This is a genomic window from Streptomyces sp. NBC_00568 (genome assembly GCF_026341855.1).
Lineage (GTDB): Bacteria > Actinomycetota > Actinomycetes > Streptomycetales > Streptomycetaceae > Streptomyces.
In genome coordinates, this window is record NZ_JAPENW010000001.1 from 1,495,987 (window position 1) to 1,720,881 (window position 224,895).

General features: G+C 70.1%; 215 protein-coding genes, 3 tRNA genes and 1 riboswitch (2 of these 219 cut by a window edge). Of the genes, 92 read left to right on the forward strand and 126 right to left on the reverse strand.

Going from position 1 to position 224,895, the window contains the following annotated elements:
- A protein-coding gene (locus tag OOK38_RS06200) for a tetratricopeptide repeat protein (RefSeq protein ID WP_266762904.1) crosses the window boundary here: on the reverse strand, positions 1–187 show its 5' portion. The gene continues 788 nt to the left of window position 1, outside the view; 187 of the gene's 975 nt are visible here — the first part of the coding sequence; its start codon is at positions 185–187; the stop codon falls past the left edge of the window.
- Between the two features lie 245 nt (positions 188–432).
- Between OOK38_RS06200 and OOK38_RS06205 the strand changes: the two genes are divergently transcribed.
- Positions 433–1,089, forward strand: a complete 657-nt coding sequence (locus OOK38_RS06205) for a TetR/AcrR family transcriptional regulator (protein WP_266765855.1) — start codon at positions 433–435, stop codon at positions 1,087–1,089.
- A 375-nt stretch (positions 1,090–1,464) separates the two neighbouring features.
- Here the strand turns inward: OOK38_RS06205 and OOK38_RS06210 are convergent, their stop codons facing one another.
- The 4 genes from OOK38_RS06210 to OOK38_RS06225 form a co-directional block, all read right to left on the reverse strand.
- Positions 1,465–3,165, reverse strand: a complete 1,701-nt coding sequence (locus OOK38_RS06210) for a methylmalonyl-CoA mutase (protein WP_266762902.1) — start codon at positions 3,163–3,165, stop codon at positions 1,465–1,467.
- Between the two features lie 75 nt (positions 3,166–3,240).
- Positions 3,241–3,579, reverse strand: a complete 339-nt coding sequence (locus OOK38_RS06215; RefSeq protein WP_266762900.1) for a DUF3817 domain-containing protein — start codon at positions 3,577–3,579, stop codon at positions 3,241–3,243.
- A gap of 92 nt (positions 3,580–3,671) precedes the next feature.
- Complete coding sequence (locus OOK38_RS06220) at positions 3,672–4,181, reverse strand: MarR family winged helix-turn-helix transcriptional regulator (RefSeq protein WP_266762898.1); 510 nt, start codon at positions 4,179–4,181, stop codon at positions 3,672–3,674.
- A 10-nt stretch (positions 4,182–4,191) separates the two neighbouring features.
- Positions 4,192–5,607, reverse strand: a complete 1,416-nt coding sequence (locus tag OOK38_RS06225) for an MFS transporter (protein WP_266762896.1) — start codon at positions 5,605–5,607, stop codon at positions 4,192–4,194.
- A gap of 74 nt (positions 5,608–5,681) precedes the next feature.
- Between OOK38_RS06225 and OOK38_RS06230 the strand changes: the two genes are divergently transcribed.
- Together OOK38_RS06230 and OOK38_RS06235 are read left to right on the forward strand one after the other, a co-directional pair.
- Positions 5,682–6,665: a DUF5937 family protein gene (locus tag OOK38_RS06230; RefSeq protein ID WP_266762895.1), complete on the forward strand. Its 984-nt coding sequence runs from the start codon at positions 5,682–5,684 to the stop codon at positions 6,663–6,665.
- Between the two features lie 96 nt (positions 6,666–6,761).
- On the forward strand, positions 6,762–7,760 hold the full coding sequence (locus OOK38_RS06235; RefSeq protein ID WP_266762893.1) for a glycoside hydrolase family 6 protein: 999 nt from the start codon (positions 6,762–6,764) through the stop codon (positions 7,758–7,760).
- Here the strand turns inward: OOK38_RS06235 and OOK38_RS06240 are convergent.
- The 4 genes from OOK38_RS06240 to OOK38_RS06255 all read right to left on the reverse strand — a co-directional run bounded on the left by OOK38_RS06240 (position 7,753) and on the right by OOK38_RS06255 (position 12,374).
- Entirely contained in the window at positions 7,753–9,708 is a 1,956-nt protein-coding gene (locus OOK38_RS06240; protein ID WP_266762891.1) for a kelch motif-containing protein, read from the reverse strand. The two genes, OOK38_RS06235 and OOK38_RS06240, sit on opposite strands and share 8 nt — an antisense overlap.
- Before the next feature lie 3 nt (positions 9,709–9,711).
- Complete coding sequence (locus tag OOK38_RS06245) at positions 9,712–11,499, reverse strand: cellulose synthase catalytic subunit (protein ID WP_266762889.1); 1,788 nt, start codon at positions 11,497–11,499, stop codon at positions 9,712–9,714.
- Between the two features lie 240 nt (positions 11,500–11,739).
- Complete coding sequence (locus OOK38_RS06250) at positions 11,740–12,033, reverse strand: MTH1187 family thiamine-binding protein (protein ID WP_266762887.1); 294 nt, start codon at positions 12,031–12,033, stop codon at positions 11,740–11,742.
- Entirely contained in the window at positions 12,030–12,374 is a 345-nt protein-coding gene (locus OOK38_RS06255; RefSeq protein WP_266762885.1) for a DUF3817 domain-containing protein, read from the reverse strand. The genes OOK38_RS06250 and OOK38_RS06255 overlap by 4 nt, the downstream gene beginning before the upstream one ends.
- A 193-nt stretch (positions 12,375–12,567) precedes the next feature.
- Between OOK38_RS06255 and OOK38_RS06260 the strand changes: the two genes are divergently transcribed.
- From OOK38_RS06260 to OOK38_RS06275, 4 genes are all read left to right on the forward strand, one after another.
- Entirely contained in the window at positions 12,568–13,200 is a 633-nt protein-coding gene (locus tag OOK38_RS06260) for an AIM24 family protein (RefSeq protein WP_266765854.1), read from the forward strand.
- Between the two features lies 1 nt (position 13,201).
- The gene (locus OOK38_RS06265) at positions 13,202–13,852 is read left to right on the forward strand and encodes an AIM24 family protein (protein ID WP_266762883.1); all 651 of its coding nucleotides are present in this window, start codon (positions 13,202–13,204) and stop codon (positions 13,850–13,852) included.
- Positions 13,849–14,649 carry an AIM24 family protein gene (locus tag OOK38_RS06270; RefSeq protein WP_266762881.1) on the forward strand — a complete coding sequence of 267 codons (801 nt, stop codon included), beginning with the start codon at positions 13,849–13,851 and terminating at the stop codon, positions 14,647–14,649. The genes OOK38_RS06265 and OOK38_RS06270 overlap by 4 nt, the downstream gene beginning before the upstream one ends.
- Before the next feature lie 93 nt (positions 14,650–14,742).
- Positions 14,743–15,219 (forward strand): MarR family winged helix-turn-helix transcriptional regulator, encoded by a 477-nt coding sequence (locus OOK38_RS06275; protein ID WP_103550943.1) that lies wholly within the window; start codon positions 14,743–14,745, stop codon positions 15,217–15,219.
- 15 nt (positions 15,220–15,234) lie between these two features.
- On the opposite strand, the gene OOK38_RS06280 is transcribed toward OOK38_RS06275, so the two are convergent.
- Positions 15,235–16,767 carry a cell wall metabolism sensor histidine kinase WalK gene (locus OOK38_RS06280; RefSeq protein WP_266762878.1) on the reverse strand — a complete coding sequence of 511 codons (1,533 nt, stop codon included), beginning with the start codon at positions 16,765–16,767 and terminating at the stop codon, positions 15,235–15,237.
- Positions 16,764–17,426, reverse strand: a complete 663-nt coding sequence (locus OOK38_RS06285) for a response regulator transcription factor (protein WP_266762876.1) — start codon at positions 17,424–17,426, stop codon at positions 16,764–16,766. The genes OOK38_RS06280 and OOK38_RS06285 overlap by 4 nt, the downstream gene beginning before the upstream one ends.
- A 151-nt stretch (positions 17,427–17,577) precedes the next feature.
- Here OOK38_RS06285 and OOK38_RS06290 point away from each other — a divergent pair, with 151 nt between their 5' ends.
- A complete protein-coding gene (locus tag OOK38_RS06290; RefSeq protein WP_266762874.1) occupies positions 17,578–18,411 on the forward strand; it encodes a PepSY domain-containing protein in 834 nt (277 codons plus the stop codon).
- A 285-nt stretch (positions 18,412–18,696) separates the two neighbouring features.
- Here OOK38_RS06290 and OOK38_RS06295 read toward each other — a convergent pair whose 3' ends face one another.
- From OOK38_RS06295 to OOK38_RS06305, 3 genes are all read right to left on the reverse strand, one after another.
- Complete coding sequence (locus OOK38_RS06295) at positions 18,697–19,947, reverse strand: MFS transporter (RefSeq protein ID WP_266848185.1); 1,251 nt, start codon at positions 19,945–19,947, stop codon at positions 18,697–18,699.
- A 724-nt stretch (positions 19,948–20,671) separates the two neighbouring features.
- A complete protein-coding gene (gene meaB / locus OOK38_RS06300; protein ID WP_266762870.1) occupies positions 20,672–21,628 on the reverse strand; it encodes a methylmalonyl Co-A mutase-associated GTPase MeaB in 957 nt (318 codons plus the stop codon).
- Positions 21,629–21,667: 39 nt separating this feature from the next.
- Positions 21,668–22,870, reverse strand: a complete 1,203-nt coding sequence (locus tag OOK38_RS06305; protein WP_266762868.1) for an acetyl-CoA C-acetyltransferase — start codon at positions 22,868–22,870, stop codon at positions 21,668–21,670.
- Positions 22,871–23,017: 147 nt separating this feature from the next.
- Between OOK38_RS06305 and mce the strand changes: the two genes are divergently transcribed.
- The 5 genes from mce to OOK38_RS06330 all read left to right on the forward strand — a co-directional run bounded on the left by mce (position 23,018) and on the right by OOK38_RS06330 (position 30,656).
- Positions 23,018–23,458, forward strand: a complete 441-nt coding sequence (gene mce, locus OOK38_RS06310; protein WP_266762866.1) for a methylmalonyl-CoA epimerase — start codon at positions 23,018–23,020, stop codon at positions 23,456–23,458.
- 243 nt (positions 23,459–23,701) lie between these two features.
- The gene (scy, locus tag OOK38_RS06315) at positions 23,702–27,550 is read left to right on the forward strand and encodes a polarized growth protein Scy (RefSeq protein WP_266762864.1); all 3,849 of its coding nucleotides are present in this window, start codon (positions 23,702–23,704) and stop codon (positions 27,548–27,550) included.
- A 183-nt stretch (positions 27,551–27,733) separates the two neighbouring features.
- Complete coding sequence (locus OOK38_RS06320) at positions 27,734–28,669, forward strand: cellulose-binding protein (RefSeq protein WP_266762862.1); 936 nt, start codon at positions 27,734–27,736, stop codon at positions 28,667–28,669.
- Positions 28,670–28,890: 221 nt separating this feature from the next.
- The gene (locus OOK38_RS06325; protein WP_266848187.1) at positions 28,891–29,886 is read left to right on the forward strand and encodes an ABC transporter ATP-binding protein; all 996 of its coding nucleotides are present in this window, start codon (positions 28,891–28,893) and stop codon (positions 29,884–29,886) included.
- A 2-nt stretch (positions 29,887–29,888) separates the two neighbouring features.
- Positions 29,889–30,656 (forward strand): ABC transporter permease, encoded by a 768-nt coding sequence (locus OOK38_RS06330; RefSeq protein ID WP_266762858.1) that lies wholly within the window; start codon positions 29,889–29,891, stop codon positions 30,654–30,656.
- Positions 30,657–30,678: 22 nt separating this feature from the next.
- On the opposite strand, the gene OOK38_RS06335 is transcribed toward OOK38_RS06330, so the two are convergent.
- The gene (locus tag OOK38_RS06335; RefSeq protein WP_266762856.1) at positions 30,679–31,608 is read right to left on the reverse strand and encodes a hypothetical protein; all 930 of its coding nucleotides are present in this window, start codon (positions 31,606–31,608) and stop codon (positions 30,679–30,681) included.
- Between the two features lie 263 nt (positions 31,609–31,871).
- On the opposite strand from OOK38_RS06335, the gene OOK38_RS06340 reads away from it, so the two are divergent.
- From OOK38_RS06340 to OOK38_RS06350, 3 genes are all read left to right on the forward strand, one after another.
- Complete coding sequence (locus OOK38_RS06340) at positions 31,872–32,762, forward strand: hypothetical protein (protein ID WP_266762855.1); 891 nt, start codon at positions 31,872–31,874, stop codon at positions 32,760–32,762.
- 228 nt (positions 32,763–32,990) lie between these two features.
- Positions 32,991–34,262 (forward strand): ABC transporter ATP-binding protein, encoded by a 1,272-nt coding sequence (locus tag OOK38_RS06345; protein ID WP_266762854.1) that lies wholly within the window; start codon positions 32,991–32,993, stop codon positions 34,260–34,262.
- Positions 34,263–34,279: 17 nt separating this feature from the next.
- A complete protein-coding gene (locus tag OOK38_RS06350) occupies positions 34,280–35,116 on the forward strand; it encodes an ABC transporter permease subunit (RefSeq protein ID WP_266765853.1) in 837 nt (278 codons plus the stop codon).
- 45 nt (positions 35,117–35,161) lie between these two features.
- Here the strand turns inward: OOK38_RS06350 and OOK38_RS06355 are convergent, their stop codons facing one another.
- On the reverse strand, positions 35,162–35,494 hold the full coding sequence (locus OOK38_RS06355) for an ATP/GTP-binding protein (protein ID WP_266762853.1): 333 nt from the start codon (positions 35,492–35,494) through the stop codon (positions 35,162–35,164).
- A 221-nt stretch (positions 35,495–35,715) separates the two neighbouring features.
- Between OOK38_RS06355 and OOK38_RS06360 the strand changes: the two genes are divergently transcribed.
- Positions 35,716–36,744, forward strand: coding sequence for an LLM class flavin-dependent oxidoreductase (locus tag OOK38_RS06360; protein ID WP_266762852.1), 1,029 nt, complete (start codon positions 35,716–35,718; stop codon positions 36,742–36,744).
- 104 nt (positions 36,745–36,848) lie between these two features.
- Here OOK38_RS06360 and OOK38_RS06365 read toward each other — a convergent pair whose 3' ends face one another.
- Entirely contained in the window at positions 36,849–37,241 is a 393-nt protein-coding gene (locus tag OOK38_RS06365; RefSeq protein ID WP_266762851.1) for an SCO5389 family protein, read from the reverse strand.
- Positions 37,242–37,595: 354 nt separating this feature from the next.
- On the opposite strand from OOK38_RS06365, the gene nucS reads away from it, so the two are divergent.
- A complete protein-coding gene (gene nucS / locus OOK38_RS06370; protein WP_266762850.1) occupies positions 37,596–38,267 on the forward strand; it encodes an endonuclease NucS in 672 nt (223 codons plus the stop codon).
- A 149-nt stretch (positions 38,268–38,416) separates the two neighbouring features.
- Here the strand turns inward: nucS and OOK38_RS06375 are convergent, their stop codons facing one another.
- The 4 genes from OOK38_RS06375 to OOK38_RS06390 form a co-directional block, all read right to left on the reverse strand.
- The gene (locus OOK38_RS06375) at positions 38,417–40,951 is read right to left on the reverse strand and encodes an ATP-binding protein (protein WP_266762849.1); all 2,535 of its coding nucleotides are present in this window, start codon (positions 40,949–40,951) and stop codon (positions 38,417–38,419) included.
- Between the two features lie 267 nt (positions 40,952–41,218).
- Complete coding sequence (locus OOK38_RS06380; protein WP_261707178.1) at positions 41,219–41,542, reverse strand: STAS domain-containing protein; 324 nt, start codon at positions 41,540–41,542, stop codon at positions 41,219–41,221.
- 215 nt (positions 41,543–41,757) lie between these two features.
- On the reverse strand, positions 41,758–42,606 hold the full coding sequence (locus tag OOK38_RS06385; RefSeq protein WP_266762848.1) for a 3-hydroxyacyl-CoA dehydrogenase family protein: 849 nt from the start codon (positions 42,604–42,606) through the stop codon (positions 41,758–41,760).
- Between the two features lie 125 nt (positions 42,607–42,731).
- The gene (locus OOK38_RS06390) at positions 42,732–43,373 is read right to left on the reverse strand and encodes a TetR/AcrR family transcriptional regulator (RefSeq protein ID WP_266762847.1); all 642 of its coding nucleotides are present in this window, start codon (positions 43,371–43,373) and stop codon (positions 42,732–42,734) included.
- An 81-nt stretch (positions 43,374–43,454) separates the two neighbouring features.
- On the opposite strand from OOK38_RS06390, the gene OOK38_RS06395 reads away from it, so the two are divergent.
- The 3 genes from OOK38_RS06395 to OOK38_RS06405 are packed head-to-tail and all read left to right on the forward strand — an operon-like array spanning position 43,455 to position 45,586.
- Complete coding sequence (locus OOK38_RS06395; RefSeq protein WP_266762846.1) at positions 43,455–44,237, forward strand: ABC transporter ATP-binding protein; 783 nt, start codon at positions 43,455–43,457, stop codon at positions 44,235–44,237.
- Between the two features lie 13 nt (positions 44,238–44,250).
- On the forward strand, positions 44,251–45,000 hold the full coding sequence (locus tag OOK38_RS06400; RefSeq protein WP_266762845.1) for an ABC transporter permease: 750 nt from the start codon (positions 44,251–44,253) through the stop codon (positions 44,998–45,000).
- Positions 45,001–45,013: 13 nt separating this feature from the next.
- Positions 45,014–45,586: a cob(I)yrinic acid a,c-diamide adenosyltransferase gene (locus tag OOK38_RS06405; RefSeq protein WP_266762844.1), complete on the forward strand. Its 573-nt coding sequence runs from the start codon at positions 45,014–45,016 to the stop codon at positions 45,584–45,586.
- A gap of 33 nt (positions 45,587–45,619) precedes the next feature.
- Here the strand turns inward: OOK38_RS06405 and OOK38_RS06410 are convergent, their stop codons facing one another.
- Both OOK38_RS06410 and OOK38_RS06415 read right to left on the reverse strand, forming a co-directional pair.
- Positions 45,620–46,048: a hypothetical protein gene (locus OOK38_RS06410; RefSeq protein WP_266762843.1), complete on the reverse strand. Its 429-nt coding sequence runs from the start codon at positions 46,046–46,048 to the stop codon at positions 45,620–45,622.
- 36 nt (positions 46,049–46,084) lie between these two features.
- A complete protein-coding gene (locus OOK38_RS06415; RefSeq protein WP_266762842.1) occupies positions 46,085–46,642 on the reverse strand; it encodes a hypothetical protein in 558 nt (185 codons plus the stop codon).
- Positions 46,643–46,794: 152 nt separating this feature from the next.
- Between OOK38_RS06415 and OOK38_RS06420 the strand changes: the two genes are divergently transcribed.
- The 3 genes from OOK38_RS06420 to OOK38_RS06430 all read left to right on the forward strand — a co-directional run bounded on the left by OOK38_RS06420 (position 46,795) and on the right by OOK38_RS06430 (position 50,695).
- On the forward strand, positions 46,795–48,000 hold the full coding sequence (locus OOK38_RS06420) for a sensor histidine kinase (RefSeq protein WP_266762841.1): 1,206 nt from the start codon (positions 46,795–46,797) through the stop codon (positions 47,998–48,000).
- The gene (locus OOK38_RS06425) at positions 47,997–48,638 is read left to right on the forward strand and encodes a response regulator transcription factor (RefSeq protein WP_266762840.1); all 642 of its coding nucleotides are present in this window, start codon (positions 47,997–47,999) and stop codon (positions 48,636–48,638) included. The genes OOK38_RS06420 and OOK38_RS06425 overlap by 4 nt, the downstream gene beginning before the upstream one ends.
- 218 nt (positions 48,639–48,856) lie before the next feature.
- Positions 48,857–50,695 (forward strand): glycoside hydrolase family 18 chitinase, encoded by a 1,839-nt coding sequence (locus tag OOK38_RS06430; protein WP_266762839.1) that lies wholly within the window; start codon positions 48,857–48,859, stop codon positions 50,693–50,695.
- Positions 50,696–51,011: 316 nt separating this feature from the next.
- Here the strand turns inward: OOK38_RS06430 and OOK38_RS06435 are convergent, their stop codons facing one another.
- From OOK38_RS06435 to OOK38_RS06560, 26 genes are all read right to left on the reverse strand, one after another.
- Entirely contained in the window at positions 51,012–51,458 is a 447-nt protein-coding gene (locus OOK38_RS06435; protein WP_266762838.1) for a DUF2550 domain-containing protein, read from the reverse strand.
- Between the two features lie 160 nt (positions 51,459–51,618).
- Positions 51,619–51,993, reverse strand: a complete 375-nt coding sequence (locus tag OOK38_RS06440) for a F0F1 ATP synthase subunit epsilon (protein ID WP_266762837.1) — start codon at positions 51,991–51,993, stop codon at positions 51,619–51,621.
- A 128-nt stretch (positions 51,994–52,121) separates the two neighbouring features.
- Positions 52,122–53,558, reverse strand: a complete 1,437-nt coding sequence (atpD, locus tag OOK38_RS06445) for a F0F1 ATP synthase subunit beta (protein WP_266762836.1) — start codon at positions 53,556–53,558, stop codon at positions 52,122–52,124.
- Positions 53,558–54,472, reverse strand: coding sequence for a F0F1 ATP synthase subunit gamma (locus OOK38_RS06450; protein ID WP_266762835.1), 915 nt, complete (start codon positions 54,470–54,472; stop codon positions 53,558–53,560). Before OOK38_RS06450 ends, atpD begins: the two co-directional genes overlap by 1 nt.
- 21 nt (positions 54,473–54,493) lie before the next feature.
- The gene (gene atpA / locus OOK38_RS06455) at positions 54,494–56,083 is read right to left on the reverse strand and encodes a F0F1 ATP synthase subunit alpha (protein ID WP_266762834.1); all 1,590 of its coding nucleotides are present in this window, start codon (positions 56,081–56,083) and stop codon (positions 54,494–54,496) included.
- A 126-nt stretch (positions 56,084–56,209) separates the two neighbouring features.
- Positions 56,210–57,031, reverse strand: coding sequence for a F0F1 ATP synthase subunit delta (locus OOK38_RS06460; protein WP_266762832.1), 822 nt, complete (start codon positions 57,029–57,031; stop codon positions 56,210–56,212).
- Positions 57,028–57,573 (reverse strand): F0F1 ATP synthase subunit B, encoded by a 546-nt coding sequence (locus OOK38_RS06465; RefSeq protein ID WP_266762830.1) that lies wholly within the window; start codon positions 57,571–57,573, stop codon positions 57,028–57,030. The genes OOK38_RS06460 and OOK38_RS06465 overlap by 4 nt, the downstream gene beginning before the upstream one ends.
- A gap of 41 nt (positions 57,574–57,614) precedes the next feature.
- Positions 57,615–57,845 carry an ATP synthase F0 subunit C gene (gene atpE, locus OOK38_RS06470; protein WP_024884520.1) on the reverse strand — a complete coding sequence of 77 codons (231 nt, stop codon included), beginning with the start codon at positions 57,843–57,845 and terminating at the stop codon, positions 57,615–57,617.
- A 74-nt stretch (positions 57,846–57,919) separates the two neighbouring features.
- A complete protein-coding gene (atpB, locus tag OOK38_RS06475) occupies positions 57,920–58,741 on the reverse strand; it encodes a F0F1 ATP synthase subunit A (protein ID WP_266762828.1) in 822 nt (273 codons plus the stop codon).
- Positions 58,742–58,966: 225 nt separating this feature from the next.
- Positions 58,967–59,404, reverse strand: a complete 438-nt coding sequence (locus tag OOK38_RS06480; protein WP_266762826.1) for a hypothetical protein — start codon at positions 59,402–59,404, stop codon at positions 58,967–58,969.
- A gap of 293 nt (positions 59,405–59,697) precedes the next feature.
- Positions 59,698–61,059 (reverse strand): MraY family glycosyltransferase, encoded by a 1,362-nt coding sequence (locus tag OOK38_RS06485; RefSeq protein ID WP_266762824.1) that lies wholly within the window; start codon positions 61,057–61,059, stop codon positions 59,698–59,700.
- A gap of 129 nt (positions 61,060–61,188) precedes the next feature.
- On the reverse strand, positions 61,189–62,427 hold the full coding sequence (gene glyA, locus OOK38_RS06490) for a serine hydroxymethyltransferase (protein ID WP_266762822.1): 1,239 nt from the start codon (positions 62,425–62,427) through the stop codon (positions 61,189–61,191).
- A 71-nt stretch (positions 62,428–62,498) separates the two neighbouring features.
- Positions 62,499–63,167, reverse strand: coding sequence for a protein-tyrosine-phosphatase (locus OOK38_RS06495; protein WP_266762821.1), 669 nt, complete (start codon positions 63,165–63,167; stop codon positions 62,499–62,501).
- Positions 63,164–63,811 carry an L-threonylcarbamoyladenylate synthase gene (locus OOK38_RS06500; RefSeq protein ID WP_266762819.1) on the reverse strand — a complete coding sequence of 216 codons (648 nt, stop codon included), beginning with the start codon at positions 63,809–63,811 and terminating at the stop codon, positions 63,164–63,166. The genes OOK38_RS06495 and OOK38_RS06500 overlap by 4 nt, the downstream gene beginning before the upstream one ends.
- Positions 63,812–63,912: 101 nt before the next feature.
- Positions 63,913–64,758 carry a peptide chain release factor N(5)-glutamine methyltransferase gene (gene prmC / locus OOK38_RS06505; protein WP_266762817.1) on the reverse strand — a complete coding sequence of 282 codons (846 nt, stop codon included), beginning with the start codon at positions 64,756–64,758 and terminating at the stop codon, positions 63,913–63,915.
- Between the two features lie 36 nt (positions 64,759–64,794).
- Positions 64,795–65,871, reverse strand: a complete 1,077-nt coding sequence (gene prfA, locus OOK38_RS06510) for a peptide chain release factor 1 (protein WP_266762815.1) — start codon at positions 65,869–65,871, stop codon at positions 64,795–64,797.
- A 174-nt stretch (positions 65,872–66,045) separates the two neighbouring features.
- Positions 66,046–66,267 (reverse strand): 50S ribosomal protein L31, encoded by a 222-nt coding sequence (gene rpmE, locus OOK38_RS06515; RefSeq protein WP_266762813.1) that lies wholly within the window; start codon positions 66,265–66,267, stop codon positions 66,046–66,048.
- 148 nt (positions 66,268–66,415) lie between these two features.
- Positions 66,416–67,552 carry an LCP family protein gene (locus tag OOK38_RS06520; protein ID WP_266762811.1) on the reverse strand — a complete coding sequence of 379 codons (1,137 nt, stop codon included), beginning with the start codon at positions 67,550–67,552 and terminating at the stop codon, positions 66,416–66,418.
- A 210-nt stretch (positions 67,553–67,762) separates the two neighbouring features.
- On the reverse strand, positions 67,763–69,565 hold the full coding sequence (locus OOK38_RS06525; RefSeq protein ID WP_266762809.1) for a trypsin-like serine protease: 1,803 nt from the start codon (positions 69,563–69,565) through the stop codon (positions 67,763–67,765).
- 146 nt (positions 69,566–69,711) lie between these two features.
- Complete coding sequence (gene rho, locus OOK38_RS06530; RefSeq protein WP_266762807.1) at positions 69,712–71,784, reverse strand: transcription termination factor Rho; 2,073 nt, start codon at positions 71,782–71,784, stop codon at positions 69,712–69,714.
- Between the two features lie 388 nt (positions 71,785–72,172).
- On the reverse strand, positions 72,173–73,102 hold the full coding sequence (gene thrB, locus OOK38_RS06535; protein ID WP_266762805.1) for a homoserine kinase: 930 nt from the start codon (positions 73,100–73,102) through the stop codon (positions 72,173–72,175).
- A 379-nt stretch (positions 73,103–73,481) separates the two neighbouring features.
- A complete protein-coding gene (gene thrC / locus OOK38_RS06540) occupies positions 73,482–74,540 on the reverse strand; it encodes a threonine synthase (RefSeq protein WP_266762803.1) in 1,059 nt (352 codons plus the stop codon).
- Positions 74,541–74,546: 6 nt separating this feature from the next.
- Positions 74,547–75,839, reverse strand: coding sequence for a homoserine dehydrogenase (locus OOK38_RS06545; RefSeq protein ID WP_266762801.1), 1,293 nt, complete (start codon positions 75,837–75,839; stop codon positions 74,547–74,549).
- Positions 75,840–76,160: 321 nt separating this feature from the next.
- The gene (lysA, locus tag OOK38_RS06550) at positions 76,161–77,552 is read right to left on the reverse strand and encodes a diaminopimelate decarboxylase (RefSeq protein WP_266762799.1); all 1,392 of its coding nucleotides are present in this window, start codon (positions 77,550–77,552) and stop codon (positions 76,161–76,163) included.
- A 34-nt stretch (positions 77,553–77,586) separates the two neighbouring features.
- Positions 77,587–78,789 (reverse strand): ArgS-related anticodon-binding protein NrtL, encoded by a 1,203-nt coding sequence (gene nrtL, locus OOK38_RS06555; protein ID WP_266762797.1) that lies wholly within the window; start codon positions 78,787–78,789, stop codon positions 77,587–77,589.
- A gap of 1,030 nt (positions 78,790–79,819) precedes the next feature.
- Entirely contained in the window at positions 79,820–80,317 is a 498-nt protein-coding gene (locus OOK38_RS06560) for a response regulator (RefSeq protein WP_266762796.1), read from the reverse strand.
- A gap of 158 nt (positions 80,318–80,475) precedes the next feature.
- On the opposite strand from OOK38_RS06560, the gene OOK38_RS06565 reads away from it, so the two are divergent.
- Both OOK38_RS06565 and OOK38_RS06570 read left to right on the forward strand, forming a co-directional pair.
- Positions 80,476–80,547 (forward strand) — tRNA-Arg (locus OOK38_RS06565).
- Positions 80,548–80,750: 203 nt separating this feature from the next.
- Positions 80,751–81,383, forward strand: a complete 633-nt coding sequence (locus tag OOK38_RS06570; RefSeq protein ID WP_266848190.1) for a hypothetical protein — start codon at positions 80,751–80,753, stop codon at positions 81,381–81,383.
- Between the two features lie 79 nt (positions 81,384–81,462).
- Here OOK38_RS06570 and OOK38_RS06575 read toward each other — a convergent pair whose 3' ends face one another.
- The 15 genes from OOK38_RS06575 to OOK38_RS06645 form a co-directional block, all read right to left on the reverse strand.
- Positions 81,463–81,984, reverse strand: a complete 522-nt coding sequence (locus tag OOK38_RS06575) for a hypothetical protein (protein ID WP_266848192.1) — start codon at positions 81,982–81,984, stop codon at positions 81,463–81,465.
- Positions 81,985–82,046: 62 nt separating this feature from the next.
- Positions 82,047–83,504 (reverse strand): tyrosine-type recombinase/integrase, encoded by a 1,458-nt coding sequence (locus OOK38_RS06580; protein ID WP_266848194.1) that lies wholly within the window; start codon positions 83,502–83,504, stop codon positions 82,047–82,049.
- Between the two features lie 2 nt (positions 83,505–83,506).
- Entirely contained in the window at positions 83,507–83,701 is a 195-nt protein-coding gene (locus OOK38_RS06585) for an AlpA family transcriptional regulator (protein WP_067029612.1), read from the reverse strand.
- A complete protein-coding gene (locus tag OOK38_RS06590) occupies positions 83,698–84,855 on the reverse strand; it encodes an AAA family ATPase (protein WP_266848197.1) in 1,158 nt (385 codons plus the stop codon). The genes OOK38_RS06585 and OOK38_RS06590 overlap by 4 nt, the downstream gene beginning before the upstream one ends.
- Complete coding sequence (locus tag OOK38_RS06595) at positions 84,852–85,751, reverse strand: bifunctional DNA primase/polymerase (RefSeq protein ID WP_266848199.1); 900 nt, start codon at positions 85,749–85,751, stop codon at positions 84,852–84,854. The genes OOK38_RS06590 and OOK38_RS06595 overlap by 4 nt, the downstream gene beginning before the upstream one ends.
- A gap of 89 nt (positions 85,752–85,840) precedes the next feature.
- Positions 85,841–86,305 (reverse strand): hypothetical protein, encoded by a 465-nt coding sequence (locus OOK38_RS06600; RefSeq protein ID WP_266848201.1) that lies wholly within the window; start codon positions 86,303–86,305, stop codon positions 85,841–85,843.
- Positions 86,306–86,308: 3 nt separating this feature from the next.
- Positions 86,309–86,917 (reverse strand): hypothetical protein, encoded by a 609-nt coding sequence (locus OOK38_RS06605; protein ID WP_266848203.1) that lies wholly within the window; start codon positions 86,915–86,917, stop codon positions 86,309–86,311.
- A gap of 13 nt (positions 86,918–86,930) precedes the next feature.
- Positions 86,931–87,119: a hypothetical protein gene (locus OOK38_RS06610; RefSeq protein WP_266848205.1), complete on the reverse strand. Its 189-nt coding sequence runs from the start codon at positions 87,117–87,119 to the stop codon at positions 86,931–86,933.
- 20 nt (positions 87,120–87,139) lie between these two features.
- A complete protein-coding gene (locus OOK38_RS06615) occupies positions 87,140–87,391 on the reverse strand; it encodes a hypothetical protein (RefSeq protein ID WP_266848207.1) in 252 nt (83 codons plus the stop codon).
- Positions 87,392–87,532: 141 nt separating this feature from the next.
- On the reverse strand, positions 87,533–89,773 hold the full coding sequence (locus OOK38_RS06620; RefSeq protein WP_266848209.1) for a cell division protein FtsK: 2,241 nt from the start codon (positions 89,771–89,773) through the stop codon (positions 87,533–87,535).
- Positions 89,774–89,853: 80 nt separating this feature from the next.
- The gene (locus OOK38_RS06625; RefSeq protein WP_266848210.1) at positions 89,854–90,240 is read right to left on the reverse strand and encodes an RRQRL motif-containing zinc-binding protein; all 387 of its coding nucleotides are present in this window, start codon (positions 90,238–90,240) and stop codon (positions 89,854–89,856) included.
- A complete protein-coding gene (locus tag OOK38_RS06630) occupies positions 90,240–90,890 on the reverse strand; it encodes a GGDEF domain-containing protein (protein ID WP_266848212.1) in 651 nt (216 codons plus the stop codon). The genes OOK38_RS06625 and OOK38_RS06630 overlap by 1 nt, the downstream gene beginning before the upstream one ends.
- Positions 90,887–91,882 carry a DUF2637 domain-containing protein gene (locus OOK38_RS06635; protein ID WP_266848214.1) on the reverse strand — a complete coding sequence of 332 codons (996 nt, stop codon included), beginning with the start codon at positions 91,880–91,882 and terminating at the stop codon, positions 90,887–90,889. Before OOK38_RS06635 ends, OOK38_RS06630 begins: the two co-directional genes overlap by 4 nt.
- A complete protein-coding gene (locus tag OOK38_RS06640) occupies positions 91,879–92,025 on the reverse strand; it encodes a hypothetical protein (protein WP_266848215.1) in 147 nt (48 codons plus the stop codon). The genes OOK38_RS06635 and OOK38_RS06640 overlap by 4 nt, the downstream gene beginning before the upstream one ends.
- A complete protein-coding gene (locus tag OOK38_RS06645; RefSeq protein WP_266848216.1) occupies positions 92,022–92,312 on the reverse strand; it encodes a hypothetical protein in 291 nt (96 codons plus the stop codon). The genes OOK38_RS06640 and OOK38_RS06645 overlap by 4 nt, the downstream gene beginning before the upstream one ends.
- A gap of 162 nt (positions 92,313–92,474) precedes the next feature.
- On the opposite strand from OOK38_RS06645, the gene OOK38_RS06650 reads away from it, so the two are divergent.
- Positions 92,475–92,870, forward strand: coding sequence for a winged helix-turn-helix domain-containing protein (locus OOK38_RS06650; RefSeq protein ID WP_266848217.1), 396 nt, complete (start codon positions 92,475–92,477; stop codon positions 92,868–92,870).
- Positions 92,871–93,087: 217 nt separating this feature from the next.
- Here OOK38_RS06650 and OOK38_RS06655 read toward each other — a convergent pair whose 3' ends face one another.
- Together OOK38_RS06655 and OOK38_RS06660 are read right to left on the reverse strand one after the other, a co-directional pair.
- Positions 93,088–93,651, reverse strand: coding sequence for a flavoprotein (locus OOK38_RS06655; protein ID WP_266848219.1), 564 nt, complete (start codon positions 93,649–93,651; stop codon positions 93,088–93,090).
- The gene (locus OOK38_RS06660) at positions 93,648–94,883 is read right to left on the reverse strand and encodes a helix-turn-helix domain-containing protein (RefSeq protein WP_266848221.1); all 1,236 of its coding nucleotides are present in this window, start codon (positions 94,881–94,883) and stop codon (positions 93,648–93,650) included. Before OOK38_RS06660 ends, OOK38_RS06655 begins: the two co-directional genes overlap by 4 nt.
- Positions 94,884–95,985: 1,102 nt before the next feature.
- Here OOK38_RS06660 and OOK38_RS06665 point away from each other — a divergent pair.
- The gene (locus OOK38_RS06665) at positions 95,986–96,792 is read left to right on the forward strand and encodes a ThiF family adenylyltransferase (protein WP_266848223.1); all 807 of its coding nucleotides are present in this window, start codon (positions 95,986–95,988) and stop codon (positions 96,790–96,792) included.
- A gap of 44 nt (positions 96,793–96,836) precedes the next feature.
- A complete protein-coding gene (locus OOK38_RS06670; RefSeq protein WP_266848224.1) occupies positions 96,837–97,781 on the forward strand; it encodes a hypothetical protein in 945 nt (314 codons plus the stop codon).
- Positions 97,782–97,816: 35 nt separating this feature from the next.
- Here the strand turns inward: OOK38_RS06670 and OOK38_RS06675 are convergent, their stop codons facing one another.
- From OOK38_RS06675 to OOK38_RS06700, 6 genes are all read right to left on the reverse strand, one after another.
- Positions 97,817–98,866, reverse strand: a complete 1,050-nt coding sequence (locus tag OOK38_RS06675; RefSeq protein WP_266849314.1) for a hypothetical protein — start codon at positions 98,864–98,866, stop codon at positions 97,817–97,819.
- A 353-nt stretch (positions 98,867–99,219) separates the two neighbouring features.
- Positions 99,220–99,381 carry a hypothetical protein gene (locus tag OOK38_RS06680; protein ID WP_266848226.1) on the reverse strand — a complete coding sequence of 54 codons (162 nt, stop codon included), beginning with the start codon at positions 99,379–99,381 and terminating at the stop codon, positions 99,220–99,222.
- A 651-nt stretch (positions 99,382–100,032) separates the two neighbouring features.
- The gene (locus tag OOK38_RS06685) at positions 100,033–100,566 is read right to left on the reverse strand and encodes a hypothetical protein (RefSeq protein ID WP_266848227.1); all 534 of its coding nucleotides are present in this window, start codon (positions 100,564–100,566) and stop codon (positions 100,033–100,035) included.
- A gap of 261 nt (positions 100,567–100,827) precedes the next feature.
- Positions 100,828–102,267 carry a tyrosine-type recombinase/integrase gene (locus OOK38_RS06690; protein WP_266762731.1) on the reverse strand — a complete coding sequence of 480 codons (1,440 nt, stop codon included), beginning with the start codon at positions 102,265–102,267 and terminating at the stop codon, positions 100,828–100,830.
- The gene (locus OOK38_RS06695; RefSeq protein WP_266762730.1) at positions 102,264–102,455 is read right to left on the reverse strand and encodes an AlpA family transcriptional regulator; all 192 of its coding nucleotides are present in this window, start codon (positions 102,453–102,455) and stop codon (positions 102,264–102,266) included. The genes OOK38_RS06690 and OOK38_RS06695 overlap by 4 nt, the downstream gene beginning before the upstream one ends.
- Before the next feature lie 330 nt (positions 102,456–102,785).
- A complete protein-coding gene (locus tag OOK38_RS06700; RefSeq protein ID WP_266762728.1) occupies positions 102,786–103,082 on the reverse strand; it encodes a hypothetical protein in 297 nt (98 codons plus the stop codon).
- Between the two features lie 378 nt (positions 103,083–103,460).
- Between OOK38_RS06700 and OOK38_RS06705 the strand changes: the two genes are divergently transcribed.
- Complete coding sequence (locus tag OOK38_RS06705) at positions 103,461–104,492, forward strand: DUF6215 domain-containing protein (protein WP_266762726.1); 1,032 nt, start codon at positions 103,461–103,463, stop codon at positions 104,490–104,492.
- A gap of 105 nt (positions 104,493–104,597) precedes the next feature.
- Here OOK38_RS06705 and OOK38_RS06710 read toward each other — a convergent pair whose 3' ends face one another.
- Entirely contained in the window at positions 104,598–104,981 is a 384-nt protein-coding gene (locus OOK38_RS06710; protein ID WP_266762724.1) for a VOC family protein, read from the reverse strand.
- A 206-nt stretch (positions 104,982–105,187) separates the two neighbouring features.
- On the opposite strand from OOK38_RS06710, the gene OOK38_RS06715 reads away from it, so the two are divergent.
- Positions 105,188–105,388: a hypothetical protein gene (locus OOK38_RS06715; protein WP_266762723.1), complete on the forward strand. Its 201-nt coding sequence runs from the start codon at positions 105,188–105,190 to the stop codon at positions 105,386–105,388.
- A 195-nt stretch (positions 105,389–105,583) separates the two neighbouring features.
- On the opposite strand, the gene OOK38_RS06720 is transcribed toward OOK38_RS06715, so the two are convergent.
- The gene (locus OOK38_RS06720; RefSeq protein WP_266762721.1) at positions 105,584–106,468 is read right to left on the reverse strand and encodes a PhzF family phenazine biosynthesis protein; all 885 of its coding nucleotides are present in this window, start codon (positions 106,466–106,468) and stop codon (positions 105,584–105,586) included.
- A 420-nt stretch (positions 106,469–106,888) separates the two neighbouring features.
- Complete coding sequence (locus OOK38_RS06725; protein ID WP_266848229.1) at positions 106,889–108,037, reverse strand: Ku protein; 1,149 nt, start codon at positions 108,035–108,037, stop codon at positions 106,889–106,891.
- A 53-nt stretch (positions 108,038–108,090) separates the two neighbouring features.
- On the opposite strand from OOK38_RS06725, the gene ligD reads away from it, so the two are divergent.
- Positions 108,091–108,972 (forward strand): non-homologous end-joining DNA ligase, encoded by an 882-nt coding sequence (gene ligD, locus OOK38_RS06730; RefSeq protein WP_266762717.1) that lies wholly within the window; start codon positions 108,091–108,093, stop codon positions 108,970–108,972.
- A gap of 39 nt (positions 108,973–109,011) precedes the next feature.
- Here ligD and OOK38_RS06735 read toward each other — a convergent pair whose 3' ends face one another.
- Positions 109,012–109,815 (reverse strand): nuclease-related domain-containing protein, encoded by an 804-nt coding sequence (locus OOK38_RS06735; protein WP_266762715.1) that lies wholly within the window; start codon positions 109,813–109,815, stop codon positions 109,012–109,014.
- Positions 109,816–109,914: 99 nt separating this feature from the next.
- Between OOK38_RS06735 and OOK38_RS06740 the strand changes: the two genes are divergently transcribed.
- The 7 genes from OOK38_RS06740 to OOK38_RS06770 all read left to right on the forward strand — a co-directional run bounded on the left by OOK38_RS06740 (position 109,915) and on the right by OOK38_RS06770 (position 117,059).
- Positions 109,915–110,421, forward strand: coding sequence for a dual specificity protein phosphatase family protein (locus OOK38_RS06740; protein ID WP_266762713.1), 507 nt, complete (start codon positions 109,915–109,917; stop codon positions 110,419–110,421).
- Between the two features lie 221 nt (positions 110,422–110,642).
- Complete coding sequence (locus OOK38_RS06745) at positions 110,643–111,455, forward strand: hypothetical protein (protein ID WP_266762711.1); 813 nt, start codon at positions 110,643–110,645, stop codon at positions 111,453–111,455.
- Positions 111,452–112,747 carry an ATP-binding protein gene (locus OOK38_RS06750; protein WP_266762709.1) on the forward strand — a complete coding sequence of 432 codons (1,296 nt, stop codon included), beginning with the start codon at positions 111,452–111,454 and terminating at the stop codon, positions 112,745–112,747. The genes OOK38_RS06745 and OOK38_RS06750 overlap by 4 nt, the downstream gene beginning before the upstream one ends.
- A 70-nt stretch (positions 112,748–112,817) precedes the next feature.
- A complete protein-coding gene (locus tag OOK38_RS06755; protein WP_266762707.1) occupies positions 112,818–113,546 on the forward strand; it encodes an SH3 domain-containing protein in 729 nt (242 codons plus the stop codon).
- An 80-nt stretch (positions 113,547–113,626) separates the two neighbouring features.
- The gene (locus OOK38_RS06760; protein ID WP_266762706.1) at positions 113,627–115,003 is read left to right on the forward strand and encodes an FtsW/RodA/SpoVE family cell cycle protein; all 1,377 of its coding nucleotides are present in this window, start codon (positions 113,627–113,629) and stop codon (positions 115,001–115,003) included.
- Entirely contained in the window at positions 115,000–116,469 is a 1,470-nt protein-coding gene (locus OOK38_RS06765; protein ID WP_266762705.1) for a penicillin-binding transpeptidase domain-containing protein, read from the forward strand. The genes OOK38_RS06760 and OOK38_RS06765 overlap by 4 nt, the downstream gene beginning before the upstream one ends.
- Positions 116,470–116,585: 116 nt before the next feature.
- Positions 116,586–117,059: a DUF3291 domain-containing protein gene (locus tag OOK38_RS06770; RefSeq protein WP_266762703.1), complete on the forward strand. Its 474-nt coding sequence runs from the start codon at positions 116,586–116,588 to the stop codon at positions 117,057–117,059.
- A gap of 158 nt (positions 117,060–117,217) precedes the next feature.
- Here OOK38_RS06770 and OOK38_RS06775 read toward each other — a convergent pair whose 3' ends face one another.
- Entirely contained in the window at positions 117,218–118,321 is a 1,104-nt protein-coding gene (locus tag OOK38_RS06775; RefSeq protein WP_266762702.1) for a ferritin-like domain-containing protein, read from the reverse strand.
- 140 nt (positions 118,322–118,461) lie between these two features.
- On the opposite strand from OOK38_RS06775, the gene OOK38_RS06780 reads away from it, so the two are divergent.
- From OOK38_RS06780 to OOK38_RS06800, 5 genes are all read left to right on the forward strand, one after another.
- The gene (locus OOK38_RS06780) at positions 118,462–119,391 is read left to right on the forward strand and encodes a diiron oxygenase (protein ID WP_266762701.1); all 930 of its coding nucleotides are present in this window, start codon (positions 118,462–118,464) and stop codon (positions 119,389–119,391) included.
- Positions 119,392–119,452: 61 nt separating this feature from the next.
- On the forward strand, positions 119,453–120,178 hold the full coding sequence (locus OOK38_RS06785) for a TetR/AcrR family transcriptional regulator (RefSeq protein ID WP_266762699.1): 726 nt from the start codon (positions 119,453–119,455) through the stop codon (positions 120,176–120,178).
- 10 nt (positions 120,179–120,188) lie between these two features.
- On the forward strand, positions 120,189–120,506 hold the full coding sequence (locus OOK38_RS06790; protein WP_266762697.1) for a hypothetical protein: 318 nt from the start codon (positions 120,189–120,191) through the stop codon (positions 120,504–120,506).
- A 109-nt stretch (positions 120,507–120,615) separates the two neighbouring features.
- On the forward strand, positions 120,616–121,773 hold the full coding sequence (locus OOK38_RS06795) for a C40 family peptidase (RefSeq protein WP_266762695.1): 1,158 nt from the start codon (positions 120,616–120,618) through the stop codon (positions 121,771–121,773).
- Positions 121,774–121,851: 78 nt separating this feature from the next.
- Positions 121,852–122,274 carry a hypothetical protein gene (locus OOK38_RS06800; protein WP_266762693.1) on the forward strand — a complete coding sequence of 141 codons (423 nt, stop codon included), beginning with the start codon at positions 121,852–121,854 and terminating at the stop codon, positions 122,272–122,274.
- 8 nt (positions 122,275–122,282) lie between these two features.
- On the opposite strand, the gene OOK38_RS06805 is transcribed toward OOK38_RS06800, so the two are convergent.
- Complete coding sequence (locus OOK38_RS06805; RefSeq protein WP_266762691.1) at positions 122,283–122,837, reverse strand: hypothetical protein; 555 nt, start codon at positions 122,835–122,837, stop codon at positions 122,283–122,285.
- 516 nt (positions 122,838–123,353) lie between these two features.
- Here OOK38_RS06805 and OOK38_RS06810 point away from each other — a divergent pair.
- A complete protein-coding gene (locus OOK38_RS06810; protein ID WP_266762689.1) occupies positions 123,354–124,019 on the forward strand; it encodes a DUF6082 family protein in 666 nt (221 codons plus the stop codon).
- Positions 124,020–124,436: 417 nt separating this feature from the next.
- Here the strand turns inward: OOK38_RS06810 and OOK38_RS06815 are convergent, their stop codons facing one another.
- The 5 genes from OOK38_RS06815 to OOK38_RS06835 are packed head-to-tail and all read right to left on the reverse strand — an operon-like array spanning position 124,437 to position 130,733.
- Positions 124,437–125,690 carry a styrene monooxygenase/indole monooxygenase family protein gene (locus OOK38_RS06815; RefSeq protein ID WP_266762687.1) on the reverse strand — a complete coding sequence of 418 codons (1,254 nt, stop codon included), beginning with the start codon at positions 125,688–125,690 and terminating at the stop codon, positions 124,437–124,439.
- A 31-nt stretch (positions 125,691–125,721) separates the two neighbouring features.
- Positions 125,722–126,360, reverse strand: coding sequence for an ATP/GTP-binding protein (locus OOK38_RS06820; protein ID WP_266762685.1), 639 nt, complete (start codon positions 126,358–126,360; stop codon positions 125,722–125,724).
- A complete protein-coding gene (locus OOK38_RS06825; RefSeq protein ID WP_266762683.1) occupies positions 126,341–126,751 on the reverse strand; it encodes a DUF742 domain-containing protein in 411 nt (136 codons plus the stop codon). The genes OOK38_RS06820 and OOK38_RS06825 overlap by 20 nt, the downstream gene beginning before the upstream one ends.
- Complete coding sequence (locus OOK38_RS06830) at positions 126,748–127,251, reverse strand: roadblock/LC7 domain-containing protein (protein WP_266762681.1); 504 nt, start codon at positions 127,249–127,251, stop codon at positions 126,748–126,750. Before OOK38_RS06830 ends, OOK38_RS06825 begins: the two co-directional genes overlap by 4 nt.
- On the reverse strand, positions 127,248–130,733 hold the full coding sequence (locus OOK38_RS06835; RefSeq protein ID WP_266762679.1) for a nitrate- and nitrite sensing domain-containing protein: 3,486 nt from the start codon (positions 130,731–130,733) through the stop codon (positions 127,248–127,250). Before OOK38_RS06835 ends, OOK38_RS06830 begins: the two co-directional genes overlap by 4 nt.
- Before the next feature lie 370 nt (positions 130,734–131,103).
- Here OOK38_RS06835 and OOK38_RS06840 point away from each other — a divergent pair, with 370 nt between their 5' ends.
- Positions 131,104–131,892, forward strand: coding sequence for a protein phosphatase 2C domain-containing protein (locus tag OOK38_RS06840; protein ID WP_266762677.1), 789 nt, complete (start codon positions 131,104–131,106; stop codon positions 131,890–131,892).
- A gap of 49 nt (positions 131,893–131,941) precedes the next feature.
- Here OOK38_RS06840 and OOK38_RS06845 read toward each other — a convergent pair whose 3' ends face one another.
- Entirely contained in the window at positions 131,942–132,460 is a 519-nt protein-coding gene (locus OOK38_RS06845; RefSeq protein WP_266762675.1) for a MarR family winged helix-turn-helix transcriptional regulator, read from the reverse strand.
- Between the two features lie 299 nt (positions 132,461–132,759).
- Between OOK38_RS06845 and OOK38_RS06850 the strand changes: the two genes are divergently transcribed.
- Positions 132,760–133,578 carry a lysozyme gene (locus tag OOK38_RS06850; protein WP_266762673.1) on the forward strand — a complete coding sequence of 273 codons (819 nt, stop codon included), beginning with the start codon at positions 132,760–132,762 and terminating at the stop codon, positions 133,576–133,578.
- A gap of 114 nt (positions 133,579–133,692) precedes the next feature.
- Here the strand turns inward: OOK38_RS06850 and lon are convergent, their stop codons facing one another.
- A complete protein-coding gene (gene lon, locus OOK38_RS06855) occupies positions 133,693–136,107 on the reverse strand; it encodes an endopeptidase La (protein WP_266762671.1) in 2,415 nt (804 codons plus the stop codon).
- A gap of 296 nt (positions 136,108–136,403) precedes the next feature.
- Here lon and OOK38_RS06860 point away from each other — a divergent pair, with 296 nt between their 5' ends.
- The 7 genes from OOK38_RS06860 to OOK38_RS06890 all read left to right on the forward strand — a co-directional run bounded on the left by OOK38_RS06860 (position 136,404) and on the right by OOK38_RS06890 (position 145,355).
- Positions 136,404–137,066, forward strand: coding sequence for a GNAT family N-acetyltransferase (locus tag OOK38_RS06860; protein ID WP_266762669.1), 663 nt, complete (start codon positions 136,404–136,406; stop codon positions 137,064–137,066).
- Between the two features lie 273 nt (positions 137,067–137,339).
- On the forward strand, positions 137,340–137,618 hold the full coding sequence (locus OOK38_RS06865) for a hypothetical protein (protein ID WP_266762667.1): 279 nt from the start codon (positions 137,340–137,342) through the stop codon (positions 137,616–137,618).
- Positions 137,619–138,156: 538 nt separating this feature from the next.
- Positions 138,157–138,834 (forward strand): spermidine synthase, encoded by a 678-nt coding sequence (locus OOK38_RS06870; protein WP_266765849.1) that lies wholly within the window; start codon positions 138,157–138,159, stop codon positions 138,832–138,834.
- 113 nt (positions 138,835–138,947) lie between these two features.
- Positions 138,948–139,685 carry a response regulator transcription factor gene (locus tag OOK38_RS06875; RefSeq protein ID WP_266762665.1) on the forward strand — a complete coding sequence of 246 codons (738 nt, stop codon included), beginning with the start codon at positions 138,948–138,950 and terminating at the stop codon, positions 139,683–139,685.
- Between the two features lie 62 nt (positions 139,686–139,747).
- Positions 139,748–140,884, forward strand: coding sequence for a HAMP domain-containing sensor histidine kinase (locus OOK38_RS06880; protein ID WP_266762663.1), 1,137 nt, complete (start codon positions 139,748–139,750; stop codon positions 140,882–140,884).
- Positions 140,885–141,165: 281 nt separating this feature from the next.
- Positions 141,166–144,972, forward strand: a complete 3,807-nt coding sequence (locus OOK38_RS06885) for a multifunctional oxoglutarate decarboxylase/oxoglutarate dehydrogenase thiamine pyrophosphate-binding subunit/dihydrolipoyllysine-residue succinyltransferase subunit (protein WP_266762661.1) — start codon at positions 141,166–141,168, stop codon at positions 144,970–144,972.
- A gap of 197 nt (positions 144,973–145,169) precedes the next feature.
- Positions 145,170–145,355: a DUF6104 family protein gene (locus OOK38_RS06890; protein WP_030190019.1), complete on the forward strand. Its 186-nt coding sequence runs from the start codon at positions 145,170–145,172 to the stop codon at positions 145,353–145,355.
- A gap of 213 nt (positions 145,356–145,568) precedes the next feature.
- Here the strand turns inward: OOK38_RS06890 and OOK38_RS06895 are convergent, their stop codons facing one another.
- Positions 145,569–146,408, reverse strand: a complete 840-nt coding sequence (locus OOK38_RS06895) for a hypothetical protein (RefSeq protein ID WP_266762659.1) — start codon at positions 146,406–146,408, stop codon at positions 145,569–145,571.
- Positions 146,409–146,573: 165 nt separating this feature from the next.
- Between OOK38_RS06895 and OOK38_RS06900 the strand changes: the two genes are divergently transcribed.
- Positions 146,574–147,584, forward strand: coding sequence for a DUF4097 family beta strand repeat-containing protein (locus tag OOK38_RS06900; RefSeq protein WP_266762658.1), 1,011 nt, complete (start codon positions 146,574–146,576; stop codon positions 147,582–147,584).
- Position 147,585: 1 nt separating this feature from the next.
- Positions 147,586–148,665 (forward strand): PadR family transcriptional regulator, encoded by a 1,080-nt coding sequence (locus OOK38_RS06905; RefSeq protein WP_266762657.1) that lies wholly within the window; start codon positions 147,586–147,588, stop codon positions 148,663–148,665.
- A 202-nt stretch (positions 148,666–148,867) separates the two neighbouring features.
- Here OOK38_RS06905 and OOK38_RS06910 read toward each other — a convergent pair whose 3' ends face one another.
- The 4 genes from OOK38_RS06910 to OOK38_RS06925 form a co-directional block, all read right to left on the reverse strand.
- Positions 148,868–149,437 carry a Clp protease N-terminal domain-containing protein gene (locus OOK38_RS06910; RefSeq protein WP_266762656.1) on the reverse strand — a complete coding sequence of 190 codons (570 nt, stop codon included), beginning with the start codon at positions 149,435–149,437 and terminating at the stop codon, positions 148,868–148,870.
- On the reverse strand, positions 149,437–149,646 hold the full coding sequence (locus OOK38_RS06915) for a helix-turn-helix domain-containing protein (RefSeq protein WP_121405930.1): 210 nt from the start codon (positions 149,644–149,646) through the stop codon (positions 149,437–149,439). The genes OOK38_RS06910 and OOK38_RS06915 overlap by 1 nt, the downstream gene beginning before the upstream one ends.
- Before the next feature lie 198 nt (positions 149,647–149,844).
- On the reverse strand, positions 149,845–150,810 hold the full coding sequence (locus tag OOK38_RS06920) for a zinc-binding dehydrogenase (protein ID WP_266762655.1): 966 nt from the start codon (positions 150,808–150,810) through the stop codon (positions 149,845–149,847).
- Positions 150,811–151,212: 402 nt separating this feature from the next.
- Positions 151,213–152,436 carry an NADP-dependent malic enzyme gene (locus tag OOK38_RS06925; protein ID WP_266762653.1) on the reverse strand — a complete coding sequence of 408 codons (1,224 nt, stop codon included), beginning with the start codon at positions 152,434–152,436 and terminating at the stop codon, positions 151,213–151,215.
- A gap of 538 nt (positions 152,437–152,974) precedes the next feature.
- Here OOK38_RS06925 and OOK38_RS06930 point away from each other — a divergent pair.
- The 3 genes from OOK38_RS06930 to OOK38_RS06940 are packed head-to-tail and all read left to right on the forward strand — an operon-like array spanning position 152,975 to position 155,696.
- Positions 152,975–153,931, forward strand: a complete 957-nt coding sequence (locus tag OOK38_RS06930; protein WP_266762651.1) for an ABC transporter substrate-binding protein — start codon at positions 152,975–152,977, stop codon at positions 153,929–153,931.
- Positions 153,932–153,969: 38 nt separating this feature from the next.
- Entirely contained in the window at positions 153,970–154,908 is a 939-nt protein-coding gene (locus OOK38_RS06935; RefSeq protein WP_266762649.1) for an amino acid ABC transporter permease, read from the forward strand.
- On the forward strand, positions 154,905–155,696 hold the full coding sequence (locus tag OOK38_RS06940; protein WP_323178785.1) for an amino acid ABC transporter ATP-binding protein: 792 nt from the start codon (positions 154,905–154,907) through the stop codon (positions 155,694–155,696). Before OOK38_RS06935 ends, OOK38_RS06940 begins: the two co-directional genes overlap by 4 nt.
- A gap of 152 nt (positions 155,697–155,848) precedes the next feature.
- On the opposite strand, the gene OOK38_RS06945 is transcribed toward OOK38_RS06940, so the two are convergent.
- Positions 155,849–156,607 (reverse strand): trans-aconitate 2-methyltransferase, encoded by a 759-nt coding sequence (locus OOK38_RS06945; protein WP_266848232.1) that lies wholly within the window; start codon positions 156,605–156,607, stop codon positions 155,849–155,851.
- 100 nt (positions 156,608–156,707) lie between these two features.
- Between OOK38_RS06945 and OOK38_RS06950 the strand changes: the two genes are divergently transcribed.
- On the forward strand, positions 156,708–157,337 hold the full coding sequence (locus OOK38_RS06950; protein WP_266762645.1) for a CGNR zinc finger domain-containing protein: 630 nt from the start codon (positions 156,708–156,710) through the stop codon (positions 157,335–157,337).
- On the opposite strand, the gene sodX is transcribed toward OOK38_RS06950, so the two are convergent.
- The gene (gene sodX / locus OOK38_RS06955; RefSeq protein WP_266762643.1) at positions 157,241–157,675 is read right to left on the reverse strand and encodes a nickel-type superoxide dismutase maturation protease; all 435 of its coding nucleotides are present in this window, start codon (positions 157,673–157,675) and stop codon (positions 157,241–157,243) included. The genes OOK38_RS06950 and sodX overlap by 97 nt on opposite strands.
- 146 nt (positions 157,676–157,821) lie before the next feature.
- Here sodX and sodN point away from each other — a divergent pair, with 146 nt between their 5' ends.
- A complete protein-coding gene (gene sodN / locus OOK38_RS06960; protein ID WP_023546844.1) occupies positions 157,822–158,217 on the forward strand; it encodes a superoxide dismutase, Ni in 396 nt (131 codons plus the stop codon).
- Positions 158,218–158,330: 113 nt separating this feature from the next.
- On the opposite strand, the gene OOK38_RS06965 is transcribed toward sodN, so the two are convergent.
- Positions 158,331–158,528, reverse strand: a complete 198-nt coding sequence (locus OOK38_RS06965) for a hypothetical protein (RefSeq protein ID WP_266762642.1) — start codon at positions 158,526–158,528, stop codon at positions 158,331–158,333.
- Positions 158,529–159,271: 743 nt separating this feature from the next.
- Between OOK38_RS06965 and OOK38_RS06970 the strand changes: the two genes are divergently transcribed.
- The 6 genes from OOK38_RS06970 (at position 159,272) to OOK38_RS07000 (ending at position 164,502) form a co-directional block, all read left to right on the forward strand.
- A complete protein-coding gene (locus OOK38_RS06970) occupies positions 159,272–160,549 on the forward strand; it encodes a DUF2254 family protein (RefSeq protein ID WP_266762640.1) in 1,278 nt (425 codons plus the stop codon).
- Positions 160,550–161,174: 625 nt separating this feature from the next.
- Positions 161,175–161,591 (forward strand): SHOCT domain-containing protein, encoded by a 417-nt coding sequence (locus OOK38_RS06980; protein WP_266762638.1) that lies wholly within the window; start codon positions 161,175–161,177, stop codon positions 161,589–161,591.
- A gap of 192 nt (positions 161,592–161,783) precedes the next feature.
- Positions 161,784–162,164 (forward strand): helix-turn-helix transcriptional regulator, encoded by a 381-nt coding sequence (locus OOK38_RS06985; protein ID WP_266765847.1) that lies wholly within the window; start codon positions 161,784–161,786, stop codon positions 162,162–162,164.
- A 106-nt stretch (positions 162,165–162,270) separates the two neighbouring features.
- A complete protein-coding gene (locus OOK38_RS06990; RefSeq protein WP_266762637.1) occupies positions 162,271–162,690 on the forward strand; it encodes a VOC family protein in 420 nt (139 codons plus the stop codon).
- Positions 162,691–162,880: 190 nt separating this feature from the next.
- Positions 162,881–163,753, forward strand: a complete 873-nt coding sequence (locus OOK38_RS06995; protein ID WP_266762635.1) for a hypothetical protein — start codon at positions 162,881–162,883, stop codon at positions 163,751–163,753.
- Entirely contained in the window at positions 163,750–164,502 is a 753-nt protein-coding gene (locus OOK38_RS07000) for a VOC family protein (protein WP_266762633.1), read from the forward strand. The genes OOK38_RS06995 and OOK38_RS07000 overlap by 4 nt, the downstream gene beginning before the upstream one ends.
- Here the strand turns inward: OOK38_RS07000 and OOK38_RS07005 are convergent.
- The 6 genes from OOK38_RS07005 to OOK38_RS07030 all read right to left on the reverse strand — a co-directional run bounded on the left by OOK38_RS07005 (position 164,499) and on the right by OOK38_RS07030 (position 167,707).
- Positions 164,499–164,717 (reverse strand): hypothetical protein, encoded by a 219-nt coding sequence (locus OOK38_RS07005; RefSeq protein ID WP_266848233.1) that lies wholly within the window; start codon positions 164,715–164,717, stop codon positions 164,499–164,501. The two genes, OOK38_RS07000 and OOK38_RS07005, sit on opposite strands and share 4 nt — an antisense overlap.
- Positions 164,718–164,761: 44 nt before the next feature.
- A complete protein-coding gene (locus OOK38_RS07010; protein WP_266762629.1) occupies positions 164,762–165,109 on the reverse strand; it encodes a DUF952 domain-containing protein in 348 nt (115 codons plus the stop codon).
- Positions 165,110–165,119: 10 nt separating this feature from the next.
- Positions 165,120–166,346 carry an RNA polymerase sigma factor gene (locus OOK38_RS07015; RefSeq protein WP_266762628.1) on the reverse strand — a complete coding sequence of 409 codons (1,227 nt, stop codon included), beginning with the start codon at positions 166,344–166,346 and terminating at the stop codon, positions 165,120–165,122.
- A gap of 5 nt (positions 166,347–166,351) precedes the next feature.
- Complete coding sequence (locus OOK38_RS07020) at positions 166,352–166,765, reverse strand: YciI family protein (protein WP_266762626.1); 414 nt, start codon at positions 166,763–166,765, stop codon at positions 166,352–166,354.
- 106 nt (positions 166,766–166,871) lie between these two features.
- Positions 166,872–167,096: a hypothetical protein gene (locus OOK38_RS07025; protein ID WP_266762624.1), complete on the reverse strand. Its 225-nt coding sequence runs from the start codon at positions 167,094–167,096 to the stop codon at positions 166,872–166,874.
- A 26-nt stretch (positions 167,097–167,122) separates the two neighbouring features.
- Positions 167,123–167,707 (reverse strand): dihydrofolate reductase family protein, encoded by a 585-nt coding sequence (locus tag OOK38_RS07030; protein WP_266762622.1) that lies wholly within the window; start codon positions 167,705–167,707, stop codon positions 167,123–167,125.
- Positions 167,708–167,849: 142 nt separating this feature from the next.
- On the opposite strand from OOK38_RS07030, the gene OOK38_RS07035 reads away from it, so the two are divergent.
- Complete coding sequence (locus OOK38_RS07035; RefSeq protein ID WP_266762620.1) at positions 167,850–168,440, forward strand: TetR/AcrR family transcriptional regulator; 591 nt, start codon at positions 167,850–167,852, stop codon at positions 168,438–168,440.
- A gap of 287 nt (positions 168,441–168,727) precedes the next feature.
- Here the strand turns inward: OOK38_RS07035 and OOK38_RS07040 are convergent, their stop codons facing one another.
- From OOK38_RS07040 to OOK38_RS07050, 3 genes are all read right to left on the reverse strand, one after another.
- Positions 168,728–169,360, reverse strand: coding sequence for an N-acetyltransferase (locus OOK38_RS07040; RefSeq protein ID WP_266762618.1), 633 nt, complete (start codon positions 169,358–169,360; stop codon positions 168,728–168,730).
- A 321-nt stretch (positions 169,361–169,681) separates the two neighbouring features.
- Entirely contained in the window at positions 169,682–170,728 is a 1,047-nt protein-coding gene (locus OOK38_RS07045) for a family 2 encapsulin nanocompartment cargo protein polyprenyl transferase (RefSeq protein ID WP_266762616.1), read from the reverse strand.
- 220 nt (positions 170,729–170,948) lie between these two features.
- Entirely contained in the window at positions 170,949–172,355 is a 1,407-nt protein-coding gene (locus tag OOK38_RS07050) for a family 2B encapsulin nanocompartment shell protein (protein ID WP_266762614.1), read from the reverse strand.
- 365 nt (positions 172,356–172,720) lie between these two features.
- Between OOK38_RS07050 and OOK38_RS07055 the strand changes: the two genes are divergently transcribed.
- Positions 172,721–173,311: an N-acetylmuramoyl-L-alanine amidase gene (locus tag OOK38_RS07055; protein WP_266762612.1), complete on the forward strand. Its 591-nt coding sequence runs from the start codon at positions 172,721–172,723 to the stop codon at positions 173,309–173,311.
- 455 nt (positions 173,312–173,766) lie between these two features.
- Positions 173,767–174,708 carry a 1-aminocyclopropane-1-carboxylate deaminase/D-cysteine desulfhydrase gene (locus tag OOK38_RS07060; RefSeq protein WP_266765846.1) on the forward strand — a complete coding sequence of 314 codons (942 nt, stop codon included), beginning with the start codon at positions 173,767–173,769 and terminating at the stop codon, positions 174,706–174,708.
- Here OOK38_RS07060 and OOK38_RS07065 read toward each other — a convergent pair.
- The gene (locus OOK38_RS07065; RefSeq protein ID WP_266762611.1) at positions 174,690–176,285 is read right to left on the reverse strand and encodes a Na+/H+ antiporter; all 1,596 of its coding nucleotides are present in this window, start codon (positions 176,283–176,285) and stop codon (positions 174,690–174,692) included. The two genes, OOK38_RS07060 and OOK38_RS07065, sit on opposite strands and share 19 nt — an antisense overlap.
- A 62-nt stretch (positions 176,286–176,347) precedes the next feature.
- Here OOK38_RS07065 and OOK38_RS07070 point away from each other — a divergent pair, with 62 nt between their 5' ends.
- From OOK38_RS07070 to OOK38_RS07080, 3 genes are all read left to right on the forward strand, one after another.
- Complete coding sequence (locus OOK38_RS07070; RefSeq protein ID WP_266762609.1) at positions 176,348–176,608, forward strand: UBP-type zinc finger domain-containing protein; 261 nt, start codon at positions 176,348–176,350, stop codon at positions 176,606–176,608.
- A 283-nt stretch (positions 176,609–176,891) separates the two neighbouring features.
- A complete protein-coding gene (locus tag OOK38_RS07075) occupies positions 176,892–177,305 on the forward strand; it encodes an anti-sigma regulatory factor (protein WP_054228129.1) in 414 nt (137 codons plus the stop codon).
- The gene (locus tag OOK38_RS07080; RefSeq protein ID WP_266848235.1) at positions 177,302–178,468 is read left to right on the forward strand and encodes an RNA polymerase sigma factor SigF; all 1,167 of its coding nucleotides are present in this window, start codon (positions 177,302–177,304) and stop codon (positions 178,466–178,468) included. Before OOK38_RS07075 ends, OOK38_RS07080 begins: the two co-directional genes overlap by 4 nt.
- Before the next feature lie 7 nt (positions 178,469–178,475).
- Here the strand turns inward: OOK38_RS07080 and OOK38_RS07085 are convergent, their stop codons facing one another.
- A complete protein-coding gene (locus OOK38_RS07085) occupies positions 178,476–178,928 on the reverse strand; it encodes a hypothetical protein (RefSeq protein WP_266762605.1) in 453 nt (150 codons plus the stop codon).
- A gap of 171 nt (positions 178,929–179,099) precedes the next feature.
- Between OOK38_RS07085 and OOK38_RS07090 the strand changes: the two genes are divergently transcribed.
- Positions 179,100–180,068 carry a diacylglycerol kinase family protein gene (locus tag OOK38_RS07090; RefSeq protein ID WP_266848237.1) on the forward strand — a complete coding sequence of 323 codons (969 nt, stop codon included), beginning with the start codon at positions 179,100–179,102 and terminating at the stop codon, positions 180,066–180,068.
- Between the two features lie 318 nt (positions 180,069–180,386).
- Complete coding sequence (locus OOK38_RS07095) at positions 180,387–180,644, forward strand: WhiB family transcriptional regulator (RefSeq protein WP_006380970.1); 258 nt, start codon at positions 180,387–180,389, stop codon at positions 180,642–180,644.
- A 277-nt stretch (positions 180,645–180,921) separates the two neighbouring features.
- Here OOK38_RS07095 and OOK38_RS07100 read toward each other — a convergent pair whose 3' ends face one another.
- The gene (locus OOK38_RS07100) at positions 180,922–182,397 is read right to left on the reverse strand and encodes a sensor histidine kinase (protein ID WP_266762602.1); all 1,476 of its coding nucleotides are present in this window, start codon (positions 182,395–182,397) and stop codon (positions 180,922–180,924) included.
- A gap of 597 nt (positions 182,398–182,994) precedes the next feature.
- On the opposite strand from OOK38_RS07100, the gene nagB reads away from it, so the two are divergent.
- Positions 182,995–183,780 (forward strand): glucosamine-6-phosphate deaminase, encoded by a 786-nt coding sequence (gene nagB, locus OOK38_RS07105; RefSeq protein WP_266762600.1) that lies wholly within the window; start codon positions 182,995–182,997, stop codon positions 183,778–183,780.
- 400 nt (positions 183,781–184,180) lie between these two features.
- On the opposite strand, the gene OOK38_RS07110 is transcribed toward nagB, so the two are convergent.
- The 4 genes from OOK38_RS07110 to OOK38_RS07125 form a co-directional block, all read right to left on the reverse strand.
- Positions 184,181–185,911 carry a glycoside hydrolase family 3 protein gene (locus OOK38_RS07110; RefSeq protein WP_266762598.1) on the reverse strand — a complete coding sequence of 577 codons (1,731 nt, stop codon included), beginning with the start codon at positions 185,909–185,911 and terminating at the stop codon, positions 184,181–184,183.
- A gap of 9 nt (positions 185,912–185,920) precedes the next feature.
- A complete protein-coding gene (locus OOK38_RS07115; RefSeq protein WP_266762596.1) occupies positions 185,921–186,796 on the reverse strand; it encodes a carbohydrate ABC transporter permease in 876 nt (291 codons plus the stop codon).
- Positions 186,793–187,779, reverse strand: a complete 987-nt coding sequence (locus OOK38_RS07120) for a carbohydrate ABC transporter permease (protein WP_266762595.1) — start codon at positions 187,777–187,779, stop codon at positions 186,793–186,795. The genes OOK38_RS07115 and OOK38_RS07120 overlap by 4 nt, the downstream gene beginning before the upstream one ends.
- Positions 187,780–187,925: 146 nt before the next feature.
- Positions 187,926–189,209, reverse strand: coding sequence for an extracellular solute-binding protein (locus OOK38_RS07125; protein WP_266762593.1), 1,284 nt, complete (start codon positions 189,207–189,209; stop codon positions 187,926–187,928).
- A 427-nt stretch (positions 189,210–189,636) separates the two neighbouring features.
- Between OOK38_RS07125 and OOK38_RS07130 the strand changes: the two genes are divergently transcribed.
- The 6 genes from OOK38_RS07130 to OOK38_RS07155 all read left to right on the forward strand — a co-directional run bounded on the left by OOK38_RS07130 (position 189,637) and on the right by OOK38_RS07155 (position 197,003).
- On the forward strand, positions 189,637–190,401 hold the full coding sequence (locus OOK38_RS07130) for a GntR family transcriptional regulator (RefSeq protein WP_266762591.1): 765 nt from the start codon (positions 189,637–189,639) through the stop codon (positions 190,399–190,401).
- A gap of 202 nt (positions 190,402–190,603) precedes the next feature.
- Positions 190,604–190,867: a DUF3311 domain-containing protein gene (locus tag OOK38_RS07135; protein WP_266762589.1), complete on the forward strand. Its 264-nt coding sequence runs from the start codon at positions 190,604–190,606 to the stop codon at positions 190,865–190,867.
- A complete protein-coding gene (gene mctP, locus OOK38_RS07140; RefSeq protein ID WP_266762587.1) occupies positions 190,864–192,474 on the forward strand; it encodes a monocarboxylate uptake permease MctP in 1,611 nt (536 codons plus the stop codon). The genes OOK38_RS07135 and mctP overlap by 4 nt, the downstream gene beginning before the upstream one ends.
- A 204-nt stretch (positions 192,475–192,678) precedes the next feature.
- A riboswitch (cobalamin riboswitch) is annotated at positions 192,679–192,828 on the forward strand.
- 133 nt (positions 192,829–192,961) lie between these two features.
- Positions 192,962–195,343, forward strand: coding sequence for a ribonucleoside-diphosphate reductase subunit alpha (locus OOK38_RS07145; protein WP_266848238.1), 2,382 nt, complete (start codon positions 192,962–192,964; stop codon positions 195,341–195,343).
- Positions 195,343–196,377 carry a ribonucleotide-diphosphate reductase subunit beta gene (locus OOK38_RS07150; RefSeq protein WP_266762585.1) on the forward strand — a complete coding sequence of 345 codons (1,035 nt, stop codon included), beginning with the start codon at positions 195,343–195,345 and terminating at the stop codon, positions 196,375–196,377. The genes OOK38_RS07145 and OOK38_RS07150 overlap by 1 nt, the downstream gene beginning before the upstream one ends.
- 158 nt (positions 196,378–196,535) lie before the next feature.
- On the forward strand, positions 196,536–197,003 hold the full coding sequence (locus OOK38_RS07155; RefSeq protein WP_266848240.1) for a hypothetical protein: 468 nt from the start codon (positions 196,536–196,538) through the stop codon (positions 197,001–197,003).
- Here the strand turns inward: OOK38_RS07155 and OOK38_RS07160 are convergent.
- Positions 196,964–197,167: a hypothetical protein gene (locus OOK38_RS07160; protein ID WP_266762583.1), complete on the reverse strand. Its 204-nt coding sequence runs from the start codon at positions 197,165–197,167 to the stop codon at positions 196,964–196,966. The genes OOK38_RS07155 and OOK38_RS07160 overlap by 40 nt on opposite strands.
- Positions 197,168–197,260: 93 nt before the next feature.
- Here OOK38_RS07160 and OOK38_RS07165 point away from each other — a divergent pair, with 93 nt between their 5' ends.
- Positions 197,261–198,226, forward strand: coding sequence for a helix-turn-helix domain-containing protein (locus tag OOK38_RS07165; protein WP_266762581.1), 966 nt, complete (start codon positions 197,261–197,263; stop codon positions 198,224–198,226).
- Positions 198,227–198,277: 51 nt separating this feature from the next.
- Here the strand turns inward: OOK38_RS07165 and OOK38_RS07170 are convergent, their stop codons facing one another.
- The 10 genes from OOK38_RS07170 to OOK38_RS07215 form a co-directional block, all read right to left on the reverse strand.
- Positions 198,278–199,648: a cytochrome P450 gene (locus tag OOK38_RS07170; protein WP_266762579.1), complete on the reverse strand. Its 1,371-nt coding sequence runs from the start codon at positions 199,646–199,648 to the stop codon at positions 198,278–198,280.
- Positions 199,645–200,724, reverse strand: coding sequence for an epi-isozizaene synthase (cyc1, locus tag OOK38_RS07175; RefSeq protein WP_266765845.1), 1,080 nt, complete (start codon positions 200,722–200,724; stop codon positions 199,645–199,647). The genes OOK38_RS07170 and cyc1 overlap by 4 nt, the downstream gene beginning before the upstream one ends.
- A 341-nt stretch (positions 200,725–201,065) precedes the next feature.
- Entirely contained in the window at positions 201,066–201,716 is a 651-nt protein-coding gene (gene def, locus OOK38_RS07180) for a peptide deformylase (RefSeq protein WP_266762577.1), read from the reverse strand.
- Between the two features lie 59 nt (positions 201,717–201,775).
- The gene (locus OOK38_RS07185) at positions 201,776–202,756 is read right to left on the reverse strand and encodes a hypothetical protein (protein WP_266762575.1); all 981 of its coding nucleotides are present in this window, start codon (positions 202,754–202,756) and stop codon (positions 201,776–201,778) included.
- Positions 202,757–202,909: 153 nt separating this feature from the next.
- Complete coding sequence (locus OOK38_RS07190) at positions 202,910–204,121, reverse strand: HD-GYP domain-containing protein (RefSeq protein WP_266765844.1); 1,212 nt, start codon at positions 204,119–204,121, stop codon at positions 202,910–202,912.
- Positions 204,122–204,204: 83 nt separating this feature from the next.
- A complete protein-coding gene (locus OOK38_RS07195) occupies positions 204,205–205,569 on the reverse strand; it encodes an HD-GYP domain-containing protein (protein WP_266762573.1) in 1,365 nt (454 codons plus the stop codon).
- A gap of 199 nt (positions 205,570–205,768) precedes the next feature.
- Entirely contained in the window at positions 205,769–206,071 is a 303-nt protein-coding gene (gene rsrA / locus OOK38_RS07200) for a mycothiol system anti-sigma-R factor (RefSeq protein ID WP_103548068.1), read from the reverse strand.
- Positions 206,068–206,751 (reverse strand): RNA polymerase sigma factor SigR, encoded by a 684-nt coding sequence (sigR, locus tag OOK38_RS07205; RefSeq protein WP_189189352.1) that lies wholly within the window; start codon positions 206,749–206,751, stop codon positions 206,068–206,070. Before sigR ends, rsrA begins: the two co-directional genes overlap by 4 nt.
- Before the next feature lie 255 nt (positions 206,752–207,006).
- Positions 207,007–207,651 (reverse strand): alpha/beta family hydrolase, encoded by a 645-nt coding sequence (locus OOK38_RS07210; RefSeq protein ID WP_266762566.1) that lies wholly within the window; start codon positions 207,649–207,651, stop codon positions 207,007–207,009.
- Position 207,652: 1 nt separating this feature from the next.
- Positions 207,653–208,468 carry an SOS response-associated peptidase gene (locus tag OOK38_RS07215; RefSeq protein WP_266848242.1) on the reverse strand — a complete coding sequence of 272 codons (816 nt, stop codon included), beginning with the start codon at positions 208,466–208,468 and terminating at the stop codon, positions 207,653–207,655.
- Positions 208,469–208,518: 50 nt separating this feature from the next.
- Between OOK38_RS07215 and OOK38_RS07220 the strand changes: the two genes are divergently transcribed.
- The 4 genes from OOK38_RS07220 (at position 208,519) to OOK38_RS07235 (ending at position 212,216) form a co-directional block, all read left to right on the forward strand.
- Entirely contained in the window at positions 208,519–209,250 is a 732-nt protein-coding gene (locus OOK38_RS07220) for a M50 family metallopeptidase (RefSeq protein ID WP_266762562.1), read from the forward strand.
- A 146-nt stretch (positions 209,251–209,396) separates the two neighbouring features.
- Positions 209,397–210,737 (forward strand): 3-phosphoshikimate 1-carboxyvinyltransferase, encoded by a 1,341-nt coding sequence (gene aroA, locus OOK38_RS07225; RefSeq protein WP_266848244.1) that lies wholly within the window; start codon positions 209,397–209,399, stop codon positions 210,735–210,737.
- A gap of 16 nt (positions 210,738–210,753) precedes the next feature.
- Positions 210,754–211,767 (forward strand): ribosome small subunit-dependent GTPase A, encoded by a 1,014-nt coding sequence (rsgA, locus tag OOK38_RS07230; protein WP_266762558.1) that lies wholly within the window; start codon positions 210,754–210,756, stop codon positions 211,765–211,767.
- Between the two features lie 125 nt (positions 211,768–211,892).
- On the forward strand, positions 211,893–212,216 hold the full coding sequence (locus tag OOK38_RS07235) for a multidrug efflux SMR transporter (protein WP_266762556.1): 324 nt from the start codon (positions 211,893–211,895) through the stop codon (positions 212,214–212,216).
- A gap of 54 nt (positions 212,217–212,270) precedes the next feature.
- Here the strand turns inward: OOK38_RS07235 and OOK38_RS07240 are convergent, their stop codons facing one another.
- Positions 212,271–212,879, reverse strand: coding sequence for a TetR/AcrR family transcriptional regulator (locus tag OOK38_RS07240; protein ID WP_266762554.1), 609 nt, complete (start codon positions 212,877–212,879; stop codon positions 212,271–212,273).
- A gap of 290 nt (positions 212,880–213,169) precedes the next feature.
- Between OOK38_RS07240 and hisN the strand changes: the two genes are divergently transcribed.
- The 4 genes from hisN to OOK38_RS07260 all read left to right on the forward strand — a co-directional run bounded on the left by hisN (position 213,170) and on the right by OOK38_RS07260 (position 217,031).
- Positions 213,170–213,970: a histidinol-phosphatase gene (gene hisN / locus OOK38_RS07245; protein ID WP_266762552.1), complete on the forward strand. Its 801-nt coding sequence runs from the start codon at positions 213,170–213,172 to the stop codon at positions 213,968–213,970.
- Between the two features lie 271 nt (positions 213,971–214,241).
- Positions 214,242–214,988, forward strand: a complete 747-nt coding sequence (locus OOK38_RS07250; RefSeq protein WP_266762550.1) for a hypothetical protein — start codon at positions 214,242–214,244, stop codon at positions 214,986–214,988.
- A gap of 839 nt (positions 214,989–215,827) precedes the next feature.
- Positions 215,828–216,334: a hypothetical protein gene (locus OOK38_RS07255; RefSeq protein ID WP_266762548.1), complete on the forward strand. Its 507-nt coding sequence runs from the start codon at positions 215,828–215,830 to the stop codon at positions 216,332–216,334.
- Positions 216,335–216,638: 304 nt separating this feature from the next.
- Positions 216,639–217,031, forward strand: a complete 393-nt coding sequence (locus tag OOK38_RS07260; RefSeq protein ID WP_266762546.1) for a cyclic nucleotide-binding/CBS domain-containing protein — start codon at positions 216,639–216,641, stop codon at positions 217,029–217,031.
- A gap of 94 nt (positions 217,032–217,125) precedes the next feature.
- On the opposite strand, the gene OOK38_RS07265 is transcribed toward OOK38_RS07260, so the two are convergent.
- Positions 217,126–218,595: a catalase gene (locus OOK38_RS07265; protein WP_323178840.1), complete on the reverse strand. Its 1,470-nt coding sequence runs from the start codon at positions 218,593–218,595 to the stop codon at positions 217,126–217,128.
- A 127-nt stretch (positions 218,596–218,722) separates the two neighbouring features.
- Between OOK38_RS07265 and OOK38_RS07270 the strand changes: the two genes are divergently transcribed.
- Positions 218,723–219,148 (forward strand): Fur family transcriptional regulator, encoded by a 426-nt coding sequence (locus tag OOK38_RS07270; RefSeq protein WP_266762544.1) that lies wholly within the window; start codon positions 218,723–218,725, stop codon positions 219,146–219,148.
- Positions 219,149–219,421: 273 nt separating this feature from the next.
- Here the strand turns inward: OOK38_RS07270 and OOK38_RS07275 are convergent.
- The 4 genes from OOK38_RS07275 to OOK38_RS07290 form a co-directional block, all read right to left on the reverse strand.
- Positions 219,422–219,495: transfer RNA gene (locus OOK38_RS07275), tRNA-Met, on the reverse strand.
- A 413-nt stretch (positions 219,496–219,908) separates the two neighbouring features.
- Positions 219,909–221,759, reverse strand: a complete 1,851-nt coding sequence (locus tag OOK38_RS07280) for a sel1 repeat family protein (RefSeq protein WP_266762542.1) — start codon at positions 221,757–221,759, stop codon at positions 219,909–219,911.
- A gap of 229 nt (positions 221,760–221,988) precedes the next feature.
- Positions 221,989–222,062: transfer RNA gene (locus OOK38_RS07285), tRNA-Met, on the reverse strand.
- 42 nt (positions 222,063–222,104) lie between these two features.
- Positions 222,105–224,895 carry the 3' portion of a UPF0182 family protein gene (locus tag OOK38_RS07290; protein WP_266765842.1) on the reverse strand. The gene runs 179 nt beyond the window's last position, so 2,791 of the gene's 2,970 nt are visible here — the last part of the coding sequence; its start codon lies off the right edge, out of view; its stop codon occupies positions 222,105–222,107.

Genomic DNA, 224,895 nt, shown 5'->3' on the forward strand with positions numbered 1-224,895 from the left:
GGACATCCTGCTCGAATCCCGCCTCGTCGACGTCGATGACAAGGCTCGCGGGAGTCACGGCCCCGCCTCCGCCGCCCTGCCTGGCCGCTTCGGCGCGCGACTGCTCCGCCTTCGACTTGGCCTCCTGGGCCGCCTTCACCGCGGCGAGGTCGACGACTCCGCTCATGGACATGTTCCGTGGCTGCATGAGTACATCCTCCCCCTTCCTCGCGCACGTGTGAAAAGCGTTGTGAAAGCCAAGCCGTGTCAGGCCTGTTCGGCGCCGGGTCCCCACCTGACGCCTGTGCGGTTGTCGCCGCGGTCGAGCTTTCGCTACGAGTCGTAGCGTAACTGTACGGAGACCTGCCCGTGTGCCGTCTTCCGGTGATCTCCCTCACGGCTCCACAGAACCGCCGGATATCGCCGGTGAAGGGGCCGGATATGGTCACTGACATGCAATGCCGCTCCTCGGCCGCCCGCACGGGCCGCCCCCGCAGCGCCGCCGCGGACGCCGCGATCCTGGAGGCGACACGCGCCGCGCTCGTCGAACTGGGCTGGTCCAAACTGACGTTGGGGTACGTGGCGACCCTCGCCGGGGTGGCCAAAACGACCCTCTACCGCCGCTGGGCGGGCAAGAACGAGCTCGTCGTCGACGCGGTGGCCGTCCTCTTCGACGAGCTGGAACTCCCCGACCGGGGCAGTCTGGCCGCCGACATCGAGGGTGTGGTGCTCCAGTTCGCGGCGATCCTGGACCGCCCGGAGGCGAAGACGGCGCTGATGGCCGTGGTGGCGGAGTCCACCCGCGACGAACCGCTGCGCGAACGCATCCGCACGTCCATCGTCGACCGCCAGAAGCGCCTGGTCATGGAGGGCCGCTCTCGCGCCCAGGCCCGGGGCGAACTCCCCCCGGAGACGGACCCGGCGGCCGCCGCCCGCACCGCCGACCTGATCTTCGACGTGGTCGCCGGAGCGGTGGTCCATCGCACCCTGGTCAGCGCGGAACCCGCGGACGAGGAGTGGGTGCGCTCGTTCACCCGGATCCTGCTCTTCGGCCTGACCGGAGCGGCAGCCGACGAACCGGCGCCTCCCTCGACGGAGGGCCCGGCCTGAGTCTGACAGGGCGGCCGGGAACGTCGTGGGCCGGGGCCGCGCCGGTGCATCAGCCCGTCGCTGTCGGACGAGGCGTGACCGTCGGTGGCGACGGGCATCGATGTACCGGCACGTCCCCTCGCACCGGATGCCGACTGCGGGTGCATCGTGGTGGCCGCGGCAAGTGTCAGCCCCGGCCAGGGAAATCCAGCTCCTCCGGCGATTGAGGAGCGGGGGTCCGGGGGCGGAGCCCCCGGGTACGGGACGGGTAGGGGCGGAGGGGGCGAGAAAAGGGCACCTGGCGCCGGGCAGGCCTCGGTGGCGGAGCGAGAGCCCGGAGCCCCGGGCCCGGCGCGGATGCCGGGCAGGCAGGGGCGCCGGGCTGCCCGGGGTGGGTCAGAAGCCCGCCGGCTCCGTGTACACCCCCCACTCGTCCCGCAGGACACCGCAGATCTCGCCCAGCGTGGCCTCCGCGCGGACCGCCTCCAGCATGGGGGCGATCATGTTGGAGCCGTCGCGGGCGGCGGCGAGCATGGCGTCCAGCGCGCCGCGCACGGCGGCCTCGTCACGGCCTTCCTTCCGCGAGGCCAGTTCACGGACCTGTTCGCGCTCCACCTCGTGGCTGACCCGGAGGATCTCCAGGTCGCCGGTCACGGACCCGTGGTGGACGTTGACGCCGACGACCCGCTTGTCGCCCTTCTCGACCGACCGCTGGTACTGGAACGCCGACTCGGCGATCTCCCCGGTGAACCACCCGTCCTCGATCCCGCGCAGGATGCCGGAGGTGATCGGACCGATGGGGTGCTTCCCGTCCGGGTGCGCCCGCAGTCCGCGCTCCTTGATCTGCTCGAAGATCTTCTCCGCGTCGGCCTCGATCCGGTCCGTGAGCTGCTCGACGTACCAGGAACCGCCCAGCGGGTCGGCGACGTTGGCGACGCCGGTCTCCTCCATGAGCACCTGCTGCGTCCGCAGGGCGATCTCCGCGGCCTGCTCGGACGGCAGGGCGAGCGTCTCGTCCAGCGCGTTGGTGTGCAGCGAGTTCGTGCCGCCGAGGACCGCGGCGAGCGCCTCGACGGCGGTACGCACGACGTTGTTGTACGGCTGCTGGGCCGTCAGCGAGACTCCGGCGGTCTGCGTGTGGAAACGCAGCCACTGCGCCTTCTCGGAGGTGGCGCCGTAGACGTCCCGCATCCAGCGGGCCCAGATGCGGCGGGCCGCGCGGAACTTGGCGATCTCCTCGAAGAAGTCGACGTGCGCGTCGAAGAAGAACGAGAGACCGGGGGCGAAGACGTTCACGTCGAGCCCGCGGGACAGGCCCAGTTCCACGTAGCCGAAGCCGTCCGCCAGCGTGTAGGCGAGCTCCTGCGCGGCCGTGGAGCCGGCCTCGCGGATGTGGTACCCGGAGACGGACAGCGGCTTGTACGCGGGGATCTTCTCGGCGCAGTGCTCCATCAGGTCGCCGATGAGGCGCAGGTGCGGCTCGGGCTGGAAGAGCCACTCCTTCTGGGCGATGTACTCCTTGAAGATGTCGGTCTGGAGGGTGCCGTTCAGCACGGAGGGGTCGATGCCCTGGCGCTCGGCGGCCACCAGGTACATGCAGAAGACCGGCACCGCGGGCCCGCTGATCGTCATCGACGTCGTGACGTCACCGAGCGGGATGTCCTGGAAGAGGACCTCCATGTCGGCCGCCGAGTCGATCGCGACACCGCAGTGCCCGACCTCGCCGAGCGAACGCTTGTCGTCCGAGTCGCGGCCCATCAGGGTGGGCATGTCGAAGGCCACGGAGAGGCCCCCGCCGCCGTTGGCGAGGATCTTCTTGTAGCGCTCGTTGGTCTGCTCGGCGTTGCCGAATCCGGCGAACTGCCGGATGGTCCACGTACGCCCTCGGTAGCCGGTGGCATAGAGCCCGCGCGTGTAGGGGTACTCGCCGGGCCAGCCGATCCGCTCGAAGCCGTCGTAGTTGTCCCCGGGCCGGGGACCGTACACCGGCTCCACGGGATCACCGGAGAGCGTGGTGAAGTCGGCCTCGCGCTTGCGCGAAGCGTCGTAGCGGGCCTGCCAGCGTCGGCGGCCTTCCTCGATGGCGTGAGCGTCCATACCCTCGAATTTACTAGGACGTCCTAGTAAATGTCGATGGCAAACCGCCGTACGGTCCCGTACGGCGGTTTCGGGTCAGGCCTCGGCGACCGCGGGAGTACCCTCCGCGACCTTGGACTCCAGCTCCTGGCTGATGCGGCGCTCCACGAAGAAGGCGGCCGTGGGGATCGTGCCCGCCAGCAGCACCCAGAGCTGCTTGCCGACCGGCCACTTCGCCTTGGAACCCAGGTCGAAGGCGAAAATCAGGTAGAGGACATACAGCCAGCCGTGCGCGATGGCGACGACACGGGTGAAGTCCGCGGCGCCGTCGACGCCCAGGCCGTACTTGGCGATCATGCCCAGGCACAGCAGGACCAGCAGCACGCCGGTGACGTAGGCCATGACGCGGTAGCGGGTCAGCACGCTCTTCTTCATGGCTACGAGGGTAACGACCCCTTTTGCACGATCTTCGCGCGCCCCCACGCCTCGCCCCGCCCTCGCCCGGCGTCGCGCCACCGGGCGTCGGACTACTCGCCGTCGAAGTCGTGCGCGGCCACGCGCAGCGGCCGCAGCATCGCGAAGATCTCCCCGCACTCCTCGGCGTCGTAGACCCCGAGCCCGAAGTCCATCGCCATCAGGTCGCGGGTGGCCGCGTCGCAGACCTCGCGGCCCTTGTCCGTGATGGAGGCGAGGGTGCCCCGCCCGTCGTTGGGGTTCGGGCGCCTCTCGACGAGTCCCGACCGCACCAGCCGGTCCACCGTGTTGGTGACGGACGTCGGATGCACCATGAGCCGCTCGCCGATCTTGGACATCGGGAGCTCGCCCGCCTTGGAGAAGGTGAGCAGCACCAGCGCCTCGTAGCGCGCGAAGGTCAGTCCGTACGGCTTGACGACCGCGTCCACCTCGGCCAGCAGGATCTGGTGGGCGCGCATGATCGAGGTGATCGCGGCCATGGACGGCACGGAACCCCAGCGCTGCTTCCAGTGTTCGTCGGCGCGGGCGATGGGATCGAAGGCAAGACTGAGCGGCTTCGGCACGCCAAAGACCTTACCGGCCGGTCACATCGTGGTCAGCCCCGTCTCGCGTTTCGGTATCCGCCCCCGCGAGGGCCGGGATCGGGACCCCCTGGGCCGGGCCGGTCCCGGCACCGTCCCGGCCTCGCTCCGCGCCCCGCCCTTCCCCCCGTTCGGTACGCCGCGCCGCCACCGCCAGGCCCGCACAGACCGCGGTCCCCAGCACGCCAGCGCCGACGACCGTCGCCCGCACACCGGCGAACTCCGCCACCACCCCCGACAACGCCATCCCCAGGCCCTGAACCGTCATCAGACCGGCTGTGTTCAACGTCATCGCGCGCCCGAGCAGTTCGTCCGGCACCGCCCGCACGAACCACTGGTCCAGGCCGAGGGTGTACGCCGATCCGGCACCGGCGAGCACCAGCAGGACCAGCGACCAGCCGAGGCCGGGCCGCAGCGCGTAGCCGGCGTAGGGCAGCAGCGTCACGCAGACCAGCGGGAGCGTGAGCCGGTTCCGGGTGGCCGGCCGCAGCCGCGCACCCGCGAACAGCTCCCCCGCGATCGTGCCGACCGGCAGCGCGCACATCAGCAGACCGAGCCCGGTCGAACCGGCCCCGATGCCGTCGGCGTACGGCGCCGCCAGCGCCTCCGGGGCGACGGCGAACATCGGCGGCACCCAGAACAGCAGGAGCAGCACGAGGATCCGGCGGTCGGCGAGGACCTGACGGGCGCCACGGAGGGAGTCCCGTACGAGCGCCTGCCCCCGGTACGCCCGCGCGGGCCGCCGCCGGGTGCCGAACCGCAGCAGCACGGCGGAGACCAGGAACGTGCAGACCGTGACGAGGAGCGCGTGGCGGGGCGACACGACGGTGAGCAGCAGCCCGCCCGTACCGAATCCGGCCAGCAGCGCGCTCTGCGACACGATCCGCAGCAGGGAGCGGCCGAGCACGAACAGTTCGCCGTCGCCCAGGACGTCCGCGAGGGTCGCCGTCCGTGTCCCCTGGAAGACCGGGGCGACCAGGGCGAGCGCGGCCCGCATCGCGAGCAGCACCGCGATGGGCGCGCCCGGCACCACCATCACGGCCACACATCCCGCGCACACCAGATCGCACACCACCAGGACCCGGCGGGCCGGGAAGCGGTCCGCGACGCCCGCGAGCAGGGTCCCGCCGATCAGGTAGGGCAGGAAGCCGAGCGCGAACGTCAGGGCGCTCAGCAGCGGAGAGCCCGTCAGGTCGTAGACGAGGACGGAGAGCGCGATCTCGCTGACGACGAGTCCGAGCAGCGAGAACGCGTGCGCGGCGAAGACGGCACGGAACTCGGGCACGGCGAAGACGGGGCCGTAGCCGGTGGGCGCCGGGGCTGTCTCCGGGGTGCTCTTCGGGGCGTTCTCCGCTGGGCCCGCCGGCGCGGGCACCGTCGCCGCGCCCTTCTTCTCTGCTTCTGGCATGGGCGACAGCGTGCCCGGACGCACTCCGGGCGCCGTAGAGTTTCGGTGTCAGCCGAATCTTCTGGGGTCGTGTCATGCCGTCGCTGCTGCACTTCGGGGAGGACGACCTCCTCAACTGCCGCTTCGCGGTGTCGCCTCTGTGGGAGACGCAGGAGGCGGTGCGCACGCTCAACCGGCCCGCCCGGTACGGCTATCACGCGCACTGGCTGCGCCGCATCCGCGCGGCGGCCGCCGGACTCGACCTCGCACCGCTCTGGCTGCTGATGCCGCAGCGCGGCTACTCCCCCGACTGGCTCGGCCCGCCTCCGCTCGGCCCGGCGGCGAGCTTCGAGGAGGAGATCGCCGCGGTGCGCACGGCCGATCCCGCGGTGGCCCGCGAGGAGAGCGCGCGCTCCCTCGCCGACACCCCGGGCGCGCTCACCTCACCGCGCGGCCGGGCCCTGCTGGCCGACCCGGTGCGCATGGTGCGGGAACTGACCGACCTGCTGGAACTGGCCTGGCACACCCTCGTCGAACCGGACTGGCCCCGGCTCCGCGCCCTGCTGGAGGCCGACATCGCCTTCCACTCGCGGCGGCTCGCGCAGGTCGGCCTCGGCGGGCTGCTGCCGGAGATCGACGGGCGGTTCGGCTGGCGCTCCCACACCCTGACCGTCGAGGTCGGGGGCCGGCACGAACGGCACCTGTCCGGACAGGGCCTGGTCCTGATGCCCAGCGTCTTCTCCTGGCCGGACGTGATCAGCGGCTTCGAACCCCCCTGGCAGCCGACGCTCGTCTACCCGGCACGCGGCATCGGCGGTCTGTGGGCCGAGCCGACGGACCGCACCCCCGACGCGCTCGTACGGCTGCTCGGGCGCGGCCGGGCCGCCGTGCTCACCTCGCTCGACGAACCGGGCACCACGACGGCCCTCGCCCACCGGCTGCGTCTCGCGCCGTCGTCGGTCTCCGCGCATCTCGCCGCCCTGCGCGACGCGGGCCTGCTGGTCTCGCGCCGGTACGGGCACCAGGTGCTGTACGAGCGGACGCCGCTCGGGATCGCGCTGGTCTCGGGCGGCGGCTGACCCCGGGAGGCTCACCACGCCACGCCGCTTCCCTTCCGCAATGTCCCGTTGTGCAACGATTGGTGACCGGTCGTCACCTTCGCGCAAGGGAGCAGCATGCCCCGGCTGATCCACACCCTCGCGGCACTCGCCGTGCTCGGGCTCGCGGCGGGCTGCTCGCCCGCGCCCGAGGTCGGCGAGGCCTCCGTCGTCGGCGCCGCCTCGCAGCAGAGGGGCACCGCCGCCCGCTCCCCCTTCTGGGTCGACCCGACCGGCCCCGCGGCGCGGCAGATCCAGCTGTGGCGGCGGCAGGGCCGCACCGAGGACGCCGCTCTGCTGAAGCGGATCGCGGACGAGCCCGTCGCGCTGTGGCCGGCCGGCGAGACCGATCCGGGCCCGGCGATCCGCTCGGCGACCGCGTCCGCGACCCGGGAAGGGCGAACGGCGCTGTTCGTGGCGTACGACATCCCGCACCGGGACTGCGGCCAGCACTCGGCGGGCGGAGCGGCGGACGCGGACGTCTACCGGCAGTGGATCGGCCTGTTCGCCGACGCCCTCGGCGACAGCCGGGCCCTGGTGATCCTGGAACCGGACGCGATCGCGCACATCGTGGACGGCTGCACGCCGGTCGAGTACCACGCCGAGCGCGAGCAGTTGCTGAACGAGGCGATCGTGCGGCTGAAGCGCCAGCCGCGCACCCGGGTGTACCTGGACGCCGGGAACCCGGCCTGGATCCGCGATTCCGGGAAGCTGGTCGAACCCCTGGAACGCGCCGGTGTCGCGAACGCCGACGGCTTCTCGCTCAACGTCGCCAACTTCCAGACGGACGCCACCGCCAAGCAGTACGGTCTCGGCCTCTCCGGACAACTCGGCGGCAAGCACTTCGTCGTCGACACCAGCCGCAACGGCAACGGTCCGCTGGAGGGTGCCTGGTGCAACCCGCCCGGCCGGGCACTGGGCACCCGGCCGACCACCGCCACCGGAGAGCCGGCCCTCGACGCCTACCTGTGGATCAAGCGGCCGGGCGAATCGGACGGAGCGTGCGGGGGCGGACCGGCGGCAGGACAGTGGTGGCCGGACTACGCCCTGGAGCTGGCGCGCAACTCCGTCACGTGACCTGGATCCACTTCGCCTCGGACGGCGTTCCCTGGCCGTCCGTCACGAAGAGCATGTACCAGCCGGGGGGCACCAGCGTGGGGTCCCTCGGCACGTCGACGGTGACCGAGTTCCCGGTCTTCGTCAGCCCCAGCTCGATCGACCGCTGCTCGACGTCCGTGGTGTGGGTGACGGCGCTGGGGCGCATCAGCCGGGCCCTGGCGACCCGTTCCGGGTGGTCGGTGGCGAAGGTCGCCCGGTGGCTCCGGTCGAGCACTTCGGGGCCGTGGCCCAGCACCGGACGGTTCTTGCCGTTCCTGTGCAGGGCGGGCGGGGTGAAGACCTCCATGCGCTGTTCGAAGTGGCCCAGTTTGGTGTTCCGCTGGTCGTCGAAGAGCGGGTCGGAGCCGAAGGTGGCGACGCGGCCGTCGGGCAGGAGCAGCGCCTCGGAGTGGTAGTTGCGGCCCACCCGCGGGGACGCCGCCTCATGGAAGACGTTGCCCTTGGGGTCGTAGAACTGCGCCTTGAGGATGTTGCTGGCGCTGCGGCCCCGGTAGTCCTCGGAGCCGTTGGTCGTGAAGACGGAGTCGTCCGGCATGATCACGCTGTTCAGATAGCGCGTGCCCTGGGGAAGATCGGGTCCGTCCTGGAAGGCCGGGCTGTCCTTCTTGAGGTCGACCACGGCGGTGCGCCGGGTGGATCTCTTCGACTCGCCGACGCCTCCGCCGCCGAGGATCATCACTTTCTGGTCCTGGGCGGGCGGGAGCAGGAGCGAGGCGGAGGTCTCCGTCTCGTCGGCGTCCCGCAGGCCGGGCACCTTCTCGAACGTGTTGGTCCTCAGGTCCCACAGGCCCGCCTCGCGGCCCTGGTCGGCGGGTCCGTATCCGGCGTTGGAGGCCGGGTAGAAGAGCTTGCCGCCCTTGGTCAGGAAGAGCGCCGGGTAGGTGGGGAAGTAGCGGTGGGGCCCGGGACTCCACTTCTTGGTCCTCGGGTCGTAGATTTCGTTGTCGCCGGGGTCGATGACCCCGACGTCGTCGAGGCCGGACACGGCGAGGACCCGTCCGTCGTCGAGTCCGACGAGGGTCGGGTACCAGCGGGCCTTGTCCATCGGGTCGACGGGGATGTACTTCTCGGCCTTCGGGTCGAACTCGTAGGCGGCCCTGATGCCCTGGAAGTCCTGCTTCTCCAGGGTGATCCTCTCGGAGAGGCCGTACGTGTTGGCGGCGTCCTCGCCGCGCAGACCGACGATCTCGTACTGGGCCTGCCGGTCGGTGACCGACCGCGGTCCTTCCTCCTCGGCCTCCACGAAGACACGTGCCTCGCCGGCGGTGACCTTGGTCTTCCAGGGCTGCATGACGCCGGCCCGGTCGTAGGTGATGATCTGGTTCCGTTTGGCCCTGGGGATCGTCACGTCGAACCTGCTGGTGTAGTCGACACCGGCGGGTGAGCGGAAGACGGTGCCCTTCTTGAGGACGACGGCCTTGTCGGGGTTCTCGTTCTTCACGCGCATGCCGCCGCCGGCCCGCCCGACCTCGCCGTCCAGCCGTTCGTAGCGGGCGGTGCCGCCGGCCACGAGCATGCGGCCGTCGGGGAGCTGGGCGTGTCCGGAGCAGAAGAAGTCGTCCGGGGTGGGGACCTTCTTGAAGGTGTCCGTCCTCGGATCCCACAGGACGGTGTCGAAGGACCCCTTGTCGAACTTCTTCTGTTCGTTGCCCGACCCGGCGACGATGAGCACCTTCCCGGTGTGCAGCAGGGCCGCGTGGATCGCGTTGGTGCGGTACCGCTCGGGGATGTCGGTCCGGCTCCAGGAGCCGTACTTCGCCTTGTAGGCGGGCCGGGAGATCTTGTACGCGTAGTACTGCTCGTCGGCGAAGCCGAGCGCCGCCGGGGCGTTGAGTCCCGCGAGGACGGCGATTCCCGCGATGCCGAGCACCGTCTTCTTCGTCTTCTTCGAGGGCCGGTACGCCATGGTCTAGGTGCCTCCTGTCGTGGAGCCGGTGACCGTGACGGAGGTGCCGCCCGCGGCCGGCGCCGGTTCGTGGCTGTCGGGAACCCGGGCGGGGGTGCGCCCTGCCGGCCGGGTCCGGCGCTCCCCTGCGCGGGTGCAGACCCACACCGCGACCGGTGCGAGGGAGATCGCCATGGCCAGCAGCGCCCAGGTCCGCATGGCCGCGTGGGTGTGCCCGAGGACCACCGACGCGCCGAGCGAGACGGCGAGGAGCGCGGCCCAGCCGAGGTGGATACGGAAGGTCTGGAGCCGGTCGGGGCTGGCGTCGCCGCCCTTGGGGGTGACGACGAAACGGCTGGGGCGCCGGAGCAGGGCCTCGCCCAGCGACTTCAGATAGACGGGGGCCGACAGGGCCGACATCGCCATGCCGGCCAGGCCGCCGGATCCCTCGGGCTCGTGCGGCGAGACGTTGTGGCGCCGGTTCCACAGGTACAGGCCGATCTGGAGGGCGGCGGCGTCGCTGTAGAGCATCAGCCACACGGAGGCCGTGACCTGTGTGCCGGAGGCCCCGAACCAGAGGAACAGGACGCAGCTGAGGATGCCCAGCAGCCAGTTGACGGCCGTCATCGGGTAGTACACGAGCATCAGGGTGTACGAGAACAGCCGGCCGGAGGGCATGGTGAACGGCGCCTTCCAGTACTGCTTGAACAGGGTCTCGTAGGTGCCGCGCGACCAGCGCAGCTGCTGGGTGAAGAAGTCGGTCCAGGAGGAAGGTCCCTCACCGACGGCGAGGACGTCCGGTGTGTAGACGGACCGCCAGTGCCGGCCCGTCCTCGGGTTCCGCTGCAGGTGCAGCTCGAACCCGGTGGCCATGTCCTCGGTGATGGAGTCGTACAGCCCCCCGATCTGCTTGAGGGCCGCGATGCGCACGACGTTGTTGGTGCCGACGAACATGGGCGCGCGGTAGCGGTTGCCGGCCCGCTGGATCAGGGCGTGGAAGAGGAACTGCTGGGACTCGGCGGCCTTGGTGACGGGGTTCTCGTAGTTCCCGTACACCTGGGGGCCGACGACGAACGCCACGTCGGGGTCCCGGAAGTAGCCCATCATGCGCTCGAGGAAGCCGGGCAGCGGGACATGGTCGGTGTCGACCGAGGCGAGGAAGTCGTACGCGTGACCGTGGAGGGCGAGCCACGCGTTGTAGTTGCCGTGCTTGGTGCGGGCCTTGTGCCTCCCGTCGGGGCGGTTCCACTCGGGCACCCCGTTACGGGTGAAGTGCCGCACCCCGAGTTCGGCGCACAGGGCCCTGGCCCGCTCGTCGTCGCCCTCGTCGAGGAGCCAGATGTCGAGGGGGCCGGTATGGGTGATCCCGACCGCGCCCTCGAGGGTGGCGCGGACCGTGGCGAGGGGTTCCTTTCCCGGGACGTAGGTGGTGAGGAAGGCGACCCGGGTCGCCTGTGCGGGGACGACGGGAACGGGGTCGCTCGCGACCATCGTCGCGTGGGCGATGCTCATGACGTTGACGACCATGAACAGCTCGATCAGACCGATGGCTATGAGCATGGTGACGTCGAGGCCGATCAGCCACCGCTCGCCGCCCTCGCGCTCCACCCAGTGGGTGGGCCAGACGAGATAGACGAGGAGCGCGCCGGTGAGAAGGGGCGCGAGCGTCATCAGCAGGACGGCTCGTATTCGGTGCGGTTCGCGCGACAGGAGCTTGGTGTACTGCACCCGGTAGGCCGTACCGGACGAAGGCTGGGTCAGGGGTCCGGCGAGTCGGCTGTAGGTGTCGTAGTCGTAGCCCTCGGGCCGCACATCGCCCTCCAGTGGTTGAACGTGTCAGGTGATCGTTCTGGCTGGTACCCACACATAAGTGGAGTTTTCCCGGCGTGGCGAACGGGGCGCGTCCGAAGGGGTGCCCGGGGCGTGCGGGCGGGTGGTCTTTCGTCCCTGAGGCGCCGTCACCGCCGTCACCGCGGCCGCCGAGGCGGTCCGGGCACGCAAAACCCCGGTCCAGGGGACCGGGGTTCAGGGGGTGGGCTCGGCGCCCGGGGATCACGCCGACAGGTGTCGTTCCACCGTCTCGACCTTGGAGGTGAGACCGTCCGTCACGCCGGGGCGGATGTCCGCCTTGAGGACGACCGAGACGCGGGGCGCGCGTTCCTCGACGACGGCGACGGCGCGCTTGACGACGGCCATCACTTCGTCCCAGTCACCTTCGATCGTGGTGAACATCGCGTCGGTGCGGTTGGGCAGACCCGATTCACGGACGACCCGGACGGCGTCGGCGACGTACTCCCCCACGTCCTCGCCGACACCGAGCGGTGTCACGGAGAAGGCGACGATCACGCGTTCACGACCCCTTCCTTGCGGGCGCGGGAGGCGATGACCGCGTCCTCGGCCTCGCGCTTGAGCTTGCGCTCGGCGAAGAAGCCGCCGGTGGGCAGGACGGAGAGGGCGAAGTAGAGGACGCCGGTGCCGGCGCTCCACCGGGCCCGGTTCCAGGCGTCCGCCCAGAAGATCACGTACAGGATGAACAGGACACCGTGGATCGCGCCCATGACGGGCACGGCGTTGAACTCCGTGGTCCGCTTCAGCACCGAGCAGACGAGCAGCAGCAGGAAGGAAACGGCTTCGGGGGCCGAGACCAGGCGGAGGCGGCGGAGTGCGGTGGCGGTCTTTATGTCCACGGGTCACCTTCGGTGGGAGTTTCGCTGTCGGGGGGAACGCTGCTTTGTGAACGCAAGCACAAGCGTCCCGGCCATTGTGGCATCCGGAGAGCGGGATCCCGGGTCCGGGGCCCCTCGGGGTCGCCTCAGGGATGACATCCGCCCGGAGGCTCTGTCGGCGGTCCGGCGCTGCGGCTACCTTCACAGCGTGGCGATGTTTCGACTTCAAGGCAGCAAGGTGCTGGCCGTCGACATGACCGGGGACGCCGTGAAGGCGAAGAACGGCTCCATGGTCGCGTACGACGGCCAGATGGCCTTCAAGAAGCTCAGCGGAGGCGGTGAGGGGATACGGGGGATGGTGACCCGGCGCCTCACCGGTGAGCAGATGACGATGATGGAGGTGAAGGGGCACGGCACGTGCTGGTTCGCGGACCGGGCCTCGGAGATCAATCTGGTGGGCCTTCAGGGGGACAAGCTGTACGTGGAGTCGAGCAATCTGCTCGCGACGGACGCGGGTCTGCGCACGGGTACGACGTTCACGGGGCTGCGCGGCGCCTCGCAGGGCAACGGTCTGTTCACGACCACCGTCGAGGGCCACGGCCAGGCGGCGATCATGTCGGACGGGCCCGCGGTGGTGCTGCGCGTCAGTTCCCAGTACCCGCTGACGGTCGATCCGGGGGCGTACATCGCGCATCAGGGCAACGTGCGGCAGTCGCTGCAGTCCGGTGTGACGTTCCGCACGCTGATCGGCGAGGGCGGCGGCGAGGCGTTCCAGATGCGCTTCGAGGGCGACGGGCTCGTCTACGTCCAGCCCAGTGAGCGCAACACGATCGCGGGGGATGTGTGACATGCCGTTCCGCGAGGTGAATTCGAAGATGGTCGAGGCGACGGTGGTGCCGGGCCAGCGGCTGTTCAGTCAGCGCGGGGCGATGCTCGCGTACAAGGGTGAGGTGTCGTTCACGCCCAACATGCAGGGCGGGCAGGGCGGTGTGATGTCGATGATCGGCCGCCGGCTGGCCAACGAGGCGACTCCCCTGATGACCGTCGAGGGTGCGGGCACGGTGCTCTTCGGGCACGGCGGTCACCATGTCCAGGTGATCAGCCTCACCGGTGACACCTTGTACGTCGAGGCGGACCGGCTGCTGGCCTTCGACGGGACACTGGAGCAGGGCACGATGTTCCTGGGCTCGCAGGGCGGCGTGATGGGCATGGTGCGGGGCCAGGTGACGGGCCAGGGGCTCTTCACGACCACGCTCAAGGGGCACGGCGCGGTGGCCGTCATGGCGCACGGCGGTGTCTTCGAGGTCCCGATCACTCCGCAGCGGGCGGTGCACGTCGACCCGCAGGCGTACGTGGCGCACCACGGTGACGTGCGCAACAAGCTGTCCACGGCGCTGGGCTGGCGCGACATGGTGGGCCGCGGTTCGGGCGAGGCGTTCCAGCTGGAGCTGAGCGGGAGTGGTTCGGTGTACGTCCAGGCCTCGGAGGAGAAGCTGTGAGCGGGTACGGAGCCCCGGGCGGCCCGGTGATCCACGATCCGATGTCGCTGCCGGTCGACGACAACGTCAACAACTACACCTTCTGCGTGGAGCTCAAGGGGAGCCAGTGGTTCCTGCAGAAGGGCAAGATGATCGCCTACTACGGGTCGATGGAGTTCAACGGCATCGGGCACGGCCGTCTGGACCGACTTGTCCGTACGTCGTTTCATTCGCCTCTGCACGCGAGCGACTGGGTCGTGGCGGAGGGTTCGGGCAAGATGCTCCTCGCCGACCGGGCCTTCGACGTGAATTCGTACGACTTGGACGAGGGCAACCTGACCATTCGCTCCGGCAACTTGCTCGCTTTTCAGCCAAGTCTGGCACTCAAGCAATCGATCGTGCCGGGGTTTCTGACACTGATCGGAACCGGCAAGTTCGTGGCCGCGTCCAACGGTCCGGTGGTGTTCATGGAACCCCCGATCCGGGTGGACCCGCAGGCCCTGGTCGGATGGGCGGACTGCCCGTCCCCGTGCCACCACTACGACCATGGGTACATGACCGGCGTGATGGGCGGTCTACGTGCGATGACGGGCCTCGGAGGGGCTTCCGGGGAGGAGCACCAGTTCGAGTTCGTGGGGGCGGGCACGGTGCTGCTCCAGTCCACCGAGATCCTGATGGCGGAGCAGGCCACGGGGGCGGTCCCGCATCAGGCCGGAGTGCCCGGCGCGGGAGGGGTGCCCGGTCAACACGGTCAGCAGGCCGGCGCACCGCGCCTTCCCGGACAGCTGGGGGACCTCCAGCGTCGCTTCGGGCTGTGAGCGGTAGTCTGCGGAGTGTGACATCGAACGCGTGCGCGCAGTCACACCACCCCTCACTAGTTCGCCTTTCAACATTTTAGGTAGACTTCACATATGGAGACCGAGACGGCCACGCGCTGGCTGACCGATGCGGAGCAGTGCGCCTGGCGCACCCACCTGGAGGTCAACAGGCTGTTGACGTACCAGCTCGAAAGGGATCTTCAGCCGTTCGGGCTGACGATGAACGACTACGAGATTCTGGTGAACCTCTCCGAGTCGGAGGGCGTACGCATGCGGATGAGCGACCTCGCCTCCGCCACCCTCCAGTCCAAGAGCCGCCTCTCGCACCAGATCACGCGCATGGAGAACGCGGATCTGGTGCGCAGGGAGAACTGCGAGTCCGACCGGCGAGGGCTGTACGCGGTCCTCACCGAGCACGGCATGGAGACGATGAAGAAGGTCTCGCCGCATCATGTGGCGTCCGTACGGAGGCACTTCATCGACCTGCTGTCACCGGAGGCGCTGGAGGACCTGCACAAGTCGCTGCGGCCGATCGCCGAGCACCTGCTGGGACAGCGCGGCAAACCGTAGCCCCCGTCAGGAAGCTCAGGAAGCCCGGCGTGGCAGCCGGAGCTCGAAGAGCGCTCCACCGGCGGGCGCCTCACCGACCGTGAGCGTCCCGCCGTGCCGGACGGCTACGTCCCGGGCGATGGCGAGGCCGAGACCGGCTCCGCCGTCGTCCCGGCTGCGGGCGTCGTCCAGCCGTACGAACCGCTCGAAGACCCGATCGCGCTGACCCGCGGGGATCCCGTCCCCGTCGTCGGCGACGGTCAGCACCGCCCACGCGCCGTCGCCGCGCACCCGCACCTCGACCCGCTCCCGGGCATGCCGCCGCGCGTTGTCCAGCAGATTGGCCAGCAGCCGCCCCACCTGCCCCCGGGACCCGGACACCTCCAGGGCGTCCTCGGCCGCGACCGCGACCCCGGCCCTGCGTCCGCCCTCCTCCGCCGCGAGGACACCCAGGTCGAAACGTCCGTCCACCGGCCGCTCCCCCGCGTCCAGCCGGGCGAGCAGCAGCAGGTCCGCGGCCAGCCGCTGCAGCCGTACGGTGTCCTCGACCGCGCCCGCCACGTCGAGCAGCTCCGGATGGGCGGCGCCCACCTCGAGCTGGGTCCGCAGCGAGGCGATGGGGCTGCGCAGCTCGTGCGAGGCGTCGGCGACGAACCGGCGCTGCCGCTCCACCGAGGCCTCCAGCGCGGCCAGCGTCTCGTTCGTGGTCCGGGCCAGCCGGGCGACCTCGTCGTGCGCGGCCGGAACGGGCACGCGCCGCGCGAGGTTCTGCGAGGCGGTGATGGCGGCCATCTCGCCGCGGATCCCCTCGACGGGACGCAGGGCGCGCCGGGTCACCCGCCAGGTCACCCCCGCCACCGTCGCCAGGAGGAGCGGCAGGCCGATCAGCATCGCCGTCAGGGCGGTCCGGACGGCTCCCTGTTCGGCGGCGAGCGGGGCGCCCGCGTGCACGGTGAGGGTGACGTCCTGGGGGGTGGTGACCTCGACCGCCGCGAACCGGTACGCCGCGGTGTCGCCGTCGACCGTGGCGGTCCCCTGGCTGTTGCGCACGTCCTCGGAGATCTGTCCCACCGCGGGATCGTCGTCGTCCCGCGCGGCGTCGTCCCCGCCACCGCTCTTCCCGCTGCCGCTGCCGCGGCCGCTCCGCCTGCCGTGGTTGTCGTCCTCGCCGTCGTCGTCCCCGCCGTCGTCGTCCTGGGCGGTCGCGGACGGGACCGGGCTCGCGCTCGGACTCCGGCTCGCGGCCGGGCCCGGCCGCACCGCGGCGATCCCCGTCCCTACGACGCTCTCCAGGTCCTCGCTCGCGGCGACCAGCCGTCCCGCCTCCTCGGCCACCTGCACCGGGTGCTCCTCGGCATCGCCGAGCTCCAGGTCCCCGTAGGCGATGCCCGCGGCCAGCTGCGAGGCCACGTGACGGGCCGCCGAGTCTGCCTGGGCGTCCGTCTGGTCGACGAGGTCGGCTCGCAGCGACAGGAGCACGGCGGCGCCCGCGGCGACGAGGGCGACGGCGACCACGACGGTGGCGGCGAGGCTCGCCTTGGCCCGTACGGACCCGAACAGGCGCCTCACCGTGCGTCCAGGCGGTAGCCGGCCCCGCGCACGGTCCGGATCGTCCCGGCGCCGAGTTTGCGGCGCAGCGCGCTGACGTAGACCTCGACGATGTTGGGGTCGCCGTCGTAGGCGAAGTCCCAGACGTGTTCGAGGATCTCGGCCTTGGAGACGACCTCGCCGGCCCGCAGCACCAGATGTTCGAGGACGGAGAACTCCTTGGTGGTGAGCGCGACTTCGTCCCCGTCGCGCAGCACGCGCCGGGCGGCCGTGTCGACCTCCATGCGGCCGAGGACGTGCACGGGCGAGGCCCCGGCCTGCCCGCGCCGCCGCAGCAGCGCCTTGATGCGGGCGACGAGCACCACATAGGAGAAGGGCTTCGTCAGATAGTCGTCGGCGCCGGTGTCGAGCCCCTCGGCCTCGTCGTACTCGCCGTCCTTGGCGGTGAGCATCAGGATCGGGACGTCGTGTCCGGCGGAACGGAGCGCGGCGCAGACGCGGTAGCCGTTCATGCCGGGCAGCATGATGTCGAGGACGACGAGGTCGTGGTGTCCCTCGGAGGCCCGGTGCAGGCCTTCGAGCCCGTCGTGCACGACGTCCACGGCGTAGCCCTCGGCCCTCAGACCCCTCGCGAGCGACAGGGCGAGCCGCTTCTCGTCCTCCACGATCAACAGGCGCATGAGCACAGCGTCGCAAACCGAACCTGAAGACGCCTTCAGGTTTCTTCAGGCTGCCTTCAGCGTCCGTCCCTCAGATTGGTCCCCGTCGAACCGCACCGGCGGAACGTTCCGGACGAAGCAGTGGGAACCAGTGGACAACGGGAGGCTCTCCATGAAGCGCAACATCGTCATCGCCACAGTCGTGGCCGCGACCCTGATCGCCGGAGGCACGGCGACGGCCCTCGCCGTCACGGGGAACGACGCGACGGCACCGGCGAAACGGTCGAGCGGACAGCCGGGGACGGACGACGCCCGGGACACCACAGAGGCCGAACGCACGGCCTCGCCCACGGCCACGGCCACGGCCTCGCCCACGGGAACGGCCACGGGAACGGGAACGAGCGCGGCCGACCTGACGGCCCTGACGGCAGAGGACGCCGTCACCCGCGCGCTGGCGCACACGCCGGGCACCGCCGTCGGCGCCGAACTCGACGACGAGCACGGTGCCGTGATCTGGCAGGTCGAGATCATCGACCCTGCGGGCGCCTGGCGCGACGTCCGGGTCGACCCGTCCACCGGCAAGGTCCTCGGCTCCCGGACCGGGCACGAGGACGACGCCGCCCGGGTACGGACCACGCTCACGGGCACGTCCGTCTCGTTGGCCGAGGCCGCCCGGGCCGCCGCGGCCAAGGGCACGGTCACCTCGATCGACGTCGACGACGACGGGACTCACGCCTGGGACGTGGAGACCCTGACGCCGAACGGCGTCGAGCGGGAGTGGCGGATCGACCTCCGCACGGGCCGCATCACACCGGACCACGGATCGGACGACGGGTCGCACGACGTGTCCGACGACCGGACGGCGAGCGGTTCGGACGACCAGGCGGAGCACGGTTCGGACGACCGTTCCGAGCACGGGTCGGACGACGGGGCCGGACACACGTCGCACCACGGCGCGGGGCACGGGTCGGACGACGGATCGGAGCGGGGGTCGGACGACGACTGACCGGACGAGCGGGGACCCACCGGGGACCCACCGGGCCGGGCGCGCACGATGTCTGTGCACATTGTGCGGCGCCCGGCCCGCCGCTCCGCCCTGCGGGGGGCTGCCGGTGCTGCCTGTGCTCCGGGTGTGGTCCCGCGGACGCCGCCCTCCTCACGGGTTCGGCCCGCCCCGGCAGGGGGCGGCCACCGACGGGCACTGCCCGCCCCGCCGGTGTTGCCCAGCGTCCGCGAGGGCCGCACCCGTATGCGGGAGCGGCCCCGCAGGAGGCCGCGATGACCGCGGCGGTCAGATGCTGCTCGGCTCGGCCTCGGCCGGGGCGGTCCCGTCCGCCGGTGCGGGCGCCCTGGGCGTGGTCCGCAGCGCGATCAGGCCCGCCGCCAGGGCCACCGCGCCGGAGAGCGCGAAGCACCAGCCCAGGGACATCTGGCCCACCAGCAGGCCCGCACCGGCGGCGCCACCGGAACTCCCCGCGTTCACCGCGGTGTTGACCCAGGCGCCGGCCTGGATGCGAAAGCCGGGCGGGGCGGCCGCGTCGGCGATCAGGTAGGACGTCGTCAGGGCCGGGGCGACGAAGAATCCGGCGCAGGCGATGGCCAGGGTCAGGGTGGCGAGGCCCGGGGCGAGTGCGGCGGCGAGCAGGGCGAGGCCGAGGCCCGCGGCCAGCACGGGCAGCCGTACGCCCGGGGGCATCGGCCAGTCGACCGCGCCGTTCAGCAGGCCGCCCAGCGCGCTGCCCAGCGACAGCGCGGCGAGCACCCAGGCCACCACGCCCGCGCCGTGGTGACGTTGCTCGGCGAACGCCATGACCAGGAGGTCGACGGCGCCCAGGGACAGGCCGACGCCGAGCGCGACGACGACGGGCTGGGCGAGGGCGCGTCCGCCCCGCCGGCGGCGCCCGCCGTGCGCCGCCTTCGCCGCGGCGGGACGGACGCCCGCCACGACCGGGGAGAGGACGAACGCCAGGGTTCCCGACCACACCAGCAGGGCGCTCAGCGCGACCGCGGCGGCCGGCGGGGCCGTCTGCACGACCGCGCCGACGAGCAGCGGCCCGGAGACGAAGAGGATCTCCTCCACGACACCGTCCAGGCTGTAGGCACGCTGCAACAGCCTTTCGTCCTGGACCACTTCGCCCCACACGGCACGCATCGTGGGGCCGAGCGGCGGTGTGCAGGCGCCCGCGGCGCCCGCCAGCGCGCCGATCGCCGCGGCCGGGGCGCCGGGCCGCCAGGCCGTGGCCGCGAAGGCCGCGAGCAGGCCCGCGTAGAGCGAGGCCATGGGGATCAGGGCACGGCGGGCACCGTGCCGGTCGATCAGCGCCGCTCGCGCGGGCGACAGGAACACACTCATCGCGCCGAACAGCGCCATGACCGTGCCGGCCACGGCGTACGACCCGGTGGCGCGGGCGGTGGTGAGCATCATGGCCAGCGGGACGACGCCGTACGACAGCCGGCCGGTCATGGCCGCGACGAAGGTGCGGCGGGCATGGGGAATGCGGAAGAGCGCGGCGTAGGACGGCCGCGAGGGTGACGCAGACATGGAAGGAGTCCTCAACTGCGAGGCGGGACAGGGGTCGCCGGAGTGCCGCGACGCCACGGCCGGAGTGCCGTCCGTGCGTCGCGGGCCTGGGCGGGCCCTATGCCAAGAGGAGGAACATGCCGCTCAACGTAACAGCGGGCGCGGGGAGCCGGCCAGGAGTTTTCCCGGACCCCGCGCTCCGCACCGCACGGTCGGCCCGGCCGGTCCCGGTTCACCGCGGGCGGCGCGAAGGGCGCCCGTTCCGGGAGGGAACGGCCGCCCTTCGCGTACGACAGCCGAGAACCGCGCCGGATCAGCGCGCGCCCTTCGCGTACGACAGCCGAGAACCGCGCCGGATCAGCGCGCGCCCTTCGCGTACGACAGCCGAGAACCGCGCCGGATCAGCGCGCGCCCTTCGCGTACGACGGCCGAGAACCGTGCGGGATCAGCCCTGGAGCGCGCTGCACGCCGTGGCACGGCGCCGCACGACGCGATGCCGCGCCGGAGCGGGGCGCGCACCACGCGACACAGCGCCACGCGTTGCCGCGCCGGAGCGCGCGACACGCACCACGCACCCCACCACGCGACACCGCGCCCCGCCGCGCGACACCGCGCCGCACGGCGCCACGCGACACCGCACCGCACCACGCGACACCGCACCCCGCCGCGCCCCGCCACGCGACACCGCGCCGCACCACGCGACACGGCGCCGGAGCGTGGCACGCGCTGCCGGGTTCGGCGTCGCTCAGGCCTCCGTGAGGCCCTCGACCAGCGAGTCGGCGGCCCGGTAGGGGTCCAGTTCGCCTGCCACGATGCGCTCCGCGAGGGCGCTGAGACGGCGGTCTCCGTGGAGGTCGCCGATGCGCCGGCGCAGCGCGGTGACGGCGATCGTCTCGACCTCCTGGGACGCCCGGGCGAGCCGGCGCTCGGCCAGCACCCCGTGCTCCTCCATCCACGCCCGGTGCTTCTCCAGGGCCTCGACGACCTCGTCGATGCCCTCGCCGCGCGCGGCCACCGTCTTGACGATCGGCGGGCGCCAGTCCCCCGGCCCCCGGGACTCACCGAGGCCGAGCATGTGGTTGAGCTCGCGGGCGGTGGCGTCGGCGCCGTCGCGGTCGGCCTTGTTGACGACGTACACGTCGCCGATCTCCAGGATTCCGGCCTTGGCCGCCTGGATGCCGTCGCCCATGCCGGGGGCCAGCAGCACCACCGAGGTGTCCGCCTGGGAGGCGATCTCCACCTCGGACTGGCCGACGCCCACGGTCTCCACCAGGATCACGTCGCAGCCCGCCGCGTCCAGGACGCGGATCGCCTGGGGGGCCGACCAGGCCAGTCCGCCCAGGTGGCCGCGCGTCGCCATCGAGCGGATGTAGACGCCCGGGTCCGACGCGTGGTCGGACATCCGGACGCGGTCGCCGAGGAGCGCGCCCCCGGAGAAGGGCGAGGACGGGTCGACGGCCAGCACACCGACCCGCTTGCCCTGGCGCCGGTAGGCCGTCACCAGGGCAGACGTCGAGGTCGACTTGCCGACGCCGGGCGAGCCGGTGAGGCCCACCACGTACGCGTTGCCGGTCAGCGGCGCGAGCGCCGCCATGACCTCACGGAGCTGGGGTGCCGCACCCTCCACCAGGGAGATCAGCCGGGCCACGGCCCGCGGCCGTCCTTCTCTGGCCTGGGTCACCAGCGAGGAGACGTCCTGCATCACAGCTCCGTTCACGAGAGGTCTTCGGTCGAACGCGGGTCAGGCCCTGGCCACCCGCACGATCAGCGCGTCGCCCTGACCGCCGCCACCGCACAGGGCGGCCGCGCCCACGCCGCCGCCGCGCCGCTTCAGTTCGAGGGCGAGGTGCAGGACGACCCGCGCGCCGGACATGCCGATCGGGTGGCCGAGGGCGATGGCGCCGCCGTTGACGTTCACCTTTTCCGTGGACACCCCGAGGTCCTTCATTGACTGGACCGCGACCGCCGCGAAGGCCTCGTTGATCTCGATCAGGTCGAGGTCCTCGACCTCCAGGCCCTCCTTCTTCAGGGCGTGCAGGATCGCGTTCGAGGGCTGCGACTGCAGCGAGTTGTCCGGCCCCGCCACATTGCCGTGCGCGCCGATCTCCGCGATCCACTCCAGGCCCAGCTCCAGCGCCTTGGCCTTGCTCATCACGACCACGGCGGCGGCGCCGTCCGAGATCTGGGACGAGGTGCCGGCGGTGATGGTGCCGTCCTTGGCGAAGGCGGGACGCAGCTTGCCCAGCGACTCGGCGGTCGTCTCGGCGCGGATGCCCTCGTCCTTGCTGAAGACGACGGGCTCGCCCTTGCGCTGCGGGATCTCGACGGGTGTGATCTCCGCCTCGAAGATGCCGTTCTTCTGGGCGGCGGCCGCGCGCTGGTGGGAGAGGGCGGCGATCTCGTCCTGCGCCGGGCGCTGGATCCCGAGACGGGTGTTGTGCTTCTCCGTGGACTCGCCCATGGCGATGCCCTCGAAGGCGTCCGTCAGACCGTCGTACGCCATGGCGTCGAGCATCTCGATCGCGCCGTACTTGTAGCCCTCGCGGGACTTCGGGAGCAGATGCGGGGCGTTCGTCATGGACTCCTGGCCGCCGGCGACCACGATGTCGAACTCGCCGGCGCGGATCAGCTGGTCCGCGAGGGCGATGGCGTCGAGGCCGGAGAGACACACCTTGTTGATGGTGAGGGCCGGGACGCTCATCGGGATGCCCGCCTTGACGGCGGCCTGGCGTGCCGGGATCTGCCCTGCCCCGGCCTGGAGCACCTGGCCCATGATCACGTACTGCACCTGGTCACCGCCGATGCCCGCACGGTCGAGGGCTGCCTTGATCGCGAAGCCTCCGAGGTCGGCCCCGGAGAAGGACTTCAGCGAGCCCAGCAACCGTCCCATGGGCGTTCGGGCGCCCGCGACGATCACCGAGGTACTGCTGTTCGTTCCAGACATGAGGTGCGATCCCCTTACCGGCTGCACAGCCGAGGAGTGAACGAGGGTTTACTGAGAATGTACTGAGCGGTAGGCCACCCGTCATCCGGCCCGCAGTGTGATCGCGCGCACGTTGCGTAACCACGCCGGGAGCGCTGCACTGACTAAATGCTGACGCGAATCGACCACATCGGGATCGCCTGTTTCGACCTCGACAAGACTGTTGAGTTCTACCGTGCGACGTACGGCTTCGAAGTCTTCCACTCCGAGGTCAACGAGGAGCAGGGTGTCCGGGAGGCCATGCTCAAGATCAACGAGACGTCCGACGGCGGCGCCTCCTACCTCCAGCTGCTCGAACCCACCCGCGAGGACTCCGCCGTCGGGAAGTGGCTGGCCAAGAACGGCGAGGGCGTGCACCACATCGCCTTCGGCACCGCGGACGTCGACGGTGACGCCGCGGACATCCGGAACAAGGGCGTCCGGGTGCTCTACGACGAGCCCCGGATCGGGTCCATGGGGTCCCGGATCACCTTCCTCCACCCCAAGGATTGCCACGGAGTCCTGACAGAACTGGTCACTTCGGCGGCGGTTGAGTCACCTGAGCACTGACCTCCGTATATCTGGGCCGGTAGGGTTGGGGGCGGCCGTCACCTTTCGCGGGAGACGGCCGCGGTCCTGACGCCTTCCGGCGAGCGGGACCAAGGGCCGGGGTCCAGGTTTCGGGGGGCGAGCGTCGGGGCAGCAGCCCGTGCTCCGCCGTTGATCTGACACCATTCCCCGGGGGCCCCGTTCGGCGGATGGACGGTGCTCGTTCGGAATTACTTGCGACCAGGGGACGGATGGGACCGCGCAGTGCGGGGCTACGAACGCCAGGAGCGAGAGCCGGCGGCTGACGTCGACCACCTCTCTCGGTTCGAGGCCGAGATGGAGCGGCTGAAGACCGAGCGGGAGAAGGCCGTCCAGCACGCCGAGGACCTCGGCTATCAGGTCGAGGTGCTGCGCGCCAAGCTGCATGAGGCGCGCCGCAGTCTGGCGACCCGTCCTGCCTACGACGGGGCCGACATCGGCTATCAGGCCGAGCAGCTGCTCCGTAATGCCCAGATGCAGGCCGATCAGCTGCGCACCGACGCCGAGCGCGAGATCAGCCAGGCCCGGGCGCAGACACAGCGCATCCTCCAGGAGCACGCCGAGCAGGCCGCCCGGCTCCAGGCGGAGCTGCACCAGGAGGCGGTCACCCGTCGCCAGCAGCTCGACCAGGAGCTGGCCGAGCGCCGGCAGACCGTCGAATCGCACGTCAACGAGAACGTGGCGTGGGCGGAGCAGCTGCGCGCCCGCTCCGAGTCGCAGGCCCGCCGTCTCCTGGAGGAGTCGCGTGCCGAGGCCGAGCAGGCGCTGGCCGCGGCCCGCGCGGAGGCCGAGCGCGTCGCCGCCGAGGCGCGCCAGCGGCTCACCAACGACGCCGAGTCGGCCCGCGCGGAGGCCGAGGCGCTGCTGCGCCGGGCCCGTACGGACGCCGAGCGACTGCTGAACGCCGCGTCGACGCAGGCCCAGGAGGCCACCGACCACGCCGAGCAGCTGCGCAGCTCCACCGCGAACGAGTCGGACAACGCCCGGCGCCAGGCCACCGAGCTGAGCCGGTCCGCCGAGCAGCGGATGAGCGCCGCCGAGACCGCGCTGCGCGAGGCGCAGGCCGAGGCGGACAAGGTCCTCAACGAGGCCAAGGAAGCCGCGGCCAAGACGCTCTCCGGTGCCGAGTCGGTCAACGAGCAGCGCACGCGGACGGCGAAGGAGCAGGTCGCCCGGCTGGTCAGCGAGGCCACCAAGGAGGCCGAGTCCACCAAGTCCGAGGCCGAGCAGATCGTCGCGGACGCCCGCAGCAAGGCCGAGACGATCGTCGCGGAGGCCGAGGAGAGCGCGCGAAGCCTCACCGCCGAGGAGACCGCCTCCCAGCTCTCCAAGGCCGCCCGTACCGCCGAGGACGTGCTGAACCGGGCGTCCGAGGAGGCCAAGCGGACCACCAAGGCGGCGTCCGAGGAGGCCGAGCGGATCCGCACCGAGGCGGAGACCGAGGCCGACCGGCTGCGCGCCGAGGCGCACGACATCGCCGAGCAGCTCAAGGGCACGGCGAAGGACGACACCAAGGAGTACCGCGCCAAGACGGTCGAGCTCCAGGAGGAGGCCCGCCGGCTGCGCGGTGACGCCGAGCAGCTGCGCTCGGACGCGGTCGCCGAGGGCGAGCGCATCCGCGCCGAGGCCCGGCGCGAGGCCGTCCAGCAGATCGAGGAGGCGGCGCGGACCGCCGAGGAGCTGCTCGCCAAGGCGAAGGCGGACGCGGACGAGCTGCGCCAGGCCGCCACGGCGGACAGCGAGAAGGTCCGCACCGAGGCCATCGAGCGCGCCACGACCCTGCGCAGGCAGGCCGAGGAGACGCTGGAGCGGACCCGCGCGGAGGCCGAGCGGCACCGCGCGGAGGCCGTCGAGCAGGCCGAGACGATCGCGGCCGACGCGGAGCGGGCCGCCGAGCGGCAGCGCGAGGAGACCGAGCGGGCCATAGCGGCCCGTCAGGCCGAGGCCGCCGAGGGACTGGCCCGGCTGCACACGGAGGCCGAGGAGCGTCTCACCGCCGCCGAGACGGCGCTGACGGACGCGCGCGCCGAAGCCGAGCGGATCCGTCGCGAGGCCGCCGAGGAGACCGACCGGCTGCGTTCGGAGGCCGCCGAGCGGCTCCGTACGCTCCGGGCCCAGGCCGAGACGGAGGCCGAGCGGCTGCGCAACGAGGCCGCGGCGGACGCTGCGGCGTCCCGCGCCGAGGGCGAGACCATCGCCGTACGGCTGCGTTCGGAGGCGGCGGCGGAGGCCGAGCGCCTGAAGTCGGAGGCCCAGGACAGCGCCGACCGGGTGCGGAGCGAGGCGCAGGCCGCGGCCGAGCGTCTGGCGACCGAGGGCGCCGAGACGCTGGCCGCCGCCCAGGAGGAGGCCGCACGGCGCCGCCGCGAGGCCGAGGAGACCCTCGGTTCGGCGCGCCAGGAGGCCGACCAGGAGCGTGAGCGGGCCCGCGAGCAGAGCGAGGAGCTTCTCGCCTCCGCGCGCAAGCGGGTCGAGGAAGCCCAGACCGAGGCCGTACGGCTGGTCGAGGAGGCCGACCGGCGCGCGACCGAGATGGTCTCCAACGCCGAGCAGACCGCGCAGCAGGTGCGGGACGCGGTGGCGGGGCTGCACGAGCAGGCGCAGGAGGAGATCACCGGGCTGCGCTCGGCCGCCGAGCACGTGGCGGACCGTACGCGGACCGAGGCGCAGGAGGAGGCGGACCGGGTCCGCGCCGACGCGTACGCCGAGCGCGAGCGGGCGTCCGAGGACGCGTCGCGTGTGCGGCGGGAGGCGGCCGAGGAGACGGAGGCCGCGAGTTCCCTCGCGGAGCGCACGGTCGCCGAGGCGATCGCTGAGTCGGAGCGGCTGCGTTCGGACGCGGCCGACCACGCCCAGCGGGTGCGCACCGAGGCGTCGGACGCGATCGCGAACGCCGACCAGGACGCCTCGCGCACCCGTGCGGACGCCCGGGAGGACGCGAACCGGATCCGTTCGGACGCGGCCGCGCAGGTGGACACCCTCATCACGGAGGCGACGGCGGAGGCCGAGCGGCTCGGGACCGAGACCGCGGCCGAGGCCGAGCGGGTACGCGCCGAGGCCGTGGCCAAGGCCGAGCAGCTCATCTCGGACGCGACCGGTGACGCGGAGCGGCTGCGTGCCGAGGCCGCCGAGACGGTCGGCTCCGCGCAGCAGCACGCCGAGCGGATCCGCAGCGACGCCGAGCGCGTCAGGACGCGGGCGGCCGAGGAGGCCGAGCGGCTGACGTCGTCGGCGCGCGAGGAGGCCGAGCGCACGCTGGACGAGGCCCGCAAGGAGGCCAACAAGCGGCGCTCCGAGGCGGCCGAGCAGGTCGACACGCTCATCTCCGAGACGGCGTCCGAGGCGGACAAGCTGCTCTCCGAGGCGCAGCAGAGCGCCCAGAAGACGACGGCGGACGCCGAGTCGCAGGCCGACACGATGGTCGGCGTGGCGCGGGGCGAGGCCGAACGGCTCGTCTCGGAGGCGACGGTCGAGGGCAACACCCGCGTGGAGCGGGCCCGTACGGACGCGGACGAGCTGCTGGTCGGCGCGCGCCGGGACGCCACGGCGATCAGGGAGCGCGCCGAGGAGCTGCGGGACCGCATCACCTCGGAGATCGAGGATCTGCACGAGCGGGCCCGCCGTGAGTCGTCCGAGGCGATGAAGAACGCGGGCGACCGGTGCGACGCGCTCATCAAGGCCGCCGAGGACCAGCTCGCCGAGGCCGAGGCGAAGGCCAAGGACCTGCTGTCGGAGGCGAACTCCGAGGCGAGCAAGGTCCGTATCGCCGCCGTGCGCAAGGCCGAGGGGCTCCTCAAGGAGGCCGAGCAGAAGAAGTCCTCGGTCATCGGCGAGGCCGAGAAGATCAGGTCCGAGGCCATCCAGGAGGCGAAGGCCGCCGTCGAGGAGGGCAAGCGCGATCTGGAGGTGCTGGTCCGCCGGCGCGAGGACATCAACGCGGAGATCTCCCGCGTCCAGGACGTCCTGGAGGCGTTGGAGTCGTTCGAGGCGCCGCCGGGTGCCAAGGACGGCGGGGTGAAGGCGGGGGCCGCCGCGGGTGCTACCCGTTCGGGTGGCAAGGCGTCGGAGGGCTAGCCAGATGCACAGGTTCCGTGCCTAATAGGGACCTTTGCCACAGGCTCTGGCAAGCCATCCGGCAGCTAGCCACCCAAAAGGAGTGTCATTCTCCAGATCAAACACGTATCCGCTCGATGACACACCGCATTGACCCCTAGGATTCCACCTATCACCTCACCGGTCTCATTCGACAGGAACCCCATGAGCGACACTTCCCCCTACGGCTTCGAGCTTGTGCGGCGTGGATACGACCGCGCTCAGGTGGACGAACGCATTTCGAAGCTCGTCTCCGACCGTGACAGCGCTCTGGCCCGTATCACCGCCCTCGAAAAGCGCATCGAAGAACTCCATCTCGAAACGCAGAACGCCCAGGCCCAGGTCAGCGACGCGGAGCCGTCGTACGCCGGTCTCGGCGCGCGCGTCGAGAAGATCCTCCGCCTCGCCGAGGAGGAGGCCAAGGACCTGCGCGAGGAGGCCCGTCGCGCGTCCGAGCAGCACCGTGAGCTGGCCGAGTCGGCCGCCCAGCAGGTGCGCAACGACGCAGAATCGTTCGCTGCGGACCGCAAGTCCAAGGCGGAGGACGAGGGCGTCCGGATCGTCGAGAAGGCCAAGAGCGACGCCTCTCAGCTGCGCTCCGAGGCGCAGAAGGACGCGCAGTCCAAGCGCGAGGAGGCGGACGCCCTCTTCGAGGAGACCCGCGCCAAGGCCGCCCAGGCCGCCGCCGACTTCGAGACGAACCTCGCCAAGCGCCGCGAGCAGTCCGAGCGCGACCTGGCGTCGCGCCAGGCCAAGGCCGAGAAGCGCCTCGCGGAGATCGAGCACCGCGCGGAGCAGCTCCGCCTGGAGGCCGAGAAGCTGCGCACGGATGCCGAGCGCCGCGCCCGCCAGACGGTGGAGACGGCTCAGCGGCAGGCCGAGGACATCGTGGCCGACGCGAACGCCAAGGCCGACCGCATCCGCTCGGAATCCGAGCGCGAGCTGGCCGCCCTCACCAACCGCCGCGACTCGATCAACGCGCAGCTCACGAACGTCCGCGAGATGCTCGCGACGCTCACGGGCGCCGCGGTGGCCGCCGCCACCGGCCCGGCCGAGGACGAGCCGATCACGCGTGGGGTTCCGGCACAGCAGTCCCGGTAACCGCGCAGTCCGACACCAGGGCCCGCTCCCCCTTCGGAGGGTGCGGGCCTTGTCGTACCGTCAGGTCCCGCTGCCCGGACCTCGCCCCGTCGTGCCGTCCGGCACCACCGCCTCCCCTTCCGAGGGGTGCCTCCGCGCCGGTGCGGCGCCCCCGGTGAGGAGCCTCTCGACCGTCTCCCGCTCAAGTGGCAGGCCCCCGGGGGCCGTCTTAGCGTGGCCGCATGATCGAGCTCGAGGGGCTGACCAAGCGGTACGGCGAGAAGGTGGCGGTCAACAACCTCACCTGCGCCGTCAGACCGGGCATCGTGACCGGCTTCCTCGGTCCCAACGGCGCCGGGAAGTCCACGACCATGCGGATGATGCTCGGGCTCGACCGTCCCACGTCGGGCGACGTACGGATCGACGGAGAGCACTACGACCACCTCAAGGACCCGCTGAAGTACATCGGCGCCCTGCTGGACGCGAAGGCCATGCACGGCGGCCGCAGCGCCTTCAACCACCTCCTCTGCCTCGCCCAGAGCAACGGCATCCCCAAGGCGCGCGTGCACGAGGTCCTCGACACGGTCGGCCTCACCTCGGTCGCGAGGAAGAAGGCGAAGGGGTTCTCGCTGGGCATGGGCCAGCGGCTCGGCATCGCGGGCGCGCTCCTCGGCGATCCGCGGATCCTGATGTTCGACGAGCCGGTCAACGGCCTCGACCCCGAGGGCATCCACTGGATCCGCAATCTGATGAAGTCCCTCGCGGCCCAGGGCCGTACGGTCTTCGTCTCCTCCCACCTCATGAGCGAGATGGCGCTGACCGCCGACCACCTCGTCGTCATCGGCCAGGGCAGGCTGCTCGCCGACACCTCGATGGCCGATTTCATCCAGCAGAACTCGCGCTCGTACGTCCGTATCCGCTCCCCGCAGCGCGAGCGGCTGCTCGACGTGCTGCAGGGCGCGGGGATCACCGTCGTGCAGACGGGCAGCGGCGCGCTCGAGGTGGACGACGGGAAGCCGGAGCACATCGGTGAGCTGGCCGCGCGGCACCAGATCGTGCTGCATGAGCTGAGCCCCCAGCAGGCCTCGCTGGAGGAGGCGTTCATGCAGCTGACCGCGGAGTCGGTGGAGTATCACGCGCATTCCGACGCGCCGAGTCCGCGGAACCCCCAGGGCCCGCGGAGTCCGCAGAGCCCGCCCACCGCCCCGCAATGGGGCGGCGACTGGAAGAAGGGCTGACGATGGCGGCCACCCAGGTCCTCAAGTCCGAGTGGACCAAGATCCGCTCCGTGGCGTCCACGGTGTGGACGCTGAGCCTCGCGGCGGTCGTCACGATCGCCCTGGGCCTGCTCATCTCGCTCCTGTCCAAGAACGAGTGGGACAAGATGAGCACGAGGGACCAGCTCTCCTTCGACCCGACGTACATCAGCTTCGCGGGCATGAGCCTCGGCCAGCTCGCGATGATCGTCTTCGGCGTGCTGGTGGTGGGCAACGAGTACAGCACCGGCATGATCCGGACCTCGCTCGCGGCGGTCCCGCAGCGCGGCACGTTCCTCTTCAGCAAGGTCGCGGTGGCGGCCGGCCTCGCCCTCGTCGTCGGCCTGATCACCAGCTTCATCACGTTCTTCCTGGGCCAGGCCGTGCTCGGCACGCACAAGGCGTCGATCAGCGATCCGGGTGTCCTGCGCGCGGTGATCGGCGGGGGGCTCTACATGACCCTCATCGCCGTCTTCTCGATGGGCGTCGCGGCGATGCTGCGCAGTCCGATGCTCTCGCTCGGCATCCTGATGCCGTTCTTCTTCCTGATCTCCAACATCCTGGGCGCGGTGTCCGCGACGAAGAAGATCGGCCGCTACCTCCCCGACCAGGCCGGCAGCAGAATCCTGCGGGTGGTGACTCCCCTGGACGACACCCCGTACGGTCCCTGGGGCGGCCTCGGAATCATGGTGCTGTGGGTGGCCCTGGCCCTGATCGGCGGCTACACGCTGCTCAAGAAGAGGGACGCCTAGGTCTACTCACGAAGAGGAGCCCCTAAGTCTGCGGCCGGGGCGCCGGCGCCTGGCCGGGGTCTTCGCCGTTCGGCCGGGGAGGGATCAGGCCGTCGAAGTCGGTCCAGCCCTCCCAGCGCCAGACGTCCTTGTCGAGGTCCGGCTGGAGCGGCACGAAACGGCCGAGCTCGAAGTCCCCGGCCTCCAGGTCGAACCAGCGCTCGTCGGCGACCTCGGTGCCGAGCCCGACGGTCCGGGCGGTCAGCCGGACGAGCAGCTTCACGCCGTGCGAGCCGGACAGGTCCTTGCCCTGGATCCTGCGGAACGGCAGGCCGTCCACCGGCGCCTCGACCGGTATCCACACCGTGAAGGGGGCACCGCGCTCGACCGCGAGCCAGCTCCGTTCCTCGGCCGGCTCGCCCTTCGCGTCCAGGACCCTCAGCCACTGCTTGTAGATGACGAGGCTGCCGTCGTGCGGGGAGCGCTCCAGGTAGCGCAGATGCGCGCGGGCCCGCAGGTCGACGACCGACAGGTTGTCGAAGCGGTTGTAGAAACGGACGGCGATGATGGCGTCGTCGCTGTCCGCGTGCTGCCGCGAGTAGCCCGGGAAGTCGGCGGTCCAGGCGTGCGAGATGCTGGCCCGCCGCCGCCAGACGAAGGGCCGCAGCGCGAACATCTTGATCAGTACGATGCCGAGCAGCACCGCGGGCACCAGCGAGCCGGTGACGGAGGCGAGCGTGGCGAGCAGCTGGTGAGCGGTGCTGTCCGGTTCGGGTTCGAGATTGTCCGTGCCGACGCAGGCCCGCAGCACGGTCAGGCTGAGGTCGAAGAGCCGCTCCTCGTTCGAGAACCGCTCCGCCATCGAACGCGGCGAGTGCTCGGTCAGCGTCCACGCCGCCGCCACGACCACCGAGAGTCCGGCCAGCGCGCCCAGCGCCATCAGGAGCAGCGCGTGGACGGTGCGTCCCGCCATCCACCAGCGTACGGACGTGCGAAAGCGCGGATGCGTCCGTCCCCGCCCCGGTCCTCCGCCCCACCCTGTCCCGCGCCACATTGAGCTCAACTTACTTCCCCCGTAACCGACTTCGCCCCCACTCGTACAATGGGGAGAGCATGATTCCCGGTGTCGGTTCGGGCCAACCCGGCTGGACCGGGGGAGACCGGGACCCGCCCCGGGTACATCTCGCGTGAAAGGCTGTGCCCGTATTCGCGCGACCACCCCCGAAGGGCGTCACCGTGACGACGAAGGACCGAAGCCTTGAGGCGCTGGGCCTGGACGACGTGCCCGCGAAGAAGCCCCTCACCTACCCCGGCCGGCCCACCACCGAGCCGTCCCTGCTGACCGGCGGTGAGCTCCTCCAGCTCGACGTCCGGCCGCTGCGGCTCGGCGAGTGGTACGTGGAGGAGCGCCAGGAACAGCAGCGTCTCGACGAAGCCCTCGCCGACCTGGGCCAGGTCGGCACCGGGCGGCGCCACCCGGTCATCGCCGTCGGCTCGAACGCCTCCCCCGGGCAGGTCGCCCACAAGCTGACCCGGCTCGGCATCCCGGCGACGGTGCCGATGATTCCGGTGCGGGTGGGCGGGATCGCCGTGGGCTGCTCGGGGCACATCAGCCCGGCGGGCTACGTGGCCGGGACGCCGTACGTGGACCGGACCGCCGAGACGACGCTCGTGGTGACCTGGCTGGACTCGACCCAGCTCAAGGCCGTCGACGACACCGAGTTCCCGGACTACCGGCGGGCGATACTCCCCGGCGACGAGTTCACGATGACGATGCCCTCCGGGGAACGGCTCGGCGGCGCGTACATCTACTTCAGCGCGCACGGCGTGCTCGCCGAGCCGGAGACCGGGCGGCCCCGCCAGGGCGGCGGCGACCAGTCCGAGCTGCTCGCCTCCCTGCTCGCCGCCTCCGCACGGCTGCGCGAGCTGCTCGGGCCCGACCCCGCGGCGTGGGTGCGCGACGCCGGGGCCGACCGGTCGCTGCGCGAGAAGGGCACGCTGATCTTCGGCCAGGAGGGCTGGGTGCTGCCGCAGACCGACTTCCTGCCGTACGTCGACGAGTCGGCCGAACTGCGTCTGTACGACGACCTGCCGCCGCTCGACGATTCCCTGCCGCACCGGCCCTGAGAATTCCCCGGTGATCAGGGGGGCGCCCATTCCCTTTCCGGCCTGACCAGGGACGACGAGTACCTGACAGGACGCCCGTGCGAAATACCGCCCCTTACTGGATCTTTCCCCGGCCGACCGGGCGCGGTTTTACTCTCTCTTGAGTGGAACCGTCAGCGCCCGGTTATCCTCCTAACCCTTACGGGGGCGTGCGCCCCGACGTCCTGAACCTTTCGATGGGTGCGGAGAATGATCGAGGCAGTCGGCCTGACGAAGCGCTACGGCGCCAAGACGGCCGTGTACAACCTTTCCTTCCAGGTGCGGCCGGGTGCCGTCACCGGTTTCCTCGGGCCCAACGGCTCGGGCAAGTCGACGACGATGCGCATGATCCTCGGCCTCGACAACCCCACCTCCGGGCGGGTGACGATCGGCGGCTTCCCGTACCGCAAGCTGCAGAACGCACCCCGCCAGGTCGGCGCACTCCTCGACGCCAAGGCCGTGCACGGTGGCCGGCACGCCCGCAACCACCTGCTGTGCCTGGCCCAGCTGTCGGGCATCCCGGCCCGCCGCGTGGACGAGGTGCTCGGCGTCGTGGGCCTCCAGGACGTGGCCAAAAAGCGCTCCAAGGGCTTCTCCCTCGGCATGGGCCAGCGCCTCGGCATCGCCGCCGCGCTCCTCGGCGACCCCCAGGTGCTGCTCTTCGACGAGCCGGTCAACGGCCTCGACCCCGAGGGCATCCTCTGGGTGCGCAACCTGATGAAGTCCCTCGCGGCGGAGGGCCGTACGGTCTTCGTCTCCTCGCACCTGATGAGCGAGATGGCGCTGACCGCCGACCACCTGATCGTGATCGGCCGCGGCCAGCTGCTCGCCGACCAGAGCATCAAGGAATTCATCTCGCACAACTCGGCCGACTTCGCCCGGGTGCGCACGCCGGACACCGAGCCGCAGCAGCGCGAGAAGCTGACCGCCGCGCTGACCGAGGCGGGCGGTCAGGTGCTGCCCGAGCAGGACGGCGCGCTGCGCATCACCGGGCTGCCGCTCTCCCGCATCAGCGACCTCGCGCACTCCGCCGACGTCCGCCTGTGGGAGCTGTCGCCGCACCAGGCCTCGCTGGAGGAGGCGTACATGCGGATGACGCAGGGCGCCGTCGACTACCGCTCGACCATCGACCAGAAGGCCGGGCTCCAGCAGCAGCTGCCGCCGGGCGCCATGCCCCCGCCGCAGCTGCCGGTGGCGGGCCAGGGCCAGCCGGGCTGGTACGCGCCGCCGCCGCCCCAGCAGGGCGGGCAGCCCTTCGCCATGCCGCAGGGCCAGCCGCAGGCCGGTCCGTACGGCGCTCCCGCGGCCCCCGGCGCGGCCCTGCCGGGCCCGTACGGCGCTCCGGCCGCCCCCGGCGCCACGGACGCCAACCCGTACGCACACGCGGCCCCCCAGGCCCCCGCGGGCCCCCCGGCGCCCACCGCCGCCGCGCCCGCCCCCGCGCCCGCCGCCGACCTGACCAAGCCCGAGGACGCCCGATGAGCACGCCCCAGCCCCCGATGCCGCAGCAGGCCGCCGCTGCCCCCGACTGGCAGGCGCCGCCCGGAGCTTCGTACACCTCGCCGATCCCCGTCACCCGCACCCACCTCGGGCACGCGCTCAACTCCGAGTGGACGAAGATCAAGTCGGTGCGCTCCACGATGTGGACGCTCGGCACCTTCCTGCTCCTGGTGATCGGCATCGGCTTCCTGGTCGCCGCGCAGACCACGAACGAGGACTTCGGGGACACGCCGTACACGATCCCCGCGTTCTTCGGGCTGATGCTGGGACAGATCTGCCTGATCACGCTGGGCGTGCTGGTGGTCTCCTCCGAGTACGGCACGGGCATGATCCGTACGACGTTCACGGCCTCGCCGCAGCGGCACCGGGTGCTCGCCGCGAAGCTGATCATCTTCTTCGCGGTAGCGTTCGCCGTCTCGGCCTTCGCGATCGGGCTCGTCGGCCTGTTCACCGAGGGAATGCACAGCGACGCCTCCGGCGAGGCTTCCGAGGTCCCCTGGGGCGGCACCGTCTTGATGGGCGCGCTGTACGTCTCGCTGCTCGGCGTGCTCGCCCTCGCGGTGGGCTCGATGCTGCGTCACTCGGCGGGCGCGATCACCACGATGCTCGGCGTCGTGCTGCTGCCCGCGATCATGCCCGCGTTCCTGATGATGTCCGAGAGCCTGCGCACGATCGGCGAGAAGATGCAGGAGTACGCCGCCCCCAACGCCCTCGCCCATGTCTTCCGCCTGGACAGCGAGAACGGCAACGGCGGAGCGCAGCTCGGCTTCCTCGCCGGAGTGACGGCGGCGGCGGTCATCGGCGCCTTCGTGCTCCTGGAGCGCCGGGACGTGTGACGACCGCGCCGGCCGGACGGTACGAGGCCGGACCGCCTGAGTCGCCTAGAACCTGGGCGCGTTACGGGACCGCTGCACCCGCGAGGTGCGGCGGTCCTTCGCGTTCCAGCAGGCCTTGTGCCAGTGCCGACGCTCGTCGACGCCCGAGTGCTCCGGCCAGGCCACCACGTGCGGAACCCCGGACGGGATCAACTGGTCGCAGCCGGGGCAGCGGTAGGTCTTGCCCTGTGCGCTCGCGCCCGCCACATGGCGCACGCTCCACTCCTCGCCCTGCCAGCTCTCCGTGGACTGCCAGCCGCCGTAACGGTCCGACGGGTCCTCCCCGCCGCTCCTGCCGGACGATCCGGCGTCCTTCGGACGGTTGCGACGCGGGGACAAGGGACACCTCACGGAGCTATACAGGGGGCAGGGATCACGTCCAGCCTACGCGGCGGGCACAGGGGTACGCGTACTCCAGCGACCCGCGCAGATCCCCCATCGGACAGCCCAATTCCCAGACAATCCGCAAATCTCTCCGCAAGGCCGTGTCTTCGGCACGTGTCACGCGGTTATGCCGGGCGGGGGAGCTCCGTGTCGGAGCCGAGGAAGCAGGAAGTTCGATGCACGTTGGAAGCTTTGTACTGGCCGCCCAGTTCCCTGGACAGGGCCAGGGGGAGGCCCTGCACCGCGCGGCGCGGTCGGCCGAGGCCGCCGAGGAGGCCGGGCTCGACACCGTCTGGCTGGCCGAGCACCACTTCGTGCCGTACGGGACATGCCCGTCGGCCGTCACACTCGCCGCGTATCTGCTCGGCCGCACCAGCCGGATCCGGGTCGGCACCGCGGTCAGCGTGCTGCCCACCGTGCACCCCGTGGCGCTCGGCGAGCAGGCCGCACTGCTGCACATGATGTCCGGCGGACGGTTCTCGCTGGGCGTGGGACGCGGCGGCCCCTGGGTCGATCTGGAGGTTTTCGGCGCGGGCCTCGCCGCATACGAACAAGGGTTCCCGGAATCGCTCGATCTGCTGATGCAATGGCTGCGCGAGCCGTCCGTCGCCGGCACCTCCGAGCGGTTCTCGTTCCGTGAAGTCCCCGTCGTCCCGCGCCCGTCGGAGGCGCTGAGCGGCGCCCCGGGTCCCGAGGTCGTCGTCGCGTGCACCTCACCGGCGAGCGTCCGGCTCGCCGCCGAGCGCGGGCTGCCGATGCTTCTCGGCATGCACGTGGGGGACGAGGAGAAGGCCGAAATGGTCGCGCTGTGGCGGCAGCACGCGCGCGCGGCGGGCCGCCCGACGGACGAGATCCTCGCGGCCGCCCATGTCTCCGCCGGTGTCTGCCAGATCGCGGACCGCCGCACCGACGCCGTCGAGACGCTCGTCAAGGCGATGCCGGGCTGGCTGAGGCAGGGCCTGGACGCCCATGTGACGGTGGACGGCCGCCCCCGCTCGATGCGGGACCCGGTGGCGTACACCGAACTGCTCTGCGGGCTGCATCCGGTGGGCACGCCGCGGCTGTGCGCCGACCGGCTCGCGGCGACCTCGGAGCGGACCGGCATCTCGCGTTTCGCCCTGCTCGTCGAGGGATCGGGCGACCTGGCGGCGACCGAGGAGAACGTACGACGGCTGGGGGCCGAGGTGCTGCCCCACCTCGGGTGACCGCGCGAAGTCCGGCCCAGCGGGCCGGGCACGCGGGGAGCTTGCCGCCCCAGTACCAATGCACCTCCCGCGTACGGAGCGGCAAGCAATGCGGCATCAGTGCGTCAGCAGTCCCTGAATTCCGGGGACTGGTTCAGCAGCTGACTGCGGACCGAGGTGAAGCGTGCCAGCGTGTCGTCCACCGAGTCGTCCAGCGGGAACACCGCCACCCGGTGGCAGTTCTGGAAGGCCAGCCGCACTCCGAAGTGCCGCTGCAGCGCGCCGCGTATCGCGTCACTCGCGAGCGCACGCAGCAGCTGGCCACGTGCCTGCTCGTCCGGCGGGGGCGTCTGGTTGTCGGCGAAGTTGCCGCCGTCCACCTTCAGCTGGGCCACCAGGGAGCTGATCATCTCCCATGCGTAGGGCAGGGAGGTCCGGACGCAGTCGACGAATTCAGCTTCATCGACCTCGCCTCGCTCGGCCTGTTGGAGTAGGGCCGGTGAGACGTCGAGCGACATGGGTTCTCCTCTCGCACCCCCATACCTCGGGGGTTGCCGGACAGGGATGGGGAATTCGCGATATCGAACACGCTGAGTACACGCATCGCGACCTCCCGTTCATACGGTAAGCATCGCCAGGTAACGGCACCAGGAGAATGCGCACATAGCGAACGCCTAGTAGGCCGACAATCAGCCACGACCGAACAGGGAACCTTCAGGATCAATGGGGTGACCCGCGAAAACACCGGTCGCGCGCCAAGACGGGAGACGGGAGCACAAAAGGGGCGAACCGTGGCTTCTCCGTCGGGTGGGGCCACCGGGTCGGGCGGGAGAATCGCGTGCACCACCGCCGGTCGAGTAGCGTTGCCGACCATGCGTCTCGTCATTGCCCGCTGTTCCGTGGACTACGCGGGCCGGCTCACCGCCCATCTCCCGTCGGCCCCTCGCCTCATCCTCGTGAAGGCGGACGGAAGCGTCTCGATCCACGCGGACGACCGGGCCTACAAGCCCCTCAACTGGATGTCGCCGCCCTGCACGCTGAAGGAGGGGGCCGGCGACGAGGAAGGCACCTGGACCGTCATCAACAAGGCGGGCGAGAAGCTCATCATCACGATGGAGGAGATCCTCCACGACTCCTCGCACGAACTCGGCGTGGATCCCGGCCTGATCAAGGACGGCGTGGAAGCGCACCTCCAGGAGCTGCTCGCCGACCGCATCGAGACGCTCGGCGAGGGCTACTCCCTCATCCGCCGTGAGTACATGACGGCCATCGGCCCGGTCGACATCCTGTGCCGGGACGCCGAGGGCCGGACCGTCGCCGTGGAGATCAAGCGACGCGGCGAGATCGACGGCGTGGAGCAACTCACGCGCTACCTGGAGCTGTTGAACCGCGACCCGCACCTCGCGCCGGTCCGCGGCATCTTCGCCGCCCAGGAGATCAAGCCGCAGGCCCGCGTCCTCGCCACCGACCGCGGCATCGGCTGCGCGGTCCTGGACTACGACGCCCTGCGCGGCATCGAGGACGACAAGCTCCGGTTGTTCTGACCCCACGACGGTCCGCGGGCTCCGCGGCCCGCACGACGGCCGCCGGACCCGCTCCGGCACCACGTACGACCGGCGCGGGAGAGGGCCGGGTCCGACGACGGACCCGGCCCTCTCTCGTCCCGTACGGTCGGATCACCGCCCTCGGGCGGTCAGATCAGCGCGCCGCCCGGCGACGTGGCGATGTCGCTGCCCGCCGGCCCGCTGTTCTCCGGCACACTCACCGACGTGCTCGCCGGCGCGCTGCTCGACACCGGGCCGCTCGCGGCGTCCGAGGTGGACGGGCTCGTCGAGGTGCTGGCCGACGGAGACGTGGACGGCGAACCCGACGGCGACCTCGTGGGGGACGAGGACGGCGAACCGCTCGGCGACCTCGTGGGGGACGACGACGGCTTGGTCGTCGGCGACTTCGAGGGCGACTTGGACGGCGACTTCGAGGGCTTGCCCGAGGTGTGTGTCCCGCTCGGACCTGCGGACGGCTCCTGGCCCGCCGTGGCCGGGGGCGTCGGATCGTCCGAGGTGCCGTACGTTCCGTCCGGCCCCGGGTCGGTGGGCGTGGCCACGGCGCCGGTGGCGGAGTCGTCGCCCTTCTTCGCCTTGTCCGCGCCCAGGCTGTCGTCCTGGCTGCCCTGGGTGACCGACGGGTTGACGCCGACCTTCTCGGACGGGGTGTCGTCGCTGTGGTCCGAGGTCGCGCCGAGGGTCACCACGGTGCCCAGGACGGCGACCAGGAGCGCGCCCGCGCCCGCGGCCACCAGATTGCGCCGGGTGCCGGTGACCAGCCGGCCCGCGACCCCCTGCCGCTTCGTCCCGGGGGTGCCGGGACCGGAGGCGAGCACCGTCACACCGTCGCCGGACGGGTCGGTCCGGGGGAAGGCGGCCGGCACACCGCCGGGAGGCGACATCGACTCCTCGTGGCGCGCGTCGGGCACCTCTTCGCCCGCCGGGGTGCGCCCGCCGGCGCTGTGCAGGGTTCCGGAGCGGTCGGCGACCAGCGCGAGGGCGCGGCGGCCGGCGGTGGTGCCGCGCTTGTCGGCGAGGGCGCCACGCAGGGCGATGGCGGCCTCCAGATCGGTGCGGGACCGGTCCAGCTGGCCGCCGCAGAGCGCGAGGATCCCCAACTCGTGGTGGAAATAGGCCTGTTCCCCGACCTCGCCGGACAGCTGGGAGGCCTCGGCGCCGAAGCGCAGGGCGCGCTCCCAGGCGCTCCAGTGCTGTCCCGCGGCGAAGGCGGGCGCGGCCGTGCGGGCCAGCTGGACGGTGACGGTCTCGTCCTGCTCGTCCAGCGGGGCTGTGGTGACCGGGACGAGCACGTTCAGGGCGGCGAGCAGCGCGTCGGCCTCGGCGCAGACCCGCTCCGGGGTGACCGAGGGGTGGCCGGCCCACCAGGTGTAGTGCTGGGCGGCGGCGAGCGCCTGGTCCTCGAGGGTGTCCGCGTATCCGGACGCCTCCAGTTGGGCCTGCACTCCGGCGGCGAGCCGGTAGCGGGAGCCGACCGGGGAGACCAGCGCGCTGCCCGCCAGTTCGGCGAGCGCGGCGTCGGCGTGGGTGTCGCCCACGAGCGCGGGCAGGTGGGCCTGGTGGGGCACCTCGCCGCCGAGCGCGACGGCGAAGCGCAGGGTGGCGCGCGCCGAGTCGCTCAGCCGGGAGGCGAGCAGCGCGGCGGGCGCGGCGCCTTCGGCGAGGGAGGGCAGCGGCACGTCGTGGCCGTCACCGGCCTCGAAGGGCGCGTCGACCGGGGCCTCCTGGAAGACGCCGTACTCGTCGAAGGCCTCCTCGCTGGCCTGCAGCCGGTCGCGCTGCCGCAGCAGCGCTCCGGCCTGCATGAAGCGCAGGGGCAGTCCCTCGGACTCGAACCAGAGGTCGCCCGCCCAGTTCGACTCGTCCTCGGTCAGGACGCGCCCGACGGCGCGCTCCAGCAGTTCGAGACCGCCGCTGCGGTCGAGGCCGCCGAGAACGACCTCGTCGAGGCCCGCGTCGGCGGACGGGGCCGGTATGCCGGGGGTGGCGGCGATCACGAAGGCGCACTCGGGGGTGGCGTCGAGCAGCTCGTCGAGCGCGCTGCCGCCGATCTCCGCGTCGTCGAGGACGACGACCGCGCCGATCTCGTGGACGAGCCGGAGCAGTTCGTCGCGGTCCGGGCGGTACAGCGGGGCTTCGTAGACGGCGGTGAAGAGGTCGTACAGCAGGTCGCTCGCCGTGCGCCGGTAGCCGGAGAGGCGGATCACGCCGTCGGGGGCGAGGTCCGCGCAGTCGTCGGCGACGGCGTCGAGCAGGACGGTCCGGCCGGAGCCCGACGGGCCGGTGAGCCGCACCGAGCGCCCGCGCGCGAGGAGGCGTACGAGCCGCTCGCGCTCCTCCTGGCGTTCCAGGAGCGGCAGCCGGGGCTGTGCCGGGCCGGCCGGAGCGGGCGGCCGGGCCGCGCGGGCCAGTTCGGCGCGTTCGGCGGCGCCGTGCTTGACCGGCGGCTGCGGTCGCTCGTGCGGCGGGCAGTTCTCTATCTCGCTGCCGTCGACGGGGTTGACCGTGAGCAGGAAGTCGCCCGTGACGAGCTGGACCGTGCGGGCGAGCACGGGCTTGTGCTGGCTCAGGTCGGCGGCCAGTGGGTCGCGCGGCGGGCGCGGGCGAGGCGCCTGGCCGTCGTCGTCATGACCGTACTCTTCGGAATCCCGGTTGTTCGGGTCCATGTTCCAAGCCCCCCAAAAGCGTCGTGTGCCGATGCCCTCCCGGCCTTGCTGCACACCGCTCTGTCGCTTCTGGTCCGGTGCCCGCTCGTAGGGTTTCGGTCGGCGGGCAGCCGAACCCTAAACCTTCGCACAGTATCTCCGAACAGGCGGGGTACCGCGCCGTCCGAACCGTCACAGCTTCGTGAGGATTGTGCACGTGGTGCGCTTCGTACGCCGGTCAGGGCGCGTACGCGGTCGCACACGCGGAGCGAGTAGGGCGCGCTCGGATCACACCCGGGGCAGGGACTCGACCCCGATACCACCCTCGATCGCCAGGATCCGGTGCAGCCTGGTGGCCACCAGCAGGCGCTGCATCTGTGGTGGTACGCCGCGCAGCACGAGCCGTCGGCCGCACCGCCCGGCGCGTCGGTGGGCCCCCATGATGACACCGAGGCCGGTGGCGTCCCAGGAGTCCAGCTCGGACAGGTCCAGCACCAGGTCGCCGGCTCCGTCGTCGACGGCCGAGTGCAGGACCGTACGGGCGTCCGCCGCGCTGCGTACGTCGAGGCGGCCCCCGACGACCAGCTCGGCGTGGTCGCCCCTGATGTACATATGCGCTCCCCGAGAATGCGTCTCGTAACTCCGCGTGTGTCTGTTTCCGCGTCTTCGCGTCTGCATGTTGTGCATGGTCTGACTGCCTGAGGGCCGCAGAGGTTGCCGTCTGTAAGCGAACCGATACCGAATTCACCTCATGGGGTGACACCCGAGAGGCGCGTGCGGCTTCCGTGACGGATGCGGCGACCGGTTTCCGGTCGCCGCGTGATCATTCAGTGCTTGTAGAAGCCCTGCCCGCTCTTGCGCCCGATGTCACCGGCGTCAACCATCCGGCGCATCAGCTCCGGCGGCGCGAACTTCTCGTCCTGGGTCTCGGTGTAGATGTTGCCGGTGGCGTGCAGCAGGATGTCGACGCCCGTGAGGTCGGCGGTGGCCAGGGGGCCCATGGCGTGGCCGAAGCCCAGCCGGCAGGCGAGGTCGATGTCCTCGGCGGTGGCCACGCCCGACTCGTACAGCTTCGTCGCCTCGACGACGAGGGCCGAGATGAGACGGGTGGTCACGAAACCGGCGACGTCACGGTTCACGACGATGCAGGTCTTGCCGACGGACTCGCTGAACTCCCGCGCGGTGGCGAGCGTTTCGTCGCTCGTCTTGTAGCCGCGGACCAGCTCGACGAGCTGCATCATCGGCACCGGCGAGAAGAAGTGCACGCCGACGACCCGCTCCGGGCGCTCGGTGGCCGCCGCGATCTTGGTGATCGGGATCGCGGAGGTGTTGGAGGCGAGCACGGTGTCGGGGCGGACGATCTTGTCGAGGGCCTGGAAGATCTCGTGCTTGACCTCGAGCTTCTCGAAGACCGCCTCGACGACGATGTCCGCGTCGGCGGCCGCGTCCAGATCGGTGGTCGCCGTGATGCGCGCGAGCGCCGCCTCCGCGTCCGCGGCTTCCAGCTTGCCCTTGCTCACGAACTTGTCGTACGAGGCCTTGATGCCGTCGAGGCCTCGGTTCAGTGCCTCGTCGGTGACATCGCGCAGGACGACGTCCCAGCCCGCCTGTGCGGAGACCTGGGCAATACCGGACCCCATGAGTCCGGCTCCGATGACGGCGAGCTTCCGTGCCACTCCGACTCCCCTTTATCCACTGCTTGAGTTGGCTCTTTCGGCGGACCCTAGCGTCCGTGAGGGCCTGTGTGACCGGTAAGTAATGCGCGTCACGTCTCATCTGACGGACGTCACACCGACGCGGGTCATTCGACCGCCCGTACGGCGTAGTTGAGGACCTTCCGGCTCAACAGGTCCTCCATGTCGTCGAGGAGCACCAGGATCTCTCGTGACACTTCGTCCGGATTTCGACCGGCCATCATCTCGCGGCCGATGGCCGACATGACGGTCTGGTGCACCCAGTTGATCTGGCCGGCCACGAGGCCCGGCAGCGAGTCCTCGGGCGGCGCGCCCGTCTCCTCGCGCAGCGCCTCCTCCAGGTTGACGAGGATCTCCTGCCCGATCGCCCACAGCCGCGAACGGAGCGCGGGAGCCTCGTGGATGACCTGCATGAAGCGGGCATAATCCACCATCAGGCCGAGTCGGGGCGAAACCGCCTCGACCTCTTCGCGCAGTTCGCGCAGGACGGCGGCGGCGGCGGACTCGCCCTTCGGGCGGCCGCGCACCCAGCGGGCCAGCCGGTCGACGAGACCCTTGGAGCGGTCGAGGAAGAGGTCCTCCTTGGCCGGGAAGTAGTTGTAGACGGTGTTCACGGAGACGTTCGCGGCGTCCGCGACCTCCGCGACCGTCACCGCGTCGAAGCCCCGCTCCAGGAACAGTCCCGTGGCGACATCGGAGATGTACTGCCTGGTCTGCCGTTTCTTCCGTTCCCTGAGTCCCTCAGCCATGTCCGCATCGTAGCTTTCGCTGGACCGCCTGAAATCTTGGAGTCATTGCAAAATTACAGGGACTCTGTTTTTCTGGACGGCATGGCAATCATCAGCACGGCCGGTCTGGCCCGCACCTTCCGGACCAAGCGCGGCCCGGTGGAGGCGGTGCGCGGCATCGACCTCACGGTGCGCCCCGGTGAGATCCTCGGCTTCCTCGGCCCGAACGGCGCGGGCAAGACCACCACGCTCCGGATGCTCACCACCCTGCTCGCGCCCACCGGCGGCGCGGCCACCGTCGCGGGCTGCGACCTGGCCGGCGATCCGGCCGGAGTGCGCCGCGCCTGCGGCTACGTGGCCCAGTCGGGCGGCGTCGACCCGCACGTGACGGTGCGGGAGGAACTCGTCACCCAGGGGCGGCTCTACCGCCTGCCGAGGCCGCGGGCGGTGGAGCGGGCCGAGGAGCTGGCGCACGAGCTCGGCCTCACCGAGCTGCTCGACCGGCGAACGGCCGCGCTCTCCGGGGGCCTGCGGCGACGCCTCGACATCGCGCTCGGCCTCACCCACCGTCCCGAGGTGCTCTTCCTCGACGAACCGACGACCGGCCTCGATCCCGGCAGCCGCGCCGACCTCTGGGACCTCGTCCGCCGGCTGCGCGACACGTACGGCACCACGGTCTTCCTGACCACCCACTACCTCGACGAGGCCGACGCGCTCGCCGACCGGCTCGTGATCGTCGACCGGGGTGTGGTGGTGGCCGACGGCACGCCCGCCGCGCTGAAGCTGGCCCACGGCGGCTCCCTCGACGCGACCCTCCAGGACACGTTCCTCACCATCACCGGCCGCCGCCCCACGCCGGCCGGATCCGCCCCCTCAGCCGTATAGGACGTAGCGACCGATGCTTCTCCACGACACCGCGCTGATCTGCGGGCGTTACGCCCGGCAGACCCTGCGTTCCCGCTTCGCGATGCTCTTCGGCGTCCTGATGCCGCTGCTCTACCTGCTCTTCTTCGGCCCGCTCCTCACCGATCTGCCGCTCGGCGCCCGGGGCACGTCCTGGCAGGTCCTGGTCCCCGGGCTGCTGCTCCAACTCGGCCTGTTCGGCGCCGCGTTCGCGGGCTTCACGATCATCATCGAGAAGAACCTGGGCATCGTGGAGCGGATGCGGGTCACCCCCGTGAGCCGCCTCGCGCTGCTGCTCGGGCGCGTGCTGCGCGACGCCGCCGTCTTCGTCCTCCAGGCGGTACTGCTCGTCCTGGCGGCGCTCGTGATGGGTCTGCGCGCGCCGCTCGCGGGCGTCCTGATCGGCTTCGCGTTCGTCGCCCTGCTGACCGTCTCGCTCGCCTCGCTGTCCTACGCCCTCGCCCTGAAGGTCCGTACGCCCCAGGAGTTCGGCCCGGCCGTCAACGCGCTGACCATGCCGTCCATGCTGCTGTCCGGCCTGATGCTGCCGATGACCCTGGCCCCCGGCTGGCTGGACGTCCTCTCGCACCTGATGCCGTTCCGCTACCTGGTGGACGCGGTGCGGGACGCCTACGTCGGCTCGTACGCCACCACGCACATGCTGTACGGCGTGCTGGTCGCTCTCTCCCTCGCCGCGCTCGCCGTGACGGTGGGCACACGGGTCTTCCGAAGGGCCGGGGCCTAACTAGGCTGACCCCATGGTCAATCTGACGCGCATCTACACCCGGACCGGCGACCAGGGCACCACCGCCCTCGGTGACATGAGCAGGGTCGCCAAGACCGATCTGCGGATCTCGGCGTACGCCGACGCCAACGAGGCGAACGCGGTGATCGGTACGGCGATCGCGCTGGGCGGCCTGGAGGCGGAGGTCGTCCAGGTCCTCACCCGCGTCCAGAACGACCTGTTCGACGTGGGTGCGGATCTGTCGACGCCGGTGGTCGAGGACCCGAAGTACCCGCCGCTGCGCGTGGAGCAGTTCTACATCGACAAGCTCGAGGCGGACTGCGACCTCTTCAACGAGCGGCTGGAGAAGCTCCGCTCCTTCATCCTGCCCGGCGGCACCACCGGCGCGGCCCTCCTCCACCAGGCGTGCACGGTCGTACGCCGCGCCGAGCGCTCCACCTGGGCGGCGCTGGAGGTCCACGGAGAGGCGATGAACCCGCTCACCGCCACCTACCTCAACCGGCTCTCCGACCTGCTGTTCATCCTGGCACGCACGGCGAACAAGGCAGTGGGCGATGTGCTCTGGGTCCCCGGTGGGGAACGCTGAGAAACGCCGCCCCGGCCGGGGAGCGCCGACGGCTCAGTAGTCGTACGCGGCGAAGCTGACGAGGGCGCCCGCGCCGGGCTCGTAGGTCACTTCGAGCCCGATCCCGTAGGCGCCTTTCGTCGTCTTCGCCATCGGGTCCCGCCGTACGTTCACGCAGAGGTCCGCCGCGCACCCCGGGTCGGCGGCGCCCGACCGGTCCGGGAAGGAGGCGGCCACCCAGGCGGCGACGTCGGCGCGGGGCATGCGGAACGTGCCCCGGTAGGCGCGGTCCATCACGCCGTGCGACTCGCAGTCCTGGTCGCTCGCCCCTGCGGGGAGGCGGGCCGCGGCGAAGGCGAGGGCCTCCTCGCACGACGCCTCCTGATGGTCCGCCCCGTCGGAGAACAGGTGGCCGAGGACCACGAGACCCGCCAGGAGCGCGGCCGGCGCCGCGGAGCAGCCCAGTACCCAAACCTTCCTCACGGCACCCCACCCCCACGGTTGAACGCGTTCAAAATGTCAAGGGCGGACCATATCATCTGCCTCCGTCGGCGCCTTCTTCGGCCAGATCACGTAGGTCAGCGCGACCAGGCCGTGGATGACGACGGCCCTGAGCGACACCCACTGAAAGGAGCGCAGGGACGAGGTGTCACCGTCCCCGACGTACCGGATGGCGCCCTCCAGCAGGGCGCAGGCGACGGCGGCCGCGAGTACCGTGCGCAGCCAGAGCCGGCCTTCGTGGGCGGCGCGGGCCATGCTGTGGCGGGGTGGCTTCGGCGGGCGCGGGCCGTCGGCGAGGCGGTGGGCGGCGTAGCCGTCGAGCCGGCGGATCGTGTACGGGCCGTAGGCGACGGTGAAGCCGATGTACAGCGCGGCCAGGCCGTGTTCCCAGCCCGGTTCGGCGCCGTTTCTGAGATCGACCGCCGTCACCGCGAACAGGATCAGTTCGAGGAGAGGCTCGCACAGCAGCAGAGCGACACTCGTACGGCGCCACTTCAGCAGGTAACGGACGGCTAGGCCCGCCGCCAGCAGCACCCAGAAGCCCACCTCGCAGGCGATGATCAGTCCGACGACCACGGTTCGCTCCTCTCGCTCACCGTTCCAGGCTCGCGGGCACGGCCGCCCGTTACGTCGTCGGCGATGACGAGGCCGGACTGCGACTTTCGATGCAGCGGCAGGTCACCCGTGACGGGGAGGCCGGGGCGCAGCCCGCCGTGTTGGATGGGTTCATGGCCCCGCGACTCCCCCGCCCGCACCGCGACGACGTCCGCATCGCCGTAGGCGGGCTGCTCGGCGGACTCTGTCTGTGGGGCGTCGGCCTGTACAGCCGCACGGCGGACGACGCGCTCGCGCGCGTCGACCAGGGCTGGGCGGTGCTCGTCCCGCTGGCCGTGATGTCCGGCTGCGAGCTGTTCCGCCGTTCCCGGCCGCGCACCGCCCTGCTGACCGGCACCCTGGCCCTGGTCGCGGACCTGCTGACGCGGGGCAACCTCGCGACCGTCGTGATGTTCACGGACCTGGTGTACGCGGCCGTGCTGTACGGATCACCCGGTTCGGCCCGGCGCATCCCGCGGATCACCGGGCTGGTCACGGTGATCGCCACGGTGTGGCCGGTCGCCGCCTGGCACAGAGCCGAGGGACTGCTGATCGGGGCGTTCACCGGCCTGGTGACGTTCACCCCCGCCGCCACCGGGTGGATCGTCCGCAACCACCGTGACACCGCCGACGCCGAGCGACTGCGCGCCGAACAGACCGCCCTGCTCGCCGAGGTCGACCGGACCCAGGCCGTCACGGCCGAACGCGCCCGGATGGCACGGGAGTTGCACGACATGGTCGCCAACCATCTCTCGGCGATCGCCATCCACTCCACGGCAGCGCTCTCGCTCGACGACCCGAGGACCTCGCAGGACGCCCTCGCCGTCATCCGGGAGAACAGCGTCGAGGGGCTCGCCGAGATGCGGCGGCTGATCGGCATCCTGCGCGACGACAGCGGCGACCGGGAGCCAGCGGCGGCGCCCACGCTCGACGGTCTCGAAGCGCTGCTCGCGGGCGCCCGCGTCAACGGACTCGACGTGACGCTGGAGGCCGCGCACGGGGAGCGGCTGCCGGCGCCGGTCGAGCTCGCCGCGTACCGGATCGTCCAGGAGTCCCTGACCAACGCCCTCAAGCACGCCGCGCCGGGCCGGGTGACTGTCGCGCTCACCCGGGCGGACGGCGCGCTGACCGTGCGGATCACCAGTCCGTACGGCGACCGGGGCGGTCCGCGCGCCCCCGGTTCCGGAGCCGGTCTCGTCGGGATGCGGGAGCGGGCCGCGCTCCTCGGGGGCACTTTCGAGGCGGGCCCCGGCGGCTCCTCCGCCGGCCGGAGCTGGACCGTGCGCGCCACGCTGCCCCTCACCCGGGGAGAACCCGTCACCCGAGGAGAAGAAGCATGATCCGTGTCCTCGTCGCCGAGGACCAGTCCGCGGTACGCGCCGGACTCGTCCTCATCCTGAGCAGCGCGCCCGACATCGAGGTGGTCGGTGAGGCGGCGGACGGGGAGCGGGCGGTGGCCCTCGCCCGCGAACTGCGGCCGGATCTCGTCCTGATGGATGTGCAGATGCCGCGTCTGGACGGGGTCTCCGCCACTCGGCAGGTGGTCGCCGACCGGCTCGCCGACGTCCTCGTGCTGACCACCTTCGATCTCGACGAGTACGTCTTCGGGGCGCTGCGCGCGGGCGCGTCCGGCTTCCTGCTGAAGAACACCGACGCGCGGTCTCTGCTGGAGGCGGTCCGGACGGTGGCGCGCGGCGAGGGTCTGATCGCGCCGGCCGTCACGCGCCGGCTGATCGCCGAGTTCGCGGCGAAGCCCGTACGGGAGCCGACCGCCGATCCGGCTGTCCTGGACGCGCTGACCCGGCGCGAGCGCGAGGTTCTTTCCTGTCTGGGTGAAGGGCTGTCGAACGCGGAGATCGCGAAGCGGCTCGAGATGGCGGAGGCGACGGTGAAGACGCACGTCAGCCGACTGCTGGGCAAGCTGGAACTGCGCAGCCGGGTCCAAGCGGCCGTCCTCGCCCAGGAGTTGGGGATCTGAGTCGAACTGGATGCACTGGTCCAGACCTATTGACCCGTGGTCCAGACCTTTCTATTCTCGCCACACTGCGCTTAGACATGCCCACGACACCCCCAGCCCAGGGGGCGCGTCGCCGGCCGGAGCGCGAGCGCGCGCACGCCCCCCACGGGCCGAGCACGGTCGCGGTCCCCCACCCCCTGCGGCACCCCCGAGGTAACAGACGAAAGAGGAGAGGCGTCATGCGCTTCCGGCAGAGAGCCAGACACAGAACCGTGGCGGGGCTCACCACCCTGCTCCTCCCCCTCGCCGCCCTGGTCGGCCTCGCGGGCCCCGCCCAGGCCGCCACCACCGCCACCGCCACGTACGCCAAGACCCAGGACTGGGGCACCGGCTTCGAAGGCAAGTGGACCGTCAAGAACACCGGTACCACCGCCATCAGCTCGTGGACGATCGAGTGGGACTTCCCCTCCGGAACCTCCGTCACCTCGGCCTGGGACGCGGACGTCACCAACTCCGGCACCCACTGGACCGCCAAGAACAAGTCCTGGAACGGCAGCCTCGCCGCGGGCGCCTCCGTCTCGTTCGGCTTCAACGGCGCGGGCTCCGGCTCCCCCAGCAACTGCACCCTGAACGGCGGCAGTTGTGACGGCGGCCCCACCGTCCCCGGTGACAACGCGCCCTCCGCGCCCGGCACCCCCACCGCCTCCTCCATCACCGACACCTCGGTGAAGCTCTCCTGGAGCGCGGCCACCGACGACAAGGGCGTCAAGAACTACGACGTCCTGCGCGGCGGCTCCAAGGTCGCGACCGTGACGACGACCTCGTACACGGACACCGGCCTGACCGCCGGCACCGACTACTCGTACACGGTCCAGGCCCGTGACACCGCCGACCAGACCGGTCCGGTCAGCGGCGCGGTCTCCGTGCACACCACCGGCGGCGGCACCAACCCGCCGCCCACCGGCAACACCGTCAAGCTCGGCTACTTCACCGAGTGGGGCATCTACGGCCGCAACTACAACGTCAAGAACCTGGTGACGTCCGGCTCGGCCTCGAAGATCACGCACATCAACTACGCCTTCGGCAACGTCACCGGCGGCAAGTGCGCGATCGGCGACTCCTACGCCGACTACGACAAGGCCTTCACCGCCGACCAGGCGGTCAGCGGCGTCGCCGACACGTGGGACCAGCCGCTGCGCGGCAACTTCAACCAGCTGCGTGAGCTGAAGGCCAAGTACCCGAACATCAAGGTGCTGTGGTCCTTCGGCGGCTGGACCTGGTCCGGCGGCTTCGGCGAGGCGGCCAAGAACCCGGCGGCCTTCGCTCAGTCCTGCTACGACCTGGTCGAGGACCCGCGCTGGGCCGATGTCTTCGACGGCATCGACATCGACTGGGAGTACCCGAACGCCTGCGGCCTGACCTGCGACACCAGCGGTGCGGCGGCCTACAAGAACCTCATGCAGGCGCTGCGCGCCAAGTTCGGCACGAACAACCTGGTCACCGCCGCCACCACGGCCGACGGCACCTCGGGCGGAAAGGTCGACGCCGCCGACTACGCGGGCGCCGCGCAGTACGTCGACTGGTACAACGTGATGACGTACGACTTCTTCGGCGCCTTCGACGCGGACGGTCCGACCGCTCCGCACTCCCCGCTCACCTCGTACAGCGGCATCCCGCAGGCCGGGTTCACCACGGCCGACGCGATCGCCAAGTTCAAGTCCAAGGGCGTGCCCGCCAGCAAGCTGCTGGTCGGCATCGGCTTCTACGGGCGCGGCTGGACCGGCGTCACCCAGGACGCCCCGGGCGGCACCGCCACCGGTCCCGCGCCGGGAACGTACGAGCCGGGCAACGAGGACTACAAGGTCCTCAAGACGTCCTGCCCCGTCACCGGCACCATCGCCGGCACGGCGTACGCCCACTGCGGCAGCAACTGGTGGTCGTACGACACCCCGACCACCATCGGAACGAAGATGGCGTGGGCCAAGACCCAGGGTCTCCGCGGCGCGTTCTTCTGGGAGTTCAGCGGTGACACCAGCAACGGTGAACTGGTCAGCGCCATCAACAGCGGCCTGAACTGACCCGTACCACCCCGCACGACCGCCGCGGGCAGACCTCCGGGTCTGTCCGCGGCGTCCTTTTCGGCTCCCCCGGCACGCCCCGACGGCCGGGGGAGGATCAGGCGACGTTCACCCTCCCCCACCCGCTCCGCGGCCGGGGGGACCCCCACCCAACGGGGCCCTGAACGCCGCTACGCGACGTTCACCCTCCCCCAACCGCTCCGCGGCCGGGGGGACCCCCACCCAACGGGGCCCTGAACGCCGCTACGCGACGTTCACCCTCCCCCAACCGCTCCGCGGCCGGGGGGACCCCCACCCAACGGGGCCCTGAACGCCGCTACGCGACGTTCACCCGTTGTCCGGGCGGAGCCGCCTCCAGCCAGGCGAGGAATCCGGTCAGCGCGTCCTCGCTCATCGCCAGCTCGAGGCGCGTACCGCGATGGAGACAGGCGAGGATGATCGCGTCGGAGAGCAGCGCGAGCTCCTCCTCGCCCTCCGCGGTACGGCGGCCCGCCACCTCGATCGCCGAGCGTTCCAGGACGCGGCGCGGGCGGGGGGCGTAGGAGAAGACGCGGTACCACTCGATGCGGTCACCGTTGTAGCGGGCGACGCCGTAGCTCCAGCCCTTGCCGCTGGGGTCGCCCTTCTCGGGGACGTCCCAGCGCAGACTGCAGTCGAACGTTCCACCGGAACGCTGGATCAGCCGGCGGCGGAGGCCGAAGACGAACAGCCCCACCACTACGAGCGCCACTACGATTCCGCACACAGTCAGAGCGAGGACCATCGACACCGACCTCCTCGTCTCCTAGGTAACGGAAAAGGAAAAACTTCCGGATTTGCCTCAGCCGCGGCCAGGGCCGGAGTGATCCGGTCCCAGCCGCGGCTGAGGCAAAGCTTCACACAGTGCGCCCCCAGCGCCTAAAAGCCTGGGGCCGCACCGATGGTCAGCGGGTCGCCACCGCACGCAGGCGGACGTCCGCGCGGCGCTCGGCCGACGCGTCGGCGTCCGACTTCGCGCGCTCGAGCGCCCGCTCCGCACGCTGGACATCGATCTCGTCCGACAGCTCGGCGATCTCGGCCAGCAGCGACAGCTTGTTGTCAGCGAATGAGATGAAACCGCCGTGCACCGCGGCGATGACCGTTTCACCATCACTCGTACGGATGGTCACCGGGCCCGACTCCAGCACACCGAGCAGCGGCTGGTGACCGGGCATGACGCCGATGTCGCCGGACGTGGTACGCGCGACGACCAGGGTGGCCTCGCCGGACCAGACACTACGGTCCGCGGCGACGAGCTCGACGTGCAGCTCAGCAGCCAAGGTGGGCTCCTCGGGTCACCACCCGGCGTTGCTGCCGGGTGTTGGGTCAAAGTCTAGTAGGCGTACGGAGGGGGACGGACCGCACCCCGCGAGGCGCGGCCGCGCCCCCCTCACTCAGAACACGAGGTTCAGGAGACGCCGAGCTCCTTGGCGTTGGCCTTGAGGTCCTCAATGCCACCGCACAGGAAGAACGCCTGCTCCGGGAAGTGGTCGTACTCGCCGTCGATGATCGCGTTGAAGGCCACGATCGACTCGTCCAGCGGGACGTCCGACCCGTCGACGCCGGTGAACTGCTTGGCGACGTGGGTGTTCTGGGACAGGAAGCGCTCCACGCGACGGGCACGGTGGACGGTGAGCTTGTCCTCCTCGCCCAGCTCGTCGATACCGAGGATCGCGATGATGTCCTGAAGGTCCTTGTACTTCTGAAGAACCGACTTGACGCGCATCGCGGCCGCGTAGTGGTCCGCCGCGATGTAGCGGGGGTCCAGGATGCGGGACGTGGAGTCCAGCGGGTCCACGGCCGGGTAGATGCCCTTCTCGGAGATCGGACGGGAGAGAACCGTCGTCGCGTCGAGGTGGGCAAACGTGGTGGCCGGGGCCGGGTCGGTCAGGTCGTCCGCGGGGACGTAGATCGCCTGCATCGAGGTGATCGAGTGACCACGGGTCGAGGTGATGCGCTCCTGGAGGAGACCCATCTCGTCGGCCAGGTTCGGCTGGTAACCCACCGCGGAGGGCATACGGCCGAGCAGGGTCGAGACCTCGGAACCGGCCTGCGTGAAGCGGAAGATGTTGTCGATGAAGAACAGCACGTCCTGCTTCTGCACATCGCGGAAGTACTCCGCCATGGTCAGACCCGCGAGGGCCACGCGCAGACGGGTGCCCGGGGGCTCGTCCATCTGGCCGAAGACAAGGGCGGTCTTGTCGATGACGCCCGACTCCGCCATCTCCTCGATGAGGTCGTTGCCCTCACGCGTGCGCTCGCCGACACCGGCGAACACGGAGACACCGTCGTGGTTGTTGGCGACGCGGTAGATCATCTCCTGGATGAGCACCGTCTTGCCGACACCGGCACCACCGAACAGACCGATCTTTCCACCCTTGACGTACGGGGTGAGGAGGTCGATGACCTTGACGCCGGTCTCGAACATCTCGGTCTTCGACTCGAGCTCGTCGAAGCGCGGGGCCTTGCGGTGGATGGACCAGCGCTCGCCCGAGTACTTCTCGTCGCTGTTCAGCACCTCACCGAGGGTGTTGAACACCTTGCCCTTGGTGAAGTCACCGACGGGGACCGAGATTCCGGCACCGGTGTCGGTGACCGCGGCCTGGCGGACCAGACCGTCGGTGGGCTGCATGGAGATCGTACGGACCAGGCCGTCACCCAGGTGCTGGGCGACTTCCAGGGTCAGCGTCTTCAGCTCGCCGGCGTTGGCCGGGTCGGCCACCTCGACGTGAAGAGCGTTGTAGATGTCCGGCATCGCGTCGACGGGGAACTCCACGTCGACGACCGGGCCGATGACCCGGGCGACGCGGCCCGTGGCAACGGCCGTCTCAGAAGTCGTCGTCATTACTTGTCACTCCCCGCGGTCGCGTCGGCAAGGGCTGCGGAGCCGCCGACGATCTCGCTGATTTCCTGGGTGATTTCGGCCTGGCGGGCCGCATTGGCAAGTCGGGAGAGCGTGGTGATCAGGTCTCCCGCGTTGTCGGTCGCCGACTTCATCGCGCGGCGCGTGGCGGCGTGCTTGGAGGCAGCCGACTGGAGCAGCGCGTTGTAGATACGGCTCTCGACGTAGCGCGGCAGAAGGGCGTCAAGGACGTCCTCCGCCGACGGCTCGAACTCGTACAGCGGAAGGATCTCGCCCTTGGGCGCCTCTTCCGCCACCTCTTCGAGGCGAAGCGGCAGCAGCCGGCCGTCGATGGCCGTCTGCGTCATCATCGAGACGAACTCGGTGTAGACGATGTGGAGTTCATCCACGCCGCCGTCCGCCGTCTCCTTCTCGATGGCCTCGATGAGCGGACCCGCCACCTTCTTCGCGTCCGCGTACGTGGGCTCGTCGGTGAAGCCCGACCACGACTCCGCGACCTTGCGCTCGCGGAAGTTGTAGTGGGCCAGACCGCGGCGGCCGACGATGTACGTGTCGACCTGCTTGCCCTCCGCCTCGAGGCGCGCCGTGAGCTGCTCGGCGGCCTTGATGGCGTTGGAGTTGAAGGCGCCGGCCAGTCCGCGGTCGCTCGTGAGGAGCAGCACCGCGGCACGGGTCGCCGTCTCCGCCTCCGTCGTCAGCGGGTGCTTGGTGTTCGAGCCGGTGCCGACCGCCGTGACCGCGCGGGTGAGCTCGGTCGCGTACGGCGCGGAGGCCGCCACCTTGCGCTGCGCCTTGACGACGCGCGAGGCGGCGATCATCTCCATCGCCTTGGTGATCTTCTTGGTCGCGGTGACGGATCGGATGCGACGCTTGTAGACCCGGAGCTGGGCTCCCATGAGTCAGGTCCCTTCCTTACGTCACTTGGCAGCGGCCGGAGCGTCCTCGCCGAGAAGCTTCCCGTCCGAGGTCTCGAACTGCTTCTTGAAGTCGACGATGGCGTCCGCGATGGCGGTGAGCGTGTCGTCCGACATCTTGCCGCCCTCCTTGATGGAGGTCATGAGGCCCTGCTCCTTGCGGTGCAGGTACTCCAGGAGCTCCTTCTCGAAGCGGCGGATGTCGGCGACCGGTACGTCGTCCATCTTGCCGGTGGTGCCGGCCCAGACGGAGACGACCTGGTCCTCGGTCGGCATCGGCTGGTACTGAGCCTGCTTGAGCAGCTCGACCAGACGCTGACCGCGCTCCAGCTGCGACTTCGACGCGGCGTCCAGGTCGGAACCGAAGGCGGCGAACGCCTCCAGCTCACGGTACTGGGCCAGGTCGAGGCGAAGACGGCCGGAGACCTGCTTCATCGCCTTGTGCTGGGCGGAGCCACCGACACGGGAGACCGAGATACCGACGTTCAGGGCCGGACGCTGACCGGCGTTGAACAGGTCGGACTCCAGGAAGCACTGGCCGTCGGTGATGGAGATGACGTTGGTCGGGATGAACGCCGACACGTCGTTCGCCTTGGTCTCGACGATCGGCAGACCCGTCATCGAACCGGCGCCCAGGTCGTCGGAGAGCTTCGCGCAGCGCTCCAGCAGACGGGAGTGCAGGTAGAAGACGTCACCGGGGTAGGCCTCGCGCCCCGGCGGACGGCGGAGCAGCAGGGACACGGCGCGGTAGGCGTCGGCCTGCTTCGAGAGGTCGTCGAAGATGATGAGGACGTGCTTGCCCTCGTACATCCACTGCTGACCGATGGCCGAACCGGTGTACGGCGCCAGGTACTTGAAGCCGGCCGGGTCGGACGCCGGGGCGGCGACGATGGTCGTGTACTCGAGCGCGCCGGCCTCTTCGAGGGCGCCACGCACGGAGGCGATGGTCGAGCCCTTCTGACCGATGGCGACGTAGATGCAGCGGACCTGCTTCTTGGTGTCGCCCGAGCGCCAGTTGTCGCGCTGGTTGATGATCGTGTCGACGGCCAGCGCGGTCTTGCCGGTCTGACGGTCACCGATGACCAGCTGACGCTGGCCACGGCCGATCGGGGTCATCGCGTCGACGGCCTTGTAGCCGGTCTCCATCGGCTCGTGCACCGACTTGCGGACCATGACGCCCGGGGCCTGCAGCTCGAGGGCGCGGCGGCCGGACGTCTCGATCTCGCCGAGGCCGTCGATCGGGTTGCCGAGCGGGTCGACGACGCGGCCGAGGTAGCCCTCACCCACGGCGACGGACAGCACCTCACCGGTGCGCTGCACCGGCTGGCCCTCTTCAATACCGCTGAACTCGCCGAGGACGACCGCACCGATCTCGCGCTCTTCCAGGTTCAGCGCGAGGCCGAGGGTGCCGTCCTCGAACTTCAGCAGCTCGTTGGCCATGGCCGAGGGCAGACCCTCGATCTTGGCGATACCGTCGCCGGCGACGGTGACCGTACCGACCTCCTCGCGCGAGGCCGCGTCCGGCTGGTACGACTGGACAAAGTTCTCCAGCGCGTCCCGGATCTCCTCCGGCCGGATCGTGAGCTCCGCCATCTGGGTTCCCTGCTCTCCTTGTTGGGCCCGAAGTTTCACTTGGGGGGATGGGGACTCCCCCCTATGAGAGGTGAATCCTCTGCACGGCCCAACATGGGCCGTAATTGCGTACTGCTTATGGGATTACTAGCTCGCCATGCGGCGGGCGGCGTCCTCGAGACGGTCCGCGAGGGAACCGTTGATGACCTCGTCGCCGACCTGCACCCGGATCCCGCCGAGGACATCGGGGTCCACGTCGAGGTTGAGGTGCATCGGGCGGCCGTAGAGCTTCGCCAGAGCGGCGCCGAGGCGCTGCTTCTGGCCGTCACTCAGCGGCACCGCCGAGGTGACCACGGCGACCATGCGGTTGCGGCGCTCGGCGGCGAGCCTGGACAGGGACTCGAGTCCCGCTTCCAGGCTACGTCCGCGAGGCGCGGTCACAAGGCGCGTCACCAGACGCTCGGTCGTCACGTCGGCCCGGCCGCCGAGCAGGCTGCGCAGCAGCTCGCTCTTGGCCGCCGTGGAGGCGGCCCGGTCGGTCAGCGCGGCGCGCAGCTCGGTGCTCGAGGCGACGATCCGGCCGAAGCGGAACAGCTCGTCCTCGACGTTGTCGAGCGCGCCCGTCCGCTGCGCCGCCGTGAGGTCGGCGGTGGCGGTCAGCTCCTCGAGGGCGTCCACCAGGTCGCGGGGCTGCGACCAGCGGGAACGCACCATGCCGGACACCAGGTCGGCGGTGGTGCCGCCCACCTGGGCGCCGATCAGACGCTGCACCAGTTCGGCCTTGGCCTCGCCGGGCTGCGCCGGGTCGGTGAGGACCCGACGCAGCGACACCTCGCGGTGGAACAGCGCGGTGACCGCGGCCAGCTCGTCGGCGAGCTGCGCCGCGTCCACGGACGTCGAGTCCGTCAGCGCGTCGAGACGCTCACGTGCGGCTGCGGTTGCCTCGCGGCTCGCTCCGTGCGCTGTCATCGAGCCGCCTCGGCCTTCTCCTCAAGCTCGGAGAGGAAACGGTCGATGACACGGCTCTGCCGGGCGTGGTCCTCGAGGGACTCGCCGACGAGCTTGCCGGCCAGGTCGGTGGCCAGGTGGCCGACGTCCTGACGCAGCGCCTGAGCGGCGGCCTTGCGGTCGGCCTCGATCTGCGTGTGACCGGCGGCGACGATCTCCTCGCGCTGCCGCTGGCCTTCCGCGCGCATCTCGGCGATGAGCGTGGCGCCCTGCTCCGTGGCTTCCTGGCGCAGGCGCGCGGCCTCGTGACGGGCCTCGGCGAGCTGAGCCTTGTACTGCTCGAGAACGCTCTGGGCCTCGGTCTGCGCGGCCTCGGCCTTTTCGATACCGCCCTCGATGGCCTCGCGACGCTGTTCCAGAACCTTGTTGATGTTCGGGAGAAGCTTCCAGGCCAGGAAACCGAAGACGATGACGAAGGCGATCAGGCCGATGACAAGCTCGGGGATCGGCGGGACGAGGGGGTTTTCGGCTTCCTCGGCCGCCAGAATGAGCAGCTGGCTCATATCAGTGCCTTTCGTCTAGTGGGCTGTCGTGGATCCGAAGATCACTTGCCGTAGACGAACGGCATGACCAGACCGATGAGGGCGAGCGCCTCACAGAAGGCGAAGCCGAGGATCTGGTTGGCGCGGATCAGACCGGCGGCCTCAGGCTGACGGGCGAGCGCCTGGGTGCCGTTACCGAAGATGATGCCGACGCCGACGCCGGGGCCGATGGCCGCGAGGCCGTAACCGATCGAGCCGAGCGAGCCGGAGACAGCGGCAAGGGTCTGGGACATGCCAGTTCTTCCTTTTCTTTACGGACCGGTGGGGGTTGGCCACCGGACGACTGCGGGGTCGAGAGGACGGGCGCTCAGTGGTGCTCGGCCAGCGCGCCCTGGATGAAGGTGCAGGTCAGCAGCACGAACACGTACGCCTGCAGAGCCTGGATGAACAGCTCGAAGGCCGTCATGACGATAACCATGACGAACGAGACGCCCGCATAGGCGATCCCGAAGCCGTTGAGCAGGTACCAGGAAGCGATCGTGAACAGCAGCAGCAGGGTGTGACCCGCGAACATGTTCGCGAACAGTCGCACCGCGTGCGTGAACGGCCGGACGATCAGGTTCGAGAGGAGTTCGATGAACATGGCCAGCGGGAGAACCGGGCCCAGCGACTTGTCGTAGCCGCTGAAGTTCTTGAACGCTCCGACGAATCCGTGGCGCTTGAACGTCAGGGACACCCAGACGATGTAGACGATTCCGGCGAGTACCGCGGGGTAGGCGATGATCGCCGTGACCGGGAACTGAGCGACCGGGATGATCGACCACAGGTTCATCATCCAGATGAAGAAGAACAGCGAGACGACCAGGGGTACGTACTTCTCGCCTTCCTTCTTGCCGATCGTCTCGTAGACGACACCGCGGCGGATGAAGTCGTAGCCGGCCTCGGCGACCATCTGCAGCTTGCCCGGGACGACCTTCGGCTTACGGAAGGCGGCCCAGAAGAAGCCGACGACGACAAGCGAGCCGAGCAGCGCCAGGAGCATCGTCTTGTTGAAGTACAGGTTGCTGTCCGCGTCGCCCCAGAGGGGCTCGAACAGGAACGAGTGCAGGCCGGGAGCCGGGAAGCCACAGCCGTCGAAGATGTGGCAGTCGGTCTCGAAGGCGAGCACCTGCGTCGGGTCAGCACTCACCGCGGGCTCCTTCAGCGTGGCGCATAGGTACGGCAACCTCGTTGTGTCGGCGCGGCGCACGGCCGCGGTTCGGCACTGGACTGGTGTTACGGATGTGGGGGCGGCTGTGGGGCATCAAGCCTCGCGATTGAGCAGGCGTCAGCTCAGATGCCCGCGCCCGCGATGCCGCAGTTGGCACCGGACGATAGCAGGATCTCTTCGGCCCACTTATCCCGGCCCTACCCCTCACGACGAGTGGCCCTTCTTTTCGGGCTTGTCGCCCTTCGAGGAGTCCGGTTCGACGTAAAGAATCCTGGCCTTCATCTGGGCACGCGCCTGTGCGCCGATCCACACGAGTGTGGTGGCGACCAGGGTGAGCGCGAAGGCCTTGGGGTTGAACAGCGATGTGTTCTTGAACGCGGCGACAAAGATGAACAGCAGAAGAATCTGTGCCGTGTAGAGCAAGAGGCCCATCGCCTGGAACAGGTGCGGAAGCGATTTGGCAGTGCGCTGCAGAACGTAGAGCCCGAGCCCCATGAAGAGGAGCACGACCAGCGTCGCGACGACCGCCCCGATCGCTCCCTTGCCGCCGGCGACCACACCACTGACGACGGCTGCAATCGCGCCGACGGCAGCTGTGGGCACAGCGGCCTGAAGGAGAATCCGGGCGTCATTGGACGGCATGGCGGCAACTCCGCTTGCTAAGGGGGGCGTGTCGTCATGGACGAGCGTAGACCCGGGCCGAGAGAGAACCTCACGCCAAGGGACCGTCGTACTGGGGTCCTTCGGCTCTGCCCTGGGTTCTCGTGAACCGTATCACAAACTATTTGATGAGGTCTTTACCTGGTGGTGTGCCAACTGTCACACATGAGAGTGACGGCGCGCGTCTGTGCATCCCGAGAACCAACTTGTCTGGTATTGGGATGCTTTGCTACCCCACGGTTTGGTCACGCGTTAGTCAGATTCTTACCTTCGCGTCAGCGCGAGGACTCGGCCTCACGCCGGTCCAGGAGTCGCGAACGGGTACCAATCGCCGTCGCTCCGTTGACTCCTGCGACTCCTGCGACTCCGGCGGCCACCGGAGCACTGTGCTCACGCGCCTCGTCCGGCCCGTCGGCCCCCGCCGCCTCGTGGGTGACGGACGCCCCCGCCACGGCCGCCGCGGCGGCCCTGCGGCGGCGGTAGCGCGGCGGCACGAGGTGCTCGGCCCAGCGCGGGGCGCGCGGCGTGAAGCGCGGCAGCAGGAGCAGCACGAGACCGACCGCGCTGAGCGCCGCGATGACGAGCACGCTCCACATGGCCCCGGAGTTGACCGAGTACGCGAGGGCGCCGAAGGAGATCAGCGCCGACCAGAAGTACATGATCAGGACGGCACGGCTGTGCGAGTGGCCGACCTCCAGGAGGCGGTGGTGCAGATGCCCGCGGTCGGCGGCGAACGGTGACTGACCGCGCCAGGTGCGCCGCACGATGGCGAGCACCAGGTCGGCGGCCGGGATCGCGATGATCGTCAGAGGCAGCAGCAGCGGGATGAACACCGGCACTGTCTGGTGCACGGTGTTGCGCTCGGAACCGGAGAACAGGTTCATCACGTCGGGGTCGATCTGCCCGGTGATGGAGATCGCGCCGGCGGCCAGCACCAGCCCGATGAGCATCGACCCGGAGTCGCCCATGAAGATCCGCGCGGGGTGCATGTTGTGCGGCAGGAAGCCCAGGCACATGCCCATCAGGATCGCCGCGAACAGCGTCGCCGGGGCCGCCGCCTCGATGCCGTACGAGTACCAGATCCGGTAGGCGTACAGGAAGAACGCGGCGGACGCGATGCACACCATGCCGGCGGCCAGTCCGTCGAGACCGTCCACGAAGTTGACCGCGTTGATGGTGATGACGACGAGCGCCACCGTCAGCAGCGTGCCCTGCCACTGGGTCAGCGCGACCAGGCCGACACCCGGGATCGGCAGCCACAGGATCGTCAGACCCTGGACGACCATCACGCCCGCGGCGATCATCTGGCCGCCCAGCTTGATCAGGGCGTCGATCTCGAACTTGTCGTCCAGCACGCCGATCAGCCAGATCAGGGCGGCTCCGGAGAGCAGGGCGCGCGGTTCGTTGGAGTTCGAGAAGACCGCGTTGAGGTTCGTCAGGTGATCGGCGACCAGCAGGCCGGCGCACAGTCCGAAGAACATCGCGATGCCGCCGAGCCTCGGCGTGGGTTCACGGTGCACGTCGCGCGCCCGGATTTCCGGCATGGCTCCGGCCACGATCGCGAATTTACGTACCGGCCCTGTCAGCAGATACGTCACCGCGGCCGTGATGCAGAGCGTCAGCAGGTATTCACGCACGGGCTTCCCCACAGGTCTCGCTGGCCATCACAGCCCCACACCCTAGCGATGCACGCATACGGTTGAGGACTTCCGGGTAGCGACGATGGTTGCACGAGTGGCTGTGCAGCCCGGTACGCGTACCCCCGATCAGTCCGGATAAGGCGGAAATCTTCCCGTCAGCTCCCGCACTTCCTCACGCGCGGTCCTGCCGTCGATCTCCTCCCGCAGCACCCCCGCGAACAGTGCGGCGACCCGTGCCATCTGTGCCTCGCCCATCCCCTGCGTGGTCAGCGCCGCGGTGCCGAGCCGCAGACCGCGGGCGTCACCGTGAGGCAGCGCACAGGTGTCGAGGACCATACCGGCGGCGGCGAGCCGGCCACGCGCGGTGCGCCCGTCGACACCGAGCGGCGCCGGATCCGCGGCGAGCAGATGGGTGTCGGTGCCGCCCGTGGTGATCACGAGTCCCTCCGCGGCCAGCCCCTCGGCCAGCACCCGCGCGTTCGCGACCACCTGATGGGCGTACTCCGTGAACGCCGGGGTTGCCGCCTCGCCGAACGCGACGGCCTTGGCCGCGATGGTGTGCATCTGCGCGCCGCCCTGGGTGAACGGGAAGACGGCCCGGTCCACGCGCTCGGCCAGCTCGCCGCCGCACAGGACCATGCCGCCGCGCGGTCCGCGGAGCACCTTGTGGGTCGTCGCGCACACGACATCGGCGTACGGCACCGGATTGGGCGCCGCTCCCCCCGCGACGAGCCCGATGGGGTGGGCGGCGTCCGCGATGAGATACGCGCCGACCTCGTCGGCGATCTCCCGGAAGAGCGCGTAGTCGATGTGCCGGGGGTAGGAGATCGATCCGCAGACGATGGCCTTGGGGCGACGGGCGCGGGCCAGGGTGCGCACCTGCTCGTAGTCGATGAGCCCGGAGTCGGCCTCGACCCCGTAGCCGACGAAGTCGAACCAGCGGCCGGAGAAGTTCGCGGGCGACCCGTGGGTCAGATGACCGCCGAAGGGCAACCCCATCGCCAGCACGGTGTCACCGGGGCGCAGCAGGGCGGCGTACGCGGCGAGGACAGCCGAACTCCCCGAGTGGGACTGGACGTTGGCGTGATCGGCGCCGAAGAGGGCTTTGGCGCGGTCGATGGCGATCCGCTCGGCGACGTCGACGATCTCGCAGCCGCCGTGGTGGCGGGCGCCGGGATATCCCTCGGCGTACTTGTTCGCCAGCGGCGAGCCGAGCGCTGCCAGCACGGCGGGCGAGGTGAAGTTCTCGGCCGCGATCAACTGCAGCGTGGTCGACTGCCGGTCCAGCTCACCGAGCAGGATCTCGGCGAGCTCGGGGTCCTGACGGCTCAGGACATCCGCTTCGAGCGTGGTTGCGACCGGCATGGTGGACTCCGGGCCTCGGCGGGGGGACGCTTACGTCCAATGTAGAACCGGGACCGGTGGGACGCCCGGTGTTACGCCCGAGCGGGTACCCCTGTCAGAGCGGTGACGACCGGATCGAGTGCCTCGTTGATCTCGTCCCCGATGGACCGGAAGAACGGCAGCGGCGCCCCGTAGGGGTCGTAGACCTCGTCGGCCTCCGCGGTCGGGGCCAGCAGCCAGCCGCGCAGAGCCGCGGCGGCCCGCACCAGGGCGACGGCGCGTTCGACCACGCCGTCCTGGAGGGGCGGCAGGGTCGCCGTGTCTATGGCGCGGACCAGGCGGGTGAACTCCTTCAGGGTGAAGGTGCGCAGGCCCGCCGAGTGGCCCATGGAGATGACCTGGGCGCGGTGGTCGCGGGTGGCCGTCAGGACCAGGTCGGCGCGGATGACGTGGTCGTCGAGCAGCTCGCGGCCGACGAAGCCGGAGGGGTCCGCGCCGAAGTCGGCGAGGACGGTCTCGGCGTTGGCCTCCATGGGCGCGCCCTCATGGCCCCAGGTGCCGGCGCTCTCCACGATGAGGCCGCCCCACAGGGGGTCGCCGAGCCGGTCCGCCAGGGCATGCCGGGTCAGCCGCTCGGTGATCGGCGAGCGGCACACATTGCCGGTGCTGACGTGGAGGATGCGGAAGGACCCCCTGGGGGACCCACCGGTCCCCGTGATCCCCGTGCCTATCCATCCACGCCCCGCGTCAGGGGCTGTCAATTCGCCACCTCGAGGTCGGGTACGACCTTCCGGAGCTCCTCCGCCGACAGTGCGCCCGCGCGCAGCAGCACGGGCACCTTGCCGGTCACGTCGACGATGGAGGAGGGCACGTTGCCCGGGGTCGGACCGCCGTCCAGGTAGACCGAGACGGAGTCGCCGAGCATGTCCTGCGCGGCGTCGCAGTCCTCCGGCGCGGGGTGGCCCGTGAGGTTGGCGGAGGAGACGGCCATCGGGCCGACCTCCGTGAGCAGCTCGATGGCGACGGGGTGCAGCGGCATCCGGATCGCCACCGTGCCGCGGGTGTCCCCGAGGTCCCACTGGAGGGACGGCTGGTGCTTGGCGACGAGCGTCAGGGCGCCCGGCCAGAACGCGTCGACGAGCTCCCAGGCCATCTCGGAGAAGTCCGTGACGAGGCCGTGCAGGGTGTTCGGGGAGCCGATGAGGACAGGGGTGGGCATGTTGCGGCCCCGGCCCTTGGCGTCCAGCAGGTCGGCGACGGCCTCGGAGGTGAAGGCGTCGGCACCGATGCCGTAGACGGTGTCCGTCGGGAGGACCACCAGTTCGCCACGGCGGACGGCGGACGCTGCCTCACGCAGACCTGTGGTGCGGTCGGTCGCGTCGTTGGTGTCGTATCGCCGTGCCATTTAGCGGGCCTCCTCATACACGTACTGCTGGCTGGGGGTGCGGGGAAACGCGATGCGCGCGCACACGACGGCGCGGTGCGCCGGGACACCCTGGGCGGTGCTCACGGCATCGCCTTGCGGGCGGTCGCGAACCGCGGCCGGTTGTTGAGGTCCGGGTGGTCGGCCGCGTCGGCCCAGCCCCGCTCCTCGGTGAAGATCCACGGCACCTGGCCGCCCTGGGTGTCGGCGTGCTCGATGACGACGACGCCGCCGGGGCGCAGCAGACGGTGCGCGGTGCGCTCGATGCCGCGGATGAGGTCGAGTCCGTCCTCCCCCGAGAAGAGGGCGAGTTCGGGGTCGTAGTCCCGGGCCTCCGGCTGCACGTACTCCCACTCGGTGAGCGGGATGTACGGAGGGTTGGAGATCACCAGGTCGACCTGGCCGTCGAGGTCGGGGAAGGCCGCGAGGGCGTCTCCCTGGCGCAGGTCGACCCTGGACCCCTCGACGTTCTTGCGCGTCCACCGCAGGGCGTCCTCGGACAGCTCCACTGCGTGCACACGGGAGCGCGGGACCTCCTGCGCGAGGGCGAGCGCGATGGCGCCCGATCCGGTGCACAGGTCGACGATCAGCGGTTCGACGACGTCCATCGCGCGGACGGCGTCTATGGCCCAGCCGACGACCGACTCGGTCTCCGGGCGGGGCACGAACACGCCCGGCCCCACCTGGAGTTCGAGGTAGCGGAAGTAGGCGCGCCCGGTGATGTGCTGGAGCGGCTCGCGGGCCTCGCGGCGCGCGGTCACCTCCCAGTAGCGGGCGTCGAAGTCCGCGTCCTTGACACTGTGCAGCTCGCCCCGCTTCACGCCGTGCACGAAGGCGGCGAGCTCCTCCGCATCGTTGCGCGGCGAGGGCACGCCGGCGTCGGCCAGCCGCTGGGTGGCCTGGGCCACTTCCGCGAGCAGCAGGTTCACGCTGGTCCTCCGGGGCTGAGCTGTTGTCGTTTGCTGTTACGCGTTGGCGAGCTTGGCGGCCGAGTCCGCGTCGACGCAGGCCTGGATGACCGCGTCGAGCTCGCCGTCCAGGACCTGGTCCAAGTTGTACGCCTTGAAGCCGACGCGGTGGTCCGAGATGCGATTCTCCGGGAAGTTGTACGTACGGATCTTCTCGGAGCGGTCGACGGTGCGGACCTGGCTGCGGCGGGCGTCCGCGGCCTCCCGCTCCGCTTCCTCCTGCGCCGCCGCGAGGAGCCTGGAGCGCAGGATACGCATCGCCTGCTCCTTGTTCTGCAGCTGGCTCTTCTCGTTCTGGCAGGAAGCGACGACTCCGGTGGGAATGTGCGTGATGCGCACCGCGGAGTCGGTGGTGTTGACGGACTGGCCGCCGGGGCCCGAGGAGCGGTAGACGTCGATACGGAGATCGTTCGCGTGGATCTCGACGTCGACCTCCTCGGCCTCGGGCGTGACCAGGACACCGGCGGCGGAGGTGTGGATGCGGCCCTGCGACTCGGTCGAGGGCACGCGCTGCACGCGGTGCACACCGCCCTCGTACTTCAGCCGGGCCCAGACGCCCTGGCCGGGCTCGGTGGCACCCTGGCCGCCCTTGGTCTTCACCGCGACCTGGACGTCCTTGTAGCCGCCGAGTTCGGATTCGGTGGCGTCGATGAGCTCGGTCTTCCAGCCGACGCGCTCGGCGTAGCGCAGGTACATGCGCAGCAGGTCACCGGCGAACAGGGCGGACTCGTCGCCTCCGGCGCCCGCCTTGATCTCCAGGATGACGTCCTTGTCGTCGCTCGGGTCACGCGGGACCAGCAGCAGGCGGAGCTTCTCGGTGAGCTCCTCGCGCTGCTTCTCCAGGTCCTTGACCTCGGCCGCGAAGTCGGGGTCGTCGGCGGCGAACTCCTTCGCCGTGCCGATGTCGTCCCCGGTCTGCTTCCAGGAGCGGTACGTCGCGACGATCGGGGTCAGCTCGGCGTAGCGCTTGTTGAGCTTGCGCGCGTTGGCCTGGTCGGCGTGCACCGACGGGTCAGCGAGCTTCTTCTCCAGATCGGCGTGCTCACCGATCAGTTCCTCGACCGCCTCGAACATCTCCGGCTCCAATGGACTGTCCCCAGCTCCGTGACGGGCTCGGGGACGTAGGTACGGCGTGGGGGTCCCCCTGCTCGAACGGGTTCGAGGGCCTGGGGGGAGAGGGCTGGACCGCAAAGCGCCGGTCCCGGCGTCCCCGTGCAGGGGACACCGAAGACCGGCGCTGTGGGCTCGCTACTTGTTGGCAGCTGCAGCCTTGCCGAAGCGGGCCTCGAAGCGGGCCACACGGCCACCGGTGTCGAGGATCTTCTGCTTGCCCGTGTAGAACGGGTGGCACTCGGAGCAGACCTCGGCGCGGATGGCGCCGCTGGAGATCGTGCTCCGCGTGGTGAACGACGCGCCACAGGTGCAGCTGACCTGCGTCTCGACGTACTCGGGGTGGATGTCGCGCTTCAAGGTGTCTCCTAGATTCGGGAGGGCACCGGGTCGCCGCCGCGGGATGCGGGTGCGTGAACCGGGGCCGACGTACCAGTCTGCCAGCACTGGCCGTATCCCCCAAAACGGGGGGACGCGACGATCTATTCCCAGGGGCTCCGCGGGCGGGTCAGCCGGGGCTGACGACGCCCTTCGCGGTGCCGGTGGCGGTGCCCTTGGTGGCCGCCTTCGGGATCGGCCGGTCGTCCTTCAGCGCCTTCCAGACCAGCTCGGCCTTGTCCTTGTCGACCAGGACGCGGTTGGCGTCGGCGCTGTCGTACTGGACCGGCATCGTCACCATGGCCATGTGGGACGAGCTGATGCCCTTGAGGCCGCTCGCGAAGGAGGCGAGGTCGGTGACACTGCCGATGTCGGAGTCGGTGGTGACCGCCTTGGTCGCGGTGTCGGCGAGGTCGTACAGCTTTTTCGGGCTGGACAGGATCCCGATGTGCTTGACCTGGTCGACGAGCGCCTTCATGAACGCCTGCTGGAGCTGGATGCGGCCGAGGTCGGAGCCGTCGCCGACGCCGTGCCGGGTACGGACCAGGCCGAGTGCCTGCTTGCCGTTGAGCTCGTGCGATCCGGCCTTCAGGTTCAGATGGCTCTCGGGGTCCTTGATGTCCTTGGTCGTGGTGACCGTGACACCGCCGAGGTCGTCGATCAGCTTCTGGAAGCCGCTGAAGTCGACCTCGATGTAGTGGTCCATGCGGATGCCGGTGACGGACTCGACGGTCTTCACCGCGCAGGCGGCGCCGCCGGTGGAGTAGGCGGAGTTGAACATCACGCCGGAGGCCGCGTCGTGGCGGGTGCCCTCGGCGTCGACGCAGGAGGGCCGCTCGATGAGGGTGTCGCGGGGGATGGAGACCACGCTGGCCTTCTTGTGGCCCTTGTACACGTGGACGATCATCGCGGTGTCGGAGCGGGCGCTGCCGTCGTCGGTGCCGCCGCCCAGCTTCTTGTTGCCGCCGGAGCGGGTGTCGGAGCCGAGGACCAGGATGTTCTCGGAGCCGTTGTCGACCTTCGTGGGCCGTTCGCTGCCGAGCGCCTGGTTGATGTCGACGTTCTTGAGGTTGCCGTTGAGCTTGAAGTACAGGTAGCCGGCTCCGGTGCCGCCGAGCACCACGATGCCCGCCGCGGTCCAGGCCGTGACGAGCAGGGCCTTGCTCCGCGTGCTGCGGGTCTTGCGGCGACGCCCCTTGGCCCGGGACGGGGTGCTGTTGCCGGGGTCGCCCGGTATGGCGGGCTCCGGCGTGCTCTCGGCAGGCATGTGCTCCTCGGTTTCCTTTGCGGTCGGTTACCCCCTGCTTTCAGGGCTAGACCCAGCTGGACGTGACGAGGCGTACCGCTCCATGGTCACTCCGTACGGTCAGACTGGGAAACTCGGCAAAGGGTTGCACAACGCAGCGTGCCCACCGCGTAGCGCGGTGGGCACGTTGCGTGGCCGGTGAGACCGGGAAGAACCCGCTCACCTGCGATGTCAGCCGAAGATGTCGTACTCCTGGAAACCGGTGCCGACCGAGATCCGCGTGGCGAAGATCTCGCTGGTGGCCTTGCCGGTACCCGGGTACAGGTACAGCGTGCCGCCGGAGGTGCGGGCCAGGAAGTCGGCCTTGCCGTCGCCGGTCACGTCACCGACGGCGTCGAAGGCGTTGTAGCTGCTCCAGGTGCGCACCTTGATGCGGCTGGAGAAGGCTCCGCTGCCGGTCTTGCCGGTGCCCTTGTACAGGTAGATGTACGAGCCGGTCTTGCTGCGCGCGATCAGGTCGGCCTTGCCGTCGCCGGTGAAGTCGCCGTGCCCGCGCACCGAGTTGTACTGGCTCCAGCCGGTGCTGACCTGGACACGCGACGAGAAGGTGCCGTTGCCCTTGCCCGGGTACTGCCACATGACTCCGGAGGAGTCGACGGAGAGCATGTCGGGCAGGCCGTCGCCGTTGAGGTCGCCCGGCGCGATGATGCGCTGACGGGTACCCCAGCTGCTGAAGATCTTGTCGGTGGCCCAGTCGTCGATCGACCTCAGGTAGTGCATCCAGTAGACGTCCCCGCTGGCGCTGTCGCGCACCACGAGGTCCTGGTAGCCGTCACGGTTCAGGTCGGTCTGGAGCACGACGTTGACGCCGTCCCAGCCGCCCCACGACACGCGCGCGGCGAACGAGGTGCCCTTGGAGTCCTTCGAGTAGCCCGTCTTGGTCGACGCGTTGCGGACCCACAGGTCGGCCTTGTGGTCGCCGCTCAGGTTGGTGTCCTCGACGCGCGGGTAGGCGGCGCCGACGTAGGTGCTGACCTTCGAGAAGACGCTGTACGCGCCCTTCTTGACGCAGTCCTCGACACCCCAGGAGACGACACCGACGATGCGGTCGTTGACGATCAGCGGGCCGCCGGAGTCGCCGTTGCAGGCGGTGGTGGTGCCGGCGTCGGTGCCGGTCGCCTTGGTGCCCGCGCAGACCATGTGGCCCTCGACGAAGGCGTCCTCACCGAGGACCGACTGCATGCCCGCGTTGCACGTGCTGTCCGAGTTGATCGGCAGCGTGGCCGTCTTCAGCGTCTCGGAGATGTCGCCGGTGGTGGAGCTGGTGCGGCCCCAGCCGAAGAGCTTCGCCGTGGTGCCGGACGCGTACGACGCGGTGTCACCGGACGTCGTCATGCGGATCGGCTTGGCGGAGACCGGGTTCGCCAGCGTGATGACCGCGATGTCGTTGTCGATGGTCGTCGAGCTGTACGACGGGTGGTTCCACTGCCGCCAGGGAGCGCTGACCGTGGCACCTGCCGGCAGCTCGCTGCCGCTCGCCAGCTGGGAGGTGCCGGTGATGACGGCGCCGTTGGCCTTCCAGTCGTAGCCCTTGACGCAGTGCGCGGCGGTCAGGATCTTCGTCGGCGAGACGACGGAGCCGCCGCAGAAGAAGCCGATCTCGTTGGCCTCGTCGTAGTACCAGAGCTGGGCCATGAACGGGGCCGTGCTGATGGTGGTCGTGGTGCCGCCGATGATCTTCGGGTCGACCTTCGCCGTGTCCGTACCGGCGCTCAGCGACGCCTTCTGGGTCGTCCGGCCCGCGATGTCGTCACCGGCGACGGCGCCCGCCACACGCTTCTCCAGCTCGGCCAGGGACGGCGTCGAGTGGGTGGGCCGCACGGTCGGAGTGGGTGGCGTCGTGTTGGGCGCGGCGTTCGCGGACGACATCAGAAGCGCACCGGCGACCGCGGCGGCGAGGCCGGCCGCGGCAACCGGGACGGCGATCCGTATACGGCGTCTGTGCCGACCGCCTCCGGACGTGGACGTATCCACTCAAGTCCCCCCTCAGAGTCAAGAGTTCAGATCTGCTTCAGCAGAAGTTCAAGGGCGCGATCGTACACGTGTCCCGGGCAGCACAAAGGACCGCCCCCGTCACGTGCGTGACGGGGGCGGTCCTTTGTGGTTCTTGCCCTGTGGACTCAGTCGTTGCTGTTGCCCGGCGACGGCGTCGTCTTCTGGATCTGGAGCAGGAACTCGGCGTTCGACTTCGTCTGCTTCATCTTGTCGAGCAGCAGCTCGATCGCCTGCTGCTGGTCGAGCGCGTGGAGCACGCGGCGCAGCTTCCAGGTGATGGCGAGCTCGTCGCTGCCGAGCAGCAGCTCTTCCTTACGGGTACCGGACGCGTCGACGTCCACCGCCGGGAAGACACGCTTGTCGGCGAGCTTCCGGTCGAGCTTGAGCTCGGCGTTGCCGGTGCCCTTGAACTCCTCGAAGATGACCTCGTCCATGCGCGAGCCGGTGTCGACGAGCGCGGTGGCCAGGATGGTCAGCGAGCCGCCGTCCTCGATGTTGCGCGCGGCACCGAAGAAGCGCTTCGGCGGGTACAGCGCGGTCGAGTCGACACCACCGGACAGGATGCGGCCGGAGGCCGGGGCGGCGAGGTTGTACGCACGACCCAGACGCGTGATCGAGTCGAGCAGCACGACGACGTCGTGGCCCAGCTCCACCAGACGCTTGGCACGCTCGATGGCGAGCTCGGCGACCGTGGTGTGGTCCTCGGCCGGACGGTCGAAGGTCGAGGAGATGACCTCGCCCTTGACCGACCGCTGCATGTCGGTGACCTCTTCCGGACGCTCGTCGACCAGGACGACCATCAGGTGGCACTCGGGGTTGTTGTGCGTGATCGCGTTGGCGATCGCCTGCATGATCATGGTCTTGCCGGTCTTCGGCGGGGCCACGATCAGGCCGCGCTGGCCCTTGCCGATCGGCGCGACGAGGTCGATGATCCGGGTCGTCAGCACACCCGGGTCGGTCTCGAGGCGGAGCCGGTCCTGCGGGTAGAGCGGCGTCAGCTTGTTGAACTCCGGTCGCCCGCGCCCGGAGTCGGGGGCCATGCCGTTGGTCGAGTCCAGGCGCACCAGCGCGTTGAACTTCTCGCGGCGCTCGCCGTCCTTGGGCTGACGGACCGCACCGGTGACGTGGTCACCCTTGCGCAGACCGTTCTTGCGGACCTGGGCCAGGGAGACGTACACGTCGTTGGGACCCGGCAGGTAGCCCGACGTACGGATGAACGCGTAGTTGTCGAGGATGTCGAGGATGCCCGCGACGGGGATCAGCACGTCGTCGTCGGCGACCTGCGGCTCGGCGATCTCGTCGCGTCCACGACGCCCACGGCGGTCCCGGTAACGACCGCGCCGGCCGCGGCGGCCGCCCTCGAAGTCGTCGTCGTCCTGCGGGCCGTTGTCGCGCGGGCCGTTGTCACGCGGACCGCTGTCACGCGTCTGCTGGCGGTCCTGACGGCCGCCGCCCTGCTGCTGACGGTCCGGACGGTCCTGGCGCTCCTGACGGTCCGGGCGCTGCTGCCCGCCGCCCTGGCCGCCCTGCTGCTCGTCGCCCTTGTTGCCGCGGCGGTCGCGGTCGCGGCCGCCCCGGTCGCGGTCACGGCGCTCACGACGCTCGCGGCGGCCGTCGGCGCCCTCGGCGTCGCCCTGCGGCTGCGCCTCGGTCTTCGGCTCGCTCTTCGCCTCGGCGGTGACCGTCTCGGGGCTGCCCGCCTCGGCGGTGGCACGGCGACGGCGGCGCTCGGCGGGGGCGTCGTCTCCCCCACGCTCGGCCTCGCTCGTGCGGGAGGGGCCGCCGGCCGGCTGGCCGGGGATCTCGATCTGCTGCTGGGCCACGGCCTTCTCGGCGGCGACCTTCTCGGCCTTCGTCTCGGCCGGGGCGGCGGTCTCGTCGCTCGTGCGGGCCTTCGAGGTGGCACGGCGCTTCGGCTTGGTCTCGGCGGCGTCGTCGGATGCCGACTTGGCCGGAGCACCCCCTCCCGCCTGCGCCTCCTTGATGACCTCGATCAGCTGGCTCTTGCGCATACGCGCGGTGCCCCTGATTCCGAGGCCGGATGCGACCTGCTGCAGCTCGGCCAGCACCATGCCTTCGAGGCCGGTACCGCGGCGTCGCCTGGAGCCGGCACCGGTGGCAGGCGCGGAGGCGTCCGTGGCGGGCGCGGCAGCGGTCTCCTCGACACGTGCGCCCATCAGATCGGTGGTGTCGCTCACGAAGGGTCCTTCCCTGGAGCGGACGTCGGCCTGTCTGGCTCGGCGACCGGTTGTGCTGTCCGGCTTTGGTCCTTGCTATGTGGACCGTGCCGGGGCGGTGGTCCGCCAAAGCGGCGGAAGAAATATCTGATGATGACGATTCCGGAGCCGTGGCACTGAGGTTCGGTGTCATCGGCTCGGTCACGCCGGTTCCGGAGCGTGCTCAGCACTGCTCAGCGCATAGCACCCAATGCAAGGCACAAAGCAGTTTGGGAGGCTCCCGGAAGAATGGGTGTCCCGGACGGGGACGCGAAGCACCTCGCCATGGTGGGGTCGGGTGCAGACTTGAGGTTAACACTACCGGATCCAACAAACATTCCCCCTCTCCAAATCCGGCAACCGTGCGTCGTCAACTGACCCCGGCAGGTGCGAGCGGCAGCACGCACGCCCCCTGGGCGTCGAGGTCAAGACGGTTGGCGGCCCAGCTCTGACCTGCGAGATCGGCCACCTTGTCGGCCGACGCGCGGTCCGCCAGCGCGAGGACCGTGGGTCCCGCGCCGGAGATCACCGCCGGGATGCCGTCGGCGCGCAGGCGCTCCACGAGAGCCGCGCTCTCCGGCATCGCCGGAGCACGGTATTCCTGGTGCAGCCGGTCCTCCGTCGCGGGCAGCAACAGCTCGGGGCGCCGGGTCAGGGCCTCGACGAGCAGTGCGGCGCGACCCGCGTTGGCGGCGGCGTCGACGTGCGGAACGGTGCGCGGCAGCAGACCGCGCGCGGTCTCGGTGAGCACGGGCTTTCCGGGCACGAAGACCACCGGAACGATGGAATCGGCGGGCTCCATCCTGATCGCCCGCGCGGCGCCGGACTCCATCCAGGACAGCGTGAAACCGCCGAGCAGACAGGCCGCGACATTGTCGGGGTGCCCCTCGATCTCGGTCGCGAGCTCGAGGAGCGCGGTGTCGTCGAGCCTGCTGTCCCCGCCTATCGTCACCGCGCGGGCGGCGACGATGCCGGCGCAGATGGCGGCGGAGGAGGAGCCGAGACCCCGGCCGTGCGGAATGCGGTTGGCGCAGACGATCTCGAGGCCGCGCGGCTGTCCGCCCAGCAGATCGAAGGCGGTGCGCAGGGAACGTACGAGGAGATGGTTCTCGTCGCGCGGCAGCGTCTCGCTGCCCTCACCCGCGATGTCGATGTGCAGCCCGGAGTCGGCCACCCGGACGACCACGTCGTCGTACAGCCCCAGTGACAGGCCGAAGGCGTCGAAGCCCGGGCCGAGGTTGGCACTGGTGGCGGGGACGCGCACCCGGACGGCGGCGGCGCGGAACGCTGGACCGGCCATCGCTCGATGACTCTCCTTGAGCTGCGTGATGTACGAGATTTTCGAAGAACTGCGACATGAACTGACTGCGACAGACGGGCAACAGGACCCGGAGGCCGCAGGGACGGCGCGGCACCGCGGCATATGCGGCGGGCGGGTTCGGTACAGCCTATCGAAGGAAGGTTCTGTGGCGACATAGGGCGCACAGGAGGCGCACGATGCGTGTCGTAAGCCCCCCGTGCACCCCCCGACGGGTCGCCGTAGGGGCAACCCTCCGGAGGGCGGGCGGATTCCGTCTGCTTTCCGACGGTTTTCCGCCCGCCTTCGGCGCGTTCTGCCACGTCCGGCGCGTTCCGCCGGGGCCGGCCGGCCCCGCCTGGCGGGTTCACGCCTGGCGGTTTTACGCCAGTCCGAGCCGCTCCGCCGCCGTCGCCGCGTCCACCGGGACCGTGACCGGCTGCGGGGCGCCCGCGACGGCCCAGTCGGGGTCCTTGAGACCGTTTCCGGTGACCGTGCAGACGATGCGCTGCCCCGGGTCGACCTTGCCCTGCTCGGCGGCCTTCAGCAAGCCGGCGACGGACGCGGCGGACGCGGGCTCGACGAAGACGCCCTCCTGCGCGGCCAACAGCCGGTAGGCGCGCAGGATCTCACGGTCCGTCACCTCGTCGATGAAGCCGCCCGACTCGTCCCGCGCGGCCAGCGCGAACTTCCACGAGGCCGGGTTGCCGATCCGGATCGCGGTGGCGATCGTCGACGGGTCCTTGACGACCTCGCCGCGCACGATCGGCGCCGAACCGGACGCCTGGAATCCCCACATGCGCGGGGTCTGACGGGCGATGCCGTCGGCGGCGTACTCCGTGTACCCCTTCCAGTACGCGGTGATGTTGCCCGCGTTGCCCACCGGAAGGACATGGATGTCGGGCGCGTCGCCGAGCATGTCCACGATCTCGAAGGCGGCGGTCTTCTGGCCCTCGATACGCACCGGGTTGACCGAATTGACCAGCGCCACCGGATAGTTGTCGGACAGCGAGCGCGCCAGCGTCAGACAGTCGTCGAAGTTGCCGTCGACCTGGAGGATCTTGGCGCCGTGGATGAGGGCCTGGCCCATCTTGCCGAGCGCGATCTTGCCCTGCGGCACGAGGACGGCACAGACCATCCCGGCGCGCACGGCGTACGCGGCGGCGCTCGCCGAGGTGTTGCCGGTGGAGGCGCAGATGACGGCCTTCGCGCCCTCCTCCTTCGCCCGGGTGATGGCCATGGTCATACCGCGGTCCTTGAAGGACCCGGTCGGGTTGGCACCCTCCACCTTGAGGTGGACCTCGCAGCCCGTGCGCTCGGAGAGCACCTGCGCGGGCACGAGCGGCGTGCCGCCCTCACGGAGCGACACGACCGGCGTGCTGTCGGACACCGGAAGCCGGTCCCGGTACTCCTCGATGATTCCGCGCCACTGGTGGGTCATTGCTGGTTACTCTCCTTCAACCCGCATGATGCTGGCGACACCCCGCACGGTGTCGAGGCTGCGCAGCGCCTCGACGGTCCCGTCCAGGGACGCGTCGGACGCACGATGAGTGACGACGACGAGGGAGGCCTCGCCGTCCTTGCCCGACTGCCGCACGGTGTCGATGGACACCCCGTGCTCGGCGAAGACGGTGGCGACCTGAGCGAGAACGCCCGGTTTGTCGGCCACGTCGAGGCTGATGTGGTACCGCGTGACGACGTCGCCCATGGGCGAGACGGGCAGCTGGGTGTACGCGGAGTCGCCGGGCCCGGTGGCACCGCCGAGCCGGTTGCGGCAGACGGCCACCAGGTCGCCGAGGACGGCGGAGGCGGTCGGGGCGCCGCCCGCGCCCGGCCCGTAGAACATCAGCTGACCGGCGGCGTCCGACTCGACGAACACGGCGTTGTACGCGCCGCGCACGGAGGCCAGCGGATGGGTCAGCGGAATCATCGCGGGATGCACGCGCGCCGTCACCGATCCCCCGTCGGCGGCCCGCTCACAGAGGGCGAGCAGCTTGATGGTGCAGCCCATCTCCTTCGCCGAGGCGAAGTCGGCGGCGGTGACCTCGGTCATGCCCTCGCGGTAGACGTCGTCGAGGCGCACCCGCGTGTGGAAGGCGATCCCGGCGAGGATGGCGGCCTTGGCGGCGGCGTCGAAGCCCTCGACATCGGCGGTCGGGTCGGCCTCGGCGTACCCGAGCGCGGTGGCCTCGTCGAGGGCTTCCTGGTAACCCGCCCCCGTGGAGTCCATCTTGTCGAGGATGAAGTTGGTGGTGCCGTTGACGATGCCCATCACCCGGTTGATCTTGTCGCCGGCGAGGGACTCGCGCAGCGGCCGGATCAGCGGGATGGCGCCGGCGACGGCGGCCTCGTAATAGAGGTCCCTGCCGTGCTGCTGCGCCGCCGCGTGCAGGGCGGCACCGTCCTGGGCGAGCAGCGCCTTGTTCGCGGAGACGACGGAGGCGCCGTGCTCGAACGCGGTGGTGATCAGCGTGCGGGCGGGCTCGATGCCGCCGATGACCTCGACGACGACGTCGATGTCCCCGCGCTTGACGAGGGCGGTGGCGTCGGTGGTGACGAGATCGGGGTCGATGCCCTCGCGCACCCGGGAGGGCCGGCGGACGGCCACGCCCGCCAGCTCGACGGGGGCTCCGATCCTGGCCGCGAGGTCGTCGGCGTGCGTCGTCATGATGCGCGCCACCTCTGAGCCGACAACCCCGCAGCCCAGCAGCGCCACCTTCAGCGGACGCGTACGCATCATCCGACCTCGTTTCCTCATACCGTCTTCGGTTGGACCAGTCTCACTCACCGGACGGGAGTTTCTACCCTTCGTCCGGATCGTGAGACGTCTATTTCATTTTTCTGCTAGGTGACGACAGGAGATCTTCCACCCGATTGACCCGGGTACCTCCGATCACCCGCCGTCACCAGCGGGCACCCGCCGTCACCACCGGGCGCCGTCACCACCGGGCACCCGCCGTCACCAGCGGGGCTCATCGACGTCGTCGTCGAGGTCATCGGCGGCATCACACCCGAGACACCCGCCGCCACACCCCTCACCCCTCACCCGCACCCCTCACTCTCACCCCACGTCGAGACGCAGAAGGTCCTCCTCCGTCTCGCGGCGGACGATCACCCGCGCCGCACCGTCCTTCACCGCGACGACCGGCGGGCGCAGCGCGTGGTTGTAGTTGCTCGCCATGGACCGGCAGTACGCACCGGTCGCCGGGACGGCGATGAGGTCGCCCGGGGCCAGATCGGCGGGCAGGAAGGCGTCCTTCACGACGATGTCACCGCTCTCGCAGTGCTTGCCGACGACGCGCACCAGCATCGGCTCGGCGTCCGAGGTCCGCGAGACGAGGGCGACGCTGTACTCGGCGTCGTACAGCGCGGTGCGAATGTTGTCGGACATGCCGCCGTCCACCGAGACGTACGTCCGCAGACCGTCGAGCGGCTTGATGGTGCCGACCTCGTACAGCGTGAACGCGGTCGGGCCGACGATGGCGCGCCCCGGCTCCACGGAGATCCGCGGCGTACGCAGCTTCGCGGCCTCGCACTCGCGCGTCACGATCTCGCTCAGCGCCTTGGCGATCTCGTGCGGCTCGCGGGGGTCGTCGTCGCTGGTGTACGCGATACCGAGGCCACCGCCGAGGTCGATCTCGGGCAGCTCGACGCCGTGCTCGTCCCGCACCGCGGCCAGCAGCGCGACGACCCGTCGGGCGGCGACCTCGAACCCGGCCATGTCGAAGATCTGCGACCCGATGTGCGAGTGGATCCCCACGACTTCGAGCGCGTCGAGCGCGAGCGCCCGCCGTACGGCCTCGGCGGCCTGCCCGTCGGCGAGCGCGATCCCGAACTTCTGGTCCTCGTGCGCCGTGGCGATGAACTCGTGGGTGTGCGCCTCCACGCCCACCGTCACCCGGATCTGCACCCGCTGCCGCTTGCCGAGGGACTGCGCGATGTGGGCCACCCGCACGATCTCCTGGAAGGAGTCGAGCACGATCCGCCCGACACCGGTCTCGATGGCCGTACGGATCTCGTTCTCGGACTTGTTGTTGCCGTGGAAGGCGATGCGGTCGGCGGGCATCCCGGCGGAGAGGGCGGTCGCCAGCTCACCCCCGGAACACACGTCCAGGTTGAGCCCCTCCTCGTGCAGCCACCGCACGACGGCGCGCGACAGGAAGGCCTTGCCCGCGTAGAAGACGTCGGCGTCGTGCCCGAACGCGGTGCGCCAGGCCCGCGCCCGCTCCCGGAAGTCGGTCTCGTCGACGAAGTACGCCGGCGTGCCGAACTCCTCGGCGAGCGCGGTGACTTCGAGCCCTCCGACGCTCACGACACCGTCGTCCGTACGGCTGACGGTGTGCGCCCACACCTTCGGGTCGAGGGCGTTGAGGTCGGCGGGCGGCGCGCTGTAGTGGCCCTCGGTGAGGACATCGGCGTGACGGGGCCCGGCGGGGTGTGCGGAACGGCTCATGTCTGTAGGGCTTTCTGCTGTGTCATCTGCTGAGTCAGAGATGTTCGGGTGCGCTGATGCCGAGCAGGGACAGACCGCCGGCCAGCACCGTCCCGGCGGCTTCGGCGAGCGCGAGCCGGGCGCGGTGGGCGGCCGAGGGTTTCTCGTCACCGAACGGCAGCACGACGTGCTGGAAACCGAGAAGAGCGTCCGCGGTGACGACAAGATGCCGCGCCACCCGATCAGGCCCCCGATCCCGCGCGGCGACCCGCAGGACATGCGGATACTCGGCGAGAGCGACGAGGAGCTCGGCTTCGTGGGGAGGGGTGGGGGTTCCGGGGGTGGGGGTTCGGGAGGCAGGGGTTGCGGGGGTGAGGGTCCCGGAGGCGGAGGTCCCGGAGGCGGAGGTCCCGGAGGCGGAGGTCCCGGAGGCGGAGGTCCCGGAGGCGGAGGTCCCGGAGGAAGCGTCCGTACGGCGAGCGTCGGTGAGGGTGCCGGTGGGGGCGCCGGTGTCGACGACGGGACCGTCCGCGAGGCCGTCCACAGGGTGCGCCCCAAGCGGGGCCGGGGCACTGGTGAAGCCGAGGGTGGCGGCGTTACGGCTGAGGGCCCGGGTGCGGGCGTGGGCGTAGCGGACGCGGAAGAGAGGGTTGCTCTCTCGCTGGAGAAGGTGATCGGCGCTGATCCGGGGCCGATCGTGGGGCGCCGGGTGAAGCAGTGCCCAGCGGGCGGCGTCGGGGCCGAGCGGGGCGGGGTTCTCCGGCGCGGGCACGGGCCGGAGGTTCACGGGCTCGGCGTGGCGGACCTCGGCGCGTCCACCCTGGGTGGCGACGATCCGTACGAGGGTGTCGGCGACGACCTCGGCCCGGGTGTCGTAGGGCACGCGCAGCTCGACGACCTGCCCGGCGAGGGTGTCACCGTGCCCGTAACGCGTCCCCTGCCCCAGGACCTCTTCCACCAGGGCGGCGGACGCTCCACCCCCGAGGGTGATGTTGAGGAAACCCGGTCCGGTGACGGCCACGTCGGCGACGCCGGGGGCATCCGCGATGTGCGGCCGAAGGACGTCGGCGACTTCCCGGGCCGGTCGCCCGGCCGGACCGGCCAGCCGCAGCGCGATGTTCGTCGCGTAGTCCCCGCACCCGCCCGGCCCGGGCGGGGTGACCGCGACGCTCGCGGGCACGGAGACGGACAGTTCCCCCACGTCGACAGCACGACGCACCGCGCGCAGCACGGTACGGGAGAGCTCGACGGGAGTCACGGGACAAGCCTAGGGGAGGAGGGGGGTGGGTAAGCGAGCCGGTTTGGCCGATGGTCCGGGATGTGGACGGGAGGGGCGGCGGGCGGGGCGGGGGCCAGGGGGCTTTTCGGGGTGGACTCCGGGGGGGGCCGACTCTGACGGGGTTGGGCTCACCGGGGGTTCCTAGGGCTGCCGTTTGGATCGGGCTGCAGGAGACGCACGGCGCCTTGTCGGCAGGGGGAGCGGGGCGAGCGGGGTCTGGTGCGTGCGGCTGCGAGGCGGAGGAGGGAATCGACGCTGGGGGTCCCCCGCTCGAGCGAGGCCGAGTGTGGGGGGAGTCGGTGACCGTCGACAACGCGGCAGACGTGCGTGCCAAGCCCCGCGTCTGCGACCTGATCCAAACGACAGCCCCTAGGTCGGTTGAGGGCCGGACTCCGAGGCTCGGTTCTGGGACCGGACTCTGGGGCTGAGTTCCCAGGCCGGGCGCTGCCCCGGAACGCCAGCCGCGCCTATGACCGACCTCGGCGATAGAGGGGACGGGCGGCGCAATCACCGTGATCGGCGGCCCGGCATAGACCGTGGGCCAGGCCGTAAGCCAGATCGTAGGCTTAGGGGAGCGTGCGCTGGACTCGCCGGCTGACTCCGCGAAGCCGGGTTCCGGGCGACGGGACGGGCGCTGGGCACTCGGGCCGGACGGACTCCGGAAGGTCGCGTTCCGAGACGAGGGCTGACGGGAACGCCGCCCACGCCTGCTGGGGTCGCCCCTCGGTTCAAGAGGGAGCGGGCGCATCTCAGCGATCAGCCGGTCCGGCACAACTCGGCAGGTGGGGCGCCACGGTCCGAGGCCAGGCGCCCACGGTGAAACCCCCTCCAAGCCCGGGAGCACACCCTCGGCGACAAAGCGGCGACAAAGGAAAGGAAGGGGCGCGTCTCACCAATCAGCGGGTCCGGCCCAGCCCGACGACCGGGTTGCTCCACACGAGTCGGGCCAGCCGGATGCACCCGATCGGGGCGCCACGACGACGAGCCCGCAGAGTCGGACTCAATGAACTCAATGACCGGTGCGTCCCGCACCCTCGGTCTCCTCGACGGGACCGCCCACGACACCACCGCCCACCTCACGCCGCTCCATCAACTGCCTCACGAGCCGCACGAGTTCGGAGGGCTCGAAGGGCTTGGCGAGAAAGGCGTCGACACCGACGTCGAGCCCGCTCTCGACCTCGTACTGAGTACAGGCGCTGACGATGGCGATGGGAAGACTCCGCGTCCGGGGATCAGCACGCAGCCGAGCGGCGGTTCGCAGTCCGTCGAGCCGGGGCATCACGACGTCGAGTGTGACGACATCGGGCCGAACCTGATGGACGACGTCCAGACACTCGGCACCGTCAGCCGCGGTCACGACCTCGAGACCCTCCAGCTCGAGATTGACCCTGATCAGCTGCCGGATGACCTTGTTGTCGTCCACAACAAGCACTCGGCCGGACGCGCCTGGCACAACTCGAGAGTAGGTGCGCGCCCACCGCCGCGTCCGGGTTTTCCCCACTTCCACCCCGTGCGGACCCCGTCACCCACCGCAGCCACAGCCCCACTCCCCCGAGCACTCCCCCACTCCCCACAACGCCACCCGCCGCGACCAAAACACGTGGCGATCACCCCGGAAAGAGCTGGTAGGGTTCTACCCGTCGCCGCACACAAAGCGCCCGACACGCCCCCGTAGCTCAGGGGATAGAGCAACGGCCTCCGGAGCCGTGTGCGCAGGTTCGAATCCTGCCGGGGGCACTCGCCACACAGCCAGCCTGAATCAAGCGCTGAGCTGGGCGGATGCCCAGACGAGAGAGCGGGAGTCAGTCTCACTGGCTCCCGCTCTTTCTCGTTCTCTCTCACTGTTCGCGCACTATCTGCGATACACGCGACACACCTCCGACACGCGAGAGTGTCGGGCAGGGACGACGGAAGACCCACTGCTCAGATAAGGCGCGACCATGGACCAGACCTGGGCAGTAGCGCTGGGAGCCATAATCAGCATTGTCAGCGCGGCGCTGGGCGCCGTGGGAGGCTACGCCGGCGGCAAGGCGCAGGCTCGCGGCACAGTCGAGGGCGTGGAGCTACAACTCGCAGGGCAACGGGCAGACGCTCTGTGGCAGATGGAAGTCGACGCCTGCACTCTCTACATCGACCGGTGCAATCAGGCACTCTTCAAGATCGGTCAAGTGGTCTCCATCGGTCAACTTGAAGCCAGCCAAGCGGAAACACTCGCGGTCTATGGCATCGAATCGCGCGATGAAATCATCAGAAGCCTGAGAGGCCTTCAGGACGAGTGCATGTTGCAGGAGGTCGCCCTTGGCCTCCGCCTGCCCTCAGCTCTCGCCGAAGGTGCCAAGGGGGTCAGAGAATCTTTGACCTCAACCACAGACGCCCTGTACCGCTGGTGTGCGGCCCGCGCAGGCCGCACACCAGATGAGGCGGAGCGATGGCAAGACCTCATCGATCGGACGACAGCTTTTCGGCGAGGCGTCGGCCGGTTCACGAGTGATGCACAGGCGCGGTTTACCGCGCCGCATCCCGCCAGGTCAGGAGGTCCCCAGCGACGTTCCTTGACTTGGACTCGCAGGTAAGCAGCGAGTCCCGCTCCCTCATTGTCGCTCACTGTTCGCACCTATCTGCGATACCGGGCCACACCCCCGACACGCAAGATCAAGTTCCTGGCACATTGATCACGCCGGGAAACCACGAGATCCCCAAGTGCACTGCCGTGAGCTTGCTGGCTTGTACGAACTCCCGGGCCCCGGCTGCGGTCACCACGTTCGGCTCACGTAATGCGTTCTCGCGCAATACGCGCAGCCGGGCCAGCGACTCCAGCACGGGTACCGTCACACCTTCGGTTCTACCTGCGGCGGCCGCATAGTAGTAAGCAGCCTCCACAAGCGACCCAGCGGCGACGATGGATTCCAGGGGACGTTCCTCCGCCAGAACGCTGGCGAAGTCGAAAGCATCCCCTCTCCCTTGGTGCGCCACGCGCCGGGCTGCTGGCTCTGTCTCCTCGTTGATCTGCTCGTGTGCCCGCTGCGCTGTAGCCACGAACTCCACTGCCCCCATAGGGGTCTCAACCCGCGATATGCCAGGCAGCCGATCACGTATCAGCCAGATACCTATGGCGGCAACCGCAGGCCAGAGAAGAACCTTGACGTAAGCAAGCACCATCTCAGCGACAGTCACACCGCACATTGTGAGCCATCGACTACCCAGCGCGCATACGAAGTTGCTTGCCACCTTTGGCCTCAGGCCACGTCACCCTCGTCCTCTAGGGCCTTTGCGATCTTCGCGTTGGCGGCTTCTTCGTGTCCGTCGATGCAGCCGTGGTAGCGGCGGTGAATCACCTCCGGGGAGTTGCCGACCCGCCGGGCTACCTCAGCGATCGGAACCCCGGCATTCAGCCACCGCGTGATGCATGCGTGCCGCAGGTCGTACGGGCGCCCGGCGAGCGGCGATTCGACGCGGTCCGGCGGGAGGGCGAACCGTCGCGCCTCCTCCCACACACGCCAGTACGTGGATGAGCCGACGACTCCCCCGCGCTCGTTCCCGAACACGCGCCCTTCCTTGGCGGTCCCGAACACCTTCAGGTGGGCCCGAATGATGGTGACCAGGACGGGCGGGATGGGCACCGGGCGGTCAGTATCGGACTCGCGGGCCTTCAGGCCCCGGCGGTCGTGCCGCTCCCCGGAGTCGGTCCACTGCTTACCCGAGACGGGACGCGTCTCCCGCAGCGTCAGCGTGCCCCAACCTGCCTCTGGCAGGTGGCAGTCAGAGATCCTCAGCCCGACTGCCTCAGCGGGCCTGAGCCCCGCGTAGTAAAGGACCCCGTAGAACGCCACTAGGCGCCGCCCGCGGCTGCGGTCCCACGAGCCGACGTAGGAGACGGCAGCGAGCAACTGGCGCCCCTGTACGGCATTCACGAGCACGCGGCGGTCCACCACCCCACCGGAGCCCACGCGCTTCCCGCGGGCTCGTTGGAGCGGGTTCTCGGGGAGTTCCTTGGCCGCGACGGCTTGTTCGAGGGCCGTGTTCAGGACGCGCCGCCGCCGTCTGTGCGTCTCCCCCGCCGCCGGGGTGCCGTCCAGTCGATAGCTGAGTCGATAGGCCACGTCCTCGAGCACCTCAAGGTCGACCAGGTCGACGACCGGCCTGTCCTCCGTCGTGAGCCACTTGTACGCGGCTTTCAGCTCGGCCGGCGGATCCTCCCCCGCGTTCGCGGGGACGATCCCCCACCGGAAGGCCAACCGCAGGTACTTGTCGTCAGGAGCGTCGTCCCCGCGCTTCACCATGGCCAGCGCCACGGCCGCGAGCCCGTCCGCCATGCCTTCACGCGTCTTCGCGGCGCTCATGCGCCACCGCCCGGCGACGTACTTCCGGCAGAACTCGAACCACCGTAACGATGGCTCGGCCTCAACCGCCGATGCCGCCGCTTCAGCCGCGGCGCGGACTTCGGACTCAGGCTGTCCGCTCGCGATCTCGAACGCTTCACCCCGCCGCATGGCCTGCCGGAGCTCCGAGCGTCGACTCTCGGCGAGTGCCGACGTGGCGAACGTCGCGCTCCTCACCTTCCCACCCACGACCCAGCGGAGTTGGTACGGGCGTGCCTTGCGGTCGACCTTCGTGACCTTCCACAGCCGGACGTCGAGGGAGTACCCCGACCGGGCCGCCCCGTGGGGGCGGAGAGCCGGGGTGTCTTCGGTCATGCTCACGCGGCGTCCTCCCGCTCCGCAAGCCACCGTTCGTATTCCGACCTGCGGATGCGCACGTCGCCGTTCGGCAGCTTGATCGAGCGCGGGCCCTTCCCGAGTTGACGCCACCGGTAGAAGGTCGACGGAGCCACCTTCAGATCAGTGATGACCTCGGCGACGGTCAACTTCTCGTCCAGCGCGCGAGCGCTCATACCGCCGTCCCTTCGGCTTCGGTCGACCCGGACAGCCCGGACAGCTCCAATTCCGACTGTCCGGGTCGTTCGTGCTGGTCAGAGGGGTTAACCGGACAGTCGGACAGTGCGGACACCTCCGGGGCGCCCTGTGTCCGGGTCTCGGTGTCCGGGTAGTACCGGCCGCCGACGTCCCTGTTGAGCTGTCCCGCCTCGGCCATGCGGGCGCAGGTCCGGCGGATCGTGTCCAGGTCGACGTGCGGCAGCTCGCCTGCCATGTCCTTGGGCTTCGCGCCGGGATGGGCACGGACGTAGCGGAGGATCGCGGCTCGGGTGTCTCCGACGGTGTGGTCGGTGGCCGGGCCGTCCAGCAAGTGCCAGGCTCCGGAGGCGGGTTGGAAGCTGAGGGCGTACTCGGCTTCGTCTACGTCGCGGCCGGTGACGTGCAGGATGCCGTCCGCCTGCCCGCGGGCCCGCTTCAGTACGAGGGTGGCGTCTGCCGCGCCCGCGATGCCGTTGGTCCCGGAGACCTCAGTCAGGAAGTCGTCCGAGCCTGCCTTGCGGACGTGGTGGACCAGGATGACGGCGATGCCGTAGTAGTCCGCGAGGCGTTTCGCGTAGCCGACGGCGACGTAATCCGCGTCGTACGCCGATACGCCCTGCGGGGCCTGTCCGCGCATCTTGGCGAACACGTCAATGACGACCATGCGGGCCTCGAGGTTGCGGTCCAGCCACTGGGCTATGGCCTCGGTTCCGCCCTGGGGGAAGGGCGGGCATTCGGTGACCAGGGTCAGCCCGGCGGGCGCCGGCTGTCCGCCCAAGAGCTTGCCCATCCGGGTCTGAAGGCGGCGCGGGGTGTCCTCCAGGGCGAGGTAGAGCACGGGTCCGCCCTGGACGGGCACGGAGTCGAACGCCTGGCCTCCGGCGGCGACCGCGAGCGCCAGCCCGAGGGAGAGCCAGGACTTGCCGACCTTGGGCGGTCCGGCGAGCAGGCTGACGCCCTCGGCCAGGATGCCGGGAACGGCCCATTTCGGCTCGGGGAAGTTGGCGGCCATGAGCTGATCGGCTGTCCATGCGGTCCGCGGGCGCTCCCGCTTCGGCGGCGGGACCGAGACCGCCTCGGTGTCGCTGGGCACGGAATACAGGTGCAGGGGCGGGATGGGGTTGGCGCTCATGCGGCGACCGTCCTGGGGCGCCGTGCTCCGGTCCTGAGGCCGGAAGCGATGGTGCGCCGGGCCTCGCGCTCGCCCTGTCCGACTTGGAGCGCGGCTGTGAGGAGCCAGCCTGTGACGTCGGCTTCGCTCAACTCGCCTCCGGCAACGAGCTGTCCGAGGGCGACTGCGGCGATGAAGAGCGCGTCGTTGTGTTGGTGCTCGGCGGAGCCGGTGACGCGTTCCACCTCGCCGTTGACGGCGGACCGGAGGAAGGCGGTACGCCGTCCGCGCCCGGTGAGGGCAACCGTGATGGGTGTCTGCGGGGGCAGTGGCGCGGGGCGTAGGAGTTCGGCGAGCCAACTCGGCAGCGGTGCCACGGGGTCGTGGCGGGTGACCTCGTACGGGTATCCGGCGAAGGTGCTGCCTGCACCGACCACGAGTCCGCCCCATGCGCGGGTGTCGACCTTCCAGCCCAGCCCGCGGGCGCTGTCCCCGGCAGTGTTGCGCAGGGGCTCGCCCTCGGGGGCGAGGAAGTACAAGTGGGTGCCGCCGCTCCAGGTGCGAACGGTGTACGTGTCAGCCGGGACGGGCTGGCCGTGGCTCTCGCAGAGTACGGCGAGGGCGTCGGCGCCGTCGGTGACGCCGTGCTTGGCCCAAGCGGCTGGCGGGGTGTCGCCGGGGTGCTTGGGCTTGTCCAGGTCGATGACGATCAGGCCGGAGGGGCCGGTGGAGATGCCGATGTTGTAGGCGGCGACGGACCAGGAACGGGTGATGCGGTCCGGGTCGGTGGTGGCTCGGGTCTCCCAGTCGGAGATGGCCGGGCGCTTGTCGCCGGGGACGAGGGGGAAGACGCGCCAGTCACGGGACGCTGCGTCAAGCGCGGCGGTGAGCTGGGCAGAGCCGTCCGGGTACGGCATGCTGGGGTGCTCCTGTTCTGTCTTCGGATGGGCAGGGAGAACCGCGGCGGCGGGCGACCTTGCTGGGGAGTCCCGCCGCCGCGGCGTTGCTACTGGTTCTTGGCCCAGTGGGCGTACTGCTGGCGGACGTAGTGGCGCGGGTCGCTGACGACGGCCGTGTCGTCCAGCTCCATCAGCCGTTGTGCGGCTCGGGTGGCGAGGTCTGCCGCGTCGCTGGTGACGCTGTCGGTTTCGTTGCTCAGCGCGATGCGGTCCAGCAGCGCGGCCTTGCGGAGCCAGAACTCCCGGTTGAGCGCGTCGAGGAACGGCCTGTCGGCTGCTGTCCGGGCGGTCCATCCGATCTCGCTGATGATGCTCGGGGCGAGCGCGTACGCCTCTTCAGGCGCGGGCCAGGGCTCCGGCTCGGGACGGTGGTCGGCGGCGAGGTAGAGGCGGGTGCGCTGGCCGTCGCGAGTGGGGTGCTGGCGCGCCGGACCGGTGTTGAATGCGGCGGCCAGGGCCTCGCTGACGCGGTCCTTGTCGGCCAGGTCACAGATGATGCGGATCTCGAACATGGGTCAGTACTCCTTGCCGGTGCTGGTGGACGGGAGTTCGGGCAGTCCGGCGGCTTCGACGGCCTTGACGTCGAAGCCGGGCAGGACGGCGCGCGCGGTGAGGGCGAGGGCGAGCTGTTCGGCGTAAGCAGCGCCGGTGCGGGCCACCTCGATCCGTGCTCCGGCGCGCAGGGCTTCGACGCGCTCGGTGTGGGCGTGTTCCTCGCGGCGCGCGCTGGTCTGCCGCTCGTGGGCCAGGTGCTCGCGGCGGTCGGTGCGCCAGTACCGCGCGGCGAGCCCGTAGGCGGTGGCGGTGGCGAGCACCCACAGCAGCAGCGGCAGGGACAGCCCGTCGGCGTATCCTGCGACCCCGGCGAGGGCGAGCCCGCCAGAGGCGGCGAACGCGGTTCCGGCGATCACGGGGTCTCCGGCGCGGCCGATGCTCGCGCACACGCCGGCCGTCGCGGCGGCGAGCGAGAGCGCGGTCATCAGCACGGCGTTGCCGATGGAGTGTTCGGCGCCGTTGGCGTTCCAGATGCGGGCCAGGATCAGCACGGTGGAGGTGGCGAGTGCGGGCGCGGCCTTGGGGGCGATGAGGGCGAGCCAGTGCCGGGCGATGATCTGTTCGTTCACGGCCGGACTCCTGTCACAGGTCGGGGATGGCGTTGATGACGGCGCGGGCGAGTTCGTTGATGGGTCCGGCGGCGCCGGTTGAGGCGAGGAAGAACCCGAACATCGCGGCGATGAACGCGGCGCCGTAGCCGAGGGACTTGGAGCGGAGCAGGAAGAACAGGACGAGTCCGAAGAGCAGAACCAGAGAGACGGTCACGGCCATGGGGGTGGCCTCCTTTCGTGTCAGCGGGTGCCTGCGCGGTAGATCCGTGAGGCGCGGTTGTAGATCCATCGGCCGACGCGGACGCGTTTGCCGCGGCCCTTGCAGCGGCGGCAGTGCTTGCCGCGCTTGGGGCGTCCCTTGCGGTCGGTGGTGGTGGCGAAGCCGAAGCCGTTGCACTTGCGGCAGGTGCCGAACGGGCTCCCCGCACACAGAGAGCCGTAACAGAATGTGATGACGAGCAGGCATGTCATAGCAAGGGCTATGGGGGTCATCGGGGTCCCTCCGGGCCGGTTTCCGAGGTTTTCGCAGGTGGGGGTGCTACCCGCTAGATCCCTGATCGGATGCTGTTTGGGGTGCTAGCGGGGGTGCTACCGGTAGCAGGTGGGCCCGCTACCGGTAGCGGTGGTACGGGGCTAGGCGGCACCCCGGTTTCCGTCACGCTCCGCAATCGCGGTGGTGAGGTCGTCGCGGACGATTCCGCGGCGGGTGGTGCGCTCGCCGTCGTCGGTGGTCCCGGCGATACCGGTGGTCTTGATGCCGTGCGGCTTGAGCGCGGAGGTGACGTTCTCGCCCTTCCATCCGCCGTAGACCTCCGGCCGCAGCTCCGCGAGCCGGGCGGCGATCCGCTCGTTCCACACCCGCTTCTCCGAGGTCGGCACAACCGCGGCGACGTCGGCGAGCAGGTCGTACGACGGTCCGGCCCCGCTCTCGGCTTCCTCCCCGACGGCGACGCCGGACAGCGTGCCCTCGGCCTTGCGCAGCGCGAGCGCCCGCTGAGCGATCGCGTGGGTGGCGTTGTCGTCCAGGTAGGCGGTGCGCACCACCACCGGCAGCGCGCCGGCGCCTCCGAGGTAACCGTTACCGGCGTCGATCTCCGGGCGGAACGAGGTGGCGCGCACTCCGTTCTTGTACGCGCTCGTGCCGAGGATCATGTCGTTCTCGACCTGCCCGGCCACCCTGAGGCAGAAGCGGATCGACACGTTGCCGCTGATCCCGGTCGGCAGCGAATCCTTGTCCGGGCGCTGGGTGGCCAGGACCAGGATCACCCCGAGGGCACGGCCCAGCTTGATGATGAACTCGGCGTCCTCACCTGCCTGTTTGCCGTACTTGGAGTGGGCGAACAGGTTCTGGCACTCGTCGAACACGGCGAGCAGCGGCCACAGCTTGAGCGAGCGCTTGTCGGCGATGGCGCGGGTGATGCGCTTGTCCGGGCACAGGTCCCGCGGCAGCTTCTTGATCGCGGCCGCACGGCGCATGACCTCGGCGCGCAGCAGCTTGAGCGAGTCGGCCGCATACTCGATCGCTTCGTCATGGATGCCGGAGACGAACCGGTGCGAGACGCATTCGAGTTCGTCCAGGTCGCCGGTGCCCTTGTTCTCGTGCAGCCACAGTTCCACCGACGGGTCCAGTGCCGCCCCGCAGGCCAGCACCCGGACGGAGGCGGTCTTGCCCTGCCCGGGCTGCGAGCCGATCAGCACGTTGTGCTGGATCAGCGGGACCGCCTGAGCCCGGCCGCGCGGGTCGATGCCGAACGGCACGCGCTTGAAGACGTCGTGCCGGCGGGCGCCTGCGAGCTGCCACTTGACGATGCCGGTCTTGGACAGGTCCCGGTCCCCGACCCACAGGATCAGGCGTCCCTCGTGCTCGTTGGGGTCGGCGTCCGGCCACACGCATCCCAGCGGGCGGCGCAGGCCGGACGCGAGCCGGGCCCGCCGGTCCGCCACGTCTGCCGGAGTCACACCGAGCGGCAGGTCAATGTCAGCGCGCCAGCCCGGACCCTCGCGGGTGATCGGGGCGACGAACTTGATGCCGTCCTGCCCCTTGGCGACCGCGGAGGTGATCTGGCCGATACCGATGGAAGCCATGGCCTTGACCACGATGTCGCTGGTCAGCTTCTGCACCTCGGTCTTGATGACCGCACGCGTTGCCAGCGGCGCATCCGCCGGCGCTCCGGCCAGCCCGAAGCCGAGCACTGCCACCGTCGCGGCGATGACCTGCGTCATCGGCTCCGCGCCGTAGACCAGGAACAGGGTGAGTACGAGGGCGACGACGGCGCCCATGGCGGTGAGGATCATCCGCAGGCGGACGCGGCGGTCGCGCTGCCGGGAGAGCTTGAGGTACTCGTCGACCTGCTCGTTCGTGGCCGTGTATTGCCGCAGGGCCTCGCCCTCGGCGTCCACGGACCAGCGGCCCACCTTGCCCAGGGTGTTGAGTGCGCCGCGCGGGGCGCGCCAGATCAGTTTGGGCAGGTAGACGAACGGCACGCGGACCGCGTGAAATGCGACGGTGTGCCAGGCGTGCCCGGCCAGCCAGCCGAGTGCCTCCCGGAACTCCGCGGCCGACTTGAGCCAGGCCGGGAAGACGTCCAGCCGCTTGGAGTTCTTGATCCGGTCGATGACGCCGGGCCCCGACACGGTCGGCACCGTGCTGTCGACCAACGTCGGCCGCCCGTCGGCCGACTCGGTCAGCTCCGGGTCGGCCGACTGCGACGGACCGGAGTCGGCCGACGGGTCGGGAGCCGGGTCGGTCGACTCGCCGCGCGCGGTGCGGGCCTTGCCGAGGTCGACCACCTCACCCCCGGACGGGGCCGCGGGGTCGGTCATTTCGACTTCGAGCCGGTTGAAGAGTTCGTTGTCGTCGTCGGGGTGTTTCACTGACAGTTCCTTCTCTCGGGAGGGAAAGGGCGGGCCCGGCCGTCGCTGTAGGAGGTGGGCGGTCGGGCCCGCCGCGTGGGTCATGCGGCGCGCTGTTCCTCGGGGTAGGCGCAGGACACGCACGTTCCGAGCGAGGTCGGGATGACGTATCCGGCGTCCAACTGGCACTGCGGGCAGGTGCGGCGGGCGAGCATCGCCAGGGCGAGCGCTCCCCACTTGCGGGAGGTCATCGGCCGCACCGGGCGGGCGCGGTCGACGCGGTAGAGGTAGGCGACCTGCACCCCGGACTTCCGGCCCCGATGGCCGCGCATCACCTGCGCCGCAATCGGCTGTCCGCCGGGCCTCAGCCCGCGGTCCCGGAGCTGACGGCGAGTGGCATAGCCGTCCGGGGCAAAGCGCCACGGGAAGGTGGGAACCCCGAACCGGGTGCCGTTAGGGTCGTAGCACTCACTGAAGGCCGTGGACATCAGGCCCCCACCCCGACAACCGGCGCGTCGGTGCGGGCGCCGGTCCGGCCGGCACGGCGACCGATGACGGTGGCGAACAGCCAGCCCAGCCCGGCCCGGCGCATTCCGGCACGGGCCTGCTTGGCCGCGTACATCGCCTCATCAGCGCGCCGCAGCAGCCCCGACAGATCGTCGCCGGGGAAGTCCGCGGCGCGCACCCAGCCAAGCGAGACCGTGGTTCGCATGGCCGGGTCCTGGCTGTCGACCGGGCGGGCTAGCACGCCGTGCAGAACGGCTAGCAGGTCGCCCGCGGTGCCGTGGCTGTCGATGACGACGGCTGCGAACTCGTCGCCCCCGAGCCGCCCGGCCACGCCCGACGAGCCGGCGTGGTGGGTGAGCCGGTCCGCGGTCGCCTTCAACAGCGCGTCCCCGGCTGCATGCCCGAACGTGTCGTTGATCTGCTTGAAGCGGTCCACGTCGGCCAGCACCACCACCGCGCGCGGGTCCTTGAGCAGGGCAGTGGCGCGGCGGGTGAACCCGTCACGGGTCCATAAGCCGGTCAACGGGTCACGCCGTGCCGTGTCGAGACGGGCCCACAGCCTCCAGGCGTGGACAGCCCAACCCGCGGCCGGGGCCAGTGCGGAGAGCAGCACGGTCGCCGGGGTGCTCATGCCGCCGTCCCCTCGCCGCGCTCGCCGTCGTCGGTGCTGTCGATGGGGTGCAAGCGCCGGCCGTCCGCGCGCTCACTGAGCAGCAGATCCCGCAACACGCGGGAGTTCGCGGCCGAGCAGTGCAGCGTGGTGCGAATCGCTTCGGCATTGATCGCGTCGTCCGCCCACCCGGCCGTGGCCTCGCGGGCTTCGGCGAGCAGTTCAGCGGGGGTCCGCGGCGCCTTACCGGACTTAACTTTCGGCTTCGCGGTGCGCTTGCGCGGCGGCTTGGGCGTCTCCTGCCTCGGCGGCTCCGCGTCCTGCGGCGGAACGGACGACAGGTCGTCACTGGCTGGGGCCAGCTCACCCAACTTCAACAGCACCCGCTCCGGCCGCGGCGTCTTGGAACGCCACCGCCGACCGAACCGCTCACGCAGCTCCGCGCGGGCCAACTGCCTCTCCCGCTCCCGCCCCAAAGCATCGGAGTAGGAGGTGACCTCCCACAGCGTCATGCGGCGCCACAGGGCGAACGTCGACAGGGGGGCGAGCAGCCAGCGAGAGCGGCGGATCTTCTCCATCCGACGGCCCGTGACGGCGCCGATCCGGGAGGCGTAGACGTGCGCGGCCACCTCGGACAGCACCACCCACAGCAGCGGCATCGTGCCGTGCGCGAGCTTCGCGGACAGCGAGTGCCCAGCCGCGATATTCAGCCAGCACGTAACCCCGGTCAGCGCCCACGGTACGAACCGCACCCAGCCCAGCGGCATGTCTGTACGGATCAGCAGCAGGAACGCCGCGGTGAACACCGGGATCGCCGTGTCGATGCCAACCGGCAGCATCCACGGGGAAGCAAAGCCCCAGCGCGCCCCGGCCGCGGACACGGCCTCGAAGGAAGAGGCCAGGCCCAGTCCGCCAACCCCGGCCGCGAGTACGGCGACCGCGCCTAACACCCACAGTTCCGGCGTCGTCAGCGGTGGCACGGCCGGACGCTCGATGGTCTCCAGCGCGCTCATGCGCTCTCACCGTCCTGCGAGGCCCGGAACTGGGCCTCCATCAGTTCGGCTTTCACGTCGCTCACCTGGCCGTCGACGATGCGCTGATAGACGGCCTCGCTCTCCAGGAACATGCGGTCCTGGAAGTTCGGGTCCTCGCTCATGCCGCCGCCCCCTTGCGCACTGGCCGACGGCCGGCGGGACGGGCCAGCGGGACGACGTTGAACAGATCCGGCGCGTACGCCTCGATCGCCTCAGCGGCGATCCGGCTCACGTCGTCGGGCAGATGCGGGTTGTCAGCGAGGATGTCGCGCGCCGCATCCAAGCGAGCCGCGCGCTCTTCGTCCGTCTCGCCCTCCACCCCGAGCCACAGCTCAACCGGGGTGCCAAGGGCGAGTTCTACGAAGTCATCGGCGGAAACCGCCTGTTGATGGCCAACGTATGTGCGCATGGACGTTCTCCAGAGTCGAAGGAGCAGGGAGGGCCGCGGCGCCGGGCGACCTTGCTGGGGAGTCCCAGCGCCGCGATTTCAGATTGACCTATGTCAATCTGACTGTCAATGGGGTCGGCCCGAGAACAGGAGATTGACCTAGGTCCAGCTACTCTCGGACCTATGGAGCAGAGCCCAGACGCGCACAGGCAGGCACCCACGGCCAAGGAGATCGCTGCGGAATTCCGCGAGAAGATCACGGGACCGCGCCCCGGATACGACCCGGGAGATCGGCTCCCCGCCGCTCGCAAACTGGCCAAAGACCTCGGCGTACAGCTCATGACGGTGCAGAGCGCGTATGGCCAGCTCCGTGACGAGGGACTGGTGCTCACCCAGCAGGGCCGCGGAACGTTCGTCCGGGATCCATCGATGCCTCTCGGGACCGAGCCAGGCAGCAGTCCGGCGTTCACCGCCCTCGCGGCAGAGCTCAGCTCGATTCATGACGCACTTCGCCTGCTCGGTGAGCGGCTGGACCGCCTGGAACACCTTGTCGGCGACGAGACTCCACCCTCGCAGTGAGCTCATCCGCACGCCTCACCAGCTGCTCTGCCATGGCGCGCGCCTTGCTCAAACTCGCTTCGATCACGGCAAGTTCCGGAGGAGTTAAGCCTCCTAACTCGCCGATCCGATCATTAATCCCTGACATGCCAACGAGCATGCGGCCGTCAACAGGCGAGGACCCGGACAGAATGTCCGGGTCCTCTTTTTCGCACAGGCCAAGAAGGTTGAAGAAGCGTCAGAGCGCGGCCACATCCACGGCGTCCAGCACGGCCGCCCACGGCAGGTCCCGCCCGGCCGGCGCTTCCCTTGGCTCGTACAACGGCCAGACCTCGGGGCCGTAGACGATACGAACTCCCCCGGCAAGGAGGACGTCAATGTGACCCTGCCACGCGGGATGGCGAGCATGCGCCGCGTTCACGCGCGGGAAGACGACAACTGGTAGACCGAGGGTGCCGATAGCCTCACCAACCTGGGTCAGAGCTTGGTTGTCCATCAGGCCGACCGCGAGCTTGGCAACCATGTTGGCCGAAGCAGGAGCGACCGCGTAACAGTCGACCGCTGGATGTGATCGAGCCTCACCAGGCAGACGCGGTTCGTCACGTACAGGCAGGCCGGTGAGCTTTTCCAGCCGGTCAACCTCGCCGCTCATCCGCAGCCACTGCCCAGCAGTCGGCGTCAGGGTGACAGCCACCTGCCAACCTCGCGCCATCGCTGGCTCGACAAGGCCAGTACGCAGCGCCTCTACACCTCCAGCCGCCGATCCGACCACGCCGAGCACCCCGCGCTTGCCTGAACTCACTGCACCGCCCTGCACCGCTGAGCCATCACGAGCACCTCGGATGAACGCGATCCGCCGGTCACGGGGGACTGCTTGATCAAGTCCCTGAGCGTCTCGCGCACTCTTGGATTGTTGCGCACGAGCTGCGGCGAAGTGCGCTCAGCCAAACGTAGCGCCGTGAATGCTTCGTCACCCTGGCCGGCGAGCGACAGAGCGCGTGCGTAGTCGATGCGGTGCGAGACGCTGCGCTCCTGCGGCATGTGGTCCACATTGATTCGGCCGTGCTCCACAACGTACGAGACATTGTCGAGATCCAGCTCAATGGACAAGCGATGGAGCAGGACATTCGTCGGCCCGAAGCCCGTCTGCCAGTAGTTCTCATCCGACCCGAGGTCGCCTGCGAGTTCTTCGGCACGATCTAACAGGCCCGTAGCCGTCGGTCGGTCTTGATGCCGTGCTGCCGCGACAGCCGCTCGGAGATGGATCATCCCAAGTAGGCTGAGCGCCGCTGGATCGTGCACGGATACCTGGGAGGCCAGCCAGGCTGCGGCCGCGTTGCCCAGTTCGAGGGCATCGTCGTAGCGCCCGTTGGCGAGTAGGGCATGGGTGCCGGACCGTGCCGCGGACGCCAGCACGAGCGGGTCGTCCGACTCGTCAGCGGCTCGCATCGCACGCTCGGCAGCGAGCCATGAGATGTCTGATTCGCCGATCTTCGCCAGTGTTGTAGCCGCGAGATGGTGTGTACGGGCCGACACGGCCCAGCAGTCCCCGCGCTCTTCGCCGTGGCGCGCTGCTCGCTCTTCCAATTCCTGTGCCGTCTGGAGCAACGCAGGAAGCGCAGCTACGACAGTGCCGAGCCGTCCTCCCTGGTATTCGTTCCACGCCTGTTCCACGCGCACGGCCACGGGGACAGGAGTCGGGAGCTGAGCCTCAGCATCGGGACCAAACAGCAGGCGTGAGAGGCGCCGTGGGCTCATGAGTGCGTCACGAACAGCGGGGACGTCATCCTGCTGCCGCTCATCCTCCATGAGGACAGTCTGCCCAAGTAGATCCCCGAGTTGGACGCGCAGGATGCGGGACAACTCCGCAAGCATGTCGATACGCGGCGGCTTCCTGCGCCCGGTCTCAATCTTCGCGAGCCAGTCAGTGCTACGACCGACGAGGCCGGCCAGCACCTCCTGCGTATAGCCGCGGCGCTTGCGGTAGAACGCAATGCGCTCGCCGATGCTGAGGTGATCTCCAAGACCACGCATGGGGTGTTGCCTCCCGCTGCTGAGTAGGGGCGTCTTTCACGGTACCGACGCGGCGGGGAGCCCGGAAGCGATCTCGACCTCAAGCACCCTCCAAACTGAGCGTGAAGCTTGGAACAGGAGCAGACCCGGACAGTCTGTCCGGGTCTGGCGGACTCCCGCTTGAAGGTGTCCGCGCTGTCCGGACACAGACCGGCTGAACCCCCCTGGTGTTTCAGCCCGTCTGCAAATCCGCCCCCCCAAGGGCTTGCGATTGACGATGGACGCACACTGTTGGAGCCTGGAGATGTACGGCCTTCGTTTCGGTGTAGGCGCCGCACCTTAGAACAATTCTTCCTGCGCGCTACGACTCTAGATCCTCGCGAACACAACCTTAGGGGGATACGTCATGTCGAATGAAACATCCGCCGAGATAAATCGCGCAGAAAGCATTCTAAACAAGCAGTCCGAGGATCAACCGATCGTGGTGGACGAAAATGGGAACATCCACCCAGCCACAGAAAATGATCGCGGCGTGGCAATACGAGACGCCAAAGGCGAGTATCGATTCCGATCATGCGAGACGAGAATCTAGATGTCCTCCACCGATCACGTAGTTCCCCGGGGGCTACTCATCCTAGACCCAGAAAAAGAGCGAATCTATGCAGAGCAGGAGAAAATGAGGAGGTATTACCCGCAATTCCATCTGAAGCGCTCATGGTTCGGCGACAAACTCTCCTTCTCCGGCTCCCTAACAACCAAGATGGGGAGCTCATATAAGATACGCATCGCACTGCCGGAATATTTTCCGAACCAAATTCCTTCTATCGAACCTGTGGGATGGAAGGCCCGAGGGCCTCATATTTACGCGTCAGGAAATCTCTGTGTAATGAAGTCCGAGCAATGGCGCCCATTTTATTCAGTGGCCTTTATGGTCACGAGAACCGCCATATGGCTGAACAAATTCGACGTTTATAGGTTCAAAAACTACTGGCCAGGAAAGGGACAGGCGCACTAGAGATTCGGCAAGAACGGTCATCACCAGACGGGTAGTCGACTCATGGAATTCGGTTCATCTCAAACAAGTCACCCCAATGCACTCGACACAAGTCGCATAGACCACCTGGTGGACAACCGAGACGTTGCCCGGCTGAGAATAACCGTAGCTGGACTGGGTAGCGGTGGAGCAATGGTAATCCAACAGCTCGCCATGTGCGGCATACGGCAGTGGGACATATTCGATCCCGACATTCTTGAACCAGTAAACCTGATTAAGCATCCAGCGTTGCGTAGTCAGCTAGGCATGCCTAAGGCTGAGGCAATGCAAACCTGGCTACACGACCGGAACCCAGGTGCCCAGGTCAATGCGTATAGTGAAGACGTACGCAAGTCCTCTGCCTTCGTGTCGGCCGCTTCTGAATCTGACTTGATCATATCGGCCGTGGATGATCCGGCTTCAAGGAATTGGATTAACACCCAGTGTGTACAAATCCAACGTCCATGCATTACAGGTTCTGTTATTCGTACAGGCCTCGGCGGAGAGGTCTACCTGTACGCTCCTGGGGAAACCGGCTGCCTATCTTGCATGCAGTTGGTCGCCGATCGAAATGACATGAATATCGAAGACGCCTTCGACCTCACAGACGAAGAGAAGAAAAATCGGTACGGGCTTGGCGAGTCGGACTTCGCCACTTCGGGGCTAGCTATAGACGTCACGCTGGTAGCGTCGTTCCACGCTCACATGGCATGGAGCACACTCATGGGTGACCGTTCACCGTACGTACCACAGCTTAACTTTAACTGGCTCACTATGGGTATCCGCCCCGAGCCGGGCGTATTTTCTAAGCATTACGAAATAAGCCGTTTGTTGATCAAGGCGCAGAAAGAGTGTTACCTCGCTTGCGGGGCCGACCATGGCCGGGTTGAGCAATGAAACACATCCCGCTACACATACATGAATGCGTTCTCGATCGAGCGATGCTGGAAATCGAAAAGAACCCAGATGTTGAGGTAGGGGGGAAGTTTGTTGGCTACATTCGCAACTCCTCCCCCGTGACCAGACGCCGGAAAGCCAAGCTCGCTGACCTGGAAGTCGAAGTATGCGATTATCTCGATTCCGGTCCGGGGACATCGCGCTCTGCCGTATTCCATCACCCTGATACCGAATATCAACTTGAGCTATTTCAGCGCATTGAGAGGGAGTTTCCCGGCCTCGCATTCATAGGCCTATGGCACAGCCATCACCCAAACGGGTTTCCCAATCTGAGCCGAGGAGACATACAGGCACACTGGGGGACAGTGAACAGTCCAAGATATGATCAAGAAATCATGATCTCGTCCCTAGCTATCGACGATACAGGGATTTTGGGAGGAAAGACATTTGCGTTTCCGCGCGGATCTGAAAAATACTACGAGATCGCCCCTGACTCTATCCAAGTCGTGCGAACCCGCAATGATATTCACGCTGCAGTCGAAGCGCACGCAAAGAGCCTGCGCAGTCGGACAACTAGTAGAACAGGCGGAGGTACTTCTACGATCGATGCAAACGACACTGATTGGCGCCATACAAGCGAAGGTCAAAATTCCCTGGCACGTGACCAGGCTTGGCTAGCCATCCACCCGGGCATGCAACCCTATACGCGAAGAGATACAGTCATATGGAGGGGGAGCGTGCGCCGCGGAAGCCGTGTATTCCAATGCGCTTACACCTATCCGGAGGATTTTCCGAAATCATCCCCGTTTGCCGCCGCTTCCCTCGTAGAAGAGGGAATCGAGGTAACCATCTCAGTCGACCTGGCAGAATCTCGAACGCGGCCTCAAGAATTTTTGATGCTACTTGATGAGCTAGGCGATACAATGCAGAATCACATTGAGAAGCAAATAGGGGATAGTCGAAACCAGGGAGAGGAGCGGGACGTCTAAGAGCGTGTCCGCACCTGCACCGACACCACTCAGCCCTAGGGGTGGCCGGTGGCTGTCAGCTGAGACGTCACGACGGCTAGGTGGTGCGAGGTTGCCCAGGCACGCCACTCAGTGCCTCCTCCCGCTTTCTGACGCAGGCGTTGGGCGCACTCCTGAAGGCGGGCGTCGCCCCAAGATGTGGCAGCCCCCGTGACAGGCCAGTGAGGCGAATTGACAAGGTCCTGGCTGAGCGTGAAGAAGTCATCGTTGCCTTGCCGAACCCGCGGATACACGAAGACCTGCCAGCTCTCCTCTGTGGTGTAGCGCATGTTGGGGTCCGGGGTCCCACGGCTCTTGGGCAGCATGCGGGGGTACGTCACACCGAAGTCCCCGAAGTCAGGCTGCGGCCCGTCCCACTTCTCGACGACCTTCGCCCAGAGCCGTGCATCTTCCCTCACAACCGGCGTGGCCTGGCCTCGTCTGAAGCCGCTCAGGTTGACAGGGAAAGCGCCGGCCGCCACACAGACGCGTCTCCAGGCCCAGGGCGAGAGATGGCTCAGTGCTTCGGTGGCCTCTTCCGCCAGAACTTCCCTAGTCCGATCCGAGTGCACTGGACCGGCATCAACCAGTAAGTCGACCTCCTCAGGAGCCAGCTGCACTGCACAAAGCAAGTCGCGCACCTGATCCCTGCTGGGTAGCGATTCGCTGAAATCAGCGGCCGTGGAGATTCGCAGGCACGCTCCCTGCTGGTGGGCCGCGGCTACCCCTGCCACCTCTCCCAACACGTCATCAGGGTCGGAACATCTGAAGACTGGGGACATAACAACACCACGTAGCCCCAAAGACTCACCAACTCGCGTTACAGGCCCACCGACGTCTCCCTTGAGCACGCGGACGGGTGGCAATGCGCCGCAGTCAACCGTGAGGACCATGCCGTCCGGCACGTTGTCCATGGCATGCTCGCAAAAGGTGTCCAGCAAGTCTCGTAGCTCCAAGTCAGGCACGATCTCCATCACAGGGCGGAGCTGAGCCTGCACGTCGACCGAGGCGTGCCCCAACGCCAGAAACTCGCCCGCCTTGCCCTTCAAAATTGGAACGTAGGCCACCAGCAACCCTCCAAGCGCTCCCCACACTCAGCCAGTTGTCGAGCTAGTCGCACTTGGCAGAGTGAACGCGGGAAGCAAGGGCGGGTAGAGCGCTGTTCGAGCCAGCGGGCTCAAAGTTGAGGGTCGAACGACGAATGCAGGCCGCGCAGTTGCCGCACGCCGTTTGCCCCTGAGCGCCCTCCGGAGCCGGGACCGCGCAGGAGGTGTCCGGGCTGTCCGGCTGTCCGGTTGAGCCCCTCACCTGCACAAACAGCCCGGACAGCTTGGAGAAACCGCTGTCCGGGCTGTCCGGTCACAGAGGGCTGCAACACCCGGGGGGTTGCAGCCCGTCAGGGACGCTGCTGTATCGCGTGTTAACGACGAATGCGCGGCAGACTTCCGCGCAGCAGCTTGACGACCTCAATGGCCCGTCGGGCCTTGCTGTCGTCAAAGGTGAACGCTGCGAACAGAGCGCAGATCGCGACGACAATCGTGACCAGCAAGGGAGGAACGGCGAACAGCCACAGGAAGGACACGGGACGACAACTCCATGATGAATGGATTTGTCCCGCCACCTGCGGCTCGCCAGTCCGATCCGGCTTCGTAGTGCTGGGAATGAATGGCTTCAGCATCCTGGGCTGTGTGAGGTGCGCTTGAGGCTCGGACCCGACCTAGTACCACGCGCTTCGCGGCAAGCCTATGCGATCCGCGGCAGTGAGCCCTGATCCCAGCGGGGACGACATCCAGCCGAGCCCACGGGTGTTGCAGCCCGTCGGCGAAGCCGACCGCGTTCAACAGGCGCAGGAGCCGGAGACGACTTCCGCCTTCGCACTATCTGCGATACAGGAGAACACCACACGCTTTTGTGGATCACAGAACCTACTGGTCAGGGCCCCTTCGCAAGCCGAACTCTGATTGTGCTCCGGAGCCGTGTGCGCAGGTTCGAATCCTGCCGGGGGCACTTCGCCTCAACCAGCATGATGATGCGGTTGACCAGCGCAGATGCCTAGCATGAAGAGCGGGGCTCAGTCTCACTGAGTCCCGCTCTTTGTCATTAGTTCGCATTGATCGCGATAGACCTGCGATAGGACGTCGCAACCAGGCACGGAAGCTGACCCAACGCCGCCCCCCTCCTGACTGGCGCTTCCAGCCGTGCATCGACAGTCGATGCACACGAGGGACACGCCTCAGTCAGGCTCTCCCCCAAGCGGGTAGCGCTGCTGGATGAGCGAAAGCAGTCGCTGACGCACCAACCTGAGGCTCTGTAGCGTGGCCTGCATCTCCGCAGCCATTGCCTGGAACTCTCCCTCGGAGAGCCCGCTCTTGAGCCCCTTCCTCACTGTGCGACGATGCTCTTCGACCCACCGAGACCTAGAACTGACCGCCTCGTCAAATTCGGTCAAGAGCTCAGGACAGTAGATACCCATCAGGCTGCGAAGGGAGCGCCTGGCAGCCTGCCGGCGCTTAGCGCCGCTCCACCGCTGCATCACCGGAGCCGAAGGTTGCAGCACCGAGTCAATGTCACTCGTCGCCCTGTTCGTATAGCTGCGGGACCCACCAATCTGCACAACAGGCCCCTGAAATACTGAACGCAAAACTACGTTCGATACATCGTAGGCATCACGAGCTTCATCTAGCCGCTGCTGCTCAAGGAGTGTGACAGCCTCGCTCGTTTGCTCCGCGGCTTCGCACCATTCGCGCAAGATCTCGTGCAGCTCCATCAATGCGGCATGCAGATTGGGCCAAGCGGGCGCCCCGAGGGCTTGACTCGCGACCCCCTTCAGGACTGCGGTCCCCGCCTTTGCTACTACAGCAACTTCAGCACCCGCCATGATTCCCCCATGGTTTACGCAAGTGCGCTAATTATGCCCACTCCTGTGGTGGTGCACCAGGGAATCTGCATCCCGATGCACCGCCGCTACAGCCCGCAGGAACCCAAGCTGCCGAGTCAGAACTAACGATCAAGTGCCGTCATCCATGCCCTACGGCCAGGAGAGTTCCTTTTCGATCTTCTCATTCATGGCTTGCTCTTGGCCATAGATACAGCCTTCATAGACACGATGGATCACTTCCGGCGAGTTGCCGACCCTGCGGGCAACCTCGGCCACGGGTACTCCAGCGTTCAGCCACGTGGTGATGCAGGTGTGCCGCAGGTCGTACGGACGTCCCCCGAGGATGGACACCTGGAGGTCAGGCGGGAGCGCGTACTCCCGAGCGTCCCGCCATACACGCCAGTAGGTACTGCTGCCTACGAGACCGCCCCGCTCGTTCGTGAAGAGCCGTCCGTCCTTGGCCGTGCCGAACTCCTTCAGGTGGGCGCGGAGCATGGCCACAAGCGGCGGAGGGATTGGGACTGGTCGGTCTTCCTTTGCCTCCCTCGACTTCAGGCCGCGCTTGTCGTGGCGCTCTCCGCTGTCTGTCCACTGTTTGCCCGACACGGGGTGCGTGTCGTGAAGCGTCAGAACGCCCCACCCCTTCTCCGGAAGGTAGCAATCAGCCTTGCTGAGGCCCACAGCCTCACTCGGACGGAGCCCCGCGAAGTACATGACCGCATAGAAGCCCACCAGACGCCGGCCCTTCTTGCGGTCCCATGTCCCGACGTACGAGACCGAGGCGAGGAGTTGAGCAGCCTGCGTCTTGTTCACGAGAACGCGGGGGTCCACGCGGTCCGATGAAGCGCTCTTCACCTTCTTGATTGCGGTGAGTGGGTTCTCCGTCAGAAGCTTGCGCTCGATGGCATATTCAACCGCGGTGTTGAGCGCGCGCCGACGGCGACGGGAGGTCTCCCCCGCCGCGGGGGTCCCGTCCAGTTTGAAGGAGATCCGATACTGAACATCGCGAAGAATCTTCGGGTCTTCCAGCGAAGAGACGCGAAGCGATTTATTGGAGATCCACTCGTAGGCGTCTTCAAGTCCATCCGGCGGGTCAAGTTCGGCGTTCTTGGGAATGACCGCCCACCGGAAGGCGAGACGCAGCTCTTCCGGCGACGGAATTTTCTGTTCCTGCTCCATCAGAGCCAGCGTCACCGCGGCGAGCCCATCGGCGATGCCCTGACGGGTCTTGGCTGCGGCGGTCGGCCAGCGCATCGCCATGTACTCGCGACAGAAAGCGAACCAGGGCAGTTCCTCACGGGCTTGCTTCGCACTGGCCTCGGCTCGTACCTCGGATTCAGGCAGACCATCCGTGATGCGGAATGCCTCGCCACGGCGCATTGCCTGCCACAGTTCAGATCTGCGGCTCTCTGCGAGCGCCACCGTGGCAAAGGTTGCACTACTTACCTTCCCTCCAACTTTCCAACGGAGTTGATAGGGACGGGTCTTGCTCTGTGCCTTGGACACCTTCCACAGGCGGGCATCGAGCGAAAACCCCTCCGGGGCCGAGCGGTTGTTCAGCTCGGCCCCACTGTCGGTGCCCTTCGTCACGCGCTCTCCTCCAACGTCTGGAGCCACCGACTCAGTTCGGACCGCCGGATTCGCACCGCGCCGTTCGGGCGCTTGATGGACTTCGGGCCCTTCTTGTACTGCCGCCAGCGGTAGAACGTCGCTCGCGGTACGCCTATCTCTTCGATCACTTCGGGGATGGTCAGCATCTCGTCGCGGGGCTTGGCCACGACTCCTCCTTGGGCGAGAGAGCAAGGGAAGGTGGTGGGACCAGCCGAGAGCCGCCACAGAAACCACGAAATACACAGAATCCCTGGATTACGGGCCTGACCTGCGGCGATGCCGCAAGGTGCGGGTCGCCACAGAAATCGCGGAAAGCTCCACAGAAATAGGCGACCGGACCGGTGCGGCCGACACCCGGCTATTTCTGTGGCTTCTCGGTTCGTTTCTGTGGCAGCGCACCGCGGGCCCCGACAGGGCCGTCTGTGCTGGTCAGGGGCTTGCCGGGGTATTTCTGTGATTCTGTGATTTCTGTGGCGGGGGTCAGGCGGTCGGGTCGATCAGGCGAGGGTGAACCAGGTAGCGGGGGAGGGTGGCCGGCCGCGTCCTCCGGTGCGGTGGACGGCTTGGGCGCGCACGTAGCCGTGGTCTTCCAGCAGAGCCAGCACCGGATCGAGGTCGTTGGCGGTGCGGAACTCGGAGCGGGAGAGCTTGACCATCAGGTCCCGCTTGCTGACCTCGCGCCACCCATGGGTGCGGAGTGCTTCCAGCACGGTGCGGGCCCGTTCGGCGATGCGGTCGGCGCCCATGGAATCGAACGCGGCGAGGCTGTGGCTGATGAAGCCGCTACCGCACAACCCACGCCTCCATGGTTCATGCCGTGCGTGGCATACCCCTACAAGGGCCGCAATAGCCCGGGTCGTAGATGGTGTTCCGCTGGGTGGTGTAGTCGGTCGGAGTGCCCCGGAACGCCATGGACCGATTCCCGCGGTCGGTGCCGGACCTCACCCGACGCCCGTTCGTCCTGCTCCACACGAACGTCCACCGGGCCAACGTGGTGCTGACGCCCCGTGGAGGACGGCGAGCCCTTGGACGAGGGTGTGGCGGCGCAGGTGCTGCGGTGGTGGCACACCGAGGACCGGGCCGGAGAACTCTTGCTTCGGCGGTCCCTGCACGTGCCCGGAACTGTGGCTTCCGTCATGGCGAATGTGATCTTGTCCTGATGGGATCGCCGGATGCTCGGTTTCCTCCTCCGTCTCCTGCCCTTCTGGGTCCGCGAACCCCTGCTCATCGCGGTCGGGTCGGTCCTCGGCGTACGCATCATGTATCTCGCCTTCCGCGATCACGATCGGGTCGCGGCCGGTCTCGGCATGGTGTTCCTCGTGTTCACCGCGATACGCGTCTACGTGGTGATCCGGGCCCTGCGCGCACGCCGGAACCCGAGTCCGGCAGCCTCCGCGGACGGGGCGGGAGTCGCTGCTGCCGCCCACACTCAGGCCGAGGCCCGCACTCAGGCCCAGGCCCAGGCCGGAACCGGGCCGCGGCCCGGCCCGAGGACTCCGGAGAAGGAGCACAACGCATGGAGCCAGGCCGTCGCGGCCGTGGCCGTGTTCGGGGCAATCGCGGCCGTGCTGTGGCTGTCCCCACGCTTCGTGCCGTCCCACGACAACGCCGCGCAGCCCGCCTCGTGTTCGGGCGGGGCGCACGAGAAGCTTCCGAAGGCCTACAAGGACACACCCCGGCCTGTGACCGGTGAAGAGCTGTGCAAAGCGCTCAACCGGCCGGATCTGGCCGAGCTCCTTGGAACGCCCGGAGAGACCGCGACCTCTGTCTCCAGCACCAACAACACCGCTCCTCTGACTGATGGGAGGGTCGCCCAGCCGGAGGCCGAGGTCACGTTCGACACGTACACCGTGAATGTCTCGGCCACTTACAACCAGCTGACGACCGACCAGTACGTGAAGCTGATGAAGTTCGGGGACGAGCAGGACATCAAGACGCTCACGCTTCTCGGCCGGCCCGCGGTCCTCTTCTCGGATCACACCATGAAGATCGAGATCAATCTCGGGAGTGGTGGCGGATCCGGCGGACCGGTCGAACAAGGCCCGCCGGCCAGGACGCTGTCCATGGCCCTGGACCGTGATGACCGAGGCGGCTACTGCGACATCACCGTGTGGAGCAAGTCCGGAGCCCTCCCGAACGACAGCGCTCTCCTCGACGTCGCCGAGAAGGTCCTTGCGAGGGTCCCCGAACGAACTGTCCACTGAGACGCCGAGAACAAGCGCGAGTTCGGATGCCGACAGTGACGGGCGAGCCCCGGCCACCTCGCTCGAAGGTCGGTGGTCTGGTGCCTCGGTGGTGGGGCGTGTGGGTCAGAGCGGCTGGAGCCGGGTGCGCAGGAGGCAGAACTCGTTGCCTTCCGGGTCGGCCAGGACGTGCCAGCTCTCGGTGCCGGTCTGGCCGACGTCGGCGGGCCTGGCGCCGAGGGCGAGCAGCCGTTCCAGCTCGGCGTCCTGGTCGCGGTCGGTGGCGTTGACGTCGATGTGCAGTCGGAGTTTCCCGGTCCGCGGGGCGTTGCTGGGGCTGAGGATGAGGGTGGGCTGCAGGCCCCCGAAGCCGACGTCGGGCGGCCCGATCTCGATGCTTCCGTCGTCCTCCCGGCCGAGTTCGACGTAGCCGAGGACCTCGCTCCAGAACGCGGCCAGCCGGTCTGCGTCGGCGGCGTCGATGACCAACTCACTGATGCGGCATGCCATGCCCGTCAGTGTACGGAGGCAACCCGGGAATCGATCGTGGGCCGCGTGCTCGTCCCATACGTACGCGCAGTTCGGCTTCGGGCCGGGCTCTGTTGGACCTGCCTCGGCCGGATCTACGAGCAGGCATCCTGAGGCCCTTGCAACCGCGGGTCGCGGCGCCCCCTCCTACTGAGAAGATCGAGGCGCGAACCATCAGGGGGAGATCCATGACCGTCGTTGTGCTGCTCGGGGTACTGCTGCTCGTCGTCGCGGGATGCGTGTGCGTGTTCCGGGATGCCAGGGGTGGTGCCCCCCGATGGGTCCACGTCGTCGCGGTCGTGACGATCGCGGCCGGCGAGGTGCTGAGCCGTTCCAGCAAGCGCGGTCGCGGCAGCGGTGGCGGTGGTGGCGGCGGCGATGACGACTGATGCCGCCTGAGTGGCGCCCGAGGGCTTCTGAATCCGCGGGCGGCTGTCTCCTGGACCCACTTCGCCCTCGCGGGCCGGGCGCTCCGTACCCGTCGGGCCGTCGGGCCGACGGGTACACAGCGTCGGTGCGCCGGTCCGTCGACCCGCCAGCCCGCCAGTCGACCCGTCGGTCCCGACCGGCCCCCAACCGCGTGGCTAGGCCCCGGACACCGTCCGCTCCTGGTCGACCCGCGCCGTTCCTCCCAGTCGGATCCGCTGTCCCCGGTGGCCGGACGAGTATGCCGTCGCGCTGATCGTGGCGGGGTTGCCGAGTGCGTCGCCCATGTCGATGGTGAGCTCGGCGGTGCCCTGTCCGGCCAGGTGTGCGGCGAGGCAGGCGCTGCTGTTGGCGTTGGCGATGTCCTCCGGGACGCCGATCGACGGTGCGAACATACGGGCCGCGAGGGAGCCGGAGGGCGACGGCGGGGAGTAGGCGTACGCGCCCAGCAGGCCGAAGCGGTCGCAGGCGTCGCGGAGTCGGTCGAGGTCCGGGGTCAGCGCGGCGAGGGCCGCTCGGTCGGGAACGGGCACCAGGAGCCGTTCTCTCCCCAACCCCGCGACACGCATGTCCGAGCCGGACTCGTCCGGCACCAGACCCAGGGCGGACAAGGCCAGGGTGCGTTCGGCTTCGGTCGGTTCGCGCAGGTCGACCGGGCCGGGGTCGAAGGCGGCGGCGAAGTGGACGCCGCGCGGTTCGGACCAGCCGTCGAAGACGCGCGTCGATGTCCGCAAGGTGACCCGGCGGGACGCTGGGGCGCCGTCGCGCGACGCGAGGTACGCCAGTGCGGCGACCGTTCCGTGTCCGCAGGCCTGCAACTCCCCCTCCGCGGTGAAGAATCGCAGGTCCGCGATCGGTTCGCGGGACTCGCCGGGGTGCACGCGGACGAAGACGGCGTGCGACGTACCCGACTCCGCCGGCACCCGGCGCCGCTCCGCGTCACGGAGGCTCAGCGGCGCCTCCTCCAGCACCACCGCCGTGGGGCTGCCGCCCGAGCCGTCGCGCAGGCAGGCACGGACGAGGGTCACGGACGGCTCTGTCACTGTTCGCCCTCCAGTGTGGCGTGGCCGGGTCGTCCTCCAGCGTGCCTTGCCCGGTCGCCCCGCAACACGGCGTGACCCCCCGGTCGCCCTCCAGCATGGCGTGACCCGGTCGCCCCCGGCACGGCGCGACCCGCTCGCCCCCACCGGAACGGCGCGACCAGTTCGCCCCCAGCACGGCGTGGCCCGTTCGCCCTCCAGCATGGCGCGACCCTTTCGCCCCGCACAACGCGGCGCGGCCCGTCCTCGCGACCTTCTCCGCAGTGGGCACCCTCCTGGAGCGGCAAGAGGCAGCCTCAGGGGCCTGTGCCCGCGGAAGGCACCGAGCCCCATCCCCAGCGCCTGAGCGTCAGAGTCCGGCACCGGGCATCAATCGCCTGAGTCCGGCACCGGGCATCGAGCGCCGGAATCCGGCACCGGGCGTTACGCGGATGCCCGCTTGCGCGGTGCCGTCTTCTTCGTGGTCGTCTTCTTGGCGGCGGTCTTCTTGGCCGACGTCCGGGAGCCGGCCGTGCCGCCGGTCGACTTGGCGGTGGCACCGTCGGTCGTCTTGGCGGTCGTCTTGGCGGTGGACTTCCTCGCTGTCGACTTCTTCGCCGTCGACTTCTTCGCCGCGGTCTTCTTGGCCGCCGCCTTCTTCGCCGTGGACGTCGACTTCTTGCCGCCGACCTCCTTGGGCGCCGTACGGGCCGGTCTTCGGGCGGCGGACTTGCGGGCCGGCAGGTGGGTGACCTCGGCGTCCTCGCCGGTCCCGGTGGTCTCCTCGGCCTCTTCGGTCTCCTCGCCCCGCGATTCCTTGGCCGCGCGCACGCTCTTCTCCAGGGCGGCCATCAGGTCCAGCACCTTGCCGCCGGACTTCTCCCCGGAGGGGGCGGCGGGTGCCTCGTGGCCCTCGGCCTTGGCGGTGACGAGTTCCTCGACGGCCTCGCGGTAGTCGTCGTGCAGATCCGCGAGGTCGACCTCGCCGAGGGTGTCCATCAGGGCGTCGGCCAGGTCGAGTTCCTTGTCGCGGACGGTGACGTCGGCGTCCGGGGCGACCTCGTCGGTGGCCCGGATCTCGTCCGGCCAGAGCAGGCCGTGCATGGCGATCACGTCGCCGACGACGCGCAGCATGCCGAGCCGCTCCCGCCCGCGCAGCGCGAATTTCGCCACGGCGACCTTCTGGCTGCGCTTGAGGGCCTCGCGCAGCAGGACGTACGGCTTGGCGGCCGGGACGCCGTTCGCGGAAAGGTAGTACGCCGTGTCCATCTGGAGCGGGTCGATCCGGTCGGCCGGGACAAAGGCCACGATCTCGATCGTCCGGGCGGTCGGGATGGGGAGCGAGGCCAGATCCTCGTCCGTGATCGGGATCAGGGTGCCGTCCGCGTCCTCGTAGGCCTTGCCGATCTCCGCGGTCGAGACCTCGCTGTCCTCCAGTTCGCAGACCTTGCGGTAGCGGATGCGGCCGCCGTCGTCGAGGTGGATCTGACGGAAGGAGATCGAGTGGCTCTCCGTGGCGTTCACGACCTTGATGGGGATGCTGACCAGGCCGAAGGAGATGGCGCCGTTCCAGATGGATCGCACGTGCAGCACCCTTCCGATCACTTTGAGCCGTTTTTGTGCCTTTTTCGTGGGATTCTCATCGTATGACGCCGATCACGGAGGTGGAGGGCAGAAGACTCACGCTCACCAACCTGGAGAAGGTCCTCCATCCGGCCACCGGCTTCACCAAGGGCGAGGTGCTGCACTACTACGCCACCGTGGCGGATGTACTGCTCCCCCACCTGCGTGACCGACCGGTCTCCTTCCTCCGCTATCCCGACGGGCCGGACGGACAGGTCTTCTTCACCAAGAACGTGCCGCCCGGTACGCCCGCCTGGGTCAGAACGGCCGAGGTGCCGCGCACCGAGGGGCCCGCGCGTATGGTCCTCGTTCAGGACCTGGCCTCGCTCATGTGGGCGGCGAACCTCGTGACCGAGTTCCACACACCGCAGTGGACGATCGGCACACCCGGGATCGCCGACCGGATCGTGTTCGACCTCGATCCGGGGGCGCCGGCGACGGTCGTGGAGTGCTGCGAGGTGGCGTTGTGGCTGCGCGAGCGGCTGGCCGGCGACGGGATCGAGGCGTACGCGAAGTCGTCCGGCTCGAAGGGGCTGCATCTGCTGGCCGCCGTCGCGCCGACCCCCTCCGCCGATGTCAGCGCGTACGCGAAGGAACTGGCCGTGGAGGCGGAGAAGGCGCTGCCCCGGCAGGTCGTGCACCGGATGACGCGGAGCCTGCGGCCCGGGAAGGTGTTCGTCGACTGGAGCCAGAACGCCGGCCGCAAGACGACGGCCACCCCCTACACGCTCAGGGCGCGGGCGGAGCCGACGGTCTCGGCGCCCGTGACCTGGGACGAGGTCGAGGCGTGCGGGACACCGGACCGGCTGGTCTTCCGGGCACCGGACATCGCGTCCCGGGTGCGGGAGTTCGGCGACCTGCTGGCCCCGCTGTTCGACCCGGACCGCGCGAGCCCGCTGCCCTGAGCGCCCCGGCGGAGAGCTCACGGAGCGTACGGGTCCGGATCACACCCGCAGCCAGGTGCGCCGGTCCCGGGCCATCGCGTGCAGGGCCTCCACGTCGGCCGGCTTGAGCACCCCGCCGAGCCGGGCGAGGCCCGCGAGGTCGGTGTCCGGCAGGACGCGGACCCCGCGCGGTGGCGCCGGCGCGTCGAGGCCGGCGGGGCCGACCACGGCGAGGACGGCGTGGACCTCGGCCGTCAGGGCATGGGACGCGCGGTCGGCGCCCGCGCGGACCCGGCGGAGCAGCGGGTGCGGTTCGCGGCGCCCGACGGCGACCATCGGGTGGGCGACCCGGACGCGCTGCTTGCGGGCGTACAGAGCGTGGACGCAGAAGAGGCCGGCGGGGCCGATCGCCAGGTGATGGACGCGGTCTCCGCCCGGGAGCGGGATCGAGTGCAGCGTGTGCCAGCCGCCCCCCTCCAGCCGGTCCAGGGCCTCGCCGACGGCCTGCTCGGCGGCGAGTGCGCGGCGGCGCGGGTCGGGGCGCAGCCGGTGCGCCGGGCCCGGGTCGCGGTCGAGGGCGATCAGCAGGGCCTCGCCGGGCCGGTTCGGCGCGAGATCGTCGTCCGGGTGGAGTGTCAGCCGGGCCAGCTCGGCCGGGGTGGGGACGGGCGGCGGCCCGACCGTCACCGGGCCGGTCAGGAACGGGCCCAGCGCATCGAGCACGTCCTCGCGCCGGTCCTCGCTGAGCAGGTTGACCCGGGCCGCCTCACGGTCGTACCAGGCGACGTTCCTCCCGTCGGTCAGGCACACGTACAGGCGCTCCCGTCCGTGGCGCCAGGCCGGTATGACGCGCAGTCGGTTCATGCACCATCACCCCACGACCATGGGAACAGGCGGGGTGCTCCAGGGGCAAGAACCCGGTTACCTTTGTGAGTAGTTGGGGGAGTTGGGTGGGAGGCCCCGTTGCGGACTCGCAGGAAGTATCCGGATGTTCCGTCCCCGGACAGCCCGTGGAGCGAGATCGTGCCCGGCCTGTGGATGGGCGGCCACGAGTTCGCGGGGCGTTCGGGACAGCCCGAATCCGCCGTCGTACGCGATGAGTTCGACCTGGTCCTGTCGCTGCTGCGGCTGCCGGGGCACGGGCCCGACCCGGGGGTCGAACACTATGTGTGGCCGATACCGGACGGACCGTTGGACGGTACACAGCTCACGGGGGTCATGCGGCTCGCGCGGGCCGCCGACGACGCGCTGGAGGACGGGCGCCAGGTGCTCGTCCGCTGCTATCACGGCTACAACCGCTCGGGGCTGGTCGTCGCGCACGCGCTCGTCCTCGCTGGGCACACCACCGACGACGCGATACAGCTGATCAGGGCCCGGCGCTCACCCTGGGCGCTGCACAACGAACTCTTCGTGGAGTACCTGCGGGCCGGGCTCACCACGGCTCGCCTCCTCGAGGAACTCGCGGAGTAGGAGCGCTCGGGCGCACGGCCACGACCCGGGTGAAGAAAAAGGACTTCTGCGTGAATAAGGTGTACGGGGCGACTGCCGGCCGTCCCTGAGCCGTGCCCGATGGCCCGGCGCGGGGCCCTCGTGGACGGCCACCGCGCCGACGGCAGCACTTCCTTCGCCGATCTCGTGCGGTAGCGGCGCGGCAGCGCCCGCGGACGGGGCGGCCCGGACACAGGAGCGCAGTGATCCACAGCCGCCTCGCACGCGGGACGGGCGGACCCCGACGCGCCGTCCTCGGCGCCGCCGTCGCCGCCGTGCTGGCGGCGTCCCTGGCGGGCTGCGGCGACTCCGGCGCTCCGCGCGGCGCGGGCGCGACCCCCACCGCCGTCGGCCCGACCAGACTCTGGCCGCAGCTGCCGCCCGCCTCGACACCCGCGATCGACTACGGCGAGGCGGACACCGAGACCGTCAAGGGCGTCACGGCACCCGGCGACGACATCCACCGGGTCGATCCGGTGGCCGTGGTACGCGCCGAGGTCGCCGCCCACCCGGACGACTACAGCGGGCCGCACGCGATGTACGCCCAGACGGTCCAGCGGCTCAAGGACTGCGGGGAGCGGGGCGCACGGGGCGGGAAGTGCCCGGTCCTCCAGGCGTACTACCGCGACCTGACGGGCGACGGGAAGGACGACATGGTGCTCGGCATCCGCTTCCCCGCCCACCAGTTGGCGGTACGCGTGTACGCGTTCCTGCGCCACCGGCTGGTGCAGGTCATGGGCACCTCGGACAGCGTGGTCAGCGTGGAGCTCGCGGGCCGTGACGTGATCATCCGCTCGCCCTCGACCCTGCCGGGATACGAGTTCCGTACGGTCTGGTCCTGGGACCCGCACCAGAACGCGATGCTGGCGGCCCGCGACGAGATCCTGCGGGTCGGACCGCCGACACCGCCGGGCCGACCCACGCCGGCACCGTCGGCCGCCCCCTCCGCTTCCCTCTCCCCCTCCGCCCCCCTCGCCCCCTCCCCCACGGTCTCCCCGTCCGCGAGCGGCTCATGAGGCGGCTCAAGAGGCGGCCCCTGCGCCTGCCGCAGTGGACCGCCACCCTCACCTGGAAGGCGGCCGCGTTCATCGCGGTGATGTGCTGCGGTCTCGCCGCCCTGCTGGGCGTCCTCGTGCATGTCTCGGTGACCGACCAGACCGTCGGCGAGGCGCGCGGCCGCGCGCTGGACCGGCTCACCGACGTCACGGCGGCCTACGAGGCGGGAGACCGGCTGCCGCCGGGCGCGGGCGTCGACCCTCCGGGGCTGCCCGCGCGGCTGCGGGAGCTGGCGGTGCACGGGAAGCGCGGGTCGATGGTCGGCGACCACGACTCGCACCCCACGATGTGGGCGGCCGGGCCCGCCGACGGTGGACGCGCGCTGGCCGTCCAGTACGACTACGCCCAGGGCGCCCACACCATCGACGCGCTGGACCGGGCGATCGTGTGGTCGTCGGCGCTGGCGATCGGCGTGACGCTGCTGGTGGGGGCGTTCGCGGTGACACGGGTGACCCGTCGGCTGCACTCGACGGCGCGGGTGGCGCGCCAGATCAGCGGAGGCGACCTGGACGCGCGCGTCAACGACCCGCGTGCCCAGGATCCGACGCGTCCGCAGGACGAGGTGGCCGCGGTCGCCGGAGCGCTCGACACGATGGCGTCGTCGTTGCAGGGCAAACTGCTGAGCGAGCAGCGGTTCACCGCGGACGTGGCGCACGAGCTGCGGACTCCGCTGACCGGGCTGCACGCGGCGGCCGAACTGCTCCCGCCGGGGCGGCCGACGGAGCTGGTGCGCGACCGGGTGGCCGCACTGCGCACCCTCACCGAGGACCTTCTGGAGATCTCCCGTCTGGACGCCCGCAGCGAGCGTCTGGAGCTGGACTCGGAGCCGTTGGTGCCGCTGGCCGAGCGGGTGGTGCGCGCGTCGGGGACCGACACCGCGGTCCGGGTGGTGCGGGGTGCGCGGGTCGAGACCGACCGGCGCCGGCTGGAGCGGGTGCTCGGGAATCTGGTGGCCAACGCCCACAAGCACGGCAGGGGGCCGGTGGTCCTGACCCTGGACGGCCCGGTCGTCACCGTCCGGGATCACGGGGACGGCTATCCGGACTACCTCGTGGAGCACGGGCCGCAGCGATTCCGCACCGAGAGCGGTTCCAAGGGCCATGGCCTCGGCCTGACCATCGCGCTCGGCCAGGCGGAGGTCCTGGGCGCGCGCCTGGCGTTCGCCAACGCCCCGGACGGCGGAGCGGTGGCGACGCTGACGCTCCCTCAGAGCGGGCGGGAGGAGCCCGGCGTCTCCGATGGCGGAGTGTGAACTGCGCTCTCCGGCTCCCGATCCTAATGTGGCGATAAGTCAGGTTCACCCCCTTTCCGGAGGAGCCCCCATGTCCCTGCGATCCACGTACACCCGAATCGGCATAACGCTCGCCGCCGGCAGCCTCGTCGCCCTCGCCGCGGCCACCCCCGCCCTCGCCGACGGCGATGGGGGCTCCGGAAGCGGTGGCACCCAGCAGTGGAGCAACGGCGGCGGAGACAGCGGCACCGGCACCGGCACCGGCCAGACCTGGACCAACGGCGGCACCGGCGGTGACGGCGCCCAACAGGGCACCGGTGGCGGGGGCGACGGCGGCACCGGCCAGACGTGGAACAACGGCGGTGGCGGCGGCGACGGCGGCACCGGCCAGACCTGGACCAACGGCGGCACCGGCGGTGACGGCGCCCAACAGGGCACCGGTGGCGGGGGCGACGGCGGCACCGGCCAGACGTGGAACAACGGTGGTGGCGGGGGCGACGGCGGCACCGGCCAGACCTGGAACAACGGCGGTGGTGGCGGCGACGGCCGCGAACCGGCGACCGGCAACAGCCAGAACGACCCGCGCCTGTACAAGGGCAGGATCACCGCCAGCGACGGGCTGGCCCTGCACAGCGCCCCGACCCGCGGCAGCCAGCTGATCCGCGTGGCGCGGTACGGCGAGATCGTCTCCATCTACTGCAAGACCCCGGGCCAGAACGTCCAGGGCAACCCCCTCTGGTACCTCCTCACGGACGGCACCTGGGCCTGGGGCGCCGCTCGCTACATCGACAACATCGGCCCCTCCCCCCGCTGGTGCTGACACCCCCGAAGACGAACCGGAACGGCCTGTCCGTCATCACATAACGGGACATCGGGTCGCCCGCTTGCTACGTTCCGGACATGATCCAGCCCGGAATGTCCGGAACGGCCGTGGCGGCGGACCCGGCCCCTCCCGCCGAACGCCTGCCCAGGCGCCGTGGCATCGAATTCACCCTCATCGTCGTCGCCGTCCTGCTCTGCGTGTACGGCTACTGCGCTGTCGGTCTCGCCAAGAACGGCACCGTCCCGCCCGGCGCCGCCGGTTACGGCGCCGGGCTCGGCGTGCTCGCGCTGCTCGCCCACGTCGCCGTCCGCCTGAGGGCCCCGCACGCCGATCCGCTGCTGCTCCCCATCGCCGTCCTCCTCAACGGCCTCGGCCTGGTGCTGATCTACCGGCTCGATCTGGAGACGCCGACCGACCAGGCGGCGCCCATCCAGCTCATCTGGTCGACGCTCGGCGTCGCGTTCTTCATCGTCGCCGTGCTCTTCCTGCGCGACCACCGCGTCCTCCAGCGCTACACCTACGTCTCGGTGGTCTGCGCGCTCGCCCTGCTCGTCCTGCCGATCTTCTTCCCGGCGGTGAACGGCGCCCGCATCTGGATCCGGATCGCCGGATTCTCCATCCAGCCGGGCGAGTTCGCGAAGGTGCTCCTCGCCGTCTTCTTCGCCGGCTACCTCGCCGCCAACCGCAACGCCCTCGCCTACAGCGGCCGCCAGATCTGGCGGTTCCGCCGGCTCCAGCTGCCCACCGGCCGTGTCCTCGGCCCGATCGTCGCGATCTGGCTGCTGAGCGTGCTGGTGCTGGTCCTGGAGCGGGACCTCGGGACCTCGCTGCTCTTCTTCGGCCTGTTCGTGATCCTGCTGTACGTCGCCACCGGCCGCACCGGCTGGATCGCGGTGGGGCTGCTGCTGGCCTGTGTCGGCGCGGTCGCCGTCGGCCGGCTGGAGCCGCATGTGCACAGCCGGGTGCAGGACTGGCTGGACCCCTTCGCGTCGATCGCCGCGGGCCGGGGCCCCAACCAACTCGCCCAGTCCCTCTTCGCGTTCGCGGCCGGCGGGATGCTCGGCACCGGCCTCGGGCTCGGCCACTCGATCCTCATCGGCTTCGCCGCCAAGTCCGACTTCATCCTGGCGACCGCGGGCGAGGAGCTCGGACTGGTCGGCCTGTCCGCGATCTTCCTCCTCTACGCCCTCCTCGTGGAGCGCGGCTACCGCGCGGGGCTCGCCCTGCGCGACCCCTTCGGCCGGCTTCTCGCGATCGGCCTCGCCTCGATCGTGGCCCTCCAGGTCTTCGTCATCGCGGGCGGCGTGACCGGGCTGATCCCGCTGACCGGCATGGCGATGCCCTTCCTCGCCCAGGGCGGCTCCTCGGTCGTCACCAACTGGATCATCGTGGCACTGCTGATCCGGATCAGCGACTGCGCCCGCGGTCAGTACGACGGGACACCGGCGCCATGACCAAATACATCCGCCGGGCCATGGGACTGTGCGCCGTACTGCTGGTCGCCCTCCTCGTGAACGCCGCCCGCGTCCAGGTCGTCCAGGCCCCGTCGCACGACCACAACCCCGCCAACCGCCGTCAGGCGATCGCCCGTTACGGCCAGCCCCGCGGCGACATCGTCGTCGGCGGCCGCACGGTCACCGGCTCCAAGGACACCGGCGAGCAGCTCCGCTACGAACGGACCTACCGGGACGGCCCGTTGTACGCGTCCGTCACCGGCTTCGCCTCGCAGCTGTACGGGACGACGTTGCTGGAGAGCACCGAGGACGGCATCCTGTCCGGCGCCGACCCGATGCTCGCCCCGTTTCCGCTGCTGAACGACGTCACCCGGGCGCGGAACCCCGGCGGCGAAGTCGTCACCACCCTCGACGCGGCGGCGCAGCGCGCGGCCTACGAGGGGCTCGGCCCCCGGCGGGGGGCGGTCGCCGCGATCGAGCCGTCCACCGGCCGGATCCTGGCACTGGTCTCCACGCCCTCGTACGATCCCGCGGAGCTGTCCGGGACGGGGCCGGCCGTGACGAAGGCCTGGGCGCGGCTCAACGGCGCGGACGACAAGCCGATGCTCAACCGGGCGATCCGGCAGACGTATCCGCCAGGGTCGACGTTCAAGGTGGTGACCGCCGCGGCGGCGCTGGACTCGGGCGTGGTGAGCGACGTGGACGAGCCGAGCAGGTCGCCGAATCCCTACCGGCTCCCCGGCACCACGACGAGGCTCACGAACGAGATCGAGGGCTGCGAGGACGCCTCCCTGCGGTACGCCTTCACCTGGTCCTGCAACACGGTCTTCGCGAAACTGGGCGTCGACGTAGGGCTCGACGCCATGACGAGGACGGCGGCGGACTTCGGCTTCAACGACCGCAAGCTGCGCATCCCCTTCTCGGTGGCGCCCAGCAATTTCGACCTGCGGCTCGACAAGGCGCAGCTGGCGCTCTCCTCCATCGGCCAGTTCGACACCCGCGCGACTCCGCTGCAGATGGCGATGATCTCGGCGGCCGTGGCGGGGGACGGCACGGTCAAGACGCCCTACCTGGTGGAGAGGACGACCACACGGGGCGGCGGAACGCTGGCCACGACCGGACCGCGGACCCTCCACCAGGCGATGAGCCCGTCGACGGCGCAGCGCATGCGCGAGCTGATGACCGACGTGGTGGAGGACGGCACGGGAACCGTCGCCGCCATCCCCGGCGCCACCGTCGGCGGGAAGACCGGCACCGCCCAGCACGGCATCGGCAACTCCGGTACCCCGTACGCCTGGTTCATCTCCTGGGCGCGGGCCGACGACTCCATGGAGCCCGCGGTGGCCGTCGCGGTCGTCGTGGAGGACGCGGCGGCGCACCGGGGGGACATCACCGGGGGCGGGTTCGCGGGGCCGATCGCACGGGCGGTGATGGAGGCGGTGCTGGGGTCGCGACAACGGGGGTGAGGGGATGGCCAGGGGGTGGGTGAAAGGGTGGCGAGGGCGCGTGCGCGGGGTGGGTGTTCTCTCACTGCGTGAGACGGGGGGTGCGGCCGCCGCCCCGGCCGACCTAACGTTCGGTCATGACTCTGCCGACAGCCTCGTACGAGCTCGCCCAGGTCAACATCGGCCGCCTCAAAGCACCTTTGGACTCACCCCTGTTGAAGGACTTCGTGGAAGCCCTCGACCCCGTGAACGCCGTCGCAGACGCGGCGGACGGATTCGTCTGGCGTCTGCAGAGCGACTCCGGCAACGCCACGGACGTTCCCGTCCTCGGCGACGAATGGCTGATCATCAACATGTCCACCTGGCGCGACACGGACGCGCTGACGGCGTTCATGTACCAGGGGCAGCACCGTGAGCTGCTGGCGCGGCGCCGTGAGTGGTTCGAGCGGCTGGAGGAGGCCATGGCGGTGCTCTGGTGGGTCCCGGCCGGCCACCGCCCGACGGTCGCGGAGGCGGAGTCGCGCCTGCTGCGTCTGCGTGAACACGGGCCCACACAGCATGCGTTCACCCTGCGGACGACCTTCCCGCCGCTGGCGCCGGCCATGCCCTAGGCACCCCGGGTATCGCCCAGCGGCGCAGCCGGTCGGGGATGATGCCGGGCGCGGTGCCGTGCCGTGCCGGGGAGCCGTCTCCGGACGGCTTCCCGGCACGCGCGGCCGCGGCAGTGCGCCCGGTCCGGGTCACCGCGCCCTCGGCCGCTCCGGGGTCTCTACGGAGCCCCCTTCTCGATCATCTCCTCGACCTCCGCGACGCGTTCCCGTTCCTCCGCCGCGAACCGTTCCGCGTCCAGCTGTTCGGCGATCTCCTCGTCCTGGGCCATCAGGAGGTCCAGATTGGAGTTGCCCATGTCGAAGACTCCCATGTCGACGTAGGCCTGCTGGAGGCGTTTGCCCCACAGGCCGATGTCCTTGACGCAGGGGACAATGCGACTGAAGAGCAACTGGCGGAAGAGGTGCAGGAATTCGGACTGCTCGCTGTATTCCTCGGCCTCCGCCTTCGGGATGCCGAAGTTCTCCAGGACCTCGACGCCGCGCAGCCGGTCCCGCATCAAGTAGCAGCCCTCGATGACGAATTCCTCGCGTTCACGCAGCTCGGCGTCGGAGAGCTGTTTGTAGTAGTCGCGCAGGGCCATGCGGCCGAAGGCGACATGGCGTGCCTCGTCCTGCATCACATAGGCCAGGATCTGTTTCGGCAGCGGCTTGTCGGTGGTGTCCCTGATCATCCCGAAGGCGGCCAGGGCCAGGCCCTCGATCAGGACCTGCATGCCCAGGTAGGGCATGTCCCAGCGGGAGTCGCGCAGGGTGTCGCCGAGCAGGGCCTGGAGGTTGTCGTTGATCGGGTAGAGCATGCCGATCTTCTCGTGCAGGAAGCGGGCGTAGACCTCCGCGTGCCGGGCCTCGTCCATGGTCTGGGTCGCCGAGTAGAACTTGGCGTCCAGGTCGGGGACCGATTCGACGATCCGCGCCGCGCAGACCATGGCTCCCTGTTCGCCGTGCAGGAACTGGCTGAACTGCCAGGAGGCATAGTGCTTGCGCAGTTCGCCCTTGTCCCGCTCGGTCATCCTCGCCCAGTGCGGGGTGCCGTAGAGGGTCATGGCCTCGTCGGGGGTGCCGAGCGGATCAAGGGGGTCGACCTCCAGGCCCCAGTCGATGCGCTTCTGACCGTCCCACTGTTTGTCCTTGCCCTTCTGGTAGAGGGCGAGCAGCCGGTCACGACCGTCGTCGTACTCCCAGCTGAAGCGCGCCGCCCCCGAGGCCGGTACCTGCCAGAGGGGATCTCCCGAGTCCGTGGCGTACAGCTCATGCGTCGGCATACCTCGCAGGCTCACACGGGGTAGACGCGTCGTCAACAAGTCCGGCACAGGGGATTGACGAGCTTGCTGACAAGCAGTCTCATAAGTGGTGACCGCCGGTAACCCCTGAAGCGATCCCGTACGACGAGGTGGGAACAGCCATGACGACGGTGCCCGAAGCCGATGTGCTCCGTGACGCGCTCGGTCTGCTCAAGGACCGGGAGCAGGTGGCCGAGCGCCTCCTCGACTCGTCCGCCAAGCACTCCTTCGACCCCGACAAGGAGCTCGACTGGGACGCGCCCTTCGAGGAGGGCAAGTGGTTCTGGCCGCCCGAGCTGGTGTCGCTGTACGACACCCCGCTGTGGCGGCGGATGAGCGAGGAGCAGCGGATCGCCCTCTCCCAGCACGAGGCGGCCGCGCTGGCGTCACTGGGCATCTGGTTCGAGATCATCCTGATGCAGCTGCTGGTGCGGCACATCTACGACAAGGCGGCGACGAGCGCGCATGTGCGGTACGCGCTGACCGAGATCGAGGACGAGTGCCGGCACTCGAAGATGTTCGCCCGGCTGATCACCCGCGGGGGCACCCCGTACTACCCGGTGAGCCGGGCTCATCTCAACCTGGGCCGGCTCTTCAAGACCATCTCGACCACGCCGGGTTCCTTCACGGCGACGCTGCTCGGCGAGGAGATCCTCGACTGGATGCAGCGGCTCACGTTCCCGGACGAGCGGGTGCAGACCCTCGTCCGGGGTGTCACACGGATCCACGTCGTGGAGGAGGCGCGGCACGTCCGCTACGCCCGGGAGGAGCTGCGGCGGCAGATGGTCACGGCGCCGCGGTGGTCCCAGGAGTTCACCCGGATCACGTCGGGCGAGTTCGCCCGTATCTTCTCGGTGGCCTTCGTCAACCCCGAGGTCTACACGAACGTCGGCCTCGACAGGCGCGAGGCCCTGGCCCAGGTCAAGGCCAGCGGGCATCGGCGGGAAGTGATGCAGACCGGGGCCAAGCGGCTGACGGACTTCCTGGACGACATCGGGGTGCTGCGGGGGGCCGGGCGGCGGCTGTGGAAGTCGTCGGGGCTGCTGGCCTGAGCGGCTTCCCGGGAGGTCGGTGCCGGGCTGCCCCGCACGGTGGGCGGTTACGCTGCCCGACATGACCTCGCAGGCTCCCACCCCCGCGTACCGTCGGCTCAGCGTCGAGGAGCGGCGCAGTCAGCTGCTCGAAGCCGCGCTGTCCCTGTTCGCTCAGCGGGTGCCCGAGGAGGTCTCGCTGGACGATGTGGCGGAGGCGGCCGGGGTGTCGCGGCCGCTCGTGTACCGGTACTTCCCGGGCGGCAAGCAGCAGTTGTACGAGGCCGCCCTGCGGTCCGCCGCCGAGGAACTGGAGCACTGCTTCGCGGAGCCTCCGGAGGGGCCGCTCACCGAGCGGCTCTCCCGGGCCCTGGACCGGTACCTCGCGTTCGTGGACCAGCACGACGCCGGGTTCAGCGCGCTGCTGCAGGGCGGGAGCGTCATCGAGACCTCGCGCACCACGGCCATAGTCGACGGGGTCCGCAGGGCGGCGGCGGAGCACATTCTCGATCATCTGGCGGTGAAGGATCCCGGGCCCCGGCTGCGGATGACCGTACGGATGTGGATCACGGCCGTGGAGGCCGCCTCGCTGATCTGGCTCGACGAGGACAAGGAACCGCCGCTGGACGAGCTGCGGGACTGGCTCGTCGAGCAGTTCGTGGCCGCGCTCGCGGCGAGTGCGGGGCGCGATCCGCAGACCGCGGCGGTGGTCCGGGCCTCGCTCGCGATGGAGAGCCCGGACGGCATCGTGGGGGCCCTGGTCCGCCGGGTGCTGCCCGTTGTCGGGGACGCGGCCCACTTGCTGTGACACTGGTCCGGTGAAGAGCGAAGACACCCCCTTTGTCGGCGGCCCGCTGGACGGGCGCGTCCTGCCGGTCCTGCTCGGGATCACCGGTCACCCGCCGAAGACGTACCGGGTTCCGGTGCCCGACGCGGACGGCGGGAAGCCCACCGTGCTGGTCTACCGGCGCGTCCAGGCGGCGACGAGCAAGCGACTCGGGCTGCATCAGGGGTGGAAGTACGAGTACGCCCCCGAGGGCGACTCGGAACGCCGGTTCAAGTGGCCCTGGTCCTCGGGCACGCACGGCAGCCGGGGCAGGGGCGGCGCCACGCCGGACGGCAACGCCGACGAGTGACCTTCTTGGGCCGAAGCGGTCACCCGGCGCGCGCCCGGGACGCGGTCGCCCCATCCTGCCGGTGCGAGACGGGTGGTGGACGGACCACCCCGGCACCGGAGGTGATGACGTGTCAGCAAGACTTCTGCGTCTGGTCTGTACGGGGGCGATCGCGGCCGGAGCGCTGCTGTCGCCAGCGCCCGCGGTGGCCGTTCCGGAGCCCGGCCCGGGTTCCGGGACCGGTGCCCAGCGGTCCGTCGCCTCACTGCTGACGGATCTTCAGCGGCTGTACCGGGACGCCGAACGCGCCACCGAGACGTACAACGGAACCGCCGAGAAGCTGAAGAAGAAGCGCGCGGAGGTCGGCAGGCTCGACGCCGGACTCGCCAGAGCCCGCCTCTCGCTGCACGACAGCCGCGGCGCCGCGGGACGGCTGGCCCGGCAGCAGTACCAGAGCAGCGGCGAGATCTCCACGTACGTACGGCTGCTGCTCGCCCGGGATCCGCAGCACGCCCTCGACCAGGGGCACCTGATCGGACAGCTGTCGCTGGAGCGGGCCGAGACCGTGCAGCGGGTGACGGGCAGCGAGCAGCGGATCGACGTGCTCGCGCGCGCGGCCAGGAAGGCGCTGGACGGTCAGCTCTCCCTCGCCGAACGGCAGAAGAAGGAGCGGGACGAGGTGCGCGAGCGGCTCGACGACGTCCAGCAGCTGCTCGCCTCACTGACCGCGGAGCAGCTCGCCGAACTGGAGAGGTTCGAGAAGTCGGGGACGGCCACGGCCCAGAAGAAGATCATGGCGTCCGGCGCGCTCAGCAGCGTGCGGCCGCCGTCGCGGGAGGGCGAGGAGGCGCTGCGCTACGCCGTCGAGCAGATCGGGAAGCCGTACGAGTGGGGCGCCGAGGGCCCGGCGGCCTACGACTGCTCGGGACTGACGTCACAGGCCTGGGAGCGGGCTGGCCGGCCCATCCCCCGCACCAGCCAGGAACAGTGGGCCCGGCTCCCGAAGATCCCGCTGAACGAGCTGCGTCCCGGCGATCTGGTGATCTACTTCCCCGAGGCCACGCACGTCGCCCTCTACCTGGGCGACGGGATGGTGGTGCAGGCGCCGCGGCCCGGGTCGAAGATCAAGGTGTCGCCCATCGCGGCGAACCCGCTGCTGGGCGCGGTGCGTCCCGATCCGGACGGGTCGCCCCTGGGGCACTTCACGCCGCCGAAGCTCCCCGAGGGTGCCACAGAGGGATCCGACGAGGGCTACGCCTCTGTCACGCCGGCCACCGGGACGAGCTAGGGGCCGCCTCGCCCGGGACAGGCACGGCCGGAAGCCCGCGGGACCGAACGGAATACGAACCCCGGGCGTCCTGGGACCATGAAGACATCGCACCGAGCCGCCGCCCTGCTCCTGAGCGCCGGGCTGTTGCTCACCGGCTGCTCGTCCCTGACCGACACCCCGACCGCCGAGGGGTACCACGGCCCCACCCTGCCCGCCCGCACCCCCGAGGAGGGCCACTGGAAGGAAGGTCCGACCAAGCCCGTGCAGCACAAGCCGTACCCGTACGACATCTATACGCACTGCGGGATCAAGTGGGTCAAGTTCGGGGGCCGTTGGTGGACACTCGACACGGTCTTCCCCGGCGTCGAGCAGGTCAAGGGGGAACGTGCTCCGCGTTACACCCAGACGCTCGCCGGCTACATGACCCTGATCGGCCCGGACACCGCCAACTTCGACGCGGCCGGGATGCCCACACTCCAGTTCGTCCCGGCGAAGAAGAACCCGCCCGGCTGCGACTAGAGCTCCTCCTACCCCCGGGAGATCGCCAGGAGCCAGGCCACCGGGAGGGTGAGGATGCCGAGGGCGATGGCGCCGATCAGAGAGGCGAGCCAGACGAAGACGTAGTTCTCGCCGTTGAGGAGGCGCCCTCGGCGGGCGGAGGTGAGCAGCCAGTGGCCGGGCAGGCCGAGGGTGACCGCCGTCCAGCCGGCGAAGGTGACGTATTCGGAGGTGGCGATCGGCGAGGGCTCGAAGACCGCGTCGCCGACGAGTCGGACATCGCGCCGGGTGCCCGGCCGGAGGTCGCCGGAGGCGGAGCGGAGCAGGATCGGCCGCGCCGCCGTCGCACCGGCGGACGAGGACGCGGAGGACGGCGTGTACGTGCCCCGGCACTGGGTGTCGGTGTCCTCCGGCCCCGCGTAGCAACCGGCGACCACGAAGGTGCCGGTCGGACCTGCGATGCCGGTCAGCGCGGCCAGCCGGGCGCCGAACAGCAGCCAGACCACGGCCAGAGAGCCCACGAGCCACAGCACGGCGAGCCCGCCGACCGCCCGCCAGGACCATGTCCGGCCCGTCGGTCCCATACAGCGCCCCCGCCACTCGGTCATCCGTCCGAGGAGGCCCTACCCGGCAGCGGCGCCGCGGAACCGCACAGGCGTGCGGAGCAGATCAGGCGCAGGTCATGCTCCAGCGACCGACGCCAGGTACGCGCCCGTCTTCTCCGGGTCGGAGAAGCCAGCCCACGGCCCCACGGGCGCCTCACCTGCGGCTTCTCCTCAACCAGAGGACCTATAGAGGGCGGTGGGCCGTCCGTAGGCCGTCAGGCCGGACGTTGGCCCTGCCGTAAACGGTCGCGCTTGCCTTACGCGTCCGCCTCCGACTGCTAGGCATGAGAGGGCACAGATCGTCAGCAGCAGGGCCGCGTTGCTGTGCCCAAGCACGCCAGCCACAGCGCCGGGAAGCGATGCATCCCGCGTTTTGACGCCCCATCAGGCAAACACGGGCGAGCCTTCCCCGTCGTCACGGCGCTGCCGAGAGCCGGGCCCTTAACGCGGTCTTGCTGGCGGGACACGAGGTGGCCAACATGGGGCTTCGGGCACATGACAGGGGGCAAAGTGGCGCCAATAGAACGAGTTGCGCTGCGGAGAATAGCGGCCTGGGTCGCTCTTGCGGCCGGCAGCACCGCCTTAGTCGCGATCACTCCATTCATTCTCAATTGGATGGCGCCCTCAGGTCTAAATTGGGGAAAACTCAGCAACATCAGCCAAACTTACGGAGGCATATCAATCCTGATCTCGACCGCCGCCTTGATAGGCGTAATTGCCTCCATCTCATTCCAGGCGAGGCAAGTTCGCATCGAGCACCAGGAAGGGCAGCGCTCGGCGCACAGAGAGCTGATTCTTTGGTCATTGAGCGACCCGGAACTTCTTACTTGCTGGGAGCCCCCACGCATCCCCGTTTCACGTGAGCGCTACAAAAAGATTCTCTTCGTCAACCTGATCATGGCTGCATGGATTACCGACTTTCGGTTGCGAAGAACCGGCGAAGGAGCAACCCTAGCCAACCTCAGGGAACATTTCCGAGGCGAAGTGGCCCGCGCCCACTGGGCTGAAGGAAGGGAGAAATGGCGCGCGCACTCCGAGGTTCAAGAGGGAGATACCCTGGGACTGCGATTCGTCGACCTCGCAGATCAGGCTTACCGTGAAGCAATTGCCACGGAGCCTCCAGTAGCAGAGGAAGACTACTTTAGAGATCCGAGTCAGTAATACACCTTGCCCGACACGGCGGCCGGCTGGCCGGGCATTGGGCCTTGTCGTAGACGGACGCGATCGCGTCCAGGTACACAGACTGCCCGACGCGCCGGAAGCTTACGGGGCCATGATCACTCGCGCCAAAGCGGCTCCCGGCCAAAGCCGCTACACCGACCGCTGTTCGAGGATGCTCGCGCCATCTCTGCCAACTGACAGCAGCCCTCGGTCGGATTTGGCAGCGTGATACACCCTGGCCGGGTTCACAGACCTGAGCGACCACCCCGCCCATAGTTCGGCATCGAGGGGGTCTGGCAACGGAAACCACGGACGGCCCCAGGGGTAACCCTGGGGCCGTCCGTGGGCCGTCCGAGAAGAACCGACGACGACAAACAACGACAGGCGACGACGGCTGGACCGCAGGTCAGAGGGGCGTCAGGCCCCGGTGACCGACGCCAGGTACGCGCCCGTCTTCTCCGGGTCGAAGAAGAAGTTCTCGAAGTCGGCCGGGTTGTTGAAGCCGTTGGCGAAACGGTCTGCGACGGGCGGGAGTTGGCCCGCGGCGCCGATCAGGTTGAGGACGTGCTCCGGCGGGACGCCCAGCATCGCGTTGGTCCACTTGGTGACGTGCTGCGCGGTGTCCCAGTAGCGGTCGAACGTCGCCTGCATCCACTCCTCGTCGAAGGGCTTGTCGCCCTGCTCGACGATCGAGGCCAGGTAGGCGGCGGCGCACTTGGAGGCCGAGTTGGAGCCCTGGCCGGTGATCGGGTCGTTGGCCACGACGACGTCGGCGACACCGAGGACCAGTCCGCCGCCGGGAAGGCGGCCGATCGGATTGCGGACGGTCGGGGCGTACCGCCCGGACAACGTGCCGCCCGCGTCGGTCAGTTCGACGTTGGTGGCCCGCGCGTACTCCCAGGGCGTGAACCGCTCCATGAGTTCCAGGGTCAGGGAGAGGTGCTCGGCGGGGTCCTTCACGCCGTTGAAGACGTCGAGCGGGCCGCCCGGGATGCCCTCCCAGAAGAGGATGTCGGCGCGTCCCGAGGTGGTGAGGGTCGGCATGATGAAGAGCTCACCGACACCGGGCACCAGGTTGCAGCGGACCGCGTCGTAGTCGGGGTGCTCCGGACGCGGGCCGAGGCCGTGCACGTAGGCCACCGCGAGGGCGCGCTGCGGCTCGGTGTACGGGGAGCGGGAGGCGTCGCGGCCGAACATCGAGACGAGTTCGCCCTTGCCCGCCGAGACGAGCACCAGGTCGTACGCGCGGGAGAAGTAGTCGAGGTCGGAGACCGCCGCGCCGTGGATGACCAGCTGGCCGCCGCGCTGCGCGAACGTCTCCATCCAGCCGGCCATCTTGACCCGCTGGTCGACCGACTGCGCGTACCCGTCGAGCTTGCCGACCCAGTCGATGGCGCGCTGCGAGGGGCCCGGGTCGAAGGAGCCCGGGGCCGCGACCGAGACGCCGAGCCCTTCGATCTTCGGGGCCTGCGACTCCCAGAAGTTCAGCTGGAGATCGCGCTCGTGCTGGAGTGCCGTGTCGAACATGCACTGCGTCGACATGACCCGGCCGGACCGGATCTCGTCCGCCGTCCGGTTCGACATCAGGGTGACCTCGTACCCCTGCGACTGGAGGCCGAGGGCGAGCTGGAGTCCGGACTGACCGGCTCCGACGACGAGTATCTTCCGCATGCGGGTTGCTTCTCCTAGGACTTGGGCGTCCCTATTCGGGGCTGACGTCGAGCGCGTGACCGACCAGGGCGAGCAGGGTCTCGACGACCGAGATCCGGCGGCGCGCGTCCATGATCATGACAGGTATGTGCGGAGGAACCGTGAGGGCTTCGCGCACGTCGTCCGGCTCGAACCGGTCGCTGCCGTCGAAGTGGTTGACGGCGACGACGTACGGCAGTCCGCAGCTCTCGAAGTAGTCGAGTGCCGGGAAGCAGTCCGAGAGACGGCGGGTGTCGGCGAGGACCACCGCACCGATCGCGCCGCGCACCAGGTCGTCCCACATGAACCAGAACCGCTGCTGGCCCGGCGTGCCGAAGAGGTAGAGCACCAGGTCGTCGTCGAGCGTGATGCGCCCGAAGTCCATGGCCACGGTGGTGGTCAGCTTCTCCGGCGTACCCGTGAGGTCGTCGGTGTCCTCGCTCGCCCGGGTCATCAGCGCCTCCGTCTGGAGAGGCGTGATCTCCGAGACGGAGGTGACGAGCGTGGTCTTGCCGACACCGAAGCCGCCCGCCACCACGATCTTCGTGGCGATCGGCGCGCGCGTGCGGTCCGTCTGCCAGGCCTGCAGATTCTCCTCGTCGTCGAGGAGGGGGGCGACGCCAGGTTCGGCGTCAGAGACGACGGAGTCCACTCAGCACCCTTTCCAGCAGAGCGCGGTCCGGCTGTCCCGGGCCGTGACCTGTTCCGTACACACGGATCTTTCCCTGGTCCGCCAGGTCGCTCAGCAGCACCCGGACCACTCCGAGCGGCATCCTGAGGAGGGCGGCGATCTCGGCCACCGTGCGCATCCGGCGGCAGAGTTCGACGATGGCCCGCATCTCGGGCATCACCCGGTGGGTGAGCGAGCCGTTGGTGAGTTCCTTGCGCGCCTCCGGGGCCTCCAGCGCGGCCACGAAGGTCTCCACCAGCAGGACGTGGCCGAAGCGCGTCCGTCCGCCGGTGAGCGAGTAGGGGCGCACCCGGGCGGGCTTGCGGTCGCCGCCGCGGACGGGGAGCCTCGAAACGCCGTTCGACACGGTCATCGGGTACTCCCGAGCGCGTCGGCCTCGAGGGATTTTCGGAGCTCGATGCGCAGCTCGGGGGTCAGGACGTGTCCGGCCCGGCCGACGAAGAGCGCCATGTGGTACGCCACCACGCTCATGTCGCAGTCCGGCGAGCCGTGCACTCCGAGGAGCGAGCCGTCGCTGATCGCCATGACGAAGAGGCTGCCCTCGTCCATCGCGACCATCGTCTGCTTGACGCCGCCGCCGTCCATCAGCTTGGCGGCGCCGATGGTGAGGCTGCCGATGCCGGAGACGATGGTGGCGAGGTCCGCGGCGGAACCCTTGGGGCCGGTGGGCCTGGTGCTGTCGGCCGTCCGCGCCTCGGCGTTGCGGCCGGGGTCGGAGGACAGCAGCAGCAGGCCGTCGGAGGAGACGACCGCGACCGACAGGAGGCCCGGCACCTCCTCGACGAGATTGGTCAGCAGCCAGTGCAGGTTACGTGCTTCGCTGCTCAGGCCGAAGGTACTGGTCGCGGTCAACTGCTTGCCTCCTCGACTGTGCCCCCCGATGCTTCTACGTCCTGTGCGTTGAGCCGGTGCGCCGTGGGCGCGGGTCCTGCGGGAGCGTGTGCGGCGGCCACGGGTTCCGACGGTGTCTGTCCGTCGGGCGTGGGGGTCTCCGCCGTCCGGTCGGCGATCTCGGCCTCCACGTCGCGACGGCCCTCGATCGCACCCCGGTGGAAGCCGCCCAGCCTGCGGCGCAGGGCATCGGCGTCCACACCGCCCACGCGCGGCCGCGGGGCGGCGGCGGGGGCGGAGATCTTCGGCGTCCGCTTGGGCAGGCCCTTGTCGGTGAGCCGGGGGTGATCGTCGGGCGCCCGCTCGTGGCTGTCGGGGCCGATGGCGTAGGGGTCGGTGGTGGCCTCCGCGCGCGGGGCGGGCACCGGAGCGGGCTCGGCGGCACCGGGGGCCGTCCCGCCCTCGGCGGGGGCGTCCACGGCGAAGCCGGGAGCCGGCTCGTCGAGGTCCGCGGCCGCCTGGGGGGAGACCGGTGCGGGTCCGGCGAGGCCGGGATCCGGCTCGGGGGCTCCGGGGGCGGGTACGGACGCGGGCCCGGAGTCGGGTCGGGGTGCCGTCCCCGTGGCGGTCGCCGCCTCGGTGGAGTCCGGTGCGAAAAGCTCCGCCGCGGGCGCCCCGGCCGCCGGGGCTTCCGGTGCGGGGGACTCACGTACGAGGGATCCCGATGCCGCGAAGTCCCGTGCCGGGGGCTCGGGTGCGGGAGATGCCGATGCCGAGAATCCCTGCGCCGGAGGCTCGGGCGCAGGAGATCCCGGTGCCGGGGACTCAGGTGCGGGAGATGCCGAGGATCCCGGTGCCGGGGGCTCGGGTGCGGGAGATGCCGATGCCGAGAATCCCTGCGCCGGAGACTCGGGCGCAGAAGATCCCGGTGCCGGGGACTCAGGTGCGGGAGATGCCGAGGATCCCGGTGCCGGGGACTCAGGTGCGGGAGATGCCGGGGATCCCGGTGCCGGGGGCTCGGGTGCGGGAGATGCCGTGCCGGAGGTGTCCGGCGCCAGGGCTTCCGGTGCGAGGTCCGGGAGCAGCAGCTCCATCGTGGTCTCGGGCGTGAGTTCGGGTTCCGGCTCGGCGGCCGGCTGGGGCTCGCGGGGCGCCGGGATGACCGGGGTCTGCGCGGCCCGCTCGGGCGCGGACACGGGTGCCTGAGCCGGGTCCGCCTCGGGGCCGGCGTCCCGTACGGCCGCCTGGGCCGCCGCGATCAGCGGGTCCTCGTCACCGGCCGGGGCCGACGCGGCGAGGACCGAACGACCGCGCAGGACATTGGAGTTGGCCTCGGCGTCGGCGCCGGGCAGGGCAACCTGGGGAGCCGCGCCGACAACCCGGGGGGTGGCGGGGACGGTGGACGCGGGCGCGGCTGCCAGCAGTGCCTTCGGGAGGACGACCACGGCGGCCACACCGCCCTGCTTCTGCTCGCGCAACTGCGCCCGTACGCCGTGCCGGTGGGCGAGCCGGGCCACCACGTACAGGCCGAGCCCGAGTCCCTCGCCGCTCTCCTGGTCGTACGTGTCCTCCGGGTCGAACTCGTCGAGGCGGGCGTTGAGGTGGCTCATCCGCTCGTCGGTCATGCCGATGCCCTCGTCCTGCACGGAGAGCATCACCTCGCCGCTCTCCAGCAGCCAGCCGGAGACCTCGACGGGCACGTCGGGCGGCGAGAACGAGGTGGCGTTCTCCAGGAGTTCGGCCACCAGGTGGCTGAGGTCGTCTGCGGCGAATCCGGCGATGTGCGCGTGCGGCGGCAGCGCGGCGATCCGCACCCGCTCATAGCGCTCGATCTCGCTGACCGCGGCCCGTACGACGTCGACGAGCGGGACCGGGCCCGCGTGGTGCTGGACGTGCTCGGCGCCCGCGAGGACGAGGAGGTTCTCGCTGTGCCGCCGCATGACGGTGGCGAAGTGGTCGAGCTTGAAGAGGGTGGCGAGGCGGTCCGGGTCCTGCTCGCGGTCCTCCAGACCCTCGATGACACCGAGCTGGCGCTCGACGAGGCCGAGGGTGCGCAGCGCGAGGTTGACGAAGGTGCTGTGGATGGTGCCGCGCACCTGCTGCAAGTGGGTGGCCGCCTCGGCGAGTTCGCCGCGCAGCTTGTCGCGCTCGTCGGCCATCAGCTGGCGCTGGCCGATGAGGTGCTTGCGGTCGCCTTCGAGGGTGCCGATCCGCTCGTGGAGCGTGGCGGCGTGCGTGTGCAGCGCGTTGACGGAGCGGACTACCTGGGCGAACTCGTCGTTCCGGCCGGTGAACTTGACCGGTTCCTGGGAGCCCGGGTCGGCGGCGAGCCGGGCCGAGCCGAGGCGCAGGACGGCGAGCGGCCGGGTGAGGGTGCGGGCCATGGCCATCGCGACACCGACCGCGACGAGCAGCAGCACGCCGAGGGCGGTGATGCGGATCTCCAGCGCGGTGACGTCGTCGTCCCGCAGCAGTTCGAGGTCCTTGGTGCGGTGGTCGTTGAGGGAGGCCTCGGCTCCGCGCATCAGCTCGATCCGGGCGGACAGCGCGGCGTCCAGTTTCTTGGTGCCGGTGTCGAGCGCGGAGCCGGAGAGCTTCGGCTGGCCGGTGAGGCTCGCCAGGTACTTGTCGGCGGAGGCGACGTCGGGGCCGGTGACGGTGGAGTCGTACGAAGCCACGGCCTTCTTGGACGCGGTCTCGCGGAAGTCGGCGATGGCCGCGTCGGAGCGGAGGCGGGCCTGCTGGGCGGCGGCGCTCAGTGCGTCGCGCTGCTTGGTGTCGGCGTCCGACGAGGTGTTCGTGGTCGTCGCCAGCCCGGTGATGGGGTCGATGACGGTCTGGGTGGTGCGCGGGATGCCGAGGGCCGCGAGGAGCAGTCCGCGGGCGGCGGCGGACTGCTGGACGGCGGTGTCCAGTTCGGCGAGGGCGTGGGCGCCGGAGCCCGCGCGCAGCGGCGTCCGGTCGGCCAGGTCCTCGGCGAGGGCGTGGAGTTCGGCGATGGCCTCGGAGTACGCCTGGTGCGTCTCGAGGGCGGTGCTCTTCCCGGTGAGCGCCGCTCGCCTGAGGGCCGCGACGGCGTCGAGGTCCTTGAGCAGCGCGGCGGGGGCGTCGTCGTCGGCGCGCAGTTCGTCGACCTGCCGGTCGACCCGGGCGCTGCGCTGTTCGGAGGGCGCCTTGGCCTTGGGCCGGCCGGCGGCGACGTAGGAGGTGACGTCGTCGCGCTCGTCGGCCAGCGAGTGCGCGAGGGTCAGCGCCTGCTGGGTCCGCTGGGAGAGCGTCACCAGGTTCTGGGAGTCGTTCAGTTGTTGCGAGGCGGACAGCACCGTGGGCGCGCCGGCTCCGGCGATGGCGGCCGCGACGACCGCCACGGCCACGATCAGCCGGTTGCGTACGTGGGCGGTCCTGCCCCGGCCCGTGGAGTCGGTGGCGTCGCCGACGGCGCCACCCTCTGTGGAGTTGGAGGCCGTCTTCTTGCCTGTGCGCCTCGGCCGCGTCTTCTGCACCGGTGCTCGCATTCCTGACTCGTGTACCCATTTGGGGCCCGGGTGACGTCCCGTCAATCGGGGCGTACGCCCGGTACGGCTCCCGACCCTCCCAGTGCCGGTGGGCAGTGGTCCCGCATCATCTGACCCGCCACCCGAAGGAGTGAACATCGGAGGGGAGTTGGCGGGCAAGTTTCCGGGGCGCGCGTGAGGGGCTTGCCCGGCGGGCCGGTTGGACGTCGGGGACGGGCTTTGGCAGTATTCGCCGCCACGTGTTGCCGGAGTCGATCATTCCATGCCAAACCTGGCGCCTGAGCTGCTGGTCCGGGCGATCGTGCGACCGTTGCCGCCGTTTCGGGGACCTTGTGAAGGGCTCGTGCAGACTGACGGGATGCGCACTGAACTCGTCTCGGAGCCCGGTGACCCGGACCGCCCCAATGAGGACTTCGCATCGGTCGGACTTCCCGCTTCAGGACAGGGCGGTTCACTGGTGGTGCTGGACGGGGTGACACCCCCTCGCGGCGGCTACGGCTGTGTTCATTCGGTCCCCTGGTTCTCCGCGCGACTCGGCGGGGCACTGACCGAACTGTCCGTTTCGCAGGGGGATTTGCCCCTGCCGGAGGTCCTGTCGCGGGCGATCGGCCGGGTGGCCGAAGCACATGCCGGCACCTGTGACCTTTCTCACCCGCGCACACCCCAGGCAACCGTCGTCCTCGCACGGTGGTCCCCGTCCGACGTCGAGTACCTGGTGCTCTCGGACTCGGCCCTGCTGGTGGAATCGCCCACCGGTGAGGTGACCGCCCTGCTGGACGACCGCCTCTCCCGTCTCCCCCGCGCCTCGCTCACCACGGACGCCGTCGCCGACGCCACCGTCCGCAACAGGGAGGGCGGCTTCTTCACGGCGGCCGCGGACCCCTCGGTGGCCTCCCGCGCGGTGACGGGCACACTCCCGCGCGCCTCCGTCCGCGCCCTGGCGGCCCTCACGGACGGCGCCACCCGCTGGGTGGAGCGGTTCCACAGGGGCGACTGGGCCGATCTGTTCGCCCTCGTACGCAAGGAGGGGGCCCCCGCCCTCGTCGAGCGCGTCCGGGGCCTGGAACGCGCGGACGCGCCGGAGGGGTCGCGTCCTCGGCGGGGCAAGAAGCACGACGACGCGACGGTGGTGTTCGTGGACCTGTGAGGAGATACGGGGAGCTGCGGGAGGGCGGTAACGGCGGCCGGCCGGCGGGCTACTTCTCCATGCCGAGGTTCAGCTGGTGCAGCAGCCGGGCGAGTTCCGCGACCTCGTTCTGGTCCCAGTGGGCGAGTTGGCTGACGTAGCGGGCACGGCGGGCCTCGCGGACGCTGGTGACGCGGCCGCGGCCCTCCTCGGTGAGGTGGACGAGCCAGGCACGGCCGTCCGCGGGATCGGGTTCGCGTGCCACGAGGCCCAACTCCTCCAGGGCGCGCAGCTGCCGGGACATGGTGGCCTTGCCGACGCCGATGTAGGCGGCGAGTTCCGTGGCGCGCTGCCGGCCGCACTCCTCGAGGCGGACGAGCAGTCCGTACGCGGCGGACTCCAGGTCCGGATGGACCTCGCGGGCCATCTCCCCCTGGTTGGCACGGGCGCGGCGCAGGAACACGGTCAACTCGCGTTCCAGGGAAAGGAACTCGCGCTCCGCGCCGCCGTGCGGCGCGGGCCGGTCCACACCATTTCCCGACACGTCGGATTCGACCGGACGTCCGCCGTCGTTTCCGTGCTCGTGCACGTCAGCACCCCTGACCCGGTTTCCCGATCCTGAAAGTTTCTGCCAGAACTCGCCGTTGCCGCAGCTCCGCCAGTATTTCGCAGGCGTAGACCAACGGCAGCCTCCGGCCCCTCTTCCCACGCCGTCGTCTACGTGCGTAGCTTCTTTATCAGACACTTATTCGCTGGCATGCGCACGCCACCCCAGGTCGAGGACGGCCTGATCCCCCCTTCGGCACGCGTGCCCGCGCTCCCCCCACCGAGCTCCGGCGAGCTCCCCCGAGCCCCTCCGGAGTTCCATCGCCCTTCGGAGGCACGCACATGCCCGTGCACAGATCCGGAACGGCCCACCGCCTGCGCGTGCTCGCGGTAGGAACCCTGCTCGCCGCCTTCTCCCTCCTGTACTCCCTCCCCTCCTCCGCCGCCGACACCCCCGCCCGGGGTTCCGCCCGGATGGGCATCGGGGTCATCGCCCACGACGGACAGGACGGCACGCCGTCCACCGGTGACGCCACCCAGACGGAAGGCGTGGACGTCTCCGGGCACCAGGGCAACGTCGCCTGGTCGACGCTGTGGAGCAGTGGGGTCAGGTGGGCCTACACCAAGGCGACCGAGGGGACGTACTACACGAACCCGTACTTCGCCCAGCAGTACAACGGCGCGTACAACGTCGGCATGATCCGCGGCTCGTACCACTTCGCGACCCCGGACACCACGACCGGCGCCACCCAGGCCAACTACTTCGTCGAGCACGGCGGCGGCTGGTCCAGGGACGGCAAGACCCTGCCCGGTGTCCTCGACATCGAGTGGAATCCGTACGGGGCCGCCTGCTACGGCAAGACACAGAGCGCGATGGTCAGTTGGATCAGCAGCTTCCTCACCCAGTACAAGGCCCGCACCGGGCGCGACGCGGTCATCTACACGGCCGCCACCTGGTGGACCCAGTGCACCGGCAACTACGGCGGCTTCGCCTCCGCCAACCCGCTGTGGATCGCGCGCTACGCCTCCGATCCGGGGACGCTCCCCGCGGGCTGGGGGTTCTACACGATGTGGCAGTACACCTCGTCCGGCCCGACGGTCGGGGACCACGACAAGTTCAACGGCGCCCTGGACCGCGTGGTGGCCCTCGCCAAAGGCTGACCCGCACAGGACGCGCGTGCGCGGGCACCTGACGTACCGCGCACGCGCCTGACGCACGGCGAAGGCCCGGGCCTCCCTCACGGGACCCGGGCCTTCCCCTCCGATGGGCGTCCGTCACGCCGCCACCGGAACCTCCGGCACGGCGCCGTTCGTCGCCGGCGCCAGTGCCAGCTCCAGGACCTGGCGGACGTCCGTGACGGCGTGGACGTCGAGCTTCTCCAGGACCTCGGCCGGGACGTCGTCCAGGTCGGCCTCGTTGCGCTTCGGGATGATCACGGTCGTGACACCCGCCCGGTGCGCGGCGAGCAGCTTCTGCTTCACGCCGCCGATGGGCAGGACACGGCCGGTCAGGGAGACCTCGCCGGTCATGGCCACATCGGTGCGGACCAGCCGGCCCGACAGGAGCGACGCCAGGGCGGTCGTCATCGTGACGCCCGCGCTCGGGCCGTCCTTGGGTACGGCGCCCGCCGGGAAGTGGATGTGCGCTCCCCGGTCCTTCAGGTCGCCGACGGGCAGTTCGAGCTCCGCGCCGTGCGAGCGCAGGAAGGAGAGCGCGATCTGCGCCGACTCCTTCATCACGTCGCCCAGCTGACCGGTGAGGGTCAGACCCGCCGCGCCCGTCTCCGGGTCGGCCAGCGACGCCTCCACGTAGAGGACGTCACCGCCCGCGCCGGTCACGGCCAGACCGGTGGCGACACCGGGCACCGCCGTACGGCGCTCGGCCGGGTCCTGGGCGGACTCGGGCACATGGTGCGGGCGCCCGATGAGCCCGCGCAGGTCGTCGTCGGTCACCGTGAACGGCAGCTCCCGCTCGCCCAGTTCGTGCTGGGCCGCGACCTTGCGCAGCAGCCGGGCGATGCCCCGCTCCAGATTGCGCACGCCCGCTTCCCGGGTGTACTCCCCGGCGAGCCTGCGCAGCGCGCTCTCCGCGAGGACGACCTCGTCCTTCTCGAGACCGGCCCGCTCCAGCTGACGCGGCAGCAGGTGGTCCCGGGCGATGACGACCTTCTCGTCCTCGGTGTAGCCGTCGAGGCGGACCAGCTCCATGCGGTCGAGCAGGGCCTCCGGGATGGCTTCGAGCACATTGGCCGTGGCCAGGAACACGACGTCGGAGAGGTCGAGCTCGACCTCCAGGTAGTGGTCGCGGAAGGTGTGGTTCTGCGCCGGGTCGAGGACTTCGAGCAGCGCCGCCGCCGGGTCGCCCCGGAAGTCGGAGCCGACCTTGTCGATCTCGTCGAGCAGGACCACCGGGTTCATCGACCCGGCCTCCTTGATGGCGCGGACGATCCGGCCGGGCAGCGCGCCGACGTACGTACGGCGGTGTCCGCGGATCTCGGCCTCGTCCCGTACGCCGCCGAGGGCGACACGGACGAACTTGCGGCCCATGGCGTGCGCGACGGACTCGCCGAGCGAGGTCTTGCCGACGCCGGGCGGGCCGACGAGCGCGAGCACGGCACCGCCGCGCCGGCCGCCGACGACTCCGAGACCGCGCTCGGAGCGCCGCTTGCGCACGGCGAGGTACTCGGTGATGCGCTCCTTCACGTCCTCCAGCCCGGCGTGCTCGGCGTCGAGCACGGACTGGGCGCCCTGGATGTCGTACGCGTCCTCGGTCCGCTCGTTCCACGGCAGCTCCAGGACGGTGTCGAGCCACGTCCTGATCCAGCTGCCCTCGGGCGACTGGTCACTGGACCGCTCCAGCTTCTCGACCTCCTTGAGGGCGGCCTCGCGGACGTTCTCCGGAAGATCGGCGGCCTCGACGCGGGCGCGGTAGTCGTCGGACTCGTCCTCGCCGTCCTCGCCCTTGAGGTCGCGCAGCTCCTTGCGTACGGCTTCCAGCTGGCGCCGCAGCAGGAACTCGCGCTGCTGCTTGTCGACGCCCTCCTGGACGTCCTTGGCGATGGACTCGGCGACATCCTGCTCGGCGAGGTGCTCGCGGAGCTGCTCGGTGGCGAGCTTCAGCCGGGCCACGGGGTCGGCGGTCTCCAGCAGCTCGACCTTCTGCTGGACGGTCAGGAACGGTGAGTAACCGGAATTGTCGGCAAGGGCGGAAACATCGTCGATCTGCTGCACCCTGTCCACGACCTGCCAGGCGGCGCGCTTGCGCAGCCAGCTGGTGGCCAGGGCCTTGTACTCCTTCACCAGGTCGGCGACCCGGCCGGGCAGGGGGTCGGGCACGGTCTCCTCGATCCGGGTGCCCTCGACCCAGAGCGCGGCACCGGGACCGGTGGTCCCCGCGCCGACCTTCACGCGCCCGCGCCCGCGGATCAGCGCGCCCGGGTCGCCGTCGGCCAGCCGGCCGACCTGTTCGACGGTGCCGAGCACTCCGGTGCTCGCGTAGGTCCCGTCGATGCGTGGCACCAGGAGTACCTGAGGCTTGCCGGGCGTTGACCGGGCGGCGGCCTGGGCCGCCTCCACCGCGGCACGCACATCGGTGTCGTTCAGATCCAGCGGAACCACCATCCCGGGCAGCACGACCTCGTCGTCGAGCGGCAGCACGGGCAGGGTGAGTGATGCGGACGTCGAAGCCATGATCTCCCCTTCGGCAGTCAAGTTGAGCTATGCCGACTCAATGCACGGAGGCCGCCCAATGTTCCCCCGGGACCGTTCGCTCTGAGCGATCACTTCCGATCGGCTGCGGCCCCGCACGCATCACCGCTGGTCATCAGCGATCCGCGAGGCCGGATCCGGTCGAGCGAGAAGCCGCCGCCCGAGCACCCTTCAAGGGGTGGCGCGACGCCGGTCCGCCCTGGCATCATCACGGGCAGGTAATGGGCCACCTGAGGCAGTGACCATTACATGAACCGGAAGCGAGCGCAGGGGGCAACGTGGACAGGATCGTGCGGGCCTGGGTGGACGGATGGGTCGTCTCGCGCGGGGCGGCGCCGCCCGTCGCCGAGGGATGGGGGTACACGATCGACGTGGGACAGAAGGGGCACGTGACGCGCCATGTCCTCGGGGCGACGAACGACCAGGTCGAGGAGGCCTCGGTCCGCAAGGTCGCGGACGCGGTGACCGCGGCCGGAGTCTGGCTCAAGGTCTTCGCCGAACCCTCGGACGTCCGGCCCTGGCTCGGCGCGGGCTGGTGGATCGACCCCGAGCCCGGCTACCTGATGTCCGTGCCCCTGGCCGACGCAGGCAGCGCCACCCAGGACAGCGCCCTTCCCTCCGGCTACCGGCTGCGCACCTGGACCCGCGGTGGCGTCACGCGCGCCCTGGTCACGGCGTCGGACGGCTCCTGGGCGGCCCGCGGCCAGATCGCCCCCACGGGCGGGACGGCGGTCGTCGACCAGATAGAGACGTCGGCGGAGCACCGGCGGCGCGGGCTCGGCCGCTTCGTGATGCGGACCCTCACCCGGGCCGCCGCGGACCAGGGCGCCGAGACCGGAGTCCTGGCGGGGACACCGGAGGGACGGGCGCTGTACGAGTCCCTGGGGTGGCGGGTGGAGGCGCCACTGCTGAGCGGGCACTTCGTCGGGGACCGGTCCTAGCGCCGGATTCCTCGAACGGCGTACGCACGTCCCTCCGGAACAGACGAGTCGGTGGTGCGGGTCTCCCCCGCGACCAGGGCCGGGCTCGGATGGGTGAGCCGACCTGGCGCGCGGCGGGTGGCACGGACGATCGTCATACGTCGGCGGCGGCTCCGGCCGCCGGTCACCTCCTCGCCCGCCACCGGGGCCGCACCTCACACGACGCGGGTCGCCCGGCCGCTCGAGCTGATGATCGGGATGCGAGGTGGCCGCCTGCCGTTGGAAGGTGGAGTCATGAACCATCACCACTCCCAGCACACGATCGACATCGACAGCCGGCTCGTCACCACCGGCGCCGTGCTCACCGTGACCGGTGCCGTAGTGGCGTGCACCGGCATGGTCATCGCGGCCGTCGCCGTGTTCTCCGCAGGTCGGCGCCTGGTCCGCGACATGGATGTGACCCCGGCCCAGCAGGCGGCCATCAAGTGGCAGCAGGCCAAGGAGGCGTCCCGAGCGGGCATGCAGGCCTGGCAGTCCGCGTCCGACGCCCAGAACGGGTCGCTCACCAACTAGCGGGTCCCGCCCGCGACTCTCAAGGGACAGGAGGCGGTGCGGTCACTCTGTCCTCCGGGGTGCCTCCCGGGCTCTTCGAGTCCTTCTTCTACGCCGGCTCGCTCGCCCTCCCCGAGGACGGGCCGAGGACGGGCCGAGGACGGGCCGAGGACGGGCCGAAGGACATCCGAGGACGGGCCGAAGGACATCCGAGGACAGGCCGAGGACGGGCTGAAGGACACTCCGGCGGCTGCTGGACGCGGTGCCCGTACAGGTGTGCGTCAACCTCGAACGGCCTGCGGTCCTCCCCCGGATCGCCGAACGGGCCGCCGCCCCGATCGCCGGCCTCGGCGCGAGCGACGCGACGTTCCTCGACGTCGCCTTCGGGCGGGCGACGCGGCCCAGGGCGGCCGCCCTCCGGCCTGCCGCGACCGATGGCGGCGGTGCGGGCGTCGCTTCCGACGTGCCCGACGGCACCCGGGATCCGGCGTTTCCGTGGGAGCCGGACCCCGGCGAAATTCCGGCCACCCGTTCCGGTGAAACTGCCAGGATGGCGGCCATGACTGCCTCGTACGACATCCCCGTGGTCATCGACCGCCGCGAGGGCCCGTACGGCGAGGTCGTGTTGCGGCGCCACGGCGCGCTGCTGCAGATCATCGCCAACGGGTGCTTTCTGATGGACACCTCCGACGGGCGTTCCGAGCGACTGCTCGTGGACGCGGCGTGCGACGCCCTGGACGGGCGCCCGGAGCCGAGTGTGCTGATCGGCGGGCTCGGCGTCGGATTCTCGCTCGCGCACGCGGCCGCCGACCCCCGCTGGGGGCGCATCACGGTGGTCGAGCGCGAGCGGGCCATCATCGACTGGCACCGGGACGGCCCCCTCGCCGGACTCTCGGCCCGGGCGCTCGCCGACCCGCGCACGGACATCGTCGAGGCCGATCTCGTCGAGTACGTCAATGAGATCTCCGACACGTTCGACGCGCTGTGCCTCGACATCGACAACGGACCCGGCTGGACGGTCACCGAGGGCAACGCGGGGCTGTACGGAACGTCCGGACTGGCAGGCTGCGCAAGGACGTTGAAGCCGGGCGGCGTGCTCGCCGTGTGGTCGGCACAGCCCTCTCCGGAATTTGAAGGATCCTTGCGGAATGCCGGATTCCAGCGGATCCGTACCGAAGAGATCCCTGTTGCCCGGGGCGTTCCCGACGTCGTGCACCTCGCGGTAAGGCCTGGATAGCCGAGGCACCGTGACTGCCCGTACCCTGCTTGCCTGACGCGGATCATTCAAGCGTCAAGCGCAGTCATGGGATCACCCCACGGATTCCGGAAAGCACACTTCAGGGGCGGGCGATGGAGCAGACACACACCTCCCAGAACGGCACGGCGGCGACCCAGGGCGCTCAGCGCCGGGTATTGGTCGTCGAGGACGACCCGACGATCGTCGACGCCATCGCGGCCCGCCTGAGAGCCGAGGGATTCCTCGTGCAAACCGCGGGCGACGGTCCGGCCGCCGTCGACACCGCCGAGGCCTGGCAGCCCGATCTGCTGATCCTCGACATCATGCTGCCCGGCTTCGACGGTCTGGAGGTCTGCCGCCGTGTGCAGGCCGCCCGCCCGGTGCCGGTGCTGATGCTCACCGCGCGCGACGACGAGACCGACATGCTGGTCGGGCTCGGCGTCGGCGCCGACGACTACATGACCAAGCCGTTCTCGATGCGTGAGCTGGCCGCTCGCGTGCACGTCCTGCTCCGCAGGGTCGAGCGCGCGGTGGTCGCTGCCTCCACGCCGCGCAGCGGCATCCTGCGCCTCGGCGAGCTGGAGATCGACCACGCGCAGCGCCGGGTGCGGGTGCGCAGCGAGGACGTGCACCTCACTCCCACGGAATTCGACCTCCTCGTCTGCCTCGCGAACACGCCGCGTGCCGTACTCTCGCGCGAGCAGCTGCTCGCCGAGGTGTGGGACTGGGCGGACGCCTCCGGCACCCGGACCGTCGACAGCCACATCAAGGCGCTGCGTCGCAAGATCGGTGCCGAGCGGATCCGTACGGTGCACGGCGTGGGCTACGCACTCGAGACCCCGACTCCCTGAGCCGGGGCTCCGTCGGAACGTCGGGACCTGCGTGATCGGGACCTGCGTGAGGGGCTGATGTGATGAGCGGACTCGGAGAGAGAGGACGCGGGCTCGCCGAGCGCGCGTCCGGGGAGCGCAGGAGCGCGGGCCCCTGGGGCGGTGTACGGCCCTTCTCGATCAAGACCAAGCTGGGCGCGCTGGTCGTCATCTCCGTGCTCATCACCACGGGTCTGTCGATGATCGCGGTGCACACCAAGACGGAGCTCCGCTTCATCACGGTCTTCTCGATGATCGCCACCCTGCTCATCACGCAGTTCGTGGCGCACTCGCTCACCGCGCCGCTGGACGAGATGAACGCCGTGGCCCGCTCCATCTCGCACGGCGACTACACCCGGCGGGTGCGTGACGACCGGCGGGACGAGCTGGGCGACCTGGCCCAGACGATCAATCTCATGGCGGACGAGCTGGAGGCCCAGGACCGCCAGCGCAAGGAACTCGTGGCGAATGTCTCGCACGAGCTGCGCACCCCCATCGCCGGTCTGCGCGCGGTCCTGGAGAACGTCGTGGACGGTGTCTCGGCGGCCGACCCCGAGACGATGCGCACGGCGCTGAAGCAGACGGAGCGGCTCGGGCGGCTGGTGGAGACCCTTCTCGACCTGTCCCGGCTGGACAACGGGGTCGTGCCGCTGCGCAGGCGCCGCTTCGAGGTGTGGCCCTATCTGTCCGGTGTGCTGAAGGAGGCCAACATGGTCGCCTCCGCGCGCGCGGACATCGCCTCGGGTTCCGGCAGCCACACCCGCACGGACGTCCATCTGCACCTCGACGTGTCCCCGCCGGAGCTGACCGCGCACGCGGACCCGGAGCGGATCCACCAGGTCGTGGCGAATCTCATCGACAACGCCGTCAAGCACAGCCCGCCGCACGGCCGGGTGACGGTGAAGGCGCGACGCGGCGCCTACCCCGAGTCGCTGGCCCTGGAGGTCCTGGACGAGGGGCCCGGCATTCCGAAGTCGGAGTGGCACCGCGTCTTCGAGCGGTTCAACCGGGGCGGGGTGCCCGCGCCGCACGGTCCGGGCAGCGACGGCGGTACGGGTCTGGGCCTGGCCATCGCCCGCTGGGCGGTCGATCTGCACGGCGGACGCATCGGCGTGGCCGAATCCCAGCGGGGCTGCCGGATCCAGGTCATCCTTCCGGGACTCCCTTCTCTGCCAAGTTGACGTAAAGTTCGAACCGGAGTCGCAAGATCCACCACTGTCGCCGCGTGCGTACACGTGTGATCAGGCACAGGGCCGCGTGAAGCACGCCGCGACCCGCGGTCGACGTACCCATTCCGAAGCGGAACTTCGCTTGTTTCCCGCCATTTCCATGGGCGAAACACGGATTCCGATGTGACTTACGCGACGTTGGACGGGCCCGGCCTGACCTTCTCGGCCAGGGAGGCGTAGCCTTTATTCCCGCTGTCCATCACCTTGCGAAGCGGAAGAGGGCGGTTAGCGCCGTGTCGCCACAGTCCCCCAGTAACTCGAGTATCTCGACCGATGACCAAGCCGCCGGGAAGAACCCCGCGGCCGCCTTCGGTGCCAACGAGTGGCTCGTCGACGAGATCTATCAGCAGTACCTCCAGGACCCGAATTCGGTAGACCGAGCCTGGTGGGACTTCTTCGCCGATTACAAGCCCGGCGCGGCCGCAGTACCCGCCGCCTCGGGCCCGGCGGGTACTGCGGCCGCGGGGGCCGCAGGGACCACCACGTCCGCGCCTGCCGCGTCGGCCGCCCCCGTGGCGCCCGCGGCTCGCCAGGCTCCTCCCCAGGCCGCGCCCGCGCCCGCTCCGGCCGCCGCTCCCGCGGCACCGAAGCCCGCCGCTGCCGCCCCGGCTCCCGCGAAGGCCGCTCCGGCCGCCGCGAAGCCGAAGGCCGCGCCGGCCACAGAGGCGCCCGAGGGCCCCGAGTACGTCACCCTGCGTGGCCCCGCCGGTGCCGTCGCGAAGAACATGAACGCCTCGCTGGAGCTGCCCACGGCCACGTCCGTGCGCGCGGTCCCGGTGAAGCTGCTCTTCGACAACCGCATCGTCATCAACAACCACCTGAAGCGCGCCCGGGGCGGGAAGATCTCCTTCACCCACCTCATCGGCTACGCGATGGTGCAGGCCATCAAGGCCATGCCGTCGATGAACTGGCACTACGCGGACAAGGACGGGAAGCCCACCCTCGTCAAGCCGCCGCACGTCAACTTCGGCCTCGCCATCGACCTGGTGAAGCCCAACGGTGACCGCCAGCTGGTCGTCGCGGGCATCAAGAAGGCCGAGACGCTGAACTTCTTCGAGTTCTGGCAGGCCTACGAGGACATCGTCCGCCGCGCCCGTGACGGCAAGCTGACGATGGACGACTTCACCGGTGTCACGGTCTCCCTGACCAACCCCGGCGGTCTCGGCACCGTCCACTCGGTCCCGCGTCTGATGCCCGGACAGTCGGTCATCATGGGCGTCGGTTCGATGGACTACCCGGCGGAGTTCCAGGGCACCTCCCAGGACACCCTGAACAAGCTCGGCATCGCCAAGGTCATGACGCTCACGTCGACCTACGACCACCGGGTCATCCAGGGCGCGGCCTCGGGCGAGTTCCTGCGCATCGTCGCGAACTTCCTGCTCGGCGAGAGCGGCTTCTACGACGAGATCTTCGAGGCCCTGCGCATTCCTTACGAGCCGGTCCGCTGGCTCAAGGACATCGACGCCAGCCACGACGACGACGTCACCAAGGCCGCCCGGGTCTTCGAGCTGATCCACTCCTACCGGGTCCGCGGCCACGTCATGGCCGACACCGACCCGCTGGAGTACCGCCAGCGCAAGCACCCCGACCTGGACATCACCGAGCACGGCCTCACGCTCTGGGACCTGGAGCGCGAGTTCGCCGTCGGCGGCTTCGCGGGCAAGTCCCTGATGAAGCTGCGCGACATCCTCGGTGTGCTGCGCGACTCGTACTGCCGCACCACCGGCATCGAGTTCATGCACATCCAGGACCCGAAGCAGCGCAAGTGGATCCAGGACCGCATCGAGCGCCCGCACACCAAGCCGGAGCGCGAGGAGCAGCTGCGCATCCTGCGCCGCCTGAACGCGGCGGAGGCCTTCGAGACCTTCCTGCAGACGAAGTACGTCGGCCAGAAGCGCTTCTCCCTGGAGGGCGGCGAGTCCGTCATCCCGCTCCTCGACGCCGTCATCGACAGCGCCGCGGAGTCCCGCCTGGACGAGGTCGTCATCGGCATGGCCCACCGCGGCCGCCTGAACGTCCTCGCGAACATCGTCGGCAAGTCGTACGCGCAGATCTTCCGCGAGTTCGAGGGCAACCTCGACCCGAAGTCGATGCACGGCTCCGGCGACGTGAAGTACCACCTGGGCGCCCAGGGCACCTTCACCGGCCTGGACGGCGAGCAGATCAAGGTCGCGCTGGCCGCCAACCCGTCCCACCTGGAGACGGTCGACCCGGTCATCGAGGGCATCGTCCGCGCCCGGCAGGACATCATCAACAAGGGCGGCACGGACTTCACCGTCCTGCCCGTCGCCCTGCACGGTGACGCGGCCTTCGCCGGCCAGGGTGTGGTCGCCGAGACGCTCAACATGTCGCAGCTGCGCGGCTACCGCACGGGCGGCACGGTCCACATCGTCATCAACAACCAGGTCGGCTTCACCGCCGCCCCGGAGTCGTCGCGCTCCTCCATGTACGCCACCGACGTGGCCCGCATGATCGAGGCGCCGATCTTCCACGTGAACGGCGACGACCCCGAGGCCGTCGTCCGCGTCGCGCGGCTGGCGTTCGAGTTCCGCCAGGCGTTCAACAAGGACGTCGTGATCGACCTCATCTGCTACCGCCGCCGCGGACACAACGAGTCCGACAACCCGGCGTTCACGCAGCCGCTGATGTACGACCTGATCGACAAGAAGCGCTCGGTGCGCAAGCTCTACACCGAGTCCCTGATCGGTCGCGGCGACATCACCCTCGAAGAGGCCGAGCAGGCGCTGCAGGACTTCCAGGGCCAGCTGGAGAAGGTCTTCACCGAGGTCCGCGAGGCCGTCGCGCAGGCGCCCGAGGCTCACGTCCCGGACGTCCAGGCCGAGTTCCCGGTCGCCGTGTCCACCGCGGTCTCCCAGGAGATCGTGAAGCGGATCGCCGAGTCCCAGGTCAACATCCCGGACAACGTCACCGTGCACCCGCGGCTGCTCCCGCAGCTCCAGCGCCGTGCGTCGATGATCGAGGACGGCACGATCGACTGGGGCATGGGCGAGACCCTCGCCATCGGTTCGCTGCTCCTGGAGGGCACGCCGGTCCGGCTGTCCGGCCAGGACTCGCGCCGCGGCACCTTCGGCCAGCGTCACGCGGTGCTGATCGACCGGGTCACGGGCGAGGACTACACCCCGCTCCAGTACCTCTCGGACGAGCAGGCCCGCCTGAACGTCTACGACTCGCTGCTCTCCGAGTACGCGGTCATGGGCTTCGAGTACGGCTACTCGCTGGCCCGCCCGGACGCGCTGGTGATGTGGGAGGCGCAGTTCGGCGACTTCGTCAACGGCGCCCAGACGGTCGTCGACGAGTACATCTCGGCCGCCGAGCAGAAGTGGGGCCAGACGTCCGGCGTCACCCTGCTGCTCCCGCACGGCTACGAGGGCCAGGGCCCGGACCACTCCTCGGCCCGGATCGAGCGCTTCCTCCAGCTGTGCGCGCAGAACAACATGACGGTCGCCCAGCCGACGTCGCCGTCGAACTACTTCCACCTCCTGCGGTGGCAGGTGCACAACCCGCACCACAAGCCGCTGGTGGTCTTCACCCCGAAGTCGATGCTGCGCCTCAAGGCGGCGGCCTCGAAGGCGGAGGAGTTCACGTCGGGTCAGTTCCGCCCGGTCATCGGCGACGACTCGGTCGACGCGGCCGCCGTGCGCAAGGTCGTGTTCTGCGCCGGCAAGCTGTACTACGACCTGGAGGCCGAGCGGAAGAAGCGCGGCAGCACGGACACGGCGATCATCCGTATCGAGCGCCTGTACCCGCTGCCGGGTGCCGAGCTCCAGGCGGAGATCGCCAAGTACCCGAACGCCGAGAAGTACCTGTGGGCCCAGGAGGAGCCGGCGAACCAGGGTGCCTGGCCGTTCATCGCGCTCAACCTGATCGACCACCTGGACCTGGCGGTCGGCGCGGACGTCCCGGGCGCCGAGCGCCTGCGCCGCATCTCGCGTCCGCACTCCTCCTCGCCCGCCGTCGGTTCCGCGAAGCGGCACCAGGCGGAGCAGGAGCAGCTGGTGCGCGAGGTGTTCGAGGCCTAGGCCGCGGCACGGCGGTACGCATCGCCTGTACGCCGTCGGAGACCCGGTTCCCTCTCGAGGGGGCCGGGTCTCCGGTTTGTCCGGGGGCCCGGTCCGGCTCCGGACCCCGCACTCCGGGCTCCGGGCTCCGGGCTCCGGGCCCCCGCCTATCCTTTTGTCCAGCGTTTCCCTTCCCTTTCACCGACGGAGCACCAGCCATGTACTTCACCGACCGCGGCATCGAGGAACTTGAGAAGCGGCGCGGCGAGGAAGAGGTCACCTTCGAGTGGCTCGCCGAGCAGCTGCGTACGTTCGTCGACCTCAACCCGGACTTCGAGGTACCGGTGGAGCGGCTGGCGACCTGGCTGGCCCGGCTGGACGACGAGGACGAGGACGAGGAGTAGACACTCCGGCGCCGCTCCTCGGGGTGGGGTGACGGGTCCTCTCCGGGCGGGGGCGTCCGGGGGCCGGTGCGACAGGGCGCCGCGCCTGCGTGGCCGAGCGTCGCGCCTGCGTGGCCGAGCATCGCGCCTGCGTGGCAGGGCATCCGAGCGTGCACGGCAAGGGCGACCGGTCCCCGGGGAAGCGGGCCCGGCTCCAGGGGGACTGCGGTCGCGTCAGTCGAAGGCGCGCAGACGGTCGTACGCCAGGCCGAGGGCGCCGCGGAGCATCAGGACCGCACCGGCGACGATCCAGCCGCCGCTGTGGCGCCGTACGCCCCAGGCGGTGAGCGGGAGGCCGACGGCCAGCTGGGCCGCCGCGAGGGTGCGCGCCCTCGGACCGCGCAGCCAGGGCCCGAGGCCGCCGCTCTCCACGACGTCGAGTTCGGCGCCGACGGCGGCACGCCAGCCGGTCCACTCGACCTGCTCGGCGTCGGGCCGGATCCGGGCCGCGTCGAGGAGCCGGTCCGCGGACCGGCCGGGCTCGAGCCCGGCCGGAAGGGCCAGCCCCGCGCGCGTGAGGACCCCGAGCAGCCCGCTCACGCGCGCGTGGGCGTCGGCCGCCGGATCGGGCTGCGTCAACGGTTCCAGGGACTGCATGTCGAGCACCGGGTCGAGGCCGAGGCGTGCGGCGAAGGTGCGCATCGCCTCGTCCTCGCCGACCGGGGTGCCGTTCGCCAGCCATTCGTAGCCCACGGTGCGGCGGAAACCCGAGGCCAGGGTGAAGCCGCTGCGGTCGGTGTCCCACCACAGGGCGAGGACGGGCCAGGGAGCGCCGACGGCGAGCGCCGCGGCCCAGCCGGTGAGCACCCGGTCGACGGGTTCCTCGCCGTGCTGCCAGGGCCTGCCCTCGGGGACCAGCACGCTCCACTCGGGCCCCGCCCCGGCGAGCAGCATCCGCTCGCGCAGCAACTGGGCGGCGGGACCGACCGACTCGGGACGGGCCCGGCAGAGGAGCAGGGCGCCGGGGGCCTGGACCGGGTGGTCGTCCCGGGACTCGCCGGAGGCAGTCGACATAGCCCCACTTTAGGGCGATTTGCCCATATCAACGCACTGATGATCCCCAGAACGGGTGTCTTGACTTTCCGTATCCGCGATATATCGTGAATAACGGAAGACGCGATATGGCGCGTCGAGTTCGGATTCGCGTACGGGTCCGGTCCGGTCGAGGAGGTCTGCACCATGTCCGAGTGGTCCGTGGCAGAGCCGAAGAAGCTCTCCTTCGACGACCCCGTGACGACGCTGCGCGTGCGCGTCGTCAACGGAACAGTGAACGTCGTGGGGACCGACGAGGGTTCCGCCCGGCTGGAGGTGTCCGAGCTGGAGGGCCCGCCGCTCCAGGTGACCCAGGAGGGCGGCACGCTCACGGTGGCCTATGAGGACCTTCCCTGGAAGGGCTTCCTCAAGTGGCTGGACCGCAAGGGCTGGCGCCGTGCGGCGGTGGTCTCGCTGGCCGTCCCGACCGGCACGCGCGTCGAGGTGGGCGTCGTCGGCGCCGCCGCCGTGGTCTCCGGGGTGGACGGGCGGGTCGAGGTGAAGGGCGTCACCGGCGACACGACCCTCGTCCGCGTCGCCGGCCCCGTTCGGGTGGACACCGTCTCCGGGAACCTGGAGGCCCAGGCCGTCACCGGCGACCTCCGCTTCCACTCGGTCTCCGGCGACCTGACCGTCGTCGAGGGCTCGGGCACCTCCGTGCGGGCCGAATCGGTGAGCGGCTCGATGATCGTGGACCTGGACGCGACGGGCGCGCCCACCGACGTCCAGCTGTCGAACGTCTCGGGCGAGATCGCCATCCGGCTCCCCCACCCGGCGGACGCCGAGGTGGAGGCCAACACCGCGAGCGGCACCGTCTCCAGCGCCTTCGAGGACCTGCGGGTCAACGGCCAGTGGGGTGCCAAGAAGATCACGGGCCGTCTCGGCGCGGGCAACGGCAGGCTGAAGGCGGTGACCGTCTCGGGCTCCATCGCCCTGCTGCGCAGGCCCCCGGCGGAGGACGAGACGTACGACGAGGCACCGGAACCCCGGGAAGCGGCCCCGCCGACCGGCCCCGTCGACACCGCGGGCCACGCCACCGGCGACACGACGAGCGGCACCCCGAGCGGCACCCCGAGTGCCGTCGCGAGCGACACCGTCGGAGACGATGCCGCCGAAGGCCGGCCGGCCGACACCCCGACCGACAAGAAGGTGCTCTGACATGGCTCCCGTCTTCGCCCACGGCCGACTGCGCCTCTATCTCCTCAAGCTGCTGGACGAGGCGCCGCGCCACGGGTACGAGGTGATCCGCCTCCTGGAGGAGCGTTTCCAGGGCCTGTACGCACCCTCGGCGGGCACCGTCTACCCCCGGCTGGCGAAGCTGGAGGCCGAGGGGCTGGTCACGCACACCTCCGAGGGCGGCCGCAAGGTGTACGCGATCACCGACGCGGGCCGCGCCGAACTGGCCGACCGCAGCGGCGAGCTGGCCGACCTGGAGCTGGAGATCCGCGAGTCGGTCGCGGAGCTCGCGGCGGAGATCCGCGCGGATGTCCGGGGTGCTGCCGGTGACCTGCGCCGCGAGATGCGGGCGGCGGCCACGGAGGCCCGGCGCGGCTCCAAAGGCGGCGCCGGGGCGAAGCAACACGACGCCTCGCCCGGCGAGTCCGGTGGCCCCGACGACTACCAGGACAAGGAGTCGTGGCGGGCGGCGAAGGAGGAGATGCGGCGCGTCCGGCAGGAGTGGAAGGAGCAGGCCCGCCGGGCGAAGGACGAGAGCCGCCGCGCCCGCGACGAGGCACAGCGCGCCCGCCGCCAGGCCAAGGAGGCGCAGGAGAAGGCCCGCGCCCAGGCCCAGGCGGAGATGCAGCGCATGGCCAAGCGCGTCCAGGACCAGGTCCAGGACCACTTCGCGCGAGGCGACTGGCCGACGGGCGTCCGCGAGGGACTGACCGAACTGGCCAAGGAGTTCGGCGACTTCGGGAAGAACTTCGGCAAGGACCTGGGGAAGGACTTCGGCAAGGAGTTCGGGTTTGGCCGCACCGCCTCCGGAGCGCCCGCGGAGCCGGAGCACACGACCACCCCGGAGGACTTCCCCGCCGCGTACGAACCGGCCTGGGCCCACGAGGACTCCACCGGCAATCCCGGCCGCGATCTGGATCGCCTGCTGGACCGCTTCCGCGACGACATCCGTGACGCGTCCCGTGACCACGGGGTCTCGGAGGATCAACTCCGGGACATCCGCCGTCACTTGTCCGCGGCGGCGGCCCACATCGGATCGACCCTGCGGAGCGGGCGGCCGTAGCCCTTCCGGCGCTCCCCCGGGGGCCGTCGGCGGGGACTGCGGACACAGCCCCCGCCGGCCCCCTCAGGCACCGCCCGGCGCAGACCGGCGCAGACCGGCTTTCGCCGGCTGCCGCCGACCTCCACGGACAGCGTCGACGGGCAGAGGCCTCACCTCGCCGGGCCTTGCGGACCAGCGCCGGCCGTGCGGCAGGGACCTCGCCTCACCCGGCCTCGGCCACGCCGCCCTCCCCGTACAGGACCCGGGTCACCGACTGGTAGGTGACGCCGTGATCGGCCAGCACCTCGCCCGCGACCCCGCCCCGCAGGGTGATCGCCAGCAGGAGGTGCCCGTCCCCGATGTGGCGGTCCCGCCGGGAGAGGGCGACCCGCAGGGCCCGCGTCAGGACATCCTTCGCCCCCTGCCCGAAGGGCCGGCGCCAGGACCGCCGGCCGTTCCCGCCGCGCTTGCCCGACTCCAGCGCCCCCTCCCCGTGCGCCTCCTCGATCCGGGAGACGATCTCGGACAGGTCGATACCGAGCCCGGAGAGGGCGTCCGCGTCGGCGCGCGACAGCCCGCCCCGGCGGCGCGCCTCGGCGAGGTCCCGCTCCAGCGACTCCCGGACCCCCGCCGCCCCGAGCGACGTCAGGGCGAAGGAACCCCGGCTGCCCTCCCGGTCGAGGAGGGCCAGCAACAGGTGCTCCTCATCGACGGACTCGGCCCCGACCCGCTCGGAGTGCGACGCCGCCTCCTCGACGACGGCACGCGCATCCTTCGTGAAGCGTTCGAACATCACTGCCTCCCGTACTTCTTGTGCACGGCCTGCCTGCTCACTCCGAGTTCCGCGGCGATCTCCTGCCACGACCAGCCCTGATTGCGCGCACTGCGCACCTGTACCGCTTCCAACTGCTCCAGCAGCCTCCGCAGCGCGGAGACCGCTCGCAGCCCGACCCGCGGATCGCGATCACCCGCGCGCTCGGCAAGATCCGTTGCTTCGGTCATGATGTCAACTTACGTTGACAGTCTCTTCATGTCAACCAACATTGACACCCGTGCCTGGCCCGGCGCGCACCACCGCCAGAGCACACGAAGCGGCGGGCCCGGAAAATCCGGACCCGCCGCGATACGACACGTCTCCTCAGCCGGCCGGCCAAGGACTCGCCCCAGGGCGTCGGCCGCGCGTCCGCGCGGCCCGGGGCATCAGCCCGCGGTCAGCACGATCTTGCCGAACTGGTCGCCGGACTCCAGCCGTTCGAACCCCTCACGGGCCCGGTCGAGCGGAAGCACCTCGTCGATGACCGGCCGCACACCGGTGGCCGCGCAGAACGCCAGCAGATCCTCCAGCTCGTCCTTCGTCCCCATGGTGGAGCCGACCACCTTGAGCTCGAGGAAGAAGATCCGCGTCAGCTCGGCGTGCGAGGGCCGGTCGCCGCTGGTGGCACCCGAGATGACGACGGTACCGCCGGGACGCAGCGACTTGACCGAGTGCGACCAGGTGGCGGCGCCGACCGTCTCGATGACGGCGTCCACCCGCTGCGGCAGCCGCGCCCCGGACTCCAGCGCCTCGACGGCACCGAGTTCGAGCGCCCGCTTCCGCTTGGCCTCGTCACGGCTGGTGGCGAAGACCCGCAGCCCGGCGGCCTTCCCGAGCACGATCGCGGCGGTGGCCACACCTCCGCCCGCGCCCTGCACGAGCACGGAGTCGCCCGGCCGTACCCCGGCGTTGGTGAACAGCATGCGGTAGGCCGTTAGCCACGCGGTCGGCAGACAGGCGGCCTCCTCGAAGGACAGCTCCTTGGGCTTCGGCAGGACGTTCCACGCCGGTACGGAGACCTGCTCGGCGAAGGTGCCCTGGTAGCGCTCGGTGAGGATGGACCGGGGCTCCTTGGGGCCGACCCCGTGCCCGCTCTGACCGATGACGGAGTGCAGGACGACCTCGTTGCCGTCCTCGTCGATCCCGGCGGCGTCGCAGCCGAGGATCATCGGCAGCTTGTCCTCGGCCAGGCCGACGCCGCGCAGTGACCACAGGTCGTGGTGATTGAGGGAGGCGGCCCGTACGTTCACGGTCGTCCAGCCCGGCCTCTGGTCGGGGGCCGGACGCTCCCCCAACTCCAGGCCGTTCAGCGGCTGGTCACGGTCGATTCGGGCGGCATAGGCAGCGAACATGACCTTGACGATAGGCTCCGCCCCCGGCCGGGGGAACCGCCTCTCCGTGTGACACGCCCCGCAGCCCCTGTGCGAGCCCCGTCACGCGCCGGCCTCGATCGCCGGACGCGCAAGGTTCAGCCCCTCCGCCCTTGCCGGTCCCGTACCGGGGCTCCGCCCCGGACCCCGCTCCTCAATCGCCGGAGGGGCTGAACTTTTCGCGTCCGGCGCTGGAAGGTTTCAGCCCGTCCGGCGATCGAGGACGAGGCCGTCCAGGCCGAAGCGGGGGTCCGGGGACGCAGCTCCCGGGCACCGGACGGGCAGGGGCGGAGGGGGCGGGCAACCACCCACCCGGACGCTCCCGAGGGTAAAAAAACCGGCCCCGCCGGAGACCTCCCGGCGGGGCCAAGCAAGAACACCACGTCAGCGGCGGGCGACGCCCTCCGCACGGGCGGCCGCGGCCACCGCCGCGGTCACCGCCGGAGCCACCCGCTCGTCGAACGGCGAGGGAATGACGTAGTCCGCGGCGAGGTCGTCCCCGACGACCGCGGCCAGCGCGTCGGCGGCGGCGATCTTCATGCCCTCGGTGATCCGGGAGGCCCGGACCTGGAGCGCACCGGCGAAGATCCCCGGGAAGGCCAGCACGTTGTTGATCTGGTTCGGGAAGTCCGACCGCCCGGTCGCGACGACGGCCGCGTACTTGTGGGCGATGTCGGGGTGCACCTCGGGGTTCGGGTTGGCCATCGCGAAAACGAAGGCCCCCTCCGCCATCGAGGCGACCGCCGGCTCCGGCACCGTACCGCCGGAGACACCGATGAAGACGTCGGCGCCCGCGAGCGCCGTCTCCAGCGAACCGGAGATCCCGGCCCTGTTGGTGATCTCCGCCAGCTCCCGCTTGACGTCCGTCAGGTCGTCCCGGTCGCGCGACACGACGCCCTTGCGGTCGGCGACCGCGACATCGCCGAGGCCCGCTTCCAGCAGGAACTTGGCGATGGCGATGCCGGCCGCGCCCGCGCCGGAGATCACCGCGCGCAGGTCGCCGAGCGAGCGCCCGGTCAGCCTGGCGGCGTTCCGCAGGGCCGCGAGGGTGACGACAGCTGTCCCGTGCTGGTCGTCGTGGAAGACGGGAATGTCCAGTCGCTCCTGGAGCTTCCGCTCGATCTCGAAGCACCGCGGTGCCGAGATGTCCTCCAGATTGATGCCGCCGAAGGAGGGAGCGAGCCGGACCACCGTCTCGACGATCTCGTCGACGCCGGTGCAGGCGAGGGCGATCGGCACCGCGTCCACGCCACCGAACTGCTTGAACAGGATGGCCTTGCCCTCCATGACGGGGAGCGAGGCCTCCGGGCCGATGTCACCGAGCCCGAGCACTGCCGTGCCGTCGGTCACCACAGCGACCACGGACGACTTCCACGTGTAGTCGTGGACGAGTTCCGGCTGCTCGGCGATCGCGCTGCACACCTTCGCGACGCCGGGCGTGTACGCCAGGGACAGGTCGTCCTTGTCGCGGACGGGCACCGTGGCTTGCACAGCCATTTTGCCGCCGCGGTGCAGCGCGAAAGCCGGGTCGAAGGCATCGAGGGGCTCGGCCCCGCCTTCGTGATCCGTACTGCTGTCGCTGCGAGGATTGACGATCTCCGCTGCCACTTTGTTTTACCCCTTAAGTCTTCATTGTCTGAGGGTGACCACTCCTGGTTGAGGGGTGGGCGGGCACCGCGCAGGCCCTGCCGCCGTGGTTGCGTACGGGCGGTGCGCGACGGGCGCGCCGCACACGCGCCCTGAGCCCCGGATGAGGGGTGTAAAGAACCTTCTTACCCGACGGACCATGTCGAGGACGAGTCCATAACGCCAAGATCACACATCGGTGAGATGACTCATGCCTTGATCCATCGATACATCAGGACATGTCACCGTTCGGTCGCGAGTGCGGCGTAGCCGCCGTCCGCATCGCGCGATGCACCGAAGATCTTCCGGCCGGAAGGAGGGATTCCCGCACAACATCCGGCCTTGTCGTACCGATCGGTAGCCGTTCGGGGGTCACCCGTTATCCGATTTTGACATAGCGGGCACCCTGAATGCCGCAGTCCGAATGGCAAGATGCCGTCATTACACGAGGTCGCGACACTCGAAGGTGTGTGTTCTCGTCGACCTATCGGCTACTCCCTCATCCGCCGGAGGAACCCTCATGACCGCACGCATCACCCGTCGTACCACCGCCGCACAGTCCCGGATAGCAGCGGTCGGTGCGATCGCGGTCGCCGGCGCGCTGATCCTCACCGGCTGCGGTGACCAGACCAAGAACGACTCGAGCGACTCGTCCGCGAGCACCAGCTCGGCGCCGCTGGCCGACAAGCTGCCCAAGGCCATCCGCGACGCGGGCGTCATCAAGGTCGGTTCGGACATCGCCTACGCGCCCGTCGAGTTCAAGGACAGCTCCGGCAAGGTCGTCGGCATCGACCCCGACCTGGCCGCGGCGATGGGCAAGCAGCTCGGGGTGAAGTTCGACTTCCAGAACGGCACCTTCGACACGCTGCTCACGGGTCTGCGCTCCAAGCGGTACGACATGGCGATGTCCGCCATGACGGACACCAAGGACCGCCAGGAGGGCATCGACTCGGACACCGGCAAGAAGGTCGGCGAGGGTGTCGACTTCGTCGACTACTTCACCGCCGGTGTGTCCATCTACACCCCCAAGGGCAAGACGCAGAACATCAAGACCTGGGCCGACCTGTGCGGCAAGAAGATCGCGGTGCAGCGCGGCACGGTCTCGGAGGACCTCGCCAAGTCCGAGTCCAAGAAGTGCACGGGCGGCAAGAAGATCGCCATCGAGGCGTACGACAACGACCAGCAGGCCCAGACCCGGCTGCGCGGCGGTGGCGCCGACGCCGGTTCCTCGGACTTCCCGGTCGCCGCGTACGCGGTGAAGACCTCGGGCGGCGGCAAGGACTTCGAGATCGTCGGCGACCAGGTCGAGGCGGCGCCGTACGGCATCGCGGTCGCCAAGTCCAACACGCAGCTGCGGGACGCCCTCCAGGCCGCGCTGGACGCCATCATCAAGAACGGCGAGTACGACAAGGTCATCGCCAAGTGGGGCGTCGACGCCGGCGCCGTCAAGACGGCCGTGGTCAACGGCGGCAAGTGACCGCGGAACCGAGCGGGCACTGAAAGGCAACAACTCCCGTGACTGTTGACATCGACAAGACGGCGGGCCCGGAGGACACTCCCCCGGCCGGACCGGAAGCCATCAGGGCGATCCCGGTCCGGCACTACGGGCGGTACGTCTCCGCGGTCATCGCGATCGCGCTCCTGGTCGCCGTGGTCTACGCGTTCTCCCAGGGCCAGATCAACTGGGGAGCCATCCCCGACTACTTCTTCGACCAGCGCGTCATCGACGGCGTCCTCAAGACGTTGCTGCTGACATTCCTCTCGATGGTGATCGGCATCGGCGGCGGCATCCTGCTCGCCGTGATGCGGTTGTCGAAGAACCCGGTGACCTCGTCCATCGCGTGGTTCTACATCTGGTTCTTCCGCGGTACGCCGGTCCTCGTGCAGCTGGTGGTCTGGTTCAACCTGGGCCTGGTGTTCACGTACATCAACCTCGGTCCGATCTACAAGGACTACTGGTCCAGCTTCATGACGCCGCTGCTGACGGCGCTGCTGGGCCTGGGCCTGAACGAGGCCGCGTACATGGCCGAGATCTGCCGGGCCGGTCTTCTCTCGGTCGACGAGGGCCAGACCGAGGCCTCGCAGGCCCTGGGCATGAGCCACAGCAAGACCCTGCGCCGGATCGTCATCCCGCAGGCCATGCGGGTGATCGTGCCCCCCACGGGCAACGAAGTCATCAACATGCTGAAGACGACCTCGCTGGTCGCCGTGATCCAGTACTCCGAGCTGTTCCGCGTGACCCAGGACATCGGCCAGACCTCGGGCGCCCCGGTCGAGATGCTGTTCCTCGCCGCCGCCTGGTACCTGCTGCTGACGTCGGTGTTCAGCGTCGGCCAGTACTACCTCGAGCGGTACTACGCCCGGGGCAGCAGCCGCAGCCTCCCGCCCACGCCGTTCCAGAAGATCAAGGCCAACATGCTGTCGCTGGGCCGTCCGAGCGGAGGTGCGGCATGACCGCCGACGTGACCAAGGCGGACTCCGCCACGGCGATGGTCAAGTCCGAGGGCGTCCACAAGTCCTTCGGCCCCATCGAGGTCCTCAAGGGCATCGACCTGGAGGTGAAGTCCGGCGAGGTGTTCTGCCTCATCGGCCCCTCCGGCTCCGGCAAGTCCACGTTCCTCAGGTGCATCAACCACCTGGAGAAGGTCACCGCCGGTCGCCTCTCCGTCGACGGGGAGCTCGTCGGCTACCGCCAGAAGGGCGACAAGCTCTACGAGCTCAAGGACAGCGAAGTCGCTCTGAAGCGCCGTGACATCGGCATGGTCTTCCAGCGCTTCAACCTGTTCCCGCACATGACGGCCGTCGAGAACATCATGGAAGCGCCGATCCAGGTGAAGGGCGCCAAGAAGTCGGACGCCCGGGACCGCGCGCTGGAGCTCCTCGAACGCGTCGGCCTGTCCGACAAGGCGAAGAGCTACCCTTCGCAGCTCTCCGGCGGCCAGCAGCAGCGTGTGGCCATCGCCCGCGCGCTGGCGATGGACCCGAAGCTGATGCTCTTCGACGAGCCGACCTCGGCCCTGGACCCGGAGCTGGTCGGTGACGTCCTCGACGTCATGCGCGACCTCGCCGAGTCCGGCATGACGATGATCGTCGTCACGCACGAGATGGGCTTCGCCCGCGAGGTGGGCGACAGCCTGGTCTTCATGGACGGCGGTGTGGTGGTCGAGTCCGGCAACCCGCGCGACGTCCTGACGGACCCGCAGCACGAGCGGACGAAGTCGTTCCTGTCGAAGGTCCTCTGACCGGGACGTCGGCACTCCTGAGCGCAGGGAAAAGGGGCGGTACGGGTCTCCCGTACCGCCCCTTCCGCATGCCCCACGGCCGGTGCCGCGTGCTGCGGCTCGTCCACCCACGGACTTCCCCCGTACCGCCTCGACAAGAGCGCGCGAGGGATCTACTTGACCGCGAGGACCAGCGCGTCCGAGGGGGAGCGCCACACCGTACGGGCCTCCCCGAAGCCCTTCTCGCGCAGTACGCGCGCGTGCCAGTCGGCGGACGGGGTGTCACCGTCGGCGTGCTCGCCGTAGATCTCGAAGCGGCGCGCGGTGGTCTCGGCGAGGACGGGGTCCTGGGCGGCCACCTCCCACCATTCGGCCCAGTCGAGGGCGCCGTCCTTCCTCACCCGATCCATTCGGGCGTGCCGCTGGGCGCGCTCGGCCGCGTTGATCCGGGGCGTCGACTCGTCGATCATGTGGTCCGCGTTCATGAACACACCGCCGTCGCGGACGAGTTCGGCGATCTGGCCGTAGAGGCCGGCGAGGGGTTCGCTGTGCAGCCAGTGCAGGGCCGTGGCGGTCAGCACGGCGTCGTAGGTGTCGTACGGGAGCTCGGCGCGCCACCGCGGGTCCGTGAGGTCGGCCGTGACGAAGGAGACCCGGTCGTCGCCGGCGAAGGTGCCCTCGGCGATGGTGAGGAGGGCGGGGTCGAGGTCGACGCCGGTGCTGGTGGCTCCGGGGAGGCGGGTGAGCAGCCGGTCGGTGATGGTGCCGGTGCCGCACGCGAGGTCGAGGACGCGGGGCTCGGGTCCGACGAGGGCCTCGACCATGTCGAGCATCACCCGGAAGCGGTCCTCGCGGTCCGGCATGTACCACTCCTGCTGCCGGTCCCAGCTCCGCTGCCAGGCGTGCCAGTCGGTTCCGGTGCCGATGGCCATGAAAGACCCTCCTCCAGGCGACCACGTAATACCCTGTAAGCGCGATCATCTGTTACCCGACCGCCGGCACAACGATAGAGCGCCTCCGTAAGGACTACAAGTGGAACTGGCCTATTACTCGGACTACGCCGTCCGTCTCGTCAACACCGAGGAACCGGCCCGGGGCAAGGACGTGCTGACCTCGGTCGAGGCCGTCCGTGACCTGTTCGGGGGCAACGCCTCGGCGGCCCGCCGCGCCGCGGAGGCGGACGTCACCCGCTTCCGTTCCGTACGGGCGCGGCTGCGCGCGGTCTTCGAGGCGGCGGACACCGGCGAGGAGACCCTCGCGGTGGACCTGCTGAACTCCCTGCTCCTCGAGTTCCCGGTGAGCCCGCAGATCTCGGGGCACGACCACCGTGACGACGACGACCGCCCCCTGTGGCACATGCATCTGGCGGACCACCCCTCGAACGCGACCGCGGGCTACGCGGCGATCGCGGCGATGGGCCTGGCCTTCCATCTGACCGAGTACGGCGTGGACCGTCTCGGCCTGTGCGAGGCCGCCCCGTGCCGCAACGCCTACCTCGACACCTCGACCAACCGCTCCCGCCGCTACTGCTCGGACCGCTGCGCGACCCGCGCGAACGTGGCGGCCTACCGGGCCCGCAAGCGCCTTGAGGCGGACCGGGTGGAGAGCACCGGCCTGGCGGCCACCAGCACCCAGCGGGCGACGGCGAACGGCGAACGCTGACCCGACTTCGGCGGCCGGTAGCGGAACCGCACCTTCCCGAGGACGAGTTCCTCGGGAACGGTTCCGTAGTCGGTGCTGTCCCCGCCCGCGAACGCGTTGTCCCCGAGCACCCACCAGCCGCCTTCGCGCCGCTCCGCGATCCGCTTCACGACGAGCAGGTCCTGCTGGAACGGATGCCGCAGGACGACGACGTCACCCAACCCCACCCGCGCCCCCCACTGGACGACGAGCCGATCCCCGTGCTGGAGGGTGGGCACCATGGACGGGCCCGTCACCTCCGCCGCCCCGAACGGCAGCAGGGCCCTCCCCCGCTCGGTCTCCTGCGACAGCTCCGGCATCACCGGCACCTCCCCGGTCCTATCCTCCACCAGTCCCAGTTTGACCCTGGACTTTTGTCCTAAGCCCATGGGGGCACTCGCGAAAACCCGTCTCCTACGGAGTAATGTCCCACCTGAGAAGACGATCACGAGGAAGGACAGCTCAAATGCTCTCCCGCCTGTTTGCCCCCAAGGTCAAGGTCAGCGCGCACTGCGACCTGCCCTGCGGTGTGTACGACCCGGCCCAGGCCCGCATCGAGGCGGAGTCGGTGAAGGCCGTCCAGGAAAAGATGGCCGGTAACGACGACCCTCACTTCCAGGCTCGCGCCACCGTCATCAAGGAGCAGCGCGCCGAGCTCGCCAAGCACCACGTGTCGGTGCTCTGGAGCGACTACTTCAAGCCCCCGCACTTCGAGAAGTACCCGGAGCTGCACCAGCTGGTCAACGACGCGCTCAAGGCCCTCTCGGCCGCGAAGGCGTCCACCGACCCGGCGACGGGCCAGAAGGCGCTGGACTACATCGCCCAGATCGACAAGATCTTCTGGGAGACCAAGAAGGCCTGATCGTTCATAAGGGCCGTCCGACCCGTGTTTTCGCGGGTCGCGTCGCCCAGTTGTCCGCACCCGGTCCGCGGGACGCCGAACTTGGTGTCCCGCGGACCGGGTGCGTTCTGCTGTCATACGGGCAGCTGGCGCATCTCGATCACTCGCAGGCCCAGTGCCTGGAACCGGGTGAGCAGTCCATACAGATGGGCGTCGTCGATCACGGTGCCGAAGAACAGGGTCTGCTCCTTCGTACGCACCTTCTCGAGTTCGGAAAAGGCCGAGGCGAGCGTGTCCGAAACGATGCCGGCGATGCGGAATTCGTAGCGCATACGAGCACTTCCCTCGGGGCCGGGGCACGGGGTCCGCTGCAATCCCCTGCCATCGTCTGCCCCCGGGCACCGATGGCGCATCCCCCGGTGCGGGCGACATCCACCCACCTCAGGACCCTCCCGCTCACCACACTCCACTCTCCGCCCGCGCTCACCACCCTCACTCTCCACTCTCCGCCCGCGCGGCGTGGTCCGCTCTCCACCCGCGCCGCGGCGCACCCTGCTCCCCATCCGGCCGGCCTTTCGTCGTCAGGCCGTGCGATGCGCACCGGTCCGCCTCTTCCGGGACCCACCGCGCCCGAAAAGGGTGAGCGGGCGGCGGGCGGCACCCGGCGCGGGGGGCTCACCTTCGGCGGGTGATGCGGGTGCTCGCTCCGAGGGCGAGCCTTGAGGCGCGGGCCCGCGCCCCGCCGGCCCCGGCACCGCCCCGGAGGATGTCCGATGAACGCTCGCGCGCCCGTCGACCGGGGTGGCCTCGCCGCCGTACCAGCGCCGCCCCGCGCACGGCGGACCGTCACCCGTCACCCGTCGCCCCGAACCGCCGGCCGCGTTCCGCGCCCCGGCCCCGGCGCGGGCGCCCCGCACGCCGCAGGGGCTCGCGCACGAACGCCTCACTCGGGCGCACCGCCCGCGGGGCAGCCGGCCCCAGGTCCTCCGGCGCCCCGGGAGTGACGGTGGTCCGCTCCGCCGGTCACGGCGGCTCCGTCCGCACCGGCCACTCCGCTTTCCGCCGGAGGCGGCGCTTGCGCGCGGGCCTCCTCCAGCTCGTGTTCATCGCCGTCGGACTGGGCCTCGGCCTCGCCGTCCCGGAGTTCACCCGGGGACCCGTGCTGCCGTCCCGCCCGGTGGCGGAGATGCTGCTCGCGACCGGTTTCGGGGTGCTGGGCGCGGCCACCGTCATCTTCTCCGTGCTCTTCCTGGTGGTGCAGTGGGCGGCCACGACGTTCACGCCACGCCTCACCCTGTTCCGGGACGCGCCGATCGTGTGGCGGACGTTCGCCTTCGCCGTCGGGCTGACCGTCTTCTGCGCCACCGCCGCCCTGACCATCGCCAACCGTGACGAGGTCTCGGTGGTCGTCCCGATCAGCGCGGGCGTCCTGCTGCTCCTGCTGCTGACACTGCTGCGCACCCTCCTGCTGAAGGCCGTCGCCGCGATCCAGCTGGCCCCGGTGCTCGGCTCCATCACCGAACAGGGCCGGCACAACCTCGACGTCCTGTATACGAGCGGCCCTGGAGATACGCGTGGCTCGGGAGGTCCGGGAGATACAGGAGATACGGATCACTCGGGAGGTCCAGGAGATGTCGGTGGTCCGGGAGATGGCCGTGGTGCGGGAGATGGCCGTGGTCCGAGAGGTCCGGCAGATCCGGGCGGGCCCCGGTCCGCGGTCCGCTGGCCGAAGGCCGCCGCGGTGCTGCAACGCGTGGACGTGGACCTGTTGGCGGGCGCGGCACGGGCGGCGAACGCGGTCGTCGTGCTGCGGGTGACCCCCGGCACCACCATGCAGCACGGCACCACCGTCGCCGAGGTGTACGACGGCGACCTGCCCGGCTCCGCCGTCCTGCGCGGCCTGGAGACCGGTGCCGAACGGGTCTTCGACCAAGACCCCGGCCTCGCCTTCCGGCTGCTCGCCGACATCGCGCTCAGGGCGCTGTCCCCGGCGGTCAACGACCCTGCCACGGCGGTGCAGGCGCTGGACGCCATGGAGGATCTGCTGCGCCGCCCGGCGCGGGCCCGGTCGCGCGAGGTCGCCGACCGCTCGGGCGTCCTGCGTGTGGTCGTCCCGCTGCCGGGCTGGGAGGACTTCCTGCGGACCGCTCTGGACGATGTGATCCCGGCCGCCCGGAACTCCCCGTTGGTCCTCATCCGCCTCCGGACGCTCCTGGAGGACCTGCGGAGCGCGGGGCACGACCGTGACGAAGCGCTGCTCACCAGGCGGCTGACCTGGGTGGACGAGGAGCTCGGCGCCCGTTTCTCCCGGCTGCGGGACGCCCTCGCGCAGGAGCGCCGGGACGAAGGATGAGCCGGTCACCGGGAGCCCCGGGCCCGGCCGGCCGGTCATCGGGGAGCCCGCGGCAACGGATCCGAGAGCTCACCCGCGGGGGGTGAGGCGGCGATGCGGGGGGTGACCGCACTCTGGAGCCGAAGCAAGACGTCTCGCGTCAGAGAGGGCACCGCTCATGGCCTGCATCCAGCGGCAGATCCGGCCCGTGCCGGGCGTGCCGCGCCCCGGGCCGGTCCGCCGAGGCCCGAATGACCCCGAACCGTCCTTCGCGCCGTCGTGGCCCGCGAGGGCCCCGCGGCCCGCGCCGTCCATGCGGCCGCTGCCGCCCCCGGGCGACGTCCCGAACGGCGCACCGATCACGCCGATCACACCGGACGCCGTCCTCACGGCGCGCCCCGTGTGTTCGGGCGGCCCCGCTCGCCCCCCGCCTTCGAGCATCTGTCCGCCGGCGGACTCCGCCGCACCGTCCGCCACACCACCGCGCTCTGCGCACCGATCCGCCAGGCCCTGCTGAACGGCCGTGACCCCCCGCTGGACGGGCCCGGGCGGAATCCCCGAGATCGCGACCCGGCGCCCGGCGACAGTTCGACCCGCACCAAGGCAACGCTCGCGGAGATGTCGCACAACCGACAGGAGTTCGACCATGAACGGCTCGCTCAATCTGGCAGCGGACTACCCCCTGCTGAACGTCTTCTGGACCACGATGTGGTTCTTCCTCTGGATCCTCTGGTTCATGCTGCTCTTCCGGATCATCGGAGACATCTTCCGCGACGACGAGCTGAGCGGCTGGGGCAAGTCGGGCTGGTGCGTCTTCGTCGTCATCCTGCCCTTCCTGGGCATCTTCGTGTACCTGATCGCACGGGGCCGCGGAATGGGTGAGCGCGAGATGAAGCGCATCCAGAAGAACCAGGAGGACATGAACTCCTACATCCGTGAGACCGCCGGGACCACCGGCACCGGGAAGGCCGACGAACTGGCCAAGCTCGCGGATCTCAAGAGCCACGGCCACATCACGGCCGAGGAGTTCGAGACGGCCAAGGCCAAGGTCCTCGCCGCCTGACGGCTGGAACACCCCGCGTACGAAGGACCGCCGCCGTCCTCCGGGTCAGTGATCCCCCGGAGGACGGCGCGCTGTCGATCGTGGGTCCGGGGCGTTCCGGGCCCTGTTGTCGGTGGCGCGTGCCATTCTGGTGCTGTGGGCAATCCCAGACTCCTCGAAGACCTGGTCCGGTTGCGCCAGGCCCGCGACCGGATGAACCGCGACTACGCGGAGCCGTTGGACATGGCCACGCTCGCGCGCACCGCGCTGATGTCGCCCGGGCACTTCCAGCGCAGTTTCCGGGAGGCCTTCGGCGAGACGCCGTACACCTATCTGATGACCCGCCGGATAGAGCGGGCCAAGGCCCTGCTGCGGCGAGGCGACATGACGGTGACCGAGGTGTGCTTCGCGGTCGGCTGTACGTCGCTCGGATCGTTCAGCTCGCGGTTCACGGAGCTGGTGGGCGAGACCCCGAGCGCGTACCGCGCCCGCCCGCACGACCACGGCGCCCCCATTCCGTCCTGCGTGGCGCGCCGCATGACCCGCCCGGCCCGCCACCGCAACCCCGAAGCGGAACCGGGCACGCGCCTCTAGGGCGTGTCCGGGCGGATCGGTCGCCGCGGAGTAGCGGGGTCGCCCCTCGAGTCCCGGGCATGCGAGTCCCGGGCATGAGCCGCCGGACTAGGCCTAGGTTGGTCGCATGGATCTGAAACTCTCCCAGTGCTTCATCTCCGTCGACGACCACGACAAGGCGCTCGCCTTCTACCGTGACGTGCTGGGCCTGGAGGTCCGGGGTGACGTCGGGTTCGAGGGCATGCGGTGGGTCACGGTCGGCTCGCCGCTCCAGCCGGACGTGGAGATCGTCCTGGAGCCCCCGGCCGCGGACCCGGACGCCTCTCCCGCGGACAAGCAGGCCATGGCCGAGCTGCTGGCCAAGGGGATGCTGCGCGGTGTGATCTTCTCGACCACCGACTGCGACGAGCTCTTCGAGCGCGTCCGCTCCTCGGGCGCCGAGGTCATCCAGGAACCCGTGGACCAGCCCTACGGCCTGCGGGACTGCGCCTTCCGCGACCCGGCGGGCAACCTCCTGCGCTTCGCGGAGAAGCACCGCACCGGCTGACCCGGGCAGTCCGGCCGGCTCGCCGCCGCGCCGGGTGGCGCCGTGCCGTCCGTCGTTCTCGGGTGGCCGCGGGCACCCGCGGGGTGCCGGGCGGCCGGAATCGCGCGGGAGGGACACTACGTCCATGTGGTCCGCGGGCCCAGTGCTCTCCCGCGGGGTGAACCGTACGAGCGCCTACGAGGAGTCACCCGTGCCGTCCGCGCGCTCCCGCATCCTGTACGTCAGCGACCTGGCCTATCCGGCCAAGGGGCGGCGGTACTGCGACGAGGACATCGCCTTGACCTCGCGGCTGCGCGAGGAGTTCGACATCGCCGTGTGCCACCCGCTGGACGCGGCCGCGCTGATGTCCGGCTTCGACGCCGTGGTCGTACGCAACAGCGGTCCGGTCCTGCACTACCAGGCCGCGTACGACGCGTTCCGGGAGCGGGCCCTCGCGGACGGTGTCCGGGTCTACAACCAGCTGTCGGGCAAGGGGGACATGGCCGGCAAGGGGTATCTGCTGGAGCTGACCGCCGCCGGCTTCCCGGTCATCCCCACCGTCGACAGCGCACAGGACCTGGACCTGCTGCCCGAGGCCGACACCTACGCGGTGAAGCCGAAGCAGGGCGCGGACTCCATCGGCCTGGAGTTCGTGCCGCGCGAGAGGCTCGCCGGGCTGCCGTTCGGCGACATCCTCGTCCAGCCGCGCATCGACTTCCGCTACGAGGTGTCGTTCTACTTCGTCGACGACACCCTCCAGTACGCCCTGTACGCGCCCGACCCGGACCGGCGGTGGGCCCTGGAGCCGTACGAACCGACCTCCGGGGACCGGGAGTTCGCGCAGCGCTTCGTCGACTGGAACGACATCGCGTACGGCATCCAGCGCGTGGACGCCTGCCGGGCCCCCGGCGGTGAGCTGCTCCTCGTCGAGCTGGAGGACCTCAACCCGTATCTCTCGCTGGACCTCCTCTCCCCCGAGGTCCGGGACGCCTTCGTCTCGCGGATGAAAACGTCGTTGCGCGCCCTGCTCGGGCAGGAGACGGTACGAGCCGTACCGCCCGTCCGACAGGGAGATCACCCATGACCACGCCACCCGTCCGGTGGACCTACGCCTTCGTCGACCGGCCCGCCCGGGATTTCGGTGCGGCGCTGGACTTCTGGACCTCGGTCACGGGGACGAGGCTGTCCGAACCGCGCGGCGACCAGGGCGAGTTCGTGACGCTGCTGCCCGGCGGGGCCGACGCGTGCGTGAAGGCGCAGGGTGTCGCGGACGGGACCGGGGGCGCGCATCTCGACCTCGCCGTCGAGGACGTACCGGCGCTGGTGGAGTCGGCACGGCGGCTGGGTGCCGAGGTGGTCTCCGGCCATGACGGGTGGGCCGTACTCCGGTCGCCCGGCGGGCAGTTGTTCTGCGCGGTGCCCTGGCAGGGGGAGTCCGCGCGGCCACCCGTGGTCGAGGGACCGGGCGGCGCGACGAGCCGGCTCGACCAGGTGAGCATCGACCTGGCACCGGGTGTGTACGCCGCCGAGATCGCCTTCTGGAGCGAGCTCACGGGGTGGGAGTCCCACCCGGGCGCGCTCCCCGAGTTCCACCTGATCAAGCCGCCCGCCGGACTGCCGCTCCGCATCCTGCTGCAACGCCTCGGCACCGGCCGCCCCACCTCCGCGCACCTCGATATCGCCTGCTCGGACGTCGAGGCGGTCCGTGCCCACCACGAGGACCTCGGGGCCACGCCGGTCGGCCGGGGTGCGCGCTGGACGGTGATGCGGGACCCCGTCGGGGGCGTCTACTGCCTGACCGGCCGCGATCCCGGGACGGGCAGCCTGCCCTAGGGGCTCTCCGCAGGCCCGGTCATGACCGCACAGATGACGGGCCGCCCGTCCTCCGCCTCCGGGCAGGGCTCCGAGACGTCGGAGGAGAGCAGCGGTGCCGGGGCGTCGCGGCCGTCCTCCTCGGAGGTGTACCAGCCGGCGGGCGGTGGCGGCTCCGCCGAGTCCTGGAGCCAGAGCGTGAGGACGCCGCCCCCGACCACGACGACCGCCCACACCGCCAGAATCCACCGCCATATTCGACGTCGTCCCCCCGCCGCGGTCACGCCGAAGCCACCCCGCCCTGGTCCCAGACCTCCACGTCCGCGACGGCGTCCACCGGAATCGCCCCGTAGATGTGCGGGAACTCCTCGCCGCCGGGCTCCATCGCCTCGAACCGGACGGGCACGTCCAGCCGTTCGGCGTCGACGACGAGGACCACGAGCTCGTCGGGTCCGCTGTAGGAGCCGTACACCATGGCGGCCACGGCCGGGAGTTGGTGGCGCAGCGAGCAGTGGATGAAGCCCTCCTCCTGGAGGGTCCGGCCGCGGGTTGACATCTCGAAGGCGCCCGACGCGCGGGCCGCGTCCCACAGGGAGCGCTCGGTCAGGTGCAACAGGGGTTCGGACATACGGCCAACGCTATGGCCTCAGCCGGGCCGCCCGCGCCTCCAGATAACGCCGTTCGGGGAGGCTGAGGGTCTGGCCGGCAGCCGACGCGTAGGCGGCCCGGGCGCCGGCCGTGTCACCCGCGCGCTCCAGCAGATGGGCGCGGACCGCGTCCAGCCGGTGTCCCGCGGCCGACACCCCCTCCAGCCGGCCGAGCTCGGCGAGGGCGGCGCGCGGGCCGTGCACCATGGCCACGGCGACCGTGCGGTTGAGGCGTTCGACGGGGCCGGGGACCCGGAGGACGAGGACGTCGTAGAGGCCGAGGATCTCGGCCCAGTCCGTCTCCTCGGCCGAGGGCGCCTCGTCGTGGACCGCGGCGATCGCGGCCCGGAGCGCGTAGGGGCCCGCCGGACCCCGTGTCAGCGCCTCCGTCACCAGGGCCACCCCCTCCCCGATCGCCGCCCTGTCCCAGCGGTCGCGGTCCTGCTCGTCGAGGGGAACGAGCTCTCCGTACGGTCCGGTCCGCGCGGCGCGCCGGGCGTCGGTCAGCAGCATCAGGGCGAGCAGGCCGGTCACCTCGCCGTCCTCGGGCAGCAGCCGGTGCACCGTGCGGGTCAACCGGATGGCCTCGCGGGCGAGTTCGGCCCGCTGGAGCGCGGTTCCGGAGGTCGCCGTATAGCCCTCGTTGAAGATCAGGTAGAGGGTGTGGAGGACGGCGGGCAGCCGTTCCTCCCAGTGGTCGGGGCGGCCGAAACCCATGCCCCGCACCCGCTGCTTGGCCCGGCTGATCCGTTGCGCCATGGTCGCCTCGGGCACCAGGTACGCCCGCGCGATCTCCGCCGTGGTCAGACCGCCGACCGCGCGCAGGGTGAGCGCGATCTGCCCGGCCGGGGGCAGGTCGGGGTGGCAGCACAGGAAGAGGAGGGAGAGCGTGTCGTCCTCCGACGGGGCCCGGCCCGCGCCCGGCGGCGGTGCCGTGAAGGCGTCCCGGGGCGTCAGCGCCGCCGCCTTCTCCTCCCGCCGCCGCCGCGCCTCCTCCGCGCGCAGGGCGTCGACGAGCCGTCGCGAGGCGACCTTGATCAGCCATCCGCGCGGGTTGTCCGGCACGCCCTTCGCGGGCCACTGGCCTGCGGCCGCGAGCAGCGCCTCCTGCACGGCGTCCTCGGCGGCGTCGAAGTGCCCGTAGCGGCGGACGAGCGCGCCGAGGACCTGCGGCGCGTGGCGGCGCAGCAGGTCCTCGACCTCGGTCGTGCCTCTCATCCCGCTCAGATGTCCCCGGCACCGTCCTGGATGCGCCGGATGACCACCGGGTATTCGGTGAGGCCCTCGGGGCCCGGGCAGCGGGTGACGCGTTCGGCGATCTCGGTGACCCGCTCCAGGCTCGCGCAGTCGACCACCCAGTAGCCGGCCATCAGCTCCTTGGTCTCGCTGTACGGGCCGTCGGTGATCACGGCCTTGCCGTCGGGCCCCCTGCTCACCAGGCGGGTCTGCGCGGGTTCGACCAGCCCCTGCGCGTCGACCAGTTCACCCGACTCGGAGAGGTCGTCGCTGATCGCGCCCATGTAGGCGTACATGGCCTGCAGTTCCTGCTCGCTCCAGGCCGGTGACTGGGCGCTCGCCTTGCCCCGCATGCTCTCGTAGTCGGCCTGCGTGCCCTGCACCATCACCAGGTACTTCATGAGTCCGCTCCTTCGGCTTCCTCGGTTCGGACCGCCCGTGCCGGGCGGCTCTCACTGGGGACGTCGGAGCCGGTCCGCCCTTCTCTACACCGCGGCGTCCGGCGCGTCAGGATTCTTCCGCGGCGGGCTCTTCCGGCAGATCGTGCCCGGGCCCGGGCTCCGCCGGCAGGACGTGTCGGTGCCCGGGCGCGTCGGTGTACGCCTCGCACTCCGGGTTCCGGCAGGGGCCGGGGCCCCATCTGGGGACCCAGGCGCCCAGGGTCTTGTACCGGTGCACCACCGTGGCGACCGGTTGCCCGCAGACGGGACATGCATGCTCATCGGTGCCCATGCCTTCAGGGTAGGGCGGCGGCGGACTCAGCGCTTCCTGCGGTACGTCCGCACGAGCACCCCGTTCCCGAACACCCGAACCACGTCGAGAGTGAACTCGGTGATGTCGAATCCGGAGTCGAACATGGGCATTCCGGAGCCGAGGACCACGGGGTACGTCTTGATGACCAGTTCGTCCACCTCGTCGATCAGCGCGCCCGCGAGCCGCGAGCCGCCGCACAGGTAGATGCCGAACTCGCTGTCCTCCGACTTGAGTTCGCGGACCGCCCCCAGGATGTCGTCCGCGACGATCCGCACCTGCGGGTCGGGCGACTCGGCGAGGCTCCGGGAGGCGACGTACTGGCGCAGATGCGCGTAGGGGCTGGTGACTCCCATATCCAGCGCCAGGTCGTAGCTGGCACGGCCCTGGACGACCGTGTCGAACACCTGGTTCTCCAGGTCGTCGATGCCGAGGGCCCTGCGGCCGTGCGTCGCCAGGGTCTCCGGGTACTCCGCCTTGAGGAAGGAGAGGAACTCCTCGTCGACGAACGTCATGAACGCCTTGGCGTCTCCGTCGGGGTCGCCGATGAAGCCGTCGATCGAGCAGGCGACGAAATAGGTGAGCTTGCGCAAGCGGGTCTCTTCTCGTAGGCAGCGTCTTCCTGGACGGCTTCCGCCGAACCACGTCAGTTATAGTGCTTCACCTGTAGTGGTTGCAAGGGGGATTTCCGGCCACCCGGAGAATGTCCCGACGGCCGACGCGGAGGAGGCCCGTATGGCAAGGAACATCGAGCGCAGAGCCGCTCTCGTCGACGCCGCCGTGGCGGTGCTGGCGCGGGAGGGGGCCCGCGGGCTGACGTTCCGCGCGGTGGACGCCGAGGCCGCCGTCCCGGTGGGCACCTCGTCGAACTACTTCACCGACCGCGACGACCTGCTCAACCAGATCGACGCCCACCTCCACCAGCGCCTGGCCCCGGACCCGGCGGTCCTGGCCGATCTGCTGAAGGGCCCCCGGAACCGGGCCCTGGTCCTGGACTTCATGCGCGACCTGCTGGCCCGCGCGACCCGTGACCGCACGGGGTATCTCGCCCTCTTCGAGATGCGCCTGGAGGCCACCCGCCGCCCGGCCCTGCGCACCTCGTACACCGCGTCGGTGCGCGGCGACCTGGACCAGGGCATGGAGTTCCACCGGGACGCGGGGCTGCCGGGCGGCGACGAGACCGTGGTCGTCCTCTACCTCGCGGTGCTCGGGCTGCTCCTGGAGCACCTGACCCTGCCCGGGGTACTGGACGACACCCTGCCGGGCGTCGCCGTACCGGACGCCCTGCTCGAAAGGATCGTGATGACGATCGTCCCGGAGGCCTAGGCCTCCGGGACGAGGGGCGGGACGAAGTCCGGGACCGGGACTCCAGGCCGCCGGGCGGACTGGAGCCGACGACCGGGCCGGGACCGGCCGGGGTCCAGGGCAGGGCCCGGCGACCGGGCCGGGCCGGGATCCAGGGCTGAGGCCAGCGACCAGGCCGGGCCGGGATCCAGAGCTGGGCCCGGCGACTGGTCGGGGCGGGCCGGGCCGGGATCCAGAGCTGGAACCGGCGACCGCTGCGGGCCGGGATCGAGGGCCGGCCCGGCGACCGGGGCGCGGCGGGCCGGGAGCTAGAGCTGGGGCCGGCGCCCGGGGCGCGGGTCGCGCCACATCGGCCACATCCGCGGGCCGTCCGGCAGGTCGAGGGGACGGCCCGAGAGCACGAAACCGAGCCGTTCGTACAGGGCGCGGCTGCGGTCGTTGCTGGCCTCCAGATACGCGGCCAGGCCCTCGCGGTCGCAGCGTTCGAGGACCGACTCGATGAGCGCGCTGCCCAGCCCCTCGCCCTGGCGCTCCGGCGCCACCCCGATCATCCACAGGTACGCGTGGGCGCGCCCCACGGGGTGGACGTCCGCCGTCAGCCGGCCGATCAGCTCGACCCGTTCGTTGTCCGGGTCGACGGCCGCGCGCAGCTGCGCGGGGCCGTCCTCGTCCTCACCATCGCTCTCCGTCGCGTCCCCGTGATCGCCGTCGGGGAGGGACAGCCACAGTGCGCACGCCGAACCGTCCTCGGCCAGGTCCACACGCCCCTCGGCGAGCACCACGTCGGTGAACGCCGCCATCAGCTTGGGGTGCGTCGCACGGCGGTGCGCCGGGTCCGGGAAGACCCAGTTGCTCACCGGATCGTCCTGGAACGCCTTGTCCAGCAGCCGGACGACCAGCTCCCGGTCCGCCTCGCCCGCCACCCGTATCGCCACACCCATGACCTGCCCCGCCCTTCACCCCAACCGGCCTTGACCGTACGGCGGTTGAGCCTAATCGCCCCGGAGCCGGCGGACCGACCCGGGTGCCCGAGGGGTGGGGCGGCCGGATGTCCGGCGCCCGGGAGACCGGATGCGCGTGACCCAGGGGGGTGTGCGGTCCGGCGCGCGGACCCGGGCGGCCGCGCGGTCCGGCATGCGCGAAGGCGCGGGCCCCGCACACCGTGGGGATGTGCGGGGCCCGCTCTCCGGAGCCCGGCACCGTACGGATGTCAGGTGCCGTACGGTGCCCGGGGCTCCGGGGTCCTCGACCGGCCGGGCCGGTCAGCTGCTGCGCCGGGTGACGAACTCGGCGAGGGCGAGCAGACCTCCCGCCGCCTCGGGGTCGGGGACCGCCCGGGACAGTTCGTGCATCGCCCGGGACATCCGGTCGGCCGCCTGGACCTGTGCCCAGTCGCGCCCGCCCGCCCGCTCGACGGCGAGCACCGTGCGCTCCATGTCTCCTTCCCGGTAAGGCGCCGCGTACAACTCGGCCAGCTCCGCGGCCGCCGGGCCGCCCGAGGTGAGCGCGGCGACCACGGGCAGCGATTTCTTGCGGGCGACGAGGTCCGCCCCGGCCGGTTTGCCGGTGCGGCCCGGGTCCCCCCAGATCCCGATCACGTCGTCGATCAGCTGGAAGGCGAGCCCGGCCTCCCGGCCGAACGCGTCGAGCGCCTCGACGTCCTCGGCGTCCGCCCCCGCGTACAACCCCCCGATGGCACAGGCGCTGCCGAGCAGGGCGCCCGTCTTGGCCTCGGCCATGGCCAGGCACGCGTCGAGGGTGACCTCGCCGGGGCCGAGCCGCTCCATGGCCGTGTCCGTGTGCTGTCCGGCGCAGAGTTCGACGACGCAGCCCGCGAGCCGCGCGGCGGCCGCCGAGGACGCGGGGTGCGGGTCCTCGGCGAGCAGCCGCTGTGCCAGCGCCTGCAGGGCGTCCCCGGCGAGGATCGCGTCGGCGTCGCCGAACACGGTCCACGCGGTGGGGCGGTGTCTGCGGGTGGTGTCCCGGTCCATCACGTCGTCGTGCAGCAGTGTGAAGTTGTGGATCAGCTCCACCGCGGCGGCCGCGCGTACGGCCGTCGCGTGCTGTCCGCCGAGCGCCTGGACCGCGGTCAGCACGAGCGCGGGCCGGATGGCCTTGCCGGCGTTCCCCGCCGCCGGAGTGCCGTCCGCCTGCTCCCAGCCGAAGTGGTACAGCGCGATCCTGCGCATCGAGCCCGGCAGCGAGTCGATCGCCCCGCGCAGTTCGGGGTCGACGGACGCCCGGGCCCGCTCCAGGATGCCCGCCGCCTCCTGAGCGTCGAGCGGGTTCGGCCCTCCCTGCCTTCCCATGGGTCTCCCGCCGGCACTTCGCCTGTCCGGAGGGCCGGCCGGGCGCCGCCCGTTCGGAATTCCGGCCGGACCCTGCCGCGTCTCCGTCGTCATGCGGTCACCCGCGCGATCGCACCGGACGGTCCGCCGACGGTCGCCTCCGAACGGCCGCCGGGCGCGCACCCCCGCCGTGTTCCCGCCCCGAGGGAGGGGAACACGACGGGCTCCGCTTCGCGGAACGTCACCGCCAGCGGCCGATCTCGACGTTCTCCAGGATGCCGAGGGCGTCCGGCACGAGCACCGCGGCCGAGTAGTACGCCGTCACCAGGTAGGAGATGATCGCCTGTTCGTTGATGCCCATGAAGCGCACCGACAGGCTCGGCTCGATCTCGTCCGGAAGCCCCGCCTGCTGGAGCCCGACCACGCCCTGTTCGGCCTCGCCGGTACGCATGGCGATGATCGAGGTCGTACGGGCGTCGCTGACCGGGATCTTGTTGCACGGGAAGATCGGCACCCCGCGCCAGGTCGGGATGCGGTTGCCGCCCATCTCGATGGTCTCGGGGACGAGTCCGCGCTTGTTCAGTTCGCGGCCGAACGCGGAGATCGCGCGCGGGTGGGCGAGGAACAGCTTGGTGCCGCGGCGGCGGCTGAGCAGCTCGTCCATGTCGTCGGGACTCGGTACACCGTCGTGCGGCTGGAGCCGCTGGTCGTACTCGCAGTTGTTGAGCATGCCGAACTCGCGGTTGTTGATGAGCTCGTGCTCCTGGCGCTCCTTCAACGCCTCCACGGTGAGCCGCAACTGCTGCTCGGTCTGGTTCATCGGCTGGTTGTAGAGGTCGGCCACACGCGTGTGCAGGCGCAGGACGGTCTGGGCGATGCTCAGTTCGTACTCGCGCGGGGTGGCCTCGTAGTCCACGAAGGTGCCCGGGATATCCGGTTCGCCGGTGTGGCCGGCCGCGAGGTCGATCTCCTTCTCGCCGTACTTGTTGGTGCGCTGCGAGGGGATCGCGCGCAGTTCCTGGAGATGCTCCCGCAGTGAATCGGAGCGCTCCGCCACCTGTTCGAGGTCCTGGCGGGGCAGCGCGAGCACGGTGACCGCCGTCACCGCGCGGGCCGTGTACTCCCAGATGGCCTCCGGGTCGATGAGCGCCTGCTCGCCGAAGTACGCGCCGTCGGCGAGGACACCGAGCACCGCGTCGTCGCCGTAGGGGCCGGTGCCGATCTTCTCGACCTTGCCGTGCGCCAGCAGGAACACCTCGTCGGCCTGGCTGCCGAACGAGGCCAGCACATCCCCCGGGGCGAACTCCCGCTGCTGGCACCGCTGGGCGAGCTCGCCCAGCACTTCCAGATCCTCGTACGACCGCAGTACGGACAGTTCTCCGAGCTCCGCGGGGATCACCTGGACACGGTCGCCGGTCTTGACGAACGTGACGCGACCGTCGCCCACGGAGTAACTGAGCCGCCGGTTCACGCGGTACGTGCCACCCTGCACGTTCACCCACGGAAGCATGCGCAGCAGCCACCGCGAGCTGATCTCCTGCATCTGTGGCGCGGACTTGGTGGTGGTGGCCAGGTTCCGCGCGGCTGATGTGCCGAGACTCTGCTGCGGACGGTCCTGCTCCGCGCGGACCTCTTCGCCTACCGACATGAAAATTGCCCTCCCGGTCGTGCACTGATCTTGCAGAGCCAGCCTTCCATCACGGAGTGTGCTGGTGCTATTACACGAATGAGGGGGAATGGATCACCCCGGACCTGGGCAGAGAGGGTGATTCTGTCGACCGGTCGCCGCCCGCCGGCCGGTGAATCCCCGGGCTCGGGCCTCTTCGGACGCCCGAGAACCGTGACGCCGCCCCCGGAGACGCTTTCCCCCGGTCCCGACCGGTTCCTCCGCGACTGACCGGATCGGCTCGCACGCCGTGCGAACGAGTGGGTCCGGCGCCCAGGTCGGCGATACAAGCTGCGATACGAGCCGGCCGCGCAAGGTGGCCGACGCGCAGCGCGAAGGAGGCGGCCATGGCCTCGCCCATGTCCGCGGGCAGCTTCCTGGACCGGATCAGGGAGGAAGGCGTCCATGTCGTCGAGGTCGGCGACTGGAAGCATCACAACCGCAATCACAAGGGCCCGTGGGGGCCGGTGCACGGCGTGATGATCCACCACACGGTGACCTCGGGCACCGAGCGAACGGTCGGGATCTGCCGCGAGGGCCACGGGGACCTGCCGGGGCCGCTGTGCCACGGCGTCATCACCAAGGACGGCGTCCTCCACCTGGTCGGCTACGGCCGGGCCAATCACGCGGGCCTCGGCGACGACGACGTGCTGCGCGCGGTGATCGCCGAGAAGGCGCTCCCGCACGACAACGAGGCGAACACCGACGGCAACCGCCACTTCTACGGCTTCGAGTGCGAGAACCTCGGCGACGGCAAGGACCCGTGGCCCGAGGCGCAGCTGGACGCCATCGCCAAGGTCTCCGCCGCGATCTGCCGGCACTACGGATGGACGGAACGCTCGGTCATCGGCCACTTGGAATGGCAGCCCGGCAAGGTGGACCCGCGAGGATTCACGATGAGCTTCCTGCGGGGGCGGGTCCGCGAGCTGCTGAAGTGAGCGAATGCTCCCGGGGCTCACTGCGGACCGAACCCAGGACCGCACCCAGAGGCTGAATGCCGGGGCCGAACCCCGGGGCTGGTTCTCCGGGGCTGGTTCCCCGGGGCGACCCCCTGGCCTGCCGAGGAAGACCGGGAGGAGCGGGAGGTCCAGCCGGACATCTGCGCCCCGGCAACCGCGCTGAACCGCGCGGCCGGTTCACTGCTGAGCCGCGAGGCCGAACCCCGGGGCTGGATCCCCAAGCCTGAACCGCGGCGCTGAATCCCGGCTGGGCCAGGAACGAATCCCGGAGCTGGGCCCCGGGGCGAATCCCGGCGCTGAACCGCGCGGCCGACGTGAGCCACCGACGCCGCGGGTCACCCCGGTGTCCGGCCCTCCCCGGACAGGTGTCCGACAATGAGAGCGTGACCAGCCCCGATGCCCCGGATCCCGCCGCCGCCCGCGGCGCGCCGGGCATGCCCGACACGCTCGGCCCGGCCGGCCCCCGGCCGCGGCTTCCGTCGCCGCTGCGGGAGGCCGTGGACGCGCGATTCGCGCGCCACGGCGTCCGTCTGCTGCTGAAGCGGGACGATCTGATCCACCCGGAGCTGATCGGCAACAAGTGGCGCAAGCTGACGCCGAACCTCGAAGCGGCGGCCGGCCGCACCCTGGTCACCTTCGGCGGGGCGTACTCGAACCATCTGCGCGCCACCGCCGCGGCCGGCCGCCTGCTGGGCCTGCCCACCCTCGGCGTGGTCCGCGGCCAGGAGCTGGCGGACCGCCCCCTCAACCCCTCGCTCGCCCGCTGCGCGGCCGACGGCATGCGCCTGCACTTCGTCGACAGGCCGACCTATCGCCGCAAGACGGAGCCGCGCACGCTGGCCGGGATCCTGGGCTCGACGGACACCGAGGACGCGTACGTGGTGCCCGAGGGCGGCAGCAACGCCCTCGCGGTACGCGGCTGCCGGGCGCTCGGCGAGGAACTGCGGGACCACGGCGGCATCGATGTGGCCGCCGTCGCCTGCGGCACGGGCGGCACCCTCGCGGGCCTGGCCGCAGGCCTCGCACCCGGCCAGCGCGCCCTCGGCGTCCCGGTCCTCAGAGGCGGGTTCCTCGACGCCGACACGACGGCCCTGCAGACGGCCGCCTTCGGCGCCCGGCGCGGAACCTGGTCCCTCGACGACCGCTTCCACTTCGGCGGCTACGCCCGTACCACTCCCGAACTCGACGCCTTCGCGGAGGACTTCGAGCAGCGCCACGGGCTGCCGGTCGAACGTCTCTATGTCGCCAAGATGCTGTACGGACTTGTCGCCCTCGCCGAGGAGGGCGCGTTCCCGGGCGGCACGACGGTGGCGGCGGTGATCACCGGAGCGCCGTTCCCCGCCGCGGGAGCCGCGCCTCAGGCCGCCTCCCGGTAGGCCGCCGCCTCCTCCAGGTCCAGTCGGCGCAGCAGCGTGCGGAGCATCTCGTCGTCGATGTAGCGGTAGTCGCGCAACTTGACGAAGACCTCGCGCTCGGCGCCGATCATCTCGCGGGAGAGGCGGCGGTAGGTGTCGTCGGCGGTCTCGCCGGTGACCGGGTTGACCGCGCCGAGCCGCTCCCAGACGGCGTTCCGCCGCCGCTCCAGGACGGTGCGCAGGCGTTCGGCGAGCGGCGGGGGCAGCGCGTTGCGCTCGTCGGCGAGGAGTTCGTCGAGGCGCTGCTCGGCGGCGCGGGAGGCCTGTGCCTGGGCGTTGGCCTCGGCGAGCGTCTCGGCCTGGGTGTCGCGTCCCGGCAGCTTCAGCATCCGGATCAGCGGGGGCAGCGTCAGGCCCTGCACGACCAGGGTGCCGATGACGGTGGTGAAGGTCAGGAAGAGGATCAGGTTGCGGTCGGGGAAGGCGTCGCCGCCGTGCACGGTGAGCGGGATGGAGAAGGCGATGGCGAGCGAGACGACGCCGCGCATGCCGGCCCAGCCGATGACGAACGGCGCCTTCCAGGTGGGGTTCGCCTCGCGTTCCCGGATGCGCGCCGAGAGGATGCGGGGCAGGAAGGTGGCGGGGTAGACCCACACGAAGCGGGTCGCGACGACGACGAGGAAGAGGGCGATCGCGTACCAGGCGGCGGTCGTGCCCTCGTACGCCCCGAGGCCCTTCAGGACGACCGGCAGTTGCAGTCCGATCAGCGCGAACACCGCGGACTCCAGGATGAACGCGACCATTTTCCAGACCGCCTCCTCCTGGAGCCGGGTCGCGAAGTCCACCTCCCAGGAGCGGTGTCCGAGGTAGAGCGCGACGACGACGACCGCGAGCACCCCGGAGGCGTTGAACTGTTCGGCGACGCCGTAGGCGACGAAGGGGATCAGCAGGGAGAGGGTGTTCTGCAGGAGCGCTTCGTTCATGTGGGTGCGCAGCCAGTGGATGGGGATCATCAGGACGAGTCCGACGACCACCCCGCCGACCGCCGCGAGCAGGAACTCGCGGACGCCGCCCGCCCAGGTCGCGCCCTCGCCGACCGCCGCGGCGAGCGCCACCTTGTAGGCGGTGATCGCGGTCGCGTCGTTCACCAGGGACTCGCCCTGCAGGATCGTGGTGATCCGTGAGGGCAGCCCCACCCGGCGCGCCACCGCCGTCGCGGCCACCGCGTCCGGCGGCGCGACGACCGCGCCGAGCACCAGGGCCGCGGTCAGCGGCAGGCTCGGCACGAGCAGATAGGCGACCCAGCCGACCACGAGGGTCGCGAAGAGGACGTAGCCCACCGACAGGAGCGCGACGGGCCTCAACTGGGCCCTCAGGTCGAGGTAGGAGCTGTCGGTGGCCGCCGTGTACAGCAGCGGGGGCAGCAGCAGCGGGAGGACGACCTCGGGGTCGAGTTCGTACGGGGGCACCCCGGGGATGTACGAGACGATCAGGCCCACGGTGACGAGCAGCAGAGGCGCCGGAACCGGGGTACGGCGGGCGGCGCCGGCGACCGCCGCGCTCCCCGCGACCAGCAACAACAGTGGCAACACGTGCATCGTCTTCCGCCCGCCCTCTTCTTCGCGCGGCATCCCGCCACACCCGACGTAACCTGGCCATCATGAAACAGTGCACGCACGCCGACGCGCTGCCGCAGCCCGAACCCGAGCCCCGGAGCGAGACCTGCCAGGAGTGCGTGGCGGCCGGCACCCACCCGGTGCAGCTCCGGCTGTGCCTGGAGTGCGGGCATCTCGCCTGTTGCGACTCCTCACCTCTGCGGCACGCGACCGAGCACCACAAGGACACGGGGCATCCGATCATGCGCACGTTCGAGCCGGGGGAGAACTGGCGTTGGTGCTTCGTGGACCACGTACTCGTCTGAGCCGTGGATCACGTGCGCGTGTGACTCAGGATCCGGACGGTTCGACCGTCTGACGTCTGGGTACGTCAACCCGGCGCGCGCTCTTCCTATTTGGGGCCGCAGACCCCTAGCCACTGTCCGTACTCATAGGCTTACTATGAGTGACAGCAAGGGGCGGGGTCCCCAGGACAGGAAAGTCGGGAGCGCGGTAGCGTCACCGCTGAACGACGTAGCGCGTTACCCCGGGGGGCGACCCTCGGCCCCGAAAGAGCTCGAATGAGCTTGTACCACCATGGAGGTGAGGGTGTCCCAGATCGCAGGCGAGCCCGCGACGAAGGACTTCGTGGAAGTCCGGCTGCCGGCCGCGGGTGCCTACCTGTCGGTACTGCGCACGGCCACGGCCGGGCTGGCAGCCCGTTTGGACTTCACCCTCGACGAGATCGAGGACCTGCGCATCGCGGTGGACGAGGCCTGCGCGATCCTGCTGCAGCAGGCCGTCCCCGGTTCGGTGCTCAGTTGTGTCTTCCGGCTCATCGACGACTCACTGGAGGTCACGGTCTCGGCGCCGACCACGGACGGTCACGCTCCGTCACGTGACACTTTCGCGTGGACCGTCCTTTCCGCCCTCGCGGGGAAGGTCGACTCCACCGTCGCCGAGGACAAGACCGTTTCGATCAGCCTCTACAAACAGCGCGGCGCGGGACCCGGGCCGGCGTGAGGAACGGGGACGGGCCGGTGCGGGACGAAGAGCGCGGCACACGGGAGCCTCCCGCGGAGCGCGCCGACGGCCTCGACGGGCCGCGGCACACGGCGGACGGCGTCGACGGCATCCCCGAACAGGCCCGGCCGCATCCGGAGAACGGCGTCTCCTCGGCAGCCGCAGCGCAGCTGGGGGTCTCCTCCCCCGTCCGGGGAGGTTCCCCCGGTTCGAGCGCAGCCGAGGACATGGGGGAAGAGCCGCGAGCTCGGGGAATGGTGACGGGCGGGACTATGAGCGAGCACGAGCGAAACGCGGAGCAGAACGTGCAGGGCGCGCAGCACGGGCCGAGTGCCCAGCCGGTCCAGCACGGGCCGAGCGCCCAGCCGGTCCAGCACGGGCCGAGCGCCCAGCACATCCAGCACGATCCCCAGGACCGCAGCGGGGCCCGGGCGATGTTCATCGAGCTGCGCAAGCTGCAGGACGGCAGCGCCGAGTACGCGGAGCTGCGCAATCAGCTGGTCCGCATGCATCTGCCGCTCGTCGAGCACCTCGCGCGCCGCTTCCGCAACCGCGGTGAGCCGCTGGACGACCTCACCCAGGTCGCGACGATCGGGCTGATCAAGTCGGTCGACCGGTTCGACCCGGAGCGCGGCGTCGAGTTCTCGACGTACGCGACCCCGACGGTGGTCGGCGAGATCAAGCGGCACTTCCGGGACAAGGGCTGGGCGGTGCGCGTCCCGCGTCGCCTCCAGGAACTGCGGCTGGCTCTGACCACGGCGACCGCGGAGCTCTCCCAGCTGCACGGCCGCTCACCGACGGTCCACGAGCTGGCCGAGAAGCTGGCCATCTCGGAGGAGGAGGTCCTGGAGGGCCTGGAGTCCGCCAACGCGTACTCCACGCTGTCCCTGGACGTCCCCGACACGGACGACGAGTCCCCGGCCGTCGCGGACACCCTGGGCGCCGAGGACGAGGCGCTGGAGGGCGTCGAGTACCGGGAGTCCCTGAAGCCGCTCCTGGAGGACCTGCCTCCTCGGGAGAAGCGGATCCTGCTGCTTCGCTTCTTCGGCAACATGACGCAGTCGCAGATCGCGCAGGAGGTCGGCATCTCGCAGATGCATGTCTCTCGGCTGCTGGCCCGCACCCTGGCCCAGCTGCGGGAGAAGCTCCTCGTCGAGGAGTGAGACCCGCCTACTTCTCGTCCTGTACGTCACCGCCGGGCCCTCGGATTCCGAGGGCCCGTGTCGTTGCCGGGTTCAGCAGCAGCACCAGGGCCGCCACCGCGACGGCCGCGAGGGCGATGCCGGCGGGGATCGCGACGCTGTCGGCCTGGAGCAGGGTGTAGGCGACCGGCAGCGCCATGATCTGGGTGATGAGGGCCGGGCCCCGGCTCCAGCCGCGGCGCAGCAGCAGTCCGCGCGCGGCGAGCAGCGGCAGCAGCGCGAGCACGATCAGCGTGACGCCGCCGGTGACGGCCTGCTGCCGGTTGTCGGGGTCGCCCGTGAGTCCGAGGACGAGGACGCAGACGCCGCCCGCCACGAGGGCGGTCCCCTCCAGCGCGGCCAGCGCCGCCGCGGCGGTCAGCCGCCCGGGACGGGGTTCGGCGAGGGGGGCGTCGGGGGTGGGATTCTGCTCACGGCTCACTCCTGAAGAGTAGCCGTCGGCTCCGGACCGCCGGGTGCCCCGGGGGCCGGGTACGGCCCGGTCCCAGGGCTCGCGCCGATCCATTTGCCGCGTCCCCGCTCACCCCGGACCTCTTACTCGATCCCTACCTCGGTCTGGGCCGAGTACCACCCAGTAGGTACGCTGCTTCGCATGCGCGCACTTCTCGTGGTCAATCCGGCAGCAACCACCACAAGTGCGCGGACGCGTGACGTCTTGATCCACGCGCTGGCCAGTGAGATGAAGCTCGAGGCGGTCACCACCGAGTACCGCGGGCACGCCCGGGACCTCGCCAGACAGGCCGCGGACAGCGACGAGATAGACCTGGTCGTGGCCCTCGGCGGGGACGGCACGGTCAACGAGGTCGTGAACGGTCTTCTCCACCGGGGCCCCGACCCGGAAAGCCTGCCCCGCCTCGCCGTGGTCCCCGGCGGTTCCACCAACGTCTTCGCCCGCGCCCTCGGCCTGCCGAACGACGCCGTGGAGGCGACCGGCGCCCTGCTGGACGCGCTGCGCGAGGAGCGCGAGCGCACGGTCGGCCTCGGCCTCGCCGCGGGGACTCCCGGCACGGAGGACGGGGCCGTACCTTCCCGCTGGTTCACCTTCTGCGCCGGCCTCGGCTTCGACGCGGGGGTGGTGGGGCGGGTCGAGCAGCAGCGCGAACGCGGTCGGCGCTCCACCCATGCGCTGTATCTCCGCCAAGTGGTACGCCAGTTTTTGGACGAACCTCACCGCCGGCACGGAACGATCACCCTGGAGCGCCCCGGCGCGGACCCGGTCACCGATCTGGTCCTGTCCATCATCTGCAACACCGCGCCGTGGACGTTTCTCGGCAATCGTCCGGTGTACGCGGCGCCTAAGGCCTCGTTCGATACCGGACTCGACGTACTCGCCCTCAGCCGCATGTCGACGGCCTCGGTTGCCCGGTATGCCACCCAGTTGCTCACTTCGTCCCCCGAACGCGGCCCCCAGGGCAAGCACGCCGTCTCCCTGCATGACCTGACGGACTTCACCTTGCATTCGAAGGTGCCACTGCCCCTTCAGATGGACGGCGACCATCTCGGACTGCGTACTAGCGTGACGTTCACAGGCGTACGCCGTGCACTGCGTGTGATTGTGTGAGCGGAAGGGGCCAAAATCCTTTCACTCGAACGTTTAGGCCAGGGTCCACCCCATGGAAGTACGGCTGTGACTCAGCCGACACCGAGGAATCAAAAAAAACTTTCCGGAAGGGGTTGTATCCGCCGCTGAGGTTTGCGAGTCTCTACGTGGCGCTCGGGACGGCCCGCAACATCGGCCCCACAGAGCACCGGAACCCCTCCTCAAAACACAGGACCACACCAGTCCGTCTGGTTGTCGGCCCTTCACTTGTTGAGGGATTCGTGAAAGCGTTCACATTCACAAGCAACGTGCATGTAATACCAAGGAGAGGTAGCAGCCATGGACTGGCGTCACAACGCCGTTTGCCGCGAGGAAGACCCCGAGCTCTTCTTCCCCATCGGCAACACCGGTCCTGCGCTGCTGCAGATCGAGGAAGCCAAGGCCGTCTGCCGCCGCTGCCCCGTCATGGAGCAGTGCCTGCAGTGGGCGCTCGAGTCCGGCCAGGACTCCGGCGTCTGGGGTGGCCTCAGCGAGGACGAGCGCCGCGCAATGAAGCGCCGTGCCGCCCGCAACCGAGCTCGTCAGGCCACCGCCTGACGTTCCACCCCGCACGAGCCTGAGCTTGGCGGCGCGTACAGCGAGTACGCAACTCCCGCCCCCGAGCCGCAGCGCGCAGTACCCCGATGCGCTTGATGCAACGAGCTTTCAGCCCCGGACCACCTGTGGTCCGGGGCTCATTGCTGTTCGCGTCCGGTGTCCGGCGCTCCTGGCGCCCGACGTCGGTCACGGAGAGTGACGGGCGCTCATGGGCATCGACTGCCCCTGCCCGTCGGCCACTTGTGCGGGTATTTGTCCGGATGCCTGTCCGGGCCTGCTACTTGGGTACGACCACCGGGATGTCCAGGAGCACCTGGGTGCCGCGCTCCGGAGCGGCCACCATGTCGAAGGTGCCGCCCAACTCGCCCTCCACCAGCGTCCGTACGATCTGCAGGCCGAGGTTGCCCGAGCGGTGCGGGTCGAAGCCCTCGGGCAGTCCGACCCCGTCGTCCTGGACGGTGACCAGCAGGCGGGCGTCCTTGGAGGTGCCGCCGCGCACCGCGGAGACCTCGACGGTGCCCCGGTCACCCTCGCGGAAGCCGTGCTCCAGCGCGTTCTGGAGGATCTCGGTGAGGACCATGGAGAGCGGGGTCGCGACCTCGGCGTCCAGGATGCCGAAGCGTCCGGTGCGCCGGCCGGTGACCTTGCCGGGTGAGATCTCGGCGACCATGGCGAGCACCCGGTCGGCGATCTCGTCGAACTCCACCCGCTCGTCCAGGTTCTGGGAGAGCGTCTCGTGCACGATCGCGATCGAACCGACCCGGCGCACGGCTTCCTCCAGGGCTTCCCGGCCGCGGTCCGAGTCGATGCGGCGGGCCTGGAGCCGCAGCAGGGCCGCCACCGTCTGGAGGTTGTTCTTCACCCGGTGGTGGATCTCCCGGATGGTGGCGTCCTTGGTGATCAACTCGCGCTCGCGGCGGCGCAGTTCGGTGACGTCACGGAGCAGGACCAGGGAACCGACCCGGGTCCCCTTGGGCTTGAGCGGGATCGCGCGCAGCTGGATCACGCCCTCGGCGCTCTCGATCTCGAACTCGCGGGGCGCCCAGCCGCTGGCGACCTTGGACAGCGCCTCGTCGACCGGACCCCGGGACGGGGCGAGTTCGGCGGTCGTGGAGCCGAGGTTGCAGCCCACCAGGTCGGCGGCCAGGCCCAGCCGGTGGTACGCGGAGAGCGCGTTCGGTGAGGCGTACTGGACGACGCCGTCCGCGTCGAGGCGGATCAGTCCGTCGCCGACCCGCGGCGAGGCGTCCATGTCGACCTGCTGGTCGGGGAACGGGAAGGTGCCGGCGGCGATCATCTGCGCGAGGTCGGAGGCGCTCTGCAGATACGTCAGTTCGAGGCGGCTCGGGGTGCGCACCGTGAGCAGGTTGGTGTTGCGGGCGATGACACCGAGGACACGGCCCTCGCGGCGCACGGGAATGGACTCGACCCGGACCGGGACCTCCTCGCGCCACTCGGGGTCGCCCTCGCGCACGATCCGGCCCTCGTCGAGCGCCGCGTCCAGCAGGGGGCGGCGGCCGCGCGGGACGAGATGGCCGACCATGTCGTCCTGATACGAGGTGGGCCCCGTGTTGGGGCGCATCTGCGCGACCGAGACATAGCGGGTGCCGTCGCGCGTGGGAACCCACAGCACGAGGTCGGCGAAGGAGAGGTCGGAGAGCAACTGCCACTCCGAGACCAGCAGATGCAGCCACTCGAGATCGGAATCACCGAGGGCGGTGTGCTGGCGTACGAGGTCGTTCATGGAGGGCACGTGTGCGAGCGTACCCGGCGGATCCGACAGGTCCCGAAATCAGCCACCCGTGCGGGTCCCCCAGGGGCGCCGCAGGGCGCCGGAAACACCCGCGGGCCGCGGCGCCTGGGAGGGACCCTCAACCCTCCCGGCACCGCAGCCCGGAGCAACATCGGCCGTGGGGTGTGCGGTCCCGGTCGGCCGAAGAGAGGAGCCGGAGCAGTCAGGGCAGAGAGCGCCGGTTCCTCGGTCCGCCTTCCTGTGCGGGGAAGACGGAGGCTTGTTCAGTTTCTCAAAGCATTGTGGACTAGACCACGGTCCTGCGTCCATGTGTCCGCAGCCCGTGCGCCCGCTGGTGTTCTTTGTTGTCCGCTTATCCAACACCAGAAGCACCCATCAGACTATCCCGCTTCGGTTCCTGAACGGGCGGAGTTGCCGGATGAGCGCGTCCGGGGCGGTCCGGACGCGCGGGCCCCCTGCTCGGGGAGTGCAATGGAAGCGCGCACTGGCCCGCCGGGGCGACGGAAGGGTGACGCTCTGCTAGATTGGTCTATACCACATGCCCTTCGGGTTCCAGTTGAGTCCCCTGAGTCCCCTCTCCAGATCGGCAGGCCCAGCGTGGAAGTTGTCATCGTCCCGGACGCCAAGGCGGGCGGCGAGCTGATCGCCGAGGCCATGGCGGAACTGCTCAGGCGCAAGCCCGACGCCCTGCTCGGCGTGGCCACCGGCTCGACGCCGCTGCCCATCTACGAGGCGCTGGCGGCCCGAGTGGGTTCCGGCGCCGTGGACGCCTCGGGGGCGCGCATCGCGCAGCTCGACGAGTACGTGGGGCTGCCGGCCGAGCACCCCGAGTCCTACCGCTCCGTGCTGCGCCGTGAGGTGCTGGAGCCGCTGGGTCTCGGCATGGACGCGTTCATGGGGCCCGACGGCACCGCGACGGACGTCCAGGCCGCGTGCGAGGCGTACGACAAGGCGCTGACCGCCGCCGGCGGCGTCGACCTCCAGTTGCTGGGGATCGGGACGGACGGGCACATCGGCTTCAACGAGCCGTGCTCCTCGCTCGCCTCGCGGACCCGGATCAAGACGCTGACCGAGCAGACCCGCGTGGACAACGCCCGGTTCTTCGACGGCGACATCGAGCAGGTCCCGCACCACGTCATCACGCAGGGCATCGGCACGATCCTGGAGGCGCGGCACCTGGTGCTGCTCGCGACCGGGGAGGGCAAGGCGGACGCCGTGGCGGCGACGGTCGAGGGGCCGGTCGCGGCGATCTGCCCGGCGTCGGCGTTGCAGTTGCACCCGCACGCGACCGTGGTCGTCGACGACGCCGCCGCGTCCAAGCTGAAGCTCGGGGACTACTTCCGCCACACGTTCGCCGCCAAGCCGGACTGGCAGGGCATCTAGGACAGCTCCTGGCCCCTGCGGTCACCCGGCCCGCGCCCCGCCTCCCTGGCGGCGCCGGGCCGCAGCGGGCCGCACCGGGCCACACGGGGCCACACGGGTCGTGCCCAGGGTCGCGGCCCGCGCCCGGCCCCCTGGCCGCGCCGGCCGCACGGATCATGCCCGGGCTTCGCGGATCGCGCCCGGCCTCCCTGTCCGCCCTTGTCCGCCCCTGTCCGCACCGGGCCGCACCGGGCCGCACCGGGCCACCCTGACCGCGCCGGGCCGCACTGATCGCGCCCGGGCCTCGCGGTCCGGCGTCACGGTCCGGCGCCGCGAGCGCGCCCCCGAGCGGTGAACGCACGGATGCCGGGCCTCCCCAGGGAGGCCCGGCATCCGTGCGTGTGGCCCGACGGGCGGTCCGCTACTCCCCCGCGATGACCTCCGCCGCCGCCTGGCCGCACACCCGCGCGGCGCCGTGGGTGGCGATGTGCAGGGCGCCCCGGGGCGCCGACTGGGGAACACCCATCTCGACCACCACGGTGTCGGGGCGGGACGCGAGAAGCGTGTCGAGGGCCGCCGCCATCCAGGGATGGCGGTGTTCGTCGCGGACGACCGCGACGAGGGGCCGCTCGCCCGCGGCGGCGAGGGCCGAGGAGCCCGCGTCCTCGCCGGTGAAGCTGCCGGTCTCCGTGCCGGGAAGCAGCCGGGCCAGCTCGGCGGCCACACCCCAGGGGGTCTCGTCACCGACGGCGATGTTCGCGACCGGGGTGAGCGCGGCGACGAAGGGGGCGCCGGTGAGCGGGGTGTACGACGCCGAGCGGGTCACGGTGAGCGCGCGCCGGGCGGCGACCAGGCCGACATCGACGGCTCCGCCCGTACCGTTCGAGCCGGCCGTACGGAGCGAGCCGCCCGAGCCGTTCGAAGCGTTCGAACCGACCGTGCCGTTCGAGCCACCCGTGGCGTTCGAAGCGTTCGAACCGTTCAAGCCATTCATGTCGTGCGCGCCGGGGGCGGTGGCGCTCCCGCCGGTCACCACGGCGCGCGGCGCGGCCGCGATGGTTCCGTCCGCGGTCCCGGCCGCCGAGGCGGAGGCGGCCGTGGCGGTCCCGGAGGCCGCGGAGGCCGCGGCCGTCCACTCGGCCAGCGCCCGCACCCGGTTCGCCGCGTCCGCGAGGCGTTCCTCGGGGAGTTCGCCGGCACGGACGGCGGAGACCAGGGCGTCGCGGAGACGGCGCACGGTGTCGTCGTCCGCCAGTCCGCCGCCGACGCAGATGGCGTCCGCTCCGGCCGCGATGGCCAGCACGCTGCCCCGCTCGATGCCGTACGTCGCGGAGATGGCCTGCATCTCCATGCCGTCGGTGACGATGAGACCGTCGTAGCCGAGTTCCTCGCGCAGCAGGCCCGTGAGGATGCGGCGGGAGAGGGTGGCCGGGCGGTCCGGGTCCAGCGCCGGGACGAGGATGTGCGCGCTCATCACGGCACGGCTGCCCGCGGCGATGGCGGCCCGGAACGGGACGAGCTCGCGCGACTGGAGGACCGACAGGTCCGCGTCGATGCGGGGCAGGGCGTGGTGGGAGTCCACCGCGGTGTCCCCGTGGCCCGGGAAGTGCTTGGTGCAGGCGGCCACGCCGGCGGCCTGGAGGCCGGTGACGTAGGCGGCCGTGTGCCGGGCCACCAGGTCGGTGTCGGCGCCGAAGGACCGTACGCCGATGACCGGGTTGGAGGGGTTGGAGTTCACGTCGGCGGACGGCGCCCAGTTGAGGTTCACCCCGCACGCGGCCAGCCGGCGGCCGAGTTCACGGGCGACGTCCTCGGTGAGCGACACGTCGTCGACGGCGCCCAGCGCGTGGTTGCCCGGGAAGGACGAACCGGTGCGCACCTCCAGGCGGGTGACGTCGCCGCCCTCCTCGTCGATGGCGACGAGGACATCGTCGCGTTCGACGCGCAACTGGGCTGTCAGGGCGGCCAGTTGATCGGGCGAGGCGATGTTGCGGCCGAACAGGCCGACGGAGGCGAGGCCTTCACCGAGGCGGCGGAGCAGCCAGTCCGGCGCCGTGGTCCCGGTGAATCCGGGCTGGAGCACGGTGAGGGCGTCGCGCGTCAGGCCATCCTTTGAATTGGACGCAGTGGTACCACTGGCGAATGTCGTCATCGGGAGGCGTTATCCCTTCACGGCGCCCGCGGTCAGACCCGCGGCCATCTTGCGCTGGACAAGGAGGAACAGGACGACGATCGGCACGGCCATCATGGTGGATCCGGCCATCATCGGGGCGTACTCGGTGCCGTGCTTGGTGGTGAAATTGCCGAGCCAGACGGTGGCGGTCTGGTTCTTCTGGCTCATCAGCATCAGGGCGTACAGGTATTCGTTCCACGCCTGGATGAAGGCGTAGACGGACGTCGCGACCATGCCGGGAGCCAGCAGCGGGAAGACCACGCGGATGAAGGCGCCCGTGCGGCTGCACCCGTCGACCATCGCCGCCTCCTCCAGCTCCTTCGGGATGTTGACGATGAAGCCGCGCAGCGTCCACACCGTGAAGGGGAGGATGAAGGTCAGATACGTGATGATCAGACCGGAGAGCCTGTCGTACTGGTCGAGGTCGTTCAGCAGCAGGAAGACCGGGATGATCATGGCGACCAGCGGGACCATCTGGACCGCGAGGATGCCGACGATCACGACCTTGCGGCCGCGGAAGGCGAAGCGGGAGATGGCCAGCGCGGCCAGCATCCCCACCACGATGCCGATCACGACCACGGCGAGCGACACGACGAGGCTGCGGCCCACCGGGCCCCAGAAGTCGGCGATGTCCAGCGCGCGGCGGAAGTTGTCGAGCGTCAGCCCCGTGGGGAACAGGCTCGGGTCGGGGTCGATGGCGTCCTTGGCCGGCTTGAAGGCCGTGTTGAACATCCAGTAGACGGGGAAGCCCGCGGTGAGGAAGACCAGCAGGCCGAGCAGGTTCCAGCCGAGCTTGGACTTGCGGGGCCCGGAGGACTTCCGCCCCGCGGCGGATGTGCGCCCGGGCGTGGCGACGGCGCTCATTCGACCTCTCCGATCTTCAGCATCTGACGCATGTACACGGCGACCACGCCCAGGAGCAGCAGCACGGTCAGCAGGGCGATCGCCGATCCCTGCGCGTAGTCGTTGACGACGAAGGCGCGGTCGTACGAGTACGTGGTGAGCAGTTGGAACTCGGCCTCGGGGTGTCCGTTGCGCATGACGAAGACCTGCGGGAAGACACCCATGTCCCAGATGACGGAGAGGGTCGTGAGCATCACGATGATCGGCTTGAGGATCGGCAGCGTCACATAGCGGAAGACGCCCCAGGCGCCCGCGCCGTCGAGCCGTGCGGCCTCCTCCAGCTCCGCGGGCACCTGGGTGAGTCCCGCGCTGAGCGTGATGACGACGAACGGCACCGCGCCCCAGACGACCAGGAGCATGATCACGGTCAGGCCCTGCGGACCGCTCGCGAACCAGTTGTGGCCGATCATGTCGACGCCGGGGAGCTTGCTGAGCAGCGCGTTGAGGACGCCGTAGTCGGAGTCGAAGAGCCACTTGAAGACCGTGGTGGCCACGATGATCGGCATGCCCCAGCTGGCCACCAGCACGATGTTGATGAGCGTCTTCACCCAGCCCGAGACCCGCTGGAGGAGCAGCGCGATCAGCATGCCGATGACCATCGTGAAGACGACGGCCCCGCCGGCGAAGACGATCGTCCGGACGACCACCGCCCAGAACTCGCCGTCCCCGAGCACCTTGGAGAAGTTGTCGAAGCCGACCGACTCGGCCGGCTGGAAGCCCCAGAGCTGGGACTGCCCGAACTTCTGGAAGGAGAGCGTGACCAGGCGCACCAGCGGATAGCCGAGGACCAGCGCGAGGATCAGCAGGCACGGGGCGAGCAGGGCCCAGGGGGCCGCCGTCGTGCCCGAGGTCCGCTTGACGCGTGGCGCCTTGGGGACGGCCGGTGGCGGTGCCTGCCGCGGAGGCGGCACCTTGGCGGGGGTGGTCGTGTCTGCGGCACTCATCGCGCGCTCCTCAGCGGTCCCTCAGGTCGTACGAAAGCGAAGGCCCGCACGGCCGGGCGCCGCGGGGACGAGCCCCGGGCCGGGCCGTACGGGAGGCAGGGCCCCGCCCCTCCGCGAAGGAGGACCGACGGGGCCCCGCAATCAGGTCACTTGGTGTTGATGACCTTGTCGATCTTGGCGTCCGCTTCCTTCGCGGCGTCCTCGACCGACTTCTTGCCGGTGCCGATGCTCTGCAGCATGGTCTGCAGGACCTGGGCCTTCTCGACCTGGCCCCAGCCCGGCGCCATCGGGACGAACCAGTTGGACTCGGCCGCGGTGGCCGGGACGACCGTCGCCGGGTCGTTCTTCAGGGTGGCGAGGTCGGTCTTGTTGTTGGGCAGGTTGCCCTTGCCCATCAGGCCCTTCTGGCCCTTGGCGCCGGTGAACGCGTTGATCCACTCGGCGGCGACGGCCTGCGCCTTCGACTTCACCGGGACGGCGAGGTCGGAGCCGCCCAGGAAGACCGGGAGGTTCTTGCCGGACGGGCCGGGCATCACGAAGTTCTCGAGGTTGCCCTTGAGCTTGCCGGTCTTGTCGCTCTTCGGGTCCTCGGCGGTCGCGCCCTCCCAGGCGGCGCCGAAGATCATGCCGGACTTGCCCTGGCCGTAGACGATGTAGCGGTCGGACTCGTCCTTGGTCTTGTCGCCGTGCATGTACGTGTCGACGACGTTCTTGAACTCGGTGAGGCCCTTGACCGACTCGGGCGAGGAGAGGTTGGCCTTCCACTGGCCGCCCTCCTCCTTCGCGATGGAGCCGCCGGCGTCGTAGACGAAGGACATCGCCGCGTACCAGTCGCGGGTGGGCTGGTACCAGGCGCTGAACTTGTCACCCTGCTTCTTCTGGATCTTGTCCAGGGCGGAGGTGAGCTCCTTGTACGTCTTCGGCGGGGTCTTCACGCCGACGGAGGCGGCGAGGTCCTTGCGCCAGTTGCCGACGCGGCCACCGGCGTAGTACGGCACACCGTAGGTCTTGCCGTCGTAGGTCACGGAGGCCTTGAGGCCGTCCAGCCAGGCGTCCGAGTTCTCGAACTTGGCCGTGTCCAGGGGAGCGAAGGCGCCCTTGACCATGTAGCCGAGCATCTCGGTGTTGCCCATCTCGACCACGTCGGGCGCCTTGTCGGTGGCGAGGACGGCGTCGAGCTTGGTGTTCTTGTCCGGCCAGCCGTAGTACTCGTGGTTGATCTTGATGCCGGGGTGCTTCGCCTTGATCGCCGCGTCGGCCGCCTTGACCAGCTCGGGCCAGTTGTTCTGGGCGTCGACCGTGAGCCAGACGGTCAGCTCTTTGGCGTCCGCGCCCTTGTCCGACCCCCCGGACTTGTCGTCGTTCCCGCACGCCGCGATGGAGAACATCATGCCCGCGATACCGATCGCGGCTATCAGCTTGCGCTTCACGCCACCCTCCTCAGGGATGCCACAAACCCCCCTGCTCCCCGCGGTGACATAACGCCGTGTACCGCCCGTGGGGCCGGGACTGGACCAATGGTGTAGACCAGTACGGGGAGCTTGGCCTAGACCTAGGGGGGTGTCAAGGGTGCGTAAGCCCGTCCAGTCGTCCGTTATGGGACCTACATATGCAAGGACCTTTAAGTAGGTAAGCGGCATAAACAGCGGGGCTGTTCAGGGCCCGCGAAAGGGCCGCCCGCGGAGTCGCGCGCACGGCCGTCTGCGCGTGATGGACTAGACCAACGAGTACGCCGACGGTATATAGAGGGGATCACGGAGCGTGCGGGGGACACTCGCACGTCAAGCCGTGCCACGATGTGAGCCGTGGCCGACGGTAGGTCGGTCGCTTCGGCATCCGGAGCCGGGAAGGCAGAGCATGAGCACCGACGTCAGCAGTGCGGAGAACGAGGGTGGGGCGCCCATCCGTACCGCGCGCGTGCCCAAGTACTACCGCCTCAAGAAGCACCTGCTCGACATGACGGAGACACTGCCGCCCGGTACGCCGGTACCGCCCGAGCGGACCCTCGCCGCCGAGTTCGACACCTCGCGCACCACGGTGCGGCAGGCCCTTCAGGAGCTGGTCGTCGAGGGCCGCCTCGAACGCATCCAGGGCAAGGGCACCTTCGTCGCCAAACCGAAGGTCTCCCAGGCGCTCCAACTGACCTCGTACACCGAGGACATGCGCGCCCAGGGCCTCGAACCCACCTCGCAGCTGCTGGATATCGGCTACATCACCGCGGACGAGACCCTCGCCGGCCTGCTCGACATCTCGTCCGGCGGCCGGGTGCTGCGCATCGAGCGGCTGCGCCTCGCGAGCGGCGAGCCGATGGCCATCGAGACGACCCACCTCTCCGCCAAGCGCTTCCCTGCCCTGCGCAGGTCGCTCGTCAAGTACACCTCTCTCTACACCGCGCTCGCCGAGGTCTACGACGTCCATCTCGCCGAGGCCGAGGAGACCATCGAGACCTCGCTGGCGACCCCGCGCGAGGCCGGACTGCTCGGCACCGATGTGGGTCTGCCCATGCTGATGCTCTCCCGCCACTCGATCGACCGGCAGGGCGAGCCGGTGGAGTGGGTGCGGTCGGTGTACCGGGGAGACCGGTACAAGTTCGTCGCCCGCCTCAAGCGCCCGCAGGACTGAGCCACGCGGGATGGCGCGCGGGCCCGGACTGGCCGTCAGGACCGGTACCCCTCCGAGGGGTTCCGCTCCTGATGAGGGGCCCCGCGCGCACCCTCACGAACCCTCCACACCCGCCGTCCGGCGAGGGGTTCCCTAAAGCGGAACCGTCGCCTAGATTGCCTGCGCGTTACCCAGGTGATCGATGAGGGGACGGAGCCGACCCATGTCAGACCTGCCCGAAGTGAAACCACCGGTGGTCACACCGGTCCGTGCGGTGATCGCCCTCTGTCTGCTCGCGCCGTTCGTCGCGATGCTGTGGGTCGGCTCCTACGCCAAGACCGACCCGGCCTTCATCGGCATCCCGTTCTTCTACTGGTACCAGATGCTGTGGGTGGTCCTCTCCACGGCGCTGACGGTGACCGCGTACCAGCTGTGGAAGCGTGACCAGCGGGCCCGCGCCTCCGCGAAGGGAGGTGCCGGAGCATGAACGACGGTGTGAACGGCGTCGCCCTCGGCGTCTTCGTCTTCTTCTTCCTGGCCGTCACGGTCATGGGCTTCCTGGCCGCGCGCTGGCGCAGGGCCGACAACGAACACAGCCTCGACGAATGGGGCCTGGGCGGCCGGTCCTTCGGCACCTGGGTGACCTGGTTCCTGCTCGGCGGCGACCTCTACACGGCGTACACCTTCGTCGCCGTACCGGCGGCGATCTACGCGGCGGGCGCGGCCGGCTTCTTCGCCGTGCCGTACACGATCCTGGTCTACCCGCTGATCTTCACCTTCCTGCCCCGCCTCTGGTCGGTCTCCCACAAGCACGGCTATGTGACGACCTCGGACTTCGTGCGCGGCCGCTTCGGCTCCAAGGGCCTGTCCCTCGCCGTGGCCGTCACCGGCATCCTGGCGACCATGCCGTACATCGCGCTCCAGCTGGTCGGCATCCAGGCCGTCCTCGACGTGATGGGCGTGGGCGGCGGCGAGAGCACCAACTGGTTCGTCAAGGACCTGCCGCTCCTCATCGCCTTCGGCGTGCTGGCCGCGTACACCTACTCCTCGGGGCTGCGGGCCCCCGCCCTGATCGCGTTCGTGAAAGACACCCTGATCTACATCGTGATCGCGGTGGCCATCATCTACATCCCGATCAAGCTGGGCGGCTTCGACGAGATCTTCAAGGCGGCGAGCGACAAGTACACGGCCGCGGGCGCCGGCGGGCTCGTCCCCGCCGAGGCGGGCCAGTGGACGTACGCCACCCTCGCGCTCGGCTCCGCGCTGGCGCTGTTCATGTATCCGCACTCGATCACCGCGACGCTGTCCAGCCGCAGCCGGGAGGTGATCCGGCGCAACACCACGATCCTGCCGCTGTACTCGCTGATGCTGGGCCTGCTCGCCCTGCTCGGGTTCATGGCGATCGCGGCCGGCGTGAAGGTGCAGAACGGGCAGCTGGCGATCCCCCAGCTCTTCGAGACCATGTTCCCGGCCTGGTTCGCGGGCGTGGCCTTCGCCGCCATCGGCATCGGGGCACTCGTCCCGGCGGCCATCATGTCCATCGCGGCCGCGAACCTCTTCACCCGCAACATCTACAAGGACTTCATCAAGCCGGACGCGACCCCGCGGCAGGAGACCCAGGTCTCCAAGCTGGTCTCGCTCCTGGTGAAGGTGGGCGCGCTGGTCTTCGTCCTGACCATGGACAAGACCGTCGCGATCAACTTCCAGCTGCTCGGCGGCATCTGGATCCTGCAGACGTTCCCTGCGCTGGTCGGTGGCCTGTTCACCCGCTGGTTCCACCGCTGGGCGCTGCTCGGCGGCTGGGCGGTCGGCATGCTCTACGGCACGATCGCCGCCTACGGGGTGGCCTCGCCGACCCAGAAGCACTTCGGCGGCAGCTCGAAGGAGATCCCCGGCATCGGGGAGATCGGCTACATCGGCCTGACGGCGTTCCTCCTGAACGTGGCCGTGTCCGTCGTCCTCACCTTCGCCCTGCGGGCGTTCAAGGCCCCCGACGGCATCGACGAGACGTCGCCCGGGGACTACACGGCCGACGCGGGGGACCCCGGGGTCGAGACGGAGCTCCCCCCGGCCACGGCGGGCGCGAGCCACTAGCCACAGGTCACGCACCACGGACGACGGGCCGCCGGGAGGGAAACCGGCGGCCCGTCGCCGTGCCGGGCGGGCGGGCACGGCGAGGCCCTCGCACGCGGCCCGACGACCTCCGGCCGCTCACCTACGAGTTGACGCTCCAGCACACTCCGTAGCGCTCTCCGATGCCTACCCGACACAACATGTGGGGGTACTCCCGGAGCCCGGCACAAGATGTATGCTCATGGTCGCTGTCACCGCAGGGGAATCCGGTGCGAATCCGGAACTGTCCCGCAACGGTGTACTTGTGTGTGTTCGCGTACCCACGCGACCGCGCTCGCGTCAGTCCGAGGACCTGCCGACAGCGCGCCCCGGCCGTCCGGCCCGGGTGCCGACGACGTCCGGGCCTCGCGGAATGGGCCGGTGGACGCGGTGCGCTGCTGCCCAGAAGCGCTCCCGTGTGCCCCGTGCCTCCCCGCAAGGCCCCGTGCCGAGCGAGGGAGAGCCCCACGTGACCATCGCGCCAGCCGATCCGGCTTCAGTGACCGCGCAGCAGGCCCCGGTGGAGACCGACGGTCCCGGAGCCGCGCTGCTGCGGACCCTGACGGATCTCACCGCCGACCTCCCCGACGCCGACCCCGGCCGGGTCGCCGCCGCGGCGCTGCGCGGCCGGTCCGCCCGCGCCGACGAGGCCGAGCTGCGCGAACTGGCCACCGAGGCGGCCGCAGGGCTCATCTCCGAGGACCCCGCGTACTCGCGGCTGGCCGCCCGGCTGCTCACGATCAGCATCGCCGCGGAGGCCGCCTCACAGGGCGTCACGACCTTCTCCGAGTCGGTCGCCGTCGGCCACCGCGAGGGCCTGATCGCCGACCGTACGGCCGAGTTCGTCCGGCTGCACACGGTCCGCCTCGACGCGCTCATCGACGTCGAGGGCGACGACCGCTTCGGCTACTTCGGGCTGCGTACGCTGCACAGCCGCTATCTGCTCCGGCACCCGATCACCCGCAGCGTCGTCGAGACGCCCCAGCACTTCATGCTGCGGGTGGCCTCCGGCCTCGCCGAGGACGACACGGTCCGCTCGGTGGACGAAGTCGCCGCGCTCTACCGGCTCATGAGCCGCCTGGACTACCTCCCCTCCTCCCCCACGCTCTTCAACTCCGGTACGCGGCACCCGCAGATGTCGTCCTGCTACCTCCTCGACTCCCCGCTGGACGAGCTGGACTCCATCTACGACCGCTACCACCAGGTGGCGCGCCTGTCGAAGCACGCTGGAGGCATCGGCCTGTCCTACTCCCGCATCCGCTCGCGCGGTTCGCTGATCCGCGGCACCAACGGGCACTCCAACGGCATCGTCCCGTTCCTCAAGACGCTCGACGCCTCGGTCGCCGCGGTGAACCAGGGCGGCCGGCGCAAGGGCGCGGCCGCGGTGTACCTGGAGACCTGGCACTCCGACATCGAGGAGTTCCTGGAGCTGCGCGACAACACCGGTGAGGACGCCCGGCGTACGCACAACCTGAACCTCGCGCACTGGATCCCGGACGAGTTCATGCGCCGGGTGAACGAGGACGGCGTCTGGTCGCTCTTCTCCCCCGCCGACGTGCCGGAACTGGTCGACCTGTGGGGCGACGCGTTCGACGCGGCCTACCGCAAGGCCGAGGAGGCGGGTCTCGCCAAGAAGACCATCCCGGCCCGCGACCTGTACGGCCGCATGATGCGCACCCTCGCGCAGACCGGCAACGGCTGGATGACCTTCAAGGACGCCGCCAACCGCACCGCCAACCAGACGGCGGAGCCGGGCCACACCGTCCACTCCTCGAACCTGTGCACCGAGATCCTCGAGGTCACGGACGACGGGGAGACGGCGGTCTGCAACCTGGGCTCGGTCAACCTGGGCGCGTTCGTGGTCGGTCAGGACATCGACTGGGAGCGGCTCGACGAGACCGTGCGCACCGCGGTGACCTTCCTCGACCGTGTCGTGGACATCAACTTCTACCCGACCGAGCAGGCGGGCCGCTCCAACGCCAAGTGGCGTCCGGTCGGCCTCGGCGCGATGGGCCTCCAGGACGTCTTCTTCAAGCTGCGCCTGCCCTTCGACTCGCCCGAGGCCCGCGCCCTGTCCACCCGGATCGCCGAGCGCATCATGCTCGCCTCCTACGAGGCCTCCGCGGACCTCGCCGAGCGCAACGGCCCGCTCCCCGCCTGGGAGAAGACCCGTACCGCCCGTGGAGTGCTGCACCCGGACCACTTCGACGTCGAGCTGAACTGGCCGGAGCGCTGGGCCGCGCTGCGGCAGCGGATCGCCTCGGTCGGCATGCGCAACTCGCTGCTCCTCGCCATCGCGCCGACCGCCACCATCGCGTCCATCGCGGGCGTGTACGAGTGCATCGAGCCGCAGGTGTCGAACCTGTTCAAGCGCGAGACGCTCTCCGGCGAGTTCCTCCAGGTCAACTCCTACCTGGTGGCCGAGCTGAAGAAGCTCGGCGTCTGGGACGCGCAGACCCGTGAGGCGCTGCGCGAGTCCAGCGGCTCGGTGCAGGGCTTCACCTGGGTCCCGCAGGACGTCCGCGACCTGTACCGCACGGCGTGGGAGATCCCGCAGCGCGGCCTGATCGACATGGCCGCCGCGCGGACCCCGTTCCTGGACCAGGCCCAGTCGCTGAACCTGTTCCTGGAGACGCCGACCATCGGCAAGCTCTCCTCGATGTACTCCTACGCCTGGAAGTCGGGCCTGAAGACGACGTACTACCTGCGGTCCCGTCCCGCGACGCGCATCGCCCGCGCGGCCCAGGCCCAGGCGCAGCCCGAGAAGACCATCCCCGTCCAGCAGGTCGCCGACCCCGACGCCGTCGCCTGCTCCCTGGAAAACCCCGAGTCCTGCGAGGCCTGCCAGTAATGAGCGACACCAGCACCGAGAAGGCCGCGTCCGAGAAAAACCTCCTCGACCCGGGCTTCGAACTCACCCTGCGTCCCATGCGCTACCCGGACTTCTACGAGCGCTACCGGGACGCCATCAAGAACACCTGGACCGTCGAGGAGGTCGACCTCCACTCGGACGTCGCGGACCTCGCGAAGCTGACGCCGGGTGAGCAGCACATGATCGGCCGGCTGGTCGCGTTCTTCGCGACGGGCGACTCGATCGTGTCGAACAACCTGGTGCTGACGCTGTACAAGCACATCAACTCCCCCGAGGCGCGGCTCTACCTGAGCCGTCAGCTCTTCGAGGAGGCGGTGCACGTCCAGTTCTATCTGACGCTGCTCGACACCTATCTGCCCGACCCCGAGGACCGCACCGCGGCCTTCGCGGCCGTCGAGAGCATCCCCTCCATCCGCGAGAAGGCGCAGTTCTGCTTCAAGTGGATGGACTCGGTGGAGAAGCTGGACCGGCTGGAGACCCAGGCCGACCGCCGCCGCTTCCTGCTCAACCTCATCTGCTTCGCCGCGTGCATCGAGGGGCTCTTCTTCTACGGGGCCTTCGCGTACGTCTACTGGTTCCGCAGCCGGGGTCTGCTGCACGGCCTGGCGACCGGCACCAACTGGGTGTTCCGCGACGAGACGATGCACATGAGCTTCGCCTTCGAGGTCGTCGACACCGTCCGCAAGGAGGAGCCGGAGCTCTTCGACGACCGGCTCCAGGAGCAGGTGACCGACATGCTGCGCGAGGCCGTCGAGGCGGAGCTGCAGTTCGGGCGCGATCTGTGCGGTGAGGGTCTGCCGGGCATGAACACCGACTCGATGCGGCAGTACCTGGAGTGCGTCGCCGACCAGCGCCTCCAGCGGCTGGGCTTCGCGCCGGTGTACGGCTCAGAGAACCCGTTCTCCTTCATGGAGCTCCAGGGCGTCCAGGAGCTGACCAACTTCTTCGAGCGCCGGCCGTCCGCGTACCAGGTCGCGGTGGAGGGCACGGTCGACCTCGACGAGGACTTCTGACCGCTCGCCCTCCGGACGGTCCGGCCTCGGCCGGCACCGCCGCGACGACCGGGTGACAGATGACAGGGCCCCGGCCGCCATGGGCGGCCGGGGCCCTGTCGCGCGGAGGGGGATCCTGATCCGCCGGTGGCACGTCCAACCCGCAAGGAGGCCACCCCATGCGTCGAACGACCCCCACCCGGACCATCGCCCTCACCGCCCTGATCCTGCTCCTCGCGGGCTGCGGCACGCAGAGCGGAGGCGACGCGGGCGGCAGCGGCACCGTGTCGCCGTCGCCCACCCCGTCCACCCCGTCCACCCGGGACTGCGCCACGGCGAAGGCGGAGCTCGGCGCCGCCGACACCGGCGACACGTACTGTCTGGCGCCCGGCGAGACGATCCGTGTCTCGCTGGACGGCACCACACGCAAACCCTGGGCGCCCGTCAAGGCCGCCGGCAGCGCGCTGGAGGCCACCAACAGCGGCATCGTCCTCCAGCCGGGCGACGCGTCCGCCGCCTACAAGGCGGTCTCGCCGGGAACGGTCCGGCTGACGTCGTCCCGGCCGATGTGTCCGAGTGATCCGGCCCGGGTCTCCTGCGACGGGCTTCAGGAGTGGGCGGTCACCGTGGTGGTGACGAAGGAGTGAGGCCGCGGCGGCCGCCCGGTCTCCTGGCGGGGGCCGGCGGCCGCCCTGAGCTGACGGTCCACGCGCCGCTCGCGCGCGAGCCCGATCAGGGAGGGGAGCGCCACGACCGCGAAGATCCCGAGAACGGCCAGGATTCCGACGAGGTTGTCCATCACTGAGTTCATGGACACTAGTGTCGCGTCGATGACTCCTTACGGTCAGTGGCAGAACTGCCGCACACCCTCGAATTACTGCCACTTCCACGGCACACTGGGGACATGCTGAACAACGTGGCGGCCGTCCTGCTCGACGGCGTGCATCCCTTCGAACTCGGCGTCGTCTGCGAGGTGTTCGGCCTCGACCGCAGCGACGAGGGCCTGCCCGTCTACGACTTCGCGGTCGTCTCCGCCGAAGGGCCGACGCTCGGCACCCATGTCGCCGGGTTCACCGTCTCCACCCCGTACGGCCTGGACCGGCTGGACGAGGCCGATCTGGTGGTCGTGCCCGCCGGGGACACGTACGCCGTGCGCGGCTATCCGCCCGAACTGCTCGCGTCGCTGCGCCGCGTGGTGGACCGCGGGGCCCGGGTGCTCAGCGTCTGCTCCGGGGTCTTCGCGCTCGGCGCGGCCGGGCTCCTGGACGGCCGGCGCTGCGCCGTGCACTGGCAGCACGTCGACGGGCTGGCCCGGCAGTACCCGCGGGCGATCATCGAGCCGGACGTCCTGTACGTGGACGAGGACCCGGTGATCACCTCGGCCGGCACGGCCGCCGGGATCGACGCCTGCCTGCACATCGTCCGCAAGGAGCAGGGTCCCGAGGTGGCCAACTCCATCGCCCGCCGCATGGTGGTGCCGCCGCACCGCGACGGCGGCCAGGCCCAGTACATCGAGCGGCCCCTGCCCCGCTCACGGTGCGACACGGTCGGCGAGGTGCTGGTGTGGATGCAGCAACACCTTGACGAGGAGACGACCGTCGAACAGCTCGCGGCCCGTGCCCATATGGCGCCGCGCACCTTCGCACGCCGCTTCCAGCAGGAGACGGGGACCACGCCGTACCGCTGGATCCTGCGTCAACGGGTCCTGCTGGCACAGGAGTTGCTGGAGGCCACGGACGAGACGATGGACGCGATCGCGGGCCGCGCCGGCTTCGGCAACGCGGCGGCGCTGCGCCATCAGTTCGTACGGAGTCTGGGGACGACTCCGCAGGCGTACCGGCGCACGTTCAGGGGCCCGAAGGCGGCCTGAACGTGCGCCGGTGGACATGCGGGCCGGACACCGGCCGGGCACCCGACCGCCTCAGCGGGGACGGGCCTTCAGCCGCAGCTCGTCGGGCCGCAGGGTGATGCCGACGCGGGTCGTGTCGCTGGACCCGGACACCGGCTCGAAGCGCCACCGGGACGCCACGGTCGCGGTGATCAGGCTGAGCAGCGCCATCGAGAAGTGGTCACTCGGGCACTTGCGGTTGCCGACACTGAAGGGGCGCATCGCGTACTTCGGGATGTCCTTGGAGCGTTCCGGAAGCCAGCGGTCGGGATCGAAATCCAGATGCTCCTGGTACGACCGCGGGTCGCGCTGGATCGCGTACGGACTGTAGATGATGTCGGCACCGGCCGGAATGCGATAGCCACCCAGCTCGGTTTCGGTCACCGCGCGCCGCGTCAATATCCATACGGCGGGGCGCAAACGCATCGCCTCGACGACGACATTGTTCGTATGCGACAGCTTCCGGACGTCGTCGAATCCGACGGGCCGGTCTCCGGCGATGGATCGGACCTCTTCGGCCACCTTGTCCGCCTGTTCCGGATGTTCCGTCAGGACTTGGAGCAGCCACATGATCGTGGAGGCGATGGTTTCGCTGCCGGGAGTGAGTATCGCGACGACTTGGTCGTGGATCTCCTGTTCGTCGATGGGGTCGCCGTCGTCGTTCTTCGCTTCCAGCAATGCCGTCAGCAAATCGTCCGGCTTTTGACCAGATGCCCGTCGCTCGTCGATGATCTCGTCGACGAGCGCATGCAAATCGGCCAATGCCCGGTCGAATGCGCGCATCGAAGGAAGCGGAAGCCGATAGAGCGGCCCCGCGGGTATGACCATGCGCCGGTACATGCCACGGAACACGGTGGCGAGGGCGAGGCTCAGCCGCTCGGCACGCTCGTCCATGAACCGGCCGCGCAGCAGACAGCGGGCGGCGACGCGGACGGCGACCCGGAACGACTCGGAGGTGCAGTCGACGGCCGTCCCCGGCTCCCAGCGCGCCGCGAACGCGCGCGCCTCCTCCTCCATGATCGGGCCGTACTCGGGGATGATGTCGAGCCGGAACGCGGGCTGAATGGTCCGCCGCTGGCGCCGGTGCTGCGGCCCGTTGGCCGTGGCCACACCCTGCTTGCCCAGCAGCCCTTCGAGCGACTCCCACAGGGGGCCGCCGATCTCGTAGTCGGGGCTGAGCGCCAGCTCCCCGGTGAGCGCGGGGGTGGTGACGGCGTACACCGTCTTGGGGCCCATCCTGAGCCGCACGACATCGCCGTGGTCACGCAGCTGGGCGAGGAAGCCCAGCGGGTCGCGTACCAGCTTCCAGCCGTGCCCGAGACCGGGCACCCCGCCTCCGGCGATGGGCGGGACGGACAGCTCCCGCACCTCGGGCACCTCGGGTCGTACCGACTCGACGGTCATTTCTCACCTGCCGCTTCGTTGTTGACGTACGGGGGTGTGGAGCGGTCGTCCCAGTTGTCGACCATGTACCTGCCCGACTCGTGGTGGAACCAGTACACGGAGCTGAACCAGTTCCGCATGTTTCCGAGGCACGCCCTCACGGCGACACTGGTCTCTTTTCCTTGCACGGTGCCGTCCGCGAGTGTGTCGGCGAGCCTCAATACGTCCTGCTCGGCGATGAGGAATTGTTCGATGCATTCTTCGATCCGTCGTCTCACTTCGGTGACGGATTCTTCGAGCGTCAGCCCCTGATGATGAATGAGACTGATTCCGAGATTGTGGACCTCGTCACCCGCTATTTCCTTGGGCAGTGAACAGAGGTCGTTGTACCAGGCGGCGAATTCCTGACTGAGCAGTGCCGCCCGGTGAAATGCCGGATGCAGCCGCACCTTGTTGGGGATTTCCTGTCCCGCACTCGGTTCCAGAAGGTCGGTCCAGATCCAGTGCGCAAAGGTGAGCCGGCGGAGTTCGAGGTATTCCCCGACCGTGGGGACGGTGCCGGAGGTACGGTTCCGGAACTCCCGGTCGTACGCCTCGATCACCGCGTGGAAGTGGAGCGCGAACCGCTTGTTCCAGTTCTCGCCGAGGAACGAGTACAGCCGCACCATGCTGTCCGCGAACCCCGCCACCAGGGGATCCTGGTGATGCAGATGGTCCCTGGGGGCGTCGAGGGCCGCGTGAAGCTGCACCCTGAGCCTCCGCCAGGCGTCCACCCGGCCGTGGATGACATCGCGGTCGTGCCGGTCGTCCCAGACGAAGAACCACGCGCTGTAGTCCGCTATCGCCTGCATGACCTCGTCGGGGGCGCCAATGTAGTAGCCCGCCATGAGGTCCGTGTAGCACAGGCCGTCGGCATATTCCTCGACCTTGTCCGCGGACATCAGTCGTTTTTCCAGGAGCCAGATCCGGGTCTTCTCCTGGAGCTTGGGCCAATACGGGTGCAGTTGACGGGGAAACTCGGACTCGATCACCGGGAGAGAGAGCGCCGGTGGTACCGCGATCGCTGTCGATGAAGAGCCGTATGAGAAAGCATGCACGAACAAACCCCTCTCAGCCGCCTGTTGACGCCACACCCCTCCAGCTGTGCCGGGCGTGCGCCGTTGCGTATCCCCGCACTTCCCATTCAGCCCTACAACTGACCGTTCTGGGAACGGATTTGGCCCACTGACTACCTCAGCATGCCGAGAATCTCCCCTTGTGTGACTGAATCCGGATCATTGAAGGAGCACAAGGGATCGAACGTGCGACGTACATGCGAACGGTGCCTGGTCAGGGCGTTCACCCGACCAGGCACCGTTCGAGCAGACCCACGAGGGGTCGTGCGTCCCGCCTGTCAAAATGCGTCACAGCCGTCCGGGACGACCGGCGACGTGATGGTTCAGTCGTTCGCCACGGTCGCGTAGCGCGGCTCGTTCTCGGCCATCTGCCGCAGCGCGTCCTTGCGCTCGCGCTTGGAGAGCCGGTCGATGTACAGGTAGCCGTACAGGTGGTCCGTCTCGTGCTGGAGGCAGCGCGCGAAGTAGCCCGTGCCGCGCACCCTGATCGGGTTGCCCTTCTCGTCCTGCCCGGTGACCTCGGCGTAGTCGGGGCGGGCGAGCGGCGCGTACGCGGTCGGCACGGAGAGGCAGCCCTCGTTGCTCTCGTCCAGCTGGCGCTGGTCGGCGGGCAGGTCGACGAGCTTCGGGTTGCAGACCACACCGACGTGCCGGGTGCCCTGGTCGTCCTGGCAGTCGTAGACGAAGACCTTCAGGTCGACGCCGATCTGATTGGCGGCCAGGCCCACGCCCTCGGCGGTGCGCTGGCTCGCGAACATGTCGGCGACCAGCTGCTCCAGCTCGTCCCCGAAGTCGGTGACGTCCTTGCACTCCTTGTGCAGAACCGGGTTCCCGACCACCGTGATCGGCCGCGAGGTGCCGCGCTCGCGGTAGGCGGCCTCGCGCTCCTCGGCGTCCTCGGTGTCGATGACGAAGCCGTCGTCGTCCACGGGGAGCACGCCCACGTGCTGCTGATCGGTGTCCTGCTGCGCCATGACGACGTACGCCTTCCTCAGACCTCGGTAAATTCTGCGAGTACAGCCTAAAGGTGTACTCAGCAGACCTCTTCCAGATCCCGCCAGTCACGGGAGTCCGGGCTGTCCGCGACCCAGCCGTCGAGCAGGCCGCGCACCAGCGAGGCGGGCGCCGCGAGGCCGCACTCCCGCTCCGGGACCCAGAGCTGCCCGTCGGTGCGATGACCGAGCGGACCCGGGTGCCCCGGCTCACTGTGGTCGTGCGGGTCGAGGTGTTCCTCGTCGCCCTCGTCGGACGGCATCCGGGACTCGGAGCACATCCGGCACAGCAGCCGTACGGACGACGACCAGTCCTCCGCGGCGAAGCCGGCGTCGGCGGCGAGCTGCTCCAGCGCGTCCCGGTCGTCCTCGGTGGCCGCCTCGAGCAGGACGACCCAGGTGGGCACCGGGGAGGGGGCCCACAGCTCGATCTCGTCGAAGACCGGGTAGGCGTGCCCCGCGGCGGTGGTCCGCTCGCCGTGCGGGACACCGTCGTGCAGCACGACCTCGCCCCAGCGGCGTCCGGAGGACGGCAGCGGGATCGACAGCACCTCGACGCGGGCGGGGTCCAGCCTGCGCCCCCACACCACCTCGGCCTCGCCCTCCGGCGACAGCCGGACGGCCGCGCTGCCGAGGTCCATGCCCACCGGCTCACCGGAGACGGCCGCGCCTCCGGGCACCCGCAGTCCGTACGCCTGCCAGGAACGGCGGGCCAGCGGCCAGTCCTGGAGGGCGGTGGCCGCGATCCCCACGTTCCACCAGTCAGGTGCGCCGGTCTCCCGGTCGAGCAGAGCGACGGCCCGCAGGCCCGCCGCCCGCGCCTGCTCCCAGTCGTGCCGGAACTTGTGCAGCAGCGCCAGGTTGAACCAGGACTCGGACAGCCAGGGCTCCAGGTCCGCGGCACGCGTCAGCAGCGCTCCCGCGTCCTCGTACCGGCCGTCGCCGATCAGCGTGAACGCACGGTCGGTGGCCTGCCGCCATGAGGCGGAGGGCCGGTGTCGTCCCTTGCCGAAGATCCTCACGATTCCCGCCTGCCAGTTCCTTGCGTTTCCCGCCTGCCGGTCCTTTGAAGAGTCCCTTGAAGACAGTGCAGCCCCGGGCTGGCCCATGCCCCCGAACACCCTCTTCCTCGCATCCAACCACGGACCGTCGGACGGCCGCTCATTACCCATGGGTTACCCAGCCCAGGGCAAGGTCAGACCGGGTCGGGACAGGACCCGGGCGAGCGACTCCACGACCTCTGGCTGATAGTCGTGGGCGGTGGCCAGCCGCAGCTTCTCCAGGGCTGTCAGCGGCCCTCCGGGCCCTGCTTCCCGGGCCATCTCCTCGTATGCGTTCACGGCCCGGACGATGCGCGCGGTGACGGGCTGCTCCCGGTAGGGGTCCGCCTGCCGCTCCACCACCACGGCGACCTCGGCGTCCACCCCGGTCTGCCGTACGACGGCGCCGCCGAGCAGCGCGATCCTCCGCTGCTCGTCCGCCGGGAGCACGGCGGTGGCGCCGGCCGGCACGGGGTCGACCAGGCTGAGCTGTCCGATGTCGTGCATCAGCGCCGCGTACTCCAGGACGGTGAGGTCGGGCTCGGAAAGGCGCAGCTCCCGGCCGACGGCCCGGCTGAGCGCGGCCACGCGCCGGGCGTGCCCGGCCGGTGTGTACCCGGCGATCTCGGTCGCGCGCGCGAGGGAGGCGATCGTCTGCCGGTAGGTGACCCGCACCGCGGCGTACCGCCGGAAGGACAGCTGGGTGAGCAGCAGCGGCAGCGAGAAGACGGGCAGCGCCCACAGCCCGACCACCGCGACCGCGAGCGACATGACGGCCCCGGTCGCGCACACGGCCGACCCGATCCCGAGCGTGGCCCGCAGTTCGTCGCGCAGCAGCGGCCCGAACGGCCACCGGGTCCGCACATGGGCCGTCGCCGCCGCGAGCACGGCGTCCCACAGGGTGGTGAGCACGAGCAGCGCGACCAGCAGCAGAGCGTGGGCCGGGCCGCCCCACTCCAGCAACCTGCCCTGGTTGTAGAGGGGTTGGAAGCAGACGGCGGCGAAGGCGACGGTGAGGACGCGGCGCGCGAGGTGGTCGACCGTGGGCCCGCGTCCCCGCGCCACATGCGGAATGCAGCCGATCAGCGCCGCCGCCACGACGACGGCGACGACCTGGAGGACGCCGTGGTCGGTGCGGTGCCCGGCGTTCTCGCCGAGCAGCGCGTACGCGAGGGCTCCGGCGGCCCCGAGGGGCGCCGACTCCCGTTCCTCGGTCCCGCTCCACCGGGCGAGCTCGCCGACGGCGATGAGAACGCCGAAGGCCAGCGCGGTGCCGCGTTCGTCGAGTCCGTCCCAGAGGGTGGCCCCGAGGGCGAGAACCGCGAGGAGGAGGGCGAGCGCGCGCACCGCGGTGAGCGCGGCGGGCGTTCTTCCGGCCGACGGGAGACGGGCGGCGCGGGCGGAGAGTCCGTGCCGCGGGGCGGCGGTGCTCACGGCGCCCTCCGCCCGACGGTGCCGGACGGACGCGTCGGCGGCGTGCCGGGGCCGGGCAGGACGGACGGGCCGACGTCCGCGGTGACCGCGGGATGCCAGCCGTGCCGGCCGAGCGCCCGCACCAGCGCCCCCACCATCCGGGGGTCGAACTGCGCCCCCGCGCACCGCTCGAGCTCTTCGAGTGCCACCGGTACGGGCCGGGCCCTGCTGTAGGACCGGGTCGACGTCATCGCGTCGAACGCGTCGGCGACGGCCACCACCCGGGCGAACTCGGGGATCTGCGACCCCGCCAGCCCGTACGGATAGCCGCTCCCGTCCAGCCGCTCGTGGTGGTGCAGGATCGCCGAGCGGGCCTCGCCGAGGAACCCGATGCCCCGGACCATCTCGTGCCCGTACTCGGGATGCAGTTCGATGACCCGGCGCTCCGCGGGGGTCAGCGGTCCGTCCTTGCGCAGCAGCCGCGTGGGGACGCCGAGTTTGCCGACGTCGTGCAGGATCCCGGCGAACCGGAGCCCCTCGACACGCTCGTCGTCCATGCCCAGCTCACGGGCGATCATGACGGACGCCTGGCCGACCCGCTCGCTGTGCCCGCGGGTGTAACCGTCCTTGATGTCGACGGCCTGGACGAGGGCGCGGATGGTGGCCTGGTGGGCGGCCCGTTCGCGGTGGTACTGGGCGAAGACCCAGCAGGACACGTACATCGGCAGCAGGACGAGCAGCGCGGCGACGGGTCCGTAGGGGCTGCGCCACAGCACCGCCATCATCAGCCCGGCGAGCCCGTGCACGGCGACGGGTGCCAGCGAGCGCGCGAAGAGGCCGCGCCAGGCACCGCGTGCCGGCGCCCGCTCGGCCAGCGCCAGGATCCCGCCGTCGAGGACGGTGAGCACGGCGCAGAAGGTGAGCACCGCGGCCCCGGCGGGCACCAGCGCGTAGGGGAAGTGGGGCGTGGCCACCGCCTCCCGGCCGCCGAGCGCCCCGTGCACCCGGGAGGCCGCCCAGACGGCGACGGCGAGCTGGGCCGCGCGCCAGACCCGGCGCGGGCCGCGCGGCCGCTGTTCGACCCGGGCGAGCAACGCGCCGGGCAGCGCGACGAGGGCGGCTGCGGGCGGCGGCAGCAGAAAGGCACCGGCCAGCAGCACGGGGAGGAAGGTGCCCATCCCCTGGAAGGACTCGCCGCCGGGCGCACCGGCGCCACGCGGCCGGGGCGGCAGCGTGACGCGCTCGCAGCCCGCGTACAGCACGGCGAGCAGCGCGACGATCCACCAGGAGACGCGGACGTGCGGCAGGGGCGCGAGGCAGGCGAGCGCCAAGAGAACGACACAGGCCACGTACGCACGGGCCCACGCCGGAACCGAACCCATCCTCGTACCTCCCCCGTACCTCCCCTGATCTCAGGCTCCGGAGCCTAGGACGGGAGGAAGGGGGTGGGGACGGGTATGAACGAATCCGCGGGCTCTGAGCCCGCGGATTAGCACGTTCGGGTGATAAACGGAGGTCTTCCCGGAGACGGAGACCGGCCCTCGCGCCGGCTCGCGCCGGAGGGCCGGGGTCAGCCGGAGGTCAGGACTCCTGGGCCGTCGCGGTCACGTCGTGCTCGGGCACGGTCTGACCGGAGCGGATCAGATCGATGCGGCCCATGACCTTGGCCCGCAGATCGGTGGGCACGTCGTCATGGCCGCAGCACCGCTTGACCAGCTTCTTGACGGCCTGTTCGAGGCCGTACTTCTCCAGGCACGGGGAGCACTCTTCGAAGTGGACCTCGAACTTGGTGCAGTCCGCGTCCGGCATCTCATGATCGAGGAACTCGTAGAGATGATCGAGTACCTCACTGCAATCCGTCTCGTGCGGCTCTCCGCAGCTCATGAGCCCGAGCCTTTCGCTTCGTTCGACTCTCCGGCGCCGGCGGGGACCAGCCCGCGGTCACGGGCGTAGTCCTCCAGCATGCCGCGCAGTTGGCGACGACCCCGGTGCAGCCGGGACATCACCGTACCGATGGGTGTCCCCATGATGTCCGCGATCTCCTTGTACGCAAAGCCCTCTACGTCCGCGAGATAGACGGCGATGCGGAATTCCTCGGGGATCGCCTGCAGCGCTTCCTTGACGTCCGAATCGGGCAGGTGGTCGAGCGCCTGCGACTCGGCGGAACGGAGGCCCGTCGACATGTGCGACTCGGCACGCGCCAGCTGCCAGTCCTCGATCTCCTCGGCCGCACTGCGCTGGGGTTCGCGCTGCTTCTTGCGGTACGAGTTGATGAAGGTGTTGGTGAGAATGCGGTACAGCCACGCCTTGAGGTTGGTGCCCTCGCGGAACTGGTGGAAGGACGCGTACGCCTTGGCGTACGTCTCCTGCACCAGGTCCTCGGCGTCGGCCGGGTTGCGCGTCATGCGCAGGGCGGCCGAGTACATCTGGTCGAGGAATTCGAGCGCGTCCCGCTCGAAGCGCGCGGTGCGCTCGGCGGACGACTCCGTGCTCGTGCCCTGGCCCTCGGGCTGCTCCGCCTGGCCGTGTTCGGTCCCTGCGTCGGTCCCAGTGACCGGACCCACCTCCTCCAGCGATGTAGTGGCACCGAGACCGGTCCCACTGGAATCGGAGGATAGACGAACATCATGCCCGCCCGCCGCCCGAATCGGGGCGTTCTTGCCCGCGTGCAGCACCGTCCAGTCCAGGTCAGCGCGGCTGCTGCGGCTCGGGCAGAAGGTCGAACCCATGCGGCGGACTTCCTCTCGTACGAACGGTCCAGCACGCTCCGTGCTGTCTGATCGGCACAACAGAAGTCCGTCACTCTGCATTCCCGGCCGTCACCCGAGTGACGCGGCCCACCGCACGACACCGTCCGTGACGACCTTCAGGGCCTCCTCCTGGCCGATCGGAGCCCGCTTCGGGACGGCGAAGCCGTGATCGCCGAAGGGCACCTCGATCAGCTCGTACGAGCCCGGCGGGAACTCCTCCGGCTTCCCGAAGGGGTCGTTGCCGCCCTGGACGACGAGCGTGGGTACCCCCGCGCCGAGCAGCTCGCCGGCGCGGGACTTCTCGGGCTTGCCCGGCGGGTGCAGCGGGAAGCTGAGCGCGAGAACGGCGGCGGCCCCGAGTTCGGCCGCGGTCCTGCACGCGACGCGGGCTCCCGCGCTGCGGCCGCCGGAGACCACGGGGAGCCCCGGCTTCGCCAGCGCCGGCCACACGCCCCGCCATCCCACGTCCAGCGTCCTGGGCGCGGGCGCCACCTTCTTCCCGGCCACCCGCCAGGGCTGCTCGACGAGCGCGACGCTCACCCCGTGGGCGGGCAGCACCTCGGCGAGCGCCCGCAGGTCCCGGGCGTCGATGCCGCCGCCCGCGCCGTGGCTCGCGGCGAGGACGAGCCGCGCCCGCCGCGCCCGGTGCCAGGTGACGCGCGCCGTACCGGCGTCCGTCTCGATCGTCTCGCTCGCGTTGCTGATCTCGGTCACGTCAGAAGAGTGTGCCTTCCTCGGGCCCTTCCAGCTCCTTCAGCAGCTCCGGTCCGTTGTTGCGGACATTGCTGACCGCGGTCGAGACGGGGTAGGCGCGCAACAGACCGGCGGGCGGCGGCGCGAGCAGGTCACGGAGGGCGTCCGGGTCCGTGCCGGCCGGGTCGAGCCAGCTGTCCCAGCGGTCGGGCGTGAGCATCAGGGGCATCCGGGGGTGGATGTCGGCCAGCGCGTGCGGGCCCTCGGCGGGGGCTGCCGCGAGCGGGGTCGTCTCCGCCTCGGTCGTGATGACCGAGCAGGTCACCCACCAGGCCAGCGGATGCTCGTCCGGGAGCGTCCGGTCCCGCCAGAACTCGTACAGTCCCGCCATCGCGAAGACCGAGCCGTCCGCGGGCGTCACGAAGTACGGCTGCTTGCGCGGCCGCTTCCTCCTGCCCTCGACCTCCAGATCGCGTTCGGCGCTGCCGGTGACCCACTCGTAGTAGCCGTCGGCGGGGATGATGCAGCGCCGGGAGGTGAAGGCCCGGCGGTACGAGGGCTTCTCGTGCACCGTCTCCGCGCGGGCGTTGATCATCCGGGCGCCGCCCTCGGGTGTCTTGGCCCAGGACGGGACGAGTCCCCACTTGAGTCTCCGGAGCTGGCGAACCGGCCTCGGGCTGTCCGCGTCCTTCACAGGACGGTCGAGTACGGCGTAGACCTCCTTCGTCGGGGCCACGTTGTAGTCGGGTGCCAGGGCCTCCTCGGGCTCCCTCTTCTCGATCTCAAAGACTCCTGCGAGATCCTCGGGTCCACGACTGGCTGCATACCGTCCGCACATACGTGCAACACTGCCAGATTCCGCGTTACGAGAGGGAGCCACCGCCGACAATGGACAGCACCGCATCCACCTCGCTGGCCTCGCTCGCCTCCCTCTGGGACGAGGTCTTCGGCACTCAGCCGGACCCCGATCTGTGGGTGGTGATCGCCACCATGGTCGCGGCCCTCGCGGTGATCGTCCCGCACGGCGTCTGGCGCCTCTCCCGCAACGCCATCACCATCGCGCACGAGGGTGGCCACGGCCTGGTCGCCCTGCTCACCGGGCGCAGCCTCAGCGGCATCCGGCTGCACTCCGACACCAGCGGCCTCACGGTCAGCCGCGGCAAGCCGACCGGCCTCGGCATGATCCTCACGGCGGCGGCGGGCTACACCGCTCCCCCGCTGCTCGGCCTCGGCGGCGCCGCGCTGCTCGGCGCGGGCCACATCACCCTGCTGCTGTGGCTGGCCACGGTCCTGCTGATAGCCATGCTGGTGATGATCCGCAACGCGTACGGCGCGCTCACCGTGATCCTCACCGGCGGCACCTTCCTGCTGGTGTCCTGGCTCGCCGGACCCCAGGTGCAGGCCGCGTTCGCGTACGCCGTGGTGTGGTTCCTGCTCCTCGGCGGCGTCCGCCCGGCCTTCGAACTCCAGGCCAAGCGGATGCGGGGCAACGCGGGCGACTCGGACGCCGACCAGTTGTCGCGGCTGACCCACGTACCCGCCGGGCTCTGGCTGTTCCTCTTCCACGCCGTGTCGCTGTGCTCGCTGATGGGCGGCGGGCGCTGGCTCCTCGAGGTGTGAGCGCGCACGACGGCCGAGGGTCCTTGAGCTGGGCCGCAGCCGTCGGCGGGCCTGCGGGGACGCGCCGCGCCGGACCACCCTGCGCGGGCGCCGCCGGGCGTGACGGACCCGCGGCTGCCCGGCGCCCTGCCACTAAAGTGGGGCGCATGACCGTGAACCCCGCCCACACCGCCCTCTGGCCAGCCCCGCACGCAAGCGGAGCCGTCGACGCGACGGTCCACGTGCCGGGGTCCAAGTCGGTCACCAACCGCGCTCTCGTGCTCGCCGCGCTGGCCTCCGAGCCGGGCTGGCTGCGCCGCCCGCTCCGTTCCCGCGACACCCTGCTGATGGCCGGCGCGCTGCGCGCGATGGGCGTGGGCATCGAGGAGACGGTCGCCTCCAGCTCGACGGTCGCGGCGGGCCCGGACGCCTCCGGCGAGGCCTGGCGGGTCATCCCCTCGGGCCTGCGCGGCCCGGCCACCGTCGACGTCGGCAACGCGGGCACCGTGATGCGCTTCCTGCCCCCGGTCGCCGCGCTCGCGGACGGCCCCATCCGGTTCGACGGCGACCCGAGGTCGTACGAGCGTCCGCTGAACGGCGTGATCGACGCGCTGCGCCTGCTCGGCGCCCGCATCGACGACGACGCCCGCGGCGCGCTGCCGCTGACGGTGCACGGCGGTGGCGCCCTGGACGGCGGCCCGGTGGAGATCGACGCGTCGTCGTCGTCCCAGTTCGTGTCCGCCCTGCTGCTCTCCGGCCCGCGCTTCAACCAGGGCGTCGAGGTCCGGCACACCGGCTCGACACTCCCGTCCATGCCGCACATCCGGATGACCGTGGACATGCTGCGCGCGGTCGGTGCCCAGGTGGACACCCCGGAGTCGGGCGGCGAGCCGAACGTCTGGCGGGTGACGCCGGGCGCGCTGCTCGGCCGCGACCTGATCATCGAGCCGGACCTGTCGAACGCCCAGCCGTTCCTGGCGGCGGCGCTGGTGACCGGCGGCACGGTCGTCGTCCCCGACTGGCCCGCGCACACCACCCAGCCCGGCGACCGGCTGCGGGAGATCTTCACCGAGATGGGTGGTTCCTGCCAACTGACCGAGAGCGGACTGGAGTTCACCGGTTCGGGTGCGATTCACGGTATCGACGTGGACCTCGGCGAGGTCGGTGAGCTGACCCCGGGCATCGCGGCGGTCGCGGCGCTCGCCGACTCCCCCTCCACGCTCCGCGGCGTGGCCCATCTGCGGCTGCACGAGACGGACCGGCTGGCCGCGCTCACCAAAGAGATCAACGAACTCGGCGGCGACGTCACCGAGACCGCCGACGGCCTGCACATCCGGCCGCGCCGACTGCACGGCGGCATCTTCCACACGTACGACGACCACCGCATGGCCACGGCCGGCGCGATCCTCGGGCTGGCGGTGGAAGGCGTCCAGATCGAGAACGTGGCGACGACGGCGAAGACCCTGCCGGACTTCCCCGACCTGTGGACCGGAATGCTCGGGAACTGACGGGCGGACCTGGATCATGCGCCGCTACAACAAGAACACCGACGAGGACGACATCCGCCAGCGGCCGAACCGCAAGGGCAACCGTCCGCGTACGAACATCCGCCCCAAGCACGAGGAAGCCGTCGAGGGCATGGTCCTCACGGTCGACCGGGGCCGTCTGACCTGCCTGGTCGAGGACCGCGTCGTGATGGCGATGAAGGCCCGCGAACTGGGCCGCAAGGCCGCCGTCGTCGGCGACCGGGTGGCCATCGTCGGCGATCTGTCCGGCGAGAAGGACACCCTCGCCCGCATCGTCCGCATCGAGCCGCGCGGTTCGGTACTGCGCCGCACGGCCGACGACGACGATCCGTACGAGCGCGTGGTCGTCGCCAACGCCGACCAGCTCGCCATCGTCACCGCCCTCGCCGACCCCGAGCCGCGCCCCCGCCTGATCGACCGCTGTCTGGTGGCGGCCTTCGACGGCGGTCTCACCCCGCTCCTCGTCCTGACGAAGTCGGACCTGGCCCCGCCGGACAAGTTCCTGGAGCTGTACGGCGCGCTGGACATCCCGTACGTGGTGACCAGCCGCGACGAGCTGCAGAGCGAGGCCGCCGCCGACCTGGTGCGTGAGCAACTGGTCGGCAGGATCACGGCGTTCGTCGGTCACTCGGGCGTCGGCAAGACGACCCTGGTGAACGCGCTGGTGCCGCCGGAGCAGCGCCGGACGACCGGTCATGTCAACGCGGTCACCGGCCGCGGCCGGCACACCACCACCTCGGCGCTCGCCCTGCCGCTGGCGGGCAGTGCCGGCGGGTGGCTCGTCGACACCCCCGGTGTCCGGTCCTTCGGCCTGAACCACGTCGACCCGTCCCGGGTCATCCACGCCTTCCCCGACCTCGTACCCGGCACCGAGGGCTGCCCCCGCGCGTGCAGTCACGACGAGCCGGACTGCGCGCTCGACCAGTGGGTGGCGGACGGCCACGCGGACCCGCAACGGCTGTACTCGCTGCGCCGGCTGCTGGCCACACGGGAACGCCGCGAGGGCGACTGACGTCTCCCGTGTTTGCGTGCGCCCGCCGTCGGTAAGGGCTTCTCCCGGCCGGTGAATGCATAATCGCACCGAGCCGGATCCGGGCCAGCCGAAGCAGTCGACGTGCGGATGAGGGAGGACACGACATGGCGTGGCTGCTGGTCGTTGTGGCGGGACTGCTCGAAACCGGCTTCGCCGTCTGCCTGAAGCTCTCGCACGGCTTCACCAGACTCTGGCCCACCGTCGCCTTCTGCGTCTTCGCCCTCGGCAGCTTCGGTCTGCTGACGCTCTCCCTGAAGAAGCTCGACGTCGGTCCGGCGTACGCGGTGTGGACCGGCATCGGCGCGGCGGGCACCGCCATCTACGGCATGATTTTCCTCGACGACCTGGTCTCCGTCCTCAAGATCGTCTCGATCAGCCTGGTCATCATCGGCGTCATCGGGCTCCAGCTGTCGGGGTCGGCGCACTGATCACGCGCTGTCGGGATGGGTGCACCGAGCACTGATTCACGCGCACCGGGGCGCTCAGACCCCGAGCCGCTGCGACGGCGCCAGCGCGGCCTTGACCAGCTCCGTGACCCCTCCCTGGGCGGGCGGCGCCACGACCCACGACAGCGCGAGCCGGACCACCAGTTCGCACGCCCGCGTGACCTCGGGGGTGTCCGCCCTGGACAGGGCCAGGGCGGTGACCGCGCGGTCACGGACCAGCGCCACGAAGTCGGTGGGCGAGGGCAACGGCCCGTCGGCCCGCCGCTGCGCGGGCACCGCCGACGACGAGGGCACGGCGGACAACGCGGGCGAGGGCAGCCGCTCGCCCCAGCACCCGGTCAGCATCGCCCGCACCAGCGCGTTGCTGCGCGCCGCCGAGGCGGTCCACTCGGCGGCCGCGACCAACCGCTCCCGCGCGTCCGTATGGGCGGCCAGGGCCCGGTCGACCCCGGCGAGATACGCATCGGCCTCCCGCCGTACGAGGGCACGCGCGAGCCCGTCCTTGCTCCCGAACTCGTTGTACAGCGTCTGGCGTGACACCCCGGCCACGGCGGCCACATCGACCATCCGCACCGCGGACCACGCCCGGCGCACCAGCGCCGTATAGGCGGCGTCCAAGAGGGATTCTCGCGCTGCGGGCATCATCGCCTCCCTGGGGCGAGCGACTCTGCAGCCAGATTTGACGCGTACTGAAGCACTGTCAAGGGTTCGCGGCGGCTCCGAGGGGCGCGCGTACGGACCCGCACGCATCCGGGCCCCGGACACGAGCCCCCGCCACCGTCCCCGGCGGCAGCACCCCGGCCCGCCACCGGTCCCCCGGCCCGACCCCCGGCCCCGGCCCCCGCCCCTGCCCCTGCCCCTGCCCCTGCCCCTGCCCCCGCGATGATCCCCGTCCTGTGTAGCCCCGTCCCGACGCGGGCAGATACGGTTCACCCATGCCCGACTATCGCGATGACCTGCGCCTCGCCCATGTCCTGGCGGACGCCGCCGACGCCGCGACGATGGACCGGTTCAAGGCGCTCGACCTGAAGGTCGAGACCAAGCCGGACATGACGCCGGTGAGCGAGGCGGACAAGGCCGCCGAAGAACTCATCCGCGGCCAGCTCCAGCGGGCCAGGCCGCGCGACGCGATCCTCGGCGAGGAGTACGGCATCGAGGGCACGGGCCCGCGCCGCTGGGTCATCGACCCGATCGACGGCACCAAGAACTACGTCCGCGGTGTCCCCGTCTGGGCCACGCTGATCTCCCTGATGGAGGCGGGCGAGGGCGGCTACCAGCCGGTCGTCGGCGTCGTCTCCGCCCCCGCGCTCGGCCGTCGCTGGTGGGCGGCGAAGGGGCACGGCGCCTTCACCGGCCGCAGCCTGTCCTCGGCGAGCCGTCTGCGGGTCTCCAGCGTCTCGCGGATGGCCGATGCGTCCTTCGCGTACTCCTCGCTGTCCGGCTGGGAGGACCAGGGCCGCCTCGACGGCTTCCTCGACCTCACGAAGGCGGTCTGGCGCACTCGCGGTTACGGCGACTTCTGGCCCTACATGATGGTCGCCGAGGGCTCGGTGGACATCTGCGCCGAACCCGAGCTGTCGCTCTGGGACATGGCGGCGACCGCGATCGTGGTGACCGAGGCGGGCGGCTCCTTCACCGGCCTCGACGGACGCCCCGGCCCGCACAGCGGCAACGCGGCCGCGTCGAACGGCCTGCTCCACGACGAGATGCTGGGCTATCTCAACCAGCGGTACTAAGGCCGATTACGGCCTGACCTGGGTGTTCCCTCCTCCCTCAGAGTCACTGGGCCGTCATGGGGCCGCGAGCAGCGTCAGCGCGTTGGGCGCTGACCAGAGAGCCGTCGACCGACAGTCACGGCGCCGGCGGCGCATGAGCGTGAGCCGGAAACCGAGCACTTCGTTCGGCGCAAAGCCTGTTTGCGCCGATGGCTACCTTGGGTAGTCAGGAGTCTTGGTGAACAGAATCTCACGCTTTTTGCCTAATTCTCCTTAGTGTGGTGGCAATTCCATGAATACGGAACTGCTCGTGGCAACCCTTTCCGGGATTGTCGCCCTGGTGAGCGCGGCCTACAGCACTCAAGCGAACAGGAAGAATTCGCTTCTCGCAAACGACTTGGAGCGACAGAAGGTCGAGCACCGTCGCGCGCTGGAGCGACAGGACGTGATGAGCCGTTTTCGCGACCCACTACTCTGGGCCGCCTTCGACTTTCAGTCCCGCCTCTTCAATATTGTCAATGGGTACTTTCTGCGAATTCACTTCACAGAATCCCGCGACCGACAGTACGCAATCCGCAGCACCCTGCATGTACTTGCCGAATACCTTGGATGGGTCGAGATCCTCAGGCACCGTATCTATTTCCTTGATCTCGGCAACAAAGAAGCCAATCGTCAGCTTGTAGCCCTGTCTACCCGTATCGGCGCCGTCCTGAACAGCGACGGCTACCCAGATCGGCACTTCCAGTTGTTTCGCAGCGACCAGAGAGCCATCGGGGAACTCGTAATAGCGGATGATAAAGATCACTGCATGGGATATGCAGAGTTCTGCACACGACTAGAATCGGATCCAGAGTTCGCCGACTGGTTCGCACGCCTATCCGCCAGTGTCACAGAATTGGCTTCAATTCCGGGACGGCATCCGCGCCTGGTTGACCTGCAGGTTGCCTTGATGGACTTGATCGATTTCCTTGACCCAGAGCAAGAACGTTTTCCCCAGAAACGCCGATTCAGAACCACAACCGAAGGCCAGTTGTACTGACCGGCTAACAACGGCGCGCAACTACGACCGTGTGCAGCAAGCCGCAACGATAGGCGACAACGGTCGTGCAGTCTCCGTCACGCCGCAGGGCGATACCCACGCCACTGAAGGAAGTGCTCGAAGCGGGTCTACTGGCGGCGCTTAGGCCAAGCCTGCTCGTTCTATGTGAGCCGGACGTTCGTAAAATCACAGGAGACAGCCGCCAGCCATTTGCGGGCGTACTTCGATCAGCCTCTGGCGCTTTCGCGGCGCTTGGCTGCGGAGCGATTACTGCGAGACGACAGCTTGGACGACGGGAAACGGTCGGAAGTGCCGGGAGCGCTCGTGCTGGCAATAGCAGCCGACTCGAAGGCCACGCCGAACGACGAGAAGCAGGCAGCCTCATCCACGTGACGTGGGCCCGAGTCATGTTGGGGCGGATGTCAGCGACTTCGCGTTCGACCCACCGTAAATCTACCGATCGGCAGATTTGCGCCGCCGCATGAGCAAGGCCTTCTACCCCTGACGCTGGGCCGCCCGTGGGCCGTCCGACGGGGACCTGCAACAGCCACCAACGACGACCACAAAATGCAGATCTCCGGCCGGGTGCAGAACGATGCCGCACCCTGCCGGACAGTCAGATCAATACCAGCGGTACTAGTGACGTCCGGTCAACCCGGGCCCGGCCGTTCCGCGTTGTCTGGCGTTCTTCCCGGCAGGCCGCCGCGAGAAGGCCGACTGCAGCCGACCTGACCGGCGCACGACGCGTCGGTCAGGTCCCGCAAGGCCGGGGGACGGACGTACGTAGCCGTGATGTGACTGTGACGCACCGCGTTGCCGCTCGATGCCATGCTGCGGATATGTCTGATGAATCGCTCGCCGAGAGAGCCATTCCGGCCACGTCGCTGTCGGCACCGGCACCGGCAGAGCCTGCGCGGGGGCATCGGTGGTGGGGCGTCGTGGCGGCGTCGGCGGCGGCCGGGCTCGTGATCGGTTCGGGTGCCGTCGCCCTGGCGTGGAATCTCTCCGGGTCCGGGGACGGCCAGGCGTTCACGCTGGTGGGGCAGGTGCAGATCGGGGGCAGCTCAGGAGCCTCGGGGCCTTGCAGCGGCGATCAGGAGTTCGGTGACCTCGACAAGGGTGCGCCGGTGACCGTCTTCGACTCGGCGGGCCGGGTCGTCGCGACCGGGTCACTCGGAAGCGGCGCCTACGACGCCTTCGCGAGGTGCGCCTTCCCGATCGCCGTGCGGGGCGTGCCGGGCGGATCGAACTCGTACACGGTGCAGGTCGGTTGGCACGCGAAGAAGAGGATCACGAACGAGGAGGCGCGGACCGGAAGCCTGGTCGTGAAGTTCGGCATGGCGTGATCGGAATCCGGCCTCGCGGGTGCGTTGCGCATGCCGGCCCGGCACGCGAAGAGGTGCCGCACCTCAGCGGCCGGAGCAGTCGGCACCGGCGGTACCGGCGCGACGCGTGAGCAGCCCCGGCCGGCCCGGGACTGCTGAGTAACCCCCGGGCGCCCCCGAACTCACGGCACACGCCCCCTTGTTGACCCTCCCTTTAACTGCGACCCTGAGAGCTCCCCCACTTGTGAACTTGTGAACCGCTTCTCTTTGCGCTCCACCAAGGAGCCGAGGAGCCGGCGGATCACCAAGGAGGTGGCTCCAGCCCATGCTCGTTCGCGACGCCATGAGCACGGTGGTCCTCACCATCGGCCCGGCACACACGCTCCGCCAGGCGGCCCGTCTGATGTCCGCACGCCGCGTCGGCGCGGCGGTGGTCCTCGACGAGGACTCCTCCGGCCTCGGCATCCTCACCGAGCGCGACATCCTCAACTCCCTCGCCCACGGCCAGAACCCGGACTCCGAGACCGCAGGCAGCCACACCACCACCGACGTCGTCTTCGCGGCATCCTCCTGGACCTTGGAGGAGGCCGCGTCCGCGATGTCGCACGGCGGCTTCCGGCACCTGATCGTGCTCGACGGCAGCGGCCCGGTCGGCATCGTCTCGGTGCGCGACATCATCCGCTGCTGGGCGCCCGCGCGGCAGAACGTACCGGCCTGAGCACACGAGCGGGCCGGAGTCCCGGGGTGAACCCGGGACTCCGGCCCGCTCGCCCACCGTAGACAGGCGCACCCGTCACACCCGTCGCCCGCGGTCAGCCCCGCAGGGCCCGGACGGCGGCTTCCAGTCGCTTGCCGAAGTCACCGTCAGCCCGACGGAAGTTGTCGATCGCGCGCTCGGCGATGTCGTCACGGGAGACCTTGGCGATGAAGCCCGCCAGGTTCTCGATCAGCCGGCCCTTCTCGTCCTCGGACATCAGGCGGTAGAGGTTGCCCGCCTGCACGAAGTCGTCGTCCTCGGAGTGGACCGGGGCCGCCGTGGCACCGGTGCCACCGGTGACCGCGACCGGCTGCCACAGCGGCCGGTCCGTCTGGAAGGGGCCGCCGAAGCTGTTCGGCTCGTAGTTCTTCGCGCCCTTGTGGCGGCCGTCGTACAGGAAACCGTCGCGCGCGTGGGTGCGCGCCTCGGTGGCGTGCGGGCGGTTCACCGGCAGATGGTCGGCGTTGATCCCGACCCGGTAGCGGTGCGCGTCCCCGTACGCGAACAGCCGCCCCTGGAGCATCTTGTCGGGCGAGGGCCCGATCCCCGGAACGAAGTGCGCCGGGGAGAAGATGCTCTGCTCGACCTCGGCGAAGATGTTCTCCGGGTTGCGGTCGAGCTCCAGCCTGCCGATCTCGATCGGCGGGTAGTCCTCGTGCGGCCACACCTTGGTGAGGTCGAACGGGTTGAAGCGGTACGTCGCCGCCTCGGCCGCGGGCATGATCTGCACCTGCACGGTCCAGGACGGGAAGTCACCGCGCTCGATGGCCTCGCGCAGGTCGCGCTGGTGGGAGTCGGGATCCTCACCGGCGAGCCGGCCGGCCTCGGCCTGGGTGAGGTTCTTGATGCCCTGGTCGGTCTTGAAGTGGTACTTGACCCAGAAGACCTCGCCGGCCTCGTTGTTCCACTGGTAGGTGTGCGAGCCGTACCCGTTGAGGTGCCGGTAGGAGGCGGGGATTCCCCGGTCGCCGAAGAGCCAGGTCACCTGGTGGGTGCTCTCCGGGCTCAGGCCCCAGAAGTCCCACACGTTGTCGGCCTCCTGGGAGCCCGTGTACGGGTCGCGCTTCTGCGTGTGGATGAAGTCGGGGAACTTGATGGCGTCCTTGATGAAGAACACCGGGGTGTTGTTGCCGACGAGGTCGTAGTTGCCCTCCTCGGTGTAGAACTTCAGCGCGAAGCCGCGGGGGTCCCGCACGGCGTCCGCGGATCCGAGGTTCCCGGCCACCGTCGAGAACCGCAGGAAGGTCTCGGTCCGCTTGCCGACCTCGGAGAGGAACGCGGCGCGGGTCCACCGCGAGACATCACGGGTCAGCGTGAAGGTGCCGTACGCGGCGGCACCGCGCGCGTGGACGACACGCTCCGGAATGCGCTCCCGGTTGAAGTGCGCGAGCTTCTCCAGCAGGAGCTGGTCCTGTACGAGGACGGGCCCGCCGACGCCCGCGGTCTCGCTGTTCTGATTGTCGGCGACCGGCGCACCGGCCTCCGTCGTAAGCGGTCCCTGCGTCACGTGCGCCTCCAGCGTCATCCAGGCCGGTCCGGCCCCCTTGGCCACTACCGAACCCTGACCTTACATTAGACAATGTCTAAGTCAATTCAGCTTCTAAAGTCACACCTGTTCGGGATCTGGTTCACCTGCTGTTACGCTGACCTGTATGAGTGACCTGTTGGAACGACTGCGCGGACGTGGATGGCGGATGACCGCGCAGCGACGTGTCGTGGCCGAGGTCCTCGACGGCGATCACGTCCATCTGACGGCCGACGAGGTGCACGCCCGGGCCGTGGCCAAGCTGCCCGAGATCTCCCGGGCGACCGTCTACAACACGCTGGGTGAGCTGGTCTCGCTCGGCGAGGTGCTGGAAGTCGCCACGGACAAGCGCGCCAAGCGGTACGACCCGAACGCGCACCGGCCGCACCACCATCTGGTCTGCGCCCAGTGCGGCGCGATCCGCGACGTCCACCCGATCGGCAACCCGCTGACCGACCTCCCCGACTCGGAGCGCTTCGGCTTCACGGTCTCGGACGTCGAGGTGACGTACCGCGGCGTCTGCCCGAACTGCGCGGCGGCAACGGCGGCATAGAAGCACGCACACGAAAGCCCCGGCACGCGACGCGCGCCGGGGCTTTCCGCTGCCCTCTGCCCGCCGTTCGGCGTTCGGCGTTCGGCGTTCGGCGTTCGGCGTTCGGCGTTCGGCGTTCGGCGTTCGGCGTTCGGCGTTCGGCGTTCGGCGTTCGGCGTTCGGCGTTCGGCGTTCGGCGTTCGGCGTTCGGCGTTCGGCGGAGCGCTTCCGCTCCACGGCCCGGGAACACACCGAGGGCCGGAACCCTTTCGGATTCCGGCCCTCGGCCTTCAGTAGCGGGGACAGGATTTGAACCTGCGACCTCTGGGTTATGAGCCCAGCGAGCTACCGAGCTGCTCCACCCCGCGTCGATGAACTGAACAGTACGTCAACTCTGTGGCCAGCGCAAATCCCTTGATCGAACACTCCGCAGGCAGCTCTTGAGGCCCTGTTCTGCCCCGGGCGGGACGGCCGCCGGCACGCCGGAGCGAGCCGAAGGGGAGCCCCGCACGCTCAACCCGAAACAGGCCCCGGCCTTGCCCAGCCAAGGGCGCACCCACACGCTGAGGCCGATCCGGGACCCCGCACGCCCAGGTCGGGGTCCGGGACGCTCAGGCCGGGGCTCGGGACGCTCAGGCGGAGCTCGGGACGCTCAGGCCAGGGCCGGGGACGCTCAAGCCAGGGCAAGGCGGACCCGCTCACCTCGGAACGGAGCCCGGCGCGGGTCTCAGGCCGGACAGGGGCCCTGGCCGAGCCTCGCGACCCGGCCGCCCGCCGCACCTCACGCGGACAGCTCCTCCCGCAGAGCGTCCCGCAGCCGCGCCGCCCGTTCGGAGACCTCCGCCGGCCCCAGGGACACGGCCCGGTCGGCCCAGCGCTGCCCCTCCGCCAGCTCCCCGCTCCGCGCGTACACGAGCGCCAGCCGAAGGGCCGCCCGCCCGTGCCCCGCGTCGGCCGCGCGGGTCCACCACAGCGCCGCCTCCGGCTCGCTCCCCTCGCGGGCCAGGAGCAACCCGAGATTGAAGGCGCCGTTGCGCGACCCGGCCTCGGCGGCCTCGCGGTACCAACGGGCCGCCTCCACCACGTCGCCCCGCGCCGCGGCCAGCATCCCGACCCGCACCTGCGCACGCCGGTGCCCCTGGGACGCCGCCCGCTCGTACCACTCCTCGCACTCGCTCTTCTCCTGCGCGGGCTCCCCGAGTTCGTGCGCGGGCGCCGGCGGGCGCCGGGCGTCGAGCACGGCGGCCAGCCGGTAGGCGGCCTCGGCGCTGCCGCCTCCCGCGGCGCACCGCAGATGCCGCTCCGCCGCAGGCTCGTCGCCCTCCCGCAGCCGGGCGATGGCGACCTGGAGCGCCGCCTCCGTGTGCCCGGCGGCGGCCGCCCGCTCGTACCACCGCAGCGCGGCGGCGTCATCGCTGTCGGTGGCGCGTCCGGCGTGCAGGATGCCGAGGTTGAACGCGGCGTCCACACTCCCGGCCTCCGCCGCCTTGGAGAACCACGGCTCGGCTCCGGCCGCGTCGCCGACCTGGAGCAGCAGGATCGCCAGAGCGTTCGCGGCCTCCCGATGACCGGCGTACGCGGCCCTGCGGTACCACTGCTCGGCCTGCGCGGTCCGCCCCTGCTCGGCGCAGAGCAGTCCGAGGTTGTACGCGCCGTTCACATCCCCCGCGTCCATCGCGGCCCGGTACCACCGCTCGGCGGTCTGCGTCTCACCGCGCTCGGCGTGCTGGGCGCCCAGCGCGTTGGCGGCGTTCCCGTCCCCGTCCTGCGCGGCCCGCAGCCACCAGACGGCGGCGCTCTCGGGGTCCCCGGCGTCGCGCAGCAGGAACCCGAGGGCGCAAGCGGCACGCGCCTCCCCGTCCTTGGCGGACGTCAGATACCAGCGCCCGGCCTCCTTGAGGTCGCCCCGCTTCTCCAGGATCGCCCCGAGGTGCAGCGCGGCCCTCCGGTGCCCGCGCGCGGCCGCCTGCCGGTACCACTGCTCGGCATCCTCACCCGCGGCACCGATGACACCGTTGTCACCTACGGCCTCACCCGAGTCCAGGGCCTTGCGATCAAGCGTTCGCGCCAGCCGGTACGCGGCCTCGCGGTGCCCTCGCTCGGCGGCGGCCCGCATCCACTGCTCGGCACCCACATCACTGCGGTGCTCCAGCAGATCGGCGAGCGCGTACGCGCCGAGGGCGTGGCCCTGCTCGGCGGACTGGCGCAGCCAGTACTCGGCGGCGGGCTCGTCGCCGCGCTCGCGGTGGTACCGGCCGAGCGCGTGCGCGGCGGCCGCGCTACCGGCGACGGCGGCGATCCGCCACCACCCGGCGGCCTCCTCCGGGTATCCGCGCTGGTGCAGGAGGACACCCAGATTGTTGGCGGCCGCGCGGTCACCGGCGGCGGTGGCCGCGCGCAGGTGGGATTCGGCTGCGTCGAGATCGCCGCGGCGCAGCAGCATGGCTCCGAGGACGCTCATCGCCTCGACGTCGCCGGCTTCGGCGGCCGACCACTGGCGCGCCTCCTCGGCAGCCTCGCCGGTCTCGTCCCGGTCGGAAGGCTGCGTGAGATCCGCAGGCTGCACAAAGTCGGCAGGCTGCGCAAACCGCCCTGTATCCAACAGAGTTGCCTTGTCCCCCATAACGTCCATCGTCGCACCACCTGCAACCTGGGTACACCTGGTATACCGCAGCCAGTGAGGTCACTTCAGCGTTTTGTCGACATGCCCACAGAGAGACAAGTCAAACACAGATCGCCCAACTCCCCTCGCATGTCGCGGCACTTCACACGAGTCGCCAGGTCACCAGGGGCGCCCCGGCGTGGCGTCACACACGTCGAAGGCCCGGATCCATGATCTGGATCCGGGCCTTCGACTTCAGTAGCGGGGACAGGATTTGAACCTGCGACCTCTGGGTTATGAGCCCAGCGAGCTACCGAGCTGCTCCACCCCGCGCCGTTGTGTTGCAACCGTACCACGGCGCGGGGTGGCTCCTGATCAGCCGCTTCCTGGGCTCTTGTCGCTGCTCGGGGTGCCGCTGGGGCTGCTGCTCGGACCACCGCTCTTGTCGGCGTTCTTGTCCGTCGTCTTGTCGGTCGTCTTGTCGGCGCCCGCGCCGGCCTTGGCCTGTGCGTCCTCGGCCCGCTTCAGCGCGTCCTCAAGGTCCTTCTGCGCCTCGCCGTACGCCTTCCAGTCGCCCTTCTTGAGGGCTTCCTGCCCCTGGTCGAAGGCCTTCTGGGCGTCGTCGAGCGCGTCCTGGACCGTCGGATTGCTGGACGTGGGCGGATTCTTGGTGCCCTCGTCCGGTGGCGGCGTGGTCGAACTCTCCGCCCCGAAGACCACGTTGAGCGCCTTGTCCAACGTGTCCTCGAACGCGGTGCTGCCGCCGTAGGTCACCAACACCTTGCGCAGCAGTGGGTACTTGAGATCGCCACCGCGGACGTAGACCGGTTCCACGTAGAGCAGTCCGTCGTCGAGCGGCACGGTCAGCAGGTTGCCGTACTCGACCTCCGAGTCGCCGCCTCTGAGGAGCCTGATGGACTCGGCGATGGACGGCTCGGAGTTGAACTGGCTCTGCACCCGTTTCGGTCCGTCGACCGTTCTGCCGGTCGGCAGTTTCAGAATGTTGATCTTGCCGTAACCGGGTGTCCCCGCCTCGGCGTTGACCGACACGAAGGCGCTCAGGTTGTCACGGCCGTTCGGTGTCATCGTCGTCGTCAGTGAGAACGCCTGCGACGTCTTCCCCGGCAGCTGCATGCTCAGGTAGTACGGCGGCACCGCGCTGCCCGACTTGTTGGTCGGGTCGTCCGGGACCTGCCACACCTCGCTGCCGCTCAGGAACGTCTGGGCGTCCTTCACGTGGTAGCGGGTGAGCAGTTCACGCTGGACCTTGAACAGGTCCTGCGGATACCGCAGATGAGCCATCAGCGCCGGCGAGATCGAACTCTTCGACTTCACCGTGTTCGGGAACGCCTTCATCCAGGTCTTCAGGACCGGGTCCTTGGTGTCCCACTGGTAGAGCTTGACGTCGCCCGTGTACGCGTCGACGGTCGCCTTCACCGAGTTGCGGATGTAGTTGACCTGGTTCTGCTGGGCCACCACCGCACGCTGGTTGTTGGCCGCCGTCAGCGAGTCCGCCGTGGTGTCGCCGAGCGTGGTGCGCGAGGCGTACGGATAGCCGTTGGTGGTGGTGTACGCGTCGACGATCCACTGGATCTTTCCGTCGACGACCGCCGGATAGGCGTCACCGTCGATGGTCAGCCAGGGGGCCACCGCCTCGACCCGCTCCTTGGGCGTGCGGTTGTAGAGAATCCGCGAACCCTCGCCGATCGCGCCCGAGTACAGGATCTGCGGCTCGCCGAACGCCACCGCGTACGCGGCGCGGTTGACCGGACTGGAGAGGCTGATGCCGCTCTTGCCCTTGTAGCTGGTGGTCTTCTCACCGCTGTCGTCGGAGTAGTCGATCTCCTTCTGGGGACCGCCGACGATCGAGTACTGGGTGGTCTTCTCGCCGTAGTAGATCTGCTGCTGGTACGAGCCCAGGTCGCCCTTGGACGGCAGGTCGTACTCGGTGAAGACCGGCCGGCCCTCGTCGTCGCCCGTGGTGCCCTTGGCCGCGACGGCGCCGTATCCGTGCGTGTACCGGAAGTGGTCGTTGATCCAGTTGTTCTTCGGGATGCCCGCGAGGTTCAGCTCGCGCAGACCGATGACCGTGTCCTGGTCCTTGCCGTCCTTGGTGTACCGGTCGACGTCCAGGTTCGACGGGAAGCCGTAGTAGTTCCGCACCTGCTGGAGCTGCTGGAAGGTCGGCGACACGATGTTCGGGTCCATCAGCCGGATGCTGGCGGCGGTGTCGGCGTCGTCGCGGAGCTTGGCCTTGTCCTTGGTGTCGCTCAGCCCCGGGTAGTTCTGCACGTCGGTGCCGTCGATCCCGTACGCCTCGCGGGTCGCCTTGAGGTTCTTCTCGACGTACGGCGATTCCTTGGCCTGCTCGTTCGGCTGGACCTGGAACTTCTGGACGATCGCCGGGTACAGACCGCCGATGAGGATCGCCGAGAGCACCATCAGACCGAAGCCGATCACGGGCAGCTGCCAGGTGCGCCGCCACAGCGTGGCGAAGAAGAGCAGCGCGCAGATGACGGCGATGCAGAACAGGATCGTCTTGGCCGGCAGATAGGCGTTCGCGTCGACGTACCTCAGGCCCGTCCAGTTTCCGGTCGCCTTGAAGTCACTGGACTTCACCGCGAGCCCGTACCGGTCGAGCCAGTAGGCGACCGCCTTCAGGGCGACGAAGATGCCGAGGAGCACCGAGAGGTGCCCGGTGGCCGCGGCCGTGGCACGCGCTCCCGGGCTGGTGATCCGCAGACCGCCGTACAGGTAGTGCGTGAGCGCGGCGGCGATCAGCGAGAGCACGGCGGCGGCGAAGCCGAAGCCGAGCAGGAAGCGGTACCAGGGCAGGTCGAAGGCGTAGAACGAGACGTCGAGGTGGAACTGGGGGTCCTTCTGGTGGAAGGGCACTCCGTTCACCCACATCAGCCACGTGCGCCACTGGCCCGAGGCGGACGCGCCGGCGATCAGCCCCACCAGGGACGTGATCGCGAGCAGCAGCCACCTCTTGTAGGGCGCGATGCCCATGCGGTACCGGTCGAGGCTCTGCTGCTCCATCGACATGGCGCTCAGCGGCGGGCGCAGCCGGTGCGCCAGCCAGATGTTGAAGCCCACCGCGGCCGCCATCAGCAGACCGAAGACGAAGAAGAGCCCTATCTTGGTCCACAGGGTGGTGGTGAAG

Excerpts from the sequence above, each read along its gene's own strand:
- OOK38_RS06705 (WP_266762726.1), top strand. The coding sequence starts at position 103,461 with ATGCTCGGTTTCCTCCTCCGTCTCCTGCCCTTCTGGGTCCGCGAACCC.
- thrC (WP_266762803.1), bottom strand. The coding sequence starts at position 74,540 with ATGACCCACCAGTGGCGCGGAATCATCGAGGAGTACCGGGACCGGCTT.
- lon (WP_266762671.1), bottom strand. The coding sequence starts at position 136,107 with ATGGCTTCGACGTCCGCATCACTCACCCTGCCCGTGCTGCCGCTCGAC.
- OOK38_RS07165 (WP_266762581.1), top strand. The coding sequence starts at position 197,261 with ATGCTGAACAACGTGGCGGCCGTCCTGCTCGACGGCGTGCATCCCTTC.
- OOK38_RS07265 (WP_323178840.1), bottom strand. The coding sequence starts at position 218,595 with ATGACGCTGGAGGCGCACGTGACGCAGGGACCGCTTACGACGGAGGCC.
- OOK38_RS06260 (WP_266765854.1), top strand. The coding sequence starts at position 12,568 with ATGTTTCGACTTCAAGGCAGCAAGGTGCTGGCCGTCGACATGACCGGG.
- OOK38_RS06785 (WP_266762699.1), top strand. The coding sequence starts at position 119,453 with ATGACCTCGCAGGCTCCCACCCCCGCGTACCGTCGGCTCAGCGTCGAG.
- OOK38_RS07000 (WP_266762633.1), top strand. The coding sequence starts at position 163,750 with ATGACCACGCCACCCGTCCGGTGGACCTACGCCTTCGTCGACCGGCCC.
- OOK38_RS06265 (WP_266762883.1), top strand. The coding sequence starts at position 13,202 with ATGCCGTTCCGCGAGGTGAATTCGAAGATGGTCGAGGCGACGGTGGTG.
- OOK38_RS06870 (WP_266765849.1), top strand. The coding sequence starts at position 138,157 with ATGACTGCCTCGTACGACATCCCCGTGGTCATCGACCGCCGCGAGGGC.
- atpA (WP_266762834.1), bottom strand. The coding sequence starts at position 56,083 with ATGGCGGAGCTCACGATCCGGCCGGAGGAGATCCGGGACGCGCTGGAG.
- OOK38_RS06285 (WP_266762876.1), bottom strand. The coding sequence starts at position 17,426 with ATGCGCCTGTTGATCGTGGAGGACGAGAAGCGGCTCGCCCTGTCGCTC.
- OOK38_RS07150 (WP_266762585.1), top strand. The coding sequence starts at position 195,343 with ATGAGCGACACCAGCACCGAGAAGGCCGCGTCCGAGAAAAACCTCCTC.
- OOK38_RS06640 (WP_266848215.1), bottom strand. The coding sequence starts at position 92,025 with ATGAGCGAGGACCCGAACTTCCAGGACCGCATGTTCCTGGAGAGCGAG.
- OOK38_RS07155 (WP_266848240.1), top strand. The coding sequence starts at position 196,536 with ATGCGTCGAACGACCCCCACCCGGACCATCGCCCTCACCGCCCTGATC.
- OOK38_RS06395 (WP_266762846.1), top strand. The coding sequence starts at position 43,455 with ATGGCAATCATCAGCACGGCCGGTCTGGCCCGCACCTTCCGGACCAAG.
- OOK38_RS06880 (WP_266762663.1), top strand. The coding sequence starts at position 139,748 with ATGAGCGGACTCGGAGAGAGAGGACGCGGGCTCGCCGAGCGCGCGTCC.
- OOK38_RS06335 (WP_266762856.1), bottom strand. The coding sequence starts at position 31,608 with ATGGCGGGACGCACCGTCCACGCGCTGCTCCTGATGGCGCTGGGCGCG.
- OOK38_RS06635 (WP_266848214.1), bottom strand. The coding sequence starts at position 91,882 with ATGAGCGCGCTGGAGACCATCGAGCGTCCGGCCGTGCCACCGCTGACG.
- OOK38_RS06965 (WP_266762642.1), bottom strand. The coding sequence starts at position 158,528 with ATGCGCTACGAATTCCGCATCGCCGGCATCGTTTCGGACACGCTCGCC.
- OOK38_RS06900 (WP_266762658.1), top strand. The coding sequence starts at position 146,574 with ATGTCCGAGTGGTCCGTGGCAGAGCCGAAGAAGCTCTCCTTCGACGAC.
- OOK38_RS06500 (WP_266762819.1), bottom strand. The coding sequence starts at position 63,811 with ATGGCACGGCGATACGACACCAACGACGCGACCGACCGCACCACAGGT.
- sodX (WP_266762643.1), bottom strand. The coding sequence starts at position 157,675 with ATGCCGGAGCTGTCGCAGGAGACCGAGCGGGGGAGGGCCCTGCTGCCG.
- OOK38_RS06585 (WP_067029612.1), bottom strand. The coding sequence starts at position 83,701 with ATGAGCGCTCGCGCGCTGGACGAGAAGTTGACCGTCGCCGAGGTCATC.
- OOK38_RS06895 (WP_266762659.1), bottom strand. The coding sequence starts at position 146,408 with ATGTCGACTGCCTCCGGCGAGTCCCGGGACGACCACCCGGTCCAGGCC.
- OOK38_RS06990 (WP_266762637.1), top strand. The coding sequence starts at position 162,271 with ATGGATCTGAAACTCTCCCAGTGCTTCATCTCCGTCGACGACCACGAC.
- OOK38_RS07235 (WP_266762556.1), top strand. The coding sequence starts at position 211,893 with ATGGCGTGGCTGCTGGTCGTTGTGGCGGGACTGCTCGAAACCGGCTTC.
- OOK38_RS06940 (WP_323178785.1), top strand. The coding sequence starts at position 154,905 with ATGACCGCCGACGTGACCAAGGCGGACTCCGCCACGGCGATGGTCAAG.
- lysA (WP_266762799.1), bottom strand. The coding sequence starts at position 77,552 with ATGAGCCGTTCCGCACACCCCGCCGGGCCCCGTCACGCCGATGTCCTC.
- OOK38_RS06920 (WP_266762655.1), bottom strand. The coding sequence starts at position 150,810 with ATGTTCGCTGCCTATGCCGCCCGAATCGACCGTGACCAGCCGCTGAAC.
- OOK38_RS06915 (WP_121405930.1), bottom strand. The coding sequence starts at position 149,646 with ATGACCGAAGCAACGGATCTTGCCGAGCGCGCGGGTGATCGCGATCCG.
- OOK38_RS06290 (WP_266762874.1), top strand. The coding sequence starts at position 17,578 with ATGAAGCGCAACATCGTCATCGCCACAGTCGTGGCCGCGACCCTGATC.
- OOK38_RS06610 (WP_266848205.1), bottom strand. The coding sequence starts at position 87,119 with ATGGCCGTGACCGTCTCTCTGGTTCTGCTCTTCGGACTCGTCCTGTTC.
- OOK38_RS06765 (WP_266762705.1), top strand. The coding sequence starts at position 115,000 with ATGACCAAATACATCCGCCGGGCCATGGGACTGTGCGCCGTACTGCTG.
- OOK38_RS07130 (WP_266762591.1), top strand. The coding sequence starts at position 189,637 with ATGAGCACCGACGTCAGCAGTGCGGAGAACGAGGGTGGGGCGCCCATC.
- OOK38_RS06345 (WP_266762854.1), top strand. The coding sequence starts at position 32,991 with ATGATCGAGGCAGTCGGCCTGACGAAGCGCTACGGCGCCAAGACGGCC.
- OOK38_RS06685 (WP_266848227.1), bottom strand. The coding sequence starts at position 100,566 with ATGGAGCTGCACGAGATCTTGCGCGAATGGTGCGAAGCCGCGGAGCAA.
- OOK38_RS06890 (WP_030190019.1), top strand. The coding sequence starts at position 145,170 with ATGTACTTCACCGACCGCGGCATCGAGGAACTTGAGAAGCGGCGCGGC.
- OOK38_RS06825 (WP_266762683.1), bottom strand. The coding sequence starts at position 126,751 with ATGACCGTGTCGAACGGCGTTTCGAGGCTCCCCGTCCGCGGCGGCGAC.
- nucS (WP_266762850.1), top strand. The coding sequence starts at position 37,596 with ATGCGTCTCGTCATTGCCCGCTGTTCCGTGGACTACGCGGGCCGGCTC.
- OOK38_RS07110 (WP_266762598.1), bottom strand. The coding sequence starts at position 185,911 with ATGACGACATTCGCCAGTGGTACCACTGCGTCCAATTCAAAGGATGGC.
- OOK38_RS06570 (WP_266848190.1), top strand. The coding sequence starts at position 80,751 with ATGGACCAGACCTGGGCAGTAGCGCTGGGAGCCATAATCAGCATTGTC.
- OOK38_RS06460 (WP_266762832.1), bottom strand. The coding sequence starts at position 57,031 with ATGACAGCGCACGGAGCGAGCCGCGAGGCAACCGCAGCCGCACGTGAG.
- thrB (WP_266762805.1), bottom strand. The coding sequence starts at position 73,102 with ATGGCCGGTCCAGCGTTCCGCGCCGCCGCCGTCCGGGTGCGCGTCCCC.
- OOK38_RS06650 (WP_266848217.1), top strand. The coding sequence starts at position 92,475 with ATGGAGCAGAGCCCAGACGCGCACAGGCAGGCACCCACGGCCAAGGAG.
- OOK38_RS07215 (WP_266848242.1), bottom strand. The coding sequence starts at position 208,468 with ATGTGCGGACGGTATGCAGCCAGTCGTGGACCCGAGGATCTCGCAGGA.
- OOK38_RS06520 (WP_266762811.1), bottom strand. The coding sequence starts at position 67,552 with ATGCCTGCCGAGAGCACGCCGGAGCCCGCCATACCGGGCGACCCCGGC.
- meaB (WP_266762870.1), bottom strand. The coding sequence starts at position 21,628 with ATGCAGGACGTCTCCTCGCTGGTGACCCAGGCCAGAGAAGGACGGCCG.
- OOK38_RS06625 (WP_266848210.1), bottom strand. The coding sequence starts at position 90,240 with ATGTCCACGGCCTTCAGTGAGTGCTACGACCCTAACGGCACCCGGTTC.
- OOK38_RS07170 (WP_266762579.1), bottom strand. The coding sequence starts at position 199,648 with ATGACCGTCGAGTCGGTACGACCCGAGGTGCCCGAGGTGCGGGAGCTG.
- OOK38_RS06320 (WP_266762862.1), top strand. The coding sequence starts at position 27,734 with ATGAGCGACACTTCCCCCTACGGCTTCGAGCTTGTGCGGCGTGGATAC.
- OOK38_RS07270 (WP_266762544.1), top strand. The coding sequence starts at position 218,723 with ATGAGTGACCTGTTGGAACGACTGCGCGGACGTGGATGGCGGATGACC.
- OOK38_RS07040 (WP_266762618.1), bottom strand. The coding sequence starts at position 169,360 with ATGGGTGTGGCGATACGGGTGGCGGGCGAGGCGGACCGGGAGCTGGTC.
- glyA (WP_266762822.1), bottom strand. The coding sequence starts at position 62,427 with ATGCCGGTCGCAACCACGCTCGAAGCGGATGTCCTGAGCCGTCAGGAC.
- OOK38_RS06390 (WP_266762847.1), bottom strand. The coding sequence starts at position 43,373 with ATGGCTGAGGGACTCAGGGAACGGAAGAAACGGCAGACCAGGCAGTAC.
- OOK38_RS07195 (WP_266762573.1), bottom strand. The coding sequence starts at position 205,569 with ATGGGTTCGGTTCCGGCGTGGGCCCGTGCGTACGTGGCCTGTGTCGTT.
- OOK38_RS07240 (WP_266762554.1), bottom strand. The coding sequence starts at position 212,879 with ATGATGCCCGCAGCGCGAGAATCCCTCTTGGACGCCGCCTATACGGCG.
- OOK38_RS06365 (WP_266762851.1), bottom strand. The coding sequence starts at position 37,241 with ATGTCGCTCGACGTCTCACCGGCCCTACTCCAACAGGCCGAGCGAGGC.
- rsgA (WP_266762558.1), top strand. The coding sequence starts at position 210,754 with ATGCGCCGCTACAACAAGAACACCGACGAGGACGACATCCGCCAGCGG.
- OOK38_RS07220 (WP_266762562.1), top strand. The coding sequence starts at position 208,519 with ATGGACAGCACCGCATCCACCTCGCTGGCCTCGCTCGCCTCCCTCTGG.
- OOK38_RS06615 (WP_266848207.1), bottom strand. The coding sequence starts at position 87,391 with ATGACCCCCATAGCCCTTGCTATGACATGCCTGCTCGTCATCACATTC.
- OOK38_RS07160 (WP_266762583.1), bottom strand. The coding sequence starts at position 197,167 with ATGAACTCAGTGATGGACAACCTCGTCGGAATCCTGGCCGTTCTCGGG.
- OOK38_RS06350 (WP_266765853.1), top strand. The coding sequence starts at position 34,280 with ATGCCGCAGCAGGCCGCCGCTGCCCCCGACTGGCAGGCGCCGCCCGGA.
- prfA (WP_266762815.1), bottom strand. The coding sequence starts at position 65,871 with ATGTTCGAGGCGGTCGAGGAACTGATCGGTGAGCACGCCGATCTGGAG.
- OOK38_RS06465 (WP_266762830.1), bottom strand. The coding sequence starts at position 57,573 with ATGAGCCAGCTGCTCATTCTGGCGGCCGAGGAAGCCGAAAACCCCCTC.
- OOK38_RS06850 (WP_266762673.1), top strand. The coding sequence starts at position 132,760 with ATGCCCGTGCACAGATCCGGAACGGCCCACCGCCTGCGCGTGCTCGCG.
- OOK38_RS06225 (WP_266762896.1), bottom strand. The coding sequence starts at position 5,607 with ATGCCAGAAGCAGAGAAGAAGGGCGCGGCGACGGTGCCCGCGCCGGCG.
- def (WP_266762577.1), bottom strand. The coding sequence starts at position 201,716 with ATGGCGCAGCAGGACACCGATCAGCAGCACGTGGGCGTGCTCCCCGTG.
- OOK38_RS07090 (WP_266848237.1), top strand. The coding sequence starts at position 179,100 with ATGCGCGCACTTCTCGTGGTCAATCCGGCAGCAACCACCACAAGTGCG.
- OOK38_RS06205 (WP_266765855.1), top strand. The coding sequence starts at position 433 with ATGCAATGCCGCTCCTCGGCCGCCCGCACGGGCCGCCCCCGCAGCGCC.
- OOK38_RS06780 (WP_266762701.1), top strand. The coding sequence starts at position 118,462 with ATGACGACGGTGCCCGAAGCCGATGTGCTCCGTGACGCGCTCGGTCTG.
- OOK38_RS06425 (WP_266762840.1), top strand. The coding sequence starts at position 47,997 with ATGATCCGTGTCCTCGTCGCCGAGGACCAGTCCGCGGTACGCGCCGGA.
- OOK38_RS06985 (WP_266765847.1), top strand. The coding sequence starts at position 161,784 with ATGAACCGCGACTACGCGGAGCCGTTGGACATGGCCACGCTCGCGCGC.
- OOK38_RS06405 (WP_266762844.1), top strand. The coding sequence starts at position 45,014 with ATGGTCAATCTGACGCGCATCTACACCCGGACCGGCGACCAGGGCACC.
- OOK38_RS07050 (WP_266762614.1), bottom strand. The coding sequence starts at position 172,355 with ATGTCGGTAGGCGAAGAGGTCCGCGCGGAGCAGGACCGTCCGCAGCAG.
- OOK38_RS06380 (WP_261707178.1), bottom strand. The coding sequence starts at position 41,542 with ATGTACATCAGGGGCGACCACGCCGAGCTGGTCGTCGGGGGCCGCCTC.
- OOK38_RS06360 (WP_266762852.1), top strand. The coding sequence starts at position 35,716 with ATGCACGTTGGAAGCTTTGTACTGGCCGCCCAGTTCCCTGGACAGGGC.
- ligD (WP_266762717.1), top strand. The coding sequence starts at position 108,091 with ATGACGCCGATCACGGAGGTGGAGGGCAGAAGACTCACGCTCACCAAC.
- OOK38_RS06480 (WP_266762826.1), bottom strand. The coding sequence starts at position 59,404 with ATGCCGTCCAATGACGCCCGGATTCTCCTTCAGGCCGCTGTGCCCACA.
- OOK38_RS06800 (WP_266762693.1), top strand. The coding sequence starts at position 121,852 with ATGAAGACATCGCACCGAGCCGCCGCCCTGCTCCTGAGCGCCGGGCTG.
- OOK38_RS06810 (WP_266762689.1), top strand. The coding sequence starts at position 123,354 with ATGACAGGGGGCAAAGTGGCGCCAATAGAACGAGTTGCGCTGCGGAGA.
- OOK38_RS07015 (WP_266762628.1), bottom strand. The coding sequence starts at position 166,346 with ATGAGAGGCACGACCGAGGTCGAGGACCTGCTGCGCCGCCACGCGCCG.
- hisN (WP_266762552.1), top strand. The coding sequence starts at position 213,170 with ATGCCCGACTATCGCGATGACCTGCGCCTCGCCCATGTCCTGGCGGAC.
- OOK38_RS06645 (WP_266848216.1), bottom strand. The coding sequence starts at position 92,312 with ATGCGCACATACGTTGGCCATCAACAGGCGGTTTCCGCCGATGACTTC.
- OOK38_RS06770 (WP_266762703.1), top strand. The coding sequence starts at position 116,586 with ATGACTCTGCCGACAGCCTCGTACGAGCTCGCCCAGGTCAACATCGGC.
- rsrA (WP_103548068.1), bottom strand. The coding sequence starts at position 206,071 with ATGAGCTGCGGAGAGCCGCACGAGACGGATTGCAGTGAGGTACTCGAT.
- OOK38_RS06905 (WP_266762657.1), top strand. The coding sequence starts at position 147,586 with ATGGCTCCCGTCTTCGCCCACGGCCGACTGCGCCTCTATCTCCTCAAG.
- OOK38_RS06815 (WP_266762687.1), bottom strand. The coding sequence starts at position 125,690 with ATGCGGAAGATACTCGTCGTCGGAGCCGGTCAGTCCGGACTCCAGCTC.
- OOK38_RS07045 (WP_266762616.1), bottom strand. The coding sequence starts at position 170,728 with ATGGGAAGGCAGGGAGGGCCGAACCCGCTCGACGCTCAGGAGGCGGCG.
- OOK38_RS06980 (WP_266762638.1), top strand. The coding sequence starts at position 161,175 with ATGAACGGCTCGCTCAATCTGGCAGCGGACTACCCCCTGCTGAACGTC.
- OOK38_RS06865 (WP_266762667.1), top strand. The coding sequence starts at position 137,340 with ATGAACCATCACCACTCCCAGCACACGATCGACATCGACAGCCGGCTC.
- OOK38_RS06600 (WP_266848201.1), bottom strand. The coding sequence starts at position 86,305 with ATGTTCGAGATCCGCATCATCTGTGACCTGGCCGACAAGGACCGCGTC.
- OOK38_RS07120 (WP_266762595.1), bottom strand. The coding sequence starts at position 187,779 with ATGAGTGCCGCAGACACGACCACCCCCGCCAAGGTGCCGCCTCCGCGG.
- OOK38_RS06215 (WP_266762900.1), bottom strand. The coding sequence starts at position 3,579 with ATGAAGAAGAGCGTGCTGACCCGCTACCGCGTCATGGCCTACGTCACC.
- OOK38_RS06295 (WP_266848185.1), bottom strand. The coding sequence starts at position 19,947 with ATGTCTGCGTCACCCTCGCGGCCGTCCTACGCCGCGCTCTTCCGCATT.
- OOK38_RS06760 (WP_266762706.1), top strand. The coding sequence starts at position 113,627 with ATGATCCAGCCCGGAATGTCCGGAACGGCCGTGGCGGCGGACCCGGCC.
- OOK38_RS06875 (WP_266762665.1), top strand. The coding sequence starts at position 138,948 with ATGGAGCAGACACACACCTCCCAGAACGGCACGGCGGCGACCCAGGGC.
- OOK38_RS06375 (WP_266762849.1), bottom strand. The coding sequence starts at position 40,951 with ATGGACCCGAACAACCGGGATTCCGAAGAGTACGGTCATGACGACGAC.
- OOK38_RS07065 (WP_266762611.1), bottom strand. The coding sequence starts at position 176,285 with ATGCACGTGTTGCCACTGTTGTTGCTGGTCGCGGGGAGCGCGGCGGTC.
- OOK38_RS06670 (WP_266848224.1), top strand. The coding sequence starts at position 96,837 with ATGCTGGAAATCGAAAAGAACCCAGATGTTGAGGTAGGGGGGAAGTTT.
- OOK38_RS06945 (WP_266848232.1), bottom strand. The coding sequence starts at position 156,607 with ATGGCCATCGGCACCGGAACCGACTGGCACGCCTGGCAGCGGAGCTGG.
- mce (WP_266762866.1), top strand. The coding sequence starts at position 23,018 with ATGCTGACGCGAATCGACCACATCGGGATCGCCTGTTTCGACCTCGAC.
- OOK38_RS06595 (WP_266848199.1), bottom strand. The coding sequence starts at position 85,751 with ATGCCGTACCCGGACGGCTCTGCCCAGCTCACCGCCGCGCTTGACGCA.
- OOK38_RS06755 (WP_266762707.1), top strand. The coding sequence starts at position 112,818 with ATGTCCCTGCGATCCACGTACACCCGAATCGGCATAACGCTCGCCGCC.
- OOK38_RS06430 (WP_266762839.1), top strand. The coding sequence starts at position 48,857 with ATGCGCTTCCGGCAGAGAGCCAGACACAGAACCGTGGCGGGGCTCACC.
- OOK38_RS06210 (WP_266762902.1), bottom strand. The coding sequence starts at position 3,165 with ATGGACGCTCACGCCATCGAGGAAGGCCGCCGACGCTGGCAGGCCCGC.
- OOK38_RS06775 (WP_266762702.1), bottom strand. The coding sequence starts at position 118,321 with ATGCCGACGCATGAGCTGTACGCCACGGACTCGGGAGATCCCCTCTGG.
- OOK38_RS06580 (WP_266848194.1), bottom strand. The coding sequence starts at position 83,504 with ATGACCGAAGACACCCCGGCTCTCCGCCCCCACGGGGCGGCCCGGTCG.
- OOK38_RS06750 (WP_266762709.1), top strand. The coding sequence starts at position 111,452 with ATGAGGCGGCTCAAGAGGCGGCCCCTGCGCCTGCCGCAGTGGACCGCC.
- OOK38_RS06545 (WP_266762801.1), bottom strand. The coding sequence starts at position 75,839 with ATGATGCGTACGCGTCCGCTGAAGGTGGCGCTGCTGGGCTGCGGGGTT.
- OOK38_RS06330 (WP_266762858.1), top strand. The coding sequence starts at position 29,889 with ATGGCGGCCACCCAGGTCCTCAAGTCCGAGTGGACCAAGATCCGCTCC.
- mctP (WP_266762587.1), top strand. The coding sequence starts at position 190,864 with ATGAACGACGGTGTGAACGGCGTCGCCCTCGGCGTCTTCGTCTTCTTC.
- OOK38_RS06715 (WP_266762723.1), top strand. The coding sequence starts at position 105,188 with ATGACCGTCGTTGTGCTGCTCGGGGTACTGCTGCTCGTCGTCGCGGGA.
- OOK38_RS07280 (WP_266762542.1), bottom strand. The coding sequence starts at position 221,759 with ATGGACGTTATGGGGGACAAGGCAACTCTGTTGGATACAGGGCGGTTT.
- OOK38_RS07095 (WP_006380970.1), top strand. The coding sequence starts at position 180,387 with ATGGACTGGCGTCACAACGCCGTTTGCCGCGAGGAAGACCCCGAGCTC.
- atpD (WP_266762836.1), bottom strand. The coding sequence starts at position 53,558 with ATGACGACGACTTCTGAGACGGCCGTTGCCACGGGCCGCGTCGCCCGG.
- OOK38_RS07115 (WP_266762596.1), bottom strand. The coding sequence starts at position 186,796 with ATGAGCGCCGTCGCCACGCCCGGGCGCACATCCGCCGCGGGGCGGAAG.
- OOK38_RS07060 (WP_266765846.1), top strand. The coding sequence starts at position 173,767 with ATGCCCGACACGCTCGGCCCGGCCGGCCCCCGGCCGCGGCTTCCGTCG.
- OOK38_RS07055 (WP_266762612.1), top strand. The coding sequence starts at position 172,721 with ATGGCCTCGCCCATGTCCGCGGGCAGCTTCCTGGACCGGATCAGGGAG.
- atpE (WP_024884520.1), bottom strand. The coding sequence starts at position 57,845 with ATGTCCCAGACCCTTGCCGCTGTCTCCGGCTCGCTCGGCTCGATCGGT.
- OOK38_RS07010 (WP_266762629.1), bottom strand. The coding sequence starts at position 165,109 with ATGTCCGAACCCCTGTTGCACCTGACCGAGCGCTCCCTGTGGGACGCG.
- OOK38_RS07025 (WP_266762624.1), bottom strand. The coding sequence starts at position 167,096 with ATGGGCACCGATGAGCATGCATGTCCCGTCTGCGGGCAACCGGTCGCC.
- OOK38_RS06305 (WP_266762868.1), bottom strand. The coding sequence starts at position 22,870 with ATGTCTGGAACGAACAGCAGTACCTCGGTGATCGTCGCGGGCGCCCGA.
- OOK38_RS07070 (WP_266762609.1), top strand. The coding sequence starts at position 176,348 with ATGAAACAGTGCACGCACGCCGACGCGCTGCCGCAGCCCGAACCCGAG.
- OOK38_RS06450 (WP_266762835.1), bottom strand. The coding sequence starts at position 54,472 with ATGGGAGCCCAGCTCCGGGTCTACAAGCGTCGCATCCGATCCGTCACC.
- OOK38_RS07250 (WP_266762550.1), top strand. The coding sequence starts at position 214,242 with ATGAATACGGAACTGCTCGTGGCAACCCTTTCCGGGATTGTCGCCCTG.
- aroA (WP_266848244.1), top strand. The coding sequence starts at position 209,397 with ATGACCGTGAACCCCGCCCACACCGCCCTCTGGCCAGCCCCGCACGCA.
- sodN (WP_023546844.1), top strand. The coding sequence starts at position 157,822 with ATGCTCTCCCGCCTGTTTGCCCCCAAGGTCAAGGTCAGCGCGCACTGC.
- OOK38_RS06435 (WP_266762838.1), bottom strand. The coding sequence starts at position 51,458 with ATGGTCCTCGCTCTGACTGTGTGCGGAATCGTAGTGGCGCTCGTAGTG.
- OOK38_RS07260 (WP_266762546.1), top strand. The coding sequence starts at position 216,639 with ATGCTCGTTCGCGACGCCATGAGCACGGTGGTCCTCACCATCGGCCCG.
- OOK38_RS06275 (WP_103550943.1), top strand. The coding sequence starts at position 14,743 with ATGGAGACCGAGACGGCCACGCGCTGGCTGACCGATGCGGAGCAGTGC.
- OOK38_RS06910 (WP_266762656.1), bottom strand. The coding sequence starts at position 149,437 with ATGTTCGAACGCTTCACGAAGGATGCGCGTGCCGTCGTCGAGGAGGCG.
- OOK38_RS06590 (WP_266848197.1), bottom strand. The coding sequence starts at position 84,855 with ATGAGCGCCAACCCCATCCCGCCCCTGCACCTGTATTCCGTGCCCAGC.
- OOK38_RS06735 (WP_266762715.1), bottom strand. The coding sequence starts at position 109,815 with ATGAACCGACTGCGCGTCATACCGGCCTGGCGCCACGGACGGGAGCGC.
- OOK38_RS06420 (WP_266762841.1), top strand. The coding sequence starts at position 46,795 with ATGGCCCCGCGACTCCCCCGCCCGCACCGCGACGACGTCCGCATCGCC.
- OOK38_RS07035 (WP_266762620.1), top strand. The coding sequence starts at position 167,850 with ATGGCAAGGAACATCGAGCGCAGAGCCGCTCTCGTCGACGCCGCCGTG.
- OOK38_RS07255 (WP_266762548.1), top strand. The coding sequence starts at position 215,828 with ATGTCTGATGAATCGCTCGCCGAGAGAGCCATTCCGGCCACGTCGCTG.
- OOK38_RS06235 (WP_266762893.1), top strand. The coding sequence starts at position 6,762 with ATGCCCCGGCTGATCCACACCCTCGCGGCACTCGCCGTGCTCGGGCTC.
- OOK38_RS07020 (WP_266762626.1), bottom strand. The coding sequence starts at position 166,765 with ATGAAGTACCTGGTGATGGTGCAGGGCACGCAGGCCGACTACGAGAGC.
- OOK38_RS06840 (WP_266762677.1), top strand. The coding sequence starts at position 131,104 with ATGCGCACTGAACTCGTCTCGGAGCCCGGTGACCCGGACCGCCCCAAT.
- OOK38_RS06805 (WP_266762691.1), bottom strand. The coding sequence starts at position 122,837 with ATGGGACCGACGGGCCGGACATGGTCCTGGCGGGCGGTCGGCGGGCTC.
- OOK38_RS06930 (WP_266762651.1), top strand. The coding sequence starts at position 152,975 with ATGACCGCACGCATCACCCGTCGTACCACCGCCGCACAGTCCCGGATA.
- OOK38_RS06660 (WP_266848221.1), bottom strand. The coding sequence starts at position 94,883 with ATGCGTGGTCTTGGAGATCACCTCAGCATCGGCGAGCGCATTGCGTTC.
- OOK38_RS06325 (WP_266848187.1), top strand. The coding sequence starts at position 28,891 with ATGATCGAGCTCGAGGGGCTGACCAAGCGGTACGGCGAGAAGGTGGCG.
- OOK38_RS06400 (WP_266762845.1), top strand. The coding sequence starts at position 44,251 with ATGCTTCTCCACGACACCGCGCTGATCTGCGGGCGTTACGCCCGGCAG.
- OOK38_RS06710 (WP_266762724.1), bottom strand. The coding sequence starts at position 104,981 with ATGGCATGCCGCATCAGTGAGTTGGTCATCGACGCCGCCGACGCAGAC.
- OOK38_RS06230 (WP_266762895.1), top strand. The coding sequence starts at position 5,682 with ATGCCGTCGCTGCTGCACTTCGGGGAGGACGACCTCCTCAACTGCCGC.
- OOK38_RS06630 (WP_266848212.1), bottom strand. The coding sequence starts at position 90,890 with ATGAGCACCCCGGCGACCGTGCTGCTCTCCGCACTGGCCCCGGCCGCG.
- OOK38_RS07135 (WP_266762589.1), top strand. The coding sequence starts at position 190,604 with ATGTCAGACCTGCCCGAAGTGAAACCACCGGTGGTCACACCGGTCCGT.
- OOK38_RS06240 (WP_266762891.1), bottom strand. The coding sequence starts at position 9,708 with ATGGCGTACCGGCCCTCGAAGAAGACGAAGAAGACGGTGCTCGGCATC.